Source organism: Chryseobacterium sp. SIMBA_029, assembly GCF_046535275.1.
GTDB lineage: Bacteria > Bacteroidota > Bacteroidia > Flavobacteriales > Weeksellaceae > Chryseobacterium.
Map to the genome: position 1 here is coordinate 115,344 of NZ_JAWRXA010000007.1, position 212,960 is coordinate 328,303.

General features: G+C 35.2%; 177 protein-coding genes and 3 tRNA genes (1 of these 180 only partly in view). 85 read left to right on the forward strand and 95 right to left on the reverse strand.

The features are described from left to right. From groL to SB679_RS14260, 3 genes are all read right to left on the reverse strand, one after another. Nucleotides 1-1,306: the 5' portion of a chaperonin GroEL gene (gene groL, locus SB679_RS14250; protein WP_410702959.1), read on the reverse strand. Its footprint begins 320 nt before the window's first position; only the first 1,306 of its 1,626 coding nucleotides appear in the window; its start codon is at nt 1,304-1,306; the stop codon falls past the left edge of the window. Between the two features lie 90 nt (nt 1,307-1,396). After that, on the reverse strand, nt 1,397-1,675 hold the full coding sequence (gene groES / locus SB679_RS14255) for a co-chaperone GroES (protein WP_034715203.1): 279 nt from the start codon (nt 1,673-1,675) through the stop codon (nt 1,397-1,399). Nucleotides 1,676-1,868: 193 nt separating this feature from the next. Next, on the reverse strand, nt 1,869-2,024 hold the full coding sequence (locus tag SB679_RS14260; protein ID WP_410702960.1) for a hypothetical protein: 156 nt from the start codon (nt 2,022-2,024) through the stop codon (nt 1,869-1,871). 202 nt (nt 2,025-2,226) lie between these two features. On the opposite strand from SB679_RS14260, the gene SB679_RS14265 reads away from it, so the two are divergent. Together SB679_RS14265 and SB679_RS14270 are read left to right on the forward strand one after the other, a co-directional pair. Then, nucleotides 2,227-3,411 (forward strand): trypsin-like serine peptidase, encoded by a 1,185-nt coding sequence (locus tag SB679_RS14265; RefSeq protein WP_410702961.1) that lies wholly within the window; start codon nt 2,227-2,229, stop codon nt 3,409-3,411. A 100-nt stretch (nt 3,412-3,511) separates the two neighbouring features. Next, nucleotides 3,512-4,147: a hypothetical protein gene (locus SB679_RS14270; protein WP_410702962.1), complete on the forward strand. Its 636-nt coding sequence runs from the start codon at nt 3,512-3,514 to the stop codon at nt 4,145-4,147. A 20-nt stretch (nt 4,148-4,167) separates the two neighbouring features. Here SB679_RS14270 and SB679_RS14275 read toward each other — a convergent pair whose 3' ends face one another. The 3 genes from SB679_RS14275 to SB679_RS14285 all read right to left on the reverse strand — a co-directional run bounded on the left by SB679_RS14275 (nt 4,168) and on the right by SB679_RS14285 (nt 7,473). After that, on the reverse strand, nt 4,168-5,376 hold the full coding sequence (locus SB679_RS14275; RefSeq protein WP_410702963.1) for a cation:dicarboxylate symporter family transporter: 1,209 nt from the start codon (nt 5,374-5,376) through the stop codon (nt 4,168-4,170). Nucleotides 5,377-5,472: 96 nt separating this feature from the next. After that, nucleotides 5,473-6,759: a CitMHS family transporter gene (locus SB679_RS14280; RefSeq protein WP_410702964.1), complete on the reverse strand. Its 1,287-nt coding sequence runs from the start codon at nt 6,757-6,759 to the stop codon at nt 5,473-5,475. Nucleotides 6,760-6,780: 21 nt separating this feature from the next. Further along, on the reverse strand, nt 6,781-7,473 hold the full coding sequence (locus SB679_RS14285; protein ID WP_410702965.1) for a DUF2490 domain-containing protein: 693 nt from the start codon (nt 7,471-7,473) through the stop codon (nt 6,781-6,783). A gap of 228 nt (nt 7,474-7,701) precedes the next feature. Between SB679_RS14285 and SB679_RS14290 the strand changes: the two genes are divergently transcribed. Both SB679_RS14290 and SB679_RS14295 read left to right on the forward strand, forming a co-directional pair. Continuing rightward, complete coding sequence (locus tag SB679_RS14290; RefSeq protein ID WP_410702966.1) at nt 7,702-8,730, forward strand: sensor histidine kinase; 1,029 nt, start codon at nt 7,702-7,704, stop codon at nt 8,728-8,730. Next, nucleotides 8,730-9,428, forward strand: a complete 699-nt coding sequence (locus tag SB679_RS14295; protein WP_410702967.1) for a LytR/AlgR family response regulator transcription factor — start codon at nt 8,730-8,732, stop codon at nt 9,426-9,428. Before SB679_RS14290 ends, SB679_RS14295 begins: the two co-directional genes overlap by 1 nt. A 92-nt stretch (nt 9,429-9,520) precedes the next feature. Here the strand turns inward: SB679_RS14295 and SB679_RS14300 are convergent, their stop codons facing one another. Continuing rightward, complete coding sequence (locus tag SB679_RS14300; protein ID WP_410702968.1) at nt 9,521-11,902, reverse strand: M1 family metallopeptidase; 2,382 nt, start codon at nt 11,900-11,902, stop codon at nt 9,521-9,523. A gap of 67 nt (nt 11,903-11,969) precedes the next feature. Next, complete coding sequence (locus SB679_RS14305) at nt 11,970-12,548, reverse strand: HupE/UreJ family protein (protein ID WP_410703121.1); 579 nt, start codon at nt 12,546-12,548, stop codon at nt 11,970-11,972. 70 nt (nt 12,549-12,618) lie between these two features. Here SB679_RS14305 and SB679_RS14310 point away from each other — a divergent pair, with 70 nt between their 5' ends. Beyond that, nucleotides 12,619-13,119, forward strand: a complete 501-nt coding sequence (locus tag SB679_RS14310; protein ID WP_410702969.1) for a DUF6702 family protein — start codon at nt 12,619-12,621, stop codon at nt 13,117-13,119. Between the two features lie 14 nt (nt 13,120-13,133). Here the strand turns inward: SB679_RS14310 and SB679_RS14315 are convergent, their stop codons facing one another. The 3 genes from SB679_RS14315 to radA all read right to left on the reverse strand — a co-directional run bounded on the left by SB679_RS14315 (nt 13,134) and on the right by radA (nt 16,893). Next, nucleotides 13,134-13,727 carry an ACP phosphodiesterase gene (locus SB679_RS14315; RefSeq protein ID WP_410702970.1) on the reverse strand — a complete coding sequence of 198 codons (594 nt, stop codon included), beginning with the start codon at nt 13,725-13,727 and terminating at the stop codon, nt 13,134-13,136. Nucleotides 13,728-13,811: 84 nt separating this feature from the next. Beyond that, nucleotides 13,812-15,353: a zinc-dependent metalloprotease gene (locus tag SB679_RS14320; protein ID WP_410702971.1), complete on the reverse strand. Its 1,542-nt coding sequence runs from the start codon at nt 15,351-15,353 to the stop codon at nt 13,812-13,814. Nucleotides 15,354-15,543: 190 nt separating this feature from the next. Then, nucleotides 15,544-16,893, reverse strand: coding sequence for a DNA repair protein RadA (gene radA / locus SB679_RS14325; protein WP_410702972.1), 1,350 nt, complete (start codon nt 16,891-16,893; stop codon nt 15,544-15,546). A 60-nt stretch (nt 16,894-16,953) separates the two neighbouring features. On the opposite strand from radA, the gene SB679_RS14330 reads away from it, so the two are divergent. Both SB679_RS14330 and SB679_RS14335 read left to right on the forward strand, forming a co-directional pair. Then, the gene (locus tag SB679_RS14330; protein ID WP_410702973.1) at nt 16,954-17,364 is read left to right on the forward strand and encodes a hypothetical protein; all 411 of its coding nucleotides are present in this window, start codon (nt 16,954-16,956) and stop codon (nt 17,362-17,364) included. Between the two features lie 72 nt (nt 17,365-17,436). Beyond that, complete coding sequence (locus SB679_RS14335; protein ID WP_410702974.1) at nt 17,437-18,006, forward strand: YceI family protein; 570 nt, start codon at nt 17,437-17,439, stop codon at nt 18,004-18,006. Nucleotides 18,007-18,090: 84 nt separating this feature from the next. On the opposite strand, the gene SB679_RS14340 is transcribed toward SB679_RS14335, so the two are convergent. The 6 genes from SB679_RS14340 to SB679_RS14365 all read right to left on the reverse strand — a co-directional run bounded on the left by SB679_RS14340 (nt 18,091) and on the right by SB679_RS14365 (nt 24,437). Continuing rightward, nucleotides 18,091-19,785, reverse strand: coding sequence for a bifunctional alpha/beta hydrolase/class I SAM-dependent methyltransferase (locus SB679_RS14340; protein ID WP_410702975.1), 1,695 nt, complete (start codon nt 19,783-19,785; stop codon nt 18,091-18,093). Then, entirely contained in the window at nt 19,766-21,163 is a 1,398-nt protein-coding gene (locus SB679_RS14345) for a phosphatase PAP2 family protein (protein WP_410702976.1), read from the reverse strand. Before SB679_RS14345 ends, SB679_RS14340 begins: the two co-directional genes overlap by 20 nt. Continuing rightward, entirely contained in the window at nt 21,076-21,831 is a 756-nt protein-coding gene (locus SB679_RS14350) for an SDR family NAD(P)-dependent oxidoreductase (protein ID WP_410702977.1), read from the reverse strand. Before SB679_RS14350 ends, SB679_RS14345 begins: the two co-directional genes overlap by 88 nt. Nucleotides 21,832-21,906: 75 nt before the next feature. Next, nucleotides 21,907-22,965 (reverse strand): patatin-like phospholipase family protein, encoded by a 1,059-nt coding sequence (locus SB679_RS14355; RefSeq protein ID WP_410702978.1) that lies wholly within the window; start codon nt 22,963-22,965, stop codon nt 21,907-21,909. Nucleotides 22,966-23,029: 64 nt separating this feature from the next. Next, on the reverse strand, nt 23,030-23,845 hold the full coding sequence (locus SB679_RS14360) for a phosphatidate cytidylyltransferase (protein ID WP_410702979.1): 816 nt from the start codon (nt 23,843-23,845) through the stop codon (nt 23,030-23,032). Next, complete coding sequence (locus tag SB679_RS14365) at nt 23,835-24,437, reverse strand: CDP-alcohol phosphatidyltransferase family protein (RefSeq protein ID WP_410702980.1); 603 nt, start codon at nt 24,435-24,437, stop codon at nt 23,835-23,837. Before SB679_RS14365 ends, SB679_RS14360 begins: the two co-directional genes overlap by 11 nt. Nucleotides 24,438-24,612: 175 nt before the next feature. Here SB679_RS14365 and SB679_RS14370 point away from each other — a divergent pair, with 175 nt between their 5' ends. Together SB679_RS14370 and yidC are read left to right on the forward strand one after the other, a co-directional pair. Continuing rightward, nucleotides 24,613-26,220 carry a CTP synthase gene (locus SB679_RS14370; protein WP_410702981.1) on the forward strand — a complete coding sequence of 536 codons (1,608 nt, stop codon included), beginning with the start codon at nt 24,613-24,615 and terminating at the stop codon, nt 26,218-26,220. 200 nt (nt 26,221-26,420) lie between these two features. Continuing rightward, nucleotides 26,421-28,220 carry a membrane protein insertase YidC gene (yidC, locus tag SB679_RS14375; protein WP_410702982.1) on the forward strand — a complete coding sequence of 600 codons (1,800 nt, stop codon included), beginning with the start codon at nt 26,421-26,423 and terminating at the stop codon, nt 28,218-28,220. A 75-nt stretch (nt 28,221-28,295) separates the two neighbouring features. Here the strand turns inward: yidC and SB679_RS14380 are convergent, their stop codons facing one another. After that, nucleotides 28,296-28,880, reverse strand: coding sequence for a ribonuclease HII (locus SB679_RS14380; RefSeq protein ID WP_410702983.1), 585 nt, complete (start codon nt 28,878-28,880; stop codon nt 28,296-28,298). 520 nt (nt 28,881-29,400) lie between these two features. Here SB679_RS14380 and SB679_RS14385 point away from each other — a divergent pair. The 3 genes from SB679_RS14385 to SB679_RS14395 are packed head-to-tail and all read left to right on the forward strand — an operon-like array spanning nt 29,401 to nt 34,325. Then, nucleotides 29,401-32,361, forward strand: a complete 2,961-nt coding sequence (locus SB679_RS14385) for a SusC/RagA family TonB-linked outer membrane protein (protein ID WP_410702984.1) — start codon at nt 29,401-29,403, stop codon at nt 32,359-32,361. A gap of 4 nt (nt 32,362-32,365) precedes the next feature. Then, entirely contained in the window at nt 32,366-33,826 is a 1,461-nt protein-coding gene (locus SB679_RS14390) for a SusD/RagB family nutrient-binding outer membrane lipoprotein (RefSeq protein WP_410702985.1), read from the forward strand. Between the two features lie 52 nt (nt 33,827-33,878). Continuing rightward, nucleotides 33,879-34,325, forward strand: coding sequence for a lipocalin family protein (locus tag SB679_RS14395; protein ID WP_410702986.1), 447 nt, complete (start codon nt 33,879-33,881; stop codon nt 34,323-34,325). 193 nt (nt 34,326-34,518) lie between these two features. Here SB679_RS14395 and SB679_RS14400 read toward each other — a convergent pair whose 3' ends face one another. After that, nucleotides 34,519-34,674 (reverse strand): bacteriocin-like protein, encoded by a 156-nt coding sequence (locus tag SB679_RS14400; protein ID WP_410702987.1) that lies wholly within the window; start codon nt 34,672-34,674, stop codon nt 34,519-34,521. 238 nt (nt 34,675-34,912) lie between these two features. On the opposite strand from SB679_RS14400, the gene argS reads away from it, so the two are divergent. Then, on the forward strand, nt 34,913-36,673 hold the full coding sequence (gene argS / locus SB679_RS14405; RefSeq protein ID WP_410702988.1) for an arginine--tRNA ligase: 1,761 nt from the start codon (nt 34,913-34,915) through the stop codon (nt 36,671-36,673). A 462-nt stretch (nt 36,674-37,135) separates the two neighbouring features. Here the strand turns inward: argS and SB679_RS14410 are convergent, their stop codons facing one another. From SB679_RS14410 to ccoN, 5 genes are all read right to left on the reverse strand, one after another. Next, complete coding sequence (locus SB679_RS14410; RefSeq protein ID WP_410702989.1) at nt 37,136-38,065, reverse strand: YihY/virulence factor BrkB family protein; 930 nt, start codon at nt 38,063-38,065, stop codon at nt 37,136-37,138. Between the two features lies 1 nt (nt 38,066). Beyond that, entirely contained in the window at nt 38,067-40,394 is a 2,328-nt protein-coding gene (locus SB679_RS14415) for a BamA/TamA family outer membrane protein (protein ID WP_410702990.1), read from the reverse strand. Then, entirely contained in the window at nt 40,394-45,424 is a 5,031-nt protein-coding gene (locus SB679_RS14420; protein ID WP_410702991.1) for a translocation/assembly module TamB domain-containing protein, read from the reverse strand. Before SB679_RS14420 ends, SB679_RS14415 begins: the two co-directional genes overlap by 1 nt. 292 nt (nt 45,425-45,716) lie before the next feature. Continuing rightward, nucleotides 45,717-46,604: a c-type cytochrome gene (locus tag SB679_RS14425; RefSeq protein ID WP_410702992.1), complete on the reverse strand. Its 888-nt coding sequence runs from the start codon at nt 46,602-46,604 to the stop codon at nt 45,717-45,719. Nucleotides 46,605-46,622: 18 nt separating this feature from the next. Continuing rightward, nucleotides 46,623-48,902 carry a cytochrome-c oxidase, cbb3-type subunit I gene (ccoN, locus tag SB679_RS14430; RefSeq protein WP_410703122.1) on the reverse strand — a complete coding sequence of 760 codons (2,280 nt, stop codon included), beginning with the start codon at nt 48,900-48,902 and terminating at the stop codon, nt 46,623-46,625. 196 nt (nt 48,903-49,098) lie between these two features. On the opposite strand from ccoN, the gene SB679_RS14435 reads away from it, so the two are divergent. The 3 genes from SB679_RS14435 (at nt 49,099) to SB679_RS14445 (ending at nt 51,997) form a co-directional block, all read left to right on the forward strand. Next, on the forward strand, nt 49,099-49,392 hold the full coding sequence (locus SB679_RS14435; RefSeq protein WP_410702993.1) for a helix-turn-helix domain-containing protein: 294 nt from the start codon (nt 49,099-49,101) through the stop codon (nt 49,390-49,392). Nucleotides 49,393-49,684: 292 nt separating this feature from the next. Further along, entirely contained in the window at nt 49,685-50,323 is a 639-nt protein-coding gene (locus SB679_RS14440; protein ID WP_034715134.1) for an HdeD family acid-resistance protein, read from the forward strand. Between the two features lie 249 nt (nt 50,324-50,572). After that, nucleotides 50,573-51,997, forward strand: a complete 1,425-nt coding sequence (locus tag SB679_RS14445; RefSeq protein WP_410702994.1) for an amino acid permease — start codon at nt 50,573-50,575, stop codon at nt 51,995-51,997. Nucleotides 51,998-52,146: 149 nt separating this feature from the next. Here the strand turns inward: SB679_RS14445 and SB679_RS14450 are convergent, their stop codons facing one another. The 3 genes from SB679_RS14450 to SB679_RS14460 form a co-directional block, all read right to left on the reverse strand. Continuing rightward, the gene (locus SB679_RS14450; protein WP_410703123.1) at nt 52,147-52,560 is read right to left on the reverse strand and encodes an NmrA family NAD(P)-binding protein; all 414 of its coding nucleotides are present in this window, start codon (nt 52,558-52,560) and stop codon (nt 52,147-52,149) included. Nucleotides 52,561-52,583: 23 nt separating this feature from the next. Further along, complete coding sequence (locus SB679_RS14455; RefSeq protein ID WP_410703124.1) at nt 52,584-52,781, reverse strand: NmrA family NAD(P)-binding protein; 198 nt, start codon at nt 52,779-52,781, stop codon at nt 52,584-52,586. A 168-nt stretch (nt 52,782-52,949) separates the two neighbouring features. Further along, nucleotides 52,950-53,579 (reverse strand): hypothetical protein, encoded by a 630-nt coding sequence (locus SB679_RS14460; RefSeq protein WP_410702995.1) that lies wholly within the window; start codon nt 53,577-53,579, stop codon nt 52,950-52,952. Between the two features lie 607 nt (nt 53,580-54,186). Between SB679_RS14460 and SB679_RS14465 the strand changes: the two genes are divergently transcribed. The 16 genes from SB679_RS14465 to SB679_RS14540 all read left to right on the forward strand — a co-directional run bounded on the left by SB679_RS14465 (nt 54,187) and on the right by SB679_RS14540 (nt 76,488). After that, a complete protein-coding gene (locus tag SB679_RS14465; RefSeq protein WP_410702996.1) occupies nt 54,187-55,662 on the forward strand; it encodes a phage integrase SAM-like domain-containing protein in 1,476 nt (491 codons plus the stop codon). Nucleotides 55,663-55,675: 13 nt separating this feature from the next. Continuing rightward, nucleotides 55,676-56,674, forward strand: coding sequence for a hypothetical protein (locus tag SB679_RS14470; RefSeq protein WP_410702997.1), 999 nt, complete (start codon nt 55,676-55,678; stop codon nt 56,672-56,674). Nucleotides 56,675-56,766: 92 nt separating this feature from the next. Beyond that, entirely contained in the window at nt 56,767-57,060 is a 294-nt protein-coding gene (locus tag SB679_RS14475; RefSeq protein ID WP_410702998.1) for a helix-turn-helix domain-containing protein, read from the forward strand. A gap of 24 nt (nt 57,061-57,084) precedes the next feature. Beyond that, complete coding sequence (locus SB679_RS14480; RefSeq protein ID WP_410702999.1) at nt 57,085-57,540, forward strand: hypothetical protein; 456 nt, start codon at nt 57,085-57,087, stop codon at nt 57,538-57,540. 261 nt (nt 57,541-57,801) lie between these two features. Then, on the forward strand, nt 57,802-59,100 hold the full coding sequence (locus tag SB679_RS14485) for a BT4734/BF3469 family protein (RefSeq protein WP_410703000.1): 1,299 nt from the start codon (nt 57,802-57,804) through the stop codon (nt 59,098-59,100). A 114-nt stretch (nt 59,101-59,214) separates the two neighbouring features. Beyond that, nucleotides 59,215-59,985 carry a hypothetical protein gene (locus SB679_RS14490; RefSeq protein ID WP_410703001.1) on the forward strand — a complete coding sequence of 257 codons (771 nt, stop codon included), beginning with the start codon at nt 59,215-59,217 and terminating at the stop codon, nt 59,983-59,985. Beyond that, a complete protein-coding gene (locus tag SB679_RS14495; RefSeq protein WP_410703002.1) occupies nt 59,960-63,013 on the forward strand; it encodes a restriction endonuclease subunit S in 3,054 nt (1,017 codons plus the stop codon). Before SB679_RS14490 ends, SB679_RS14495 begins: the two co-directional genes overlap by 26 nt. A 293-nt stretch (nt 63,014-63,306) precedes the next feature. Next, nucleotides 63,307-63,729 carry a hypothetical protein gene (locus SB679_RS14500; protein WP_410703003.1) on the forward strand — a complete coding sequence of 141 codons (423 nt, stop codon included), beginning with the start codon at nt 63,307-63,309 and terminating at the stop codon, nt 63,727-63,729. Between the two features lie 12 nt (nt 63,730-63,741). Continuing rightward, the gene (locus SB679_RS14505; RefSeq protein WP_410703004.1) at nt 63,742-64,071 is read left to right on the forward strand and encodes a hypothetical protein; all 330 of its coding nucleotides are present in this window, start codon (nt 63,742-63,744) and stop codon (nt 64,069-64,071) included. A gap of 162 nt (nt 64,072-64,233) precedes the next feature. Further along, nucleotides 64,234-64,533, forward strand: coding sequence for a hypothetical protein (locus tag SB679_RS14510; protein ID WP_410703005.1), 300 nt, complete (start codon nt 64,234-64,236; stop codon nt 64,531-64,533). Nucleotides 64,534-64,750: 217 nt separating this feature from the next. Then, on the forward strand, nt 64,751-66,292 hold the full coding sequence (locus SB679_RS14515; RefSeq protein WP_410703006.1) for a T9SS type A sorting domain-containing protein: 1,542 nt from the start codon (nt 64,751-64,753) through the stop codon (nt 66,290-66,292). After that, a complete protein-coding gene (locus SB679_RS14520) occupies nt 66,289-70,416 on the forward strand; it encodes a DUF5977 domain-containing protein (protein WP_410703007.1) in 4,128 nt (1,375 codons plus the stop codon). The genes SB679_RS14515 and SB679_RS14520 overlap by 4 nt, the downstream gene beginning before the upstream one ends. Nucleotides 70,417-70,422: 6 nt before the next feature. Continuing rightward, entirely contained in the window at nt 70,423-73,995 is a 3,573-nt protein-coding gene (locus SB679_RS14525) for a DUF6443 domain-containing protein (protein ID WP_410703008.1), read from the forward strand. A 31-nt stretch (nt 73,996-74,026) separates the two neighbouring features. Continuing rightward, entirely contained in the window at nt 74,027-74,692 is a 666-nt protein-coding gene (locus tag SB679_RS14530; protein ID WP_410703009.1) for a hypothetical protein, read from the forward strand. A 189-nt stretch (nt 74,693-74,881) separates the two neighbouring features. Continuing rightward, complete coding sequence (locus tag SB679_RS14535) at nt 74,882-75,838, forward strand: RHS repeat-associated core domain-containing protein (protein ID WP_410703125.1); 957 nt, start codon at nt 74,882-74,884, stop codon at nt 75,836-75,838. After that, complete coding sequence (locus SB679_RS14540; protein ID WP_410703010.1) at nt 75,832-76,488, forward strand: hypothetical protein; 657 nt, start codon at nt 75,832-75,834, stop codon at nt 76,486-76,488. Before SB679_RS14535 ends, SB679_RS14540 begins: the two co-directional genes overlap by 7 nt. A 928-nt stretch (nt 76,489-77,416) precedes the next feature. Here SB679_RS14540 and SB679_RS14545 read toward each other — a convergent pair. Next, nucleotides 77,417-79,069, reverse strand: coding sequence for an NUMOD4 domain-containing protein (locus SB679_RS14545; RefSeq protein ID WP_410703011.1), 1,653 nt, complete (start codon nt 79,067-79,069; stop codon nt 77,417-77,419). 972 nt (nt 79,070-80,041) lie between these two features. On the opposite strand from SB679_RS14545, the gene SB679_RS14550 reads away from it, so the two are divergent. Then, nucleotides 80,042-80,572 (forward strand): antirestriction protein ArdA, encoded by a 531-nt coding sequence (locus SB679_RS14550; RefSeq protein WP_410703012.1) that lies wholly within the window; start codon nt 80,042-80,044, stop codon nt 80,570-80,572. A gap of 127 nt (nt 80,573-80,699) precedes the next feature. Here SB679_RS14550 and SB679_RS14555 read toward each other — a convergent pair. Further along, a tRNA-Gln gene (locus SB679_RS14555) sits at nt 80,700-80,770 on the reverse strand. A 772-nt stretch (nt 80,771-81,542) separates the two neighbouring features. Here SB679_RS14555 and SB679_RS14560 point away from each other — a divergent pair. The 8 genes from SB679_RS14560 to SB679_RS14595 all read left to right on the forward strand — a co-directional run bounded on the left by SB679_RS14560 (nt 81,543) and on the right by SB679_RS14595 (nt 93,998). Further along, nucleotides 81,543-82,997 carry a tyrosine-type recombinase/integrase gene (locus SB679_RS14560; RefSeq protein ID WP_410703013.1) on the forward strand — a complete coding sequence of 485 codons (1,455 nt, stop codon included), beginning with the start codon at nt 81,543-81,545 and terminating at the stop codon, nt 82,995-82,997. Nucleotides 82,998-83,752: 755 nt separating this feature from the next. Further along, a complete protein-coding gene (locus tag SB679_RS14565; RefSeq protein WP_410703014.1) occupies nt 83,753-83,962 on the forward strand; it encodes a hypothetical protein in 210 nt (69 codons plus the stop codon). A gap of 5 nt (nt 83,963-83,967) precedes the next feature. Then, nucleotides 83,968-84,426 (forward strand): hypothetical protein, encoded by a 459-nt coding sequence (locus SB679_RS14570; RefSeq protein WP_410703015.1) that lies wholly within the window; start codon nt 83,968-83,970, stop codon nt 84,424-84,426. Between the two features lie 21 nt (nt 84,427-84,447). Continuing rightward, nucleotides 84,448-84,795: a hypothetical protein gene (locus SB679_RS14575; RefSeq protein ID WP_410703016.1), complete on the forward strand. Its 348-nt coding sequence runs from the start codon at nt 84,448-84,450 to the stop codon at nt 84,793-84,795. A 407-nt stretch (nt 84,796-85,202) separates the two neighbouring features. Next, nucleotides 85,203-86,738, forward strand: a complete 1,536-nt coding sequence (locus SB679_RS14580) for a T9SS type A sorting domain-containing protein (RefSeq protein WP_410703017.1) — start codon at nt 85,203-85,205, stop codon at nt 86,736-86,738. A 2-nt stretch (nt 86,739-86,740) separates the two neighbouring features. After that, nucleotides 86,741-89,938, forward strand: a complete 3,198-nt coding sequence (locus tag SB679_RS14585) for a hypothetical protein (RefSeq protein WP_410703018.1) — start codon at nt 86,741-86,743, stop codon at nt 89,936-89,938. Nucleotides 89,939-89,944: 6 nt separating this feature from the next. Continuing rightward, complete coding sequence (locus SB679_RS14590; protein ID WP_410703019.1) at nt 89,945-93,649, forward strand: DUF6443 domain-containing protein; 3,705 nt, start codon at nt 89,945-89,947, stop codon at nt 93,647-93,649. Nucleotide 93,650: 1 nt separating this feature from the next. Next, complete coding sequence (locus SB679_RS14595; protein ID WP_410703020.1) at nt 93,651-93,998, forward strand: hypothetical protein; 348 nt, start codon at nt 93,651-93,653, stop codon at nt 93,996-93,998. Between the two features lie 34 nt (nt 93,999-94,032). Here the strand turns inward: SB679_RS14595 and SB679_RS14600 are convergent, their stop codons facing one another. The 7 genes from SB679_RS14600 to SB679_RS14630 all read right to left on the reverse strand — a co-directional run bounded on the left by SB679_RS14600 (nt 94,033) and on the right by SB679_RS14630 (nt 98,156). After that, nucleotides 94,033-94,437 (reverse strand): hypothetical protein, encoded by a 405-nt coding sequence (locus tag SB679_RS14600; RefSeq protein ID WP_410703021.1) that lies wholly within the window; start codon nt 94,435-94,437, stop codon nt 94,033-94,035. Between the two features lie 449 nt (nt 94,438-94,886). Further along, nucleotides 94,887-95,273: a hypothetical protein gene (locus SB679_RS14605; protein ID WP_410703022.1), complete on the reverse strand. Its 387-nt coding sequence runs from the start codon at nt 95,271-95,273 to the stop codon at nt 94,887-94,889. After that, complete coding sequence (locus SB679_RS14610) at nt 95,233-96,075, reverse strand: hypothetical protein (RefSeq protein WP_410703023.1); 843 nt, start codon at nt 96,073-96,075, stop codon at nt 95,233-95,235. The genes SB679_RS14605 and SB679_RS14610 overlap by 41 nt, the downstream gene beginning before the upstream one ends. A 4-nt stretch (nt 96,076-96,079) precedes the next feature. Next, nucleotides 96,080-96,472: a hypothetical protein gene (locus SB679_RS14615; RefSeq protein WP_410703024.1), complete on the reverse strand. Its 393-nt coding sequence runs from the start codon at nt 96,470-96,472 to the stop codon at nt 96,080-96,082. An 87-nt stretch (nt 96,473-96,559) separates the two neighbouring features. Next, a complete protein-coding gene (locus SB679_RS14620) occupies nt 96,560-96,877 on the reverse strand; it encodes a helix-turn-helix domain-containing protein (protein ID WP_410703025.1) in 318 nt (105 codons plus the stop codon). Between the two features lie 193 nt (nt 96,878-97,070). Further along, entirely contained in the window at nt 97,071-97,337 is a 267-nt protein-coding gene (locus tag SB679_RS14625) for a helix-turn-helix transcriptional regulator (RefSeq protein ID WP_410703026.1), read from the reverse strand. Between the two features lie 748 nt (nt 97,338-98,085). Continuing rightward, nucleotides 98,086-98,156: transfer RNA gene (locus SB679_RS14630), tRNA-Gln, on the reverse strand. Nucleotides 98,157-98,255: 99 nt separating this feature from the next. On the opposite strand from SB679_RS14630, the gene SB679_RS14635 reads away from it, so the two are divergent. The 5 genes from SB679_RS14635 (at nt 98,256) to SB679_RS14655 (ending at nt 102,220) form a co-directional block, all read left to right on the forward strand. Next, complete coding sequence (locus tag SB679_RS14635; protein ID WP_410703027.1) at nt 98,256-99,290, forward strand: AMP-binding protein; 1,035 nt, start codon at nt 98,256-98,258, stop codon at nt 99,288-99,290. 25 nt (nt 99,291-99,315) lie between these two features. Continuing rightward, nucleotides 99,316-99,708 carry an alternative ribosome rescue aminoacyl-tRNA hydrolase ArfB gene (gene arfB, locus SB679_RS14640; RefSeq protein ID WP_410703028.1) on the forward strand — a complete coding sequence of 131 codons (393 nt, stop codon included), beginning with the start codon at nt 99,316-99,318 and terminating at the stop codon, nt 99,706-99,708. Nucleotides 99,709-100,043: 335 nt separating this feature from the next. Next, complete coding sequence (locus SB679_RS14645) at nt 100,044-100,424, forward strand: GreA/GreB family elongation factor (protein ID WP_410703029.1); 381 nt, start codon at nt 100,044-100,046, stop codon at nt 100,422-100,424. A gap of 150 nt (nt 100,425-100,574) precedes the next feature. Further along, nucleotides 100,575-101,219 (forward strand): hypothetical protein, encoded by a 645-nt coding sequence (locus SB679_RS14650; protein ID WP_410703030.1) that lies wholly within the window; start codon nt 100,575-100,577, stop codon nt 101,217-101,219. Nucleotides 101,220-101,245: 26 nt separating this feature from the next. Next, the gene (locus SB679_RS14655; protein ID WP_034715114.1) at nt 101,246-102,220 is read left to right on the forward strand and encodes a deoxyhypusine synthase family protein; all 975 of its coding nucleotides are present in this window, start codon (nt 101,246-101,248) and stop codon (nt 102,218-102,220) included. A 285-nt stretch (nt 102,221-102,505) separates the two neighbouring features. Here the strand turns inward: SB679_RS14655 and SB679_RS14660 are convergent, their stop codons facing one another. Next, complete coding sequence (locus SB679_RS14660; RefSeq protein ID WP_410703031.1) at nt 102,506-102,652, reverse strand: hypothetical protein; 147 nt, start codon at nt 102,650-102,652, stop codon at nt 102,506-102,508. Between the two features lie 88 nt (nt 102,653-102,740). Between SB679_RS14660 and SB679_RS14665 the strand changes: the two genes are divergently transcribed. Then, nucleotides 102,741-103,037 (forward strand): MGMT family protein, encoded by a 297-nt coding sequence (locus SB679_RS14665; protein ID WP_410703032.1) that lies wholly within the window; start codon nt 102,741-102,743, stop codon nt 103,035-103,037. Nucleotides 103,038-103,315: 278 nt separating this feature from the next. Here the strand turns inward: SB679_RS14665 and SB679_RS14670 are convergent, their stop codons facing one another. The 9 genes from SB679_RS14670 to SB679_RS14710 form a co-directional block, all read right to left on the reverse strand. Next, nucleotides 103,316-103,696, reverse strand: coding sequence for a helix-turn-helix transcriptional regulator (locus SB679_RS14670; protein ID WP_410703033.1), 381 nt, complete (start codon nt 103,694-103,696; stop codon nt 103,316-103,318). Nucleotides 103,697-104,003: 307 nt separating this feature from the next. After that, entirely contained in the window at nt 104,004-104,789 is a 786-nt protein-coding gene (locus SB679_RS14675; protein WP_410703034.1) for a hypothetical protein, read from the reverse strand. A gap of 10 nt (nt 104,790-104,799) precedes the next feature. Further along, entirely contained in the window at nt 104,800-105,162 is a 363-nt protein-coding gene (locus SB679_RS14680; RefSeq protein WP_410703035.1) for a hypothetical protein, read from the reverse strand. Between the two features lie 2 nt (nt 105,163-105,164). Further along, a complete protein-coding gene (locus SB679_RS14685) occupies nt 105,165-105,716 on the reverse strand; it encodes a LemA family protein (protein ID WP_410703036.1) in 552 nt (183 codons plus the stop codon). A 15-nt stretch (nt 105,717-105,731) separates the two neighbouring features. Next, nucleotides 105,732-106,817 carry a hypothetical protein gene (locus SB679_RS14690; RefSeq protein WP_410703037.1) on the reverse strand — a complete coding sequence of 362 codons (1,086 nt, stop codon included), beginning with the start codon at nt 106,815-106,817 and terminating at the stop codon, nt 105,732-105,734. 88 nt (nt 106,818-106,905) lie between these two features. Further along, complete coding sequence (gene htpG, locus SB679_RS14695) at nt 106,906-108,801, reverse strand: molecular chaperone HtpG (RefSeq protein WP_410703038.1); 1,896 nt, start codon at nt 108,799-108,801, stop codon at nt 106,906-106,908. 346 nt (nt 108,802-109,147) lie between these two features. Beyond that, entirely contained in the window at nt 109,148-110,155 is a 1,008-nt protein-coding gene (gene recA / locus SB679_RS14700) for a recombinase RecA (protein ID WP_034715093.1), read from the reverse strand. Between the two features lie 204 nt (nt 110,156-110,359). Beyond that, nucleotides 110,360-111,556, reverse strand: coding sequence for an oxygenase MpaB family protein (locus SB679_RS14705; RefSeq protein ID WP_410703039.1), 1,197 nt, complete (start codon nt 111,554-111,556; stop codon nt 110,360-110,362). Between the two features lie 84 nt (nt 111,557-111,640). Next, nucleotides 111,641-112,417: a LuxR C-terminal-related transcriptional regulator gene (locus SB679_RS14710; protein ID WP_410703040.1), complete on the reverse strand. Its 777-nt coding sequence runs from the start codon at nt 112,415-112,417 to the stop codon at nt 111,641-111,643. Between the two features lie 417 nt (nt 112,418-112,834). Between SB679_RS14710 and SB679_RS14715 the strand changes: the two genes are divergently transcribed. Then, complete coding sequence (locus SB679_RS14715; RefSeq protein WP_410703041.1) at nt 112,835-113,725, forward strand: hypothetical protein; 891 nt, start codon at nt 112,835-112,837, stop codon at nt 113,723-113,725. 112 nt (nt 113,726-113,837) lie between these two features. Here SB679_RS14715 and gap read toward each other — a convergent pair whose 3' ends face one another. From gap to SB679_RS14735, 4 genes are all read right to left on the reverse strand, one after another. Further along, nucleotides 113,838-114,842: a type I glyceraldehyde-3-phosphate dehydrogenase gene (gene gap / locus SB679_RS14720; protein WP_410703042.1), complete on the reverse strand. Its 1,005-nt coding sequence runs from the start codon at nt 114,840-114,842 to the stop codon at nt 113,838-113,840. A gap of 26 nt (nt 114,843-114,868) precedes the next feature. Continuing rightward, nucleotides 114,869-115,855: a 6-phosphofructokinase gene (pfkA, locus tag SB679_RS14725; protein WP_072410692.1), complete on the reverse strand. Its 987-nt coding sequence runs from the start codon at nt 115,853-115,855 to the stop codon at nt 114,869-114,871. Nucleotides 115,856-115,938: 83 nt separating this feature from the next. Further along, on the reverse strand, nt 115,939-116,811 hold the full coding sequence (locus SB679_RS14730) for a DUF4846 domain-containing protein (RefSeq protein ID WP_410703043.1): 873 nt from the start codon (nt 116,809-116,811) through the stop codon (nt 115,939-115,941). Between the two features lie 128 nt (nt 116,812-116,939). Continuing rightward, complete coding sequence (locus SB679_RS14735) at nt 116,940-117,281, reverse strand: winged helix-turn-helix transcriptional regulator (protein WP_410703044.1); 342 nt, start codon at nt 117,279-117,281, stop codon at nt 116,940-116,942. 110 nt (nt 117,282-117,391) lie between these two features. Here SB679_RS14735 and SB679_RS14740 point away from each other — a divergent pair, with 110 nt between their 5' ends. Next, nucleotides 117,392-118,192, forward strand: a complete 801-nt coding sequence (locus SB679_RS14740) for a DNA alkylation repair protein (RefSeq protein WP_410703045.1) — start codon at nt 117,392-117,394, stop codon at nt 118,190-118,192. A 114-nt stretch (nt 118,193-118,306) separates the two neighbouring features. Here SB679_RS14740 and SB679_RS14745 read toward each other — a convergent pair whose 3' ends face one another. Next, nucleotides 118,307-119,065 (reverse strand): TIGR03915 family putative DNA repair protein, encoded by a 759-nt coding sequence (locus tag SB679_RS14745; RefSeq protein ID WP_410703046.1) that lies wholly within the window; start codon nt 119,063-119,065, stop codon nt 118,307-118,309. Nucleotides 119,066-119,241: 176 nt separating this feature from the next. Next, a complete protein-coding gene (locus SB679_RS14750) occupies nt 119,242-120,501 on the reverse strand; it encodes a putative DNA modification/repair radical SAM protein (RefSeq protein WP_410703047.1) in 1,260 nt (419 codons plus the stop codon). 144 nt (nt 120,502-120,645) lie between these two features. Here SB679_RS14750 and SB679_RS14755 point away from each other — a divergent pair, with 144 nt between their 5' ends. The 7 genes from SB679_RS14755 to SB679_RS14785 all read left to right on the forward strand — a co-directional run bounded on the left by SB679_RS14755 (nt 120,646) and on the right by SB679_RS14785 (nt 128,744). Beyond that, nucleotides 120,646-121,974, forward strand: coding sequence for a hydroxymethylglutaryl-CoA reductase, degradative (locus SB679_RS14755; RefSeq protein ID WP_410703048.1), 1,329 nt, complete (start codon nt 120,646-120,648; stop codon nt 121,972-121,974). A 193-nt stretch (nt 121,975-122,167) separates the two neighbouring features. Continuing rightward, nucleotides 122,168-122,554, forward strand: coding sequence for a DUF423 domain-containing protein (locus SB679_RS14760; protein WP_410703049.1), 387 nt, complete (start codon nt 122,168-122,170; stop codon nt 122,552-122,554). A gap of 31 nt (nt 122,555-122,585) precedes the next feature. Continuing rightward, nucleotides 122,586-123,272 carry a hypothetical protein gene (locus SB679_RS14765; RefSeq protein WP_410703050.1) on the forward strand — a complete coding sequence of 229 codons (687 nt, stop codon included), beginning with the start codon at nt 122,586-122,588 and terminating at the stop codon, nt 123,270-123,272. 97 nt (nt 123,273-123,369) lie between these two features. Then, nucleotides 123,370-124,647, forward strand: coding sequence for a chloride channel protein (locus SB679_RS14770; RefSeq protein WP_410703051.1), 1,278 nt, complete (start codon nt 123,370-123,372; stop codon nt 124,645-124,647). Nucleotides 124,648-124,778: 131 nt separating this feature from the next. Beyond that, the gene (gene sucC / locus SB679_RS14775) at nt 124,779-125,969 is read left to right on the forward strand and encodes an ADP-forming succinate--CoA ligase subunit beta (protein ID WP_410703052.1); all 1,191 of its coding nucleotides are present in this window, start codon (nt 124,779-124,781) and stop codon (nt 125,967-125,969) included. 282 nt (nt 125,970-126,251) lie between these two features. Then, nucleotides 126,252-126,533 (forward strand): hypothetical protein, encoded by a 282-nt coding sequence (locus tag SB679_RS14780; protein WP_410703053.1) that lies wholly within the window; start codon nt 126,252-126,254, stop codon nt 126,531-126,533. Nucleotides 126,534-126,551: 18 nt separating this feature from the next. Beyond that, the gene (locus tag SB679_RS14785) at nt 126,552-128,744 is read left to right on the forward strand and encodes a reprolysin-like metallopeptidase (protein ID WP_410703054.1); all 2,193 of its coding nucleotides are present in this window, start codon (nt 126,552-126,554) and stop codon (nt 128,742-128,744) included. Between the two features lie 75 nt (nt 128,745-128,819). Here the strand turns inward: SB679_RS14785 and SB679_RS14790 are convergent, their stop codons facing one another. Further along, nucleotides 128,820-129,698, reverse strand: a complete 879-nt coding sequence (locus SB679_RS14790; RefSeq protein ID WP_410703055.1) for a mechanosensitive ion channel family protein — start codon at nt 129,696-129,698, stop codon at nt 128,820-128,822. A 237-nt stretch (nt 129,699-129,935) separates the two neighbouring features. On the opposite strand from SB679_RS14790, the gene SB679_RS14795 reads away from it, so the two are divergent. Then, nucleotides 129,936-130,571 carry a peroxiredoxin gene (locus SB679_RS14795; protein WP_410703056.1) on the forward strand — a complete coding sequence of 212 codons (636 nt, stop codon included), beginning with the start codon at nt 129,936-129,938 and terminating at the stop codon, nt 130,569-130,571. Between the two features lie 111 nt (nt 130,572-130,682). Here SB679_RS14795 and SB679_RS14800 read toward each other — a convergent pair whose 3' ends face one another. The 3 genes from SB679_RS14800 to SB679_RS14810 all read right to left on the reverse strand — a co-directional run bounded on the left by SB679_RS14800 (nt 130,683) and on the right by SB679_RS14810 (nt 134,239). Continuing rightward, entirely contained in the window at nt 130,683-131,273 is a 591-nt protein-coding gene (locus SB679_RS14800) for a hypothetical protein (RefSeq protein ID WP_410703057.1), read from the reverse strand. Nucleotides 131,274-131,434: 161 nt separating this feature from the next. Beyond that, nucleotides 131,435-131,950, reverse strand: coding sequence for a hypothetical protein (locus SB679_RS14805; RefSeq protein ID WP_410703058.1), 516 nt, complete (start codon nt 131,948-131,950; stop codon nt 131,435-131,437). Nucleotides 131,951-132,040: 90 nt separating this feature from the next. Beyond that, nucleotides 132,041-134,239: a TonB-dependent siderophore receptor gene (locus SB679_RS14810; protein ID WP_410703059.1), complete on the reverse strand. Its 2,199-nt coding sequence runs from the start codon at nt 134,237-134,239 to the stop codon at nt 132,041-132,043. A gap of 191 nt (nt 134,240-134,430) precedes the next feature. On the opposite strand from SB679_RS14810, the gene SB679_RS14815 reads away from it, so the two are divergent. Further along, complete coding sequence (locus SB679_RS14815) at nt 134,431-135,489, forward strand: Gfo/Idh/MocA family oxidoreductase (protein WP_410703060.1); 1,059 nt, start codon at nt 134,431-134,433, stop codon at nt 135,487-135,489. 66 nt (nt 135,490-135,555) lie between these two features. On the opposite strand, the gene SB679_RS14820 is transcribed toward SB679_RS14815, so the two are convergent. Continuing rightward, a complete protein-coding gene (locus SB679_RS14820) occupies nt 135,556-137,448 on the reverse strand; it encodes an ABC-F family ATP-binding cassette domain-containing protein (protein ID WP_410703061.1) in 1,893 nt (630 codons plus the stop codon). Between the two features lie 274 nt (nt 137,449-137,722). Between SB679_RS14820 and SB679_RS14825 the strand changes: the two genes are divergently transcribed. The 3 genes from SB679_RS14825 (at nt 137,723) to SB679_RS14835 (ending at nt 141,190) form a co-directional block, all read left to right on the forward strand. Then, nucleotides 137,723-138,241, forward strand: a complete 519-nt coding sequence (locus tag SB679_RS14825; RefSeq protein WP_410703062.1) for a DUF1761 domain-containing protein — start codon at nt 137,723-137,725, stop codon at nt 138,239-138,241. 126 nt (nt 138,242-138,367) lie between these two features. Beyond that, nucleotides 138,368-139,417, forward strand: coding sequence for an 8-amino-7-oxononanoate synthase (locus tag SB679_RS14830; RefSeq protein WP_410703063.1), 1,050 nt, complete (start codon nt 138,368-138,370; stop codon nt 139,415-139,417). Between the two features lie 126 nt (nt 139,418-139,543). Beyond that, complete coding sequence (locus SB679_RS14835; protein WP_410703064.1) at nt 139,544-141,190, forward strand: alpha/beta fold hydrolase; 1,647 nt, start codon at nt 139,544-139,546, stop codon at nt 141,188-141,190. 48 nt (nt 141,191-141,238) lie between these two features. Here the strand turns inward: SB679_RS14835 and SB679_RS14840 are convergent, their stop codons facing one another. Then, the gene (locus SB679_RS14840) at nt 141,239-142,102 is read right to left on the reverse strand and encodes a glycoside hydrolase family 25 protein (protein ID WP_410703065.1); all 864 of its coding nucleotides are present in this window, start codon (nt 142,100-142,102) and stop codon (nt 141,239-141,241) included. A 65-nt stretch (nt 142,103-142,167) separates the two neighbouring features. Between SB679_RS14840 and SB679_RS14845 the strand changes: the two genes are divergently transcribed. From SB679_RS14845 to deoC, 5 genes are all read left to right on the forward strand, one after another. Next, nucleotides 142,168-143,430: an NAD(P)/FAD-dependent oxidoreductase gene (locus SB679_RS14845; RefSeq protein WP_410703066.1), complete on the forward strand. Its 1,263-nt coding sequence runs from the start codon at nt 142,168-142,170 to the stop codon at nt 143,428-143,430. Next, nucleotides 143,427-144,098 (forward strand): tRNA (guanosine(37)-N1)-methyltransferase TrmD, encoded by a 672-nt coding sequence (gene trmD, locus SB679_RS14850; protein WP_410703067.1) that lies wholly within the window; start codon nt 143,427-143,429, stop codon nt 144,096-144,098. Before SB679_RS14845 ends, trmD begins: the two co-directional genes overlap by 4 nt. A gap of 377 nt (nt 144,099-144,475) precedes the next feature. Then, nucleotides 144,476-145,411: an endonuclease gene (locus tag SB679_RS14855; protein ID WP_410703068.1), complete on the forward strand. Its 936-nt coding sequence runs from the start codon at nt 144,476-144,478 to the stop codon at nt 145,409-145,411. A 19-nt stretch (nt 145,412-145,430) separates the two neighbouring features. Then, entirely contained in the window at nt 145,431-145,901 is a 471-nt protein-coding gene (locus tag SB679_RS14860) for an Lrp/AsnC ligand binding domain-containing protein (protein WP_034715028.1), read from the forward strand. 4 nt (nt 145,902-145,905) lie between these two features. Next, on the forward strand, nt 145,906-146,646 hold the full coding sequence (gene deoC, locus SB679_RS14865; RefSeq protein ID WP_410703069.1) for a deoxyribose-phosphate aldolase: 741 nt from the start codon (nt 145,906-145,908) through the stop codon (nt 146,644-146,646). Between the two features lie 53 nt (nt 146,647-146,699). On the opposite strand, the gene dusB is transcribed toward deoC, so the two are convergent. Further along, a complete protein-coding gene (gene dusB / locus SB679_RS14870; protein ID WP_317741059.1) occupies nt 146,700-147,695 on the reverse strand; it encodes a tRNA dihydrouridine synthase DusB in 996 nt (331 codons plus the stop codon). Between the two features lie 99 nt (nt 147,696-147,794). Beyond that, nucleotides 147,795-150,989: a hypothetical protein gene (locus SB679_RS14875; RefSeq protein WP_410703070.1), complete on the reverse strand. Its 3,195-nt coding sequence runs from the start codon at nt 150,987-150,989 to the stop codon at nt 147,795-147,797. 187 nt (nt 150,990-151,176) lie between these two features. Here SB679_RS14875 and SB679_RS14880 point away from each other — a divergent pair, with 187 nt between their 5' ends. From SB679_RS14880 to SB679_RS14890, 3 genes are all read left to right on the forward strand, one after another. Then, nucleotides 151,177-152,118 (forward strand): T9SS type A sorting domain-containing protein, encoded by a 942-nt coding sequence (locus tag SB679_RS14880; RefSeq protein ID WP_410703071.1) that lies wholly within the window; start codon nt 151,177-151,179, stop codon nt 152,116-152,118. An 89-nt stretch (nt 152,119-152,207) separates the two neighbouring features. Continuing rightward, complete coding sequence (locus SB679_RS14885) at nt 152,208-153,155, forward strand: T9SS type A sorting domain-containing protein (RefSeq protein WP_410703072.1); 948 nt, start codon at nt 152,208-152,210, stop codon at nt 153,153-153,155. Between the two features lie 220 nt (nt 153,156-153,375). Then, entirely contained in the window at nt 153,376-154,233 is an 858-nt protein-coding gene (locus SB679_RS14890; RefSeq protein WP_410703073.1) for a nuclease, read from the forward strand. 53 nt (nt 154,234-154,286) lie between these two features. Here SB679_RS14890 and SB679_RS14895 read toward each other — a convergent pair whose 3' ends face one another. From SB679_RS14895 to SB679_RS14930, 8 genes are all read right to left on the reverse strand, one after another. Continuing rightward, nucleotides 154,287-157,109, reverse strand: coding sequence for an aminopeptidase (locus tag SB679_RS14895; RefSeq protein ID WP_410703074.1), 2,823 nt, complete (start codon nt 157,107-157,109; stop codon nt 154,287-154,289). Nucleotides 157,110-157,182: 73 nt separating this feature from the next. Continuing rightward, nucleotides 157,183-158,541, reverse strand: a complete 1,359-nt coding sequence (gene pyrF, locus SB679_RS14900; protein WP_410703075.1) for an orotidine-5'-phosphate decarboxylase — start codon at nt 158,539-158,541, stop codon at nt 157,183-157,185. A 124-nt stretch (nt 158,542-158,665) separates the two neighbouring features. Further along, nucleotides 158,666-159,010: a YkvA family protein gene (locus SB679_RS14905; protein ID WP_410703076.1), complete on the reverse strand. Its 345-nt coding sequence runs from the start codon at nt 159,008-159,010 to the stop codon at nt 158,666-158,668. 82 nt (nt 159,011-159,092) lie between these two features. Then, nucleotides 159,093-159,632 (reverse strand): TlpA family protein disulfide reductase, encoded by a 540-nt coding sequence (locus SB679_RS14910; protein ID WP_410703077.1) that lies wholly within the window; start codon nt 159,630-159,632, stop codon nt 159,093-159,095. 45 nt (nt 159,633-159,677) lie between these two features. Then, nucleotides 159,678-160,241, reverse strand: a complete 564-nt coding sequence (locus SB679_RS14915; RefSeq protein WP_410703078.1) for a thioredoxin family protein — start codon at nt 160,239-160,241, stop codon at nt 159,678-159,680. A 13-nt stretch (nt 160,242-160,254) separates the two neighbouring features. Beyond that, entirely contained in the window at nt 160,255-161,325 is a 1,071-nt protein-coding gene (gene aroC / locus SB679_RS14920; protein WP_410703079.1) for a chorismate synthase, read from the reverse strand. A gap of 53 nt (nt 161,326-161,378) precedes the next feature. Then, nucleotides 161,379-163,010: an LIC_10190 family membrane protein gene (locus tag SB679_RS14925; protein ID WP_410703080.1), complete on the reverse strand. Its 1,632-nt coding sequence runs from the start codon at nt 163,008-163,010 to the stop codon at nt 161,379-161,381. Nucleotides 163,011-163,063: 53 nt separating this feature from the next. Beyond that, nucleotides 163,064-163,618: a YMGG-like glycine zipper-containing protein gene (locus tag SB679_RS14930; RefSeq protein ID WP_410703081.1), complete on the reverse strand. Its 555-nt coding sequence runs from the start codon at nt 163,616-163,618 to the stop codon at nt 163,064-163,066. Between the two features lie 274 nt (nt 163,619-163,892). Between SB679_RS14930 and SB679_RS14935 the strand changes: the two genes are divergently transcribed. Beyond that, nucleotides 163,893-164,342: a hypothetical protein gene (locus tag SB679_RS14935; RefSeq protein WP_410703082.1), complete on the forward strand. Its 450-nt coding sequence runs from the start codon at nt 163,893-163,895 to the stop codon at nt 164,340-164,342. 459 nt (nt 164,343-164,801) lie between these two features. On the opposite strand, the gene SB679_RS14940 is transcribed toward SB679_RS14935, so the two are convergent. From SB679_RS14940 to thrA, 8 genes are all read right to left on the reverse strand, one after another. Beyond that, entirely contained in the window at nt 164,802-165,632 is an 831-nt protein-coding gene (locus SB679_RS14940) for a glycosyltransferase family 2 protein (protein ID WP_410703083.1), read from the reverse strand. 2,154 nt (nt 165,633-167,786) lie between these two features. Beyond that, nucleotides 167,787-167,857: transfer RNA gene (locus SB679_RS14945), tRNA-Cys, on the reverse strand. Between the two features lie 50 nt (nt 167,858-167,907). Then, nucleotides 167,908-168,417: an RDD family protein gene (locus SB679_RS14950; protein WP_410703084.1), complete on the reverse strand. Its 510-nt coding sequence runs from the start codon at nt 168,415-168,417 to the stop codon at nt 167,908-167,910. Nucleotides 168,418-168,442: 25 nt separating this feature from the next. Next, the gene (locus tag SB679_RS14955; RefSeq protein WP_410703085.1) at nt 168,443-169,807 is read right to left on the reverse strand and encodes a DUF4403 family protein; all 1,365 of its coding nucleotides are present in this window, start codon (nt 169,805-169,807) and stop codon (nt 168,443-168,445) included. Between the two features lie 32 nt (nt 169,808-169,839). Beyond that, entirely contained in the window at nt 169,840-170,208 is a 369-nt protein-coding gene (gene folB, locus SB679_RS14960) for a dihydroneopterin aldolase (RefSeq protein ID WP_410703086.1), read from the reverse strand. Nucleotides 170,209-170,212: 4 nt separating this feature from the next. Then, the gene (thrC, locus tag SB679_RS14965) at nt 170,213-171,517 is read right to left on the reverse strand and encodes a threonine synthase (protein WP_410703087.1); all 1,305 of its coding nucleotides are present in this window, start codon (nt 171,515-171,517) and stop codon (nt 170,213-170,215) included. A gap of 10 nt (nt 171,518-171,527) precedes the next feature. After that, a complete protein-coding gene (locus SB679_RS14970; RefSeq protein ID WP_410703088.1) occupies nt 171,528-172,475 on the reverse strand; it encodes a homoserine kinase in 948 nt (315 codons plus the stop codon). A gap of 213 nt (nt 172,476-172,688) precedes the next feature. Further along, the gene (gene thrA / locus SB679_RS14975; protein WP_410703089.1) at nt 172,689-175,139 is read right to left on the reverse strand and encodes a bifunctional aspartate kinase/homoserine dehydrogenase I; all 2,451 of its coding nucleotides are present in this window, start codon (nt 175,137-175,139) and stop codon (nt 172,689-172,691) included. A gap of 528 nt (nt 175,140-175,667) precedes the next feature. On the opposite strand from thrA, the gene SB679_RS14980 reads away from it, so the two are divergent. The 3 genes from SB679_RS14980 to SB679_RS14990 all read left to right on the forward strand — a co-directional run bounded on the left by SB679_RS14980 (nt 175,668) and on the right by SB679_RS14990 (nt 176,712). Beyond that, entirely contained in the window at nt 175,668-175,838 is a 171-nt protein-coding gene (locus tag SB679_RS14980; protein ID WP_410703090.1) for a bacteriocin-like protein, read from the forward strand. A 181-nt stretch (nt 175,839-176,019) separates the two neighbouring features. Next, nucleotides 176,020-176,205 carry a bacteriocin-like protein gene (locus tag SB679_RS14985; protein WP_131368605.1) on the forward strand — a complete coding sequence of 62 codons (186 nt, stop codon included), beginning with the start codon at nt 176,020-176,022 and terminating at the stop codon, nt 176,203-176,205. A gap of 297 nt (nt 176,206-176,502) precedes the next feature. Next, nucleotides 176,503-176,712: a hypothetical protein gene (locus SB679_RS14990; RefSeq protein ID WP_410703091.1), complete on the forward strand. Its 210-nt coding sequence runs from the start codon at nt 176,503-176,505 to the stop codon at nt 176,710-176,712. Between the two features lie 38 nt (nt 176,713-176,750). Here SB679_RS14990 and nadA read toward each other — a convergent pair whose 3' ends face one another. From nadA to SB679_RS15005, 3 genes are all read right to left on the reverse strand, one after another. Further along, entirely contained in the window at nt 176,751-177,770 is a 1,020-nt protein-coding gene (nadA, locus tag SB679_RS14995) for a quinolinate synthase NadA (protein WP_410703092.1), read from the reverse strand. Between the two features lie 50 nt (nt 177,771-177,820). Further along, nucleotides 177,821-178,387, reverse strand: a complete 567-nt coding sequence (gene gmk / locus SB679_RS15000; RefSeq protein ID WP_410703093.1) for a guanylate kinase — start codon at nt 178,385-178,387, stop codon at nt 177,821-177,823. A gap of 70 nt (nt 178,388-178,457) precedes the next feature. After that, the gene (locus SB679_RS15005) at nt 178,458-179,315 is read right to left on the reverse strand and encodes a YicC family protein (protein ID WP_034714984.1); all 858 of its coding nucleotides are present in this window, start codon (nt 179,313-179,315) and stop codon (nt 178,458-178,460) included. A 132-nt stretch (nt 179,316-179,447) separates the two neighbouring features. Here SB679_RS15005 and miaA point away from each other — a divergent pair, with 132 nt between their 5' ends. Then, nucleotides 179,448-180,362, forward strand: coding sequence for a tRNA (adenosine(37)-N6)-dimethylallyltransferase MiaA (gene miaA / locus SB679_RS15010; protein WP_410703094.1), 915 nt, complete (start codon nt 179,448-179,450; stop codon nt 180,360-180,362). A 456-nt stretch (nt 180,363-180,818) separates the two neighbouring features. On the opposite strand, the gene SB679_RS15015 is transcribed toward miaA, so the two are convergent. The 4 genes from SB679_RS15015 to SB679_RS15030 all read right to left on the reverse strand — a co-directional run bounded on the left by SB679_RS15015 (nt 180,819) and on the right by SB679_RS15030 (nt 187,796). Then, on the reverse strand, nt 180,819-182,231 hold the full coding sequence (locus tag SB679_RS15015) for an efflux transporter outer membrane subunit (RefSeq protein WP_410703095.1): 1,413 nt from the start codon (nt 182,229-182,231) through the stop codon (nt 180,819-180,821). A 221-nt stretch (nt 182,232-182,452) separates the two neighbouring features. Next, nucleotides 182,453-185,635 carry an efflux RND transporter permease subunit gene (locus tag SB679_RS15020; RefSeq protein WP_410703096.1) on the reverse strand — a complete coding sequence of 1,061 codons (3,183 nt, stop codon included), beginning with the start codon at nt 185,633-185,635 and terminating at the stop codon, nt 182,453-182,455. A 42-nt stretch (nt 185,636-185,677) separates the two neighbouring features. Next, nucleotides 185,678-186,838: an efflux RND transporter periplasmic adaptor subunit gene (locus SB679_RS15025; protein WP_410703097.1), complete on the reverse strand. Its 1,161-nt coding sequence runs from the start codon at nt 186,836-186,838 to the stop codon at nt 185,678-185,680. 361 nt (nt 186,839-187,199) lie between these two features. Continuing rightward, complete coding sequence (locus tag SB679_RS15030; protein ID WP_034714976.1) at nt 187,200-187,796, reverse strand: TetR/AcrR family transcriptional regulator; 597 nt, start codon at nt 187,794-187,796, stop codon at nt 187,200-187,202. Between the two features lie 153 nt (nt 187,797-187,949). Between SB679_RS15030 and SB679_RS15035 the strand changes: the two genes are divergently transcribed. Continuing rightward, entirely contained in the window at nt 187,950-188,507 is a 558-nt protein-coding gene (locus SB679_RS15035) for a thioredoxin family protein (protein ID WP_410703126.1), read from the forward strand. Nucleotides 188,508-188,604: 97 nt separating this feature from the next. Here the strand turns inward: SB679_RS15035 and SB679_RS15040 are convergent, their stop codons facing one another. Both SB679_RS15040 and SB679_RS15045 read right to left on the reverse strand, forming a co-directional pair. Beyond that, a complete protein-coding gene (locus SB679_RS15040) occupies nt 188,605-189,456 on the reverse strand; it encodes a hypothetical protein (protein ID WP_410703098.1) in 852 nt (283 codons plus the stop codon). Between the two features lie 397 nt (nt 189,457-189,853). Continuing rightward, nucleotides 189,854-190,717 carry an AraC family transcriptional regulator gene (locus SB679_RS15045; RefSeq protein WP_410703099.1) on the reverse strand — a complete coding sequence of 288 codons (864 nt, stop codon included), beginning with the start codon at nt 190,715-190,717 and terminating at the stop codon, nt 189,854-189,856. Nucleotides 190,718-190,840: 123 nt separating this feature from the next. On the opposite strand from SB679_RS15045, the gene SB679_RS15050 reads away from it, so the two are divergent. From SB679_RS15050 to SB679_RS15060, 3 genes are read left to right on the forward strand one after another with little or no spacing between them, the layout of a single operon-like run. After that, nucleotides 190,841-192,070 carry an MFS transporter gene (locus SB679_RS15050; protein ID WP_410703100.1) on the forward strand — a complete coding sequence of 410 codons (1,230 nt, stop codon included), beginning with the start codon at nt 190,841-190,843 and terminating at the stop codon, nt 192,068-192,070. 2 nt (nt 192,071-192,072) lie between these two features. Beyond that, nucleotides 192,073-193,554 carry a trehalase family glycosidase gene (locus SB679_RS15055; protein ID WP_410703101.1) on the forward strand — a complete coding sequence of 494 codons (1,482 nt, stop codon included), beginning with the start codon at nt 192,073-192,075 and terminating at the stop codon, nt 193,552-193,554. A 23-nt stretch (nt 193,555-193,577) separates the two neighbouring features. Further along, entirely contained in the window at nt 193,578-196,019 is a 2,442-nt protein-coding gene (locus SB679_RS15060; protein ID WP_410703102.1) for a TonB-dependent receptor, read from the forward strand. Between the two features lie 76 nt (nt 196,020-196,095). Here SB679_RS15060 and SB679_RS15065 read toward each other — a convergent pair whose 3' ends face one another. Next, nucleotides 196,096-196,731: an MBL fold metallo-hydrolase gene (locus tag SB679_RS15065; protein WP_410703103.1), complete on the reverse strand. Its 636-nt coding sequence runs from the start codon at nt 196,729-196,731 to the stop codon at nt 196,096-196,098. A 71-nt stretch (nt 196,732-196,802) separates the two neighbouring features. On the opposite strand from SB679_RS15065, the gene SB679_RS15070 reads away from it, so the two are divergent. Beyond that, nucleotides 196,803-198,017: a DUF5103 domain-containing protein gene (locus SB679_RS15070; protein ID WP_410703104.1), complete on the forward strand. Its 1,215-nt coding sequence runs from the start codon at nt 196,803-196,805 to the stop codon at nt 198,015-198,017. Between the two features lie 235 nt (nt 198,018-198,252). Continuing rightward, nucleotides 198,253-200,208, forward strand: coding sequence for a M4 family metallopeptidase (locus SB679_RS15075; RefSeq protein WP_410703105.1), 1,956 nt, complete (start codon nt 198,253-198,255; stop codon nt 200,206-200,208). 110 nt (nt 200,209-200,318) lie between these two features. Here SB679_RS15075 and SB679_RS15080 read toward each other — a convergent pair whose 3' ends face one another. From SB679_RS15080 to SB679_RS15100, 5 genes are all read right to left on the reverse strand, one after another. Beyond that, entirely contained in the window at nt 200,319-200,582 is a 264-nt protein-coding gene (locus SB679_RS15080; RefSeq protein ID WP_410703106.1) for a hypothetical protein, read from the reverse strand. Then, nucleotides 200,582-200,812: a hypothetical protein gene (locus SB679_RS15085; RefSeq protein ID WP_410703107.1), complete on the reverse strand. Its 231-nt coding sequence runs from the start codon at nt 200,810-200,812 to the stop codon at nt 200,582-200,584. Before SB679_RS15085 ends, SB679_RS15080 begins: the two co-directional genes overlap by 1 nt. A gap of 213 nt (nt 200,813-201,025) precedes the next feature. Beyond that, nucleotides 201,026-202,054 (reverse strand): ferrochelatase, encoded by a 1,029-nt coding sequence (hemH, locus tag SB679_RS15090; protein ID WP_410703108.1) that lies wholly within the window; start codon nt 202,052-202,054, stop codon nt 201,026-201,028. A gap of 16 nt (nt 202,055-202,070) precedes the next feature. Then, nucleotides 202,071-202,598 carry an NADPH-dependent FMN reductase gene (locus SB679_RS15095; protein ID WP_410703109.1) on the reverse strand — a complete coding sequence of 176 codons (528 nt, stop codon included), beginning with the start codon at nt 202,596-202,598 and terminating at the stop codon, nt 202,071-202,073. Between the two features lie 10 nt (nt 202,599-202,608). After that, nucleotides 202,609-203,487: a NifU family protein gene (locus SB679_RS15100; RefSeq protein WP_410703110.1), complete on the reverse strand. Its 879-nt coding sequence runs from the start codon at nt 203,485-203,487 to the stop codon at nt 202,609-202,611. Nucleotides 203,488-203,825: 338 nt separating this feature from the next. Here SB679_RS15100 and SB679_RS15105 point away from each other — a divergent pair, with 338 nt between their 5' ends. Continuing rightward, complete coding sequence (locus SB679_RS15105) at nt 203,826-204,461, forward strand: hypothetical protein (RefSeq protein WP_410703111.1); 636 nt, start codon at nt 203,826-203,828, stop codon at nt 204,459-204,461. A 180-nt stretch (nt 204,462-204,641) separates the two neighbouring features. Beyond that, nucleotides 204,642-205,157: a gamma carbonic anhydrase family protein gene (locus tag SB679_RS15110; protein ID WP_410703112.1), complete on the forward strand. Its 516-nt coding sequence runs from the start codon at nt 204,642-204,644 to the stop codon at nt 205,155-205,157. A gap of 107 nt (nt 205,158-205,264) precedes the next feature. On the opposite strand, the gene SB679_RS15115 is transcribed toward SB679_RS15110, so the two are convergent. Beyond that, on the reverse strand, nt 205,265-205,717 hold the full coding sequence (locus tag SB679_RS15115) for a hypothetical protein (RefSeq protein WP_410703113.1): 453 nt from the start codon (nt 205,715-205,717) through the stop codon (nt 205,265-205,267). An 84-nt stretch (nt 205,718-205,801) separates the two neighbouring features. On the opposite strand from SB679_RS15115, the gene SB679_RS15120 reads away from it, so the two are divergent. Continuing rightward, nucleotides 205,802-207,949: a helix-turn-helix domain-containing protein gene (locus tag SB679_RS15120; protein WP_410703114.1), complete on the forward strand. Its 2,148-nt coding sequence runs from the start codon at nt 205,802-205,804 to the stop codon at nt 207,947-207,949. Nucleotides 207,950-208,030: 81 nt separating this feature from the next. On the opposite strand, the gene SB679_RS15125 is transcribed toward SB679_RS15120, so the two are convergent. Beyond that, nucleotides 208,031-208,480, reverse strand: a complete 450-nt coding sequence (locus SB679_RS15125) for a mannose-1-phosphate guanylyltransferase (protein ID WP_410703115.1) — start codon at nt 208,478-208,480, stop codon at nt 208,031-208,033. Between the two features lie 21 nt (nt 208,481-208,501). Further along, the gene (locus SB679_RS15130; RefSeq protein WP_410703116.1) at nt 208,502-209,284 is read right to left on the reverse strand and encodes a DUF2971 domain-containing protein; all 783 of its coding nucleotides are present in this window, start codon (nt 209,282-209,284) and stop codon (nt 208,502-208,504) included. Nucleotides 209,285-209,483: 199 nt separating this feature from the next. On the opposite strand from SB679_RS15130, the gene SB679_RS15135 reads away from it, so the two are divergent. Together SB679_RS15135 and ribB are read left to right on the forward strand one after the other, a co-directional pair. Further along, complete coding sequence (locus tag SB679_RS15135; RefSeq protein WP_410703117.1) at nt 209,484-210,488, forward strand: LLM class flavin-dependent oxidoreductase; 1,005 nt, start codon at nt 209,484-209,486, stop codon at nt 210,486-210,488. Nucleotides 210,489-210,556: 68 nt separating this feature from the next. Next, entirely contained in the window at nt 210,557-211,678 is a 1,122-nt protein-coding gene (gene ribB / locus SB679_RS15140) for a 3,4-dihydroxy-2-butanone-4-phosphate synthase (protein ID WP_410703118.1), read from the forward strand. A 121-nt stretch (nt 211,679-211,799) separates the two neighbouring features. Here ribB and fmt read toward each other — a convergent pair whose 3' ends face one another. Further along, nucleotides 211,800-212,747, reverse strand: a complete 948-nt coding sequence (fmt, locus tag SB679_RS15145; protein WP_410703119.1) for a methionyl-tRNA formyltransferase — start codon at nt 212,745-212,747, stop codon at nt 211,800-211,802. Nucleotides 212,748-212,960 lie beyond the last annotated feature (213 nt).

Here is a 212,960-nt window from a genome sequence, read left to right on the forward strand (position 1 = left end):
CGTCAGCATTAATACCTTGAAGATTTTCTAAAGCAGAGATCGCTCTTACAAAAGCAACACCACCACCTGCAACGATACCTTCTTCAACAGCTGCTCTCGTAGCGTTCAACGCATCATCTACTCTGTCTTTTTTCTCTTTCATTTCAACTTCAGAAGCTGCACCTACGTATAATACTGCAACACCACCAGCTAATTTAGCTAATCTCTCCTGTAATTTTTCTCTGTCATAATCAGAAGTAGTAGTTTCCATTTGAGCTTTGATCTGGCTTACTCTGCCTTTGATCTTGCTTTCGTCACCACCACCGTTTACAACCGTAGTATTATCTTTATCAATAGATACTTTCTCAGCAGTTCCCAACATATCTAATGATACGTTTTCCATGGTGAAACCTTGCTCTTCAGAAATAACCTGTCCACCTGTTAAGATAGCGATATCTTCCAACATAGCTTTTCTTCTGTCTCCAAATCCTGGAGCTTTAACCGCAGCAATTTTAAGAGAACCTCTTAACTTGTTTACTACTAAAGTTGCTAAAGCTTCACCTTCAACTTCTTCAGAAATAATTAATAAAGATTTTCCGCTTTGTGCGATTGGTTCAAGAACTGGAAGTAATTCTTTCATGGAAGAGATTTTTTTCTCTACTAAAAGAATGTATGGGTTTTCAAGTTCAACTAACATTTTTTCAGGGTTAGTCACGAAATAAGGTGACTGGTATCCTCTGTCAAACTGCATACCTTCTACAACATCTACTGTTGTATCGATACCTTTAGCTTCTTCTACAGTGATAACACCTTCTTTACCAACTTTTCCGAAAGCTTCAGCGATCAAAGATCCGATAGTTTCGTCATTGTTAGCAGAAACAGAAGCTACTTGCTTCACCATTTCTGTAGAATCTCCAACTTGCTTAGACTGCTCTTTAAGATTAGCAACCACAGCAGTTACTGCTTTGTCGATTCCTCTTTTTAAATCCATTGGGTTTGCACCGGCAGCTACATTCTTAAGACCTTCTCTTACGATAGCCTGTGCTAAAACAGTAGCGGTAGTAGTACCGTCTCCTGCGATATCATTAGTTTTGGAAGCAACTTCTTTTACCATCTGCGCTCCCATATTTTCTACTCTGTCTTCAAGTTCGATTTCTTTTGCTACAGAAACACCGTCCTTAGTTACGTGAGGTGCACCGAAAGATTTCTCAATCACTACATTTCTACCTTTTGGTCCTAACGTTACTTTTACTGCATTAGCCAATGCATCAACCCCTCTTTTTAAAGCGTCTCTAGATTCAATATCGAATTTTATTTCTTTTGCCATAATTTTTTGTATTAATGTACTTTGTACAATGTATTAATGAAGTTATATTCATGAAGTCATTTTACATGAATACATTTTACTTTTTACAGATTAACCAATAATTCCTAATAAATCAGCTTCTTTTACAATTAAGTAATCTTTCCCTTCCAATTTCAATTCAGAACCTGAATATTTTCCATAAAGAACTTTGTCACCTGCTTTAACAGTGGTAGGCTCGTCTTTCTTACCAGGACCTACTGCTACTACAGTACCTTCTTGTGGTTTTTCTTTTGCGGTGTCCGGAATAATAATACCTGAAGCTGTTTTAGTTTCTGCCGCGATAGGCTCGATCAAAACTCTGTCTGCTAGTGGTTTAAAGTTTACTGACATAATATATCTGTTTTTTTAATTATTTCTGGATTATAATTCTCTAAATGTATGCCAAATGAAGTGGAGGGTGCATTGTGGAACATTAGGGTTGAAAATGGCAGAGTTTTATTTTAGGATGTGAAATTTTGGCAGAAAAATAAAAAAGTAAAGCCGGAAACTTCCGGCTTCATTTTATAAGTAATGGTTGATTATATTAAGGACAGTTTTGTCCCGGTCCGATCCATAAGACACATTTTCCTTGATCGTTGTATTCGCAGCAAATAATTCTGCTGCCTGCGCCTCCATTGATGGATCTTTGCGCTTCTCTGCCTAATGATCTGGCATTTTTAAGTAAGATGCTTTTTTTCATCAATACTCTTTTTTGGTGTTATTAAACATAAAAAAAATTATCTTTTGTTCAGTTTGTTTTTTAATGTAGTTTATTGATAATGTGGATTGTACTGATGTTTTTTTGTAGGGATTACCCTGTGTAAGTGTAGGGATAGTACTAGAGGATATGCAATGATATTAATCCAACTTTGTTAGACCAAAATATCATTAAAATTAACAAAATGGAAAAATTAAAAAAAATCTTTCAAGGCGTTCCAGCCGATTCTCCGATTCCTAAAGAATTGTTACTGGAACAAGAAAACCCACTTCCAACTAAAGAATTGGATAGGGCGCTTTTTATTACAGATGCTGCCAGAAGTTTCAGATTTACGGACAAGGTAAAAGATCCGGTTAAACGTTCTGCATCAAAACTGGATAAGGAATTGAACCAATTGGATTCTATTTCACCTTTTGATTGGGGAATTCCTGGTAAGACTGAAGAGGTAATCTCTGCTGAGAAGCTCAAAACCAGAATTAAAGTGGAGAAAATAAAAGTAACAGAGGCAGAAGCTTTTGTTCCGGAAACGCATATCCTCGGATTACACCCTAAAGTAGTTTTTGCAGATACAAAATCGGCTAAAAGGAATCGTTTAAACAGATTGGTGACGAAAAGTGCCAATCATACAACGATCTTTGGGAACGATAACAGAGTGAATATCTACCCCAATACCTATCCGGAATCATGTATCTGCAGGGTAGAGGTTTATACTAAATTAACCGCTTCTTCATCATGGTCTTATCAAGGGAGAGGAACAGGTTTTATGGTGGGTAGAAAAATTTTGATGACTTCAGGACATATGAGACCTCAAAAGCCCTATGCACAATGGATGATAAAAGTAATACCTGCGTATTATGACGGAAGATCAATCTATGGAGATTCCTTTTACACGTATGGAGAAAGCTATATTGCTTATCAGAGTGATGTGGGAAATGATATGATGGTCGTAAAATTGTATGATGCGATAGGCGATACAACAGGTTATTTTGGGGCGAAGAGCTATAACAGTTCCTGGGAAGATATGAATGTATGGACCATGACAGGATATCCGTATGATAAAGGTGAAAACAGACCTACGTATCAAAGTAATATAAGTGTTGTAGATGATGATGATGGCGATGATGTAAAATTACCGGATGGCAGAACAGTAGATAGCACTCAGATAGAAAGTTATGCGGATGAAGCAAGCGGGGCATCAGGTTCGCCATTATACAGCTGGTTTTCCAATGGGCAGATGTATGCCATAGGAGTTCACCACGGAAATGAAACAGACTGGGAACTTTTCGGGTCCAATCTTCATTCTGTAGCTTCGGGTGGAGATATGTTGCCGGCTCTTGTTATCTGGGCAAGAAATAACTGGGGGAATTAATCAATACCAGTCGTGAAATACAATACATATATGATGGAAAAAACGCTTTACTTTTTGTAAGGCGTTTTTTTGTACTTTTCTGTTGAAAAATTATTTTTAAATGAATGAAAAAAAGAATAAGATTTTAAGAGCAGCCAGCCTAAGAAAATATCTGTATGGATTTCTTCTTTTTAGTCTGATTGTTGCAATTTTTATGATGGCTTTCAAAAATGAAATAATAAATCTGCAAAACCTTAATAAAAGCAGTCCAACAGGAATTGTTTTGCTTATTCTGTTTCTTTTGATTGTATTTTTCTTTTGGCGTATGATCCAAAAAAGGTACAACAGAATAAAGGTGGTTATTGAAAGATTACCCGAAAAAGATTGGTGTAAAATAGAAACTCAAAATAAGACTTTTACCTTTTTTAATACCAATCAAATCTTACCTATGTTTATCATCACTCAAAATGATTTGATTATTACCCGTTCTCAAAATTTAGAAACGATTCCTTTCGGGCAAATGAAGGTGATAGGCATATTTGAAGACACCTATAAAAATGGAATTTTCCGACACTTAATTTATATCAAAACAGCATATGAAAACTACAAGTTTGGTGCTATTTCCGAAAGCGAAAAAATTAAAGATTTAGAACGTAAAGCATCAGAAACAAAACCAGAAATACCTGTAAAGAAATATGACGATGTTTGGGACTATTTTATGATTGCTAAAAAGAAATGGAATTCTCAGGAATATTGATCATTATTGAATTTTGTTTCTTAATTTTTTTCTAACGGTTGATTGATTTTTGAAATCACAGCACCAGAAACCGCAATGCCAATGAAATTAGTAACAGATCTGGCTTCATTCATAAAGCGGTCTATGCTGTACAGCAGCGCGATATCTGTCAATGGAATTTTCCCAAATCTGTTTAACGTGAAAATCAGCGCCAGAAATCCTGAACCAGGAACACCGGAAGCTGTTTTTGATGTAATGGAAATGATGATGAAAAGCCAGATGTAATCATTAACACTTAAAGAAATACTATAGAACTGGATTAAAAAGCAGCAGGCAACAGAAAGATAAATGCAGGCACCGGCCAGGTTGAAATTGTATCCTAACGGAATAATAAATCCCAGGATTTTCCGGTTATATCCCTCAGATTCCATTTTTTCAAAAATCATAGGAAATGCCGTTTTAGAAGAGGAGGTTGTAATAACCATAATGATTTCTTCTTTGATATTAAGAAGGAATTTCAAGAGGTTAAACTTAAATAGATAAGAAACAAACCCCAGCACTCCAAAAATAAAAACGATATCAGCGAGATATACGGTAGCAACCACTTTGCTTAACGGTAGAAGAGTATTGATCCCGTATATGGAAATTCCATATGCGATGTTACAGAAAATAATCAATGGAAGGATAATGTATACATATTTAATGATGGTATAAAAAGCACTGAGGGCATAATCCAAGATCCTCAGGAAATTCTCTCTTTTTTTAGAAAGGTTCATGGAAACTCCAATAATAATAGAGAGGATAAGAAAAATGCCGTGCCTGTTGAGATATAAAACCGAGAAGATCGAACTGTCATCGATCTCGAAATTTTTGGGAAGTGTGGTATTGAGTTTTGTAATATCAATTCCTGTATTGGCTCCGGGCTGTATTGCGAAACCGAAAACAAATCCCAATGCAATCCCAACAGAGCTGATGATCAGAAAATAAAGAACAGTCTGCCAAACAACCCTGCTGGCATTTTTTATATCAGATAAATGACAGATCCCATACGTAATAGCCATAAAAATGACGGGCAAAATAAGCATTTCCAATACCCTGAAAAAATATTGGCTCACCACTCCCAGTTTAATGCTGAGTTCAGGAGCATATTGTCCTGTAAGCACTCCACCGATAATGGCTACAAATACGTATAAAGTAAGATTCTTTAAGTATTGGCTGGTGAATGTTTTTCTGGTTTGGAAAAGGCTCATTGGAAAACTTTTTTTCTCTGCACAAAAAGATAGTTATATTCTGGTTGATATGGTCATTAAGACCTCCGAAATATAATCATTATAAACGAATTCAAATTATATGATTCCAAGGAGAAGAGCTCCCAAAAGCATCACAATAGAAGAACCGATAGCCCATTTTAGAGTATATTTTAAGTGGTCTGAAAACTCTACTCCTGCCAGTGATACCAATAAATAAGTAGAAGGAACCAGCGGACTCAGAAGATGGGATGCCTGCCCAACAAGACTGGCCCTTCCCAAAACATCCGGGGGAATACCCAGCTGTTGTCCGGTAGCTGCAATAATAGGCAATATTCCAAAATAATAAGCATCATTGGTGAGGAAGAAGGTAAGGGGAACACTGAATACAGCAGTAATGATATTTAAAGAGCCACCCCAGCTTTTAGGGACGATATCGATCATGCTGTTTCCCATGGCCTGCATAATGCCGGACCCATTTAAGATTCCCGTAAAAATTCCGGCCCCGAAAATCATTCCTGCTACCGATAGTGCATTACCAGCATGTTTGGACATGATTTTTTGCTGGTCTTTCAGTTTTGGATAATTAATGACAGAAGCGATGCAGAAAGCAATCATAAAAGCAATACCCAGTGGGACAAGATCAAGGATCATTACAGTTAAAAGAATAAGGGTAAGACCCAGATTGATCCAGATCAGTTTCGGACGCAGGAGCTTTGGATCCGCTTCACCGGCAATATCATTGGTACTGTAATGGGTATATTTCCCGTGTTTTGCAATGCGTTTTTTTTCTTTTATCCCTAAAATATAAGCAACAAAAACTACCCAGGCGATTCCTAAAACCATAATCGGAATCATCGGAACGAAAATTTCTGTATGCCCCAGTTTGAGAGAACTCATCACTCTTGCGGTAGGTCCGCCCCAGGGAAGAATGTTCATGATACCGCCGGCAAGCATGATGATACAGGTAAGGACTAATGGATTTAACCCCTGTCTTTTGTAAAGAGGAAGCATGGCTGCCACTACAATGATATAAGTAGAAGAGCCGTCACCATCCAAAGATACCAATGTCGTAAGAATCGCTGTTCCGATAGTTGTTTTAACAGGATTATCTCCAACCGCTTTTAAAATGGTATTGACTAAAGGTTCAAATAAGCCTGTGTCGATCATTAAACTGAAATAGAGGATGGCAAAAATCAGCATCACACCAGTGAGGGCTATTTCTTTGACTCCGTTTTTCATCATATCTCCGAGTTCTGGACCAAAACCTGCAATCAGAGCAATAACTACGGGCACAATAACCAAGGCGGTAAGCGGGGTCATTTTTTTGTTCATAATGAGAACCATAAAAATGATAATCATTAGAAATCCTAGGAATGTAAGCATAGGGAATGTATTTTTAGGTATCTATTTTTTTTCTTTTTTACGCCAGTCGAAGTTATTTCTGTATCCGATATAACCGTAATTACTGGTAGATCCGGTTTCGAGCTGATTGATAAATGCGACTTCTATCGCAGAATTTTTTCCGGTTTTTATGCCTATTCCTGCGGTTAAACGGTTGCTGTCGAACGGTTCATCTTTTACCACATTCATCCTGATTTCATTTTTCAGTATTCCGTACAGTTTTTCTTTTTCTCCGGCTTTGTTGAATGGGATTCTCAAGGATATAAGATAACGGAGCCTCACGATGAAATCATTCGGGTTACTGATGAAGCGCTCTTCCACACGGAAACGGTGAGAAATGGACGTTCTTCCAATATTGCCTCCCAAACTGACCTGCTGGAAAGGCCTTTTTTCATACCTCTCTTTTTTGGTGTTATCGGATTTGTAGGAGTCCAGTACAAGAAACATAAATCCTGCTGCAGGTTTTACGTCATTCGCAACTTCATAATCTACATAAGCAGAGACTAAGAAAAGTCTGGTATCATACGCCAGGTCAAAAGACCGGTATTGTGAAAGTGCAGTTAATGTGCTTTTATCTGTCAGTTTAGCAGACAACAGGTATTGAAACCACATATTGTATTTGTCCCGGCTTTGAGCATTGGCCAGTGTACTGAAACCTGCGAGTAAAATGACAATTAGTTTTAATTTAATTTTCATGTAATATTTGATTAACATCCGATTTCTCAAATATATCCAGAAGAGTAAATCGTTAATTAATTTTTCAATCAATGACAGTTTTTATCAGTAAACTGCAGGATGGGCAGAAAAAGATGTTATATTTGGAAAAATGAAAATCTTACTTTTTAGATGTTCTTACTTGTAAATATTGTACTTATACTGTTGGTTTTTAGGATTTTATTTAATGGTAAGATTCTAAAGAAACTCATGAAATATCATTGGGGGTTTTTGTTGAGGTTTCAGCATGTTTTCTTCTTTTTAGGGTTCATTACCATAACTTTTTTCACCGAAAATTACTTTCTTGATGTCCCCGAACTGATTTGGAGTGTATTATCTGTAATTATTTTCAATATTGGAATTTATTATTTAGTGTATTATTATCTTGTTCCCCAGTTTTATTTATCGAATAAGTACCCGGAATTTATCTTGTATGCCTTAATATGTTTTTTGGTATCCAGTCTTTTCAGAATTTTGCTTGAACCTGCCGTTTTTAAAATGAATTTCAATGAAACCCTTTCCAATACCAAGTTTTTATATAATGTCTATACGGCGCAGGGAATTGTTATTCTTACCGCTTCATTCCTGGGAATTACAAAAGATAAATTCCTTATAGAACAGGATTTTAAAGATTTGGGCGAAGAAAAAGATCAGCTGCACCTTGATCTGCTGAAATCTAAACTGAATCCCCATTTCCTGCTGAATACCCTTAATAACATTTATGCAAAAAGTTTTCAACCTTCAGAAAATACTTCAGAATCCATATTACAGCTCAGTAAATTGCTTCAATATGTTATTTATGATACCAATAGGGAGAGCATAAGCATTGCTCAGGAGTTTTCTTCAATCAGGGCGCTTATAGGATTATACCAGTTGAAATTTAATAATCTGCTGGATATTACTTTTGATGTTCAGGATGAAGAAGCTCTGGAACTGATAGAGATCCCGCCTTCTATTTTTCTGACCTTGTTTGAAAATGCCTTAAAACATTCTGCGATAGGAATAGAAACTGAAAGCTTTATAAAAGTAAACTATACCATACAAAATAATGAGTTTCTTTTTGAGATTGTCAATTCGGTTGCGAAAAAGAAAACTCTTGTGAATGATGTTAATAATCATGGATTGGGAAATGAAGCGGTAATAAGTATCTTAGAAAAATACTATGCAGGAATATATACTTTTGTTTCCGGTGCAGCAGCAAATAACAATTATCAGACGATGTTAAAAATTAAATTATAATGGCTAATCTGACCATAGTAGGGGTAGACGATGAATATCCTGCCTTACAGCTTATCAGGCAATACTGCGATCAAATTGAAGATATCAGTCTGCTGAATACGTTTCAGAATCCGGAAGAAGCGCTGGAATATCTTAAAGAAACTAGGGTAGATCTTGTTATCCTGGATATCAATATGCCTTACATGAGTGGCATTGAGCTTTTGCAGCAGCTGCCCTACAAACCGCTCTGTATATTTCTTACCCTGGAAACACAATATGCCGTAAAAGCTTTTGAGCTGGATGTGGTACACTACCTCGTAAAACCGGTAGATTTCGAAACCTTTAGAAAAGCGGTGAATAAGGCAAAAGATTTTTTGCAGTTTAAAAATTCTTCCGAGAATAAAAAGCAGGAAGATTTTATCATGTTCAAGTCTAACTATATCATGAATAAAGTTTTTCTGGAAGATATCCGGTGGATTCAGGGTTTTGGAGAATATATCATCCTGGTTACGCCACTAAAGAAATATATGATTCTCGAACGGATGTCGAATTTTGAAGAAAAATTTCAAGACCTTGGATTTATCAGGATTCACAAATCTTATATTGTACTGTCTTCTCATATCAGTTCTTATGATGCTGCGAATGTATATCTTAAAGACGGTGAGAAGCTTCCGCTTGGCAGAACCTATAAAAGCTTTTTAAAAAATTATATGCAGTAAATTACCAAAAAAAACTGCCTGATAAGCAGTTTTTAGTTAGTGGATTTATAAGTTGTGCAAATTTTGAATAAAAATTCACTTTTAATTTTTGATTATTTTCCTCCTGCAGCCTGCATTGGATTCACTCTTCCATTGGAGGCTCCACGAGTGGTTCCAGCTCCCTGTTTTTGTTTGAACAGTTGGAATTTTGAAATTTGGGCATTGCTGCCGTCAAAGCTCCAGAAGTTATTGGAAGTATCGATATCCGCTGTTTCTCTCATCGGATCCAGTTGGATCGATTTCAACTTTTTATCAAAATAATAAGTCTTTGATACTTGCTGTTCATTCAATCTCCAGATTTGTGCAGATGATTTGTCATATAATTTTGAACCGTCTTCAAAAGTAAATTCAAGAATAATAGGCATTACCAAGCCTCCTTTATTCGTGAAGTCAATTTGATAAGCCGTTATATTTTTAAACTTTTCTTTTTCCTTATTGTCCAGGGCAGAATTTCCTTCTGCTTTGAAAGTATATTGTTTGCTGGCGTCCACTTTTTCCTGACCTCTGTCGTAGCGGTAATAGAAATCCTGGGCTTCTTTATCCTTATCTACATAGAAAGAAATGTTTTTATCTTCTCTGTTTTTAATTTTTGAAATGTCTTCAAAGCTATTCTGTAAAGGCTTTTCAACGGTATACTGCAATTCTTTGGTTTCTTTTGGAGGCAGGTCCATATCAGGAGTGGCAACAGTTACCTTATCGATCGCAATGTCTACAGGATCTGTTCCGTAGAACCATCCTCGCCAGAACCAGTCCAGATCTTCGCCGCTGGCATCTTCCATTGTTCTGAAGAAATCTGCCGGCTCAGGGTGCTTAAATGCCCATCTTTTGGCGTAAGTTTTAAAAGCTTTGTCAAACAATTCTCTTCCCATGATGGTTTCCCGAAGGATATTCAGGCCCGTTGCCGGTTTAGAATACGCATTCGGTCCGAACTGTACAATATTTTCAGAATTGCTCATGATCGGTTCCAGCTGATTCTTGGGAAGTTTCATGTAATCAACAATCGTCCATGCCGGACCTCTTTTTGAAGGGAATTTATTATCCCATTTTTCTTCGGTAAGATATTCTGTGAAGGTATTTAAGCCTTCATCCATCCAGGTCCACTGTCTTTCGTCAGAATTGATGATCATCGGGAAGAAGTTGTGTCCAACCTCGTGAATCACCACTCCAATCATTCCGTTTTTGGTTCCTTCAGAATAGGTCCCATCTTTTTCCGTTCTTCCGAAGTTGAAACAGATCATTGGGTATTCCATTCCGTTGGCCGCTTCTACAGATTGTGCAACAGGGTAGGGATAAGGAATGGTAAATTCTGAATAGGTTTTAATAGTGTGGGCAACAGCTTTTGTAGAGAATTTTCTATACAAACCATAGGCTTCCTTAGGATAGAAGCTCATCGCCATTACTTTATTATTATTTTCAGGGATCACAACACGCATGCCGTCCCAAACGAATTTTCTTGAAGCTGTCCAGGCAAAATCCCTTACGTCATGAGCTTCAAATATCCACGTTTTTCTTTGTTTTGAATGATTTTTTTCCGCCTTTTTAGCCTCATCAAACGTAACGATTTCGACAGGCTCACTCGCAGTTTCAGCCTTTCTGTATCTTGCCAGCTGATCAGATGTTAAGACCTGATCGTAATTGCGGCATTCTCCGGTTCCCCCTACAATGTGATCAGCAGGAACGTTCATTGAAACTTTAAAATTTCCAAAAACCAAAGCAAATTCACCTCGTCCCGTAAACTGGTGATTCTGCCAGCCATGGAAATCACTGTAAACACACATTCTTGGGTACCATTGTGTGATGGTATACAAATCGTTTCCGTCTTCAGCAAAATTTTCATAACCGCCTCGGCCGCCCATCTTTATACGGTTAGGGATATTGTAGTTCCAGTCTATAGTAAGAACTATTTTTTCGCCTTTTTTCAATGCTTTTGGCAGATCAATACGCATCATGGTCTTGTTTACCGTGTAGGATAAAGGAGCGCCTGATGCATCCGTTACTTTTTCAAGTGTAACGCCGTAGCCATTATCTTTTACCGGAAGATCAGTTGTTTTCAGCTGCTGGTCACTGGTTGATGAAGGAAGGGTAGAAGAAGAGGCGTAATCTGCCTTTTTAACCGTAGACTGCTCGTTTTCATCAAGCTGAAGCCAAAGATAATCCAGGTCATCAGGAGAATTATTATAATAGGTAATTGTTTCGGAGCCCTTTAAGTTTCTTTTATCCTCATCCAGATAAGCTTTGATATCATAATCTGCTTTATTCTGCCAGTATCCGTTCCCTGGGGATCCGGATGCCGTTCGGTAGATATTGGGAGTTGGAAGTATCGTTCCCAGCTGTTCAAATTTATTTCCGTGATTGCTTCCCGGATTGTTTTGAATATTCTGAGCGGTAATGCCAATAGTAGTGAATACAGAAAGCAGTGTTACTTTTAGTTTCATGACGGAAATAATTTAAGAATCATCAAATATAATAATAAGTAGATGAAAAATTAAAAATATTTCAGTCTTAAAAAGGAATTCTTTCTAACGCCATTTTTAAAGATAAAGCAAATGCTGCCGATGAAACAAACAGGATCCAGTCTTTTTTATTCACTTTAAATACGTTGAGTAAAATGAACAGCAGAAGTAAAATAGCCATTACAATAACAATCTGTCCAAGTTCCAGCCCAATATTGAAACCAAGCAGCGGAAAGAAAATACTCTGGCTTTTTGCGATCATCACCCTTGCCGTATTCGCGAAACCCATACCATGAATGAGCCCGAAGATCAAGGCCAGATAATAATTCGCCCGCATCAGGGTTTGCTTATGGTTTTTCATCAAGATATTATCCAGAGAAGTCAAAACGATGGTTAATGGAATTAGAAATTCAACCCAGTTGGAAGGAACTCTGAAAATATTAAGCGTGCTTAAAGCCAATGTAACCGAGTGTCCAATAGTAAATGCCGTCACCAGAATCAGGATTTTTTTCCAATCACTGTAAGAATATACGGCAATAAGTGCTAAAATAAATAATTGATGGTCCAGTGCATCCAGAGAGATGATATGTTCCCAGCCCAGGTGTAAATAAAATATAAAATCCTGCATCATAGCGTAAAAATATAATGCGTACGAAAATAATGATTAATTTCGGAACAAATTTTAAATGTCAGGGTTTATGAAGAATTTGTGGCTGTTTCTTATTCCGATTGTGTTTTTATTGTCTTTCAGCAAAGCGAAGCATCCTTATCATGTGGGATCTGTGGAAATTAATTATAATGCGAAATCAAAGACTTTTGAAGTAACTGGGCGTTTTTTTCTTGATGATCTGGAAAATGCTCTCAGCAAAAAATATGGAAAACCTTTTCATTTTAATGATCCGGCCTATAAAGTTAGGCTTAATGAAGCTTTAAAGGACTATTGTGCCGTCTATTTCAAATTGAAATCTAATAATCAGTTTCTGAAAGTAGACTATGTCGGATATCAGGAAGACAGCGAATCTGTTGAGGTGTTTTTAGAATCCGAACAGGCAGATTCTCCTAAAAAAGTTGAAACAGCAGTCAGTTTCCTGTATAATCTTTTTGATGATCAGATGAATATTGTTCACGTCATTGTCAATAATGTCCGGAAAAGCGAGAAACTGACCTATCCCAACCGCTATCTGTTCCGGGAATTTTAGTGATTTATATACAATTAATTTTCCAGTTCCAAAAGAGCATTGATACCTTGCGCATGAACGAGTAAATCAGGGAAAAACGCATCATAACATTGTTGTAGAATTTCTTTATTCTGAAGGAATAATTCAAAAACAGGCAGATCTTTATCCAGATATTTAGCTTTGTGAAGAACATTCTGAATGCTGAATTTAATGCCCTGGTTTTCATGGTAATTGTAGAGCCAGTCGTCTTTTTCCATTTTGGCAAGCATCATTTTAAAATTTTCAGGCAACCATTGTTGGTGTTGATTAAGAACTCTATATACTTTTAAAGAATGCGCTTTCCACTCCGGTAATGAATTTAGACTAAGATCATTAGCCAGAAAATAATCCATTGAAACATCGACAAAGGCTCCGGCGTAAAGCCTGACAAGCGGACTAAAAACTTTTTTAGCTTCGTGAATGGCTTCATGCGAATCCGTAAACGTATCAATAGCCCGGTGCATCGTAATTCCATCCTGGATTTCTTTCGGAAAAGAGAATCGGTCTTTATTCCGGATAAAATCTTCCAGAAACTGCCCGACGATCTGACCGTCAGTGAATGAAAGAAAAGAGTGAGCCAGATAATTCATACTACAATATAGGGCATAAATTTAAAATCCCCCGAATAAAATTAAAATATTCGGAGGACATAAAATCAGAATTTGTTGAGAAACTTATTGTACGATAAACTTCTTGCTTCCTGTCATGGTGTTTTTTTCATCATAGATGCTGATGAAATATTCTTCCGAAGGCCAGTTTTTTAGATCAATACTTCTTTCAGAGGTAGTTGTCATTTGTTGACCCATTACATTGAAGACTTTAAAAGTATATTTTCCGCTGTCTTTTACTGAAATGTTAATCACCTCTTTTGCAGGGTTCGGATACAAGGTAAATTCCTTGTTCTGAAGATGGTTTTCCGTTGTTTTCAAAACATCTGCTGAAGACATAAACTGAGAAACGGCACAGGCAAATCGTGAAAATGCAAAAGCTTCGTTCGCTGGATTGGTATTTCCGATCGCGATTCCGGTAGGCTCTGAATTGTAATTAACACCAGGGTTTGCCCATCGGTTGATTCTCGTACAGTTGAAACCGGTAGCAGCGCATTCATCATTGTAGGCCATTATGGTTCTCCACCGCTGTGAAGAAACGCTTGATGTTCCCAAAGTAATTGCTGTTCTGTTGGTATATCCGTGATGATGGTTGCATGGTGTGGTGCTGGTATCCACATACCAGTCATGTCTCAGTCCCATATTGTGTCCCATTTCATGCGCTAAAGAATAATTAGAAACGGCACAGTTATAAAGGGAAACTGAAAATCCTGCGGTCCCTGTATAATTGGTAGGATTGGTGTTGACGTATCCCAAGCCACAGGTATTCGTTGGGGTAGAAGTGATCAGTGAACAGATATCTGCTGCATACGTTGCTCTCAGCGTATGGATGTTGTCCATATAAGAATCATTATTGGTTCTGAATCTTGTAAGATCAGTACTGATGTTTCCGGATTCTGTATAAGCAATCTCGCCTGAATAGACCAGGTTGATCGTTACATTGGATACTCCTGAATTGGTGAGGGCCGTATTAAAATTGGTTACCGCAGTGGCTATAAAAGCATTACTTTGCGGTACCCCTCCCCAGGCTGTTTTTGCTCCTGTGGTAAATACTACCATGACATCAATTGTAGTTGCCGCACAAACCGGTGTAGTGTCCAGACATACATTGGAATTTGCTTTAGCAAGGGTTTCGGCAGGAATGTCTAGAATGTAGTCATCTTTGGAATCCTGGCTGATAAGTTTTGAATTGCTAACTGAAGATAAGGCGAAAATATCAGCGGAAGTCTGGTGAAACATTACTTTTTCTCCGGATCCTGAAGAATACATTCCGGCTACGGTATTGTCATATTTTGAAAGGACCAGTTCAGCTTTCGGATCATTATCGATACGATAAACATATGATTCACTTTTGTTGCTGTAAGGATAAGCCTGGTCGAACCTTGCCGTAATTTCCCTTCCATCGGGAAGGGGTATTTGAAGATCAGATTTCAGGTCGAAAGAAGCCTGCCTGTAATATTGGGTGTTAAGATAACCGGAGGCTAGATCTTTGGTGATTTTTTGTGTTGAACTGAGATTATTTTCCTTAACAGGATTCTGGAAAATAGGTTTCTGTGCAATAAAAAGAGCTGCACAAAAAAGCGTAAGGGCAGTAAATTTAGTTTTCATGAGTGTTGGTTTTATGGATTATTATATACAAATATATATAATATTTCAAATATAAGTGATAAATTTTCAATGCAATAAATAGGGATAAATTATTCAATTATAAATAATAAGTATGCTGCATAGAGATAAAAAAAGCAGAAGAACAATGAGGGACTTCTGCTTTTTTTTAAGTTATATGTTTTATTTTTTATTAAAAAAGTCTTTCGTGAAAATCTTCAATTTTGCTCACTTCCTCAATCTTAATTCCGAATTTTTTCTTGGGAAGTTTATTTAAATTAGAGATAAATATTTTCTCATATCCTAATTTTTCGGCTTCGGTAATTCTCTGTTCTGCCTGGGCAATCGGGCGGATCTCGCCGCTTAAACCAATCTCACCGGCAAAACAAAAGTGTTCGGAAATCGCAATATCTTCATTAGAAGAGAGGATAGAAGCAACTACGGCAAGATCCAAAGCCGGATCATCCGTTTTGATTCCTCCTGTTATGTTCAGGAAAACATCTTTTGATCCCAACTGAAAACCGGAGCGCTTTTCCAGAACTGCCAGCAGCATGTTCAGCCTTTTGGCATCAAAGCCTGTACAGCTTCTTTGCGGCGTTCCATAGACGGCAGTACTTACCAATGCCTGTATTTCCAAAAGCATCGGGCGGTTTCCCTCTAAAGTTACTGCTACGGAATTTCCTGACAGTTCTTCAAATTTCTTTGTAATTAGGATTTCAGAAGGATTTTTAATTTCCTTTAAGCCCTGAGAAACCATTTCGTAAATTCCAATTTCAGCAGTGGAACCGAAACGGTTTTTATTTGCTCTTAATAATCTGAAGAGATGGTTTCTGTCACCATCAAAGTTCAGAACAACATCTACCATGTGCTCCAGCACTTTTGGGCCGGCAATCTGTCCGTCTTTGGTGATATGACCTACCAGGAAAACAGGAACATTATTTTCTTTGGCGTATTTAATGATTTCATTGGAACATTCCCGGATTTGAGAAACCGTTCCCGGAGAACTTTCAATAAGTTGGGATTGTAGCGTTTGAATGGAATCAATAATAACAAAATCAGGCTCTAGTTTTTTGGCTTCATGAAGAATCTTTTCCAATGATGTTTCCGTATACAGAAAACAGTTGGGATTTTGGACATCCGTTAATCTGTCGGCCCTCATTTTAATCTGAGAAGCACTTTCTTCCCCCGAAACATAAAAAATTTTCTTCTTCATTTTCAGGGCAAGCTGCAGCAGTAATGTCGATTTTCCAATCCCGGGTTCACCGCCGATCAAAGTAACGGAACCTAAGACTATTCCGCCTCCCAGTACACGGTTAAGCTCTTCTGAAGGAGTTTTTATACGGGGCTCTTCAACGGTTTCTACCTCGATGATATTAATGACATGTTGCTTGGTCTTCGAAAAAGGTGGAGTTTTACTTGATGTTTTTTCAACAACTTCCTCTACCAAAGTATTCCATTCTCCACAGTTTTTGCATTGTCCCATCCATTGAGAATATTGGGTTCCGCAATTTTGACAGAAATATGCTGTTTTTAATTTTGCCATACCGCGAAGTTCAAAAATTTTTTTGAATTTTTCTTTCGAAATTTTATTTAATTTTCAGAGATGAAAAATATACTCCTGAAAACAATCCTTGTATTTGTGGTGATGACGATTTTCAATACAGGTTTTGTTGATGAAACTGTGAAATTTTTAAAGCTTCCCGGTGGAGATTTCGGAATGCTGTCTCTTTCCATCCTCATAGGATGTGGAATCGTTTCTGTAGTGGGATTGGTAACCGTATTTATTTTTAAACAGCAGTATCATTCCCTATGGAAAATTGCTCTTTTATTTGAGGTTCTTTATCTCCTCATGCTTATATTATCTGGAACTAATCCTTTTACTTACTTTTTAGTGCCCACTAACCCTAAGTTACTTAGTGTTTTATTGTATGCCAATTCCATAGGTGTCTTCCTGATTATGGTGCTTTTTGATCTGATTTATTCAAAAGTAATAGGATCTAAAAGTAAAAACTAACATAGATCAATGTCAGGCTGCATTTCAAGGTCTACCTTTACCTAATTAATAATTAATACAATATATAGTATAATGAAAAAGGTATTTTTAACTTTCGTTTTTGCTTTATTAAGCGTTGCGGGCTTTGCCCAGACTGTATGGAATGTAGATCCGATGCACTCATCTGTTAACTTTAACATCAAGCACATGGGCATCAGCTTTGTGCAGGGAAGGTTTGATAAATTTACGGGAACGGTAAACACTAAAGGTGATAACCTGGATAATGCCGCTTTCGATTTTGCGGTAGACATTAATTCTGTGAATACCGGGGTTGAAATGAGAGACAAGCATTTAAAAAGTGATGATTTCTTCTCAGCGGAAAAATTTCCGGAAATGAAGTTTAAAAGTACTTCTATCACAAAAGATAAAAACAATAATTATATCCTGAAAGGAAGCCTTACGATTAAAGATGTTACTAAAGAGATCAGTGTTCCGGTAACTTTCGGAGGAGTAACGAAAAATCAACAGGGAAAAACTGTTCTTGGGTTCCAGACCAAATTTAAGGTCAACCGTTTAGATTACAATATTAAATATGATCCAACCGGAGCTGGGGTAGCAAAGGATGTAGATGTTAACTTATACTTTGAATTGGTAAAACAATAATTCTTAAAGATCATTTGATTTTAAGTAAAAAGGCTTCTCATTGAGAAGCCTTTTTTATGGAATTATGGTACAAAGACAAAAGATTTAAACATTAATCTTTCCTGAAGACACGGTGAAAATTCCAAAGTCATCAATCAACATATTTTCTTTTTGAATGCCGTTAAAAAGCATTACCCTGTCAAGTTCTTTTTGTGAACGTCTTCTCATGATCCAGTCTTCATTTTTATGATTATTCAGGACATAAGCAATCATTTTCAGTTGGGGATGCCATGGCTGTCCCGTGTAAACTACATAGGAATTCTTTTCAGAAACAGAAGCAACGCCCTGAATTGCTTTTCCTGCCATTTCATTATCTCCGAAAAGCTCCAGAATACCGGAAATAATCGTAATATTCGGTTCGAAGTTTAATTTTTTATAAGTTTCAGGATCAAAGCAGTCGAAATTTGTGAAGCGGATATGTTCATATTGCTTTTCCTGAATGACTTTTTCACCGATTTCAATATTAGCTTTTACAAACTCATTGATAACGATTTCTGTCTGGGGATATTTTTCTTTAATATCAAATAAATAATTTCCCGTTCCGCCGGCAATATCCAGAATTTTTACTTTCCGGCCTTCCTTTAAAAGTGCCTGGATATTACGCTCTAAAAGCTGTATCAAATGTTGTTTCCGGATTCGGATTCCTTTCCACCCGATGGCTTCCAGATAATTTTTATCCATCATTTTTCCGAAACCTAATTTTCCCTGTGGCTGATTATGGTATACGTAATCTAAAGAAATCCCGGAATCAAAACCATGTTTCAGACCGATGGCCATTCCGGTGCTGATCTTTCCGATTTTTGATAAGGACCATTTCTGGAATTTAAAATTTAAATTATTGCCAAGTTTATTCTGAAGGTTCTGGTATTCTTTTACAGAAAAACGGTCAGGAGTAAGAGACGGCTCTTCGGGAATATGTGCAAAACATTTTTCAGCAAAAGCTTTGATCCGGTCGTACACCATTTCCTTTCCGGTTTCAAATAGAATTCCATGGAAGAAATTAGGAAGAACGGCATATTCTTTCAGATCAGTATCTATTTTATAATGGAAATTTTTCTGTTCTTTATTGAAAACTACCTGATCTTTTTCCGCAGATAAAATAAGTGTAGGAATACCAATCGCCTCGGCATCTTCTACCAGACGCTTTCCTGCTTTTGCAAGGTCAATTAATAATTCTGCATCGATGGATCTGGTGATCAGCGGATCGGTATCATAGGCTTTCTGCTGCTCAGGATCATGCGTAAGCATCGTGGATTTTACGTAGCTTTTAATAATCAGTCCTTTTTTCAGTTTGGTTCCTAAAGTGATCATTTCATTGGCTAAAGGAACGATGAGGTTGATCTTAAAAGCGGGTGCAAGAAGCGCCATTCCTGCAATTCTTGGTGCAAAATCATGAGCCCATGCCGAAGCGATAACTCCTCCGATACTGTTGGCTACCACGAAAATATCAGAAATTTTTACCTCATATTTTGACTGTAAAAAGTGGGCAAATGAATCCATATCACGAACGTAATCCATAAAAACAGAAGACGTTTCTGTTTTCGTATGTCCATGTCCGCGCAGATCGAATGCGAAAATATTGTAGTTGGAAAATTGTGGCGACTGGGCTATATCGTTAAGCCTTTCAGAATGCTCATGTCCACGGTGGATCATAATGATGCTTTTTTGCTGAGGCTGGTAATTCCATTCTCTGTAAAAGATCTCGCTTTCATCAAAACTTTTAAAAATTCCGCTGTTCATAATAAGTAAAATATTTCAAAAAATCCTCTGCATAAGAATGGATAATCGCATTCTTATTGACAGATTTCATGTGGGTTATTGTTTGGTCTAAGGGTAAAGATAGAATATTTTTAATTACCAGCGTACCCATGCTGCTGCTTCTGGTAAAGCCCATTGTACAATGGATGAGTATTTTCCCATTGCCAGGAAGCTGTTGGTAATTTTCCGTAATTTGATGAACTAATTTTTTCGTTTCCTCTACATCAAATGTCCCGATATCTAAAAACGGTACAGAATAGTATTTTGATCTCTCTTTTATTAAGGAAGTCTCTTCCAGTTCGGCAGATAAATCATACACAAAAGTATTTTCATTAATCTCTATCTGTTGTACATCTGCAGTAGACAGTCTTGAGGAAATATAAATTTTTTGCATGATTTCTATCGGTGCTTTATTTTTCCTCAACCATTTCCAACATATGTAATAGATTAACTGGTAAGGAGCATAGAAAATCTTTTTCCATACAGGAATATTTCCATTTTTATCTTTTAAAAAATGAACGGCGTTTTTCTGATAATGATATCCTGTCAAAAGCATGACCAAAGCCGGCCACAACAGAAGTAGCCATACTCTTCCGAAGAATTGATTAAGGAATAATGAAATTGAAAAAATAATCCACCCGGATAAAAAATAGAAATTAGCTACCTGAAAATTTCGGTATCTGAAGTTGTTTTTCTGATCAGGAAACACAATAAAACTGATGTGGGCAAGAATGATTCCTGTGATGATATCAATGAAATGATGTTGGTAAGTCGTTAAGGTAGAAATGCCCAATGCAATGAGCCAGATCATTGAAAATAGTCTCAATTTTTGATTGAAATTCCTGAAAATAGTCCAGAAAATAAAAGCATAAGCAATATGTAAAGACGGGGATTGATTAAAAGGAGAATCAAGAGTTTTCAGGACCTGAAAAGAATATCCGAAAATTGCATTTCCTATATCAGGCTTCTGCAGAGAAAATCTCAAAGGGAATAAGACAAAACATATTCCAGCAATGACGGTAACAAAAAGCATTCTTTGGGTTAACAGCTTAAGTTGTTTTTTGTCATAACACAATAAAAATACCAGACAGAAAAGGGTTCCGCTGCTCAGGTAAGGGATGATGGTCCAGGGAACAAAAGGAATGTATTTTTCAAAACTAAAGACAAATGAAGATATATTTTCCAATGTGGAAATATACCATGCCGCAGTATTATAGATGATGGTAAATGCCACTGCGCAAATCAGCAGCGCATACAATTTATCTTTACTTTTTATTCGTTTTTCATCCATTTCGCTTTCCTGAACATGATTAGGTTTAATAAGGAGGAGGGAAGTACAGCCAAAGATTTCATCATCCATTTCATTTTTGAAGGAAAAATGATAAGTTTTTTTTGTTTTTCAATGGCATCAGCAATAAGATTAGTTGCTGTTTTAACATCAATGAGAAACGGCTTTTTACTGAGATCATTATTGTTGAGGTCTCTGAGCTTTGCCGTATCTACATATCCCGGTGCAATGGTAGTTACGGAGATCCCAAAAGGTTTCAGTCCCCGGTGATACGCGTCTGCCATTTGGATGACCGAACGTTTTGTTTTGGTATACAGGCTCGAGTTTTCATAATCCAAAATCCCGGAAACAGAAGCAATAACGGCAATCCTGCCTGTACGCTGTCCTTTCATTACCCTTCTTGCTACTTCAAAACAATGAACAGTACCGAGAATATTGGTGCTCAACATTTCCTCTGCTTCCTCATAAGAGATTTGTCCGGCCACATCTTCTGCATAACTTCCTGTGCAGTTGATGAAAATATCTAAATCCTCATTCTCCGGGAGAAAAGACTGTACAGCATATAATAGATCATCTATCTGACAGACATCTGCCTTAAATGCTTTTAAATCCGCGAAATTATTGCCAGATATTTTATTCAGGTCTCTTCCGCAAATACCTACACGATATCCTTTTGAAAGATAATGTTCAGCAAGAGAGTAGCCGATTCCCGAAGTTCCGCCTGCGATAAAAACATTCATGAGAAGGTTGTGTTTTTCAAATTAAGGTAAAAATAAATTTTATTAGTGAAAATAAGGATAATTGCTGACATGTTTTTAACGGGAGAAAATAGGATTACTTCCGTTAATTCCTTTCATCGTCTGATCAAAACCATACTGCCATTGTTTTTCCTGATCTTCCACAAATTGTTTGTAGCTTTTAGGAAAAGAAAGTGCGATCTCAAATTTTTTCCAGTCAATACTTTTTTTAATATAATGTCCTTTCAATACTTGTTTGATATTCATCGTGTCAATCTGTAAGTCCGGAGCCTGTTGTTCAATTTCTTCCAGTCTTTTATTACCGCTATATCCTAAAACAGCTTGTACGAAAGCTTCTTCAACAGGACTATAGGATTGTTTTTTTTCAATGATAACCTGATCTGCAAGATGCCTTGCCAGTTCCACAGGAATCAGATCAACAGCACCGCCGGCAAAATAAGTTCCGTGAAGTAGGGCAGGAGCTACATAAAACATATCGGAAATAGAGATTCTTGTGGCCTCCAGCATAGAAACATCTGTTTTGAGTTTTGGGATAATTTCTATGGCGCTTTTTTGTAAATTTTCAGAATGGATCATCACCTTTTCCGGACGTATTCTCTTAGCGGTTTGAGGATCGGTGAAAATTATTTTTTGATATAATTTTTTATCATTTCGTTTCTGATAGGTTTCTGCAGGACTAAAAAGAAGCTCTGAACCTATAATAACAGTAGGGATTTCCTGAGAAAGCTGAGTATGTTGCAAAGAAGGGAAGTCTTCAGCCAAGTTCTGATTCATTTCAACCAGATACCGCGTGAAAACATCTTCGATGTAAGGCGCATTTTTGTTGTTTATTAATTTTTTTAATGAAAAAAGTCCTATTTCATATAATTTCCGATGTTTTGTCAGTGTGGTTTGGGAAACAAACCGATAATATTCTTCTGATGTTAAATAATCTTTTCTTGAAAGGGTATCGGGAAAAGCATTGATCACTGTGGCCGCAAATGCACCGCCGCAGGAAGCAATCAGGACTTCAGGTTTCATTCCGGATTCTTCCAGGGCTGCGAATATTCCGAGATAGATCATAAGCCGGGTTCCGCCGCCTGAAAAAATAAGTGCTCTGTTCAATTTTTCATTCATTATATACATGCTGGAAATTATATTTCGGATCGTAATCTAGCATTAAATACTATTCATTACTTTTTTATCTCTTTAAAAGGAAGGTGAGAATCCAGAAAAATAAGGGAGCATTAAAAATTAAACTGTCCATTCTGTCTAACAAACCACCATGTCCCGGAAGAAGATCGCCGGTATCTTTGACTGTTGCTTTTCTTTTTAAATACGACATAAATACATCGCCGAAAAATCCGGAAACACCTAACAACAATCCAATAAGGGTATTGATAAGGATATTGAAAGGTAATAAAAAGTAACCTAAAATATTACTTAAGATTATGGTAAGAAATACACCGCCGAGAAATCCCTCTAATGTTTTATTGGGACTTATTCTAGGAACAATTTTATGTTTTCCGAAAAATTTACCCATCAGATATTGAAAAACATCATTTAATTCAGTGACCACCACTACAAAAATGATGGAGTATATTCCTGAATCATGATCTCTGATGAAAGCTAAATGCGGAAAAGAAAATAAACAGACCATCAAGGCAATACCTATCCCCGAAAGTTGTTGAAAGGATGCTTTTAGAATGAGAAAATACAATAAAAAGATAGCCGCCAGGACAGCACTGTAAATAAAATAATCTTCGTCTTTCATGAAATACAGCAGAAAAAATTGTGAAACTCCAACCACAAGGGAAAGGAAAACCAGGTTTGTTTTAACCTTAAACAATCTTAGAAACTCAAAAAAACATTGAAAACTAATCCATGACACAAAGACTTTCATGGCCAAAGGATGAGAAATAGCCAGAGAAAAAGCAATAATGATATATCCCCAGGTTTTTACCCTCAGCGGAACATCTGCAAATTTATTTTCAGGGGTTGGACTTTCAGGCTTCATTCAGAGATTTCTTAAGTCGTACGTAGGTACTGATGAAAAGAAGGAGAATGATCAGCCCGAAAATATATTGGGAATAATCAGCAATATTTGCTCCGAAAAATAGGGCTAGTCCATACATTCCAAGGATCAGAGCGCGGTCGCTTTTTCCCATCGGTCCTTCATACCGGCGTTCTTTTCCAATCACTTTTCCCATAAGTCCGGCAAATTCGTTGATGATGCTCATTATAATGAATACAACAATTACATATAAATTCTCTGGCTGAAATTTAATAAGCGGAAAAAATATAATCACATCAGAAACGATATCTCCGATTTCATTCAACACTTCACCCAGTTTGCTGGTTTGGTTAAATTTTCTTGCCATCATTCCGTCCAGGGCGTTCAGTGCCATCCTGATGAGAAGTCCTATCGGCAGGCTCAGAAAAAACCATTTTGAAATATCGGCGTTCCAGAATAAAATCCCAATAAGCACAGAAAGCAGAATAGAACTTACGGTAATCTGATTAGCGGTAATCCCATGTTTGTGTAAAAATAACAAAACAGGAGTCAGCAGCTGCTGGAATTTTGGTTTTAATTGATATACCGAAATCATTGTGTTTATTGGATTTTTGAGTTTTTGGTGAAATCAAATGTAGATAAAAATTTTCATCAAATCTAAAGTTCTTTTTTAATTACCCAATCACGAATCAAAGTTAAATTAAGATTTAAAAGTGCTACAAAATTGCTTTGTATTTCTTTTTCCCATAACTTTGCACAAACCTAATCTAATGAGTAAAAAGAATACAAAGTACATCTTTGTGACAGGAGGTGTAACTTCATCTTTGGGAAAGGGAATCGTTTCTGCTTCTCTGGGACTTCTACTAAAATCACGCGGCTTTAATGTAACGATCCAAAAATTAGATCCTTACATCAATATCGACCCAGGAACATTAAACCCTTATGAGCACGGAGAGTGCTATGTAACCGAAGATGGTGCAGAGACGGATCTGGATTTAGGACACTACGAGCGTTATTTGGACGCCCCAACTTCTCAAAACAATAACGTTACCACAGGAAAAATCTACCAAACTGTCATTGAAAAAGAAAGAAAAGGAGATTTCTTAGGAAAAACAGTTCAGGTAATTCCTCATATCACCAACGAAATTAAGCGCAGAATTAAAATGCTTTCCAAGCAGAACTACGATATCATTATTACTGAGATCGGAGGAACGGTAGGAGACATTGAATCTTTGCCTTACATTGAAACGGTTCGCCAGTTGAAATGGGAACTGGGTGAGAAAAATACAATGGTTATTCACCTTACTTTATTGCCTTATCTGGCATCAAGTGGAGAATTGAAAACAAAACCATCACAGCATTCCGTTCGTCAATTGATGGAAAGCGGGATTATGGCAGATGTGTTAGTATGCAGAACAGAACATACCATTCCAAAAGATCAGAGAGCAAAATTGGCTCAATTCTGTAACGTACCTTTAGATAATGTTATTGAGTGTAAAGATTTGGAAACGATCTATGAAGTTCCTATTTACCTTCAAAAACAAAACTTTGATGATGTAGTTCTGAAAGAATTAGATCTTAAAAGTGATAAAGAAGCAGATCTTAAAGACTGGAAAGTTTTCCTTAAGAAATTCAAAAATCCAAAGAGAACCGTAGAAATTGCATTAGTAGGAAAATATATTTCCCTGCAGGATTCTTATATTTCTATTGCTGAAGCCTTCAAACATGCAGGAGCAAGCCAGGAAACTGAAGTGAAAGTAAGATGGGTATACAGTGGAGATATTACCGCTGAGAATATCAATGAAACCTTGAATGGTGTTGACGGAATTCTTGTGGCTCCAGGTTTTGGAGACCGAGGAATTGAAGGAAAAGTACTTACAGCTCAATACGCAAGAGAAAATAAAGTTCCGATGTTGGGGATTTGTTTAGGAATGCAGATCATGACTGTTGAATTTGCAAGAAATGTTCTGGGACATAACAAAGCAAACTCAATGGAATTTGATACCTCTACACCGGATCCTGTAATTTCCATCATGGAAGAGCAGAAGAATATTGTAGATAAAGGAGGTACAATGCGTTTGGGAGCATGGAAATGTGCGTTGAAAAACGGTTCTAAACTATCTGAAATCTACGGAACTAAAAATATTTCCGAAAGACACCGTCACCGTTATGAATTCAACAGTGAGTATCTTCAGGAATTTGAGAAAAACGGTTTCCTGGCTACAGGTACCAATCCTGAAACAGGATTGGTTGAAGCACTTGAAATGCCGGATCATCCGTTCTATGTTGGGGTTCAGTATCACCCGGAATACAAGAGTACGGTAGCAACACCGCATCCATTATTCAAAGCTTTTATTAAGGCTTGTGAGAAGAAATAAGGTAATTCTTTAATTACAAACGTCATATAGTAAACTCAAGTTGATTATTATCAGCTTGAGTTTATTATATAGTAATATATTATAGGATAGAGTTTTGATAAAAAAACAGTATTTTTGTCGACTCGAATTATGAACAATGTTCTATATAGTACAGAACATTGCTCTACAGATAAATAGGTAAAAAATTTAATTACAATAAAATGCAACAGAACAACGGACTCGATAAAAGTCAAATGATTAGTTTTGCGGTTTTATGTTTGGTACTCTTCGGTTTTATGTTTTATTTCCAAAACAAACAATCGAAAGAGGAAGAGGTAAAAGCTCAGCAACAAAAGACTGAACAAGTTAAAAATGCTGTAAAACAAACTCAGGCAAGCAATATCAATCCAAATGTAACTCCTAATGAAATTCAGACGGCTGCTTTAGCAAACAATGAATTGAAGTTGGAATTTTCCAGCTTGGGAGGGCAGGTTTCTAAAGTAGAGCTGTCTAAATACAAAGCATACGATCATACATCGGATAGAGCAGATCTTCCGCTTTATCTTATTAATAAAAAGAACTCAAATTACGGGTTCCAGTTTAAAGATAAAACAGGGAAAGTAATTAATACCAAAGACCTTGTTTTCTCTCCGCTTGTTAAAGGAAATGTAGTAACGCTTACGGCTAACTATAACGGAGCGGTTATTCAGTTCATCTATACATTACTTCCTAAATATACCCTGGATTTTAAAGTAAGAACGCAAGGTCTTGCAGCTGTAACTTCTGATACCAAAGCAGATTTTATCTGGGATTATAATGTAAGAAATCTTGAAAAAGGACGTGCTCAGGAGCAGTCGCATTCAGAATTCTCTTATGCGTTCAATAATTATAAATCATATGATTATGATGGAAGAACGACGATGGAGGAAGAAAAAGAAACCCTTAACTGGATCGGTGTAAAACAACAGTTCTTCACTTCAGTAATTGAAGCTAAGAGCGGATTTACACACAGTAAAGGAAATCAGGAGTCTATTGAAGAAGGAGAATATTTGAAGAAATTCAACTATGAAGGATTTGTTCAGATGACAGGTAGCGAGCTTAATCAGGACTTTACCTGGTATTTTATGCCGCTTGATTTACCTCTGTTGAAATCTTATGATAAAAACTTTGATGAGATCTTACCATTAGGTTGGTCACTGATTGGTTGGATGAACCGTGGGTTCTTCATGCCAATGTATAACTTTATTGCTTCTTGGGGACTTACAGCAGGTTGGGTAATTTTCTTACTGACCATTATTGTAAAGTTGATTCTATCACCAATTATGTATAAGCAGCATAAATTGAGTGCCATGATGAAAGTAATCCGTCCGGAGATTGATGAAGCAAATGCTAAATTTAAGGATGCAGATCCAATGAAAAAGCAACAAGCGACGATGGAAATCTATCGAAAGGCAGGAGTGAATCAGATGGCGGGATGTCTGCCGGCGCTGGTACAGATTCCTATTTTCTATGCGTTATTCCGATTCTTCCCGAACTTTATTGATCTGAGAGGAAAAGGATTCTGGTTTGCAAAAGATCTTACCGCTTATGATGACTTGATAAAACTTCCATTTAAAGTTCCATTCTTAGGAGATCACTTAAGTGTATTTGCATTAGCATGTACTGTAGTAATCTTGATTTATACGATCATGACTTCAGGAAATATTCAGCAGCCTCAGCAAGAGGGTATGCCTAACATGAAAGTGTTGATGTATATCTTCCCGGTTACATTCCTGTTCTTCCTGAATACTTCAGCATCGGGTCTTTCTTGGTATTACTTTATATCCAATGCCATTAACATCTTAATTATCCTTGTAATCAAATACTGGATTTTAGATGAAAAGAAAATTCATGCACAGATTCAGGCGAATAAAGAAAAGCCTAAAACAGAAGGCAAGTTCCAGAAGAAAATGAGAGAAATGATGGAGAAAGCTCAGGACCAGCAAAAAACTGTTGAGCAGCAAAAAGGTAAAAAGAAATAACTTACTTATAATAAAAAAAAGAGAAGCATTAATTAGTGCTTCTCTTTTTTTTATGCGTATACCTGTAATGAGTTATTAATCATACTTTAATCTGAAAGACTGTCGGTGGTGAATGGTTGGACCATTCTTTATAAGAGCTTCCTGATGTTTCTTTGTTGCATAACCGAAGTTGGTATTCCACCCATATTCCGGATGCTCCTCATGAAGCTCGATCATAAGTCGGTCTCTGTAATTTTTTGCCAGAATAGAAGCCGCAGCAATAGACAGTACTTTTGAATCGCCCTTAATGATGCATTGATGAGGAATGAAATTATAAGGATGAAATTTATTTCCGTCTACAAGAATAAGTTCCGGTCGTATGGTTAATTGATCCAATGCACGGTGCATGGCATGAATGCTCGCATTCAGTATATTATGCTCATCAATGAATGAAGGGGGAAGTTCTGCGATGGCATAATTCTTAACATTATCTTTGATGTAGCTGTCAAGTTCCATTCTTGTTTTGAATGTCAGCTTTTTGGAATCATCCACCAAGTTTTGTTTAAAACTATCATCTAAAATAACTGCAGCAGCAACTACAGGGCCACTCAGACATCCTCTTCCCACTTCATCACATCCTGCTTCGATATAAGCATTTGACCAGTTTTTTATCAAATCCATTCCAATTTTTTCTCTCTAAAATATTAAGGGATAAAATTAAAAAAAATAAAATGTATTGGAGGATGCATTATCATAAACTTTAGTGAAATCATATCAATTCCCAATTAAAATGAAAGGTAAAATTCCAAAGTTTTCTAATGTTTGTCGCTTTTTTCTGTTTGATAGAGCCTTTGAGTGTTTTTTGTTGATAAAAAAATATATGCATTGCATTGTTCTTTTGTGTGGTATGTTTTTGCTTCTTTGCTTTTTATAAATGCACTGTATTGAAAATCAGTCATTAGTGAGTTATTTTTCATCATAATTTATAGATACTATCAATAATAATTATCGTTATTATATTTCAAACAAAAGTGATATTTAAATATATTATATTTGTTAAAAAACTATTTTTTAACTTAATTTAATAATTTTATTTTTGTTTATATTGCATTTTATTGAATAATTCATATTTTTTTTGCATTTTGTTTTGTGTTGTTAATAAAGTTTTACAAATTTGTATCACTACAAAATTAAATTTGATATGAAGAAACTAACAGCAGGTGTTCTGGTTTTAGTATTGTCTTCGTCTGTCGCTATTGCTCAAGCTCAACAGAAGAAAAATGATACTATAGACACTAAAGAAATTGAGGGGGTAGTCGTTACCGCCCTCGGGATCAAGAGAGAGAAAAAATCTCTTGGATATGCTTCTGAAGAGGTAAAAGCAGAGGCATTAGTAGGGGGAACGACAAATACAGGAAATGTGGCTTCACTTCTTTCTGGTAAAGTAGCAGGTTTACAGGTTAATACAAACAACAACTTTGGAGGATCTGCCAATCTTTTGATAAGAGGGTATAAGTCTCTATCCGGAGGATCTCCTCTTATTGTAATAGATGGATCTCCTGTTAATAATAATAGCGTTACAGGATCAATTTTTGATTATGGAAACTTTCTTTCTGATATCAACCAGGAAGACATTGAGTCTGTTAACGTATTAAAAGGTGCAGCAGCTTCTGCACTATATGGAGAAAGAGGTAGCGATGGAGTTATTTTGATCGTTACCAAAAGTGGCCGTGGAAAAGATGATGGCAGCTGGGGAGTAACTCTAAGCTCCGGGATCACAGCCGGGTTTATAGATAAATCAACTTTCCCTAAATATCAGACAAAATACGGTGCAGGATATGGTGGCGAGTCCTGGAATGAAGATCCAGGCCCTGGAGGATACAATTATGCCAATTTTGCGGACGATGCATCTTATGGACCTGCATTTAATCCTAATCAATTAGTATACCAATGGGATTCTTATGATCCTTCTTCTCCTAACTATGGAAAAGCAACACCTTGGGTAGCAGCTAAAAATGGTCCTATCAAGTTTTTTGAGACGCCTATTACTTATGTGAATACCATTACTATTGAAAAAGGAAATAAAACTTCAAACCTTTCCTTATCGTATTCCAATATGCTTTCCAATGGTCTGATGCCTAATTCGGAATTAAGAAAAAATACAATATCAGCCAAGTTTAACCACGACTTTACAGATAAACTGCATGCTTCAGTTTTCACGACTTTAACATTACAGGATACTAAAGGGCGAAATGAAACAGGGTATTCTGATAACATTATTTCTGGGTTCAGACAGTGGTGGCAGACCAATGTAGATGTTGCATCATTGAGAAATGCCTATGTTAACAATGGATTTGGTAACTTTTCATGGAACAGATCTTCATCTGAAGATGGAACACCTCAATACTGGAATAATCCTTATTTCCAAAGATATCAGAACTATCAGACTGATAACAGAACCAGAGTGTTCAGTTATGCTCAGTTAAAGTATGATGTTTCTAAGAATTTTGGACTTACCGGTAAACTATCCTATGACGATCTTCAAATGGTGGTAGAAGAAAGATTAATGAACGGTTCGATTCCTCAGTTATTTGGAGCTTCTCAGTTGAATACAAGTTCCGGATATGCCAGAACGAATGTGAAAAATACCGAGATCAACTTCGATTTATTTGCGAATTATAAATTTGATGTTACTCCGGATTTTAATATCAGTGGTATTGTTGGGGGTAACGTGAGAAGAAATTTAGTTGATAATTTATATGCAAGTACAGAAGGAGGACTTTCCAAGCCAGGTTTATTTGCTATTTCTAACTCAGTAAGAAGTATCCTTCCTCCTGATGAGACTTATCAGAAGTTTCTGACATCAAGTGCTTATGCAACGGCATCTTTTGCCTATAAAAATTTCTTATTTGTAGATGGAACCTTCCGTATGGATCAGTCTTCTAATTTACCTAAAGATAATAACAGCTATTCTTACCCATCTATTACGGGAGCGGTTATTTTATCAGAATTCGTAAAGCAGGACTGGCTAAGCTTCTGGAAAATAAGAGGAAACTATGCTGAAGTAGGTTCTTCTACCTCAAACTACAGACTACAAAATACATTCAAAGCAAGAGGAGAAGGATTGTTTGATCAACCTTATTTCCTTGCTAACCCGGATTTAAAACCTCAAAGATCTAAGGAAGTAGAATTCGGTATGGAAGCTCAGTTCTTCAAAAACAGACTAGGATTTGATGTTGCCATCTATAAAACAAGAACCTTAAACCAAATTATTAATTTACCGGTATCTTCTGCTACAGGATATAGAACATTTTTAGTGAATGCAGGGCAGATTAATAATAAAGGGATAGAAGTACAATTAAATGGTACTCCATTAAAAACAAATGATTTTAGATGGGATATCAATGTAAACTGGTCTAAGAATGAGAATGAAGTAATTAAATTAAATGGAAATTCTCAAAATTACCTAATGGCAACCTATCAGAATGGAGTATCTCTTAACGCACGTGTAGGAGAATCTTTTGGGGCTTTAGTAGGATCAGATTATCAGTATGATGCCAACGGACAGAAAATAGTTGATCCGGTTTCAGGAAATTATCTGAGAAATAACAATCAAGTGATAGGAAATATCACTCCTGACTGGGTAGGAGGGGTAAGAAATACTTTCCGTTATAAAGAATTCTCGGTAAGTTTCCTTATTGATGTGAAGAAAGGAGGAGATGTGTATTCTCCCGATATGGCATATGGAACAGCAACGGGACTATATGCAGAAACTGCAGATTATAGAGAAAGCGGCATAGTAAATCCGGGAGTAAATCCTAACGGAAATGTAAATACTACTGTTGCGGGTGATCCAACATCTGCCGGTAGTGTGGATGGATACGGAGTTATGCCGAACAAAAGATTCGTTTATGATGCTTCATATGTGAAATTAAGAGAAGCAAGTATCGGATACAGTCTGCCAAAATCAGTGTTAGCTAATACTTCTATTCAGGATGCTAAAATTTCAATTGTGGGAAGAAACTTATGGATCATCCACAAAAACTTACCTTATGCAGATCCGGAAGCCGGAACTGGTAATGGATTAGCTGCTAAAGGTCAGTCAATTGGGGTTTTACCTACCACTCGTGACATAGGGATCGATATAACTTTAAAATTCTAAAAAAATGAAAAAAATATTTTTAATTATAGGTTTTGCATCATTAACACTAGCTTTAAACTCGTGTGAGAGAGACAGTACTTCTCTTAATGAAGATCCAAAACACCCAACAGAAGTTCCTTCCGGTGTACTTTTCGCCAGTGCTGAACAGGTTTTGCTTGATCAGGTATTGAATGTAAATGTTAACCGTAATATCACCAGATTTTTCACTCAACAATGGTCGGAAACAACCTATATCGATGAATCAAGATATGATATGGTGTCAAGACCTATTCCAAGAAACCACTACAACCGTATGATGGCATCTTCTTCTGCAACCATTAACTCTCCTGGAGTTTTGTCAGCATTAAGAGATGCAAGAAAGTTTCTTGATTCAGAAGGGGTAAGTGCTACTCAAAAAAATAATAATATAGCCATGATCGAATTGGTCAATGCATATGCATGGGCTAATCTTGTGGATACTTATGGAGATATTCCTTATTTCGGGGCATTGAAGGCAACGGCTGAAAATCCTGGAAATTCAGAAATCCCTTATGACGATGCTAAAACGATCTATTTAGACCTTATCAACAGAATTAATACTGCGCTTGCAATGATTAATACTTCTGAAACAGGATATTCTAATGACATGATCTATAAAGGAGACATGAATAAGTGGAAAAAAATGGGTAACTCTTTGAAGTTTAGATTAGCCGTTACATTGGCTGATGTAGAACCTGCTCTTGCTAAAACACATGCAGAAGCAGCATTCGCAGCTGGATTATTTACTGAAAAGGCAGATAATTTCGGACTACAAACGTTTCCTTCAGGATTATTATCCAACCCGGTTTACCAGGATGTGATCCAATCCGGTAGAAATGACTTTTTACCTTCTGATGTTTTAGTTAACTTTATGAATGGTAAAAGTGATCCAAGAAGAGCAGTTTGGTTTACTACTGTTGGGGGAGCTTATATTGGAGGTAAATATGCAAAACAAAATGTATTTGGCCAGTATTCTCACTTTACCAATGCTATTTCGGGAGAAAATGCACAAGGCTTTTTATTGGATTACTCAGAAATTATGTTTTTGAGAACGGAGGCTGCTGCAAGAGGATTTAGTGTAGGAGGTACTGCCGCTACTTTATATCCATTAGCAATTAAAGCTTCTATGACTGAGTATGGAGTAGCTGATGCTGATGCTACTGCATTTATTACAGCTAACCCTTATGATGCTGTGAACTGGAAAAAATCAATTGGAGAGCAGGCTTGGATTGCCATGTTCAATAAAGGATTCCAGGCATGGAATTTTGCCAGAAGATTAGACTTCCCGGTATTTGTAAATCCATCAAATTCAAGAGTAGAAGCTGTTCCTATCAGAATGCGTTACTCTGATCAGGAATACCTTTTGAATGCAGCTAATGTAAATGCAGCAGCTGCAAAAATTGGAGGTGATAAAGTATCAACAAAATTATTTTGGGATAAATTTTAAACTAAATAATAACCTCAACAAAATTTTTTGTTGAGGTTTAAAACTTTTTTATATGAGATTTTTTATAGGAATTCTTCTATTGGCGGGTATTGTTTCTTGTTCCAGTAATGATGATAACAATGTGGTTGAAGAGAACATAAGCATGGACGGAAGCTGGAAGCCGTATAAGTATGAATTCAGAGGAAAAACTATAATGGTTGGGGATTGTCAGCAACAAGGACTGATACAGATTAATCCTGATTTATCCGGAGTATACGAAAGGTATGATGTATCTACTTCAGGAGGCTGCAATAAATTCGATTCTTTTGTAGGTAAATGGACCTATGATAAATTATACAACACTCTTACTATTACGTATACAGAATCAGACACTCAGAAAACCATGATAAAAAATGTAGAATCCTATTCCGCTACTGAACTCAGAATTCATGATAATTCTCAGAATTTGGATAATGTGCCGGGAAATGATGAAGCAATCTTAGTTTTTAGAAAAGGATAATTCTAAAAAAATAATCATTATGATAAAAAAGAGACTGTATAAAATATACAGTCTCTTTTTTTAATGTTTGTCTTAAATGAATAATGATTTTTCTAAAGGCGAATCCACTATTGAAATCATTTTTAAACTTTAGGATGAGTACAATATAAAAGAGGCCGCTTTCACGAGTTGTGAGGCGGCCTCTTTATGATTTTTAGGGATTACATACTGTTTCTTCCCGAAGGCATGCACCCCATGCTCTACATTGTTTGTAACCGGCAGGACAGGTTCCCCATGGTTCACAACAAGGAGCATTACCGCCGTTAATTTCTTTAAGTTCTGCTTTAGAAATTTTCTTTAAATTTTTCATAGTAAGTTATGTTTGGTTTAATAAATATACATAAAAATATAAAGCCTTTTTACTTTTCAAAAAAACTAATATTAGTAAATATTTGAAAGTCCATTATCTCGTTGTATAGGGTTGTCTTTTTTATTTCACTAAATTTGTATTTTAAAAAAGGGAAATGAAATAGTTTGGGAAGATTTCATTCTCAAAACGATGATCATTTAGGCTGTTTTACATGGCCATGAAAAAATAAATAGTAGACATGAATATTAAAGATATAATAGAAGAAAAACTTTCGGAAGTTATTTTAAATGTATATCAGTTAAAAGATATTAAACTGGAAATTCAGGAAAATAAAACTGAATATGAGGGCGATTTTACCATCGTAACCTTTCCATTGGTAAAACAGCTGAAGAAAAACCCTGAAAGTATCGGTGTTGAGCTGGGAGAAGCTTTAACAGAGCAGACCGATGTATTGGAAAGTTTTAATGTTGTAAAAGGTTTCCTTAACGTAAAAGTTAAAAATCAGTTTTTTATAGATAATTTCAGATCGGTGAGCGAAAACTTTTCAACCATAGAAAAGAAAAACGCGACGGTAATGGTAGAATATTCTTCTCCAAATACTAATAAGCCGCTGCACTTAGGACATGTAAGAAACAATTTATTAGGATTTTCTGTAGCTCAGATCTTAAAAGAAGCAGGATATAATGTCATTAAAACTCAGATCATCAACGATAGAGGTATTCATATCTGCAAGTCGATGCTGGCTTGGGAAAAGTTCGGACATGGAGAAACTCCTGAGACAACAGGTGAGAAAGGAGATAAATTTGTAGGGAATTATTATGTGAAATTTGACCAGGAATATAAAAAAGAAATTGCTGAACTTGTTGCACAGGGAATGACTGAAGATCAGGCTAAAAAAGAAGCTCCATCGATGAAGGAAGCTCAAAAAATGTTGTTGGACTGGGAAAATGGAGATGAAAAAGTAAGAGCACTTTGGAATGAAATGAATTCATGGGTGTACAAAGGTTTTAATGAAACCTATACAAGATTGGGAGTTGATTTTGACAAAATTCAGCATGAAAGCAGTACCTATATTTTAGGAAAAGATCTTATTCAGACAGGCCTTGATAAAGGAGTTTTATACCAGAAAGAAGACGGTTCCGTATGGTGTGATCTTACCGACGAAGGATTAGATCAAAAACTATTGTTGCGTTCAGACGGAACCTCTGTATATATGACGCAGGATCTTGGAACTGCGGTGGAAAGATTCAAAGATAATGATATTCAGAAGCTGATCTATACCGTAGGAAACGAGCAGGATTACCATTTTCAGGTATTGTTTAAGATATTGAAAAAATTAGGATATGCATGGGCAGATCAGTTGTTCCACCTTTCTTATGGAATGGTAGAACTTCCGAACGGTAAAATGAAATCCCGTGAAGGAACCGTAGTAGACGCAGATGAACTGATGCAGGAAATGCACGACACCGCTGCACAAAAAGCAATAGAAAACGGAAAACTGGAAAACCTTAGCGAGGAAGATAAAAAAGCGTCTTACGAAACCATTGGAATGGGAGCGTTGAAGTATTTTATGCTTAAAGTAGATCCTAAGAAAAAGATGTTGTTCAATCCTTCAGAAAGTATTGAATTTAATGGAAATACAGGCCCGTTCATTCAGTATACTTATGCGCGTATCCAATCTTTAAAGACAAAAGCAAACTATGTATATAAAGATATTTCTGAAGTAGCTGTGAATCAATCAGAAAAAGAACTGATCATGCAGTTGGCAAATTATAAAGCAATTGTAGAAAAGGCAGCAGAATCATTAAGTCCGGCTTTAGTGGCGAATTATGTGTATGATGTAGTGAAATCTTATAACTCATTCTACCAAAGCAATCCAATCCTGATCCAGGAAGATGAAAATAAAAAACAGTTCCTTTTAAATCTTTCAGATGTGACAGGGAAAGTAATCCAAAAATCCTTATCTCTTCTGGGAATAGAAACGGTCAACAGAATGTAATAGAAAGACATTTAAACTTAGAGATGTCAAACTTTATCATTATAACGTTAAGATAGAAAACAATCGGTAACACCGAAAAAAGCCTCCTGAATTTCAGGAGGCTTTTTGTATCAAACTTGTTTGAACTTTTTATTTTAACCACGAAAGCCATTTTTTTTGAGCAACTAAGCTTATTTAAGTTAGAAGTACATAATTATCTGTGTAAATCTGAGAAATCTGTGGTCAAAGAAAAAAATCAAATATTTTTATTTATCATACAAAAACAATCTGCTCAATCCACATAATCTGTGCGAATTTAAATGTAACATAATTTAATAATTATCTGTGTAAATCTGTGGCCAAAGAAAATAAATCCCAAAAATCTCCTTAAGTAAGTTAACTTTAATTTGTAGAATCATATTCCCCTCTTTTGGAGGGGTGTCAAATCCAAGATTTGACGGGGTGGTTTAAAAACAAATTAAGTTAAACCTGCGGATTTTCATCCTTATGGCTATCCGCATATAATTTGGCAGCACTCCATTTTGCATGTTTGGAAGGAGTAATTTTATACCCTTTCTTGTAGGAATATACTTTGGTAAATTCGGCTCCGAAGAATACCAGCATACACGAATAATTAATCCACATCATAATTAAAATCACCGTACCGGCCGTTCCAAATGCTGAAGTAGGTTTAAAATTACTGAAATAAAGACTCAGTAAAAACTTACCTAAAGTAAATAAAATAGTCGTTAATAAAGCTCCTTTCCAGACAGGTTTCCAGTTGATCTGTACATCCGGAAGCACTTTAAACATCAATGCGAATAAAAGCATGACCAGTACAAAGCCTATCCCGAAATTCACTAATTCTACAAGCATATAGGTTTCGAGGCCAAAATAATTGGTAATCCAGTTGTTAAAAAGACTGATCATCGAAGATAAGATCATGGTGATCATTAATAAAAATCCGAGGATAAGAATCATTCCTAGTGAATTGGCTCTGTCGAGAATAAACTTAACCAACGCTTTTTTAGGAGCAGCTTCCACATCCCAAAGGGTATTCAACGAATGCTGCAGTTGAAAAAATAGAGTAGTGGAACCAAAAACTAAAGAACCGATTCCCACTATTTTCATAAAAATATTCTGTTTGTCGATCAGCGCACCTGCAATCATGCTTTGAATGCTTTGGGCAACATCAGTTCCCATCAATCCACTGATTTGATTGCTTATTTCTCCACGGATTGCCTCTTCACCGAAGAAATTTCCGGCAATCCAGATGATGATAATCAATAACCCCGGAATGGAAAAAATGGCATAATATGCAAGACTTGCCGAATCCCTGGATGCGGAAGAATCATTCCATTCTGTAAAGGCTTCTTTTAAAACGTCCCAGAAAAATTTTATATTTTTTATCATATTAAAATGGATATCCGATGGCTATATTTAAAACAAGATTATCTTTTCTCCAGCTGCGGTCTCCAAAATTAATTCGGTCAAAAGTCCATCGGTCGCCTTTTTCATAATAAGGAACCCGCACTGGCATGGCTAAGTCCAGCCTTAACACTAAGATTGAGAAATCAAGTCTTAGGCCAACTCCGGCTCCCACTGCGACTTCACTTAAAAAATCTTTGGAAAAAGTTCCTCCTGTTCTGCCTTCAACATCATTGATTAACCATACATTTCCTGCATCGACAAAAGCAGCGACATTTAAAAATTTGTACAAATTAGCCCGGTATTCGGCATTCATTTCCAGTTTAATATCTCCGGCCTGATCAAAACCAAAACCTTGCGGCAATGTTCTTGGATCAAAACTTCCCGGTCCTAAAGTTCTCGCACGGAATGCCCTGATACTGTTACTTCCACCCACAAAAAACTGTCGGGAAAAAGGAATCTGATCTGAGTTTCCATAAGGATAGGCAACTCCAGCGATCAGCCTTGATGCGAAATTGGTTTTTTCAGAGAATTTATGGTAAAATCTGACATCATTTTCAATTTTGGCGTACTGGCTGAACGGAACTCCGAATATATTTTTCTGTTTATCCTTTTTTACATTGGCTCCGGTAGCTAAACCGGTAATGTTTCCTGCCAGATCAACGGTACCTTTATAATAAAAAGTATTCGTCCTTGGCTGCATGGTATTGGTGTAGGTATAGCTATAGGTAGGCCCGAAAATCAGCTGCTTGTCTACTATTCTTTGTTGAGCCGGATTGCCTAACGTTTCCTGTCTGAATAGATCAGTAACATTGGCAGGGGAGACCAGCGTAATATCAATAACTTTCAGATCATGTTCTTTTCTTACATTCTCTTTCCATACATACCCAAACGAAGCTGTAAAATTATTAAGCGTATAATACTGGGTACGGTTCTGGAATTCATAACCTAACGTGATATTCGTTCTGGGAACGAAAGCACTGGAAGAATGGAACCGGAACGGAGCTACAATTCTTGGAATGGAAAGCTGCACATTAGCTCCCGCACGGTACATATTTTTAGCATCAGACTGTCCGCCCATCTGTACATCGAAAGCACCAAAGACAGCTGCTTTAAACTGCTCAGCACCGCGGAAGAAATTCCGGTGGGTCCAGTTTAAATTAAGCTCACTTCCCGCATAGCTGGCAGAATTGGTTCTTCCCAATGCTTCCAGACGCAGAGACTGTACCTGTCTTGGAGTCAGTAAATAATAAGAATCGAATTTGTGCTGCAAAGAATCAGAAACAATGAATTCATTTTTTACAAATTTGAAAACCCCTAAACTGATTAACCGGTTCAAAGAAAGATTATGATCCGTGCGGTTATAAAGATCTCCCTTTTTAAAATATAAGGCTCTGTCAAAAATCTTTGGTTTGAATTTATGTTCCGGATCGATCACATAAATATCATCATAAGCGTATTGAGCGAGAGAATCCGTATCCATCGGAATTTTGTATTTTCCGTTTTTTACATCCTGAATATTATAATTAGGGAAAACAATCACTTTATCAATAGAAAACTGTTCCGTTGCCAAAGCTGGGGTATTATCCTTAAGCTTTACATTCAGTTCTACTTTATGGTTTTTACTTACGGTACTGTCTGCCTGCACAATGATATTGTCAGAATGGAAGTAATAAAACCCTTTTTCTTTCAATCCATTGTCAATGCGCTCTCTTTCTGCCTTAATAACATCCAGGTCAAACGGTTTTCCGCTTTTAAGCAGTGTTTTATTCTTTAAATTTTGAATTTCCTGATTCACCAATGAAGAATCCTGTTGAAATTTCACATTACTGATCAGATATTGAGCACCGGGTCTTACCGTATAAATTACTTTCGCTTTTTTATTCTTAGAAATCGTATCATAAGTGGCCTGGGCATTAAAATACCCTCTGTTCTCAGAATAATTCTGAATGATATCCTTATTAAATTCACGGTCTACATCACCTAACAGTACAGGTTTCTCGCCCAGTTTATATTTCAGCCAGTATTTAAAACCTTTATCTTTTTTAGGTTCAGAAGTGATATTGTAAAAATATAATTTGGGACGAAGACCTAATATCGTTGCATTAGGTTTAGGCGTTAAGTTTTCCTCCAATGCTGCCTGAAGCTCTTTCTTTTCTTTTTTGGAAATGGTGTCGTTTTCAATCTTGACCTCAGCTCCCGTGTACAGCATCTGACCTTCTTTCAAAAATCTTGTGTTGCTGCACGAAATGACAGTCGATGCCAGCGCGGAAGCAAACATATATTTACAATAGATATGGAATTTGCTTTTCATTATTTAAATTCTACCACTTGGTTATTCTTATTTTCTTTTTTGGATCTGTCTTTTTTTGATTTTTGGAAAATTTCACGGAATTTATCATAATCCAGTGTAATGATAAAACCAACTCCCGTTTCCACAATCTGACCTTGCAGCGCTACCTGATATTCATCCTTCCGGTACGCTCTCAGCATATATCTTCCATCCTTGGAAAGACTGTAATCTACGGTTACATTTCCTGCAATATTGGTCGTGTTTTCATTTTGGCGGGCATCACCTTCCAATCCGAAATTACTTCCTACCGTCACTTTCAGACGGTCATTAAGAAGTTTTTTGCTGATGTCTACATTCAGGTCAGTTCTTGTATTTTTTTCTCCACTTGAATAATCTTCCGAAGAATCCAGCCCAAAGTTTAAATCTACCCCTTTAATAAGTCCTGACGCCAGATTATTAAGCTGCTGGGAAAGAAGTTTACTCACACTCTGTCTGGCCATCGCTTCAGCAGAAAGTCCGGCTCCACTTTGGAAAGGATTTTCTCCAACAAATCGACCTAACAGAAGGATGGCAAAAACCTGTTTATTCATTTCAGCTTCCTCAGTCCTCATTTGTGCCAGTTTAGCGTCTACCGTTTCTACCACTGAAGAAGCAACAGCATTATTTTTATCATCAGTAGTAATATCAAACGTAATAATCGGTTTTAAAAGTTCACCTTTCATTTTCAACAGAGTATTAAATGGAATTCTCTGTTTGTACATATTCATATCAGAAGCCGACATACCACTGATCTGCTGTTCCACCAAATCAATCGGAGCAACATCAGTTTTATAAACCGCCGTAATATCCATTATGGCAGTCGTAGGTTCACCCGTCCAGGTAATGGTACTTCCTTTTTGAATATCGAATTTTCTTTTTAAAAGACTTACAGAAAGTTCATAAGAACCCTTTTCTACTTCATACACTCCAACCAGAGTGATTTTCCCGGATGGATCTACACCTCCCGTAAGTTCAGCATCACCTTGAAGTTTTACAAAATCTCCGTTGGCTTTATCAATGACGATCGACATTTTAGCTTCTTTGCTTACTTCGATATTCACACTTACATCCATTCCTTTGATGCGGCTTTCGGCTTTCAGAGAATCGGTTTTAATTGTTTTATTTAACACTACCTGATCCTGGTCGATAAATTCTACAATCCCATCTCTTTCCTGCATCGATGGTGTAGATTGTGGAAGCACAAAAGTGAAATCCGTATCGTCTGAAACAGCCAGTCTTCCATCTACTTTAGGAAGATCTAAATTACCACGAATGTGAAGTCCGGCATCAATAGCGAGGATTCCATACATCATGGCATCATTGGATTTTTCTGAGTTGACCACGCGGAAGTCTTTGGCATTCACATCCAGGTTGAAGGCGAAATCTCTATACGTCTGCGTCAGAACCTGTCCGTTTACAACCAGAGAGTTTCCGTCTTTATCATTCACTTTGAATTTGTCAAACTCAATTCCGCGGTTGGTAAAATCTATTTCATCGTTAAGTTTTCTGAAGTCGCTTCCTGTTTTGGCTATTTCCAGTCCTACATCATTGAATTTTACTTTTCCTAAAATATTCGGTTTATCCGTAGTTCCAGTGATCTTCAGATTTCCTGACAGATACCCTTCCGTATTGGTTAGGGCATTCATCGAGAATCCCTGAACGCTCTTCATCTGAAGCTTGTTGATTGCCATATTCAGGTCAAATGTGCTTGAGGCTGTATTGTAATCCCCTAAAATTTTCACATCATTATCATTTCCTGAAAGTGCAATATCAGCATTTAAAAGTTTCGTTGAAGTGCTGTTTACTTTCACCGCAAGATTTCCTACAGGATTTCCATAGACAATAAGATCAGAAACATTTAAATCTGAGGTGAAGGTCATATTTTTGGTAAAATCCCGAAGCTGAGCTGTTCCATTGATCGTTCCTCTTGCCAGGATCGTATCTTTTTTAATAATCTCCGTAATCGTTTCTATTTTGAAATCTTTCAGCGAGATATTAAGAGGGCTGTTGGGTGTATTACTTTCCGACTGCAGGGAAATTTCACTTCCCGAATTGGATAGTCTGAAATTATCTGCTAAAATTCCTTTACTGCTGATCTGGATTTTATTATTTTCTGCAACCGTCCAGTCGCTGTAATTTAATTTTAAACCATTGGGATTTAACGAAACTTCCGTTATATCATTCATCGATTTCGCATTTCCTGCAATCAGGAACTGGGTGGCATCCTTAGCATCCTTTGTCGTGATGTTATAATTAATCGTATTGTTGGCAACATCCCCGTTTACATTTACTTTATTAAGTGCAAAACTGGAACTCTTTAAAGCAGCTACATCAAGACTGTATTGTAAAGCCTGATTTTCATTGGTTACTTTTAAAGAACCTTTTTCAATCGAGTTTTCACCGTAAAGAAGCTGTGGAATTTGTCCGTCGATTTCAATTTTTTGAGAATCTGCATCATAATTTCCAGCCAGATTGATAGTTTCAAAGCTTTTCAGGTCCGGTACAAATTTTCTGATAAGATCATCATTTTTGATTTTTGCATTAAATGTAAAATGCTGGCCCGGATCAATTTTTTCTGCTTTACCAGGCTTTTGGAACTGGTAATATTGATTGATCGTCTGTGTTAAGGATCCAAAAATCTGGGTAAGTTTATATTTTCCAGCTAATTCTACATCAGCAATCTGCGAGTTGAAAACAATTTTAGTAGAGTCATTTGTTGATGTAGCTTTTAAATTCACTTCCTGAATAGGATAGACTTCTTTCGTGTCAGAAAATGCAAAATTCTGAAGATTCAGATATCCGTTCAGGTTATCAGGATCAAGGCTGGTGAAATCACCATCTATTTTTCCGGCAATGATCATCTGCTTTTCGTAGAACCCAAGCTTGTTGAGGTCTAACTTAATGATCTCTCCGTTTACTTTTACCGTAGGATTTTTTTCGTTGTAAACCCCGGAAGCCGTTAACTGTAAATTGGCATTCGGATCTTTTGAGTTTAAAACGATGTTGTACACACCGTGGTTAATTTTTCCGGTAAGATTCATATCACGGTAGCGGTACCCTTTATACACGGCGGAACTTACATACCCTTTGAGATCTGCATTGGCATTTTTGAAATCAAAGCTTTCTCCTTTTGCCGATATCTGTGCCGTAACCGCTCCGATATCTTTATTCTGAATGATTTTCCCCACCTGGATATTCTGCAGATTGGCCTTAACATCATACAGTTCATGATTTTTCCGGCGCATGTCGACATTAGCGATTACTGCGGCATTTCCTAAAGTGGAATACAGGTTAAGATTGGCATTCACCACCTTTGTTGTTCCTTTCGCAATCCCCTTAATACTGAAGTGGGACGGAAGAGAAATATTAGAAGGAATGGTATTTTTGGGTGCTAAATTAAAAATTGTTTTTGCAGATGAAGAAGCCTCACTTATGTTGAGATCATAATACAGATTATCAGGATTCATTGCATTTTTAATTCTTCCTGAAGCTGCCACTCTTAAATCATCCAACCCTGAAACTTTAAGATTTTTGATTAAAAGGTCATTAACAATTCCCTGTACATTGGCATTTACACTCAATACTGCATTGGGATATTTGTTGAAAGGAACAGTATTCCTCAAAGTAGGCACCAGGTTTAAGATATCTGAAAAGCCGACTTTAGAATCCTTAATGTTCGCCGATATTTTTACTGCCCCAGGATTGGAACTCAATTGCTCAATTGAATTATAGTTTACAATAACCTCATCTCTCAACAGCGTTTTAGGAGTTTGAAGATAAAGGTCTTTCAAATAAGCCTGCTTTTCTCCATATACAAAATCAGTGTTGAATTTTTGAATATCCAGTCCGCGTGATTCCTGAATTTCAGCAGAATTTACTGTTCCGGCGAACGTGTTGTTTTCCATCTTGAAACTGCGGACTTCCACATTCATTTTGGAAAAATTCAGGTGGTTGAAATCCATTCCCTTTTTGGTTGGTGCTATTGCCGTATTGTTGTAGGCTACTTTTACATCGTTCAGGACGAGTTTTCCCAGCAGCAGTTTCATGGCTTTTTCCTGATCGGAACTTTTTGAGGGTTCCGGTTCTTTCGTATTTTTTGGATTGGCATTTTGTGCCGGAAGATAAAGATTGGCATTAATATCAGCCCCGGAAAGAAAAACAGTTCCTACGTTGTAGGCGTTGTTTTCCAAGTCAAGTTTGTTAACTTTCGTACTGAGTTCTTTAAATATAACTTTTGCAAAAGTTTTGGTATTGTTATCGCCGTAATCAATATTGAAATTAGTCAGTTTAATACCTCTTAATCCAATATTCATCGTTTTTTTATCGTTAAGGGAATCTACTTTTTTCTCTACCTTTTTCGCAACTTCTTCTACCAGATCCTGTTTAAGCTGTAATTGTAACCCATCAAGATTGATGTCATTCACCGCGTAGGTGTTTTGATTTAAATCAAAAGTTTTAACCCTTGTATCAAATGATTTAAAGTACAATTTAATATCATTTTTCGACTGCTGATCGTTGAAGGTAACCCCGATATCTTTTAATTTAATTTTATCAAGGGAAATAATGAATGGCTTAGACGGACTTTCTTCTTTATCACTCGTTGCAAAAGCATTCATGATATAATCAAAATTGAATTTTCCGTCCGGCTTTCTTACTACGTTAGCACGCGCGCCATCAAGATCCACTGAAGTAATATCGGCAGTAGAATTAATTAGCTTCAGCATATTCAAGCCTACATCCAGTTTTTTTACAGCCAGAAGGGTGTCGACATCCTGTCCTTTTAAATAAAGATTTTCCATAACAAGACTGTTTGGAAATCCTATATAAACCCTTTCCAGGCTTACTTTTGTTTTGATTTTTTTCTCCAGATAGACAACCAGTTTATCTTTAATGAAGTTTTGAACGGCTGGAAGTCGTAAGCTCAATATAAGCAACGTAAGAAGCACCAGTATAGATATAATGGTAATTGCAACACGCTTAAAGAGTTTTCTTTTGTTGATTTTCAGTTTCAAGTGGAAATGGGTTTAAAACAAAGATAATGATAGTATTTTATAAATTCTTTGTTGTGGTACCCTACTTCGAATACAAAAACCCTGCCTTCGCTGACTCATGATGGAATTTAGTCTAGTTGTCGTGAAGTGAATTAGTTGATAGAGAACAACGAAGGCGTGGATTTTTTTTCTTTAAAATACCCCCTTTTTATCATTTTTTTAATGTTGAAAAGGTTGTAAAAAATGAAATTCAAATGTTAGTGTAATTTCAAAGGGGGTATAACATGATTTATATATATGATGATGATAAATTTTATTGGTTGCCATTTTCCCATTTTACGTCTTCACCCTGTGGAGCAGCACCTCCTTGTGCCGGAGTAATAGGGGCCGTTTCCTGATTGATATGATATACATACGCTGCAATTTTTTCAGCATCTCTTCCGGAAATCGTTCCTTCTTTAATAAAAGGCCTCATTGTAGGATTATTGGGTGAACCGTTTTCAAGCATCCAGAAGACATTTTTGAAAAGGCTTTTTTCTTTAATATTAATCCAGTGGGTATCCGTAAGATTGGGTCCGATACCTCCCTTTCCTGCGTCTGCATGACAAGTAACACAATTGGTCTTAAAAAGCTGTTCTCCTTCTGCAATATTATCAGCACTGTACTTTGCCGTTTCCAGATTGATTTGTGGTGCATTTTTCTCAAAATCTTTGATAGAAGCCAGCATCGTTTTGGTCTCATGATCATATTCTACATCCGGATGGGCATAATCGGTGAAAATAAATGCGAGCATATAGACAACGCAGAAAATACATCCGAACCAGAAAAGACCTATCCACCATTTTGGGAGCGAATTATCCAGTTCTGTGATCCCATCAAAACCATGATCAATAAGAATATCTTTTTCTTCCGTAGCAGACTGTTTTTTAAAAGCGGAGTTCCAAAGCTTCTGATAATACGGCGTACTTTTCTCTGCCAGATAGTTTTTTTTCTCCTCCTCGGATAATCTCCTGAAGTTTTCATTTTCAAGAATATCTCCGATAGAATTCATGATCAGAAGCAAAATCGTTGCAATCAGCAGCAGTGCCCAGAAAAAAGGAGAGGAGAAGTAACCTGAATCCTTGGCGAACATTTCGAATGCCATAATCGTTAAACCAATGGTTACCGCGATATATACTGAAATGGGGGTTCTCGTTTTCATTACCTTCAATTTTTGGGGTTACTTGATGCTTGCTGTTTTAATATCAGTCGTTTTAATATCCGTTCCTAATCTTTGCAGATAGGCGATCATCGCTATGATTTCTCTTTGTTCAAGAGGGATAAAGCCTGGACCTTTTGCAATTTTGTCCTTCTCCATCTGGTCTTTTACATCCATAGCTTCAGAGTAAATTCTTTTCACAATTGCTTTAGATTGATTGTCCGCCCATTGATTGGCAGAATCTATCTCAGCTTTGGTGTATGGAATATCAAAAGTGTTTTTCATTAAAGACATTTTATCTACCATTTGAGAGCGATCCAGCTTATTGGCAATCAGCCATGGAAAACGCGGCATAATGGAACCGGCAGAAGTGATTCTTGGGTTATACATATGTTTCAAGTGCCATGAATCTGGGTTTCTGCCTCCTTCTCTGTGAAGATCTGGTCCCGTTCTTTTTGACCCCCACAAGAAAGGCCTGTCGTAGATGAATTCTCCGGCTTTAGAATATTGCCCGTTCTTACCGTCGAATCTCATCACCTCATCACGGAAAGGTCTTATCATTTGTGAGTGGCAGGAGTTACAGCCTTCACGGATGTAGAGATCGCGGCCTTCCAGTTCCAGTGGGGAGTAAGGTTTTACTGCTGTAATTTGGGGAAGATTGCTTTTTATCGTTAAAGTAGGGACAATTTCTACCAGTCCACCAATTGAAATAACCACGAATGCTAGTATAGAAAGCAGTTTTGGAGTTCTTTCCAGCCAAAGGTGTGCACCTTCGCCTTCTTTTCTTCCCGTTCCTATGACAGCTAATGCAGGTGCTTCTGCCGGAACTTCTTTTTGGAATGAACCTGCTCTCACCGTTTTTATTACATTCACAACCATTAAGACTGCTCCTGAAAGATAGAGTAGGCCTCCTAGAAATCTCATCTTGAAGTAAGGAAGAATCGCCGTTACGGTATCCAGCCAGTTTTTCCATAATAAAGTACCGTCCGGATTAAACTGTTTCCACATTAATCCCTGAGTAAATCCTGAAATATACATTGGAACTGCATAGAAGATAATTCCTAATGTTCCCAGCCAGAAATGCCAGTTGGCTAATTTTTTAGACCAAAGCTCTGTTCTCCACAGTACGGGAATCAGATAATAGATGATTCCGAAGGCCATAAAACCATTCCAGCCTAAAGCTCCGATATGAACGTGTCCGATTACCCAGTCGGTATAATGTCCTATTTTGTTTAAAGATTTTGTGGCTAATAAAGGTCCTTCGAAGGTTGCCATTCCGTAACAGGTAATAGCAACGACAAAGAATTTAAGGATAGGATTCTCCCGTACTTTGTCCCAGGCTCCTCTTAAGGTCAAAAGGCCGTTAAGCATTCCGCCCCATGAAGGTGCGATCAGCATGATTGAAAAACCAGTTCCTACTGCCTGAGCCCATGCTGGTAGAGCGGTATACTGAAGGTGGTGGGGACCTGCCCAAAGATATACGAAGATCAGTGACCAGAAGTGGATGATAGATAGTTTATAAGAGAATACAGGACGTTGTGCGGCTTTCGGCATAAAATAATACATCAGTCCTAAAACCGGTGTGGTCAATACAAACGCTACTGCATTATGTCCGTACCACCACTGAACAAGGGCATCTTTTACTCCTGCATAGGCAGAATATGATTTCCAGCCTGTAAAGGATAGAGGGACTTCCAGGTTATTAAAAATATGAAGCATAGCTACCGCGATCCATGTGGCAATATAGAACCAGATGGCAACATACAGGTGTCTTACTCTTCTTTTGGCAATGGTCCCGAACATATTGATTCCGAAAATAATCCATGAGAATGCAATCAGAATATCAATTGGCCATTCATGTTCTGCATACTCTTTAGAAGTATTGATTCCCATCAGAAATGTAATTACTACGGCTACGATCATAATCTGCCATGACCAGAAATGCAGCCATGAAAGGGTGTCGCTGTACATTCTTGTTTTTAAAAGACGCTGCATGCTGTAATAGGCACCGCAAAAGAATGAATTACAGACAAATGCAAAAATAACGGCACTGGTATGAAGCATTCTGATCCTTCCGAAGCCCATCGCACCTTGTGTATTGATTAATCCCTGGATATTTCCGCTTTTTAAACTATGGATGGTCGTATCATCCGTACCGAATAAAAACTCGGGTAATTCAGGATAAAAAAGCATGAGTGCGGCACTAAGGCCCAGTAAAAAACCAACGAGCCCGAATACGATAGTGGCATACAAGAATGCCCTGACAATAGAATTGTCATAATTAAATTTCTGCGTCTCCATAATTCCTAGTGTATTGTACTGAATTGATATTTTTCCGACAAAAAGGGTAGATTTCAATATATTTTTACCCCATATTTTATTTTGAAATAAATATCATGTAACGTGTGTAATGTTTTGCCAAAGGTATTTATTAACTTTGTGAGAGACTATTAGATATCCTTCTAAACTATACCAAAACCTACTAAAAACAAAAGCGATGAAAATATGTGGACAAAACATCAGGAAAATTCGTAGAAGCAAAGATTTTACCCAGGAATATATGGCTTTTGAAATGGGGATTTCCCAGAAAGCATATTCTGATATTGAAAATGCCAAAGTAAAGATCAATATTGATATTCTTAATAAAATCTCTTCTATTTTAGATATAAAACCTTCCGATATCTGCAGCATCTCGCACAAATGCGGGACGAATGATTATGAAGATAAATATCATGATTTGCTGGAGTATATGAAGAAAAATAATATTTCGATTCCGGAAGAGTACCAATAGGTCAATGGGAGTGTAGGTTTTGCGGGAGCAATTTAAATTTTTTTATTTGGATAGTGAGCGTCGATATTGAGTTTTTGAAAAAAAATGGGCCGTTTTCTGGATGTTCAGGACTGAACTTTATATGTTGATACAACGATTATACTGTATTGTAAGCATTTTTTCTAGATTTTTTACGTAAATTAGTAACGAGATGTATTTCAAATTACCGTGACAATTTATGTCTGACAGGCTGAAAACTCCAATAATTCGGCTGTCCACCAATGTACCATAAACACCACCAAATTATTATATTATGATAAATTTATTTCAATCTTTTACAAACTCTATTAAGAATTGGTATATCCCACTGATCTTTGGAATTATTTTTCTTGTTTGTGGCATTTATGTCTTTACAGTACCTCTTGCTACCTATGTAACGCTGTCAGTTATTTTCAGTATCTCATTTTTAGTTTCGGGAATTACTGAAATTTTCTTTTCTCTGCGAAACAGTAAGTTTCTGCAGGGTTGGGGCTGGTTTCTGGTAAGCGGACTGCTGACGGCGGCAATCGGGATCTATTTGATTGCCAATCCTACAATTTCAATGGCTGTTCTGCCATTCGTTATAGGGTTTACATTACTTTTCCGGTCATTTCAATTGCTAGGTTTTGCTTTTGATTTAAAAAGTCATAAAGTATTAAGCTGGGGAAATATTGCACTGACCAGCGCAGGAGGAATTATATTTTCTTTATTGCTTTTATTCAACCCTATATTTACAGGAATATCTTTGGTTACTCTAACGGGAATATCTTTTATTTTCATCGGTATTGCCTCTATATTCCTGGCATTGGATCTAAGGAAGATTAAAAATTTTCCAGCCAAGGTTAGTGATGAGTTACGAAATAAGATAAAATTGCTGCAGGATGAAATCGATGACCTGAGAAATCAGAAATAAAAACAGATCAAATACATCTGATTATAAAAGAAGCTTTTTTAACGAAAAGCTTCTTTGTTTTTAGATAGAAACAGAGCAGACTAAAGTGTATATCACAGCTATACTGATCATTATAAAAAAAGGATTTGAAGTGAGTATTTACAGTGATTCACTTGAGTTGTTAACCACCAATCTCCTTATTCTTTAACTTTATTCACTACTGCTGAATTCTTCTGAAGTTTTTATATATTTAGGGGAATAAATCATTCTATGAGCGACGAAAAAAAACCGGAAGAAAATAAATCTTTAGTCAGAGGATTAACCAACCGACATATTCAATTAATTGCCCTTGGTGGTGCTATTGGTACCGGCCTGTTTCTCGGAATTGGTCCGGCAGCTGTTTTAGCGGGCCCTTCTGTTATTCTTGGGTATGCGTTAGCTGGGATTATTGCCTTTTTTATTATGCGTCAGCTTGGTGAAATGGTGGTTCAGGAACCGGTTTCGGGAAGTTTTAGTCATTTCGCCTATAAATATTGGGGAAAGTTCCCTGGATTTGCTTCCGGATGGAATTACTGGATTCTCTACATCTTGGTAAGTATGGCTGAACTCACGGCTATTGGCCATTATATTCATTTTTGGTGGCCGGAAATTCCCCTCTGGGTTTCCAGTTTATTCTTTTTTGTACTCATCACAGCCCTTAATCTTGCTTCTGTAAAGGTATATGGAGAAACCGAATTCTGGTTTTCGATTATAAAAGTAGCAGCTATTATTGCGATGATTGTTTTCGGCGTTTATCTGTTGGTAAGCGGCACCGGAGGTGATAAAGCCAGTATTCAGAATTTATGGAACGACGGCGGGTTTTTCCCGAAAGGATTATTTAATAAAAATGAAAATGGATATTCCGGGCTCTTTGCTGCCATGGCAATGATTATGTTTTCCTTTGGTGGTTTGGAATTGATTGGAATTACCGCTGCAGAAGCTAAAAATCCTGAGAAAACAATTCCTCAGGCTACCAATCAGGTGATCTACAGAATTTTGATTTTCTATGTAGGTGCTTTAGTTATTTTATTTGCTCTCAGCCCCTGGAGACAAATTACAGAGGGATCGAGCCCGTTTGTAATGGTTTTTCAAAATTTAAATGGACTTGAATTTACCATTTTTGGAAAAGTAATACAGTTCAATTCATTGATTGCAAATGTTCTTAATCTGATTGTGTTAACGGCGGCTTTATCCGTTTATAACAGCAGTGTATACAGCAACAGCCGTATGCTTTTCGGGTTGGCTCAGCAGGGGAATGCTCCTAAAAAACTCATGAAATTGAATAAAAATCACGTTCCGATTAATGCGATCATTGTTTCTTCTTGTTTCGCAGGAATTTGTATTATCATTAATAAAGTGATGCCCGAAAAAGCCTTTGAATACTTAATGGCTCTGGTAGTTTCTACCTTAATTATCAATTGGCTGATGATCTGTTATACCCATTTGAAATTCAGTAAAAGCAATCGCAATGCAGGAATCAAAACAAAATTCCCATCGCTGCTGTATCCTGTCTCCAATTATATCTGTATTATATTCTTGCTGATTATTTTAGTATTAATGTGCTTTACAGGCATGGAAATTCAGGTGATTTTAATTCCGGTATGGCTGGCATTTTTGTTTGTGATGTACACATTGTATAAACCCAAAAATCAATAATTACGGTATAAAAATTAAGACGAATTGTATCAGAATAACGATACCATTATGATCAATAAAAAGAGCCATGCATGTAAATGCATGGCTCTTTTAAATTATAGGACAGAAATCTTAGATGTTCTTAAATCCTATTAGAGTTTTTAAATCATTTAGTAAGTAAGTTTTTCACCCTTCCATCCGCTGGACAGAAGAAATTGCTCCCAGGTAAGGTTGTCCGGGTTTATGCGGCGGCTCCATGACAGATCGCGATCTTTATCATAGTAGCCATATTCAACTGCATATTCTGCCATCCCTACAATCTCATCCGTCAAAAGTTCGTTTGATTTAAACTCCGGAAAATGATCCAGGAATTCCTCCTTGGTAAATGCGGAACTATATACTGCTTTTTTACCTGTAATTCTAATGAAGGCATCAACCATCTCCTGAGGTGAAATTATATCAACAATTATGGGCAGAGACTTACCGGAATATTCATCGGGATTAGAGAAAATCTCTAACACAGCAGGCCCTGTAGCAGTAAGTGGATCAACAAAAGGTGCACGAAATTCTTTTGGCAGATATATAGGAAATACAAGAGTGTCACCTTTTACTTAAATGAGCTTTTGACCGGAAGCGTCCGGATGTATTCTTCTACCTTTGCTTTGTCTGTAAAATGAGGTGCAAATTTCTTTCCTCTGGTAATTTTATCTACATTTTCCAGACTGCTGAACACAATTTGCTGTATTCCCGCTTCTACTGCCGCATCTGCTAATTCTTTACCCAGCTCCATCTCATGGGCTTGTATAACAAAAAATAAGTATTCCTAAAAGATATATTACATTAGATTTAGTGTTTAATACTCAAGAGAAAGTTTTTCATCATAAAATTATCTGTTTTTTCTTCTCTCGAAATTTTACAAAATTTATTCTCTTTATATGAGAATAAATAAACTATTAATCTTACATCTTATACTTTAAATACCTCCCAATATCTCAAAAAAATAACTAAAAATCTCACCATTTGTAGTATTTGAAATAGTCATCTCTCCAGTTGTTTGATTTAATGTAACTGTAGTATTTCCATGATTAACATTACTCATATTAGTCCAAGATAAAGCTGTGTTAGTACTAGTTGTTGGTGTTTTTGCTGCTCCGTCATATCCTTTTAATTGTACATCAACAATTCGTATAGGATTGCTCGAACCAGTTCCTACGACAGTAAAATCACCATATGTATAAGAACCTACATTTGAGTTGTTTGATTCATTACTTGAGTCTACGTGACAAATAAAGCGTATCCGTGCAATAGTATTAGTGATTGGTAATGTAGTAATAACTGACGTTGCTCCAGGGCGAAATCCTCCAACCACTTTCGTATAACCAGTCGGCGAGTATTGTACTGAACCATCCATTTTATTTCCATAAAGAGGTACTTGGCTTCCTCCTATTAAAACATCTGGAATATTAGTCGTAGGATTTTGGCTTAATCTTAGTGAACCCTCTATATCCAAGGTTTTTTGTGGATTAATTGTATTTATACCTACTTGAGCGTATGTAAAAATTGAAAATGTGACCGCTAATAACGTGATAGAACCCTTGCTCATAAGTGAATTTGTTTTTTTGAGTTAATTGTGTCTTAGAATCTATCTTATACCTGCAAATATGTTGCCTTTTATCTAGAATAAAATATTATCATTCAAATACAACAATATGATTACTAGTATATTAGATGCTAGATTTAAGTAATGAAAAAATAGAGTTATTTCTTCAGCTAAAATAGGCGAACAAATATCATACCAGTTGCTATAGTCCCAAATCTTTTTAGTCAAATTCAGAACATAATCAATTTCACGGATAAAAATATCACGCATCAAATAATAAACTTGTTCCAAATCAGATTCTAAAAATTTGGATTTATTAATGAAATAGATATGTCCAAAAATATATATATGGAATAGCTGTTGGAAGCAAAAAAAGCAACTTGCTGTAAATTAGCTAGTTGCCTTTATTTTTTTGTAGACCCACAGGTTATATCACCTATGAATTTTAATTAATAATGAATGATTTTTATTAATTATAAGTAATTGATATTCATTATAATATTGTTGATTGAGATTAATTGAAATTAACCAAAATTCAACATTTTCCTTGACCTGTACCTTGACCTTTGGTTTGGTTTTTGCTTATTTATGACGGACAATTACATTCAAAATGAAAGAAGAATTTAACAGTGAATTAGGTACAGTGCGATATTTTTTAAAAGATAGAAACTCCCTTGAAGCTACTTTGTTAAAAGGTAGTTATTTGTTTAAAAATTATAATATCGGTTTTAGTACAGGAATTAAAGTAATTCCCGTTAAAGAATGGAATAAAGATCAAAACACTGTAATTGCAGGGAAGAATAGAAGAGATTACAACGATAAATTAAATAAGTTTAAATTATCTGTAATCCAGTCTCACAAAAATTTTAATGAAACATATAATAGAATCCCCACCAAAGAGGAATTAAGAGGTATTGTTAATTCAGCAATCGAGGGAAGTGGCACAAAATCTATTAGAAAACAAAAGAAAAATTTTGAAGAAATTTATCAGGAGGTTTTAGAAATTATTGAAACCAGACAAAACAATGCTTTAGAAGCCATCAACAGGGGAGAATCTGTTAAAACCTTGCATAAAAGTTATGCTTCCTCTTATAAAGTTGCATACAGGGAATTAAGGGAATTTGCAAAGGAAAAAGGATTGATTTTAGACATTGATACATTTGATGAACAAATTTGTTTAAATTTTCAAAACTGGCTGATAAAAGTTAAAAAACTGAAACAGACTACTATTAAGACCAGAATTAAAAGAATCAGTTTAATTTTGAAAAGAGCCTTTGAAAAAGGATATACAGACAAACGAGCTTATTTATTAGATGAATTTAAAATAAAAGTTCCCCCTACTGTTTCCACAAGTTTAACAGAAAAAGAAATTACTTTATTATATGAGTTTGATTTTACCGAAAATAAAAGATTGGAAAGGGTAAGGGATTTATTTGTTTTAGCCTGTCATACTTCATTACGATTTAGTGATATTACAAGATTGCAAACAGATCATATCAGTATTGATGAAGAAAGAATCAATATGGTTTCTCAAAAAACAAGTACAAGCACCCACTACAAAAATTTGAGCTTTTCATTTCATGGCTATACCAAAGAAATTTTAGAAAAATACAGCTATGATATTCGACAGTTGGCAATATCCAATCAAAAAACCAATGAATATTTAAAAGAACTGTTAAAAGAAATTCCTTATTTTCAGGAAAAAGTTTTAAGAATTGAAATCTTATCTGGAAAAGGGATAAAATTTACTGATATTGATTTTATCAAAACAATAGACTTTCATACAAGCCGTAGAAGTTTCTGTACCAATCGTTATTGTGAGGGATGGGAATTATTAGAAATATGGGATTATACAGGACATTCCAACGAATCAACGTTTAAAACCTATTTCAGACCAACCGCAGAACATGAAAAGGTAAGACGTGATAATATCAAGAAAAGAAATGAAAAAATAAAAAATATTGATTTTAAAGAAAAAGAATTGGAGCAATTAAAAAATCAGATGCAGGAACTTTTAAAATATCATAAAAAGGGAGATTTGGTAGAAATGGGTAAAATAATTGAACTGAATCACAAAATTTCATAGTATTTTTGAGATTATGATACCTCCAGTTTTAAAAAATATCACTCACATTGATTTTATTGTTACCGATATTTTCCAATTAGATAAAATAATACAGGATTACGGAAAGATTATATATTATACTCCAGAAGTTGTATTTGGTATTCCAAATATTGATAAGGACTCATATTTGATAACGGATTTAGAAATGACAACAGAAAAAGGAGAAAATCTGTATATTATTCAAAGAGATCCAAACAGTATAGGAAAGTTGAAAAATCCTAAAACGGATTACGACTATAAAATAGCTGTTACAGACTATAATTTGTTTTCTGAAAAATTTGATTTAGAATCTTTACTATCATTTATAGACGAAATGAATGAGGAATACCATCCTGAATTTATTGAATCTTTAAAATTGGAGCTAGTTAATACAAAAACTGAAACTGCTTGTAAAATCATATATCAGGATTTGCTTTTACATATAGAAGAATCTAACAGTTTTTTGAAAAGCCATATATATTTTGGCAATGTCTTATCTCAGGAAGTTCAAAAAGCTGTTTGTTACTGGCTTTTAAAGTATAATGAATATCTATTATCTGATGTTCAGCTATATTTTAAAACCATTTTTCCCAATGATATTAAACCAATTGAGGAAAATGTAAGCAAAATCGTTACCAATAAAGCAGATAAACAAAAAGAAAAGCTACGAAACAGTAATGTGTATAGAATTACACTTCTTTTTGCAGACGGAACTATATCATTTGAGAAAATGACAGCTATGTACGGCAATAAACAATATGATACTATAAATGAATTAGCGGAAATTATTTCTCAGGATCATAATATTTCTACAACTTCTCTACAACCCTACCTCAATCAGACGATAAAAGAGGGGAATTCTGATAAAAATCTGTTTGACATTTCAAAATTAAAATATCTGCAACTCATTGCAGAAGATTTCCACTCACAGCAAAAACAATTATCACCTTTTTTCTCTGGCAAAATTGAAAAATTAACCTCAATTAATGAGTAAAATCAAATTATACTGATGTTATACCGTATAAGGTTTAGTATAGTATAGGGACATTATAATTTAGCACCATAATAAATAAACAAAGAAATATTATGGCAACTAAAGAACACTCAATTTTAATTCAGGCAAGCCCTGAATATTTATCCGAACTAATTGTTTCAGGAATCAGAGAAGAATTAAAAAGAATCCAGCTTCATTTTTCTGAAAAATCGCAAAATGACGAGCTTATGACTAAAAAACAGGTTTGCAATTTTCTGAATTGTTCCTCTGTAAGTCTGTGGAATTGGGAAAATAGAGGAATGCTTAACCCTGTAAGGCTTGGTAGAAGTATCAGGTACAAAAAAAGTGATGTTGAACAGTTTATCAATAGAAAAACTAACAAATAGATTCTAAAATTAAATATTCAGATCATGAAAAAATTCTTTCATTATACTACTGAGCTAAAATTACAAGAAATTATAGATAGTGGTGTTATCAAATTGGCAACAAAAAGTACATTTCACAAAAAAGAAAAACCTGTTGCTTGGGTTTCAATAAATCCTATTTGGGAAAATACTGCAACCAAAATGATTGTTAAGGATGGTGTAATTCAAAATATGACTTTTCAAGAGCAATTAGAACAACTTGGTTGTGCAAGGATTCAAGTTGAAGATGTGGGCTTCGAAGGATGGAGAAAATTGAAACATACGGCTAAAATGAATATGGATATTGCTTCTCGTATGGAGTTAGTTGGTGCTAAATGTGGAGCAAGCTCAGGAGAGTCGTTTGGTTCATTGTTTCCAATAAAGAAACAATATTGGATCAAAGCTGAAGTATTTCGAAATGGTGAATGGGTGCTTTATGAAAATTTTGAAAAGATGAATTAATTTCTAAGTTTTCATCATTCATCTAAATGTTAGATATATTTTTGACAGTTGTTGTTATCAGCGGGGCATAATTCTAAAAACTGTTCTCTTATCAATAATCTGTCAATTTAAAACAGATATCTAATTACAATTGGGCTCGGATCTTAAATAATGGCCCAAAAATCAACTGAAATTTTAAAGTAATAAAAATCCTCAAAAAGTATAGCAAACAAGCTGTATGAACTATCGCTACGCCCTTATTTTGAATGGTAATAAATAATTATGGAATATCAATATTTTAACAATACGCCCAGTACAATTATCAATCTTTGTAAAGCCATAATATGCAGGAATATTATTTACTCTGTAAAAGATTTAAAAGAATTTATAGACTTAGTAAAATCAGATAGTAAACCTGAGAATATAGCTATTAACAAACTTAGAACATTTAAGAGGGAAAGTCCTGAGTTTAAAAAAATAAAATTAAATCAAATCTCCTGTGCAATACTTCATTTTAATTATGCTAACAATAAAATGATAAGTGAAAACACTAAAAATCCCACAGGTTATTTATTTTTTGATATTGATAATAATACTTCAGAAATATTAAAACAGCAATTAGATAATAATCAATATGTAGCAGCCTATTGGAAAAGTGTCTCTAATACTGGATTTGGGTTAGTAGTTAGAGTTTCTGGAATTACTCCTTCTAATTATCTTGATGCTTGTAAGTATATTCGAAGAATATTAAAACTCCCAATAGATAAAAAAGCGCATTCAATAGATAGGTTGACAGTTCTTTCTTATGATCCAGATGCGGTATATAAACCTACATCTACTATAATTGACATTGATTCTCTAAATCTTGAAAATGCAATTTCCAATGAAAGTTCTAAAAATAAGGAAAAATCTAAACAGTCACTTTTCCGTAACACTATCAATAAAGATAAATCTTTATTAGGTATACACTGTGACGGAAAAATAACAATAAGATATGATAATCTTGACGAAGTGACTGAAAATATGGAGTTTCATTATAATAATGATGGCATTCATGATTGCGGAAAAAATAAAGTTGAGTACACAAATACCTATATGCCTAAAAATGTGAAAACAGGTAATCGGGAAAGAACATTAGGACTGTATGCTAAGAATTTATTATTTCTGAATCCTGATTTGACAAAAGAATTGTTATACAAAATAATATCAAATGCTAATATGAGAAATCTTTTAAATCCGTTAGACTATAAAGAAGTCCAAAGTATAGTAGCTAAAGCTTATGATAATCAGAGTGGGTTTAGGTCATATTCTAATAAAGATAAAAGATTTTTTTTTAAGGATATCACTCTTACTCCTGTTGAAAAAAGTATAAAATGCTTGGAAGTCTTAAATGAAGAAAAAAGACAAAAAACCCAGGAAAAGAAAAATATGATTTCAAAAATATTCTGCAATTGGAACTCTCATAAAGATGGCAAAATCACTCCTAAAAAAGTAATAGAGCTTGGAAATGGAATATTAAAAAAGACATTAGTATACAATTACTTTAAAAGCAATCCTAATGAAATTCCTGATTGTGATTGAATACTTTAACGTAAGCTAAATATTTTTTATTACAAAGTATGTGATAATATTATAACAGTTTTTCCTTTAATAAAAGGGAAAAAATGTAAATTGCAATGGTTTAAGATATTTTTAATGTTAGATAAAAGTAATTTCAAGAAGGTTTTAAGAGAACTGGGGTACAAGGAAGATGGTCTGCTTTTTCATAAGGACTTTCAAGAGATAGATGTATGTTTAAAAGTTGACTTTAAAAACGAAAAGTTTATATATCCTCTTGAAAAAGGATTTACAATTAGTGGTGCATTTACATCAACTTTTAATCAAAAGGAAAACTTTGTAGTATTTGAATGTGTTAACAGGCTTTTTGAAAAGGGATACAAGCCAGAACATATAGAGCTTGAGCCTAAGTGGATAGTAGGGCATGGAGCAAGTGGTGGGCGAGCTGATATTATGGTTAAAGATAATTCTGGAAAATCACAGCTAATAATTGAATGTAAGACTGCTGGGAGAGAATTTGATGATGAATGGAAAAAAACTTTAATCAATGGAGGACAATTATTTTCTTATGCCAAACAAGCAGGAAGCACTCAATTTATATCTCTTTATACTTCTGATTTCGTTGATGAAAGCCTGATCCATAATTATTATTTAATAACTTTAAAAGATAATCAGAAACTTCTATTAGAGCTACAGGATAAAGAAATACCACCTCTTACATACGAAAGTGCTAAATTATTAGATAAGGAAGATATTTATTTAGCGTGGAAAGATACTTATGCACAAGATTATTCAACAAAAGGTTTGTTTGAGACTGAGATAAGTGCATATAAAATAGGAAAACAAAAATATTCACTGAGTGACCTTGAAAAAATCAGTAGTAATGATATACAAGGAAAGTATCAATAATGTTTCTGGAAGAGAAAATGCATTTGATAAATTAGTTAATTTATTCCTTTGTAAAATCGTTGATGAGACAAATAATCCTAAAGAACTAAAGTTCTATTGGAAAGGAATCGCATATGATACACCTTTTGAATTAGTTGATAGATTACAAAAACTATATCAAGAAGGAATGCAAAAGTTTTTGGGAGAAGATGTTGTATACGTTAGTAATAATCAAATTGAAGATGCTTTTAGATTTTTCAAGAAAGACCCTGACGCCACTCATGAAACAATAAAGAAATTTTTTAAAGAATTAAAATTTTATAATAACAATGACTTTGGGTTTATAGATGTTCATAATGAGAAGTTATTTCATCAAAATACTAAAATTCTTATTTCCATAATTAAAATGCTTCAAGATATTAAGCTTAAAACAGAAGATGATGAACATCAATTTTTAGGTGATATGTTTGAAGGGTTTTTGGATCAAGGTATAAAGCAATCTGAAGGACAATTTTTCACTCCAATGCCTATCGTTAAGTTCATATTGAAGTCATTACCCATAAAACAAATTTTAGCTGAAAAAGATAATATTCCTAAAGTAATTGATTATGCTTGTGGGGCGGGGCATTTTTTAAATGAATATGCACAAGAAATAAAACCTATTGTTAAAGATATTAAAGATGCTAATATTACAAATTATTACAATTGTGTTACTGGTATTGAAAAAGAATATAGGCTTTCAAAAGTTGCAAAAGTTTCTGCATTTATGTATGGACAAGATGATATTAATATAATTTATTCGGATGCTTTAGCAACAATACCTATAATTAAAGATCAAGATTTTTCAATTTTAGTTGCAAATCCTCCATATAGTGTAAAGGGTTTTTTAGAAACTTTACCAGAATTAGATAGGAAAAGATATCAACTTATTGAAACGGTTGGAGATAAAAGTTACTCTAATAACAATAGTATTGAAGCTTTTTTTATTGAAAGAAGTAAACAATTACTAAAACCAGACGGTGTAGCGGGTATTATTGTACCTTCATCAATATTGACAAAAGGAAAAGCAAAAAGCACTTCAAAATCAACAAATGTATATGTTGCAACACGAGAAATCTTATTGAAGTATTTTGATATTATTGCTATTGCTGAATTCGGAGCAGGAACTTTTGGAAAGACTGGAACAAGTACGGTAACATTGTTTATAAGACGAAAAAAAGAAAACCCTGCACCAGCCGACCATTATAGAAACCGAGTTGAAAGTTGGTTTAAAGGTGATAAAACTAAAGATGGTCTTTTCGAAGACGAAGGTTTTATAAAAAAATATTGTAACCATTTAGAATATAATTTTGAAGATTATGAAAATCTTTTGGATGGTATTCTTAGTGAAGGTCTTTTAAATACGGATACTTTTAAACAATATGTCAAAGAGTTTGAGAAATGGTCTGAGATAAAAAATAGAAGACAACAAAAAACTTTTAAAGCCCTTTCAAAAGAAGAACAGAAAGATGAATTAGAAAAAAGATTCTTAATTTATGTACAAAATGTTGAAAAAGAGAAAATTTATTATTTCGTTTTGTCTAGTTTGAACCCTCAAAAAGTTTTAATCATAAAAAGCCCAAGTAAAAATACAGAAATTAAATCTTTTTTAGGATATGAATGGAGTAGTGCAAAAGGTAATGAGGGCATAAAATACTTAGGTAATGATATTATACAAATGGAGGATGAGGAAGATGGAAATATAGATTTGGAAGAAGACGATAAAAGAGTTCTGAATAATATCTTTAACTTAAATAATATTAATACTCCACTTTATGATCCAAAAAATAATTCCAATCCTAACAAAATTAATTATTTAATTGAGCAAAATTTCTTGGGAGAAATGGTTCATATTCCAGAGGGGTTGCAAAGTTTTATTTCTCAGTCAGATTTAGTAAACCTGATAGATTTTTCAAGGGCAGATTTTAATAAAGCTATCGGAACTACTCCAAGAAAAACAATCACAATTGAAACAAAATGGGAAACTAAGAAGATTGGAGACATAGAATCACTTACTGTTAAAAAAGGAACCTCAATTACACAAAATGATGTTACTGATGGTAATATTCCAGTTGTAGCTGGAGGATTAACTTTGGCGTATTTTCATAATAAATTTAATAGAGAAAAAAACACTATTACAATTAGTGCGTCGGGAGCTAATTCTGGATATGTGAATTATTGGAAAGAACCAATTTTTGCATCTGATTGTACAACAATTAATTCTGAAAACGATAATTTTATTTTTTATGTCTATAATTTATTGAAATGTATTCAGAATGAAATTTTTTCTCTTTCTCGTGGTGCTGCGCAACCTCATGTTTACCCTGATGATATCAAAGAAATAAAAATTCCCTTACCTCCAGAAAATATACAACTGCAAATAATAGAAGCATGTAAAGCAATTGATAAAGATTTAGAAAGATCTTTAGGAGTTATTGAGACAGAAAGGTTAAAAATTGAACAAGTATTTGTTGATGCTTCCTCAACAGCTGTTAAGAGTTATAAACTTGATGATAGTGATGTATTTGACATGATTATTGGAAAAAGAGTTTTAAAAAATGAAATTAATCATGAGAATAATGGAATTCCAGTTTACAGTGCTAATGTCTTCGAACCATTTGGGTATATAAATAAGGAATTATTAACTAATTTTAATTCTCAGTCTGTCCTTTGGGGTATTGATGGAGATTGGATGGTTCGGTGTATTGATGCCGAAATACCTTTTTATCCAACAGATCATTGCGGGGTTTTACGCTTAAAAACAGCTGAAATAACAGCTAAATATCTTGCGTGGGTGCTTGAAAAAGAGGGGGATAGAGTGAGGTTTTCAAGAGCTAATCGTGCTTCGTTGGATTCAATTAAAGGCTTATCAATTAAAGTTCCATCAATAGAGATTCAAAAGCAAGCAATTAAAAAGATTGAGAAAAGTGAAAAAAAAATTATAGAAGCTGAAGGTATAATTAATAAAATATCTAAACTTAAAGAAAATGCAATAAAGCAATTATTATAAAATAATTTAAGGAACAATTTTTGCTTTTTAAGCATAGATTACAAAAATTTATATCTTTGTAATTCAAATTTTATCGAAAAAAAGAAGCATAGCTTTTATTTTGTTAACAGGAATCTGGTAAATTTCAATAACACTACAAAATAAACAGTTTACGCTCATGCCATAGGCATGGGCTACTCTCGTTTATAGTGTTGGGCTTACCAGAGCCTCTGTTAATAGATGTAGAAGTAGTTCCATGCTTTCTGCATTTATAAACCTTTCACTTTTGGAACTGAGTGAGTAAATATTCACTTATGAAAAAACTATTATTCACAGTTTTTACAGCATTATCATTCATTAATTGTTCAAATAACGATGATGATAGCACACAAACAACAAACAATCAAGTAGCAACACAGTATTTTCACCCTCCAACATGGATTCAGGGAAAATGGCAAAAAGACGGAACAGCATTGTATAAATTTACTAATGATGATTTTTATACTATTGCAGGAAGTGTAGAAACAAGCTACAAATCCATTTTCGAACAGGGGGCAAGTTTAGGAGCTACTTCCAGTGTTCCAGAAAACATTTCTGAAACAGTCTATGAGTTTACAATAAAGTCAGGCTCTACGAATGCAGAATACAAATTTAAAAAGATCAGTTCTACAAAGATTGAGTGGGTAAATTATCCTTATGCTTCAACTGTCGGTGCATTTTATTTAACTAAACAATAAAACATTACAGTTATGGCAGTTCATCAAGTCAAACAATACAGGTATTATTTTATCAAACCTTATAAACCTGTTTCTGAAAGTGAATATCTCCAATTAAAAAGATCATTACCTCCACTTCTTGAAAATCCATCTACTGCAATTTTGAAGAAGTATTGGTGGTGTATATTGCTTATTCCTGTTTTTCCAATATTATTTATATTGGCTCTTACAGGTTTAGTAGATGAAATCATTAGCTATAGTGATTATATAAAGGATAAGAACAGATTTATACAAAGATATTTCCATTTAATTCATACTTCAAATAATTATGTTGATTTTGTTAGTGGATATAAAAAGTTATAATTATGAAAAGTATATTTTCAACTTTTTTTAATTCATTGGTCAACCCCCATTGAAGAAACTGTCCAGACAGTTGTAGGGATGTATAGGAAGACGGGATACGGAAATAAACGAGACAAACACCGCCCAACCTATTAATAATAAATTCAAAATATATCACATAATATGAAAAATCACAAAATCCATTTAAAGCAAAACGATAACCAGTTTCCAACTGACAAAGAAATCAGAATGTCACTCCAAAAGTTAGGGTTAAAAGATGTTGTTTTCTCAATATTAAAAACTGTTGAATTTGCTGAATTGTCTGAAAAAAATTTAAAAACAGTCATTACAAGCAAACCTCAAAATCCTTTAGAAGAATTATTAAAAAAAGAGTTATTAAATCTTCCTCTATCAAAACTGAATATTGACAGTTTGTTTGACACAAACCCCTTTAAACAAGATAACTGTCACTCTTTTAAATAAGGTTTTCCAACTTTTTATAAAATAATTGCATCTATAGATTTGTTGCGTCATGTTCTGTCGCATTGCTAAGATATATTTGCAATATGTAAAAATCAAAGTTTATGAAAAACACTAGCATGTGATAAAGTTCATGTTAAATCTCATTAATGGGATCTTAAAAACTATTAATAAATGTTAAATTTGTAAAAATTATTAATAATAAATTATAAACACAAGTATGAAAAAACTCTACATGAGTGCATTTACTATGTGCACAATTTTGGGCTTTGCTCAGGAATTGGTTTGGCAAAAGGACATTAAATCCAGTACTCAGGATTTTCTAAGCCAGGTAACCACCACTATTGACGGACAATACCTGATTACAGGAAGCTCGATTCAAAGCAGTAAGCTTCAGGCTGGAAATAATAAGCAGAATAATGGTTATGACTTTCATTTGGTTAAACTGAACCAGCAGGGCGACCAGGTTTGGGAAAAATACTTCGCTGGAAATAACCACGATTTTCTTTCAGCTACAATTGCTACACAAGATGGTGGATTTGCTCTGGCAGGAACCTCATATTCAGATAAAAGTCTGGATAAAAAAGACAATTCTAAGGGTGGAAGTGACATCTGGTTGATTCGTATCAATGAATTTGGAGATGAGCTTTGGCAAAAAACTATTGGATCAAGTTCCGATGAAGAAGCAAGATCAGTGATCCAAACTACCGATTTAGGATTCTTTGTTGCAGGAAATGTACAGAACTCAGAAAAAGGATATGGATCTAAAGATGTTCTGATTATCAAACTCGACAAAAACGGAAAAGAACTCTCCCAATTAATTTTAGGCTCTAAAGCGCTTGATGAGATTGAAAAAATAATTCCAACCCGAGATGGAGGGGCATTGCTTGGTATATACTCACGAGGGGCTATTGGAGGTTCAAAAAAGACAGAAAACTTTGGAGAAGGAGACTACTGGATTATCAAACTTTCGAAGGACGGCAAAGTTGAATGGGAGAAAAACTTTGGAGGGAAAGGGGATGATCACTTGAGAACACTAGCTTTAACTTCATCAGGCTACTTAATCGGTGGAGAATCCAGATCCGAAAGATCAGGCAATAAAACCGTAGGTATTGAAGAAGGAACTGATTTGTGGCTGATCTCACTCAATGAAAAAGGAGAAGAGATCTGGCAGAAATCTTACAACTTCAAAAACAGAGATGTTTTGATGGGAATGAGCGTTGTGCACTCAGCAGATGATAAAACATCTAAAGGGTTCCTTTTAGGAGGATACACACAAGCCGAGGGAAGAGTTGAAGCAGATGATGAGAAGTTTTGGATGCTTTATCTCGATCAAAATGGAACTGAACAATGGAGAAAGCACGTCAAAGGTGAGTCTTCTAAAAAAGAAGAAAGATTGTCTGATCTCAAACTCAACAGAGACGGCTCCATTGTACTGGCAGGAACGAGCGCAGAAGAACTTGGAAAAGAAAACTGGAAGATTGTAAAGCTTGGAGACAGCCAGATTGACAAGCTTATTGAAAAACAAGAGATCAAAATCTACCCGAATCCGGTAACCGATTATGCCTATGTAGAAACCGGCTTTGAATTTAAAAATGCTGAGATCACTTTATACGATATGGGTGGAAGACAGCTCCAAACACTACACACCAAAAACAAAATTACCAAAATCAATACCCAGAATTTGATTCAGGGAGCTTATCTGGTGGTGGTGAAAACGGATACGAATAAAACAGCAAATGCTAAAATAATTAAGAAATGAGAAAAAAAATAATATTATTATTCAGTTTAATTACACTGTCAATTTATAGTCAAACACCCTCTAATAGCTTAATCCAAAATTCCGTAAATAGTACTGCCCCGAAATCTCCAGATGCAGCAGCTTTATTCAGATATAACGAAACACCCGTTTCCTTATATACAGGAGTGCCAAATATTGAGATTCCAATTTATACGATTAAGGAAGGAGATATAGAAGTTCCTATATCTATTTCGTATCATGCTGGAGGAATTAAAGTGACAGATGAAGCCTCTTCAGTAGGACTAGGATGGTCACTAAATGCTGGAGGGAGAGTCTCCCATATGATGGCAGGAGTTAATGATTTTAGTTTATATGGATATTATAATATTTATCCAAAAACTGTATATCCACAATATGGTGGTATATCAGGATGTCCACAACTTCCATGGAATACAGCTACATACAATGGAGCTTTTTATACTGATTGGTTTATGAAAATAGACAATTCTTCACAATCACCATCAACAATATATGAGGGGTATGATTTTCAGCCGGATCTTTTTTTAATAAATCTCCCTCATAAAAATTATAAGGCCTACTTAGATATGGCTAAAACAACAAAACCAAATGGAGCCATTAAATTTTTGATTTCAGGACAAGAAAACATCAATTTCAAATTGATTGGAACTCCGGGGCCTGGAGGAAATTATAATTTTCAAGTCACTGATGACAATGGTATAAATTATTATTTTGACCAGGGAGAGATAACAACTCGTGAAACGGGTTGGAATACAATATCTGGGCTTTCAAGAATACTTTCTAAAATTGAGGATGTTAAAGGAAATAAAGTCACTTTTTACAACTCAAATAGCATACGAAATGCAAGGCTAGCAGGTTGTAAAAACACAAGGACTGATTTCTTATACCTCCCAGGGAATGATAATAACTTGGCATATGAGAAACAGAACGGAGTAACAGATTGCAGTAAACAACTAACAGACGAAAGTTATTTGGAGAAAATAGAATTTACCAATGGAAAAGTAGAGTTTAATTGGACAGAAAGAGAAGACATTTATAATTCTAAGAAATTGTCTTCTATTAAAATTTATAACAATTACAAACTTCTTAAACAATATGATTTTAATTACGGATATTTTGTTGCGACTGATAATTTAGATACAAGTCAATTAGCCACGTGGCTAGGTGCTCCCAACAATAATATATTTACTCATCGATTAAAACTAGTTAGTGTCATAGAATCCGTAACCAATGAAAACTACTCTTTTGAATATAATACTGCATATAATTTACCTAACAAATTAAGTTATTCATCTGATTTTTGGGGTTATTACAATGGACAGAATAATAGTGATACATTTATCCCCAATCCTGAAAAATATATAAAAGGAGAAACCGTCTATAATGTTACATCTTTTAAAAAGGATGATACAAATTACTGGTATGAAGAATCTTTTGCATCACCAACATTTGATCCAATTAATGGAGGAAGTCAAATTTATAAAAACTTCTCTCCTGATGGTAAACATTATCTTTCGGACAGAAGAACTTCTCTATATTCTTTGGCTGGAATGTTAACAGCTATTAACTATCCTACAGGTGGTAAAACACAATTTGAATATGAGCCAAATACATTTTCTAATTTTCCTATGCAGTCATTGATTAATGACAATACAAACAAAGAAGCAGGAGCAAGTCATACCATTAACAATATCAACGGTAATATTTTACATACAGATAATCCAACGGAATTTAGTGTTGTAGGTAGTAATATTAGGATAAATATTTTTTCCCATTTTAGTTTTAATTATTTACCTTCTGTAGGAAATGATGTAAAGAATTCTTTTTGGACCTATATAAAAAACAAATCAACAGGAGAAATTGTAAAAAAAGTATACAATCCTAATGTTGGATCTTATCAAACATCCCTTGTTGTTGATAGCGTTATTTTACAGACAGGCACTTATGAAATAGGAATGTCATATAATAATGATTTTACCATTGCAAATATACAAATTTTAGGAAGTAGCAATGCTATTGATAATACTTGTAAAGTAAAGTATGTTAATGAAAAAAGCATTATCAATGGAATTGAATATAATTACAGCTCTGGTGCAGGTGTCAGAATTAAAAATATAAAGACAACTGAGAGAACAGGATCAATCCCAATTACAAAGAACTACATCTATGAGGAGGTTTCAGATAGTGGTACAAAAATTACTTCTAACGGAAATTTAGCTGAATTCCCCAAATTTTTTGAAATTGAAAATAGATGTTTCGATCTGGATCGAACGTCCAATTATACATCTGTTTATTCAAATCCAGGATGTTTTATGGATCTTGGTCCTTATAAAACTCCGTTCAAAATGTCTATTTATGAAGGTGTTCCAAACAAAGGGTCTTCGACTCTTCCACAGGGCAATAATATAGGTTATTCAAAAGTCACAGAACAAATTACAGGTAAAGGAAAAACAGAAAATTACTTTAAAAGTGACTATAATCAATCATGTTTATTGATGGGTGCAAAGGGAGAATCTTTACTTATAGGTGATGGTGATATGATAAAACAGAGCAGTTATAATAAGGATGATATATTAATTAAGGAAGTTTTATATAATTATAAACAAAATTATCAAGATGGTTTGAATACTTATTCATTATCTGGAACAATTTTAGAACCTGTAAGTAATTTTGACAAAGGAATCGGAAAAAGAATTAGTTATCCTGATAATGGTATTGTGTATAACTCATATGCAGGACTTTTATTTAATTATTCAATTAATTTGTGGAAATCTTTATTAGAATCAACAACAACAAAGGAATATTTTCAGACAGGATCTGGCAATTTTGTAGAAACAAAATCCTTCACAACCTATAATAATAAATATCAGCCTAGTATACAAAAAACAACGTACCCAGACACATCAATAAGTGAAACGACTTATAATTATGCTCAGGAAAAAGGGAATCAACTATTGCTCAGTAAAAATATGGTTGGTATTCCGTTGGAAACTATTGTAACACAAACCAATAATGGAGTTACTAAAACATTGTCGAAAACGGAAACGGTTTATCCAACTTCATTGCCAGATGCACAAATAGGTAATTTTATACTGCCAAAATCTATAAAAACGTATGACCTTTCAAACAGCTCTTCTGCTTTCACAGAAGTAACATTGGATAAATATGATGTAAAAGGAAATCTTATTCAATATACAGCAAAAGACGGAACACCTATGTCTATTATTTGGGGATATAATTCCAGATTACCTATAGCAAAAATTGAAGGTGCACTGTATGATAATATTGCTATGTATGTCAATGATATTATGGCTGCTTCTAATACTGATGCTCTAAATCCTACTAATGAGCAAGCTTTATTAAATGCCGAAGATAATCTGAGAAAAAATACTAATTTGGCAAATTATCAGATTACCACTTATACACATGACCCATTAATTGGTGTAACAAGTGTAACACCCCCTTCAGGTATGAAAGAATATTATAAATATGATACAACCAATAGATTAGAGAAAATTGTAGATATTAATAATAAGATAATTAAAGAATTTAAATATAGATATGCCACTAGCTCTTCAGTAGCTTTTTCTAATGAGGAAAAAAGTGGAATTTTTACAAGAAATAATTGTACCGGAAATGCTGTAGGAGGGACTTACAATTACATTGTACCTGCAGGAACATACTTTTCTGATGTGAGCAAATTAGCAGCAGATCAAAAAGCTTTAGATGATATTAATAGTAATGGTCAAAATATAGCTAATCAAAATGGATCTTGTGCATCAGTTGTTTCTTGTAGTTTTACATTCTCTTCTATAAATCCTCAGTATAGTTATAATTCAACAACTACAGTAAATAACAATGTCAGTTTTTATGTTTCATTTTCTCCTTATGGAATCTGGCAAAGTTGGACAAATGGTATAACCATTGGAAAAGTGGGTGCAAGTTGTACACCATCTGTTAATCGGGAGATAACATATAATGAAGGGGGCCGTCAGTGGAAAGTTTTTATAGATACATCTGGAAATTGTACTCTCACACTTCTTTCAGGAACTGTAGATGGATCATCTTCCAGCCCATTAAATTTTATGTTCCAATATCAAAAATAACACACTATGAAAAAGATAATACTCCCAATTAGTGCTTTACTTGTCACGAGTTTAGCCCAAGCCCAATTAACCCCTACAGAAAATTACATCTATACAAAGACTTATCTATCCGATCCGACACTTCCCACACCCAAAACCTCCGAAACTGTCCAGTATGTTGACGGATTGGGAAGGCCCAAGCAGGTGGTCAATATCAAAGCTTCCCCATTAGGAAGGGATGTTGTATCTCACATTGAATATGACCAGTTTGGAAGGCAGATCAAAGATTATCTTCCCGTTCCTCAAGGCGGGACCATGAACGGTGCTATTGTTCCCACACCATTGGCCAATGCCACCCAACCCGATTTGTACGGATCAGAAAAGATCTATGCCGAAAAGACCCTTGAAAACTCTCCATTGGACAGAATCCTGGAGCAGAGACAGGTAGGTAATGCCTGGAGTGATAAACCCGTGAAATTTAATTATGATGCCAATGTTTCAGGAGAAGTGATCAAATATACGGCTCCTACCGCCTGGGAGAATGGTGCCACAAAATCCGGAATCAGCTATAACGGTACCTATGGAACAGGACAATTATATAAAAATTCGGTGAAAGATGAAGATGGCAATGAAACCATAGAATTCAAAAACGGAAAAGGACAGACTTTGCTGGTAAGAAAAGTCTTAAATGTCACTGAAAATGCCGATACCTATTATGTCTATAATGAATATGACCAACTGGCATGGGTTGTTCCGCCGCTTCTTGCCAAGATGCAGACCTGGGGACTGGCAGAACAGAATGCCTTGGCCTATGAATACCGTTACGATGGAAGAGGAAGACTGGTAGAAAAGAAGCTTCCCGGCAAAGGCTGGGAATATATGGTGTATGACAAAGCAGACAGATTGATTATGTCACAGGATGCGAATCTTGGGGCAACAAGTAAATGGATTATCAACAAATATGATAAATTTGGAAGACTAATCTATACAGGAATTATTGCCGGAGGTGACAGAGCAAGCATGCAGTCTCAGGCAGGAAATCTGGTCATCACAGAAGAAAGAAGCAGCACAGGATTTACAAGAAATGGAATGCAAATTTATTACAATAATGGATATTTTATAGACATAGAAACTGTTTTAAGTGTCAATTATTATGACACCTATCCTTCCTACAGTTTTAATCCTCCATTTCCTGCAGACATTCAGGGAGCAGCTCTGCTCACAGAGGTTCCTTCCAATGATGGCAGAAGCACCAAAGGGCTTCCGGTGATGAGTTTGGTGAAAAACATTGAAGACGATAATTGGACCAAAAGCTACACCTATTACGATACCAAAGGAAGAGTGGTAGGAGGACATTCCATCAATCATTTGGGAGGTTATACCAAAACAGAATCTCAACTGGATTTTGCAGGTGTTCCATTGAAATCCGTTACCAAGCACAAAAGACTTGATACTGATACAGAAAAGGTCATTACAGAAAATTTTGAATATGATCCGCAGAACAGACTGCTTGTCCATAAACATCAGGTAGATAATAATCCCGAAGAAATTCTGGCCCAGAATACCTACAATGAATTGTCTCAGCTCAAGATTAAAAAGGTGGGCGGGACAGTGCCTACTTCAGCCCTCCAAACCATAGATTACGAATACAACATTCGAGGCTGGATGACGCAGATTAACAATCCTGAAGATTTAGGAACTGATCTGTTCGGTTATAAGATCAATTACAATCAGGTAGAAGGTCTTGAAACACCCAATTCAGATTTCCTTGATTTAAAAGTAAAACCAAGATATAACGGTAATATTGCGGAAGTATCCTGGAAAACCTTAACTCAGGAAAATGAACCTTTAAAAAGATATGGATATTCATATGATAGTTTAAATAGGCTTTCCGCTGGCTTTTATCAAAAAACTGGAAATGAAACAGCAAAAGAATATTTTGAAAAACTTGATTATGATCTCAACGGTAATATTAAAAGATTACAACGATCAGAAGGATTGCTATCTGGCAGTACAACTGCAATAGCTATTGATAACCTTAGATATGATTATACTGGAAATAAGCTGACCAAAATTACAGATGAACAGCAGAATCCATCCGGTTATCCTTATTTGGTAACCCCTAATGCCATCGGATATGATAATGACAATGGTGAAGGAAATGGTAATATGATCAGTAATTTAGACAAAGGAATTTCATCTATTCAATATAATTATTTAAATTTACCCAAGCAGGTTATCCAGAACTCTACAGTGACAAATATCACTTACAGGGCAGATGGAGTAAAAGTAAAAAAGCTCTTTGGAGATTTGGAAACCGATTACCTGGATGGCTTTCAATATAAATCTACAAAACCGTCAGAATCAGGTACTGGTGGAGGCTGGGTAATTGATGATCCAAATGAAGTTGCTGTAATGAAATTAAAAATTATTCCAACAGCAGAAGGGTATTATGATAGCTCTAATAATCAATATGTTTACAATTTTACCGATCACTTGGGAAATATAAGACTAAGTTATACAGATACCAATAAGGACGGAATAATACAACCCAGGCAGTACCATGTTCAGCAATGTGAAGGTACCTGGAATCCTCCATTTGAAGTCCCGATGTGTATCGATTACTGGAAACCTGGTGAAATTGTAGAAGTCAATAATTATTATCCTTTTGGATTACTGCATAATTATACAATGACAACACAGAATGCTTATCAGTACAAGTACAATGGAAAAGAATTACAGGAGACGGGGATGTATGATTATGGAGCGAGGTTTTATATGCCGGATATTGGAAGATGGGGTGTGATAGATCCACTAGCGGAGAAAATGACGAGACACAGTCCGTATAATTATGCGTTCAATAACCCGGTTAGATTTATTGATCCGGATGGAAGAGAAGGGACGGGGTGGATACATCAAGTTATAGGTGATCAACATAATTTAATATATGATGCTAATATTAATACAACACAAGAAGCCATGGATGCAAATTATGCAAACGTATATGGTGTAGCTGAAACAGGTCAAATTACCGACGAAACGAATGGCAAAGTAACATATAATTTAAATGCAGACGGAACTTATACAGATGCAAATGGTAATACCTCATATGGAGCTACAACAACAGCAGGAGGAATGTATGTAAAAGGACAAGGTGCCTTTGATCTTACTAGATATCTATCCCATTTAGGAAATGAGGGTGGTGATTTTTATTCTAATCTTGGTGGTGCCGCTCCTATTGAAGCTTATAGCAATCCGTTCTTTAGAGGAGATATAGATAAAATTGTTAGTGTTGATGGGTATTTTGGAGGCATTAATAATGGTTTGAGTAGAGGAGATAAAGGACCTCCATCTTTATTCAATTTCATGGTGGATACAGTGTCATTGCTTGATTTAGCTGTTTCTAAATTATCTGGAAATAATAATCAAGATACATTATTTATGAAAGCGACATTTGTTGGTAATGGAAAAGATTTTTTGAGAGATACTATGTTTGCTGAACCTTGGAGAAAAAACGAAACTTATGAACAAGCCTATAATAGGCAGGTTAAAAAATATGATTCTGTTAAAACTAACTCTAAGACATTTATAAGTCGCTAAAACAGTTTAAATTATAAAAAAAATAACTTTTATGAAAAAGAGATATATTTGTACTGTTTTATTTTTTACATTATTTTTTTGTTGTAAAAAGCAATCGGAAGAAAAATCAATAATAAATTATCAAGATTTTTTTTCGAGAATTACAGACATTAGTAAGCTCAAGAAAGCTGAAAGAATTATGTTAAATGATTCAACTTACAGAATTAAAGGAAATATAGACTCCTATCAAGTGACTGGATATTTAACTGAAAACAATGAAAAGATAGATTGGTGGAAAATAACTGAATCAAACAGTAATAAAGAATCAGTGATAATTGAGTATAGATTAGTTGATAACAAAGAATTTGCAAATCAATATAAGATTTTTAATAATTCAAAATTGGATATTTATAAAAGCAAATATTATACTTTAACCTCCAAAAACAGTAATATTTTCTATTCTTTTTATGTGCCAAAAAATGTGGATGTTATTAGAACAGAAGGTACGTTTTTATACTCTGTTTACGATATTAAAAAAAATAAAGAAATGATTAATAGCAAATGCGAATGTATAAATTCTGACAATCAATTTCGATGTACATTTTCAATTCCTAATAAAAATAATATTGTAATCTCTGGAGTTTTTTGGGAATTATCTCAAATTAAAGATGGGAAAATGGGAGGAAGCGAAATATATGTGAGGGACACATTAAAATAGTTACCCTCGCTCCCACGATTGTATCGTGTGGTGAAGTAATAATGACAAACCACTGCTCAATAGCAGTGGTTTTGTATATGAAGAACTATTATTTATTTTGAAAACAATAAGTATATTTACCAGTATCAAGATCATTTAGGAAATGTAAGGATAAGTTTCGCAAGAGATACTGGTACAGGAGGTATTGAAATAACAGATGCTAATGATTACTATCCATTTGGAATGAGCCATTTAAAGACAGGAAATGCGTATTTTAGTGCTGGTAAATACCAGAATTATAAATACAACGGTAAGGAACTTCAGGAAACAGGATTTTATGATTATGGAGCGAGGATGTATATGAGTGATGTTATCATCTGGGGAGCTCATGATCCATTGGCGGAAAAATCAAGAAGATTTTCACCTTATGCGTATGCATTCAATAATCCTATTAATTTTATTGATCCTGATGGAAGGGAAGGAACGGATTGGATCAGAAAAGATGGAAAGTGGCAATATGACGCTAATGTCACAACAGTAGAACAAGCACAAAAAATGTCAAATATAGACGGCTTTGCTAAGAATGGAACAGTTCTTTCGGATGCAAAAATTGGATCTAATGGAGAATCTGGTTATGTAAGGTTAAGTGAAGGAGGAAAAGCGAGCTATGAACCTACGTACGGAGCAACAAATGCCCTTGAAAGTGCTATGCCTATGTCGTTAGGAGGAACTTGGACAACTTGGACTCATGAGACATTCCCAATTCTTATAGGAGGGGTAAATGAAACAGACCCTGAAACTATGAAAAAAACTTTGCATGGAGATAAGCTCGAAAGTAACGATATGCTTCAAACTATATTTATGTTTTATGGTAGAAATACAAAGCTTAACGGTGGTACTACGGGGTTTCAAGAAGCTCTTATCCAGTTTGGTCTTGATGTGGAAGGTATTGGAAATCCTTTTAATTTCAAGAGTAATGATAGTACTGCTTTAGTGGAGCAAATCTCAGATTCTCCATTTTTTTACTCAAGAGATACAATAAAAAAAGTTCCTACTCAAACGAAAACCAATGATAGTATTATGTTTAATAATGCTGTTAAAAATGTTAATGATCAAAAGTTAAAAAACTATTATAATAGAATAAATTTTCTCGGCAAAAAATGGTAGTAAAAAATAATAAAAGAACAGCGAAAAATTTTTTTTTGCTTTTAATTATCTTTTTATTTTTTTCATGTAAAAAAAATGATAAAAATTTTAGTAAACAAGTCAATATTCAGGATATTACTAATGAAGATAATTATGCAATTAGTAGTAAAAAAGAAAATGATTCAATAATTCTAATTAGTGGTGAGAGTAATCAATATACTTTGCAAGGCTATAAGAATGTTAAAAATAATGAAAAAATAGGATGGTGGAAAGTTAAGGATAAAACTAACGATTTTTTGTATGAGATTGAGTTTTTGTCAGTAAATATGGAAAAAGAAAATCAGATTAAATTTTATGAAGAAGGTAAATTGATAAATCGATTTAGTCAATATTATGATGTTATTTATAAGAATAATGGATATGAATTTAAATTTTATTTTCCAAAGTATAAAGATGAAAAAACCAGAGTGGAATTTAATTATATGACAAAAAATAATAATACTATTGAAGATAAAAGGATTGATTGTAAAACCGAAAATGGTTATTACATATGTTTTATTCCTGGGGAAAAAAAAGAAAAATCAATTGCAGGGGTTGCAACATTTTTTTCCGAAAGTGAAAATAAAAAAGAAACAACTTTTTCATCTGTAAGTATGTTTGTTAATAATTAAAGTTCCCCCGCTCTGCGAAGTTTGTAACTTCGTAGCAGATAATAAAAAACCACCGCTTCGCAAAGTCTGTGACTTTGAGCTGATAAAAATAAACCACTGCAATTGCGGTGGTTTTATTGTCTCCCAATACTTGAAAATAAATCAATAAAAACACAATAATTGATAAATCTGTAACATAAAGGTATATACTACATATGAATTTACATACTACTAAATAGCTATCTGATTGATTACTAAAATGCTGTTTTTACTTTTTTCAATAAAAATTGCAGTCATTTTTAATAGAAACGTTTTTCTATTTTTTTCTTTCGCTGTAGATTAGACTGATAAATTTTTGTATTATTAATAATGCGCCATCAAATAAACTTTTTTTAATACCCCAAAAACAACTTTAAATAGCACTTCAATGGATTGATTGAATCATTTTTGAAATTTTCCACACTCAATTTTAAAGTTATTCTAAATATTAATATCTCTTAAATCTTTATATTTCTATTGCAAATTATTTATAATAATATTTCAATGATTTTTTTGACAGTTTTCTTTTATTGCTGTGGGTGGGGGATTTTTTTTACCCTTTGTTATACTCAAACAAACTGTCAGATGTTTTAGATTCTCAATTATTTATACAGATATTATAATTGAGGTTAGGTCCCAATCTATCTTTCCATTTGGACTCGTTTTCATCGGTTAGATTAAGATTCGTCAAACGTGAGATGTGATTATTCCATGCAGTATCATCTTCGTTTTGTAGGAATTTTTCTAAAACTATTTATATATGTTGTGGTTGTTTGAAAAATATGTTTAAAATGCGTTTCAGAAATTCAGTTTTTCAGATCACCTACTAATATACTATTAAGGATACAGAAAAAGTGATTGTCCTTCATCATCGATTTGTATACTCACTACCAGGAAAATTCCATATAGCTTATTTTATTCCTTTTAACACGGAATAGCTGGATTTTAGTGAAAACTTTGAAAGTTCCATATTCCATAAAGGGGTATTTTCATTGACTATCACAATATTCATGTCATTCAAATCAAATTCATTTACAAAACAATAATAAAGAAACCGAGGCAAGGCCATTAAGCTTGTACGTACCTGTTCATGTAATCGAAAAACAAGATAACATGAATCCTTTACCTTTGTTAAGTTAGTTATCACAATTTGTTCTTCTTCAAAAAAAATAATTCCTATTCTCCAGCCACTAAGTCTCTTTATCCTACCCTTATTAGAAATAACATATTTGTCTTCATAACCTGGCAATGGCTTCCATTGCTCATCTGGAAGGTCTTTCAGAGAGAGGTTCAAAATCGCTGGTGGATTCTTCTTATCAATTTTAGGCTTAGCTAGCTTCTCCCAAAGAAAACTGTTAAATAAATTTCCTGAATTAGCAATTATACGAATTGATTTTAATTTTTTGTCTTTAGGCGGATCTTTAGCCTTTTGTAATATAAGCTTTGACGCATCAGCTTTCCATTGTGGTTTATTTTTATTGATGATGATGTTTGTTTTACTGTTTAAATCAAATTCTTTTATAAAACAATAATACAGGAATCGAATAATCTCAATTGAAATTTTCTTTTTTTTATCAGCTAAATTATCTAATATGACATGCATTGAATACACTGTATCATCTTTAAATTCTACATGTTGAGGGAGGATACAATCTTTTTTAAATATCCTTCTTCCTGTAACATTCCAAGCTTCCCATCTCTTCACTCTTCCCTTATTGGAGATTGAATATTGCTTTTCAAAGTCTGGTAATGGCTTCCACTGCTCACCTGGAATATCTTCTATGGATAGATTCATACAAGCAGGCGGATTACTTTTATTGATCTTCGGTCTGCCTAATCTCTGCCATAATTCTTCATTGAATATACGTTTTGAAGTATCTGTTGAGATAAAATCCTCTTTCTTAGGGGGCTTACTTTGCAGAAACCAACGATATCCTCCCGTAATTAATACTTCATTGGTAATAGCTGAATAAATTGCAGTTACACTGATGCCAAAAGCTTTTTCAGCAGCATAAAAACTATCAAAATGAGCAACAAGTTTGCCTTCAGTAGTGTATTGGCTAACAGGTTGTAGATAGAGTACATGTCGATTTTTAATTCTATTTTTTTGAAATACTTTCAAACTTTTTTCGCTAGCTGAAATCTTATTTAAATTACTGCTATGCAAATGAAGCCTATTGCCATCTATAGTCTCAATGTAGATGCGCTGGTCATTTATATCAAATTTTTCAACAAAATGATAGTATACCAAACGAGATATAGGTTTTTCAGTTTTTTTTCCATCAACTGATAACCTTCCATTGACATTATAGAAATAACGATTAAGGTATTTATTAAAATGTTTAATAAAAACTAGCTTCAAAATCATTTCTGGATGATATCTTTCTTTACCAAATAATGAAGGAGCATCACGTTCAAGACTCTTTATTCTTCCATAATTAGAAATTGCATAATTCTCAAAACCTTCGATAAGCTCCCACTTTTCGTCAGGTAAATTTTCCAAAGATCTATTATAAATAACTTCTTTTACATATTGGTCTTCAAATTCAGGAGGAAGTTTCATTGATCGGAATATCGTTTGTGTTTAATTGTACTTAGAGGAATTCGAATTTAAAACGAAATTTTATTATATCAAAGTTATTCAATTCAAATAAGTATATCCAACATTATCTTTCCATTTTGCTCTTGACAAGCAATGCACTCTATTGCAAATTCTTTAAAATAATATTTCAATGATTTTTTTGACAGTTTTCTTTTATTGATGTGGGTGAGGGATTTTTTACCCATTGTGATACTTAAACAAACTGTCAGATTTTTTTTTAAATTCTAGAATTATTATAATTGAGGGTAGGTAGGTAAATTTCATAAACTATTAGAAATTTATAATAAATAATATTATAAAAACTTTCATTTTATACATTTTACTCCACCCACCCCACCCAAACCCTCGACTAAAACAACTGTCAAGAATCTATATTGTATTATAATTAGGGTGAAAAAAGACAATGGTTAATCCCCACTCACAAAAGTACCCCCACTCAATCTCTCTCAAAAACTCAGACAGTCTTTATAGTAGAATTTGTAACATTTTAACACCAAATAAAATATTTTGAGTGTATGGACATAACGCACTATCTCTAGTCAGCATCCCTCCAAAGTTCTTTTTTTGGTAGCCCCCTACTAACTGTCAGATCTTTTCTCAAAACTAATTTTTATTTTATTTGTTTTTTGTGGATCTGCTTTATTTTCCACTTACATTTTCTACTGCTATACTCTTCAAACTATATGTTTTATTGATGTTTTTTTGACAGTTTTTGTTTGTTGCGGTTTATGTTTAAAAATATTTTAAAAACTTTAATTTTAAAGTTGAAATCTCTGTCAATTGGCATGAATATTGACTTTGTTAATATGTCAAAGAACTATTTCAAGTTCTTTTTTCTACATAGATTCTCACAATAATATATAAAAAATGCCTAAAGTGATACGAACACGATAGGCAAGTCAATAAATTTTAACACATCTAAAACTTATCAACATGACAAATTTACAAAATTGTCTTGATTCTTGCAGTATCTATGTAGGAACGTATGCAAAGTACAACAATGGAAGCCTTTACGGAAAATGGTTTAATTTAGCTGAATATTCAGATTATGACGAACTATTAGAAGCAATGAAAGAGCTTCACCAAGACGAACATGATCCTGAATTCATGATGCAAGATTATGAAAACTGTTCTTTCTTTGAAAAATTAGGATTAATTCGAGAAAGTTATATCTCTAAAGATATATACGAAATAGCTGAGCAAATAAATGATTCTAGCTATGATGTTGAAGTTTTTGATGCTTATGTTGATTGTGTTGGAAAGATGGATTTTTCAAGTGTTTATGACAGTGTAATAAACTATTATATAGGTGAGTATTCAGACGATGAAACATTTGCACAATATATGCTAGAAGAAAATATTCCAGATAGTTTACCCAACTATATTTATATTGATTGGGAAGCTACAGCAAGAAATCTAATGTATGATTATTTTGAAAGTGGAGGATATTATTTTAGAGCTTAGGTTTCATAAAATGTAATAAATAAGGTTTTCTACATTGACCTTGACCTTAACCTTGACCAATCGAATAAAAATAAGTAAAATAAAAAAGCAACTTGCTGTAAATTAGCTAGTTGCTTTTATTTTGTTGTAGACCCACAGGGATTCGAACCCCAACTGACGGTACCAAAAACCGGAGTGCTACCGTTACACTATGGGTCTGTATATTTTGGTGGTGCAAATCTACAATTTTTTTCTTTATATCCAAAAATCTTCATCAAAAATTTTAATATTTTAAGTTGGAAATACAGTAGTTGTCTGTCTTTTTATAAGTTACGTGTTAGAAAAAAAACTAAAATTTAAACTGTAAATAGAGGAGAAGCTAGCAATCATATAATTTAAATAGATGAAGCAATGAAAGGGTTAAATGTAGGACTTGAAAAACAATTTTAATTTAATCCGTAATCTGTATAGGAAACTCACCTGGTAATCACGAAGGGAATAGATTTCATCAGAAGTATGATATACATCTGGAACATTCTTTTCGTGTATATTTTTAATATTCTTCTTTTCATGGTATCATGTATGACAAAAGCAAATGAATCCTTTGCAATTTGTTTTTTACTTTGCTGTAAAATTCCACCGGAATGTAGTCTGTACTTATACAAAACTTCATTGATGAAAAATATTTATCTGTTTTGTGGAGTTATTTTGACAGTATGTCACTTGGGATCATTCATATTAGAAATATAACGCTGGGTTTGAACATAAAAAAACCATTCTTAAAAAAGAATGGTTTGTAGACCCACAGGATATAACATCTTGCATTTGTTTATATCTTGTTGAATAAATTTTATAGCTTGTATTGTTGATTAATAGGTAATTAAATTTTATTGGATGTAAATAAATTTAATTACATTCAAAATTTACAGTGACCAAAATAGTGACCAAAACTGAAATATTCGTATATTTGTTATGCAGATATTTTTATTTTATGGCACAGTATAACAACGAAACAGGAAGCGTAAATTTCAGGCTGAAAGAACCAAAATCAGAAATCTCCCGAATAATGGGAAGATATTCGTTTAAGGGCTTACAGGCAGATTTTTCAACGGGTTTAAAAGTTGCTCCGAGCAGTTGGGACAGTGAGACTAAAACAGTTACTTCGGGAACGGATAAAAGAGAAATCAACCAAAAGCTAGGTAAATTCAAAACTTCAATTGTAGATGCTCACAAAAATTTCAATGAACATTACAACCGTCTGCCAACAAAAGAAGAGCTAAAGACAATTGTAGATAATGCAGTCGAAGGGAAGGAACACAACACTGTACAGAAAAATAAAAAATCTTTTGATGATGTATTTCAGGAGTTTACGAAATTGATTGAATTAAAAAATACCCGTGCCATTGCATCTGGACAAAAACCTATGCACAAAACCTATACATCGTCTTTTAATGTGATGTACAAAGATTTAAAAGATTTTGCAACTGATAACAGTATTTTTTTGGATATTGATAAATTTGACGAAACGCAGTGTTTGGAGTTTCAAAATTGGCTTATTGCTACGGAGAGAGTAAAAGAGCTAAGTACATTGAGAACACGGATCAAAAGACTGTCACAGGTACTAAAACGTGCATTTGAAAAAGCTTACACGCAAAACAGAAGTTATTTGCAAGACGAATTTAGTGTAAAAGTTCCGCCAAGTTTCCACACGGTTCTGACTGAACCCGAAATTAAAATATTGTATGAGCATGATTTTTCTAATTCTCCGAGATTGGAGAGAGTTCGAGATTTGTTTGTTCTCGGCTGTCATTGCTCACTCAGGTTTGGAGATATAACCAGAATTGAAAACGGACATATTGACGTAGGTGCAGGAACTCTGAGCATACTATTAAATAAAGGTTCTCGTATTGATAAATACAAAACTGTCAACTTTCCAATATTTGGATATGCAGGAGAGATTTTGAGCAAATATGACAACAATATTAAAAGCATTGCTATATCTAATCAAAACACTAATGAGTACCTGAAAGAATTGTTTAGAGAGATTCCATATTTCAATGAAAAGGTAATCACCCGTGAACGTCCAACCAATGAGGGAGTTGTATTTGAAACAATCAATTTTGCAGATAAGGTAGCGTTCCACGATTCTAGGAGAAGTTTCTGTACCAACCGATATATTGAGGGATGGGACTTATTGGAGATATGGCAGTACACAGGTCACACAGACGAATCCGTTTTCAAAACCTATTTCAAACCGACCTTTGAACATGAGCAGGTGAGACAGGAGAGTATCAAGACGAGAAATGAAAAATTACAAAAGGTTGATTTACAGGCAAAACAGATTGAGGATCTTAAAACCCAAATGGAAAAAATGAAAGAACTTATTGAAAGTGGAAACATAGAGCAGTTAGCCGAAATCATTAATATTAATAAAAATGCTTCTTAGATACTCCCAAGAAATTCATCATTGTAAAAGTACCATATTGCGTATATAGAATATATAAGGAGCTATGATTTTTAATAATGAATTTTAGCTCTTTTTTTGTGCTTTTATTTATTGTGAAAATAAACAATTTCTTTTTCAGGAGTGCGTGACACCTTTGTTTTGACACATCTAATCTAAACCCTTTGATTCCTTTTTCAATATATACATCATTGCATAATCAATCATCTATACAATAACATCTACATGGTTTATGAAGTTGTAAATCATCCCTGAAAAAACATCTAAAAAAAATGTTGAGGTTACCACATAGCTAGTAAAAAATAATCTTGAAGTTTAAAAGGCAGGGGGTATAGACAAAAACGCCTTTTCAGGGTATCCCTTAGACTGATATGGGTACTCTATCGAGACATATTTAATAAAAATTGGAAAAGAGCATTTATATTTTGAATAATTTTCTCAAATTTGCAATAATCAACAATTTAAAACGGTTTAATTATTGATATAGAAAAATTTATCTAAAAAGCTATCGAGCTATTTTAGAAGACATCAACGAAAATAAGTGTAAGACTTGTGTGCTTTGTAAATAAAATTTGGCGATTTTAAACAACAATCATTGGCAGATAAAGTCAGAACACCCACGTTACGGCGTGGGCGATTCTGCTTTTGATTGTAGGCGACGCCAAATGCCTTTTTACAAAGTGTGAATTTGCTCACGCTTTTTTTGTTGCCCAAAATCAAACAAAATTTATAAAAATATGAGCAACACAAATGAGGGCGGATGCTTACCTGTATTTGCATTTATTCTTTATGCAGTCGTAATTATTGGTTCAGGGATTCTCTCTTGGAACTGGGTTGAACCGAAATCTTTTGTCGGAGCAATCGGCTTTATAATCGTTTGGGGAATCCTTTCCTACATCGGACATTTTATCTTACTCGGAATTATCGCATTATTATCTGAAAAATAGTCATTATGAAAAATATTTACTTATTAATGGCTTTTTGTGCAGCATTTAGCTGTAAAAAACAAGATTCTTTCGATGATGCTTATATGAACTCTGATTCCATTAGTACAGACACCACTTATCAGGCTTCTACAACTGTTTTTAACGATTCTACAAGCATTATTCAAGACACATTATCAACCGCTTCAATAAAGCCTAAATACGCCATTATATGGGCTATAATCGCACCCAATAGTGATTCTGTGCTTACTAAAGAGAATATGTCTCGCTATCAGAGTATCGGAAGTGATGTTATTGAAATGACAGACGTAAGCGAAGATGCCAAATACAAAAAAATGGACGAGTTCGAGAAAACATTATACAAGGATGGAGCTGTTCCCGCAGGTATGAATATCAGGAAAAGAAAAATTCTTGTATTTGACAGCTATGCAGAAGCTTCAAAACAGAGAGAAGAATTTATAAAATAATAACAATCAAAATAATTTACAATGAAAAAATTAATTTTTACTTTAATGTTCGTATTACCAACGTTTTATTTCGCACAGGAAATACAGAAAGATAAGAAATGTGATCTGCCTGCAAACTATCAAGAACCTGCACCGGATAAGAAAACCCAATCTTTTTTGAAAAAAGTAGATGCAACTATTTCTGACCTTAGAAAACACGTTGCGATAGATAATGACTGCAACGAAAGCGATGTTGTTTTTTTGCGCATTTCAGAACAGAAAGGAAACGGACTGTATGATTTGTGCGTAAAAGGTAAAAATCTCAAATATAAACGTATGGGTTCAGTATTCATGAAAAATAACGAAAACCCTTTTGATGTAGCAAAATGATACTGCAATTACAAACGCAAACAACTTGTTTTCCAGCAATCAAATTTAAACCATACAGCATTTGGGATGATAGTTTATTTTTCTTGATGATGTTAACGCTACTTATTTTGTATGTCGGTTGCTCATATTATCTCATGCATATTTTGAAACTTCTTACGGACAGGTTGAAAAAACGCTTTAATAACGAAAAAAATTAGATGGATCAAAACTTATTTATAACACGACATGATCTGTCGCTTTGCTGAAATACCTTTGTATTATAACAATTTAACAAGCAAATAAAAACACCATGATGTGATAAAATTCATATTAAATCTCATTAATGAGAACTTAATAACTGTTAAAAAATATTAAATTTGCAAAATTATAATAACAAAAACTATTATTAACTTTTAAACACAAAATAGATGAGAAAACTCTACATAAGTGCATTTACTATGTGCACAATCTTGGGCTACGCTCAGGAAGCAGTGTGGCAAAAGGACATTAAATCCAGTACTCAGGATTTTTTAAGCCAAGTCACGACAACCATTGACGGACAATATTTGATTACAGGAAGCTCGATTCAGAGCAGTAAACTACAAGACAATAAACAAAACAACGGCTACGATTTTCATTTAGTGAAGCTCAACCAACAAGGAGAAGAAGTTTGGGAAAAGTTCTTTGTGGGAAATAATCACGATTTTCTTTCATCTACTGTGGCAACCCAAGAGGGTGGATTTTTACTCTCAGGCACCACTTATTCTAGCAAAAATTTGGATAAGAGAGAAGATTCCAAAGGCGGATCTGACATCTGGCTGATTCGCATCAATGAATTCGGAGATGAACTTTGGCAGAAAACATTGGGAAGTTCTTCTGATGAAGAAGCAAGATCCGTGATTCAAACCACCGATTTAGGATTCTTTGTTGCTGGAAATATTCAGAACTCAGAAAAAGGATACGGATCTAAAGATGTTCTGATTATTAAACTCGACAAAAACGGAAAAGAACTCTCCCAATTAATTTTTGGAGGAAAAGGATTGGATGAAGTAGAAAAGATGATTCCTACTAAAGATGGAGGTGCATTGTTAGGGATCTATTCCAGAAGCGGTGTCGGAGGTTCAAAGAAGACCGAAAACTTTGGTGAAGGTGATTATTATATTATCAAACTCAATAAGGATGGCAAAGTTGAATGGGAAAAAAATTACGGTGGAAAAGCAGATGATCATTTGAGAACGTTAGCCCTGACCTCAAATGGATACATTATCGGCGGTGAATCAAGATCCGAAAGATCAGGAAACAAATCTGTGGGAATTGAAGAAGGAACCGACTTGTGGTTAATCTCACTTAACGAAAGAGGTGAAGAAATTTGGCAGAAATCCTATAATTTCAAAAACAGGGATGTTTTGATGGGAATGAGCGTTATGCACTCAGCAGATGATAAAACATCTAAAGGTTTCCTTTTAGGAGGATACACGCAAGCCGAAGGAAGAGTTGAAGCAGATGATGAGAAGTTTTGGATGCTTTATCTCGATCAAAATGGCAATGAGCAATGGCGCAAGCACGTCAAAGGAGAATCTTCTAAAAAAGAAGAAAGATTATCTGATATAAAACTGAACCGTGATGGTTCGATAATACTTGCAGGAACCAGTGCAGAGGAACTTGGCAAAGAAAACTGGAAGATTGTAAAGCTTGGAGACAGCCAGATTGACAAGCTTATTGAAAAGCAGGAAATCAAAATCTATCCGAATCCCGTAACGGATTATGCTTATGTAGAAACTGGCTTTGAATTTAAAGAAGCGGATATTACCCTTTATGATATGGGTGGCAGACAACTTCAGAATATTAAAACAAAGAATAAAGTGACGAAGATCAATACCCAGAATTTGATTCAGGGTGCTTATCTGGTAACAATAAAAACTGATACGAATAAAACAGTTTCTTCTAAAATTATAAAAAAATAAACATGAGAAAAAAAATAACCATACTATTCAGTATACATATATCCTTACTTTTTCTGGCACAAAGCAAACCACCCGAGAGTTATTCATTAATAAGAGGAGTTAACGAAAATATTAATTTGAATTCAGGTAGTTTAGATTTAAATATTCCATTAATTGATTTGACATTGGGGCAATTAAAATTCAATAATTCTTTAAATTATGAATCTAGGGGGTTTGTACCTCATATACCTCCAAGCTATGTTGGCTTAAATTGGAATATGCTTCAGTTTGGAAAAATTACTAGAGAAGGACATAGAATTGATTTAACAGGAGCCAGTACTTATTTAGCAAACTCTATTAGTAATACTGGAGAGGATCATTCTGCTCCATATAATTACTATAGAAATGATTGTATAAAAACCATGTTTCCTCCTATTGGAAATGAGAGCTCTTTAAAAAAAAGCATTTACGAAAATCCATATGGCAAAGATTATTATGCTAGTTATTATCAACCAAATTTATCAGGAGGCTCCTCTCTAGGAGGATATACAGGGAAGTCTCATACATTTGAGCCGGATAAATTTTATTTTGATTTTATGGGATACAAGGGCTACTTCATTGTAGATAACGAGGGTAATCCTGTTGTTTATTGTGAAAATGCCTCGCTAAAAATAGATATAAATGATTATGGATGCCATGACCTTTTTGGGAATATAACATTTTCACAATTGAAAATAATTGATGATAAAGGGAACCAATTTATTTTTGGGGGGAATATAGATGCGCTAGATATCAATTATAATCAGGCCAGAGTATTTTATGAAGACTATGCACTGCAATTAGGCACTCCTACTTATCATCCTAGTTGGCAGACAAAAACTAATTACATTGATGCTTGGCTCCTAAAAAAAATCATTTTAAATAATGGCGATACAGTTGAAGGTTATTATCAAAATTCAAATTTAGATCCATTAAATAATTTTAGAGGCAGTTACAATGTACAATATGATGCTAATACTTCAGTTGCCAATGATATACCTTACGAAAATATAGGTTTTCCTAATAAACAAACATTAATTAATAATAACTTAAGTATAGATCATATAAGAACATTTAATGAAACCAAGGTTTATGGGTACTGTGTACCGTCATGTAACCTAGATACTTATACACAAATTGATACTTATACAAAAAAAGCAGTACTCGATAGTATAAAAATCAATGATATTAATATTTCATATAAATATAATTTATCCCAAAATTCGTTAGAACAGACTAATAAGTATTTAAATGAAATAAGTATACAGCATAATAATAAGACAATTAAAAAAATTAATCTTTTTTATGAAAATTTAGGGACTACTAATAAAAGAACTTTTTTGAAAAGTGTAATTAGTTCTAATAGTGAAAATGTATACTTTGATTACTATAATACAGATGATTTTCCTCCATTAAAAAATAGTGACTATGCTACAAATAAATTAGGGTTTTGGACAGGACAAATGTCACCTGATACATACAACCAAGGAGAGGCTGATCAACAAGGAGTATCTATTCAGGATTTTAGTGCTTTTGATACAGGATTGTTAAAAACAGTAACTTATCCAACGAAGGGAAATACAACATATTTTTATGAATTAGGAGATTATTCAGCAATATACAAATATGGAAAATACTTTACAGACCCCCCAAAGTTATACAGTGAAAATAAAACAGTAAATGCTCCTCGCATTTACAAAAAAATAGAATCTGGTTCAAATAATAATGAAGAAACTTTGTATAAGTACAAAAATGACACAGGAGGAAGTACTGGAATAATTGATGATGCAGTATTAGATATTACGGGATTTCATAGTAATAAAAATTTAAATGCTAATCTAAATAGTTGGAACTCTCTCCATTATAGTACCGTAAATGTAATAAAACAAGGAAAAGGTTTTATAAAATATCAATTTTCAGACAGAATTACAAATCCAGACATGTCTACTAGTAAAATCTTTCATACTCCTAATACAAATACATGTACAGCAGGTGAAGTCCACTGGGGAGAAGACAAAAGAATTTTTTTGTCCAAGCAATATGAAAGAGGAAAAATTCTAAAAGAAGAGATTTATGATAACAGTAATTTAAAATTAAAAGAGACTACATATGATTATAATAATTTTCTTAGTAAGTTTCCAAATTTAAATTTAGGTGCAGTTTGTTCAGATTGTAAGATTTCCGATTTAAATTATTATGTAAGAACAATAGCATATTATGCAAATTCTGCCCCCCGACCTTGTGATATACAAACATTATATGTTCCAGTAATTCCCTACCTGCAAACATCCCAAATGACCAAAGAATATTTTGGAAGTAAAGTAACTGAAGCTACAAAAAAAACAGCATATACGGATAACTCTAAAAACTGGCACCCACATCCTATCGAAGAATCTGTTACCACTTATGCTGGAATGTATGTTAAAAAATATTTGTATGCACCTGATTTAATTAAAAAAGATTGTCGAGGATTTAGAGGCTGTTCAAACGAAAATTCTGCAGTTGGTTCACAATGGGATATTTATGAAGGGATGATTGCTTCCAATTTTTTGGTTCCTTTGCTAGAAATAACTAAAAATACAGATAGCAAATTTTCATTGAAAGAAAATCTATTTACAACAAGCCCTACTTTTTTGTATGCTCCTAAAAAAGTAAGACATTCATTGGCAAATGCCGTATTGGACTTTGATAATTATAATATTCCTGTAACAAATAATATAGTAAACGATATAGATTTTAATACATATGATAATAATGCAAACAATCTTCAAATGATTATAAAAGATGGCATTCCTGTTACTACAATTTATGGATATAACCAAACTTTACCTATTGCTACTATTAGTGGAATATCATATGAGCAGTTAATGCAAGTGTTTGGTTTACCTACAACTTCTACAGGATATTTAAGTTTAGATATTGTTTCAAAATCAAACTCGGATAAGGATGAAGCAAGTGAACAGTTATTATTTAATTCATTAGAAACATTTCGTAACAATCCTGCTTTAACAAATTACCCAATTACTACCTACACTTATGATCCCTTAATTGGTATTAAAAGCATCACTCCACCGTCAGGAATCAGAGAGTTCTACAAATACGATGCATCTAACAGGCTTGAAAAAGTAGTAGATGCCAACGGAAAAGTACTGAAAGAATACCAATATCATTATAAAAACTAACACACGATGAAAAAACTTATAATTCCTGTCAGTGCGTTGTTAATGGCCGGGACAGCCCATGCCCAGTTAACCCCTACAGAAAATTACATCTATACAAAGACTTATTTATCAGATCCCACGCTTCCAGCTCCCAAAACCACCGAAACCGTTCAGTATGTTGATGGGTTGGGAAGGCCTAAGCAGGTGGTGAATATCAAAGCTTCCCCATTAGGAAGAGATGTTGTATCTCATATCGAATATGACCAGTTCGGACGACAGACTAAAGACTACCTTCCCGTTCCTCAAGGCGGAACGCTGAACGGGGCTATTGTTCCCACACCTTTGGCCAATGCTACCCAAACCGATCTGTACGGGTCAGAAAAGATCTATGCCGAAAAGACCCTTGAAAACTCTCCGCTGGACAGAATCCTGGAGCAGAGACAAGTGGGCAATGCCTGGAGTGATAAACCCGTGAAATTTAATTACGATGCCAATGTTTCAGGAGAAGTGATCAAATATACGGCTCCTACCGCCTGGGAGAATGGTGCCACAAAATCCGGGATCAGCTACAATGGAACCTATGGAACAGGCCAATTGTACAAAAACTCGGTAAAAGATGAAGACGGCAATGAAACCATAGAATTTAAAAACGGAAAGGGGCAGACTCTGCTGGTAAGAAAAGTATTAAATGCCACCGAAAATGCTGATACCTATTATGTCTATAATGACTACGACCAGCTGGCATGGGTGGTTCCGCCACTTCTTGCCAAAATGCAGACCTGGGGACTGGCCGAACAGAATGCCCTGGCCTATGAATACCGTTACGATGGCAGAGGAAGATTGGTAGAAAAGAAGCTTCCCGGCAAAGGCTGGGAATATATGGTGTATGACAAAGCAGACAGACTGATTATGTCACAGGATGCGAATCTTGGGGTAACAAGTAAATGGATTATCAACAAATATGATAAATTTGGAAGACTAATCTATACAGGAATTATTGCCGGAGGTGACAGAGCAAGCATGCAGTCTCAGGCAGGAAATCTGGTCATCACAGAAGAAAGAAGCAGCACAGGATTTACAAGAAATGGAATGCAAATTTATTATAATAATGGATATTTTATAGACATAGAAACTATTTTAAGTGTCAATTATTATGACACCTATCCTTCCTATAGTTTCAATCCTGCATTTCCTGCAGACATTCAGGGAGTGGCTCTGCTTACGGATACTCCGTCCTCTGATGGAAGAAGCACCAAAGGACTTCCCGTGATGAGTTTGGTGAAAAATATTGAAGACGATAACTGGACTAAAAACTACAGCTACTACGACACCAAAGGAAGAGCGGTAGGAGGATATTCCATCAATCATTTGGGTGGCTATACCAGAACCGAATCTAAACTGGATTTTGCAGGAATTGTTCAAAATACACTCACCCAACACGTAAGGAAAGTGGGAGAACCAGAAGTAATGGTAAAAGAACGCTTTGAATATGATTCTCAAAATAGGCTTTTAAAACATTATCACCAGGTGGATAACTGGACTGAACAGCTATTGGCAGAGAACAGCTATAATGAACTGTCCCAATTATCCAATAAAAAAGTAGGTTCAGGAAGTGGATTTATACCATTACAAAGTATAGATTATGCTTACAATATCAGGGGCTGGATGACTGATATTAATAAAGATCAGATGGGAGTACCTGATTTGGGAGGGAAATTATTTGCCTATAAAATAAAATACAATCAGAAACAGGGAATTGATAATCCAGACCCCATAAAGTTCTCAGGTAAAAATGTAACGCCTAAATATAATGGTAACATTGCTGAAGTTGATTGGAGATCGGTTACCACCTTAGGAGATAACCCTTCACTAGAGCCTAAAAGATATGGCTATGCTTATGACAAATTAAACCGATTGAGCGCAGGATATTATCAAAGTCCAAGTAATCCGTACAGTAAAGAAAATATAGAATCTCTAACCTATGATTTAAACGGAAATATCACTAATCTGTATAGAACATCTACGCTACAGGGAACCATAGCAACAGAGATTGATGATCTTGAATATTTCCATTCAGGAAATCAGGCGACCAGCATTAAAGATCATAGCGGTAACTCAACAGGCTATGAAGGAGTTGCTGGAAATCTTATTGATTATGATGCTAATGGGAACATGAAAAGCATGATAGATAAGCAAATAAATGGAATAGGTTATAATCATTTAAATCTGGCAAATGCTGTTACAATAGGTGCAGGGCAAGTAACCACTGATATTGCTACAAAATACAGAGCAGATGGAGTAAAGGTGAGAAAAGAAAACACCAATACTTCCGTAGGATTTAGCAGTACTACATGGAAAAAAGAAGTAACGGATTATATTGATGGCTTCCAATACCTCAATGTGACAAGTTCAGGAAATGATACTGGCGGAAGCAGTGAATCATTTTTGGCATCATCAATGGAAACCAGGCATGCATTTGAGAGGGAAGCTTTCAGTAAGATTGGACCTCCTATTGTAATTGATCCGGGGCCTATTGATCCAATTATTAAGAACCCTCACAACCCGGAATTGCAGTTTTTCCCAACATCGGAAGGATATTATGATTATCAGAAAAAGCAGTATATTTACCAGTATCAAGATCATTTAGGGAATGTAAGGATAAGTTTTGCAAGAAATACTGGTACGGGAGGTATTGAAATAACAGATGCTAATGATTACTACCCATTTGGAATGAGCCATTTAAAAACAGGAAATGCTTATTTTGGTGCTGGTAAATACCAGAACTATAAGTATAACGGTAAGGAGCTTCAGGAGACGGGATTTTATGATTATGGAGCGAGGATGTATATGAGTGATGTTATCATCTGGGGTACTCATGATCCGCTGGCGGAAAAATCAAGAAGATTTTCACCTTATACTTATGCATTCAATAATCCGATTAGGTTTATTGATCCTGATGGAAGAGAAGGAGAAGACTGGTTTAAGAATTCAATGGGGCAAATGGAATTTAGAGATGATGTAAAGAGCCAACAGGATTTAACAGATAAAGGAATAAATGGGACTTATGTCGGCGAAACATCCCAGCAGGGAAGCTTAAATTATGCATCAGACGGATATGTTTATGATGATTCTACAGCTGGTGGAGGAAAAGCTATTGCTGATGGAAGAATTCATGATGTAGGAGAAGTTACGATTACAAAAACTAGTTCATGGAATAGTCCTTTAGCAAGATTTTTAGTTCCTGACAGAATGGGGATTACCCAAGGCGGTTCAGTTGGAGGAGGAGCAGAAATAGGAACAAATATGGGACTTGAAGTTATCACAAGAGGAAAAGATGCAGGAATTTACTTTGATCCAGGAAATAATTTGAGTCTTGGTGTTCTTTTTGGGATAGGAGGAGAAGGAGATCTTTCTTTCTTCAGCAGCACTTTTACAGGTAAAGTTTCTGATTTGAGTTTAAATTCTGTTGTAGGAACAGAAGGATATGTAAGTGGATCTGTTGTTCCTTTGGTGGGGGTTGTTGGTAAAGTCGCTGTTTCTTTTGATCCCAACCCTAATAATGGTCCAGTATCTGGAAGATGGATTACACGTTCTATTGGTATTGCTGCTGGAGCTAAAGGCTCCTTTGGAGCAGGTGTAACAATCTCTAATACCAGAGTTGGTGTTGGTTTTGATGGAAAAGTAAGAGTAGCCGATTATACAGGTGCAGTAACAGGAAAAGGATCATATTAATATGGAACTAAATAAAAGAAATATAATTTTTGTCATTATAATTATTTTTGCAGGTATACTATTTGTCTGTTTTTGGAATTTATATAAATACAATAAATTTTATAGCTCAGAAGTTGATGGTATAATTGAAGAGATAAAATCAAATAGAAAATTTGAAAACTCTAAGGTTGTTAAATTTGTTGGAGAAAATGACTTTAATTACACCTTTTGGATTTATGCATCTGATAAGAACGATATAAAAATAGGCGACTCTATTTATAAGGCGAAAAACTCTGAAGATTATCAGATTTATCGACAAGACAGTTCAGGAAATTATATTTTTTTTAAAACATTAAAAAATAAGCCATAATAAAAACCGCCACTCGAGGGAGTGGCGGTTTTTATTAATTAGGACTTATATAATATCCCACTATTTTAATAGAATCATCTTCTTTATGCAGAGTAAATTTTTCTTGGGTATTTTTTAAATCTCGTTTTACATTATAAATTAATATATATTCATTTCTAGAATGAGTTCCTTTTATAATATTAGTCTGCTCAAATATTAAAGAATCATTTTTAACATTACCAAATTGTGAAAAAGAAGCATCAAACATTTGATTTACTTGTTCTTTTGAAGCCATTTTAAAAAGTTCATCACCACATAATTTAAAAATTTCTTCTCTATTATTTTCTTTTAAAAAAGTGTAAAATTTTTGTGTTATTTTTTCAGCCTCTTTTCTATCGTGTTCCTTAGGACTGCAATTTATAAGAAATAGAGAAAGAAATATTAGGATATATTTTTTCATTTTTATGTAAGCATTGTCTTGATTAAGCAAATGTAGCTATTTTAGCTTTTAATTTAATAAGGTATTAAAATCCTTTAATAAAAAAGTCTCAAAATAATATAAAATTCAAATATAATATATTTCTTCAGTTAGAAAGGATTTACTTCTAAAATTGTTTTGGCTGTTTTCCGTAAAGATGCCTTTTATTGACTTCGTAATGACTTAAAAAAAAATCAATAAAAAACACTATGGACATAGGGTTTATTAACAAATCTGCAACATAAAGGTATATACTCTATTATTCTATAATTACTACATATGAATTTACATACTAATAATGGGTATTAGATTATATCTGATTGTTTACTGAAATATGTTTTTTGTGTTTTTTCAAATAAAATGCTCCCTTTTTCTCAATTGTAACTTGAAAATAGAGAAGTAGAAAACAGGCTCAAAACAAGCCTGTCTTTTTACTTATTTTCAAATCTATTGCGAACCTCTCGATAATGATTCTCAATAGTTTTTTTATTTCTACCAGATACTTTTTGTAGATTTACTTGGGTAATTTTTGGGTATTTCTCATAATCCCAATTTTCAAGATACTCTAAAAGCTCTTGGCGCGTGTTTTCAACTCTATCATTCGCTAAGACTTGGTTAACTAACTTTTTCTTTTCTGGTGTTGGCATTTTCGGATCTTCAAAATAAAATCTTCTCGTTCTGTTTTCCAACGGTTCAAGCATCCCTCTTAGTTTATAACTTTTCATAGCTATTTCTTCCACCGCCCCATCACCTAACGGAGTGACAAAATATTGCGTACTATAGCTTTGTAAATAATGATGTAATAATTCGAAAGCCATATGTGGATTGAGCGAAATGAGACACTTCGCAAAACCACTTAAAAAACCTATACCTATTCTTTGCTCCCACCGCTTCAAACGGCACAAAGCATTGGCAGTATTTTATTTTCTCTTTTCCAAAATCAAACAATCCGTTTTCATCGAAGTACATCTGATAGTTTTCAGCAACTTCTTCTAGGTTATTGAGCCTTATTTTTCCCCCAGTTCGGTAGTATATATTACTATGTTCATCTAACTGGGGGAAAAAATCGGGTTGCAAGTCCAAATTAGCTTCGTGTTCTTTTGTTTCAAAAGATAATGCTGTCGCATCATCATTGTAATGCGCCTGCATATCGTAACTCACAAGCCCTGCTTCCATCAAAATGGTGTCCAAATAGTCTTTTTCGGCAACTCCTATCTTACTCGCAACCCATTTATATGCATTTTCCATCTCATCTTCGGGTACGTTTTCTACTTCCACCAAGATACAGAGTCCTTTGCCATTTATTGTACTCCAAAATGCTTTGATGTGGCTAACATCATAGTCAAAATCACCGCTATCTTTTATTTCATAATAAAAATACCCACTTAATAATGTTCCACCATCACTTTCATTTGAAACTGGACTCAAGTAATTGAAATTACATATTTCCAATTTGTCATGAATTCTATGCAAAAAAGCATCTGAATCACCTTCTCTCAATTCTTCAATGAGTTTTGCATCTCTTCTTTCGGAATCCTGAATAAAATCTAGCAATTCCATAACGTTAGAAAACTCTGCTACCACCTTTTTATCTACTGTATTATTAAGTATTTTAAACATACAGCTAACTTTTAAGTAATATAGGGATGTCAGAACACTCCTGAAACAGATTATACATGGTTTCTAAGTCACAAGTCATGTTATTCCAGTATTTTAAATCACCATTATGATAACATTTAATAAATTCCACTCTATTGAACCTATCTTTATCCCAGTTCTTTGATAACATTTTTGATAACTCACTATTAACCTCTTGAAAATCCGTAGCGAAAAACGGATTTATATCAATTTCAACTAATAGTATAACCCCATCCGTATCTTTTGGGTAAATCAGTACATCAGATACAAAATTCCCATTCTTGAAAATAAAAATTTGCCATTGCGAATTAAAAAAGATCCATACATCTTTATTAACAGAAACTTCAGTAATATTTAAATTATTTTTTAAACTATTCATATTATTATATTTAATTGGTTTTAAGATATGTCCACATACGTTAAGTTAGGGGGAGGAATACCCCCCTAACATCTTACTTAGCGCTTATTAGTTTACAGGAATTAGCGATTTTAAAATCTCAGATCTCTTGAAATAAACTTGTGATCCAAGCATATATGTTTTTATATTTCCCGACTTTCTCATTCTCCAAAGTGTAGTATTACTCACCCCTAAGAAATCAACTGTATCTTTGATTGATAAAAGATCTTCAGATTTTCTTTCTTCAATAGCATTTATTTTAGTTGCTAAATGAGATATTCTCCCTGCTAAAGCTTCTTTCATTTCATGAAGTTGCTCTTTTAATTCTTGTAAAACTGCGAGTAATAGCATTTCAATGTGACTGTTTTTATTTTTATTAAAATTCATAATTAATTGATTTAAAATTGTTTATATTTTTTTTCTTAAAATTTAGACACGACAATTCCTCCCGTAATAGTTATTACGGATATGTTTGTACGCTGAATTTTGTTATTTTTAAATTATACTAAGCTAAAATTTTATTAATCTTTTGATATTTTATTTATAAATTTCCGCTTGATTGATATTTCTTGTTTCTTAATTATTTTTTGCACGTTAAAACTTCTTTTCTATCATAATACACTCTATGCCCGATTTTTCTTTGTACTAAAATCTTTTTATTATTCCAGTTAAAAAGCGTTGAATAAGTGACACCCAATAATTCCATTACTTCTTTTCTTGTAAGAAGTTCTTTTTCTGTTTCAGATTGTTGTCCAAATTTAAGGGCTTCCAATACTTTTATAATTACTTTTTCAATTTCGGTAATTAATTCTTCTTTTGGTACGTTTACAAGTTGTACAGTGTTCATTTTGTATGATTTTATTTGTTAATATTATTTTATGCATAATAAATTTTTGGATATAAAAAAAAGACCCCTTTCTTTAAAAGGTCTTTCAATCTATTTTAAATTTATTATATGTTTCTATTCTTTATTTACTATTTTCTTTATTCATTTTTTAATTAAAGGACATAACTCTCCGTTAGACAATAAAAATTCAATTACTGCCTTTAAAGCAAAAAACCTATGAATGCTAATATAACATTTATAGGTTTTCTACATTATTTTGACTTTTCCTTTATCAAAATAATTACTGAAAGCTTTTTTATATAATAATTTAATAAAATACTTCTAAGCTCTCTAATTAATCTAATTAACAAAAATCGTGCCAAATATTTTATTTTTGAAAAAAATCATTAACTATTTGAATTACTGGTGTTTAGTGGTGTGTTTTTGCTTTTTCAACATTTGTTTTATTAATGTACGCCAGTTTTAATTACCTGTTATTATGCGTAAAAGTTTACATGTAAAAGAAATATTGACTTACTAACTAGGTGACACAATAGATAGCTAAGCTAATAAATAATATGGATGATTATTAAAGTGAAACGGTCATTATTTCCGTTGCTGAAATGCAATCAGATTCAAATAAGTTAAATGAGGTGTAAGCAGGTGCTTTTTTACAAAAAGAGTGACCAAAATCGTGACCAAGTGACCAAAAGTGACCAAAATAAAAAAGCAACCTGCTGTAAATTAGCTAGTTGCTTTTATTTGGTTGTAGACCCACAGGGATTCGAACCCCAACTGACGGTACCAAAAACCGGAGTGCTACCGTTACACTATGGGTCTGTGTTATTTTGGTGATGCAAATTTATAGCTTTTTTCTTTAGATACAAGAACTTTTTAAAGTTTTTTTTAAATTTACTTCGCCATTTAGAGAAGATAAACATGCTGATAAACTTTAAGAATCTCAATATTAATAAATTATCCTTCAAAACAGAATTTGAAAAAAAAATCATATTTTTTTTAGAAGAATGGTTTTCAAAACAAGAAACGGTCAACGTACAGACTTCAGGGTCTACCGGGACTCCTAAAATTTTTGCCATTCAAAAAAAGAACATGATCAATTCTGCAGAGATGACCTGCAATTTTTTAGGATTAAAAGAAGGAGATACCGCATTGATCTGTCTTCCCATCGAATATATTTCGGGGAAAATGATGGTGGTAAGGTCTTTTGTAAGGAAATTAAAACTTACCGTTGCTGATCCTTCCGTAAAACCCATTGCCGATTTAGACACTCAAATAGACTTTTGTGCGATGACTCCTCTGCAGGTGGAGAATTCACTAGACAAAATTCATTTAATTAAAAATCTGATTATTGGTGGGGCCGGAGTATCAGAAAGCCTAAAAGCTAAACTTTTAAAAAATAAAGAACAAACAACGGCTGTTAACTTTATTTTTGAAACGTACGGAATGTCTGAAACGCTTTCCCATATTGCTTTAAAACAATTGATGCCTAAGGCAGAAGACTATTTCACTATTTTTGAAAATGTTGAAATTTCCAATGATGAAAGAGGCTGCTTAAGGATTTTTGCTCCCAATGTAAATGCTGAAGTATTGCAGACTAATGATTTAGTTGAAATTAAAGACGGAAATCAGTTCAGGTTTTTGGGGCGTTTGGATAATGTCATCAATTCGGGTGGAGCAAAAATTTTTCCGGAAGAACTTGAAGCGCTAATAAAAAAAGAAATTTCCAATGAAGCGGTGTTCGTAGGAGTACAGGATGAACTTCTGGGCCAGAAATTAGTATTGGTGATCGAAGGGAAAGAGTCTGAAGAGATCACGAAAAAAATAATGGAAATTCCTTTTGAAAAAAGTTTTCACAAGCCAAAAGAAATTATCTTTATCGAAAGAATACCGAGAACACCAAATGGTAAAATTAATAGAATCGAACTGCGTACAGCCACTGAACAGCATATGTAGCTTTCTTTACTCTCAACTATAAAAAATGAAAGACTTTTCAAAAGAACTCAATTTCAAAACTTCCCGAAGCAGCGGAGCGGGAGGACAGAATGTGAATAAAGTGGAAACTTCCGTAACTGTACTTTGGAAAGTCGCAGGATCAGAATTTTTCAATGACAGGCAAAAAGGATTAATTCAAACCAAATTAAAAAACAGAATCAACGCTGAAGGTTTTCTTTTTTTGACGGTTTCTGAAAGCAGAACCCAGTTAATGAATAAAAATAAAGCCATTGAAAAGATTCTTGAAATAGTCGCCAAATCCCTGATCATTCCCAAAACAAGAATTGCTACCAAACCATCCAGAGCTAAAAAAGAAAAAAGATTGGATACCAAAAAGAAACTCTCCGAGAAAAAGGAAAACAGAAAGTTTAAGATGTAATGAAGCCCTAAACATTTGCTTTCTAACCGCTTATTTGCTATCTTGCTTCAAAATTAAAGTAACAATCTTATGACAATATTTATCTCTTTATCTGCAGAAAGCCGTTTCTCAGGTTTTTTGTTGTCGTTGCTTTATTTACATACCGATTCTTTTCTGAAAAGTTCCAAGGACTTCATTAATTAAGCCCTGTCAGGATCCAAGACAGGGAGTATTCCAAATTAAACATTTTTACTTATTGTTTTGCAGTTTTCCATAGCGGAAATGCTGGCGTATGCCTGTATCGCTACATTGGATCATAGGAATGGCTGCAGCTTATTCATCTTAAAATTTAAAAAATGACCAGTAATATTATTGTAACCACCGGAATATACGACGCGATAAAAGATACCCTTAGACGAAAAAAAGTCAGCATTGGGGAAGAAAAGAGGCTTGCAGAAGAATTGAGGAAGGCAAAACAGGTGCGGAGAAGAGATCTTCCTGCTGATGTAGTAACCGTGGATAGGAAAGTAACGCTCAAAGACCATACGCAGAACCTCGAAAACGAATACATTTTTGTGTCATCAGTGCAGGCAAAACCAAAGAAAAATAAACATTCTATATTTTCTGAAATGGCCCTTGCCGTGGTAGGCTATAAAGTCGGTGATATTATCGATTGGCCTTTTAAAGACGGAGAACGGAAAATTGAAATTCTAAAAGTAGAACCCTGGAAAGGATAAACTTTAATATTTGAATGAATCATAAAAGTACAGTTTAGAAATAAGCTGTACTTTTTATTTCAAGGAAAAAATGCTTGATAGAGGAGAAAACAAACACTTCAAGCTTTGAAATATCATTGAAAATATTATTTTTGCCGAAATTCTTAAACCATGATCAAAAAACTAATAGCCATAAGTGCTTTTTCGGTTTCCTGTATATTTTCAGCCCAGAAAATTTCAATAATGCCCTCTGTAGGATACGCCTGGAGAACGGCTAAAATGCCTTCCGGACTGAATTATCAGGAAAAACAATATCTGAAAGGCTTGAAAAAAGGAGTCAATTTTGATATTTCGGCTTATTATAACCTCAATACCCAGCTTGGATTAGGGGTGAAATATTCTAATTACAGTGCATCCAGCGATGGAAGATTATCGGTGTCGGATAACAGCGGACAGGTCTTTACCGCAACTGTAAGTACCCAGGATAAAATTACTTTTTTCGGTCCGGCTCTTATGTTTTCTAATTTTAATGAACCTACAAGGCATAAACTTTTTTATGATATAGGGCTTGGAGTGATGACGTACAAGACCACAACAGGAAATATAGAAGGAAAGGGCTCTACTCTGGGTCTGGAAGCTAATTTCGGATACCAATATCAGGTTGCCAAACAGTTTTTCATAGGTCCGAAGTTGGGTTTTACCGCAGGAACACTGTCTAAAATGACGTATAATGGAATGACTTATGATTTTCCTGACGATGAAAAAGAGGGCTTAACCAGAGTTTCTTTGAGTGCGGTTGCTACATTCCGTTTTTAAGTTTTATCTTTGCAAAAATCAAAATAATGAGCAAACCGATTACTGAATTTATAGAAAAATATTATCTGCACTTCAATGCAGCGGCTTTGGTGGATGCATCTAAAGGATATGTTGCCCATCTTAAAGACGGAGGGAAAATGATGATCACGCTGGCAGGAGCGATGTCTACTGCTGAATTAGGGAAGATCCTTGCTGAAATGATCCGTCAGGGTAAAGTAGATTTTATCTCTTGTACAGGAGCCAACCTTGAAGAAGATTTAATGAACCTTGTGGCACATTCTCACTACGAGAGAGTTCCTGATTACAGAGATCTTACGCCTCAGCAGGAGTGGGATTTGTTGGAAAGAGGATTAAACAGAGTAACGGATACCTGTATTCCTGAAGAGGAAGCTTTCAGAAGACTTCAGAAACATATCGTGGAAATCTGGAAAGATGCAGAAGCGAAGGGAGAAAGATATTTCCCGCATGAATATATGTACAAAATGATCCTTTCAGGAGTTCTTGAGCAGTACTATGAAATTCCTAGAGAAAACTCTTGGATGATTGCTGCAGCAGAGAAAAACCTTCCAATTGTAGTTCCGGGATGGGAAGATTCTACGATGGGTAATATCTTTTCTTCATACTGTATCAAAGGAGAGCTTCAGGCTTCTACGATGAAATCAGGGATTGAATATATGATGTATCTGGCTGACTGGTATACAAAAAATTCAGGAGGTAAAGGAGTTGGGTTCTTTCAGATCGGTGGAGGTATTGCAGGAGATTTCCCAATCTGTGTAGTGCCGATGTTGTATCAGGATATGGAAATGCATGACATTCCTTTCTGGTCTTACTTCTGTCAGATCTCAGATTCTACAACATCTTACGGTTCTTATTCAGGAGCAGTTCCAAACGAAAAAATTACATGGGGTAAACTGGATATCACTACACCGAAATTCATCGTTGAAAGTGATGCTACCATCTGTGCGCCATTAATGTTCTCTTACATTTTAGAGAATTCTTAATTGATACAACTTGGTAAGCCTCAATATATTGATGTTTACCGCTTGAAATAAAAAAACGCTTCAACCTGTTGGAGCGTTTTTTTATTCGCATTGATTGCAGAATCTGCTTTATCAGCTCAATCTGCGAGAGAAAACAGATCATTGGGGCGTGCCCCTTTCCATAGCATATCCTTCGCCAGGGTCGGGCTGCTCCGGGCTCCACTTCGTTTCGGTATCCTGCCAATACTCAGTCCGTCACAGGATACTGCTCGCTTCGTTCGCACCCTCCATATCCCTCACGCAATATTAGTCGAGAGATTGTACCAGAACGAAATACCGGTAGGCAAGAATTCCCTTTTGAATCTTGGTAAGTGTATTCGGATCTTTATTGCTTAATTTAGGAAGCAGCATTTTATTAACGCTGTTCAACATCCTGAAAAATGATTTTTTCATAACTTTATAGGATAATGTGTAACATCATTGAAATAATTATACTCCAAAAATGATGCAAAATCATTATAAATGTAAAATATAAACTTATATGAACGAAATATTCAAACAACAGGTATATGAAATTACAAAGCTGATCCCGAAAGGCCGGGTCTCAAGCTATGGAGCTATAGCAAAAGCGGTAGGTTATCCCAACCATTCACGTCACGTAGGAAAAGCAATGGGAGGCTGTCCTGAAGATGTTCCTGCCCATCGGGTGATATCAGCTTCAGGAGTATTATCCGTTCCTGAATTTCAGCCAAGACTGGAAGCGGAGGGAATTACAGTAGAAAATTTGAGAATAAAAGACTTTAAAAAATTATTTTGGAACCCGTTGGAAGAAATTTAATCCGGATGATATCTTTACAATAAGATAAAACTCTAAGATTTCATAAGTTAATTTGAGATGGTAAAAAGTGTTACATTGCTTTTGTGGTTTAAATTTCTGCAACCACAAATATCGCAGATCATACACATTAAGCAGATTTTGTCTGCATAGTAGAAAAAGTTAAATAAAAAGGATTCCAGCGGCGAAGCCGCTGGAATCTTTTTTATATATTAAACTTCATAGGTTTGAAGTTTGCTAAACTTATAAAGTTTTTAAATCCGATGTTAACCATCAAAAATTTATTTTTTTCTGATCGGACTTTTCAATTCCTCTTTCAATCTCTCATTTTCTTCTTTCAATAAAGCAATATATCCTTGAAGATTTTCAATAATAGAACCTGGAATGCTATTGAATTGATGATTAATATTTCCTCCAGAAGCATTATCATTATACACTGGATGGTCATTGTTAACGATCACCTTAGCTTCTTCATCTTCATAAATTTCTTCCATCGAAACATCTAAAAAACGTGCGATTTTTTCCCATTCGTCATGGATAATCCTTACATCTCCGCTTTCTTTTCTGCTGTAATTGGATACGTCAGTCGCGATAATATCAGCGATCTGCTGCTGTGTATATCCCTTTCTCTTTCTTAATAAACGTAATTTTTCTTTTTGCATATCCGTATTTTATACAAAAATGGAAAAAAACTGCAATGTGTACAACACTTGTACAATAAAAATTCAAAAAATATACACCAGGACCTTTACATTAAATAGCCTGAGTTCAAATACGATGTAATAAAAGTAAAGAAGCGTGAAGAAGGAAGTTAATGATACACTCAGGTACTACTAGAGAACTATTGTATTATTTTTTAGTAATGGTTTGATATGGGATGTTAGAAATTAGCGATTCTGTAATAGCTTCCAGTCTCTCTCTCTTCCAACTTCGTACTCTTAATTCCTTTTACAAACTCACGTTAAATAATTACCTGAAATCTGTTTTTTTGAATTTCGAAATTTTTTTAGAGGATTTGATGATCCGTTTTTCTTTAGAAAAAAGCATTTTCATATATCCTAAGAAAGCCGGAATAAGGAGCGTTACAAAAAGACTGCAGATTCGCAATGCCCAGATTGGCATGTCATTTCTTTTTCCTTGAAAATATTCCCAGATCACCCAGGACATCACTCCGATGAAAAACAGCATTGCGGCCGGAAAGACCAGATAGACGACGAAACCCATACCTATCCGAAACACAATAGAATAATCCTTTCCTAAAGAATATAATAAGATCCATGCCATGGCAAGGCCCAATACAAAAAGAAAAAGAGTAACTGCAAAAATAATCAGTTTTTGGGTTTCGAAACTTAAATTAGTCACCGTTTCATCTCCGTCTTTGTAGCCGATTTTTATAATTTCTCCAACTTCAACAGGTTCACTGCTACTGTAATTCAGGTTTTTTTTAATCTGCTGATTTTTATCGTTTTTAAATTCAACGACTGCGGTATATGTACTTTCACCGTCACTTGCAGGCATCATCTTATGTTCTGTGACCCGCGCTTGATATTTTGTATCAAATAAAAAGGAAATCACAGGGGAAGATATCATAGCCACCAATCCGAAAAATAAACTCGAAACCGCATAGACTACAATTCCCGGAAAAATAAAAGAAGCGAGTGAAACCGTCTCATCATGCTGGGATTTCCTCCTGTAATTCATAAAGAGGATAAACAAGGTAAAAACGAGAGGTGTTAATAAAATAAATTTTCCCATGTTTCTGTTTTTAACGTTTTTGTTTGTCTTTTAATTTCGGAAGATCTTTTATGAAATTTATGGATTCTTCTGTATTGAATAAGGTAAAACCCGTTACACAAACCAAAATGGAGAAATAAATCAATGCCAGTTTTAGCTTTTCAAAATCTATAAATGCCGAGAAGAAAACAAAAGGAATGAATACAATCACGGACAAACCAAAGGTGAGAATAATAAACTGAAGTATTTTTTTGATAAAAAATACTTTCCTGAAAACACTGTAGAACGCAAGCAGTCCGATAGTAAGAACAGGGAAACCAATGGCCAGGCTTCCGAAAAACTTCTCAGAATTAGAATTAATGAAACTGCCTAAAATACCTAAGTCTATTTCCATAATTATAAGGTGGTGGTGTTATATTGTTTTTCAGCATCAGAAAATTGCAGCATTTCCATTTTTCGGTAATTCATCATTTTAGCAAAGATAAAATCCGGAAAAACTTCAATTCCTGTGTTGTATAGATTGATAGAATCGTTGAAATATTCCCGTCGGTCTGCAATAATATCCTCCAGTTCACTCAGTTTTTTCTGAAGTTCGAGAAATGACTGGCTGGCTTTTATTTCAGGATAACTTTCTGCGGTGATCATAAAAGATTTTAACCTGCCGTCAATGCTATCAGCAATCTTTATTTTTTCGTTGTTTTCTTTGGTGCTGAGATATTGAGACCGGAGCGATACGAGCTCTTTTAAAATTGTATTCTCATTCAGTGCGGTTGCCTTTACTGTCCTTACCAAATTGGGAACCTCGTCGGCTCGCTGTTTCAAAACCACATCGATATTGGCAAAAGCTTTTTGAGAATTATTTTTCAGCATCACCAGACGGTTGTAGGTATTGATTAAAAATGTTATCAGGCCGACAGCAACGATAATGATAAGTAAAAGGGGAATCATATATTCAGAAGTATATTAACGGTTAAAAATGCCTTCAAAAGGATTGGATTTCAGAATTTCTTTCCAGTTGCGCTGCTCAATCACCATTGTATTTCCATGTATGGTAATCGGGGTAAAAAGAATTATAGCGGACAATACTGCGATACAGGCTAATGTTGTTAACGCTCTCAATTTTAAAGGCCTCCATTTATTCGCAAAATTTACCATATCTAAAGGAGCAATGCCAAATACTTTTTTCCCTTCATCAAAGCGAAAAATAGACGTAGAGCCTTCGTAAAAAGCCTGTCCAATTAAAAGGAAATCTGTTTTTTCATCAAGGATAAATTCCTGATACCGTCTCGAGCCGTCTTCCCTTGAGTGGGTAGGTGAAAAGCTAATCCATTGCAGCTTGTCGGGAACGATTTCTATTTTTCCGGTTTCATCTTCAATATAAAAATGGTTAAGATTTGTTTTTCTTGAGATCTCATGATAAGAAGTGGACGTTCTTCCATCGTCATCGGTGGAAGTACTGATTTCATCAACCGTATAAATATATCCTACACATACGGTATCAGTGTCGGGAGAAGTTACCGGCTGAATGGCTTTTGCTTTCCCTGAAATTTCAGCAAGACCCATAGCCACACTTTGGATCGTGGAAGTGGGAAGGACTCTTTGATAAAAATAAAAACGATTGGTAGTATTGGGAAGAATAGCGCTTAAAATAATCACGGAAAAGATAAGAAAGAAGGAATAGATTCCCAAATAGAAAAAAGCAAGGTAAGCGAAAAGGGCTAACAATGCGCCCCCAACAATTTTCCAGACAGGGGTTTTCTTTTTTCGCTGATCCCTGAATGATTCAATGGTAGATTGAATTCCCTGTTTTATAATTCCTATAATGCCCATCACAAAAACAGAGAGAAATAATCCAATGAAAATAAATCCTGATTCTTTTTGGAAAAACAGAAATGCAATCCCTAAAATAGCGGGATCTACAAGAAACATAATCCAGATGGGCTTTAACCGTACATTAAAAATTCCCGATAAAATGAATGTATGGAACAAAGCAATCCCCAAGCTGAACAAGAGTAGAATGGGAAGCATTCCAAGAGATATTTCGAACATGGATTACGTTTTTCACAAATGTAATCATATTCAGGATAATAGATCATAAAAACGGCATAGATGATACACTATGCCGTTTTTGATAATTTTATTTTTCGAGTTGCTTATAGCTTCTCTGGATAAAGTCAGTAAGATCTTTCCCTTTCAATAAGTTTTGGGAAAGTTTCGCCAGATCTAAGGCGTGCTGTATTAAACTTACCTTTTCCTCCGTATTTTCGGTCTTTAAGATCTGATTGGCAAATTCGCTGTTGGAGTTGATGATCAGATTGTACATCTCAGGGAATCCTCCCATTCCGAACATTCCTCCGCCACCACCTGTAGCCTGCATGTCTTTCATTCTTCTCATAAATTCCGGCTGTGTAATCGTGAACGGTGCATCATTGCTGTCCAGATCTTCAAGCTGTACGGTGAATTTAGCATCGCTTACTGCCTCTTCAACATTCTTTTTTAATGATTCCTTGTCGGCCTCATTTAATTTGGAAATAACCGGCTCATCTTTCTTGATCAGATTGTTGATGTGGTCAGCATCCACTCTTGCAAATGAAACTTTTTCTTTAGACGTTTCAAGTTTTTGGATGATATGCGAAGCGATAGGAGAGTCTAATAAAATAACTTCATACCCTTTATCTTTCGCAGATTGGATATAGCTGTGCTGTTCGTCAGCATTAGTAGCATAAAGAATCACTAAATTACCGTCTTTATCCGTTTGTGAAGGTTTGATCTTCTCAGTCAGTTCATTCCATAAGAAATACTTTCCGTCAACGGTAGGGTACAAGGTGAATTTATCAGCTTTTTCGTAGAATTTTTCTTCAGAAACAATTCCATATTCGATAACGATTTTGATATCGTTCCATTTTTTCTCGTAATCTTCACGGTTTTCATTGATCAATGAAGACATTTTATCAGCTACTTTCTTCGTGATATAAGAAGAAATCTTCTTCACTGCACCGTCAGCCTGAAGATAAGAACGGGAAACATTTAAAGGAATATCCGGAGAATCAATAACTCCTCTCAGAAGCATTAGGAAATCCGGTACGATACCTTTCACCTCATCCGTTACATACACCTGATTCTGGTATAACTGGATTTTATCTTTATCAATATTTAAATTATTGCTCAACTTCGGAAAAAATAAAATCCCGGTCAGGTTGAACGGATAGTCAACATTCAGGTGAATGTGGAATAAAGGCTCTTCAAACTGCATCGGATACAGCTCATGGTAGAACTTCAGATAATCCTGGTCAGTAAGATCACTCGGTGCCGTTGTCCATGCCGGAGTTGGATTATTGATAATGTTGTCTACTTCTTCAGTTTCTGCAACCGTACCTTCAGGAGCGTCTTCCGGTACAGGAAGCGTTTGGGTTTTAGTTCCGAATTTAATGGGAACAGGCATGAATTTATTATATTTTAATAATAATTCGCGGATTTTAGACTCCTCAAGGAATTCTGTGGAATCTTCAGCAATATGAAGAATGATTTCAGTTCCACGATCTGTCTTATCAGTTGTTTCTTCAAGCGTAAACTCAGGACTTCCGTCGCAGATCCAGCGTACTGCCGGCTCGTCTTTATAAGATTTTGTAAGGATTTCCACTTTTTCTGCCACCATAAATGCAGAATAGAATCCAAGACCGAAATGGCCGATAATTCCTGAATCTTTTGCTGTGTCTTTATACTTTTCAAGAAATTCTTCAGCTCCGGAAAAAGCAACCTGGTTGATGTATTTTTCTACCTCTTCAGCGGTCATCCCAATTCCCTGGTCAATGATGCGGAGCGTTTTCTGCTCTTTATCAACTTTAACCTCAAGCTGTGGGTTTCCGTACTCTACTTTAACCTCACCGATACTCGTTAGGTGTTTTAACTTAAGAGTAGCATCCGTTGCATTGGAAATAAGCTCTCTTAAGAATATTTCGTGATCACTGTAAAGAAATTTTTTAATAAGTGGGAAAATGTTTTCCACTGATACGTTAATATTTCCTTTAGTCATAATATGTTGATTTTTGATTTTAGTTCTTTCTCATCTTGCACAAAAAAAATACCACGTCCAGGAAAGTGACAGATTGACAGAATTAGATTAAAAGATAAAAGATATTTTAGATATTCATCAATAGGAGCGGGTTTCAATCCACTTAAAAAAAAATCCACTGACTTTAGCCAAAATCACAATAGTATTAAATAAAGATCCCATAAATCATATCTTCAAAATAAACATAATCATCTGTGAAAGTCCGTGCAATCTGTCGTAAAAAAGAAGCATTAAACAAAAACGCTACCTGTTTACAACAAAAAAAGACAGCCCGAAAGCTGCCTTTACATTATTACTAATTGAAAAATTATTTCACTTTATTTTTCAATTCTTCTTTGATTTTGTTTTCCAATTCCTCAGAAAGTTCAGGATTGTCTTTCAGAACATCTTTTACCGCATCACGGCCTTGTCCTAATTTAGTTTCCTCATAGCTGAACCAAGAACCGCTTTTCTTTACAATTCCTAAGTCTACCGCCTGATCAAGGATTTCACCTGTTTTAGAAACACCTTCACCGTACATAATGTCGAATTCAGCTTGTTTGAAAGGTGGAGCTACTTTGTTTTTCACAATTTTCACTTTCACACGGCTTCCTACTGCTTCATCACCATTTTTAATCGGTGCACTGGCCTTTCTGATATCAATTCTTACAGAAGCATAGAATTTCAATGCATTACCACCGGTAGTTGTTTCAGGGTTTCCGAACATTACTCCGATTTTTTCTCTTAACTGGTTGATGAAAATTACAGTACATTTCGTTCTTGAAATAGTAGCTGTTAGTTTTCTCAATGCCTGAGACATCAATCTTGCATGAAGACCCATTTTTGAATCTCCCATTTCACCTTCAATCTCGGCTTTTGGAGTAAGAGCAGCAACAGAGTCAATAACGACAATGTCAATCGCTCCTGAACGGATCAGATTATCCGCAATTTCTAAAGCCTGTTCACCGTTGTCCGGCTGAGATATAATTAAGTTTTCCAGATCAATTCCTAGTTTTGCAGCATAGGTTCTGTCGAAAGCATGCTCCGCATCAATGAACGCTGCAATACCGCCAGCTTTTTGTGCTTCAGCAATTGCATGAAGCGTTAATGTTGTTTTACCTGAAGATTCAGGGCCGTAGATCTCAATGATTCTTCCTCTTGGGTATCCTCCAACTCCTAATGCAATGTCTATGCCCAGAGAACCGGAAGGAATCACCTCTATTGTATTGTCGACAGTATTGTCGCCCAATGTCATTACAGTCCCTTTTCCGTACGTTTTATCTAACTTGTCAAGCACCAATGCAAGTGCTTTTTTCTTATCATCAATATTGCTCATCTCGATTAAAATAATTTCTCAAAAATACATAATTTAAACATCAAAAACTAATATTATTTCTTTCGAAAAGGTGTTTTAAGCGTTAAAAAATAATAAAATTGAAGATGCTGATCAGGTTCAGAACGAAGCTGATGGCATCGGTAAATAATCTGAAAATATAAAAAGAAATCTCCTGGCAGAATACCAGAAGATCAATTGCTATAGTTAATGAAAGTTCGAGTTTTTTGTGACTCTTAAATAGTCTTCCAATACTTTTAACTGGTCTTTGTTTCCCTTTTTTATCCTGGCTTCACGGCTTACAGTATTGTCATATATTTTGTTGATCACTTTTTTTGTTACCGGAAATAAATTCTTGTTAGGAACATCCGGAATCTGGAGCCTTTTGCACACTTCATCGTCCAGCAAAAACCAGGTACAGCAGATATGCAGATAGCGAAGGTTTTTTCTTTGAAACTGAAATTTCAAGATAGGATTTTCCAACGATTCATTCAACAAAGAATGAGCCAGTAAAACTGAATCTTTATCGGAAGATGGCTGTACCGAGGTCCACAAATAAAAATATTCAGTAGCCTGTTTTTTATTGTCAGGCATAAGGTTTTCAGGAATTCCCAGCAGATATCCGACATATTTCCAAAGGTGGAAAAGTCCTTTTTCTTCATCTTCAGAAAAAGTATTGCCTAATTTTTTGAGACTGTGGAGAAAAACCAGGCTGAAGCCGATGTAAGTCGCCATCATATCCCATGAATTAATAGGTTCACCCCAGTTTTCAGTATCCCAATCTTTATAATGCTTTTTAATAGACAATCTCGCATAAGAATGAATAAGACGTGTTTTAATAGCAAATTCATATCCCTTTGCATGAATTTCCAGCGCATTATACCTTGTGGCATTCACCCAAAAATCAAGTGTTTCGGAAAGACGTTTTACCGCTCCTTTTTTTAAGGCTTCTGTTACAATTAAAGGTTTGTTGAGGTAGGCATAATCATAACCGCCCATCAGGCAGTAATCCCGTAAGGAGATCAGAGAATCGATATTGCCTCTCATGCAGAGTTCTGCGCCGCTTTTTAATAGATTGTGATCCAGCCATTCAGGAATGTGCTGGGTCTGGGCAAAAAGCTTTTTTACACTTTCAGGAATAGGATCATTTTCAGAAATACCATTTTGAATATACTGTTCAATCTCTTTAGAAGCTTCCTGGAATTTTTTAGTGAAGTACACCTCTTTTACAACCTCATCACCTACTTCATCGACATAGTAAAAATATGGGGAGAATTTTTCAAATTCCTTAAAACTGATCTCAGCTCCGGAGAATTCAATAAGCTGTTTTCCGTTGCCGCTTTCCCAAAAATCTTTGAAATGAGGTGAATCCTTAAAACGTGGTGGTACAATACATCTTTCCATGATGTATAAAAATACGCGTTTTATATCAGAATTTCATGGTGAGATTTGTCAGGCACTGAGAATATTTCAATAATTAGGATAAAATTACAGCAAACCCCATTCAAAAGCTTTTTTTAAAAGTTCTTTACTGTTTTTAGAGCTGGTTTTTCTTAGAATATTTTTTCGGTGGCTTCGGACTGTATGCTCAGATAAGATGAGTGCTTTGGCTATTTCCGATGCCGAAAACCCTTTTAGAATAAAAGACAGCACTTCCGTTTCTCTTTTCGTTAAGTTTTCAAAAAAATTATTTGACTGAGAAAATTCGCATAATTTTATTTGGTGGAAATCATTTCGCGGACTTATTCCTGTAACCAAAACCGTATAAGGATTTTCTTTTGTAATATGGTTGATATTCGTGTGGATGTTAATAGCCTGAATAGGTTGGCCTGATTCATCTTCCATCGTAAGAATGGCCTGATGATGGAACATTTCATAGTTGCCGCTTGCTGTTTTCATTCGGAAACAATAGCTTAATTTTAAATACAGTTGATGTTCAAAACCGATTTCTGCCATTTTTTCAATAACTGTCTGTTCAGCCTTTATGACAAAAGGCATATCGTCAGGATGGGTAAGATCAAGAACTTCCTTTAGATTTTTCGGATATTCTTTGAGTCCATGGAGTTTCAAAATATTTTCATGGTGATGGGAAAGGGTACTATTGGTAAGATTTAAAAGGTAGTAGTAAAACTCACCCACGGCAAACATTTCACCAATGATGCGCTCAATAGATGGGGTATTCAGAATTTCTCTGCTCGTATTCCTCACACCCGGATAGGTATCCCAGACTTCAATGAGAGAGTGCTTTTTTTCTGAATTTTCCATGAATAATTAGTTTAAAGGCTAAAATAATTAAAATCTTAGAAAATACCACTAAAGTGGGATTTTTTTATGTTGATAAAATTCCAACATTTGTACAAACTAATAACCAGGAAAACCCAATTGTGATAAGCTGTATGAATGTTACGGTTTATGTTTTTCTGTGATTCGTTTCTTTAGTAGGAAAAATTTCGGAATGAAATACGAAATCTTGCTATGACTCAAACAGATAGATCAAATCTATGAATGAATGTTATAAATAAAGTTTACCTTTTTCTTGTTAGTTGTTTGAAAATGATAAACGAACGGCCTCTCAATGTGTTGAGAGGCTTTTTTATGCTTATTATTTAAAACTGAAAACTACACAAACGGGTACTTTCCCTGCATGTATTAAATTCCAACATTTGTTTAAAATTAATAGCCATGAAAACAAATGTATTAGTACTATTTCTGCTGGGATGGGCGGGAATGGTTTTTGGACAGGAAGAATTTAAAAAACATTACATCATTCCCAGTTATCCTATTTATGATTATACATTAAAAAAGGAGGTGGTTATGAAGTATGATCAATTGAGTGAAAATGAAAAAAAGGAACTCATTAAAGACTATGTGGTAGGTACTAAAATAAAGTTGATACAGAAAGAAAATGTTTCGGGTAAAGAAATAGAGGTAGTGAAAGAATTGGATGTCAATGATGATTTTTTTAAAACCTTAACCAAGCCAAAAACTGTTGATGCAAAGTTAGGAGGTGTTACAAATGCAATGGTTGCTGCTTCAAAAGATAGATTGATTGTGAATCCATTTTTGTCAAACTGTAATAAAGATACGGTCTACTTTTATCAATTGAGAAACCGGGAAACGATCAGGCTAAAAACAAGAAGCTGGACCGTAAATGGGATCACGGTTCCATTCAAATACCGTTTCAAAGGGAAAAATGGACTGAAAGAAGATTTTTCTACGGGAATTAATGGAAATCTTTTTGTAGGATATTCAATAGGTAAGACTGCTTATTTATATCAGAAAGAGGTAGGAATAAGAGAGAATACATGGAAAGTGACTGGCGGAATTTTATTGGGCGCGTCTTCAGTGAAATTAAATAAAACCAATACAGATTTATCAGATTCTCCTATTCTTGATGATTCAGAATTTACAAAAGGATTAGGATCAATAGCGATAGGATTTACTTACTCCTATAATAGTATCAATTTAGGGGCTTTTTTTGGTTTCGACTATGCTATTGGACAAGATGCCGAAATCTGGAATCATAACAAAAAACCTTGGCTGGGAGTAGGATTTGGATATAAGATATTTTAATTATTATATAGTTAAACCCAAAAATCGAGATAACTCCCAATTACTGTTTGTAAGTAAAAACAAAAAACCTTCCCATGAGGAAGGTTTTTTATAGTATGTTTCTTATAACGTATTATAAAGAAGCAGAATGTACAAGCATATCTACTAACTTGTTTGAATAACCCATTTCGTTGTCATACCAAGAAACAAGCTTTACAAAGTTAGGAGAAAGCATGATACCAGCGTCTTTGTCGAAGATAGAAGTTCTTTTATCTCCTACGAAATCCTGAGATACTACTGCATCTTCAGTGTATCCTAAGATTCCTTTTAATTCTCCTTCAGAAGCCGCTTTGATTGTAGCACAGATCTCCTCGTAAGAAGCCGCTTTTTCCAATCTTACGGTAAGGTCAACTACAGAAACGTCTACCGTTGGAACTCTGAAAGACATACCTGTTAATTTTCCGTTTAGAGAAGGAATTACTTTTCCTACCGCTTTAGCAGCACCTGTAGAAGAAGGGATAATATTGTTTAATGCTGCTCTACCACCTCTCCAGTCTTTCATTGAAGGACCGTCAACTGTTTTTTGAGTTGCCGTTGTAGCATGTACTGTGGTCATTAGACCTTCTACGATTCCGAAGTTATCGTGGATTACTTTAGCTAAAGGAGCTAAACAGTTAGTTGTACAAGAAGCGTTTGATAAGATTTTGATATCGTCAGTAAGTTCTTTGTGGTTTACACCCATTACGAACATTGGAGTATCATCTTTAGATGGAGCAGAAAGGATTACTTTTTTTGCACCTGCATTGATGTGAGCCTGAGCAGAATCTTTTGATAAGAAAAGACCTGTAGATTCTACGATATAGTCAGCTCCGATCTCGTTCCATTTCAGGTTGTTCGGATCTCTCTCAGCAGTTACTCTGATTCTTTTACCGTTTACCACAAGATCATTACCTTCTACAGATACTTCTCCCGGGAAAATTCCGTGTACAGAATCATATTTTAACATGTAAGCCATGTATGTAGCATCGATAAGGTCATTGATTCCTACAACTTCGATGTTGCTTCTTTCAGTCATTGCTCTGAAAACAAGACGTCCAATTCTACCAAACCCGTTGATACCTACTTTAATTGTTGACATAATAGTTTGTTTTAAATTATAAAATATTAGATTGCTAAAATTTCTGAAATCAATAAAAGATCTTTGTTGATTTCGTTATGTTTTTTAATGGCCTCTTCAATAGCTGTATACACCATATCGTTGGAACGCATTCCTACCATTACATTTGTTTGTCCTTCCATTAATCCTGTCACCGCACCATAGCCCAGCCTGCTTGCCAATACTCGGTCTGCACAGCTAGGTGATCCACCTCTCTGAATGTGTCCTAAAATAGCAACACGAATGTCATAATCAGGGAATTCCAGTTTTGTTTTTTCTGCTAATTCGTAAATGTTGGCTAATTTTTCACCTTCAGCTACTACAACAATACTTGATGCTTTTCCTGTTTTTTCCCCTTTTCTGAAATTAGCGAAAAGATCAGATATACTGTCTTTTTTCTCAGGAATTAAAATATCTAAAGCACCCGTTGCCAATCCGCTGTTTAAAGCAATAAAACCTGCATCACGACCCATCACTTCAACAAAGAAAACTCTGTTGTGAGAAGTTGCCGTATCACGGATCTTATCGATGGCTTCCATTGCGGTATTCAAAGCAGTGTCGTAACCAATAGTGTTATCAGTTCCAAAAATATCATTGTCGATAGTTCCCGGCACGCCAATTACTCTGATCCCGAATTCTTCATTAAAGATCTTAGCTCCGGTAAACGTTCCGTCCCCACCAATACAAACCAATGCATCAACACCGTATTTCACACAGTTGTCGTAGGCTTTCTGACGGCCTTCTTTGGTTCTAAATTCCTTGGATCTGGCAGATTTAAGAATGGTTCCGCCCTGGTTGATTATATTTTTCACGGAACGAGGTCCCATTTTTAGGAATTCGTCATGGATAAGGCCGTTGTAGCCTTCTCTTACTCCGTAGCATTCGATATTATAGTAATTGGCGGTTCTTACCACCGCTCTTAATGCAGCATTCATACCCGGAGAATCGCCTCCTGAAGTAAGAACTGCAATTTTTTTTACAGCACTCTCTTTCATCTAGTAAAAAATTTCGAACACAAATCTACAAAAACAAGTTCAGATAATGGTAGTAACTTCATAAGACTTTTGAATATAAATGATTAAAAATGTCTAAAATTTGAGGGTTTAAAAATATATCTCGCAGTTTTGGTTTCTGAAGAATTTACATCAAGATCGTACCAGGGCGAAATGTTTTTGTTGAAAGGATTGGAAAGCAGGTGAATCGATTGAGCAGGAGTGAAGCCTTCGGTTAATAAAAATAACTTTTTACCTTCTTTATTTTTGCAGACTCCAGCAATCAATACTACATGCCCCGGGCTTCCCGCTGTGATTAAAATATCACCCGTTTTAAGATCAGCATTTCGGGATATCGGTTTTGTTTCTTTATTGAGCGAAATCGTTCCGGCATAGGTAAAGACCAGATCCAGATAATTTCTGAAATTTTGATAAGAATCGTCAAAGGCGGCAGTTTTTCTGAAGCTAACGGAATTACCATTGACAAATGCTCTTACTCCGTTTTTATAATCATTCCATGTGGCAAGATCTCCGCTGGTGAAATGAAACCGTATATCATCGAACTTTTTAGCTCTAAATAAATACTCTGCCCTCAAACGAATAACTGCATCAGCACACTGTTGCAGATCTTTATTTCCTGTATCGATATCAAAAATGGCTTCATGAAGATGTTGAGTTGAAATCGGAGTTCCGTCATATTTTAAAATCTCGCTTCCGTAGGGTTTCAGCTTAAAATTTTCAATAAAATATCCAAAAGAATCAGGTTGCTCTTCAACCCAAGTAAAGTTTTTAGGAGCAGAAAACCGTTCTTTAACCGTATTTTTATCTTTGTGGATCTGAACGGAGCTTTCCTGAACAGAAGATCCGGTAATTTCAATCTTCCTGCCCGATAAATTTTTGTCATTCTTGCAACTTGAAATGACCATTACAAGAATCAGGAAGAAAATATTTTTTTTCATGTGTTTTTATTTAATCAAAATATTAAGATTTTTAAGCAGGAATTACAATAATAAATCTGCATTATCTGTTCAATCTGCGAGAGTATAAAAGATCAGTTTTATCCAAATATAGGAATGAAAAATATACTTTAAGCTTTTGCATTTTCAGGAATCAAAAGTTTCCCCCAATCATTCAGCTGCCAAAAGATCAAAACCAGTTTTTTACCCAATTCGGTAAGTTGATATTCGACCCTTGGAGGTAATTCATTAAAAGATTGTTTGGTTAAAATACCACTGTCGACCATTTCGCTAAGCTGCTGATTCAAAACTCTGCGGTCCACTTTAGCAATTCCCCGTAAAAATTCGCTTGGACGTTTTTTACCTTCATGAATCTGCCATACAATAGGAATCTTCCATTTTCCACTGATAGAATTAACAGCAACTTCTAACGGACAAATTTTATTTTCTTCAGCTCTTTCCTTTGTTTTCATATCATTGACTTTTTTATTCCTATGGGAGAAAATTATGCGGTATTGCCTATTCTCATTCACTTGCGGATCTTTGTAAAAGTAATAAATTTATTAAAGAGCCTGTTTACATAATGAAAGAAAGAAAAGGAGCGCGCTCCATAAAAGATATTCCCATAGATATTTTAAACAGTCTAAACCGTGGGGAGCTTGAAACAGTAAACCTTACGGAATGGCTGGCGGTAGATCAGAAAATTTTACTGGAACATTTACTTACGGAAAATAACCGCAAAGAATATTATAGTTTTCTTGTTGAAAAGATCAATAGCTTAAAAAAGCAAACCGTGAATACGGTTAATGAAGCAATAGGAACAGGAATTTTAGAATTGTCTGCAAAACACAATGATCAGGAAATTATATCAGTTATTTTGCAGCATCCTGCCGATCTTGTCCGTTGCTGGTCGGCTTATACCATTGGACGGAATGATCAGGTAACGCTTGAAGAAATGCTGGAACAGATTAGGGAATTGGCTGCAGACAAACATTTCGGAGTCCGGGAGATCAGCTGGATGGCAGTAAGGCCGGCAATAGCAAAAAATCTTTCGGAAAGCTTGTCGATACTTACCGACTGGACGAAAGCCGAAGATGATCATATCAGACGTTTCGCCAGTGAATCAACACGTCCTCGCGGTGTCTGGTGTTCCCATATTGAAGAACTTAAGCAAAATCCTGAATTGGGGTTCGCAATTTTAGAACCGCTGAGGTCTGATTCTTCAAAATATGTTCAGGATAGTATAGGAAACTGGCTGAATGATGCCAGCAAATCCCAACCGTTGCTGGTGAAAAATATTTGTGAACGATGGTTGTCGGAATGTCCGGTCAAAGAAACAAAGTATATTGTCAAAAGAGCTTTAAGAACGATTGAGAAGAAATAGTTTTTTTAGAATAAAGAATAAAGAAATAATAAGGAGAATGAAAAAATGATCCTAATTATTTTCAGCAAAAAATCTGTGTTATCTGCATAATCTGCGAGAGAAAAATGGCAGAAATCACCATTTCTCCGTCAGATACTTCCAATACCGTCTCGGAACATGCTGGATGTGAAGCTTCAGGTTTTTTCTTTCCACAATATTCGTCTTCGTAAAATACCGCTGCCAAAGTTTTTGATACTGGTTTTCCTGTTCATGGAATTGTTGCTGATATTGATTAAGATCTAATTTTTCTTCCGGATAAAAGAAATCACAGGTTTCTAGATCGTACAAAATTCCATAATTTCTTTTGAGATCATAAATCATCCACTTTTGGTCCTGATAACGGTCTTTAAAGTGTTTCCGTATAAGGGGAAGAACGTTGAAATCGGGATCTATTTTAGCGAAAAAAACATCATCCTGCATTTTTTCAAACCGAACGAAAGCAGTCATTCGGTGTCTTTCCCGATCGACAGATTTACAGATTTTTGAAATCGCCAATATATCATCATCTGCATAATTTTGAAGAATATTTACCGTCGGATGCTGAATGGACTGCTTTATAGCTGATAATATCAGCTGTTCCAATGATGGATCTTCGGACAGAAAAACTTTCAGCAGCTGATGAATTCCCGATCTGCCGATATTCTGTTCTAATTTATTGAAAACACGCTCCGCCTTATCGCTCTGCGTAATGACGTCATGAATCTCAGCAAAGATATTTTCCTGATAAAACTTTTCCTTACTGAATATCTCCACGTCTTTATACCGGTATTCGAAAACTTCAAATACTGCTGTTAAGAGTCCGTCGAAACTTCCGTCATAGAGTAGGGTAATCATTGATTTAGCGGAATAATTTAACAGTTTTTTTGTCATTCTGACGAAGGAAGAATCTCTACGAATTAATGTAATTTAGATCCTTCACTCCACTTCGTTCCGTTCTGAATGACAACTCATTGTTTTATTTTAAAAATAGATCCGTGTTTATTGATAATGTGTGCAATTTGTGTTTGAATTTAAAATAAAGTCAGCTGCTGTGAAAACTGATTATGAAACTTGGATGAACTTCCTCCAATCAGTAATTTCCTTAAATTCTGATCTGTGAGATATTTCAGATACAAATTTCCGGCATTAAAATCTATAAAATATTTCGCACGGTTTACGGCAGCGCCAAGTTTTTTAAGATGATCCATATGTAAAACCTGGAAACGTCTGGCACTTACAATTTTTTTAGCCGTTTTCACTCCAATCCCGGGGATTCTTAAAATCATCTGGTAATCGGCGGTTTGCAGGTTTACCGGGAATTGATCCAGATGCCTCAAAGCCCAGCTTAATTTGGGATCTACCTCAAGATCAAGAAACGGCATATTCGGATCCAGGATCTCTTCCGCTTTGAAGCCGTAAAACCTCATCAGCCAGTCAGATTGATACAATCTGTTCTCTCTCAGCATCGGAACTTCTGTCGTTAATGAAGGAAGCCTTTTATCTTCCAAAACCGGAACATAGCCAGAATAGTAGACTCTTTTCAGATTAAAATTTTTATAAAAATGGTCCGCGACTTTAATAATCTGCAGATCATTTTCATTGGTGGCTCCAACGATCATCTGGGTCGATTGTCCCGCAGGAGCAAATTTCGGAACTTTCCTGAAAATTTTCTTTTCGTCATTATATTGGGTAATCCCTTTTTGAATGTACCGCATTGGATTGATCATGTCCTGCCGGTTTTTTTCAGGAGCCAGCAGCTTCAAACCGCTTTCTGTAGGGATTTCAAGGTTGATGGATAACCTGTCGGCATACAGTGCTGCTTCCTGCATCAGCTCATCGCTTGCTCCCGGAATAGATTTTAAATGAATATATCCGTTAAAATTTTCTTCCAGGCGAAGTTTTTTGGCTACCCTTACCAGGCGTTCCATCGTAGTATCTGCATTTTTGAAGATTCCGGAACTTAAAAACAGACCTTCAATATAATTTCTTCTATAAAAATTAATGGTTAAATCCACGGCCTCCTCAACTGTAAAAGCAGCTCTTTTAATATCATTTGAACTTCTCGAAACGCAGTAAGCACAATCGTAAATACAGTGATTGGTCAATAGAATTTTCAGAAGAGACACACATCGTCCGTCTTCCGTATACGTATGACAAATCCCGCTTATGGAGCTGTCTCCTAAAGCACCTTTGGTGTTTTTCCGGGTACCTCCGCTGGAAGAGCAGGAAACATCATATTTCGCAGCATCAGCAAGGATTTCAAGCTTTTCTTTTAGACGGTCAAAATTCATTTTTGATTAAAAATATCAACTTGTATATCTTATTTATGTTCAAAATTAGGTCCAAAATTGAGAAAAATCACACTTTTTTAAAGAAAGTTATCAACAATAGAAAGCTGCAAAATCATTATATTTACGGTTCACTAAAGTTATACTATGAATCATCAACCAATCGAAGGTTTTTCCAAGCTTACGAAACAGGGGAAAATCGACTGGCTCGTTAACGAATATCTTGAAGGAAACCAGGAATATCAACATATATTAAAACAGTACTGGAACGAAAATGCTGATCTTCAGAAACTTCATGAAGAGTTTTCTGAAAATACCATTTCCAATTTCTATATGCCCTATGGGATCGCACCGAATTTCTTAATTGATAATAAACTGGTGGCACTTCCTATGGCCGTTGAAGAGAGTTCGGTAGTTGCAGCAGCTTCTAAAGCGGCAAAATTCTGGATTGATAAAGGAGGTTTTAAAACAACCATCATCAATACCGAAAAACTGGGTCACACCCATTTTATACTCCATGTAGAGCCGCATAAGCTATTGCATTTCTTTAATTTCAATTTAAAGAAAAAATTAATGGCATCTACGGAAAGTATTACGTCCAATATGAGAAAACGTGGCGGCGGGATTTTAAATATTCAGCTGATTGATAAGACTTCAGAAATGCCTGATTATTATCAGCTGAAAGCAAGTTTTGATACCGTAGATTCCATGGGAGCTAATTTTATCAATTCATGCCTGGAGCAGTTCGGTAAAACGCTGAAAACAGAAATCGCAGACAGCACAGATTTTACACCGGAAGAAAAAGATTCTTTACAAATTGTGATGAATATCCTCTCTAATTTTACACCGGACTGTATCGTAAGAGCTGAGGTTTCCTGTAAAATACAGGATTTAAAAGACGACAGCGGAATTTCTAACGAAGAATTTGCGAGAAAATTTAAACAAGCTGTTACCATTGCAGAAATAGAGCCTTTCCGTGCAACGACTCATAATAAAGGAGTAATGAATGGGGTGGATGCAGTCGTGATTGCCACAGGAAATGATTTCAGAGCTACGGAAGCCTGTGCACATGCGTACGCTGCGAGGGACGGACAATATAGGTCATTGACCCACTGTACGATCGATAACGGGGTTTTCAGATTCTGGATTGATCTTCCGATTTCTGTGGGAGTTGTGGGAGGTTTAACGAATCTTCATCCTTTGGTAAAATTCTCTTTAGCTTTACTTGGAAAACCCTCTGCTCAGGAATTAATGAGTATTCTGGCCGTTTCCGGGTTGGCTCAAAATTTTGGAGCATTACGTTCTTTGGTGACAACAGGGATTCAAAAAGGTCATATGAAAATGCATTTGTTCAATATTTTGAATCAAATGGGAGCTACGGAAGAAGAGAAACAGCATTTTGTGACGTATTTTAAAGATAAAACAGTTACCCACCACGAAGTCATCAATGAGTTTAACCGATTGAGAGCTTTATAATATGATAGGTATTGGTTTAGCTGTATTTATGCTGGTTTTCGGAATTTTTTTGAAAGTGACAAAAAATCCGGGATTTGCCCCTAATAAAAGATTTGCATGGGTTTTTATCATCATTGGAACTCTGTCACTCATTGTTAAGATCTTAAATTATAAATAAAAATGGATGGGAATATCCATTTCATACCTTAATAAAATGAAAACAATTACGTTGGTTTTTGGTGCTGCTTACGGCATGCTGTCAGTAATTTTAGGTGCATTCGGCGCGCACGCTTTAAAGAAAATATTATCCGTTGAAAGGCTGGAAAGCTTCGAAACCGGAGTACGTTATCAAATGTATGCCGCATTCTTTCTGCTGATTGCAGGCTATATTTTAAAATTTGAAACTTCATCGGAAAAATGGATTTCTATATTAATGATTGCAGGAACCATGCTGTTTTCATTCAGTATCTATTTCTTAAGTATGCAGGATTATCTGGGAGCGAATTTGAAGTTTTTGGGACCAATTACACCTCTTGGAGGATTGTTGATGATCTTGAGCTGGGGAATGCTGATCCTTTATTTTGCTAAGAATAGAATTTAATAATCAGGATTTGAACTATAAAAAGTATACCATGAACAATCGTTCTTTATTATTTTTTCTTACCCTTATTTTTTCTTTTCTAAATGTTCAAAATATTGATGCCCAAGAGAAGAATAAATTACTCGATAGAAATATTTTAACGGAAGTAAAAACTATACAAAAACGTTTTTCTGATAGTCTTAATCGTTATGACTACAAAAAAGATTCTGCTGTATATCTTGGGAAATATAGAATTTTTTATGGTGAAAAAATAAAAAATCTAAAAAATCTTTATCAAAAAATTTATGATAAAGAGGTGATGATTGGAAAGGTAGATCCAAATATTTCATTCAAGATAACGAATGGATTACAGATAGAGAACCATGCACCTAAAGCATTAGCTATATCTCAGGAAGATGCAAAGGATAAATCTATCGATATTGCCGAGGTTGAAAATTATCAGCAACTTGAAGAGCTGAGAAAACAGCTTACAAAAAATTTTCCTGTGTATTTACTAGAAGAGTATGAGGGCGGAGTATATCGGTGTATGCTAAATTTTACTATTGATGTGGATGGAAAATTCAAAAATGTAAAATACAGTGGATCGCCCAATACGGAATTCAGTATTATTAGTGCGTTGTTTCTGTATGCAATTGGAACACTGGAAAAACCTTTGTTTTATAACAAAATTCCTATTGCTCAAAATTTTTCGCAACCGATTGTGCTAAGGTTTGAATAAATAAGAAGATATATTTAGAACAAGCGTAATCAATCCTGGTTTGTGATCATACAATAAAAACAAACGATGAGATTCCTTATTTTTAAAATCAATTGAAATGAAAATTAATAGAAGACGAAGGATCATCAAAACATTCGATCTTTTAGATCAGCCGATAAAGTTCAATCCTTTTGTATTCAGCCGTACTTTTTTCATGTGGGCGCTTACAGGTTTGGTAGGTGGTGTGATTGCCGGAGTATATTGGATCGTACTTGAGCATTTTACAGAATTATTAGCACATTTTCATGGCTGGATGGTTATTCCTACGATGGCAGTCTGCGGGCTTCTTGCCGGGCTTGTGATTCATTGGATTGGTGATCCGGGAGAAATTCATTTGATTGTCAATAATATAAGATTTAATAAAGGAAAATTAGATCCTAAGAATAACCCATCAATGATTTTATCATCGCTTTTTTGCGTTGCATCAGGCGGAAGTCTGGGACCTGAGGCTCCTTTGGTCCAGGTAACGGGCTCTACAGGAAGTTGGTTGGGAAAAGTTTTCAGATTGAAGGGAGAAGAATTACGTTCTTTAAGCATTGCCGGAATGGCGTCCGGGTTTACCGCCTTATTTGGAGCACCGCTTGGAGGAAGTCTTTTCTCGCTGGAAATATTACATCACAAGCATGCCGTAGAATATTATAAAGCAATTATTCCTGCTTTGGTTGCCAGCTGTTTCAGCTATGTAGTTTTTGCATTGATCATTCATCTTGGAATAGGAGCAACATGGGATCTGAAGGCCTATCATTATACCGGAGTTTATGATTTTGCCTATGCAGTAGCCTTTGGCGCTGTAGGAACCCTTTTTGGGTGGATTTTTATTTTTGTTGTAAAATTTTTCAAGAAAATTTTTGAATACAGAAAATTTCCCATCTATATTAAAACATTAACCGGTGGAATTATCCTTGGAATTATCGCATTTTATTTTCCACTGACCAGATATTTCGGGCATAATGAGATTAATCAGCTCATCAATGGGAATTTTGCACTTAATTTTCTGATCAGCATTCTTATTTTTAAAATACTGGCGATTGCCATTACCGTAACATCCGGCTGGAGAGGAGGATTTATTATCCCTCTATTTTTTGTGGGAACAACCCTTGGACTTATTATCCATCAGCTTTTTCCGTCAGTAGATACCACGCTGGCGATTGTAAGCTGTATGGCAGCGATTAATGCGTGTGTGACAAGAACTCCGATGAGTACAACAATTATTTTAGGAACGTTAACTGGTTTTACTTATTTTGTTCCTATTCTTTTTGCAAGTTTAACCGGTTATTTTCTCGCTCCAAAAATTCCGTTTATCGGTTCACAGTCTGAGAAATTAGCCGAAGAATAAGGCAGATTTGAGAGATATGTTAAAAATCAAGTTCGCAACGCTTTAATTTTTAAGCCAAGAATCTTGAACTTCCGTGTCTTTTTAGTAAATTTGTCAACCTTTAAAATTTAAAATAAAATAATAAAAATAATATGAATCTTCACGAGTATCAATCAAAAGAGATTTTATCAAAGTACGGAGTAGCAATACAACGTGGTTTCATTGCTAATAATGTAGACGAAGCTGTAGCAGCTGCTGAAAAACTTACGGCTGAAACCGGAGCGAAGGCTTGGGTAGTAAAAGCACAAATTCACGCAGGTGGACGTGGTAAAGGTGGTGGTGTTAAGTTTTCTCCAAATATGGATAAACTTAAAGAAAATGCACAAAACATCATCGGAATGCAGTTGGTAACGCCACAAACTTCTGCTGAAGGTAAAAAAGTACACTCTGTTTTGGTTGCAGAAGATGTTTATTATCCTGGAGAAACTGAAACTAAAGAATTTTATGTTTCTATTCTTTTAGATAGAGCTGAAGGTAAAAATACAATCGTATATTCTACTGAAGGGGGAATGGATATTGAGCAAGTTGCAGAAGTAACTCCTCATTTAATTCACAAAGAAATTATTGATCCTGCTTTAGGATTACAAGGTTTCCAGGCTAGAAAAATTGCTTTCAACCTAGGTCTTGAAGGAAATGCATTCAAAGAATTCACAAAATTCATTGCATCTCTTTACAATGCTTATACAGGAATTGATGCTTCTCTTTTCGAAATCAACCCTGTATTAAAAACTTCTGATAACAAAATTATCGCTGTAGATGCTAAAGTAACGTTGGATGACAACTCATTGTTCCGTCACAAAGACTTAGCTGAATTAAGAGATACAAGAGAAGAAGATCCAATGGATGTTGAGGCTGGTGAAGCTGGTCTTAACTTCGTGAAATTAGACGGTAACGTTGCTTGTATGGTAAACGGTGCTGGTCTTGCTATGGCAACTATGGATATCATCAAATTATCTGGTGGTAACCCAGCTAACTTCCTTGACGTAGGTGGAACTGCTGATGCTCAGAGAGTACAAACTGCTTTCGGAATTATCTTAAGAGATCCAAATGTAAAAGCTATCTTAATCAACATCTTCGGTGGTATCGTAAGATGTGACAGAGTAGCTCAGGGTGTAGTAGATGCCTACAAAGCAATGGGAAGCCTTCCGGTACCATTGATCGTAAGATTACAAGGAACTAACGCTGTAGAAGCTAAAAAACTAATTGACGAGTCAGGTCTTCCTGTACATTCTGCAATTACTTTGGAAGAAGCTGCAAACAAAGTAAAAGAAGTTTTAGCATAAGACTCCATTTATAAAATAATGAAACCCGCTTTTGTATAAAAAGCGGGTTTTTTATGTTGAAAAAGTATTAAATAAACATAAAAAATTGCTAGATTTACAATACACACCTCTGAAATGAAATTTATTCTTTGTTTTTTGTTGATTTCCTTTGCGAATTGTCAGTCATTAACTGTCAAGAAAATTGATAAATCTGGCACTGTCAATATTCCCTTTGAAGATCAATTCCATTATCCTTTTCCGCTAATTAAAAACAATTTTCTGGTCATTGATACACAGGAAAAAATGGATCAGATCTTTGCTGTTATCCATCAGAAAATCGGTGGTGGGAGAATGGCTCCGATTCCTACCGTTACTCCGTATGAAACCTACATCATTATAAAGTCTGTTCTTAAAGGTAGCAACGACATCATGATACAAAATGTGTCTCTGAATAATAAAGTATTGACGGTCACGATAAAGGAATTTGATAACCCGGACTTCAAAAAAGAGAGTCGAACTTCACCGGATGTACTTTTCAAACTGATGAAAAAGGTTTCCGTTAAAAAAATAACCACTCAATATTAATATATAAAATTACACCTCATGACAAAAAGAATTTTTACTGTTCTTTGCCTTTTAGTTGCTGCGATGGGCTTCAGCCAGCAGAATTACTGGGCAAAAATTACCCGGACGGCCAATAAGGATCTCAGGCCAAGGATGACAACTCCTACCGTTTTTTCTTTGTATTCATTAGATTTAGAAAAAATTAAAAAGGATCTAGCGAAAGCACCCCAACGATTTTCAAAGGATGAAAGTTTAATCATTAAATTTCCTGATGCAGAAGGAAATTATAAAGATTATATTGTACAGGAAGCCTCGGTAATGGAACCTGAATTACAGGCGAAGTTTCCGGATATCCGTTCTTATACAGGATGGCAGAAAAATAATCCGCTGCATACCATTCGTTTTAGTCTTACCCCATCAACAGGGATGAACATCATGTATTTTGATGGTTCTGAAATCAGTTACCTGGATGGTTATGCTAAAGATAATTCATCTTTTATTCTGTATAAAAGAAAAGACCTGCCTAAAAATGACAGAATATTCGAATGCCATGTTGAAAATGAACTGGATAATGCGGTAGAAAACAATACGGTGATGAAGGCTCCTTTAGTTTCTGATGGTCAGTTCAGAACGTATCGACTTGCGGTAGCCGCGACAGGGGAATATACTACTTTTCAAGGAGGAACAGTTGCTTTGGCAATGGCTGCAATGGCGACTACCATGACAAGAGTAAACGGAATTTATGAAAAAACAATTTCAGTGACGATGGTTATGGTGGCTAACAATAATCTTATTGTCTATACCAATGCCACTACAGATCCGTATACCAATGGAACACCAGGAACGATGATCACACAGAACCAGACTAACATTAATAGTATTATCGGCGCAGCCAATTATGATATCGGACATGTTTTTGGGACCAACAGTGGAGGTCTTGCCGGGCTTGGGGTAGTGTGTACGACTTCTAAGGCAAGAGGAGTTACCGGTTCAGGAGCACCAGTAGGAGATCCTTTTGATATCGATTATGTAGCTCACGAAATGGGCCATCAGTTTGGGGCGAACCATACTTTCAGAGCGAGTTCAGGTTCTTGTAGCGGAAATGCTAACAATGCCACAGCATATGAACCAGGAAGCGGCACAACAGTAATGGCATACGCCGGAATTTGCGGTGCAGCCAATAATGTTCAATCAAACAGTGATGCATATTTTCATGCTGCAAGTGTGGTTGAAATGTATGCTGTTTTACAGCGCTCAACAGACTGTGCTGTAAAAGTATCCAACAATAATGGAGTACCTACAGCCGATGCAGGAGCAGATTATATTATCCCTAAAGGAACTGCATTTGTGCTGACAGGGCAGGGTACAGATCCTGATAACGATCCTATAAACTATCTATGGGAGCAATATGACAATCAAAACAATACACAACCACCCGTTGCTACGGCTACGGTAGGTCCTGTGTATCGTTCATTAACTCCGGTAGCAGCTCCCACAAGGTATTTTCCGAATATGACTTCTGTTTTGGCTAATAATTTAGTGCCGAAATGGGAAGTGACACCTGGTGTAGCAAGAACTTTAAATTTTTCACTTCTTGTGAATGATAACAAACCAACGGGAAATCAAACTGCACGCGATGCGATGGTTGTCACTGTAACGAATGACGGACCTTTTACAGTAACTTCACATGCTGCTAATGCACAATATTCAGGGGCTGCTCCTACAACGGTAGCATGGGATGTCGCCGGAACTAATACAGGTACTATCAATACTCAGAATGTCACTATTTTATTATCGAAAGATGGCGGAGCTAATTTTAATACTGTGCTGGCTGCAAGTGTTCCCAATAATGGTTCTGCGGTAGTCAACTTACCAAATGAAGATGTAGCTTCTGCAAGGATTATGGTAAAAGCGGTTAATAATATTTATTTTGCTGTAAATGCTTCCAATTTCTCAATTGGGAAATCGTTGGCAACGAGAGAGACTGCTGATGTGAAAAGTTTTGCCATATATCCTAATCCTTCCCGTGATGAGGTTAACATTCTTCTTAAAAATTCATCCCAAAAAGCGGAATATACCTTGCTGGATGCTTCAGGAAGATTAGTTAAGAGCGGAAGTTTTAAAGGGGAAACAAAAGTCACAGTGAATAATGTATCGACAGGGAATTATCTGATCAGTATCACCTTAGAAAACGGAGAAAAACATTCCGAAAAATTAATAATTAAAAAATAAATAAACATATTTATATCTAACTTACAACAAGAAAAGGAGCCGCAAGGCTCCTTTTTTTATTCTTTATTTCGTTTTCTAAGCTTCTTTCTCTCCATCACCAACTGGCTGGCTGATGCTAATGCTGGTCGGGGTAACAAGCAGAATACTGTCTGCATCCAGACGTTGCTTGATCTTTAGGAAAGCTTCATCTTTTACATGGACGATATTAGATCCTACTTTAATCCAGAATTTTGCCTGAAGGTTGAAAACGCCCTGCTTTAAGTCTGTAAATATAACTTCGGCTGTGTCAAGCCTGTCTACGTCTTCAAGATTTTTAACAACGGCTAAAATTCCTTTTTGGGCTTTGCTGATATCTTCATCTGCAGGAATTTCAAAATTTAAAATGATTTTTCTTTGAGGAGAAGCTGTAATATTTGAAAAAGGAGAATTGAAAATAACCTGATTCGGGATGTATACTTTTTTACCGTCATCACTAATTATTTTTGTGGTAAGAAATCCTATTTCCTGTACTGTACCTGAATTCGCACCAATACTTACATAATCTCCCACTTTAAAAGCTTTATCAATTCCAATCAGCATTCCTGAAAAAATACTTGAAACCAAATCTTTCAGAGCGACCCCGGCAATCACCCCGGCAACTCCCAAACTTCCGATAAATTTCCAGAGAAATCCGCTGAAACCCATGATTTCTAACGCGATAAAACTTCCCATGATCATGATCAGAAACCTGAAAACTCCTATTAAGGTAACCAGAGAGCTTTCCTTTTTGCTTTTAGGAAAAAATTTATGGAATAATTTTACGGCGATCTGGCTTAAATATTTACTTGTAAAAAGGAAAAAAGAAAAAACTAAAATTCCAACCACCAGTTTCGGGGTAAGCTCGGCAAATTTCATATACCAGTTCTCCAAAACTCTATACACAACTTCGATGTAGCTTAAACTATTTTTCTCCATGAATGATTTTTTAATTAAATATATACATTTTCAACAAAAATTTTGCCAGTTTCAATAGATGGGTTAATAAAAGTAAGTATGGATTAATGGAAGAAATCATATGGGCTGTTGTTACGATTTGAGGTTCAGTCTTTGCTTGCCATATATTTTAATAATAAAAAGTGTAAATTTTTCACAAAATAATTTGCCAGTTCGAAAAAGTCTACTAAATTTGTAGACTAATAAGAGCGCAATATTATGTCAATTAAACTAGGAGATACAGCACCCAATTTTCAGGCAGAATCAACTTTAGGTGATATTAATTTTCATCAGTATCTGGGAGATTCCTGGGGTATTTTATTTTCTCATCCTGCAGATTATACGCCAGTATGCACTACAGAATTGGGATATACTTCAAAACTAAAGCCGGAATTTGACAAAAGAGGAACAAAGGTTATTGCTTTAAGTGTAGATGGAGTAGAGGATCATCAAAACTGGATTAAAGATATCAATGAAACCCAGCAGACAGAAGTATCATTTCCTATTATTGCAGATAAAGACAGAAAGGTTTCTGAATTATATGATTTTATTCATCCTAATGCTTCAGCAACAGCCACGGTGCGTTCTTTATTGATTATAGACCCGGAGAAAAAAGTAAGATTGATTATTACCTATCCTGCTTCAACCGGAAGAAATTTTGATGAAATATTACGAGTGCTTGATTCTCTGCAATTGGTAGACTCACACAAAATTGCAACACCGGTAAACTGGAGAGACGGAGATGATGTTATCATACCGCCAGCCATTTCTACGGAAGATGCAAGAAAAATATTTCCTAAAGGAGTTACAGAAATAAAACCTTATCTGAGATATACTCCACAACCTAATACATGATTTATTTGATTTTTTATAGTTTAGTTTTAATTTGTACGAAAAGCGCCTCGAAATATATTTTCGAGGCGCTTTCATTTAAACTATATGTGTAAATGTGATTCGTAATGGTGATTACTTTACGTCGTTGATAACCTGCTTACCTTTAGAAGTTGGTAAATAGATACTAAATCCTACGTTAAATGTAAGGGAAGAAGTCAAACCTTCGCTTCCGAAACCTGCAACACCATTGTATTTTACAAGACCTTCAACACCGATGTTTGGAGTGATGAAATAAGAGTATCCAGGACCTGCACCGAAGTCTAAACCTGTGGTAGAGTTTCCTCCTTCAGTAGAAGTTCCTCCAACACCAACATTACCTTCGAAGAACCAACGTCCGTGGTTTAATAAATTATCCACACCTTTCTCTCCCGGTGATACATAATAACGTCCTAAAGCACCTACTTTGTAAACAAAGTTTGTAGGAGATCCTTTTGCAACCTTATTAAATCCTAAATCAACATATCCACCAACAGCTACATTATCTTCAATAAAGTAAGCTGCTTTTGGCTGTAATGAAATATTATATCCACCACCTGTATTTAATCCAAAATTACTTGCAACAATGCTGCTACCTACCATCCAGTTACCTTTTTGAATTTGAGCGTTTGCAGTTGTAGTTAAACCAGCTACTGCTATTATTCCTGCTAGAATTAGTTTTTTCATAATTTATAATTTTAATAATTAATGCTTATTATTCTATAACTGGTGAAAATCAATAAATGTGCCAGAATACTTATTTTTACTTAATTTTTCTAAATTAATGTTAAATTGGGACGAATGAAGAATAGTGAAAATATCGGCTTTTAATTATCTATTCTATAAAATTAAATAAGCAAAAGAATGATGGAAACCACCAGCCCGGCAATCGTAAATACCATCCCGCGCTTAAATGCTTTGGTTTTAGGATTAAACATCCAGAAGCTTGAAATCACAAAGAAAAACAGCGCAAAACCAAAGAAAGCGTTAAGAGGAGATAAGGTATCTTTTGACTGTGCTTTGTGAAGTTTAGTCATTTTGTCCAGTAAAAAAGGCAATTCTTTTTTAGCATAATCGGCTTTTCCGGTAGTCAGATTATATGTGCCCTGTTTGAAATGTACAATGTCACCTTCAGTTTTTTCTATTTCAAGGTTTTTAATCTTTAATTCTTTCCCTAATTCTTTTTCTGAAAGGTTCTTCTCAATTGTTTTTTCGTACTTTTTTTCGTTTTTTAAGAAGTCAGTGTCCCGGTAAATCAGTAAAACTCCGCTTAAGGCATATACTGCCATAATCCCCGCCAGGAAATATCCCAGATAACGGTGTGTAATTCTCATGAAAGTTCTCGTGTCTTTAATCTTATCCATATCTTATTGTTTTATCTTAATTGTAAAAAGTGGAAACTGCAAAAATGCAACTTCCACTTTTAATTGAAAAATTATTAATCGTATTTAATGCTACAATTTATAAGTAAGCGTAAAATAATAGTTTCTAGGCGTAATAGGGTTTACAGAATAGTTTTCGTGAACGTTGTAACTAAGAACGTCAAATAAGTTACCCACTTTTCCTTGAATTGAGAATCTGCTCCAGCCATATCCTACACTGATATCTACTGTCGTAAAGCCTTTTACATCAATCATTCTGGTCACTTGTTTCTGACCTTTCACATCATTCCATCCCGCTTTTCTATCACCGGTATAAAATGCGGTAGCTCCCAATTTAAGTCCTTTTGCAAAAGTTGTAAAGGTATAGAATGCGGACGCATTTGCTGTGAATGCAGGAGTTCTTACCAGTCTTTGGTCTTCAACAAAACCATTATCAGGCGTTTTGGTATAGACCGCATTATTATAAGATGCACCTCCTATTAAAGATAGATTCTTCATTGGATTACCGGTAATATCCAGTTCAACTCCTCTGCTTCTAATATTTCCGGCATATACTCTGTATAATGCGAGCGCTCCGCTTGGAAGGTAAGGAGCTGTGTAGGCATTGGTATTATTGATTTGGTAAGCTGTTAAGTTTACGGCAATTGCATTATTCCATAGATTTTTTTTAATCCCTACTTCATATTGATCTACAGTAGATGCTTTCAGAGAATGATCAAATTCGTCAAACCCTGCATTAGGTGTAAATGAGTTGGTGTACGTTGCAAAAACAGACAAGTTGTCATTAGGATTGTAAATTAATCCTATTTTTGGTGAAAATGCATGATCCTGTGCACCACTCTTAGCTGTTTCAGTGTCAAGGTTAGTGATAAAATCTCTAACTTTTGTATCGTCATTTTTAATATAAGACCATCTGACACCGGCTAATACTTTAAATTCCTTTGTAATATTGATAAGGTCCTGCACATATAAACCGAATCTTTTTGTTGCAATTCTGTTTCTTGATGATCTGTAGGTATCCGGCATAGCCCCATCATTGGTCCATGTAGAAGATGGTTTATCCAGATAGATAGATCCGAAACTGCTAGCCGCAGGATTTGTAAATTTATAAGCATACGTATCTGCCAGTCCATAGTCACCGTCTGTACCAATTAATACTTTATGGTTGATGGTCCCGGTTTTAAATTCTCCATTTAAATTAATCTGTAATGAAGTATAGTTTTGTTCTGTGTAGCTTCTTCCCAATGGCCTCGTCCATACTGGGCTGAAATTGTTTTTTGCTGAATTATAAGTCCAGGTCGTTCTTTCCGTAGAAAAATAATCTTTCGTATAATTTTGATAAGAAGCAACAGCATTTAAGCTCCATTTGCTGCTGAATTTATGATTTAAAACAACATCTGTTGTTGCCTGCTGATTCGTTTGATACTGCCAGCTAGCTCCTAAAAATTGTTTTCTGTCTATTTCTGTAGCTAATCTTGAAATTCCGGTAGCTTCATCTACCACACTTCCTACTCCAAAATCAGGAGTGAAATGCTGGTACATATAATCACCTTCTACAATAAGCTGTGTATTTTCGCTAAGGTTAAAAAGGAATGAAGGATTGAAATAATTTTTTTGAGACTTTACTAAATCTCTGAAACTCTCTGCGTATTCATAGGTCCCGTTCATTCTGAAAGCAATGTTCTTGCTTAAAGGGCCATAAATATCAATCATTGGTTTATAAGAATTCCAGCTTCCTGCGTTGAACCCAACAGAACCTCCAAAATCGAATCTCGGTTTTTTGGTAATAAGATTTATAATTCCTCCGGGACCAACGTTACCATATAACATTGCATTTGCACCTTTCAGAACTTCCACTCGTTCAAGACTGCTTACTTCAGGGAAAACACCGCTGTTTACTCTTGCTCCGTTTTTAAAAGTATTGTCATTACCGAAAGTAAATCCTCTTCCTCCAAAACTATCCTGTGAGCCTCCTCTTGCAGAAGTTATGTAAATACCATTTACATTCCTTATCACATCACTCAATTGTTTTGCCTGTTGCTGCTCAATAACTTCATGGGTTACAATAGCAATAGGCTGAGGATTTTCCATTACCGTTAAGCTGGATTTTGTAGATAATGGAGTTGCTTTATTAGGATTTCCGGTTTTATGAAGATTCACATCCTCAATGGTCTGAATTCTGATCGTATCATTATCAGACTTATGACCCATTTGTGCACTAAAAGACACAGAAATCATTAATAAACCTAAAGCAGTAATTTTTCTTTTCATCTTATTCTTATTTAGAGCAGTTTTAAATAAGGTGCAAAAGTAGGAATTAAGGTTTGTTTTATTTAGAATTATTAAGAATAATTCTCTGATTTTTATCATATTTTAAGAGATGGCAGAATAACGACGTAAAAAAGCCATTTACAGCCCTTTAAAAAACTTTTTTATAAATATATTTGTTAAAAAATAGAGATATGCAATTGGTAAAAGTTGGGCTTTGTGCTTTTGGGATGAGTGGGAAAATATTTCATGCCCCTTTTCTGAAGGAGCATCCCGGATTTTTTATTTCTGCCATAGTGGAGAGAAGTAAAGAAGATTCTAAAGAAAAATATCCGGAAGCTGTGATTTACCACTCGGTAGAAGAAATGCTTCAAAATGCAGATATAGAAGTTGTTGTCATCAATACACCTGTTCAGACTCATTTTGAATATGCAAAAAGAGCGCTGGAAGCCGGGAAAAATATAATTGTTGAAAAACCTTTTACCGTTAATGTTGAAGAAGCTGAAGAATTGGTGAAACTGGCAGAACAAAAAGGACTTTTCTTAAGTGTCTATCAAAATAGGAGATTTGATCGTGATTTTCTGCAGGTACAAAAAATATTGAATGATAAAAAACTAGGGGAGATCAAAGAAGCGGAGATCCGTTTTGACAGGTTTCGTACTGAACCCAGTGGAAAGCAGCATAAAGAGAATCCTGAGCAGACAGGTTCCGGTTCTCTTCATGATTTAGGCTCTCATCTGGTAGATCAGGCCGTGCAGTATTTCGGGTATCCGGAAAAGCTTTTTGCTGATGTATTTTCCATGAAAGGAGCAGATTTTGCAAACGATTATTTTGAAATTCTTTTGTTTTATAAAAATAATATAAGAGTGAGGCTGAAGTCTTCTGTTTTCAGCAAGGAAGCCCATTATGCTTATGTAATTCATGGAAGCAAAGGAACTTTTCTGCAGGAAAGAACGGATAACCAGGAAGCAGAATTAGTTTCCGGTTCTATCCCGGTTTATGGAAAAGACTGGACAAAACCAATGACGGAGTCTGATGGGATTTTAAATTTCCTGAATGAAAATAATGATACAGAAAGAATAGTAACATCCAGTGAGCCCGGAAATTATATGAATTATTACCAGCAGATTTACGAACATATTGTTTTCGGATATCCATTGCCTTCACCGGGAAAAGAAGTTATTCAGAACATGAAAATTATTGACGCAGCTATTGAAAGCAGTCAGCAAGGTAAGATTGTGAATTTAGTATAACATATAAGTATAAAAAAGCTTCAATTTCATTTAATAGAATTGAAGCTTTTTGTATGTATTATAGAATTATTCCTCGCCTAAAACTTCCTGTAGTTCAAGCCATCTCATTTCGTGAACTTCTAATTTTCCCGAAATACTCTCTAATTCAGCCGAAAGTTTAGCTACTTTCTCATACTCAGTTTCATTATTCAGCTGGTCAAGGATAACAGCACGTTTTTTCTCTAGCTCAGGGATTTCCTTATCAATAGTTTCCAGTTCTCGCTGTTCTTTAAAAGAAAGTTTTCTTTTGGGAGCCTGCGGTGTTGAAACGGGAGCAGGAGCAGGTGCTTCCACTTTTTTCTCCACGACAGCTTTCGGATTTTTTTCCTCTAATTTTAAATTTTCTCTATATTCTGAGAAATTCCCAATAAAGTCTTTTATTTTTCCATCCCCTTCAAAAGCCAAAATATGATCTACAATACGGTCCATAAAATACCTGTCGTGAGAAACAATAATCAAACTTCCCTGAAAGTTCAGCAGGAAATTTTCCAAAACTGTTAAAGTCGGAAGATCAAGGTCATTGGTAGGTTCATCAAATATCAAAAAGTTTGGATTTTGATACAGAATATACATCAAATGCAATCTTCTTTTTTCACCTCCCGACAATTTGGAAATCGGCGAATATTGGGTTTGATCATCAAATAAAAACAATCTTAAGAACTGTGATGCAGAGATCGTTCTTCCGTTTGCTAAAGGAAAGTTTTCAGAAATTTCTTTAATGAAATCAATTACCCTTTCGTCTTCTTTATATTTAAGTCCCTTTTGTGAAAAGTAACCAAATTTGATGGTTTCTCCAGTTTCAATTTCTCCGGAATCTTTTGGTTCAAGTCCTTGGATAATATTTAATAAAGTAGATTTTCCAGCGCCATTTTTTCCTACAATTCCTACTTTCTCACCTCTCTGAAACTGATAACTGAAGTCTTTTAATAATAATTTATCACCATAACTTTTAGAAATATCTCTAAGTTCCAGGATTTTATTTCCAAGCCTTTTCATTTCGAAATCAAGCTCCAGAGATTCTTTTCTCGTATCGGTTTTGGCTATTTTTTCAGTTTCGTAAAAGTCATCTTGTCTGGATTTCGATTTTGTAGTTCTCGCTTTAGGCTGTCTTCGCATCCACTCCAGTTCTTTCCTGTAAAGATTATTGGCCTTGTCGATGGTAGAATTCATATTATCCTCACGAATCATTTTGTTTTCAAGATAAGTCGCATAAGAACCATTGTGGAAATACAGATTTTTATCTTCCATTTCCCAGATAATTCCACAAACTGCATCTAAGAAATACCTGTCGTGGGTTACCAGTATTAATGTGATTTTAGCCTTACTTAAATAACTTTCCAGCCATTCTACCATTTCCACATCAAGGTGGTTGGTAGGTTCATCCATGATCAGAAGGGTATGTCTGTGTTCTGCTCTGGTTTCTGTCAATAATTTTGCCAGTGCAACACGTTTGATCTGTCCTCCGGAAAGCGTTCCCATTTTAGCATCAAGATCTGTGATTTTCAACTGAGACAGAATTTGTTTCATGTCATTTTCCAGATCCCAGGCCTTATGAATTTCCATTTCAGCCAAAGCTTTTTCAATGAAATCATAATCTGTAGAAAGAAGAGATTTATGATAATTTTTCAGTGCCTGAATAGGTGCAGAATCAAGAGTCATCATAAATTCATCGATGGTCAGGTCAGAATCAAAATCAATTTCCTGATCAAACAAAACAACCTGAATATCTTTGTTGATGTTTACAGTCCCGCTGTCAGCAATTTCTTTGCCCATCAATATTTTAAGAAGAGTAGATTTTCCGCTTCCGTTTTTGGCAACAATAGCTATTTTGTCTCCTTCATTTACATGGAAAGAGATATTTTCGAACAAAACTTTGATGCCATAAGATTTGGTAAGGTTTTCGACAGAAACGTAATTCATTGGAATTTAATGGTTTGATTTAAGAATTCAATTGAGCGGCAAAAATACGAAAATGTAAACACTTAAAACTTATTAATACTATTATATAAAGATCTTTTAAAGCATAACCCATTTTTCATAATTAACATTAAAATGCAAGTTGGTATTGGGGTTTTAATGAATTTTATTCCATTTTGTTTTTAATTTTTAGTTAAAACGGATTGTAATTTATGTAAAGCTTATTTTATATTGTTTTTTAGTGTAAATTTGACATATACATTAAAAATACAAAACTATGATGCAAATTAACTTTTTGGCTATTGCGGTGGCCGCATTAGTTCCGCTTATTATGGGATTTATCTGGTATCATCCGAAACTTTTCGGAACTGTCTGGATGCAGGAAGTAGGATTAACAGAAGAAAAGATGAAAGGATCAAACATGGGATTTGTCTTTGTTTTCGCATTTATTCTCTCGTTCCTGATTGCTTTTTTTCTGCAAATGATCACAATACATCAGCTTGGAGCCCTAGGAATGGTTGGTGGAGATGAAGCGAATGCAAAACCTTCATTTTTTGCCTTCATGAAAGATTATGGAACAGCCTATCGTTCTTTTGGTCATGGTGCTTTGCATTGTTTTATGGCCGGGGTTTTCTTTGTATTTCCACTGACGGCAATTAATGCAATGTTTGAAAGGAAATCATGGAAATATACCTTTATTAATACGGCATACTGGACGATAACGATTACCATTATGGGTGGCATTGTCTGTGGCTGGTATGCTCCGGATGGTTTTAATTGGGTTACACAAAAATAAAATTCTAACAATCTAAATGATAAGGCTGCAGTTGTGGCCTTTTTTATGTCATATACTTTAAAAATATACAGTAGTGTTTCGGATTTACCCTTACAGTGGCATGCCGTAATCGGAAACAAGAATATTATGCTCTCTCCAGAATATTTTCATGTCCTGGAATCTTCCAGACCTGATAATATGGAATGTTATTATGTTGGTTTTTTTAATGATAATGATTTGATTGGTGGAGCTTTATTTCAATATTTAAATTTTCAGAACCATGCGAGTTTTCAGAAAAATGAAATTTGGTGTAGTATCAGAAATTTTTTTGCCCGAAAATTCAGCAAAGATGTAATGATCCTTGGGAATAATATGCTGACGGGGCAAAATGGATTTTATTTTGATGCTTCTAAAATTATGCTGGAGGATACTATTTCTCTTTTAGATAGGGCAGTTAGGAAGATGCAGACAGAGATCAGAAAAACCTCTTTGATTATTTATAAAGATTATCAGACCAATTTTATCAATTATTTTCAGGGTAAAGATCATCAGTCGTATTTCAGGTTTTCAGTTCAGCCCAATATGATGTTGAAATTAAAAGACAGCTGGAATGTTTTTGAAGATTATGTAAATGATTTCTCTAAAAAATACAGAACCAGAGCCCGCTCTGCCCGAAAGAAATTTGAAGGTATAGAAAGGTATGAAATGAATTTTGATGATATAAAAAAATATCAGCATGAAATGAATATTCTCTATCAGAATGTGGCCGAGAATGCTCCCTTTAATACTTTTTTCCTTGCAGAAAATCATTTTCAAAGCATGAAAGAAAATATAGATCAACATTTTAAAATCTTTGGATATTTTTCAGATGAGAAGCTGATAGGATTTTATACTTTAATCCTCAATAATGAAGATATTGACACCTATTTCTTAGGGTATGATAAGGAGATTCAAAAAGAAAAACAGTTGTATCTCAATATGCTTTTAGACATGGTAGAATTTGCAGTTAATAACAAATTTAAAAGAATCATTTTTGGAAGAACGGCTTTGGAAATAAAATCGACCATCGGTGCAGAACCTGTTGAAATTTTCGGATTGATACAACATAATAATATGCTCTTGAATCCATTCATGGGGAAAATATTTTCATCACTTAATCCAAAAGTGGAATGGATTCAGAGGAAGCCTTTTAAGTAATTTTCACAATTTTCATCCAGGTTTAGTATTGTCTTAATTAAATTTTAACTAAAACAGAATTAAATTTAATACGCTATTATGAGTATTTGATACGGGAAATAGAGATTTTTGCTTCAAATTTCTACCATGAAAAAACTCAACACTTTATTTCTGCTTTTCTCTGCAGTCTGCTTCAATGCTCAGGTCATTTCGGGAACTGTCGTTTCCAAGGCTGAAAACCAACCGGTTCCTTATGTAAGAATTGGGATTGAAAAAGAGAATACAGGAACGGTTTCCGATGAGAAAGGAAATTTCTCTATTGATCTTTCCGGAATGGATGCTTCCCGAAAACTCAGAATAGAAGTTCCTGGCTATGAACTCTATACTGAAACCGTTCAGAATTTCAGAAAACAGGATCAGCAACGAATACTTTTAAAAGAAAAGGTTAAAAATATAAAGGAGGTCAATATTAAAGTTAAAAAGCTGGTTGATAAAAACTGGGGTGTTAATACCAGAACGAAAAGTGTTCTGTATTCCGTTAATCCTAAATTCAAAAAAGAAGATTTTTTAGGTGAAACTGCATTGGAATTTAATGCCAGCAAAAGATCAAAGATTAAAAATATCAACCTGAATATTGCTAGCTATACTTCTGATAAGCCGGTTTTGATGCGATATAGTATTTATAGTGAGAAAAACGGATTTCCTGATAAAAATATTCTGGATGAAGAAATCACAGTGGAGCTTACAGAAGATATGATCAAAGACGGAACTTATACGCTTGATGTCAATGACCGTAATATCTGGATTCAGGGTAAATTCTTTATCGGAATTCAGTTTTTGAAAGAGTTTGAGGGGAAGGTCAATATAAGTGCAGCTCTTTTCAGAACAGGATTTCTTAGAAAATTTTATGGAGACTGGGAAAAAATGACACTGGCGGCACCCGCTATTAATATAGATGTGAAAGTGGATAAAAGTGCTAAAAATACTAAAGATGAAACCGCAGCCTTTGGAGATGATCTTGAGGAAATGGTTTCTGATATTTCCCACTATCAAGTAGAATCAAAAAATTCTATATATGGGAAAAATGAGTCTTCAGGGGCATATCTTCAATTGAAAGATACCCAACTTTATTATGAAGTCTACGGTGAAGGAGTACCGCTTTTTCTTCTTCATGGCAACTCAGGAAGTATACAGGATTTTTACCAGCAGATCCCGGTTCTTGCCAAACATTTCAAAGTGATTGCTGTGGATACCAGAGGGCAGGGTAAAAGTGCTGATACTTCTGAAAAAGATTTTACCTATAAACAATTTGCTGAAGATGTAAAAGCGCTGGCCGACAAGCTGAACCTTCATAAAATTAATATTGTCGGATGGAGTGATGGGGGTATCACAGGACTTGAGTTTGCTTTAAAATATCCTGAAAATCTTAATAAATTAATTACTGTAGGAGCTAATGCTTTTCCTGAAGGTGTTGACGAAAGATTGATTTCCCGCATGAAAAATCAGCTTCTGGTATTGAACATAGAAAATAAGTCAGGGACATTCAACGAACGCAGGCTGGTAGAGATTATGCTGAATGAGCCACATATTAGTAAAAAAGATCTTTCAAAAATACAAAGTCCGGTCTTGGTTATTGCAGGGGATAAAGATGTAATAAAGCAGGATCATACTGAAATGATAGCAAAATCGATACCTCATGCTGAACTTAAGATCTATAAAAATGCTACCCACATGATTTCTTTTGAACATGCCGATGAGCTGAATGAAGATGTTCTGAAGTTCCTGGAGAAGTGATTGGGATGAAAGAAGGAGGCAGGAAGATATCAGATTGATTTCTTCTGACTAATCCAATGTCAGTCTTTTCAAAGACCACGCACTCCCATTGTAGATATCCAGATCTACTTTGGTGTTGATGCCGTGAACAATTCCATTTTCAGTAAACTGCCAGAAATCCCAGTTGCTGTCCGGTGATGGAGTAGGAACATCATTATAATTAGCCAGCCACAAAGGATAATCATCAAATTCTCCTTTTAAGAAATCTTTATAATAATGGTAGTAGGTATAAATAATTGGTTTTTCACCATAAGCCTCCTCTATAATCTTGCACCAGACCTTTAAATCCTCGATCAGTTTTTTATTGGTTTTACGTTTCGGGATCTTTTCAATATCTAAAATAGGGGGAAGATCTCCACTTTCCAATTTTACATTTTCCAGAAAATTATTGGCCTGAATCACGGGATCTTCATCAGCTCTGTAGAAATGATAAGCTCCGCGGATCAGGTCATGTTTTTTGGCCAGTCCCCAGAATTCTCCAAAATGTTTATCAGCGTTTCGGTTTCCCATGGTGGCACGCATCACCACAAATTCCAATGGAATGGTTTTATTTCCGATACTCAGGCTGTCCCAATTGATATCTTCCTTATTTTGATAATGTGAAATATCAAACCCATAAGTTTTATCAAGATTATGGGAAAGTATTTTTTGAATTCTCAGTGTTTCAACTTCATTATTGTGAAGTTTTTTATGCGAGAATTTATTGAAATATAATGCATAATAGTAGCTTACAGACTGCTTTAAATAGAATCCAGTCCCAATTAATGCCAAAATTAAAATTGCCAATACCACTTTTCGCCGGAAAAAATAATTTTTTCGCCGGGTACCATGAACCTTTTTGGCAGTTTTTTTGGTGTACTTTTTCGGTGTCATAAAGTTTTGCAAAACTAACTTTTTTCACTACTAAATGCTAAATAAAATCAGTAAATTTGTCTATTATGGAAACACGCGAAAAAATCATCATTATAGGAGGAGGATTTGCGGGGCTGCAGCTTGCAAAAACATTGAATAACAAGAACAAAAAGGTAATTGTCCTCGATAGGGTCAATCATCATATGTTTCAGCCTCTTTTCTATCAGGTGGCGTGTGGAAGGATAGAACCATCTAATATTTCCTTTCCCTTCAGGAAGATTTTTCAACAGTCCAGAAATACACAGTTTCGTTTGACAGAGGTTAAAGAAATTGATCCTGCCAACAATAAAGTGATTACTGATGAAGCGGAATTTACCTATGATAAATTAATTATTGCAACAGGCTGCAAAACTAATTTCTTCGGTAATAAAGATCTGGAAGGCAAGGCGTTTGGGATGAAAAATACCCAGGAAGCTATAAGTATCCGAAATCATGTGTTGATGACTTTCGAAAAGCTTATTATAGAAAAAAGCAGAAGTGACAGCGGAAATTGGAATATTGTTATCGTAGGAAGCGGACCAACAGGAGTAGAACTCGCAGGAGCGTTTGCAGAAATGAAGAAAGAAATACTGCCGAGAGATTATCCTTATATGAATTTTGACCAGCTCAAAATCATCTTGGTGAGTTCCACCGAAAAACCGCTTGCCGTAATGAGTCCCGAAGCTCAGCAAAAATCTGAACAGTATCTTAAAGATTTGGGAGTAACTTTCCTAAGTGGAGAAGTGGTTACGGAATATGACGGAGATAAGGTATTCATGAAGAGCGGTAAAGAGATTCCTTCCAATAATGTAATTTGGGCTGCTGGAGTTACAGGGAATGTCGTAGATGGATTTTCTCCGGAAAAATTAAATAGAAACAGATATATCGTAGATCGATACAATACAATAAAAGGCTACAATAATATTTATGCAATCGGAGATATTGCCTATATGGAGACTCCTAAATATCCACAAGGTCATCCGCAGGTTGCAAACGTAGCGATTAATCAGGCGAAAAATTTAGGAAAGAATCTTTTAAAGAAGAGCGGAGAAAACTGGCAGGAATATGAATATGATGACAAAGGCTCTTTGGCTACTATCGGTAAGCATAGGGCAGTGGTAGATTTACCATTTGTAAAGTTCCAGGGATTCTTTGCCTGGTACTTCTGGATGTTTCTACATTTAATGCTTATTTTAAGTGTAAGAAATAAACTTGCGGTCTTTTTCAACTGGATGTGGAGCTATTTCAACAAAGACTCTTCTCTGAGACTAATCATTTTGCCAAACAAAAAAAACGGAACATTACAATGAGAATTGATATTATAAGCGTACTTCCAGAATTAATGGAAAGTCCGTTCAAAACTTCTATTTTGAAGAGAGCAGTGGATAAAGGAGTAGTAGAAGTTCATTTCCATCAGCTGAGAGACTGGGCTATTAATAAGCACAGACAGATAGATGATGAACCTTATGGAGGCGGAGCCGGAATGGTGATGATGGTTGAACCCTTGGATAAATGTATTTCGGAACTTAAATCTCAGCGGGATTATGATGAAGTAATTTATCTTACTCCGGATGGTATTACTTTAAACCAAAAAATAGCCAATACGCTTTCTATTAAAAATAATCTGATCTTTTTGTGCGGTCACTATAAAGGGATTGACCAAAGGGTGAGAGACCTTCATATTACCAAAGAAATATCAATCGGAGATTATGTGCTTACCGGAGGTGAATTGGCTGCCTGCGTTCTGGCAGATTCCGTAATACGCTTGATTCCGGGTGTTTTAAATGATGAACAAAGTGCATTGACAGACAGTTTTCAAGATGATCTTTTGTCGCCTCCCATTTATACAAGACCTGAAAATTATAAAGGATTAGGAATTCCTAAAGTTTTACTAAGTGGTAATTTTGCTCTCATTGAAGAATGGAGACATGATGAAGCGATGAGAATTACTAAAGAAAAACGCCCCGACTTACTCTAAAAATACTTTTTCAAGTTAAAAAAATCGATTATTTTTTTATCGATTGAATACTTTTTTTTAAAAATGGAATAATAATTGCTTTAAATAAATATTAGAGTAATTTATTTGTGTCAATACTTCTCGCAAAGTAATTTTATACAGAATATTTAAAAAATTCTATATTATTTTAATTTTGTATTGTAGTATGGTATTTTTAATATGATTAATAATTTCATTATCATAATTCATAATATATAATAATTTTAATGGAATATTTCACGTTTTGAGTATGAAATTAATTTAAATATATTGTAAAATAATTAATGAAATTTCAAAAAAAATAATAAATTTACACTCTGAAATTGAAGTATAAAAATTTAAGAATGAAATGTGTGTAGATGGAGCTGTTCTCTTTTTATAATGTTGAAAATTTATTTCTCCCTGATCCGAAACCGGTTCATCCATTGGATCCAACGAGGTCAGGCCTGAGAAATTGGGATGAGAAAAGATACAGGAATAAGCTTTACAAAATATCACATGTTTTTCAATTGATGAAGGAGGAAAACGGAGTGTTACCGTTTATGATAGGATTATCCGAAGTTTCCGGAAGGAAAGTACTGGAAGATCTTGTGGAAATGGAACCTTTTAATTCAGAATATGGAATTATTCATTATAATTCTATGGATGAAAGAAAGGTAGACGTGGCCATGTTATATGATAAGAGTAAAGTAGAAGTAATAGATTCAGAAACCATTACCTTCTTCTTTGAAATTACAAATAAAAACACAAAATATTACGACACAACTAGGGACGTACTTTATTCAAAAGTTAAATATAAAGGAGAAATTATTAATGTCTTTATCGCCCATCTTCCCTCCAAGCGAGAAAAAGATGTTAATAAGCCTAAAAGAACCTTTATACTTAATGAAATCCAGCAACGGATTATGAATATTGTACATGCAGATAAAGAACATGTAGTTTTGTGTGGTGATTTTAACGAGAACCCAGATGATGAAAATTTAGTGAAAATTCTCTATGACAACAATCAGGAGAAGGTGTTAATAAACCCTTTTCAAGAGTTGTTCCTTACCAGAAATTATTCTACTTTTCATTATAAATCAGGGCTACTGTATGATCAGATCATCTTATCAAAATCTCTTTTTGATAATAACGTTTTGAATTTTCAAAGCGCACAGGTGTTCAACGTTGAGAATATTAGCAGCCGAACCAGGAATTTTGAAGGCCGACCCTTCCGAACTTATGCCGGTACACGGTATTTAGGCGGGTATAGCGATCATTTTCCGGTTTTTGTAAAATTTAAAGAAAAAACATAAATAATAAAAAAAGTAGAGAATGAAAAATTCAAGCAATGCTAGCTACCATTTAGATTCAATTGACAAAGAAATCATTTACATGTTGATGGATAATGCTAAAACTTCCTTAGCCCATATTTCAAAAAATGTGGGGATTTCCACAACAGCAGTACATCAAAGGATTAAAAAACTGGAACATGCCGGAGTGATCGAAAATTCGATTTCCTTCCTGAATCCAAAAAAAATCGGGTATAAAGTAATTTCTTATATCGGTGTATTTCTGGATCAGCCAAGCCATTATCCTGAAGTTGTAAAATCTTTGCATGATGTTAATGAAGTAGTGGAAGCTCACTATACAACCGGAAATTATACAATTTTCTTAAAAGTCCTTTGTAAAGATAATGACCATTTAATGCAGATTCTTAACAAACTTCAGAAGTTAAAAGGGGTGACGAGAACAGAAACTTTCATATCTTTGGAACAAGGTATTTATAGACAACTGAAAGTATAACGATATGAACATTGCCCAATATTTGGATTCAACCTATTTGAAGACTCCTGCACAATCAGGATTGTCAAATGAAGAAACATTACAGATAAATAAAGATCTTGCTCAAGTAGCAATTGATAGCAATATTTTTGCTGTGATGATACGCCCGGATTACGTATCTGATATTAAGAAGTATATTCAGGAAAGAAATTCAAATGTTGTGGTGGGAACTGTAATAGGTTTTCATGAAGGTACAAATTCTATTGACGAGAAGCTTACAGAAGCCTTAAAAGCTATTGAAGACGGAGCTGATGAATTAGATTTTGTTATTAATTATCAAGCTTATTTAAAAGGTGATCTGGAATTGGTAAAGAAAGAATTCGTTACCTGTACCGAACTATGCCTGAAGCACCACAAAATAGTAAAATGGATTATTGAAATTGCGGCTTTAATAGATCCGGAAATTGCTGATCTTACTAAAAACATTTCCAATTGGGCAGAAGAAAATTTTAGCGATAAAGTCGCTAATATATTTGTAAAATCATCAACCGGTTTCTATGAAACTGCTGATGGAAAACCAAATGGAGCTACATTCGAAGGGATAAAGATTATGCTTGATCATGCAGGAAGACTTCCTGTAAAAGCGGCAGGCGGTGTGAGAACTCCGGAAGATGCTGAAAAAATGATCAACCTGGGGGTAAAGAGAATCGGAACTTCCTCTGCATTAGCATTAATTAAAAATCAATCCACTTCAGAAGGATACTAAAGAAACTATACACACATACAATAAAACCATCAGAATCCTGATGGTTTTATTATTTATAACTGTGCTTGATATTCTTCGTAGAACCTTTGGGTTTCTTTAATCAATACATCCATTTCTTCCAAAGTAAAGACTTCAAGGAATTTCTTTCTAAAATCTTTGAAATGTGGAACTCCACGGAAATAGTTACTGTAGTGCTGTCTCATTTCAATAAGACCTAATTTTTCACCCTTCCATTCTGCGCTCCATTCGGCATGTTGGCGTACAGCCAGCAAGCGGTCTGAAATGGTAGGTGCAGCAAGGCGTTCACCCGTTGCAAAGAAATGTTTGATTTCATTGAAAATCCATGGATAACCAATAGCAGCGCGGCCTATCATAATACCGTCACATGCATATTTCTGTTTGTATTCCAATGCTTTTTCAGGCGAGTCAATATCCCCATTTCCAAAAATTGGAATTTCAATATTAGGATTTTGTTTGATTCTTGAAATATGCTCCCAATCTGCTTCCCCTTTGTACATTTGTCCGCGGGTTCTGGCATGAATGGTCAATGCTTTAATTCCTGTTTCCTGAAGACGTTCTGCTACTTCATCAATATTGATAGAGTTACTGTCCCAGCCTAAACGGGTTTTAACAGTAACCGGTAGATGGGTAGAGCTTACAACAGCCTTTGTAAGGCGCACCATAAGATCAATATCTTTCAAAACTCCTGCTCCTGCTCCTTTACATACTACTTTTTTTACCGGACATCCAAAGTTAATGTCAACCAAATCTGGATTTACCGTCTCTACAATTCTTGCAGACATGGCCATCGCTTCCTCATCTCCACCAAAAATCTGAATCCCTACAGGTCTTTCGTAATCAAAAATATCGAGCTTTTTACGGCTTTTCATCGCATCACGAATTAAGCCTTCAGAAGAAATAAATTCTGAATACATCAAATCTGCACCATGCATTTTGCATAAGCGTCTGAACGGCGGATCGCTAACGTCTTCCATCGGAGCTAACAAAAGCGGAAATTCCGGCAGTTGTATGTTGCCTATTTTTACCATGGTGCAAATTTACGAAATTCTGAAATGACTAGTGCAAACTCTTTTCAGGAATAATTTTTATGTCTAGTTGGAATAATTAATTCTTTGATTATCGGTAGTTTAGAAACTGGCTTTCACCTGCATACTTCCAATGTGGATGGTTCTGTCACCGGAATTTCTGCCTTCATAATTTAAATTCAATTGAAGGAAAGAGTTAATGGCCTGTTGAATGAATACACTCCAAACCTGGTTTTTCCCTGGTTTTAATCCGTCTAGCATTTGGTTTCCTACAATACTGAAGTTATTTCCATTGAAATTGTTATTGATGAAAGAAAAGTTCCCTCTGATAGACGTTTTTCTACGTTCCCACTGGATGGTTCCCGTAATATCAAATGCTTTCAGAAGCTCTTCACCGTCGACTCTTTGTTTTTGTCTGAAAGCAGAGGAAAGCTCTGCCTGAATTGCATCTGTGAATTTATAAGTGGCCTTAGGTTTCGTTTCAAAATTATTCAAACGATAATCTCTTGTGGCAAAAAGCTGTGAAGAATTTTTGAGATCATGCACTGAATTCTCCCAGTCAACCCTGAATTCCTTATTAAACCAATACCCGATATTCAGGAAATGAGAAGTCTGTTCGCGTTCTTCATTGCTGAAATTGGCATTGATAAGATTATCATTGGAAATAAAACGATAATTTCCGTTCCAGCCAGATTTTTCTGTCGGATTAAACTGGATGGAAGCTAAGATATTTTGGTTTTTAAGGATCTGGTCTGCATTTTTTTCAAATGGATTCAGGACCAATACTTTGTCTTTTTTATAAAATGAATTTTGGGAATTCAATGAAATATTAAAGTTCCAGCGCTTTAAAAATGAATTTTCTGAGTTGAGGACAATTGCTGGATTCACAAATAGAGCCAGCTGTATTTTGTTTTTATTGGATGGAATGTACCGCACAGAATTGGTGTACACCCTGATATATTGTGCTAGATCAGAATACTCCGCAATCTCGAATTCATCGAGCTGCTGGATGCCGTCTCCGTTATAATCAGTCCATTTATAAATCCCCTGTCCATCCGTTACTTTGAGATATTGGAATTCCCGTTGTGCTTCCTGTCCGTTTCCAAGTTCATAAAAAGCCTGCAGGCGCATTCCGTTTCTAAAAAGCTGCTGATTATAGAGGATATTTCCGACTACGAAATCATTATTTCTGGTTACATCGGTGGCATTGTCAGCCTGATAAAAGAATTTTCTATAATGAACTAAAACGTTTAGGGTTGTTTTTTCAGTTTTGATCAATTGACTTTCGGCCATAATCCCCAGAATATTATTCATATTTTGGAGCTTATTGTCACGTACAGAGTCGTTATCTCTCATATAGACTTTAGCCAATAATTTCGTTCTTGTACTGTCTCCGATTTTCTTTTGCACAAAAAGTTCTTTCCAGCTGAAGCTGCTCACATCCATCAACTGGGTATCATTGTACTTTTTCTCATTATGCTCCATGCTTCCACCGAGTGCCCAACTTCCTTTTTTGCCGGTATACTCTGTAGAAACTCCACCACGGATAAATTTAGTGTCTTGAAGGGTCGCATTAGTATTAAGATAAGACAGATTTCCTTTTGTCAGAAATTTATTTTTTATCCAGCTGAAATCAAGATCATTTTTAAGTCCCTTGTACGAATCCTGTTCATCCAAATAATTGACACGGTAATTTAAGGTAGAGGTATTATTCCATTTATTAAGGAAGCTGAACGTAAACCTGTTTTGGGTTCTTTGACTGAATTCCTGAGCTAAGTTAAAATCCCTGGAGAATTCTACGTCATTAATTCGGTCTAAAATATGAAACTGCTTGTCTATATATTGATATTCAAAGCTTGGAGTACCTTTCCATTTGTTTTTGGTAAGCGTTTTATTCCCGAAAATACGAAATGCATATCCCATATTTTGATCGGAATCTTTTGATGAAAATAAATTAAGATCATAATTACTCAGAGAGAAATCAGCGCCTATTTTTCCATCTTTTAACAGGTATTCAGAATTAACGGAATATACCTGAGATTTTTGAGGGGAAGGAAGCTTCCGTACCGCTCTATAGTCTCCCATATTAGGGCCTACGTATTCAAAAACACGTCCGTTATTAGTGGTTTGTGTAATTTTGTAGTCTCCGAGGTTAACGCCAAAATAAGTAAAAGAAACCTGGTACAGGGTTTGTGCTGCATCAGTTGAAAATTCGTAAAAATTTCCATTAGGATTCAGACGGTATAAGATTTTATTTACATCATACTCTGTAACCACACCAGAGGGCGCATACATTAAGTTGGGATCGTTGCCCGCATTGGCCAATATCTGTTCGTCTTCTTTTGATAAATTCAGTGAGAGCGGTGCATTTTTATTGTCATTTTCCATGAACCAGCTTAATCCGACTTTTAATTTTTCTCTTTGATGTTCAAGCTTTCCCGTGAATAAATATCTTGAATAATTTCTATTGGCGTAATTATAAGAAATAGTGATAAAATTCTGCTGGAAAATGGGACGGAAACTGGTGAAAGTTACTTCACCCGTGTTGTAATTAATGACGTAATCCTGATTTTCCCCACGTTTCATTAAAATACCATCAATGAAAACCTGTTCAGATCCGGAGATTAGGGTAATGAATTGTTCCCCGTTTTTTCCCGTTAAACGATAAGGTCCCTGGTTACCCTCAACCCCCTGAAAACGGACTCTGTGGAATTCACTTCGGGCAACTCCCATAGAGACATCCACAAAGGTTTTATTTTCTTTTCCAAATTCTGTCTGAAACTCAAGTCCCATACTTCGCCTTTGGTATTTGGCAAAATAGTTTTTAGATTCTACCAGATCAAGATGTCCTGCTCTAAGGATAGATTTATCCTTAATATTAAGCTGCATATAGATCTTATCAAACTCTTCCAGGGTCTGTGTATATCCATCAGCCTGAATAGGAAGGTTATGGTCTGAAATACTTGCTAAAATGGTAACATCTTTGGAAAGCCTCCCGGAGATCTGAAGATCCATTGAACTTTGTACAGACTGTCCCTGATTGTTACCAAATGTGATCCCACGGATAATGGAACCTTTGGAATTAAGCTCTCCCAGAAATCTTTTTTTATCGTTTTTGGCGAGTACAGCTTCATCGATGATTATTTTATTATTGGTTCTGACAAAGTCTAAAGTATCTTTTGCGAAAATGTCCTGTTCAAGCCTAGCAGCAAGAATACTGTCTTTCTTTATAGTGTCCTTGGGAAGGTTGGGATTTTTCCATGAGAATATCTGTGCGCTACCCGAAAATATGCCCATGAAAAAGAAAATAAGAAGAAGAATAGAATTCCGCAAGTTTTTTTAAAATAATTCGTAAAAATAGCTAAAAAATGTTAACGGGAAGGGTTTTAGCATTATTAACAGAAAATTAATCTAATTATTGTATGATAGGAAAAAATACTGCTATTTTTGCCGTAGAAATTATTAATTATTTAAATTTTGAATTATGAGAAAATTTTATTCTTTAGCTTTAGTTGGTTTAGCAAGCTTGGCTTTTGCACAAATTAGTTTACCTGCACTTAATACAGCATATACTCAAAACTTTGATGGACTGGCAAGTACAGGTTCTACCGCTTCTACCACGTTAACAGGTAGTCTTGCAGGTTGGAGTATTTCAGAGACAGGAAGTAATGCGAATACGACATATACTGTAAGTACGGGTTCTATAAATTCTGGAGATACCTATAGCTTTGGTGCTACCAGCAGTACTGATAGAGCATTGGGATCGATTGCAAGTGGTACTTTACTTTCCAGATGGGGAGCTCAGTTTAAAAATGATACAGGAAGTACCATTACTCAATTGTTGATATCATATACAGGTGAACAGTGGAGGATGGGAGATGTAACGAGAGGTATCAACGATCAGATTACTTTTGAAATCAGTACCAACGCGACTTCTTTAACTACAGGAACATGGACACCTGTTACTGCTTTAACATATAACAGTAATGAAATTACAGGAACTGCAGGTCTTAGAGATGGAAATGCTGCGGCTTACAGAACAACATTGACTTCCACTGTTACAGCATTAAGTATTGCGGCAGGACAGAATTTCTGGATTAGATTTGTAGATGTAAATGTTGCTGGAACAGATGATGGTTTAGCAATTGATGATTTTTCTTTAACGCCTCAACCGTCTACTTCATTAGCAACAACTGAAAATGCTGCTTCTAAAAAAGTTTTTGTTAAAACTACTTCAGTGGATAGTGAAATTCATTTCGGAGTAAAATCAGAGGTGAAAATTTATTCTGTTGCTGGACAGTTATTAAAAACAGCTTCAGTTTCTGAAAACGGAGTATTAAATATCGCTGATCTCCAGAAGGGGATTTATATTGTCACTGGAAATGTAGCTGGAAAAGCGGTTTCAGAGAAAATTATAAAAAAATAAACTTTAACAATTTGTTAATTCTACACCGTCATTTTAATAAAGTGACGGTTTTTTCGTAATTTTATATCATAAATTTAAAACTTTACTTTATGAAAAAGATTTTTACTGTTTTGGGGATAGCATCTGCTATTAGTTTTATAAATGCACAAACGACGGTACTAACTGATAACTTTAGTTATACTGGAGCTCTTACAGCCAATGGATGGACTTCACATAGTGGAACAGCAGGACAATTAACTTCAAATGGAACATCTGTTAATTTAGTAGCTGGTAATTCAGAAGATGCTAATAAAGCATTTACAGCACCATTTACGCTTTCTCCTGGTGTTATTAGTAAAGCTGATTATTCTGCTACAATAAATATTGCCAGTGCTACAGGTTTAACGACTGCAGGTGAATATTTTTTAATGTTTACTGTTACATCCGGGACTTCTCCTGGAAATTTTAATGCTAGACTATATGCGAAAGGTTCTACTACAGGCTATACTTTAGGAGTCTTGAATAATGGTGCAGGCTCTCCGGCGCCAGCTCCTACGTATGGTACTGAGATTCCGTATGGTACACCTGCAAATATTACAGTAACCTATATTGTTGATAATTCAGTGACTCCTGCAACTAATACGGCAACATTACAAATCAATTCTCAACCTCTTCTTACTAATGCTTTAGGAACAGGAACTGCTTCAACTACGATTGGTGGAGTTGCAATCAGACAAGCCGGAAATGCTACGTCTGGAACGGGAAATATTTCTATAAGTAACTTAGTAGCAAGAGTTTTTAATTCTACACTAGCTGTTTCTGATGTAAAAAATGTAAAAGGAAGTTTCGTTAAAAATACTTTTGTAAAAAACAGCGAAATCACTTTTGGAGCCAATGCTAAAGATGTAAAAGTTTACAATATGTTTGGACAGATTGTAAAAACAGCTTCTGTAAAAGAAAATGGAACATTAAATGTTTCTGAACTGGCAAAAGGAAACTATATCGTAACAGGTATCGTAAACAACGAGCCGGTTTCTCAGAAGATTTTAAAAGACTAATCTATAAATTCTTTTTTAGATATCATCCAGCCATTTCATTGAAATGGCTGGATTTTTTTGTGATAAGCGAATTATAGTTTGTCTTTATTACATATAATATCTAAAAATATTTATTTTTTTTGATGTATTAATAGAAATTGCTATTATTTTTTATATTGTTTTTAATGTTGTGGTATTGTTTTTGATGTTTTTTATTAAATAACGCAAAGATTATATAGATATGAAGAAAATATTTACTATTATTGGATTAATATTAATCAGTTCATCTGTTAATGCACAAATTGTCATTAGTGAACTATATAGAGGAAGTGGAAATTCAGAATCAATAGTAAAGAATAATTACATACTATTAAAAAATATAGGGGCGTTTTCAGCTTCATTGTCGGGAGCAACATTACAATATGCACCGGAAGGAGGTAATTTTACTCAATATCATACTTTGCCAACCCTTACTTTAGGTCCGGGACAATCCTACCTAATTAAGGAAGCAGTAAGTAATGAGGATGATGTTGATTTTCCTGCTGCCGATTTTGCACCAACCGATGTGATTAATTTTAATGGTACACTTAATCCTTCTAAAGGAATAGTACTAGCCGCTTCAGGGAAAATTGCTTTGGTTGGTAATACAATAATGGTTACAGGACCAACAGGAGATCATATTCTGGATTTTGTAGGATATGGACCAATAGCCAACCAATTTGAAGGGAGCGGTCCGGCACCATCGCTGAATGGTACTGTAGCGATAAAAAGAATAGCTGAGGATAACAATGATAATAAGACTGATTTTGTAGTATCAACAGTACAACCGGTTAATTCTTTAGGGAATACGCAAGCTGTAGTAGATAATCAAAATATGGAATCTGCTTTTGTAGAGAATGCTTTTATTAAAAATAATGTAATTAATTTCGTGACAGAAGTTAAAGACGTGAAAGTGTTTGATAAATACGGACAGGTGGTAAAAAAATCTACTAAAAATGCAGTTTCTACTCTAGATGTTACGGGAGTACGGAAAGGAGATTATATTGTTACCGGAACCATTAATAATGAGCCGGTTTCTCAAAGAATTGTAAAAGATTAGTTTTCAAAATAATTTTGCTAAGGGAACAATTGTATTTACAATTGTTCCCTTTTTTAATACCATCCGCGTCTGGCAGCATTAATAACGGCACCCAGATTAATGACAAGCGTATATCTGATTCTTCTGGCATAATCTTTAAATGAAGGCTCAAAGCCTAATGACGACTGCACTGGAAAATAAATTTCAAGGAAATCAGGAATTAATTTTACTTTGATCCCACTATCCCATATAAATTCGGTAGGGCGGTTTTTATTTTTATAAATTCCGGCATCTGCATACACATGGAATATCTTCCAGACACTTGAATCTACATTAAAAGAGGTAATCCACTGATTAACACTTCCGGGAATGAATGATTTAAAACCACCATCTGCCAGAATAAACTGTTGCGAAAGAATACCACTGTTGGCACTTTCACCTAGAAGATTATAAGAAAAAGAATAGTTTGAAACTCTGGAAATTCCATAATTAAACATGCTATTCCGGGTCTCGTTTCTTGCAAAATATCCTGCAAATACACGCAGGCTGAGCTTTTGCTTAGGTGCAAATTCCCATCTGTAAAAACCTTCAGCGGTTATTTTATTAAAGTCTTCCATGCCCTGGGTACTTATGCTTAAGCTTTTTTCATGGATCATCTGGCTGTCGCTATATCCATATCCGACACTCCAAAGGTTATATTTTCCATAATCTTTGTTGGCAACCATAAGAGGACTCAGGTCTCTTTCAAAATAATTATAGGATAGCCCAATCCCTCTGCTTACTGTACTTCTAGGGTTTTTTCTGAAATTGATATTGGAAAATAAAGATCCCTTTCGATAAGCAAGCCCATAATCATAATGGAAATAAGAACCTGAAATACCAAAAGTCAGACTTCGGATAACACTTTCAGCCGGTAAAAAAGAGTAGGATACCGAACCCGAACCGGTTAGTTTTCCTGTCCCTGAGCTGTAGGTCGGGGTAATAGAGTAGAGGAACTTCTGATCAAATAAAGACTGGTTTTTAAAATTCACTCCAAAAAGAAACTTATCATACGTATTGTTAAAACGTACTCTGGGGTTTATGTAAATTTCATTGTATTCAGGGTTCGGAATATCTTTTATAAATTTAAATTTGATTTTTTTTGCATGTGAAAATAAGCCTTTTGCATACAGAAAATTGTCACGATAATTCGCTTCAGGAAATATATAATCGTTATTTAATGTAATTTTATAAACGTCTTCAGAGGCAGGAAGAGATACATTTTTGATCTTTTCATTCTCTTCCGTTTCTATCCAGAAGGTCTTTCTTTCTCCTTCCCGTGTTTGGGTTTCCAGCTTTACAGGAATAGCAGTATCCGTATTTCTTGCGATGTTGATGTGAAGTGAATCGCCATCTTTTTTGTAATTTTTCAGACTAAAGTTAACCCTGTTTTTCTGTTCCAGGAAATGTGTTAAATAAGTCGTTGCCTTGTCCTTCTCTGCAATTTTTTTTAGAAAATCTCTTGGATTAACCTGTTTGTCTGTGTTTTGGGCAATGTAATCTTTTACTATCGCATTGAAATTTTCATACCCCATTTTTTCCGCTGAATAATTGAACAGACTTCCTGTTTCAAAACTGCTGATCGCCATATCATTGAAATTACTCAATGCTGTAAAGTCTTCATCAATTTTCTGATCCAGATTCTGGGACATGATGTATTGATATGCCAAACCATATCGGTCAAGCAGCTTAACTTTTGAAGCATGGAATAATTTTAAAGGCTTAATCCCAAAAATACTGTTTTCAGGCAGACTTCCCAGAAGTTTGGTGTCTGCGTAAAATTTTTGCAGATACTGAATCTCAAGATAAGATTTTAGTCCATTTTTAAACCAATGATCGTTTTGTTTATCAGCGATAATGCTTTCATCCAGGATTTTTTTAGCAATAATCCCAAAATAATCCATATCGGTTTTTTCCGCATCATTAAATAATTGAAACCTGAATTTCCAGAAGCTGATGTCATTATTTCCAAAAAAATCCTCTTTCGCCCTGAACTTATCAGAAATAAAAATCCTATCCGGAACAAAACCTATTTTTTCTTTAATAAACTGAAGGTGTAAAGGAAGATAAAATTCCAGATTCTCCTTTTCTTCAGGTTTTAAATTATATCCGAATTTAATTTCGGTATGGATGCCTCCCGTATTGATTTTGATAGAAGGAAATTCGTTTTGAGTGATTAAAAATTCAGGATCAGAATCCAGATATCCTTTGAAGGCATTCATTTGAATCTGAGGCAGGTTGCTGTCAATAAAATGATTAACCGGCAGATCAAAATTAACTGTCCAATAGGTATTGAAGTTGACGGATTCCTCGATATCGTTATAGCTTCTTTTGGAAATATTGTCCGGATCAAAATGATCCGGAACAATAAAGAAGTATTTTAAGGCAACGTTTCTATCGGATGTTCCATAACCGGTAAATTTCTGGTCAGGAAGCTGCATCCTGTAATGCAATTGCAGTTTGATGCTTTCGCCTGGTTGTAAAGCTTTAGACAAAGGAAGAAAAAGATTCTGGTCCGTAATATTTTCCACCACAACGGGCTGGCTTTCGGAATTCTTAATATCCAATTCCAAAAGTTTGCCGAGCTGTTCCTGTTTTGCAAAATGCAGGTCGCTGCTGCGGTCTTCCAGTTTCCGGTAGACCAATGATGTTCCTCTCTTGTTATAAGCTGAAACCCAGTTTAAAAGTTTTATGTTGTTTACCTCTTTGTCAGAGTGGTTGTAATATATAAGCTCCTGATTAATTTCCAGTATTTTTTTGTCTGAAGATAATTTAGCTTCAATATATATACTGTCTTTTTGTGCAGAAACCTGTACAACTCCCCAAAACAAAATAAGGCAAATGCTGATCTTTTTCAATATTCCTGATAAAGCCCAAATATAACTTATTTTGAATATATTTCTTAAGATTTTAGTTCGGAATTCCTTTTTTTTATAAAGAATTCATATAGGCGTTCCAACCTTCGTTTTTATAGGCTACAGCGGCAGCTTCCGGATTCTCAGATTTATAAATTCCTCTTCCTACAATGATGAAATCCGTATGAAGGGTTTTGAAAACATGCTCTGGAGTATTGTACTGTTGTCCCTTTCCATCTCCTGAATCTGCCAAGTTGACTCCCGGAGTGAATAATAAGATATCATCCGGAATTGGATTCTGGGAAACCCCGCCAATAACATTAGGATGTGATAAAGCCACTTTAAGTGCTTCTTCACGGTAATTGTTGGTCGTTAAAGTTCCTTTGGAAGACATTCCGATAATGGCTACAACACCTACATTCTTGAAACAGTCTAAAGATTCAAAACCTCCGATAACCTGTGAGGTTACAAAATCTGCCCAGTCTGTAATTTTAAAAACTCCGCTTGTAAACTGAAGTTCCTGAGTATTTCCGATATCTGCAAATTTTCGGTCTTCCATTAGTAAGAACTGGTGTTTTGCCGCCAATTCTTTCAATGGAGTGATTGTTTTTTCGTATTCGAAATCGGAGATAATATCGATGTGCGTTTTTAATGCAATAATATGAGGGCCTACTTTATCAGCAAGATCCAATAATTCCTGCGTAGTGGTAACATCTGCAGAAGCAATCAGATTTGATTTTTTTGCCAACGCTGTTTCTAACAATTTTTTTGAAACCGAATGTTGAGCCTGTGTTAATTTCTGTTCATAAGAACATCTTGTTTTTTCTTCAAACTGGATATGGTTTCCCAAAAGGAAATCCTGAATTCTTTTTACTTCTTCTTCAGAAAGATCTCCGGTTTCCTGAAGGATGGTGCAGACTTCTGAAATATTGAAAAGCGTATGAACTCTGTAGCCCTTACTTTCCAGCAATTGTTTTCCACCCTGCTCTCTGTCTAGTACCACAACGATATCAGAAACATTAAGGTCTTCCTGTTCGATCTCCGGAATGGTTTCTAACAGAGATTTTCCGGAAGTGATCACATCCTCTACCAACAGACAGTTTTGTCCCTTCTGGTAAATTCCTTCAATCATTTTTTTGGTACCGTAGTCTTTCGCTTCTTTTCTTTTAATAATTAATGGAATGTAGCTTTCCAGCGACATGGCTGTAGCCATTGGAAGTGCGGCATAAGGAACCCCACAGATTAAATCAAAATTATCTAAAGGAAGCATTTCCAATAAATAATTAGCGAGATTTTTTAAGATCTTAGGATCTGAAGCCAGCGGTCTTAAATCTACATAAAACGGACTTTCAATACCGCTTTTTAAGGTAAACCTTCCGAATTTAATGATGCCCAGCTTGTAGCACTCTAAAAAGAACTCTTTTTTACTTTCCATTATTTTTTATTAGATATTGCAAATTTAACGATTTGAAATAAGGCTTAAAAATTTATCATCATTTTCTCACAAAAAAGCCATTTCAGTATACACTGGAATGGCTTGAAATAGTAGGGATATACTATTATTTTATAATTTCGGCATCTATTACTTTAGTGATGCCGCTGTATTTTTGTTCAGCTTCCCAAAGGAGAAATTTGTCAACCTCTTTGACCAACTTAGGAATTGTTAAAGATAGAACTGCTAAGTCATCTAAAACTCCTAATACCGGTACTGCGACTTCCGGAAGAAGATCTATGGGAGAAATCACATACAGAATTCCTAAAAGTGGAAGAATAATGTCAATGGATTTTATAGGATAGATTCCTTTTTTCCACATTCTTACCATTCTGAAAATGTCTGGGATCTTTTTTACGAAGCCCTTATGGCTGATTGCTTCTTTTGCTAAATTTAATTTTGAATATTTCATTTTGTGTTTGGTTTTAAAATAAAGTTCCAATGCTGTAAATTTCGCAAATTTTATACCAATTCATGATAAAATTTAGTTAAACTTATTTAACAATGTTATCGATAAACTGATGTACAGATTCTGTATTCCAGTCTCTATAGGCATCTTCCTTGATTAAAATTCTACCTGTTTTGTCTAATAAAAACGTAGTAGGAAAAGCTTTTGGTAACAGGTTTTCAGAAATTGGGCTTTGTGCGATATATACAGGAACGGTATAATTATTATCTTTTAAAAATTTTCTTACGGCTTCTTCCTGATCATTCATCGCAATCAGTACAAAATCTACATTTCCTTTGCGGGTATCATACAGCTTCTGGATGGTAGGCCATTCTTTTCTGCATGGCGGGCACCAGGTTCCCCAGAAATTTAAAAAGACAGGTTTATTTTTAAAGTTTTTAAGATTGGTACTGGGCGCATTAATTCCCTTTAATTCGATATCATAATCTTCTTCACTTATATGCACAGCTTTTTCAATAGCTGCCACTGGGAAAAACTGATCTCTTAAGAAATCTTTTACACCCGGAACAAAAGCAATAACACCAATAATGATGATCAATACAAAGTAGATGATATTTTTTTTCATGATTTATTCTTTAGTGTTGTTGTATGCTGCATCAAATTTATCATATTATAACAATTCTAAAATTTCCTGAACGGCATCCTTACCTCTGTTTTTAGCATAATACAATTGCAGGTCGTTGTAGAAATTATCTTTTGGATATCCTTCAGGATCGGCTTTATGCTTCATGAGTAATTCATGTCCCTGTTTTGGACGGGGTCCCCAGGAATTCTTTATATTAAAATCTTGATCTAAAATAATTACTTTCGGGATTGATTCCGTCCCGTTTGTTAAAAACTGGTTGATTAAGCTTTTATCACTGTCTCTCAGGAAAATTCTGACTTCGTTATGGTTTTTAAAAAAAGTGAATAGTGCAGGTACTGTTGCGCTTGCATCTCCACACCATGCTTCAGAAATGATTAAAATTTTACCGTCAAAATTTTTTGATGCCAGTTCTTTCAACTGTTCTTCATCCGGAACATACTTTTTCAGTGTTCTGTCCATTCTCTGAAGTCCCAATTCATAGTATTGCTTATACTCTGCTTCTTGCTGATTAGATGGATTTTCTAATCTTTCTTTTGCGATATCTATATATTTTTCAAAAGAAATTCCCTGGTCCCAGTAATTTTTCATACTAAATATTAGGTTAAAAATTATTTATATTTCTTGTTTTGTTGATCAGAAACAGATCAGCCAGTACGAATGCAGCTAAGCTTTCTACCACAGGAACAGCTCTCGGAACTACACATGGGTCATGACGGCCTTTTCCTTCTACAATAACAGGGTTTCCATATTTATCTACACTTTCCTGGGGTCTTAAAATCGTAGCTACAGGTTTGAAAGCGGTACGGAAATAAATATCCATTCCATTGGAAATACCTCCCTGGATTCCCCCCGAAAGGTTAGATTGTGTCGTAAAATCTGTATTAAAGGCATCGTTATGCTCTTTTCCCGTCATTTTTGCTCCACAAAAACCGCTGCCGTATTCGAAGCCTTTACATGCGTTGATGTTCAGCATTGCTTTTGCCAGTTCAGCCTGTAGTTTGGAGAAAATTGGTTCGCCAATACCTACAGGAACATTTTTAATGACACAGGTAATGGTTCCTCCAATTGTGTTCCCTTCTTTTTTGATTTCCTTAATTTTAGAAATCATTTTTTCAGCAGTTTCAGTATCCGGGCAACGAACTTCATTACTTTCAGTTTTCGAAAAATCTAAAGCCTGATATGGTTTTTCACAAAAGATTTCACCCACAGAAGATACATAGGCATTGATTTCAATGTCTGATAACAATTGTTTTGCAAGTGCACCTGCTACGACCCAGTTGATGGTTTCTCTGGCCGAAGATTTTCCGCCTCCGCGATAGTCTCTTACTCCAAATTTTTGATCATATGTAAAGTCTGCATGACTCGGGCGATAAGAATCGGCGATATGATCATAGTCTTTTGATTTCTGATTTTCGTTTTCGATGATAAAACCAATGGGAGTACCGGTAGTTTTTCCTTCAAAGATTCCCGAAAGAAATTTTACTGTATCACTTTCTTTTCTTTGTGTGACAATAGCTGACTGTCCGGGTTTTCTGCGATTCAATTCATATTGAATTTTATCGAAATCAACCGTTAAACCTGCCGGGAAATTATTAATGATTCCACCATAAGCCACACCGTGACTTTCTCCAAATGTTGTAAGACTGAGAAGATTACCTAAAGTATTGAACATAGTACAAAATTACTTTTTTTTCTTCAGATAAGAAAGTTTCGGAATTTGTTCTATTAATGAGTGTTTTTGATACTATAAATAATGTTTTGGGCATCTTTTATCTGTTTGGAAGTCAGCTTTTTCCAGATAAATCCTTTTTTGACATTTTTTTCATCTATATATTGAGGAAAAATGCCTGCGTGAATATCATCTATAATATAGCTTCGGGAAATTGCAGGGACAGGAGTATCAAAATTATATGGATAATTTTTTGAAACATTGAATTTTAAGTTGCCTGTCTTAAACGAATCAAAACTGTTATAATGATAGACTGAAGGGCTGTACAATTGTTTTTTTTCAAACGGACCCATAAAGCTTCCCAATCTGAAACTTGGAAGATACTGCTGAAGAAGGCTGGGAAAGGTTAGAAACATGATAAGAACAATACTTAATCCTGAAAAAGCAGCGATTGAAGTTGTTTTATTAAGCTGTTTAAAAAACAGGACAAAAAAGATCACAAAAAATACATCGATAAAGAACCTGTATTGCGCGGAGAATAAAAGGACAAGGATACTTTTAATAAGAATAGATATCAGAATAAGGGTAACCATCTTGTTTTTTTTGAGGAAAGCAAAAATGGTGAATACTAATAAACTGAGGATAAAGAGAATATTGATCTTCGATTTTATTCCATGTAAAAGCAGCCAGTTTTTAGCATATTCCCACCAGGAAAAATTTTGAATTTCCTGATAACTGTACTGCATATCGTACGTTTTTAAGATCGCGTATTGAGACGACTTTTGTAAAATTTCGGGATTAGGTTTCCAGCTTATTCCCAGATCGATTACTGAAACCGGAAAAATAGGATACCCGAATGTCCAGATATTTTTTACAAAGAATAAAAGCAGGACTGCCCCTCCAAAAAATAAACTTTTGACATTTGATTTTACGATCAGAATAGAGTAGAGGAAGCTTAGTATCGGGAGCCATATCATCGTAGGTTTGATGGCAAATACAAAAATTGAAAATCCAAATAACAGACTTGTTTTTCTGTTTCCGGATACTATTTCATTTAATAAGATAAGTGAAAAGACGATCACGGGAAGGTCCGGGCTTGGTGATTGGGAAAATAAGAGGAGTACAGGAAGAAAACACAGCTGGATCCAGCTTTTCTTTTCTATGATATATATGGTGTAAATGATCAATATAACAGCATTTATTCTCAAAAAGGGATCTGAGAAATTCGAAAATCCTGCCTGGAAAATATGCCATATCGACATCTGTCCCAATGTAAGATCCAGGTTGGAGATTCCTTTTACCAGGCCATATTCCGTCAGCCATTGAATGGTGGGGACATAATATCCAAAATGGTCTAATATATAAGGATAATAAGAACTGCAAAATGCAATGATAAGAATGATGCTTAGGGCTAGAAGACGCTCTTTTTTTGAAAAATGATAGAGGTTTAGGAATAATTTTTCTTTAAAAAAATATAAAAATCCTATCAGGACGGTTGGAATTTCGATGTAGATATTCAGCGGAAAAAAAAATGCAAGTATAGACCAGATCAAACTGATTCCTACTATTCCGGATATTATATTCCCTGAAATCCCGGGATATAAAGAGCCTAGAAAATGTTCCACAAGTTTCCCTATGCCCATTAAGGCCGGGATGATAAAAATGGAAGAAAGGAGTAATAAGATCATAAAAAAAGATTGCCTAAAAATAAGCAATCTTTTATTCTTTCTGAAAATATTAATTATTTGGGTTGTACTCTTCCGTCTTTTCTGTCACCTGCTCTACCGATTGTATATCCGGTAGCACCACCTACAACACCGCCTATTACGGCACCAAGGCCTCTGTTATTTTTACTGATAATGGCTCCTGCTGCGGCTCCACCTACCGTTCCTATGATAGTTCCTTTTGCAGCTTTACTCATTCCTTTTTTCTTGGTAGTACCCTGGGAAGCGGTACTGCTGCTACTGCCATTATTGGCGTAAGTTCCATTACTGGAATTTGAACTGGATTCCCTATCTCTGTAAACGGTTTTGGTTTCTCTTATTACCTGTGGTCTTGAATTATTTTCTGCAACAGATTTTGTTTTTTTATCTGCTACTATACTGTCTGCTTTTTTTTGTGCTTCATACACAATTCTTTCTTTTTCAATAGCCAGCTTTTGTTTTTCTATGTCAAGCTGTCTGGCCTGAAATTCAATTTTCTGCTGTTCCAGAGACTTTTCTGCCGTCTGGTTATCCTTTTTGCAGGCTGTCATTACCATGACGGATATAAAACCTGCTAATACTACCTTTTTCATAATTCAAATTTTAATACGTAAGATTCAGTTAAGCAACTAAATCTTTACTATTATTTTCAATTATGAAGCCAAGTTTTAGTTAAAGAATGTTAAAGTTTAATTAAAATGTCATTGACCTCTCATTTAAAATGATAAAATATTCTGGATGGAATTTTGTCTGAAGCCAGGAATGGACGGTATTGACTAAAGGTACAGAATGTAATTGTATATTAATTAATAGTTTTCATTTGATTCATATGAATTGGGTATTTTTGAACTACCAAATTATAATAATATGAAAAATGTAACATTGAAGGCAATAGCCTTCACAGTATTGTCAGCTCTGGCCATGTCGTGCTCTTCTGATGATGAATTGCTTGTAGAATCTCAGCCTGCAGCCCAGTCAGCCGTATCAAAAGAGGCTTTAAAAGTGAAAACATATAAGATCCGTTATGGACTTCTTTCCAAAAGCGGTACAAAGATTCTTTCAGGGAACTATGATGTAGGAAGTTTTATCGCTACAGATACCGCTACCGGTGTTGCCTATGACACCTATTATAGCGGAGGTTTTCAGTCTCTTCCACAATATTATGAAGGTATTCCGGCGGGAACTTATGTTTTTTCTGCTATGCAGGGGCAAGGAGGCTGGGTAGGTTACGGATCTGTATCGGCAGTAGTATCGGATACGCAGGTGGATGCGGACGGGTATGTCACGGTATATATTCCGATAAGTTGGGAGGAATAACTTTGTGGAAATAAAATATTTACCTAAATTTACGCTTCTTCAATAGAGGATTTTTTTGATGAGTTTGGTATTGTAGGTAGTTTTTTATTCACATTGTTTGGATATTTACAGTAATCATTTATTTTTAAATTAATTATTTGTTTCATCAACGCTTGTTATTTTAGGTTATAACTTAATTTCCAGGAAAATAAATTATACATCCAATTTTTTGTTTTACAGTTATGATTTTCCATATTAGGGAAAATGTAATAAAATATTAAATAGCAGCTTTTTACAATATTCTGTTCGGATTTTCTGAATAGATTTTTTTCATCATTTGTGTTTTTAGGCCTCCTGAAAAGGGGGCCGTTTTTATGTGGAAATATTAAGAGATTTTCTTATTATAATCAATAAGACTTTTGGATATGGATTCAGCTAATAGAGTATAAAAAACTCCTCACAATGGAGGAGTCTAGCAGATTATAGATTTAATGTAAGTTTTAACTTATTAATGAGGCGGTGTACTTTGTTGGTCTGATAATTCAGCAACTGATAAATTTCCTGTGCGTTGGTATAATCATCAGGAACTATTCTGTTATTTATTTTTCTTATTCCTCTTCTTTTCATGGTTTCATGAATAACTTTGGCGAAAGATTCTTTTGCAGTCTGTTTGGAACTGTGTTGCGAAATTCCATTAGAATGCAATCTATACAGATAGAGTGGCTCTTTAACAAACGTTACATCTCCATGTTCGAGAATTTTCAAATAGAGATCCTGATCTACTGCACTTTTTAGGTTTGCATTAATGCCGGATGTTTTGAAATAGGTTTCTTTTTTAAACACAAAGAAATGAGCAAACTGAGTTGGACAGTTGAAAAAGTATCGGCTGTTATAAATCTGTTTTGTATTGGCGAAAACCTTATCTGGAGTAAGATTTTCATCACATAGCATCATTTGAGAGTACAAGGCTACAATATCTGTATTCTTTGCAAACTCAAATGCACAAGTCTCCAGAGCTGTACTGTAGATGGCATCATCAGGATCAAGATAGGCACATATGTCACCCTCTGCATATTTCATGCATTCTCTTTTTGTGAAGCCACAGCCATTATTTTTCTGATTATGATATAACTTGAAACGATCATCATTTTTTATGATATTTTTAATGACTTCAACAGAATCATCGGTAGAAGCATCATCAACAATGATTACTTCCCAGTTTGTATACGTCTGGCTGAGAAGTGAGTTATAACAATCAGTAAAATATTTTCCATTATTATAGTTGGCTATAAGTACAGAAATTTTTATCACAATTTTATGAATTAATATTATTTCATAAAAGTAGGAATTAAAATAATTAAAAAACATGCCTTTAATCATGCTGTATTTTGTATTTTTTTCTTATTTTTTACGTATTATTGATGTGAATTGATTGTTAATAATTATTTATTAATATTAATACCTTAATTTGTAGATAATCTGTTGCTTTGTGATTCTGTCTGTTTTTCGGGCTGCTTTTTTCTAAAGTAGAAGTTGAGTTTATGATATGTTTTCTGTTATGTCTGTGAAATATTTAAATTTTATCATATTTCACAAATATTTAATATGGTAGGTTGATGATATAATTAAATGTGAATTTTTTTTAATTTACCAGCATCCTTTTTTTTATTAATATGCAGGATTGTAAAATAGATTGTATGTGTGGAGTTGCCGATTACTGCGTATTGATATAATAAATTATATTTTATGAGTACAGTCATAAAATATAAAAAAAATACATTGTAGTTTTGAATAGAATTTAATGATAGATAATTATATTTCTAATATAAATAAAAATTTTTTTTTCATCATTTGTGTTTTTGAGGCCTCCATTTATTGGGGGTCTTTTTTTGTATATAATATATCTAATCTATATGGTTAAATGGTAATAGATGAAATAATATAAATAGTTGTTTGATTGTTAGTTTATTATATTTTCTTTATTAAGAATCGAAGTTAATTTTATATATAAGGTAAGAATTATTGAAAAAAAAATATTGTTAAAAAGTAATCTTTGGCACGATATTTCAATGTAAGAATCCAACTCATGTTTAATTTGAGTTTTCATGGTTATTAGTTTTTATCCTCGGAGAAGTCCGGGGATTTTTTTTTACTCTTTTTTCATCTAGATTCTGACTGTTTCTTATGTCTATATTTTTCATACGAATTAAATTTTCACGTTACCTATCTTTTTTGTAAGAATTTTTGTTTAGAAGATTAGTGTTTGTTAAAATGTGGATAACTTTATTATATATCTTATTTATAGTTATTTGTGATGTTTATAACTTGCATTTTCATAGTGGATAACTTTCTTTATTGAGGAAATGTTCGTTGAGGTGAGGGTAGTTTCTTTTATTGAAATGGATTGTATTAAAAAAAACTTAAAATATAATTTGTTGGAAATATTGGCATGTTTTTTCAATGTAGTATAGTGACTCATGTTTAGTTTGAGTTTTCATGGTTATTAGTTTTATCCCCGGACTTCTCCGGGGATTTTTTATTTACTCTTGTTGGTGATTCTTATCTCCTGTTGTTTCTCCTTGTTGTAAATATTGGATATCTCGTATGACTGATTTCTTATCTTTTTTAAAGTAATTTTTGTGCATTTCTCAAATTCTATGCGGGTTTGTATTTACGTGCTTGTAGTCTTGTCGTATGGGAACTGTTCCGTTTGATTGTTTTCTAATTCTTTTTTGGTACTAGGTCTTTTTGTTATATGGGTTGAGTGTGGGTGTAATGTGTTTGTTAAAATGTGGATAACTTTATTATTGTTCTTATTTTCAGTATTTTATAATGTTAATAATTTGAATTATTATGGTTGATAACTTTCATGTTGATGAATAAATACAATCTGGATTGAGTGTTTTTGGGGATAAATATAGAGGAATTATTGTTTTTAAACTCAATGTGGATAATTGCTGTTTGTTAAAATGTGGATAACTTTAGTATTGTTCTTGTTTACAGTTTTTTACAATATTAATAAGTTATAAAATTAAGGTTGATAACTTTATTTTTTAGAAAAAGGTGATTGTTTTATGGTGGTAGTATTCAATTTAGCAGTTTGAAGATTATTTTCGGATTCTGAATTTTAAACCGATAATCAGAGAAGTATTAAAAAAATCATAAAATATAATTTAGTAATACTATTGGCACGTTTTTTCAATGTAAGATAGCAACTCATGTTTAATTTGAGTTTTCATGGTTATTAGTTTTTATCCTCGGAGAAGTCCGGGGATTTTTTATTTCTATCAATAAGAAGTTGGATTGCTGAGGTATTAAGCTGACTATTGTGCGGTCTACAGGTTCTCGGTATAGTTTTGCGTCTGTTAATAGTTCTAGCTGTATCAATCAAAACGCAGTCAAGTATTATAATATTGTAAATTATAGGAATAAAAAAACCTCTAATCACACGATTAGAGGTTTAAGAGGTACCTAGCGGATTCGAACCGCTGTAGATGGTGTTGCAGACCACTGCCTAGCCGCTCGGCCAAAGTACCATTTTTGAAGTGTGCAAATATAACAAAAATATTGATTCAACAAAAGTTTTTTATGCAATTTCTTTTGTGCCGATGGCGTTTATATCGCTTTTTGCCTGTCTATCAGACTCATATTTTTTGATGCTGATTACTCTTGTATTGCTCCAGCTGTCGTGCCATCCATTGTATCCAAAAAAAGAAAACGGATCAAAAGGGACAAATCTGGAGATTGTTCTGATGAAATAATCCTTCAATGTAGGCTGGGTGCCATCAGTACTCAGTACTTTAGTTCCGGTAATATACTTTCCGATCGTTCTTCCTTTTGTAAAATATTCCATTAAAAAGAGATACAGAAAATAGATAAATGAAGTTAAGACAATATCCTGCGTCCTGTTCATTGCACTAAGTTTATCTGTTATATTGACAAAGAATTCAATATTAAGCAGTTCATAAATCAATACAGAGAATACTCCATATAGAAAAAACAGTAAATAGATCATAACCCTATCTATCAGCAGATTTGCAAATCTAATACCTAATGAAGCCTTATTATCTTCAACGATTTTTAAAATTTTTTTCATGGTTGTGTTTTTTAGTTTTGGAAGTTTAAAATCCGTTAACGATAAGCCTTAATGTAGCATTGGTGTCAATCACAGCTGTAATTCCTGAGGGATTCAGAAGAATGCTGCTAGGCTTTACATTGAAAACTCTTCCGGTCATCTTTAAGCCTTTGTAATATTCTTTATTGAATGATTCTTCAATACTTTTTTTAGATGTCTGCTCCAGTTCCAGCGTAGGAATTCCGTATTCATCTTCAATCATTTTCACAATTTTTCCTTTAAAGAGCAGGGTAGCGGTCTTCTGTAAGATATTTGCCGTCCTAAGATTAAATTTGGTATTAGACAATACAATTTTCTTTTTTACTTCATCATACACAGGTATTCCTGAGATAAATGCTTTTCCATTAACATAGCCTTCCGTTTCAGCCTCGATCATTACCCGGTTTTCTACGCCATATACTTTAATATCTTTGATTTTAATTTTGGAACCTCTTACATCATATTCTTTATTTAAAAACATATTTCTTGCAATGTTCGTTGCTTCTGAAAAAGGAACATTGGCTGTCGTCTGCAATATAAAATGATCTGCAAGAACAGGGGTCGCAATAAAGCTGGGTGCTGTTTTCACCGGTTGGGAAGCATCAGGTTTACTTCCTGTAAATGTTTCTGAATAAATATCAATTCCAATATTAGCATCGATTTGGTTGGCATAAAATGTAAGTGGTGTGATATTTACTCCTACAGGACTTACTTTCAGCCAGGTGTTGTATTCTTCAGAAATATTGAAGGGTTGCGAAAAAACATTCCAGGCCATTACTGCATACTGCTGGAAGTTCAGCTGGGTTGCCATTTGCTGGTCAATTGTTTTAGCAAATTTTTCCTGCTGCTCCTTAAGATTTTTTTCTACTACAGAGGTAATGGGAATTTTAATCTTTCCATAGTCCAGGACGGGTTTTGTAACCCATTTAAAACCGTTGGGTTGGGTATTGGTAGCGATCGTCCAGTTGTTTCTTAAGCTTAAAGAAGTATTAAAAGACATTACGGTTTCAAAAGTTGTATTCTGATACGTATATACTCCCAATGTCCCGATGCCTTTTTCTGCCCATATTTTTAATGGAACTTCAATCAGGAGATTCTGATTGGTGCCGCCTACCAAACGGATAGGCCTTGTTTTCCATACTTTAACCTTAAACTGGTCGTTGTTGTTGTCTGTATAAGAATCATCCTGGTAGATCAGTTCTTTTACAGAGGCATTAATCATATTACTGATTTCCGAAAGCGGAATGGTAACAGGCATTGTAATGCTTGACTTGATTTTTGGAAAATTGTAAGCTGCCAGCTGGTTGTCGATATTGGTCTGCCCGAAAATACTGACAAAACTTAATAAGAATACTATTGTAATGGCTCTCAATTCTTTATGTTTTTATATAAAAATAATACTATTTAGTGATTGGACGTAAAGCTTCGCTCCAGTTCAATACTTGCTCCTTTCATTTCTCCCTGCATCGGCGGGGATGTTTTGGTGATTTTTAGTTTGATATAACTAACCTGGGGAAAGCTGATATGAATCTTTGAAATCATTCTGCCGGCTACATGTTCCAGTAATTTTGATTTAATATTCATCTCATGATGGATAATCTCATTGATATCTGCATAGCTTATGGTATCATGCAGATCATCTGTTTCAGCAGCTTTCCATAGATCGGTGTGCAGTTCCGCATTAATAATATAATAGGTACCAATGATGTTCTCTTCCGGAAGAACACCGTGGTAGCCATATATTTTTACATCTTCAAGATATATTTTACTCATTGCCTTAATTTTTGTCAAGCAAAAATCGTTTTAATTCTTTAAAATCTGAATTAATTTCCACAGTTTTTTTCTCTCTGCTCATTAAATCTCCCAGAGAATCGGGAATCTTAATTTCGACCTGTGTTGCTTTTTCCACGGCATCGGGGAATTTCACCGGATGGGCAGTACCTAAAATAAACCCTTTTTTATCAGGATGTTGGATAAGATATTCTTCCAGAGCAGCATAGGCAACAGCAGCATGCGGGTCAAGCATATATCCATATTCCGTATACACTTTTGCAATGGTTTCCAGGGTTGTTTTATCATTAACGGAATAACCGGACACTGTTTTTTTAAGGGTGTTGAACTCATGATCAAAAAGTTCTAAGATTCTTACAAAATTACTTGGATTGCCTACATCCATGGCATTGGAAAGCGTTGCAACAGTAGGCTTGATCTCAAGATTTTTTGTTTTCAGATATTGAGGAATTACGTCATTTTGATTACAGGCTGCAATAAAATGATCGGCAGGCAGCCCCCGGAAATGAGCCAGCAGCCCGGCACAGATATTTCCAAAGTTTCCGCTTGGAACGCAGATTACGGGAACTTCTTTTTCAGATTGCTGCCACTGTTTTAAAGCAAGCAGATAATAAATTTGTTGCGGAAGCCATCTTGCCGCATTAATAGAATTGGCGGATGTTAACAGGATATGATTGTTAATTTCCTGATCTGCAAATGCCTGTTTTACCAAATTTTGACAGTCGTCAAAACTTCCGTTTACTTCCAGTGCGGTGATATTTTCACCGAGAGCGGTAAGTTGTTTTTCCTGAACTTTACTAACCCTGTTTTTGGGATACAGAATCACAACATCGATTCCCGGAGCTTTATAAAATCCATGGGCAACAGCACCACCAGTATCTCCTGAAGTAGCAGCTAATACGGTAACTTTTTTGTGTTCATCTTGTAAGAAATAGGACAGACACCGACTCATAAAACCTGCACCCACATCTTTGAAGGCGAGGGTAGGACCATGAAAAAGCTCAAGAACGGAAATTCTGTCGTTGATTTTTTTTAATGGAATATCAAACTGAATGGTTTCAGCAGTGATTTTTTTTAAAACTTCAACAGGAATCTCGTTGCCAACAAAATCTGCCATACATCGGAAGGCAATTTCTTCATCTGAAAACTGAGACAGGTTATTGATAAATTCTTTTTCAAACTGAGGTATCACTTCAGGGAAAAATAATCCCTTTTCTTTGCCCTGCCCTTTAATAGTGGCTGTTTTAAAATCAACCTGTTCGTGCCGGTCTTTTAAATTATAGTAGTTCATTAGAATGCTTTTAGTTAAGGGGGTTACTGTCTTTGGATTCATTAATGATTTCGATTCCTGTCGGATTGATTTTGGAAATGTATACAAAGCTGTCAATTTCAATTTCATCGTAAACAGCTTTCATCATTTTTGCTATATGTTGGGCAGTTTCTTCTTTTTCGGCAAGCATAAAAATCGAAGGTCCCGAACCTGATATGCCGCCTCCTAAAGCACCAAGCTGAAGGCTTTTTGTTTTGATTTCATCAAATTTTGGGATGAGAATACTTCGAACCGGTTCTATGATCACATCATTCAGGCTTCTTCCGATCAGGGCATGATCATTTTTTTCTATTCCTGCTACCAAACCGGCAATGTTCCCCCATTGTTTAACGGCATCTTTGAGTAAAATACTTTTTTTCAATATTTGTCTGGCGTCAGAAGTTTTCACCTCAACCTGAGGGTGAACGGCTGCCACAAATAAATCCGGAGACTGTAACGGGATAATATCTATGGGATCTGAAGATTTTACCAGCGCAATACCTCCATAAATACACGGTGCAATATTGTCTGCATGCCGGACTCCGGATGCGAGCTCTTCCCCAAACATGGCAAAATGTACAATTTCTTCCTTAGACAACCTGTTTCCTAACAATATATTGGCTCCAAAGGCGGCTCCGGCGGCACTTGCCGCACTGGAGCCGAGCCCGCTTCCGGGCTTAATGTTTTTATGGATAATGACCTCAAAACCATGCTTGAGATCAAACTCTTCCTGAATTTTTAATAAGACAACTCCGGCAACATTTTTTGAAGCTTCTTCGGGAAGTCCATAATGATCCGTATGTTTGATGATGATCTCCGAACTTTCTGATATGCGGATTTCCATTTCATCATAAGGTTCATGAACGGCCATTCCTAAAATGTCAAAACCACATACAAGATTGGCAACCGTAGCAGGAACTTTTATTTTTATTTTTTTCATATTTTTTAGGTATAATGATTATTTTTCATCATCAATTTGTTTACATTTTTTATTTTAGGATTCATCTGTGTAAATCTGAGAAATCTGTGGTTGTAAAATGTTAAACCACTTTAGTATTTTAATTTTCAACAGGTTTCCATCTTATTTTTAATAGTAATGTGATGATTATAAATAAGATGTCTAAAATCTAATTATGTAACATCTGCTATTTCCTTAAACCGCACGCACAATATCTGCAAAGACCCCACTTGCGGTAACGTCAGCTCCGGCTCCGGCTCCTTTCACAACCAGTGGCTGTTCCGAATATCGTAAAGTTTTAAAAATAACAATATTATCTTTTCCGTAAAGGTGGTAAAGATCGTCTTCAGGTGCAATGTGCTGTAAGCCGACCTGTGCTTTGCCCTGGCTGAAGGTGGCCACATATTTCAGTATTTTATTCCCTTTTTTCGCTTCTGCTACCAGGTTTTTAAAATGATCTTCATATTTCAGCAACATTTGGTAAAAGTTATCTACATCTCCCTGCATACACTCTTCCGGAAGAAAACCAATATTTTCAATTTGGTCAAATTCCAACGGATATCCGGCTTCACGGGCAAGTATCAAAATTTTTCGGGCAACATCTGTACCTGCGAGGTCCAGCCTTGGGTCAGGTTCTGTATATCCTTCTTTCTGTGCCTGGGCTACCACTTCCGAAAATGGAATGCTTCCATCATAATTATTGAAAACAAAATTCAACGTGCCGCTTAAAACAGCTTGTATCGATGTAATTTTATCCCCGCTTCTGATCAGATCATTAATGGTTCCTATAATGGGAAGACCGGCTCCTACATTTGTTTCGAAGAAAAATTTACAGCTATGATTCTTAGCCGTATTTTTAAGACTTTGGTATTTTTCAAAATCTGATGACGCGGCAATTTTATTACAGGCCACGATGTTGACACTTTTTTTCAGAAGACTGTCATAGATTTTCGGAATTTCTGCACTGGCAGTTACATCTACAAAAACAGAGTTTCGAAGATTGCGGGAAATAATTTCTTCAGCAAATTTTCCTATAGACGCTTTTTCACCATTTTTGAGATGCCTCAGACATTCATCTTTAGAAATTCCTGGTTCCGGAAAGCACATATTCCTACTGTTGGAAAGTCCTGCAATGCGGAGGTTAATCAACATATGTTCTTTAAGATATTCATTCTGTTCATAGATCTGCTGAATAAGTTTATGACCTACATTTCCAATTCCGCAGAGGTAGAGATGGACCTGTTTTATTTCAGATTCAAAAAATTCTTCATGAAGAACGTTGACCGCTTTTTTGATATCTTTTTCTGAAATAACAATGCTGATATTTTTTTCTGATGAACCCTGGGCAATTGCTCTTATGTTGATACCGTTATTTCCAAGACAGCCGAACATTTTTGCACTCACACCGCTTCTGTTTTTCATATTTTCCCCTACAAGCGCTACGATTGAAAGACCGGTTTCTATTTTTACAGGAGCGATTCTCTTCAGTTTCACATCGTCCGCAAAAGAAGAATTCACTGCTGTTTCTGCGTGCACAACATCATTTTCATGGATGGCAAGGGTAATGGAATGTTCCGAAGAGCTTTGTGTAATGAGCACTACATTAATTTTTTCCAAACTCAGGCATTGAAATAATCGTGCTGAAATACCGGGAATTCCTACCATTCCACTGCCTTCAAGAGTTAACAGGGCAATATGGCTCATGTTGGAAATTCCTACCGCAACCGGACTGTTTTCTGAATCTGAAGCATTGATATTGTGAGTAATCAATGTTCCTGCAGCTTTAGGATCAAAGGTGTTTTTTATCCTAAGGTCTATGTTTTTTATCATAACCGGCTGGATGGTTGGTGGATAGAGAACTTTAGCTCCAAAATGAGATAGTTCCATGGCTTCATGATACGAAATTTCGGGGATAGGCTTTGCATTAGATACCAATCTTGGATCTGCTGTCATCATACCGCTTACATCTGTCCATATTTGAAGTTCGTCAGCATCTAAAGCCGCTGCCATAATAGAAGATGTGTAATCTGATCCCCCTCTCCCAAGCGTAGTTATATTTCCTTTTCCATCTTTCGCAATGAAACCGGGAACGATTATAATACGGTTCTGATGTTCTTTACAATAGTTTTCTATATTTTTTTCTGTTATTTCAAGATCTACTTTGGCGTTAGTAAAAGTGCTGTCTGTAAGAATATGATCCATTGCATTCATCCAAATGACATCCAGCCCTTCATACTGCAATCTGGCAGCAATTATATTGGAAGAAAGAAATTCGCCGTAAGAAGTGATCTTATCTTTAATTCTGTTTGTGAATTCTCCTAAGACAAAAATGCTGTTGCAGAGGTCTTCGATGTCATTGAAATGTTTTTTAACAAAACTCAGCCATGCGCTTTGATCTAATACCGGGATCAATTCTTTTACGAGATTAAGATGCTTCTCTTCAAGTTCTTTGATAAGCTGGATATAGCGTTCATCTTGATGAGAAGCGTAGTTTGCGGCTTTGATTAACGAATCTGTTGTGCCCTGTAGTGCAGAAACGACGACGATGATTTTGTTTTGTAAAGATTCTTTTTTTATAATGTTTTCTGCCTGCAGGATGTTGTGTGCATGGGCAACGGAAGAGCCTCCGAATTTTAGGATTTTCATCACTTATTTTTTTAGGTTATGATCAATTGAAATAATTACTCTTTAAAAAAAGAGCAGGAGTACCTGAAATAATATGTGAAAATATACCCCTTATGGGGTAGTGGTTGTAGTCGTAATGGAAACAGAAGATACTCCGGAAGCAGAAAGCTTCGGTGCAGAAATATCAGATATGTTTCTTAAATAATTCATTATTATGGAACAAATGTAGAGATTATTTTGGATAACAGGTCTTTTTTTTAGACTTTAACATTTCTTTTTCAACTGAGAAAAGAAAATATAACCTCAATTTATCCTACCAGCCGAGGTTGTGTTATGTAGTATAAACCAATGAAAATGTTGTTAATCAATATTTCGTATTGTTAAAAATTACAGAAATACAGAGAATATTCGCACTTACTCAATAATCATCTACACTTGCTAAATTTAGCTTTGTTTTATGATTTCCTAATTCCATTTTTGAATTTCATATTCTATCATGAGCGGTATCCGAAAAGCTTAAGAGTAGGAATCATTAAACCCAATACATCTATGAAAAATTTAAAAAAACTTTCAAGAGAGGAACAAAAAAGTATAAGCGGTGGATTTACTCCATTCCAGATTGAAACTTGTGGCGGTTCAGCTTATGTCTGTTTTCAAAAGAATGGGGCATGGGGATGCTGGCTTCATCCGGGAGGTATATGTTATCCTCCGATGTTATAATTGAAGCAAACAAATATCCGTTTAGCAGATTCAGATTATGATGAGTATTTCACTTTTATAATCTTTGTGAAAAGACCACTATTTTAAGGTGGTTTTTTACATTATTTCTTTTTATGGTGATTAATTTAAGTTTCAAATAGAATATTTGTTATATTTATAAACTAAACTATATCAAATTATTATGAAAAATCTAAAAAAATTAAACAGAGACAATTTGAAATCAGTAAATGGTGGGGGAACTTGTAATTATGTATGTCCTCCGGGACCTTACGGGCCGGGCTTTCCGAAATCATGTGCAGATTATGATGCGCTGCCAACATGTTGCAAGTCTAAGGTTTTATTGAGCTACGAATGTTCTCTTGACTAAAATATAAAACACTGTTTTTACAGTGTTTTTGTTTTATTAATTCTTCTAATGATACTTTTACCTCTACTAAACTAAATTACCATGAAAAATTTAAAAAAATTGAACAGAGAAGACCTGCGATTACTTAACGGTTGTTTATTGGTTGATTGCCAGAGAGATCTTGATTGTGGGCCTACGGGCTGTGCATGGTGTACAGATCTCAGAGGACGCAGGGTTTGTCTATACTTGTATGATCCGCTAGCGTGTCCGATTCTTACTCAATAATCAACTCAAATAGTAAAATACAATAAAACAGCCATGAAAAACATAAAAAAATTAAACAGAAGAGACTTAGAACAGCTTAATGGAGCAGGAGCTTCCAGTTGTAACGGTTGTCCTACCCATCTGATTTTCGGACCCGGATCACCTAATGATCCATCGTGCGAAGCCTATTGGAATCTGCCGCAGACTTGCAGAATGTGCGTTGTAGTAAGTATGGATTGTTTTGTCCCGATTACAGCAATCTGAGAATAAAAAAGCACTGTCTCAGACAGTGCTTTTTTTATTTATTTTATACTCTTCGAAAGATCGAGCATTGCCTCAATCGGCTTTAATGCTTTCAGACGAAGTTCTTCTTCGATAATAATTTCAGGAAGTTCGTATTTCATACACAAATACAATTTTTCCATGGTATTACGTTTCATGTAGAAACATTCTGAACAGTTACAGCTTTCGTCAAAAACTAAAGCCGGAATCAACTGCTTATGCGGTGCACGTTTTCTCATTTCGTGAAGAATTCCTTCTTCGGTAGCAATGATAAATGTCTGGCAGTCGTCTTTTTCTACATAATCCAGAAGGGCAGAAGTAGAGCCTATAAAATGAGCCAGCTTTAAAACGGCTTCCTCACTTTCAGGGTGAGCAATCATTTTTGCATTAGGATTGTCAGCTAATTGCTGGGCAATTCTCTCCATAGAAAAAGCTTCGTGAACGATGCAGCTTCCATCCCAGAGAATCATGTCACGGCCTGTTTTTTTAGACAGATATCTTCCTAAGTTTTTATCCGGGGCGAAAATAATCGGTCGGTCTTTAGGAAGAGCTTCAATAACTGTTTCTGCATTGGAGCTTGTTACGATAATATCACTTTCTGCTTTCGTTTCTGCATTGCAGTTGATGTACGTAGCAATTAAAGCATTGGGATGCTGCTCACGCATTTTTCTCAATCCTTCTCCTGAACATCCGTCAGCTAAAGAGCATCCAGCCATCGTATCAGGCAGTACTACTTTTTTTGTTGGGTTAAGGATTTTTGCAGCTTCAGCCATGAAGTGTACCCCGCAGAATACAATCATATCGGCGTTGGTATCTTTTGCCTGTCTGGCTAACTGTAGGGAATCTCCAAGGAAATCAGCAATATCCTGAATTTCTCCAGGCTGGTAGTAATGCGCTAAAATAACGGCGTTTTTTTCTTCTTTAAGCTTAAGAATAGCCTTCACAAGCTCTTCTCCTTGAGGAATCGCGATATCTTTTATATCTAAAAATCCTCTTACAGGAATCGCAGATTTTGCTTTTTCTAATGTTTCGGTACTCATATCAACCTCAATGTTTTGTTTCTTTAAAAGTAGAAATTTTCTAAGCGTTTTTAATGACTACTGATAAAATTTTTTATTAAACTTTCTATTTCTTTTTTGGCGTCGTCCAAATCGTTATTGATGACGATCTTGTCAAATTCTCCAGCATATGAAATTTCTTCTTCTGCTTTTTCTACACGGGTTTTGATGGTTTCTGCATCATCTGTATTACGTGAAATCAATCTTCGTTCCAGTTCCTCGATAGAAGGGGGTTCAATGAAAATAGAAAGTGCTTTTTCTCCAAAGTATTTTTTTAGAGAAATACCACCTTTCACATCCACATCGAAAATGACTACTTTCCCCAGATTCCAGATTTTTTCAACCTCAGATTTTAACGTACCGTAATATTTATCAGTGTATACTTCTTCAAATTCCACAAATGCATCTTCTGCAATTTTTTGTCTGAATTCATCAGGACTTAAAAAATGATAATCTACTGAATGAATTTCGCTTCCTCTAGGTTGTCTTGTCGTACATGAAATTGAGAATTTCAGTTCTGAAAATTGTTCTAAAGAATGTTTTACCAGAGTAGTTTTTCCACTTCCCGACGGCGCCGAAAATATAATAACTTTTTCCATATAGCTGCTGGCTGACAGTTGATAGTTGCCGGTTTTTATCTATCAACAGACAACTATTAACCATCAACTTTTATAATACGTTTAGCGTTTGTTCTTTAATTTTTTCAAGATCATCTTTCATCATCACGACTAATTTCTGAATCTCGGCATGATTGGCTTTTGAACCTAATGTATTGATCTCTCTTCCGATTTCCTGAGAAATAAAACCTAATTTCTTTCCGTTGAAATCTTCATTATCCATTACTTCCTTGTAGTATTTCAAATGCTGTGTCAGTCTTACTTTTTCCTCAGAAATATCCAGTTTTTCCGTAAAATAAGCCATTTCCTGATAGAAACGGGTTTCGTCTACGTTTTCGAATTCTTTCAGAGACTTCTGGTAACGTTCTTTCACGCTGTTGATTCTCACTTCTTCAAAAGGAATGACTTCAGATAAATATCTGTCGATATTCTGAATATTCTTTTCCAGTTCTTCATGTAAGATTTTTCCTTCCGTTTTTCTGAAGTTTTCAAATTTGTCTACAGCATTGCTCACGATCTTTGCCAGCGATTCCCATTCTCCTTCTGTAAGCTCATCAGGTCTTGATGTGATGGCGTCAGGAAGACGTACTGCCATTTTAAGATACTCAAATTCAGGAGCATCGGAAGCAATGTTGCGGAGTTCGTTCATATAAGAATCAATAAGATTTTTATTGATTTTTACATCATTGGATTCTTCAAGATTCTCGATATTGATATAGCAATCTACTTTTCCACGGATAATTCTGTCGTTAAGAATTTTCCTGATTTCAAATTCCTTCTCTTTATATCGCAACGGTATCTTGATGTTTAAATCAAAGCTTTTGCTGTTCAGTGACTTAACATCTACGGTTATTTTTTTTCCTTCAAAAACATCTTCGGCTCTACCAAAGCCGGTCATTGATAAAATCATAGTTTTTTATTGTCGTACAAAGATAAACATTTAAATTAGCACTGTGAAATCGTTGTGATTTGGAAAAGACAAACAATAATGGAGATTTACGATTCCATATGACCCTTACAAAACAAATAAAATAGCCTACCTATGAAAAATTTGATTTCTGTAGTAGGACCCACCGGAATTGGAAAAACAAGACTGGCTATTGATCTTGCCAATTATTTCAAGACTGAAATTATTTCTTGTGACTCGCGTCAGTTTTTTCAGGAAATGAAAATAGGTACTGCTTCACCATCAGAAGAGGAACTTGCCGAGGCACCTCATCATTTTATTGGAAACCTTTCGGTACAGGATTATTATTCTATCGGGCAGTATGAAGAGGATGCCTTGAAAAAACTTAACGAACTTTTTGAACATCATGAAACCGTCATTCTTGTCGGTGGAAGTATGATGTATGAAAAAGCGGTGATTGAAGGATTGAATGATCTTCCCGAAGCAAATACTGAAAATCAGGAAAAATTACAGCAGATCATGGATACTGAAGGAATTGAAAAACTTCAGGAAGTATTGAAAGAACTGGACCCTGATTATTACGACGTTGTAGATTTTCACAACCATAGAAGACTTTTAAGAGCGATTGATGTCATCTGGCAGACGAATAAAAAGTATTCTGAACTGATTGCTGTTTCCCAGGATTCCAGAGATTTTAAGGTTATAAGAATTGGGATTGAAGCTTCCCGCGAAGAACTGTATGACAGAATCAACCGAAGAGTGGAGATCATGATGGAAAAAGGCCTGCTGGAGGAAGCCAAAGGTCTTGAAAAATACAAAGGGCTGACGGCTCTAAATACGGTAGGCTACGCTGAATTATTTAAGTATTTCGACGGAGAGTGGGACTTAGACTTTGCTGTTTCTGAAATTAAGAAAAACAGCCGGAGGTATGCAAAACGCCAATTGACCTGGTACCGGAAAGCGGATGATATTCATTATTTGCAATTGGGATATTCGCAACAGGATTTTGAGGATTTGATTGAATATATTCATGAGCAAACTTCACAATAATTGAAATTTTTTTAACGCAAAGATTTATTTTAATTCTGAATATCTAAAGGAGCAAAGAACTGAATCAATGAAATTGATTCTTAATAAGCCTCCTTCATAAGCGACTCTGTCACCGTACTTTGCCTCTTATAATTATTACTTTCTTATTAAAACTTTGCGTTTAAAAGATGTGAAGTTAACGATTAAGAACTTATTAAGTGGTTAAGATATTAAGTTTGGCTGCGCTTTAAGTCTTAAAAATCTATTTTATTTTTCTTACTTGAGCTTAGATTCTTAATTGTCCTTAGTGGTAGAATTGTCATTCTGACAAGGAAAAATCTTTGCACATTAAAAATAGATTCTTCACTTCACTTCGTTTCGTTCTGAATGATAAGTGGAAATAAACCTTTCTTTCAATTAAAACAAAAAAATGCGATCCCGAAAGACCGCATTCCATTAACAATATAATATAATTTACTACTTCCAGCCGCCGCCTAACGCCCGGTATAAATCTACAATGCTGCTTAATCTCTGTCTTTTTACGGATGCAAGATTAAGTTCTGCCTGTAAAGAATTTCCCTGAGCGGTAATCACTTCTAAATAATTTGCCATGCCGCCTTTATAAAGCATTTGAGCACTTTTTATACCGTCTTTCAACGTTTGAACCTGCTCTGTAGCTTTCTGTTCCTGAACTTTTAAACTTTCATTAGAAACCAAAGCATCAGAAACTTCTCCCACAGCATTTAAAACAGACTGACGGAATGCCAGTACATTTTTCTCTCTCTGAAGTTTAGCTACTGCCAAATCAGTTTTCAGCTGTCTCTTCTGAAATATTGGCTGGGTAAGTCCTCCCAATACCGATCCGAATAAAGATGCCGGAATCTGAAACCAGTTGTCTATTTTGAAAGAATTTACTCCTCCGGTAGCAGTAATTTTCAAAGCAGGATACATATTAGCCTGGGCAATCCCTACCATCGAGTTAGATTCTAACAATACCAATTCCTGCTGACGAACATCCGGACGACGGCTTACCATCGCTGCAGGAAGTCCTGTAGAAATACTTTGTGGCAAAGAGGTATCAGACATTTCGATCGTTCTGTTGATGGTATTTGGATTCTCACCGACAAGGATGCTCAACGCATTTTCCTGAATGGCGATATTCTGTTCCAGCTGAGTGATCAGCAGTTCTGTAGACTGCTTCTGTGCTGTTGCCTGCTGTACTCCCAGAGAAGTGGTATCTCCGCTATCCCACATTTTCTGCGTAATAGATAAGGTGTTGCTGCTTAATTCCAAATTGGATTTTGCAATATCCATTTGTTTGTCAAGCATCAGTAGGTTATAATATCCCTGGGCAATTGCTGCAACCACTTGTGTCTGGATTGCTTTAGTAGCTTCATACGTCTGCAGGTACTGCATTCTTGAAACCTCTTGTTGGTTTTTTATTTTACCCCAGATATCCGCTTCCCAAGATAAATTAAATGCTGCATTATAATCTTCAACATAGTCTTTTCCTAAAAATAAATTAAGACTCTGTCCGTTCATGCTGTTTTTGGAAGGCTTAGAAATTTGCGCTGAAACTCCGAAACCAACATCGGGATATTGAAGATATTTCGCTTGTTTCAGTTTTTCCTGTGAAGAAGCCACTTGCTTTAATGCGATCTGTAAATCATAATTATGAGTAATTCCCTTTTCTATCAGGTTTTGAAGAATAGGATCACTGAAAAACTGTTTCCATTCCAGGTTGGCAATACTTGCCGTATCAGCAGTGGCTGTAAACCGGAATTCCTCAGGAAGCTGTAAGTCCGGTTCCTTGTATGCAACTTTTGTTACACAAGAAACCGCAATGACAGCTAATATAGTGGTTAGAAAAATATTCTTAATTCTTTTCATAGTTTTATATAAACTTTTAATTGAATACAAAACTTTGAGAGATCTTTTATACAAAGTAGTCTTTAGTAGGAGATATGCTTTGCTTTTATGATCGCAGTTTGAATAGTTGCTGCTTTATTTTTTATTGACCACTGATTTCACAGATTTTCACAGATGACTGTAGCTATTTATGAAAGGTTTGTGGTTTAAAAATATTCTCAAAGTTTTGTAAATCATTTTTATTAATGAGCAGATGCTAAAAGTTCTTCCTGTTGTTTTTGTTTTAGCAATCTTTTATTTTTTCTGCTTGGCATTTTTTCGTGCAGGTACTGGAAGATCACATACATCACCGGAATGATGAAAACTCCGAACACCACTCCTGTAAGCATTCCTCCTACGGTACTGTACCCAATGGAATGATTACCTTGTGCAGAAGCTCCCTGAGTCCATATCAGCGGAAGCATCCCTACAATAAATGCGAAAGAGGTCATTAAGATAGGTCTTAGACGCAGTCTTGAAGCCTGAAGTGCTGATTCGATCAGTGTTTTTCCTGCTTTTCTTCTCTGAACAGCAAATTCTACAATCAGAATCGCATTTTTCGCCAAGAGTCCTACAAGCATGATCAATCCTACCTGAACGTAAATGTTATTATCGATTCCGGCTAAGCCTGTGAAAGCAAATACCCCGAAAATCCCTGTAGGAATGGTAAGGATAATCGCAAACGGAAGGATGTAACTCTCGTATTGTGCTGCTAACAGGAAGTAAACAAACAAAATACTTAACATAAAGACGAAGATAGTCTGTCCACCTGTTTTGATCTCTTCACGGGTAATCCCTGTCCATTCATAACCATAGCCTCTTGGAAGTGATTGTTTGGCTACTTCTTCTACCGCTTTAATGGCATCTCCAGTACTGTAACCCGGTTTAGGAGTTCCATTGATGGTTACTGCATTGAAGAGGTTGTTTCTTGTTACCGTTTCAGGTCCGAAACTTCTCTTTAAGGTTACCAGTGTTTTAGCAGGAACCATTTCCCCGGATTTATTTTTCACATAAATTCCTTCCAGAGAATTAATATCCGTACGGTAGGCAACGTCTGCCTGTGCCATTACTCTGTAATATTTACCAAACCTGTTGAAATCCGATACGAAACTACTTCCGTAATAAATCTGCATCGTTTGCATCAGTTCGGTTACAGAAACACCCAGCTGATTCGCTTTATCTGTATCTACATCAATAGTATATTGTGGGTTTCCGGCTGCATAGGTCGTAAATGCAAACGCAATTTCCGGACGTTTCATCAATTCTCCGATGAATGCCTGCGTGGTGGTTCCTAACTGTTCAAAAGAACCGTTAGTTTTATCCTGAAGCATAAATTCAAAACCGGAAACGTTACCAAATCCCTGAATAGTAGGGAAGTTGAAGAAGAATGCATTGGCATCTTTTACCTGGCTTACTTTACCTGTTAACGTTGCTGCAATTTCGTTGGGATCTTTCATGTCGCCACGTTTATCATAATCTTTAAGTTTGATAAAACCTGCAGAATAAGGAGAAGCGTTGGCGTTACTGATAAAGTTCATTCCATCTGCTACCCAAAGGTGATTGGTTGCCTTTTCTCCATTGATGATTTTATCAATCTGTGCAGTAGCTCTGTGGGTTCTTTCCAGTGAACTTCCCGGAGGAGTATTCACCGCATATAATACAAATCCCTGATCTTCCGTAGGAATAAATCCTGAAGGAGCTTTTTTAATTAAGAAAATACTTGCTGCGGTAATAAGGACTAAACCTCCTACAGCAACCCATTTATTTTTAATTAAAAATTTAAGACTGTAAATATATTTTTTAGTCATATTGTTGAAGCTCACATTGAAGGCATTGAAGAATCTTGCTCCAAAACCTTTTTTATGACCGTGTTCACCGTGCTCTCCCTGAGGATCATTTAAGAACATCGCACATAAAGCCGGGCTCAATGTTAACGCATTGACTGCAGAGATCAGAATCGCAATTACTAAAGTGAAGGCAAACTGTCTGTAGAAAACTCCTGCAGGTCCCTGCATGAATCCTACCGGGATAAATACCGCACACATTACCAGGGTAATGGAAATAATCGCCCCGGAAATTTCACTCATGGAATTCTGTGTTGCCTGCTCCACTGGCATTCCGGTTTGTTCCATCTTCGAATGGACAGCTTCTACCACTACAATAGCATCATCCACTACAATACCAATGGCGAGTACCAATGCAAACAAGGTTAACATATTGATACTAAATCCAAACAACTGGAGAAAGAAGAAGGTACCAATAATCGCAACAGGTACAGCAATAGCCGGAATTAAAGTAGATCTGAAATCCTGAAGGAAAATAAATACAACAATAAATACAAGAACGAATGCGATGACAAGTGTTTCCACTACCTGATGAATAGAAGCATCCAAAAAGTCTTTGGAATTGTACATGATGATCGGTTCCACTCCTTTTGGAAGAGTTGTCTTAAGCTGATCAACCTGTTTCTCAATTTCAGTTAAGATTTCGTTTGCGTTCGAACCTGCAGTTTGAAGGATGGCAAATCCGGCCACCGGTTTTCCGTCTACTCTGTTCGTTGCGGTATAGGTATAAGAACCAAATTCAACTCTTGCTACATCTTTTAATCTCAGAAATGAACCGTCACTGTTGGCTTTAATCGCGATACTTTCGTAATCTTCGCCTTTATTCAGCTTTCCTTTGTATTTAAGAATGTATTCATACGTTTCTTTACTTCCCTGTCCAAGACGTCCTGGAGCAGCTTCAAGGTTATGATCCTTAATTGCTGCAAGCACTTCCTGTGGAGAAAGGTTGTTGGCGGCTAATCTATCCGGTTTCAGCCAGATTCTCATAGAATAATCTCTTGTCCCGAATACCTGAGCCTGAGCGACTCCCGGAATACGCTGAATCTGAGGAATCACATTGATTTTAAGGTAATTCTGAAGGAACAGCTCATCATATTGTTTTGGATCATCACTCGATAATCCCATGAACATAATCATACTGTTTTGTACCTTCTGAGTGGATATTCCGGCCTGAACCACCTCCTGAGGAAGCTGGCTCATTGCCTTTGATACTCTGTTTTGTACGTTGACCGCAGCATTATCGGGATCAGATCCCTGCTTGAAAAACACACTCAGTGTCATGGTTCCGTCATTACTGGAGTTGGAAGTCATGTACGTCATGTTTTCCACTCCATTCACGGCTTCCTCAATCGGAGTTGCCACAGAACGGGCCACTACCTCAGCATTTGCTCCCGGATAAAAGGCGGTTACCTGAACACTCGGTGGAGCGATATCCGGAAAGAGGGCAATGGGTAAATTAAAGAGAGACAGTGCTCCCAATAATAAGAGTATTATGGAGATGACCGTAGAGAGTACCGGTCTTTCTATAAATTGTTTTAACATAAGAAGTTTATTTATTTAAGTCTTCTGTATTAGTAAAAATGTTTACAAGGGTCTTGCTTTCAGCAGGCTGTCAGAAGAGATCGGTTTCGGCTGTATTGAAGCACCGTCTTTTAAGCTGCCAAGCCCTGTGTACACAATCTTATCACCTGCAGAAAGTCCTTCAGAGATGAAGTAATAACTGTCTGTTTTTCCAGAGATGGTTATAGGTTTGCTGGTTACTTTATTGTCTTTGCCAAGGATATATACATAGGTCTTATCCTGAATCTCAAAAGTAGATTCCTGCGGAATAACCACTACGTTGGTCAGGAGCTGAGGTAAACGCACGCGTCCTGTATTTCCTGTTCTTAATGTACCATGTGCATTAGGGAATACAGCACGTACACTGATGGCTCCCGTAGTTTTATCGAACTGGCCATCAACAATGCTCATTCTTCCTTTTTCAGAATACGTACTGTTGTCAGCAATTACCAAATCTACCATGGGCATATTTTTCAGCTTTTCTTCTACGGAAGCTCCGGGATATTTATTTTGAAAAGCAATAAAATCCAGTTCGCTTAAAGAGAAGTACGCATAAATCTCGCTGATATCAGACAATAACGTCAAAGGATTAGGATCTGTTCTTGAGATTAAACTCCCTTTTTTGTAAGGTATTCTTCCGATATAACCACTTACAGGTGCTGTGATTGTCGTGAATCCTACATTAATTTTAGCACCTCCTACCGATGCTCTGGCTTGAGCTGCTGAGGCAACAGCTGCTGCATAATTAGCTTTTGCAGTTTTCATCTGTACTTCAGAAACTACTTTTGCGGCTACCAATGGCTGTAGTCGATCTACTTCCACTTTAGCTTTCTGAATGTTGGCATCAGCAACCTGTAAATTAGCCTGTGCCATATTCATTTGTTCTCCGTAAGCTCTTGAATCTATTTTGAATAACGGCTGTCCCGCTCTTACAAAAGATCCTTCTTCTACATATATTCTGTCCAGGTAACCATCTACCTGTGATCTTATTTCTACATTGTTTTTTCCTTCCAATGCTGTCGGGAATTCCTGATATGTTGTAGCTGGAGAAGTAATTACCGTATAAACCGGCAATGCTGGTGCAGAAGGAGCCTGGTTTGAGTTTTCAGCGGCTTTACTGCAGTTCTGTAAAAGGATGATACTTGATATAAGTACAATAATCCCCGTTTTTCCAGGTATTTTCATTTTTAAGTTTAAATTTTTAATGAAGAGTTTGAAATTAAAGTATTGTAATGTTGTTTTTAATAAATCCCGTTAATTTTGCTAACAGTGTTAATAATTAGTTCAAAAAAAATTACAGAATTCTTAATAGAGTGCTAAATTGTCGTTTCCATAATTGCAGTTTATTTGTTTAATGTTGATTGTATCTTAACGATTGGTGATGTTATTTTTCCTAACAGTGTTAATGATAAGGGAAAAAAATGGCATATAATAGTGATATGAAATTAGTTTTCATTTTAAAGTTTATTTTAATTTATAATTGAATAATGTTAAATTATTCCATGTTATTTTTCCTAACAGCGTTAATTTTTGGTTCAAAAAAAATTTACAAAGACTTAACAAAAGCTGCTACTGTTTCATCAAGAGTCGTTTTGTTCATCGTTGCCGGAATATCTGTATTACGCATCATCATAATTGAAATAAGTCCGTGTACCGCAGAAAACAAGGCGTGAGACATATGGCACGCATTATCCGGATTGGATCCGTTTTTCTTAATAATTTCATGTGTACAGTCATAAATCATATCCTGGAACGAAGAAAATTCTTCTTTCATCATTCCTTTACCGCTGCACTGCATTCCAAGACCAAACATCAGCTGATAATATTCTTTATTTTTAAAAGCGAAGTTCCAGTAAGTATCTACAATTGCGATTAATTGATCTTCAGGATTATCATGTTTTTTCTGAGCTTTTAGCAGCTCTATATGCAGACAGTGGAAACCGTTTAATGAAATTTCATATAAAATGGCCTCTTTATTTTCAAAATAATCATAAACAACCGGTGCGCTATACTCAATAGCATCCGCTATTTTACGAATAGAAAGTGATGCCCAGCCCTCTGTTTTAGCCAATGTAAAGGCAGCCTGCAAAATATTTGCACGGATGGATTCCTTTTCTCTTTGGCGACGTTCATGTAGGCCCATTGATTATTTTTTACTAACAGTGTTAGCAAAACTACAAACATTTACCCATACCAACCAAATAATATTTGGATTTTAACATTTAACGCAAGTTTATAAAACACGAATTGTCAGTTCATAAAAGAAATTTTATCTTTGCCGTAAAGAAAAATAAGGATTATGAATACCCCTTCAAATATGTTAGCATTAGGAACAAAGGCACCTTTCTTTGAACTTCCGAATCCATCAAAAACTAATGAAGTTCAGTCATTAGATGATTTGAAAGGAGAAAAAGGAACTTTGGTCATTTTTATGTGTAACCATTGTCCGTTTGTTCTTCATGTAATTGATAAATTGAATGAATTATACGAAGATTACAACGAAAAAGGAATAGAATTTATCGCCATCAATGCCAACAACGTTGAAAAATATCCGGCAGATTCTCCGGAAAAAATGATTGAATTCCAGATTGAAAGAAATTTCGACTTTCCTTATTTATATGATGAAAGCCAGGCCATCGCAAAAGCATATGAAGCTGCATGTACCCCTGATTTTTATTTCTTCGATGAAAAATTAGATCTTGTTTACAGAGGGCAGATGGATGATTCAAGACCTGGAAATAATAAAGATGTTACCGGTGAAGATCTTATTATCGCTTTCGAAAATCTTCTGTTGGGTGAACCCCAGGAAGAGATCCAGAGACCAAGCATGGGATGCAATATTAAGTGGAAATAGTTGATGGTTAAGAGTTATCGGTTGATAGCTTTTACCTGCAAAATAGATAAAGCTGTTCTCTCAGAGAACAGCTTTTTAATGTTATGATGTAACCTTATTATTGAATAGGAACTGCATAAAAATATCTTTCCCAGTTACCCACACCAAAAAGGTTTATCCAATATCCAGCAGTTCCGCTTGCGTTTACATTAATGAAGGTAGGACCGCTCGGATATGCCTCAAGCTCCTGATTAGCCCATAAATAATAGGTTTTATTGGCTCCGCTAGTATTATTTATAGCAATGGAACCCGCTACCATGGTTCTGTTCATTCCCCTTCCGATCGAACCTCCGGAACCTCTTTGTCCGGTATATGCCGTAATATAATCTGCTGTTGTCGTACTGTTGGTGGAAGAATCTGTTAAATATCCGGTACACCACAATTGGGCATCACTGGTATTGATTCGATCGTTTTGTCCTAACGAAGCTACCGATCCAAAAGATACCAGCCATTTTCCTTGAGGTAATGTAATGGTACCACCCGAATATAAAGAAGTATTAGGGGGATTACCAGGACCATAGGTGGTAAAACTTACCGTTGTAGTCGGCAAATTTCCTGATACTGCGCTTAGAGCAGGATTTACCCAGGATGTATTACCTGTTCCATCAGAAGTGAGTACTTTTCCGGCTCCTTGTGTTCCGTCTACAATTCTTAAAGCTGTACTTGTGGTATTGGTGACCTGAAGCGTAGCTGTGGGAGCTGTTTCTCCGATTCCTACATTTCCATTGTTTAATACGGTCATCATTTCTTTAGCACTTGAGTTATTGATCTCCAACGCTTTGGTAGCATTTGTATTTCCTTTGCTTACGATATCTAAAGCTGCAGAGGGAGTGCTTGTGTTGATTCCGGTTTGTCCTAGTACAATAACATTCGACAATAAAATCATTGACAAAATAATAGTTTTTTTCATTGTGATAATTTTTTAGATAATTAAAATAGAAATCCTGCATTCAAGTATCATGGATACTGATTGTTCAAAAAAGAGTTTGCTAAACTGATTCTGTGAAGAATTAATTCCTATACCTACTTGTGCTAGATACTTGCGGAATGTGGATTAATATAATTTTCTATCATGTTTTTCTGCTACAAATATAAGTAAAAAAATAATAAAATTAAAATTTTAACATGCTGATATGTAAGTCATTACGTGGTGAAAAAAGCGATACAAAAAAGGGATTAATAGCAGTGTAGATAAGGGAAAATAATGTGCCTGTAATCCGGATACACACTTATAGGCTTAATTTTTTTGATAAGCGCTGCAAAATGCGGGTTAAAAATAAGAAGAAGCAGGATGCTTTCGATTGATTTTATACACCAATCTTATTATGGGAATGGTTTTTTATAAATTCAGAGGGTGTTTTCTCGGTGTATTTCTTGAACATTCTGTTAAAGTAAGTCACATTATTAAATCCGCAGCTGTAGCTGCATTCTGAAATACTTTTATCCTGTACCATTAATAGACAGGCTTTATTGATCCGGTAACGGTTTACAAATTCTGTAAAGGTGATCTGGGTTGCTTTTTTGAAAAAATTACAAAAGGCGGGTAAAGTCAGATTAGCAAGCCTTGCTACATCATCAATATTAATTTCTTTTTCATAATTGTGTTCTACATACGTGAAGATATTTTCCAGGCGGGTTTTATTCTTTGAGATAATCGTGTAGGGCATGATTTCTTTATTCAATAGATCATACTCGTTGCATTGCGAAAGCTCAAAAAGGATCTCCAGCAAGAGTAAATATCTTTTATACCCTTCAGATTCCAGCATCAGCCTCAGTTTGGGAAGAATGGCTTTTTTGATCTTATGATGAAAATGAATCCCGTATTTTGAAAGCTCCAGTAAATTTTGAATGGATCGGGCTTCCACTTCCTGCTGTGGAAATTGCAGGATCTCTTCCCGGAATTGCAGAACAATTTCCTCATGGGGATCAATAGAATTCAATCCAAAACCGGAATGCGGAATATTCGTTCCTATCAGGACGAGATCACCATTCGAATAATTACTTTTATGATAACCTACATGGCGGGTTCCGCTGCCTGAAACCACACATACCAGCTCAATTTCCGGGTGATAATGATACTCCCATTTGAACTCTGAAATGGGGGAGTTGTTGTGAAGGGTACGGAAAGAGCTTTTTTGATTGGGAATGATCCTTTCGAAACTAACTTTCATTCAATTAATGTTATTTATTCAGTAAAAATAATAATTATATTAATATAGTTCAAATATATGTTTACTATGTTAAATTAACGTTAACACAAATGCTTCTATCTTAGCCGACAAGAAATTATTTTAATGAAAAATTTCAATATTAAGGCGGTTTTATTTTTGAACTATTTCGTATTTGCGATTTTGTTGAATTCTGTAGGAACGGTAATCCTTCAGGTGCAGCAGAATTTTGGAATATCGAAATCTTCAGCAAGTGTTTTGGAAGGTTTTAAAGATCTTCCCATTGCCATCTGTTCATTTATTTTAGCCTCATTTTTACCCAAAATAGGAATCAAGAATTCGATGCTGATCGCTTTATTTTTGGTAAGCTGTATGTGCTTTGTGATGCCTTTTTCAAATGATTTCTGGTTTTTCAAATTACTTTTTGCCATTGTGGGAATTTCTTTTGCCCTGATAAAGATTTCAGTTTTCACCTCTATAGGTCTTGTTACAGATACCGATAAAGAACATTCCAGCTTTATGGGATTTTTAGAAGGGTTTTTCATGATCGGAGTATTGGTGGGAAATGTTATTTTCAGTCTGTTTATTGATGATCATAATCCAAAATCTACCCATTGGCTCAATGTATACTGGGTGTTGGGAATCCTGTCCACGTTGTCATTTTTGTTTTTGTTCTTTTCCAAACTGAATGAGAAAGAAGCAAAAAGTGAAAAAACAGATCTGTTGGGCGATATTAAAAACAGTATTAGTTTATTCAGTTATAGAAAAGTCTTGTTCTTTTTATTATGTGCTTTCCTTTTTGTGTTGGTAGAACAAAGTTTTCAGACCTGGACTCCTACTTTTTATAAAGAAATTTTAAAAGTTCCAACTTCAATGAGTATACAGGCGGGAGCTGTTTTGGCGGGAGCTTTTGCGCTGGGAAGATTTTTATCGGGATTCTTCTCGAAAAAATTCAGCTGGATCTACGTAGTATCGTTCTGTGTAATTGGTTTTGCGGTCAGCCTTATTCTGGTATTGCCTTTAACCCATAGCGTTCATATTGATGCCACAACCAATTGGTTTAACGCACCTCTGGTAGTATATCTGTTTCCATTAATGGGCGGATTGCTGGCACCAATTTATCCAAGTATTAATTCTGTAATTCTTGCTTCGATTCCAAAATATCTACACAGTTCAATGTCCGGGCTTATTGTTGTTTTTTCTGCCATTGGCGGAACGGTAGGCTCCATCATTACTGGTTTTGTATTTCAGGAATTCAGTGGACAGCGGGCATTTTATCTCTCCCTGATCCCGTTGACCTTATTGATCATTTCTGCAATTTTCATGAATAAATTAAAAATAAATCCTAAAAAATAAGCATGAGTAAGCAACTATACATAAACGAAATTCAAAGTCTTTTTGATAATGTTCAACGGTCGAAAATCTTTGAAGACCAGAAGATGATGACAGATGCCGTTCCTTTATTTCCTATTGCTGAAATTAATGCGAAATATGAAAAGGAAAAAGAGGTTGATGGTTTTAATCTGAAAGATTTTGTACTGAAGAATTTTGATTTTTTAGGAGCAAAAATTTCCATTCAAAGAGAAAAACAATTACCGATTGACCAGCATATAGAAAAGCTTTGGGATGAATTGACCCGCACGGCATATGAAGAGAAAGGCACATTGCTGAAGCTTCCTAAGCCATACATTGTTCCAGGGGGTCGTTTTAATGAATTTTTCTATTGGGACAGTTATTTTATCATGCTTGGACTCCAGGTTTCCGGAAGAGTGGAAATGATGGAAAATATCATTGAAAACTGTTCTTACCTGATTCAGCATGTAGGATTTGTACCTAATGCAAGCCGTACTCATTTCTTAAGCCGTTCCCAACCGCCTTATTTTTCGCTGATGCTTGATCTGCTTTTTGAAACGACAAAAGATGAAACCATTTACACGAAATACCATTCTACTTTAGAAAAAGAATATGCATTCTGGATGGACGGAGAAGATGGGCTTGAAAAGGATTCAAGTATAAAAAGGGTAGTGAAAACAAATTCTGGCGATGTTTTAAACCGTTATTATGATGCTGAAAATACTCCAAGACCAGAAAGTTATGTCATAGATATTGAAGATGCAGAAAATGCTCCCGGTGAGCAGTTTTACAGAAATATAAGAAGCGCCTGTGAATCCGGCTGGGATTTTTCCAGCAGATGGTTTGAAGATGGCGAAACGATACAAACGATAGAAACACTGAATATTGCTGAGGTAGATGTTAACTGCCTGCTATGGCATTTGGAAAAGACATTGGCAAAGTCCTCAGCTCTTCAGAATTTCACAGAAAAACAAAATTATTTTACCCAAAGAGCAGCTGACAGAAAACGGATGATCGATTATTATTTCTGGGATGAAAATGCCGGGACCTATAAAGATTATCACACAAAAAAACACAAAAAAACATATTCTGAACATATTGCTGCTCTTTACCCTTTATTTCTGGGATTGGCCAATGAGGAGCAGGCAAAAGCTGTTTCTGAAACCATCGCTGAAAAATTTCTGTACAAGGGCGGTCTTGTGACGACTACAAAAAAAAGCGGACAGCAGTGGGATCTTCCCAATGGATGGGCTCCCTACCAATGGCTGGGTTATAAAGGAATGATGAATTACGGCTTTACAGCAGTAGCGGAAGAAATAAAAAATAATTGGTGCTCCAATGTGGAAAGGGTGTATAACAACACCGGGAAACTGATGGAAAAATATAATGCATTAGACACGGAAACGATTGCGGGAGGTGGAGAATATCCTAATCAAGATGGATTTGGCTGGACAAACGGAGTCTATTTAAAGTTGAAACAAAACTAAATAAATATCAAAAAGTCATGACTATGAAAAAAAAATCGATTTTTTTACTCGCAGCCACTGCCACACTGTATTTTAATAATGTGTATGCGCAGGAAACTCCACAAGATTCGATAAAAACATCTTCTATTGATCAGATTGTTATCACCGGGAACTCGGGACCGAAAAAGAAAATTGAATCGAGCACGGCGATTTCTACTTTCACTGCAAAAGAGATTCAGAAGCAGAATCCTATCAGTGCTGCCGCTTTGTTACAGCGTGTACCGGGATTTGCCGTAGAAACTTCAGGAGGTGAGGTTGGAAATAACCTTTTCGCAAGAGGGATTCCTTCTGCGGGAGCCTATGAATTTGTACAGGTACAGGAGGATGGCCTTCCTGTTTTTGAAGACGGTGCATTGCAATTTGCCAATGCAGATAACTTTTTCCGTGTCGACAACAGTGTGAGCAAACTGGAAGCTTTAAGAGGAGGTTCAGGTTCTATTTATGCCAATAACTCTCCAGGAGGATTGATCAACTTTATTACTAAAGAGGGAACGAATGATTTTAAAGGAACTGCTAAACTAGAAACCAGTACGTACGGATTGATGCGTACCGATCTGAATGTAGGAGGTGCTTTGGTGAAAGATAAATTGTTCTTTAATGTAGGAGGTTTTTACAGAACCGATAGCGGAATCAGAAAAACAGGTTTTAAAGCCAATAATGGAGGCCAGATCAGAATGAATTTAAAATATGTATTTGATAAAGGCTATGCTAAAATCTATTACAAAAAGCTGGACGACAGGAATACATTCTACCTTCCGATCCCTTTGACCAATGACTTAAAAGAATTTCCAGGTTTCGATGCTAATTATGGAACATACAGTTACAGAACAATCAGTCAGCTTAACATTCCGCAGGCAGGCGGTGGCTTCTTCAAAAGAAATTTAGAAGACGGAATCCATCCGAAAGTAGACGCGATCGGTGCTGAATTTAAATATGATCTGGGAAATAATTTCAGTGTTTTAAACAAAATGAGATATACGGATATCAATATGGCATACACGGGAATATTCCCGGCAGGAGCTCCTAAAACAGCCGTTGCATTTGCCAACAGCAACGGAATCACTGGAAATAATTTCCAATATTCTCTGGTATCCAATGGTGCCGCTATTAATCCTCAGTATGTTCAGGAACTAGGGTATTGGGCTATTGATAAGAAAATGAACAATTTCGTCAATGACCTTCAGTTCAGCTACAAATTTGACAAAGGAAATGTTACGGCAGGTTTTTATAAATCCAACTGGAAATCCAATCAATACTGGAACTGGAGTAATATTTTGACCACTGTATCAGATAAACCACAGCTTCTGAACTTAGTAGATACTTCTTTGACTCCCAATTCTACAGGATATTCCAAAACGTATAATGGAGTTACCGATATGTCTTTTCTCCTTAGAGATTCACAAACGCAGGGAAGCTTAAATGATCTTTATTTAAACCTGGATTATAAAATTACGGACGACCTGAGCTTCAATGGGGGAATCCGTTACAGCCGTGATTTTTATAAAGGATATTCTGTCAATACCACGACAGCCAATTTAAATAATTCAGGATTAACGACGGACGGGACGCACAGCTTCTTAACGACTACAGCAGACGATAATATGTCTGTGCTGGGAAATAAATACAACTATTGGAGCTATAACGTAGATAAAGTATCCTATACACTGGCGTCGAATTATAAAATCAATAATGAAAATGCTGTCTACGCCCGTTTTTCTCACGGTTTCAGATCTCCAAACGAAGAAGCATATTACAATTATTTCACATCAACTCAGGATGGACCTTTGAAAACGGTGACTACCAACCAGCTGGAAGTTGGATATAAATATTATTCGCGTACTTTCGATATCGGGGTGATTCCTTTTTATTCTACGCTTAAAAATCTTTCCTTTACCGATGTGTTCTCTGATGGTACTTCAGAAAATAAATTTGCCAATACCAGTAACCTTGGGGTAGAAGTAGAAGGATATGCCAGATTATTTAACAATCTCTTGGAAGTAGGATTTAACGGAACGTTCCAGAATCCGAAATATAAAAACTTTACAGGGAAAAATGCTGACGGAACGGTATTCGATTATGATGGAAATACTGTAAGAAGAATTCCTAAATTTTATTTCAATATTGCGCCTTCAGTAAATATTACAAAACAATGGCGAGCGTATGTAAGCTATAATTATTACGGAAAGCGTTTCCAGAACGAAGCGAATACGGATGACTACGTATTGCCGGCATTCAGTGAATTCGGAGCAGGAACTTCCTATCAGTTGGGCAAAATACGTTTTGCGATCGACGGAACCAATATTTTCAATACGATCGGAATCACAGAAGGAGATCCAAGATCTCAGGATGCTTCTGTATCCAATATCAGAATGGCAAGACCTATTATGGGAGCTGCTGTAAGAGGTTCTATTACTTTAGATTTCTAAAAATCGATTTCAATATTACAACAAAACCGCCGGATTTTTCTGGCGGTTTTGTTGTATATTTTAAATCAAGCAATCTTTAGAAAAAAGGATTGTGTTGTTTTTCAAATCCAATTGTTGTAGGATTTCCGTGGCCGGAGAATACCTGGGTATCATTTTCCAAAATGAAAAGCTTAGTTTTAATTCCTTCAATTAACTGCTCATGATTTCCTTTATACAAATCAGTTCTTCCGATGCTTCCTTCAAAAAGAACATCGCCTGAAATCATGAATTTCTGGTTCTCATTATGATATACTACACTTCCTGGAGAATGTCCGGGAACATGATAAATTTTAAATTTTTCACCGTCCAGATCAAGCTCATCCCCTTCATTGATGTAGTGGATATCCACTTTTACAGGATTGATGTTCATTCCAAATCTCATTCCGCTGGCCTGAAGCATATCCAAAACATCCTGATCCTCCTCATGCATATACACAGGAACTTTAAACTTGTCAAAAGCCCACTGCAATCCCAAAACATGATCGATATGAGCGTGTGTTAAAAGAATTTTCTGGATTTTCAACCCGTTTTCGGTAATAAAGTTGTCAATCGCCTGCGTTTCCTGTTCATTTGTATTACCCGGATCAATTAACCAGGCATTTTTATTTTCATTATAAAGTACGTATGTATTTTCGCTCGCAAAATTGAATACGAATCCTTGTATCTGAAGCATAGGTTGAATATTTTTTTATCAAAAATACGATATTATTAAGAAAATGGCGATTTTTTGGTATCTTCGTCATAATGAAAACTTTGCGAATACTTTTACTTTCTTTGAGCGGATTGGCTTTTGGACAGAACATCCAAAGCATCCAGTTATTCAATCCCCAAACCAACGACGAAACTCCGGTGATCAGATTTAATGAAAAATTGGTCTTAAGCTTTGACGACCTTACCAATTCAAGTCAGATTTACAGATATACATTGAAACATTACGATAGAAACTGGAATGACGATAATCTTTTCTTTACAGAATTTGCCAATGGAAGTTTAAATGATTTGTTAGATCAGTTTCAGTATTCATTCAATACCCTGCAGGCTTATACCCATTATAAGCTTACTTTTCCGAACGAAAAAATACAGCCAAAAATTTCAGGAAATTATGAGCTGATCGTTTATAAAGATTCCGCGGATAAACCTTTATTTAAGAGGAGATTTTATATCGTGGAAGACATGGCAACTTTAGGGTTAAAAGTTTCAAGAATTGCGGATGCAAAAAATCCGAATGTTAATCAGAGAGTAGAAGTGCAGGCAGTTTCCAAAGGTGGAGACCTTTCGTCCAATGTGAATTCTATGAGCCTCAAGGTGATGCAGAATAACAATCCCAATATCACAGTAAGTAATCTTAAACCGAGTGCTACACTGGGAACTCAGCTGCTTTTTCAGCAGATGAGCCTGACGTTTCCGGGAAATAATGAATTTTATTATTTCGATAATAAAAATATGAATGTCGCAGCAGATATGGTTCAGGCTACCGAATTAAAAGATGGTGTCAATCAGACTTATTTGCATCCTGTCTGGGCGTTTCCTTTAAATTATCAATATCAGCCGGACGTAAACGGAGCGTGGTATTACAGAAGGAATGACATTGGCCGGGAAAGAGATGCGGAAAGAGAAGCTGATTATTCTTGGGTATATTTTTCACTAGAATCTGATCCTGCGGATAAAGATATTTATGTATTGGGTGGTTTTAACAATTTTACTCCGAGTAAAGAAAATCAGATGCAGTATGATGCGGCCAACAAAAGATATGTAGCTAAAATATTTCTGAAACAAGGTTTCTATAACTACCTTCTGGCAACAAAAGCAGCTGATGGATCTTTGAATTTCGGTGAAATCAATGGGAATTTCTGGCAAACGGAAAACCTTTATCAGGGATTTCTATACTATGCTCCTTTCGGAAGAAGTTATGATGGACTTATGGGCTATGGAGAGTTCAGAACTCCAATTGGCAAATAAAATATTATGCAATGCATGTTGAAAAAAATATTTCATAAAAAGGAGAATTATGTAAAAATTATTAGTCTATAATTCTTGTAGGAATAAAAATATTTTATCTAAGTCATAATGCTTTGAAAAATATATTGAATTATAAATAATGATTATGTTTATAATTTGTGTTTTATTTAATTTTAGTATTGTTTTATTGTGAAAAAGGCATAAATTAGTTTTTCACAATTAACAATATATTTTTATGAAAACGAAATTTATCTTTGCAGTAAGTATTGCTGCTTCTGCCTTTTTATTTGGGCAAGACACCACACCATCAAAAATTATCTCCGGTAAAAACGGACTTCACGCGGAATTGATCAGATTCGATAAAAGCGGTCCTGACTTTCAGGGAAGCCCGGTATTATTTGATGAAAAATCGAATAGGATTTCTCAGGGGCAAGGGGTAAAGGTGGGCCTTGAAAAAGATGAACTGGGATTTGAAACTCACAGATTTCAACAGACGATCAATAATATTCCTGTAGAATATGGAATGATGGCTGTACAGACAAAAGGAGGCAAAATTGTAGGAGAAACCGGTAAATGGATTCTGAAAATACCCACTTTAGAAAAGAAGCCTGGAATATCTGAAAGCATTGCGCTGCAAAGTGCCTTATCTTTTGTAAAAGCTGATTCCTATAAATGGCAGAATAAAGACGAAGAAGATTTTATTAAAAAAGATTCTAAGAATCCTAATGCTACTTTTGCTCCTAAAGGAGAATTGGTGTATTATTCAGATCCTTCTGAAGAAAAATTAGGAGAATTAAAGCTGGCGTATAAGTTTGATATCTATGCTGAAAAGCCATTAAGCAGACAATATGTATTTGTAGATGCTAAAAATGGTGAAGTTTTGGGAACAGATGCTTTGATTCATGATACCAATGCCCCGGGAACTGCAACTACGGTTTATAGTGGAAGCCAGGCAATCGTCGCTGATTCTTATAACGGAAGCTATAGATTAAGAGAAACAGGACGTAACGGCGGGACGTCTGTGGAAACATATAATCTGAAAAAAGGCACTAATTATGCATCTGCTGTAGATTTTACAGATACGGATAATGCATGGAATAATGTAAATACAGCTTTAGACCAATATGCGACTGACGCCCATTGGGGAGCAGAAAAAACCGTAGATTATCTTAAAACAAAATTCAATAGAAATAGTATCGATAATAATCATTTTGCCATTAAATCTTATGTGCATTACTCTACCAATTATTTCAATGCGTTCTGGGATGGAACGAGAATGACTTATGGAGATGGAAGCGCTGCTACAAACGGTGGAAAGCCATTAACGGCTCTTGATGTTTGCGGCCACGAAATTACTCATGGTATGACTTCTAAAACAGCAAATCTTGCCTATCAACGAGAGTCTGGAGCATTGAATGAAGGTTTTTCTGATGTTTTTGGAAACAGTATAGAATTTTGGGCAAGACCGGCTAAAGCGAGCTGGAAATTAGGTGAAGATTTCAATTATGTTATCCGTGATATGTCTAACCCTAATGCGTATAGCCAACCGGATACCTACATGGGAACCTATTGGAAGACTGTAACGACATCAGGGTGTGCTTCACCAAGCCAGAGCAATGATTATTGTGGTGTTCATACCAATTCAGGAGTGCTGAATTTCTGGTATTATTTATTGGTAACCGGCGGAACCGGAACTAATGATAAGGGCTTCGCTTATAATGTTTCAGGGATTGGATTAGATAAGGCTGGGGCAATTGCTTACAGAACATTAACGACATACCTTACTTCTTCTTCTACCTATGCTAATGCCAGAACATATTCCCTTCAGGCTGCAGCCGATTTATACGGTGCAGGCAGTAATGAAGTAACGCAGACTACCAATGCCTGGAATGCAGTTGGAGTTGGTGGAGGTACTTCGGCAGCGGGTAAATCTGCAGCGGTAGCTAATGTATCACTTTATACAATCAGTCCAAATCCGGCAACCGATAAATTTACGGTAGGTTTTGAGGGAAAAGAAGGGAATGGACTTGTTGAATTGATTAGTTTAACGGGAAAAAGAGAGGTTTCAGAAAAATTTAAAATGACTGACGGGGTAAATAAATTAGATGTAAATCTTCCATCCAATATGCTTCCAGGAGTGTACATAGTAATGGTAAATGGACAGAATGCTGGAAACTTACTTAAGAAATAAGAAATAAATTTTAATATTGACTCATCTTAAATAGGTGTAGTATTAATCCGGGAAATTAAATCTCCCGGATTTTTTTTATACATTACTGATATCAATAATTTCTTGAAATTTTAATCTTCTTTAAAAATTGCGGTCACCAGTAAATTGTCTTCATTTTCAAAAATGTAATGAATACGAACTGGGAAGTTCTGCATCTTGTCAACGGTGATCTGTTTTTCTCTTATTAGGTGGGTTTGGGAGTGCTCCTGGATTTTAGTGATGGATTCCTTCAGGTCATCAAGGAATTCAATCCCTTTATTTTCCCTTTCCGCATTGAATACCCTCATCAATAGTTTGATGTCGTTTTTGGCGATAGAAGAGAGGAGTATTTTCATTAGGCAATGCTCTTTTTCAGCTCAGAAATATTTTCGTAAAAATCAAGTTTCGTTTTGGGGTAGTCATCATGAAACTGAATCCGGTACAAAACTTCATCCATTTGAAACTGTGGAATGGATGGGTTGTACTTGGTTTCGAGACTTTCTACCATTTTTGCAACGGTTTCCAGTAATTCCGGGGTGAGATTTTCAATCTTACGCTTTAATATATCGGCTGTGGTATACATCATTATTATTTTTTTAAAGTTAATAATGTTTTTTGACGGGGTAAATGTATGAAAAAATATATAATTTAATATTTTAATATATAAATTGCAGGGGTGTATTTCAATTTATTTAAAAATAAATTGAAATTTGGTCTTTTTTAAGGGGGTGTTGTGTTTTTTAATAAAAAAGCACTTAGTTAAAAACCAAGTGCTTTATATGTATAGTGTGAATGTCTATCAAACCAGATAAAACTCATTAAGCTTTTCTTCGCATAATGTTTTTACCACTTCAATCCATCGGTCTTCATCATTCAGGCAGGGGATATAATGGAAATTTTCTCCACCCGCATGCTGAAACTGCTCTTTACCTTCCACGGAAATCTCTTCCAGGGTTTCCAGACAGTCTGAAACAAAAGCAGGGCAGACAATCGCTAAGTTCTTGATGCCTTTTTTAGGAATCGTTTCTAGCGTCTCATCTGTGTAGGGTTCCATCCACTTATCTTTACCCAATCTTGACTGAAAGGATACAATTACTTTTTCCTTCGGCAGACCCAATTTAGAAATCACAGTCTCGGTGGTTTTAAAACATTGATGCCTGTAGCAGAACTGGTGGCTCGGATTTTCGTCTCTTGAACAGCAGTCGTTTAAGTTACAGGTTTTTGTAGGATCCGTTTTATAGATGTGTCTTTCCGGAACACCATGATAAGAGAATTGTAGTGCGTCAAAGTTTTCAGGAAGTTTTTCCCTGATGCTCTCTGCCAAACAGTCGGTGTAGATCTTTCTGTTATAAAAAGGCTGTATATAATTGATCTTTATCGTCGGGAATTTTTTCTTTCTTACCTCTTCTGCCTTGTCAATCACTGTTTCCGTAGTACTCATAGCATATTGCGGATACAATGGGAAAAGCACAATTTCAGTAACTCCTTTATCAACAAGTTTTTGAATTCCGGCTTCAATACTTGGCTGCGCGTATCTCATTCCTATTTCTACAGGAACGTCAACAATTTTTTGAAGTTTTTTCTGAATTTTTTCTGTAATGACGATCAGGGGAGAACCTTCATCCGTCCATACTGTTCTGTAAGCAGCCGCGGATTTTGGAGGTCTTGTATTTAAAATAATTCCCTGTACTAATAATGCACGAAAAATCCATCGGTAATCAATTACCTTTTCGTCCATCAAAAATTCATCAAGATATTCCTTTACATCCTTTACTTCTGTAGATCTTGGCGAACCGAGATTTACCAGTAAAATTCCTTTTTTAGCCAATATTTTTAATTTTTAATTATGAAATAGAGTTCTCGAAATCAACTATAAATTTTGACACTCTTGCTAAAGTCTGATCTTCAATAATGCCATTATCATTGAATTTTCCATTTATGCCTTGTATGATTAGCTGATTGTTATCTTCTATTGCTGCACCCAGAGTTTTCAGAATCAATACTAATTCTTCATGTCCCTTTTCCCCATTTGCTGACGCCGTAATGACAGCTGTCGGCTTTTCAGAAAAAATAGTGGTAGAAACACACCACTCCAATAGGTTTTTCAACCTACTGGGAATACTGAAAATGTATTCCGGAGTAGAAAATATAACGCCTGCCGAATGATTAATATCGTTTCTGATTTTAAGTATTTCCGCAGGTGTATTAGAATCCGTTAATGCAGTATCAAAATGGGGTAGCATAGAAAGATCATCATAGATTTGGAAATCAGCGCCATTATCTGATGCAATAGCTTGTTCAATTAACTTCATATTGCTGGAGTTTTTTGAAGCACTGCCTATAATGACTACAATTTTTTTTCTACTACCCATTCAATCGTGATTATCCGTTGACAGCTTCTACTCTCTCTACCAAGTCAGGAACGAATTGTTTTAAAATACTTTCGATTCCGTTTTTCAGGGTAGCCGTAGAACTTGGACAACCTGAACATGCACCTTGTAAAAGCATTTTTGCTGTTTTGCTGGCTTCGTCATATTCCATTAAAGAAATTTTTCCACCATCATTTTCTACAGCAGGCGCCACGTATTCATTCAGGATATCAGAAATCTTTTGTTCGTCGTTGGTATATTCTCTGTTGATGATTTTTTCAACAGGATTTTCATGTCTCTGAGCTTCAACATTGGAAATTTCGCCTCCATTTTGTAAATATTCAGCGATCAGCCCACGTACAGCCATCATTACCTGGTGCCATTCCACAGAATGATCTCTGGTTACCGCTACAAAATTGTCAGAGATGAAAACTTCTTTCGTGAAGTCAAACTCTTTAAAAATAGCCTGAGCCAAAGGGACTCCTTCTGCTTCGTCTCTTGATTTTACTTCAACAAACCCATCGATCAGCAATTGGCTGGAAACAAACTTCATCACATTAGGATTAGGAGTCATTTCAGCATAAATCTGATACATTTCTTTCTTCTTTTGAAGATAGATTCTCGGATTGGCAAGTAATTCATCTTCAATAACATTTTTAAGGCTTTCTGCCACATGTTCCCATTCAATAGTATCTTGCTTTGCAATTGCTACAAAATTGGCTGTGATGAAAACTCTTTCTACAAAAGGATAATTGAAAAGCTCCTGTGCAAGAGGAATTTCTGAAATATCTGAACTTCTGTCCAATTCTAAAGACCCGGGAATCAAGTTGTAATCAGCAACAAATTTCATCACTTTTGGGTTTTCAGTTGGTTCTATAAGTATCGTACGCATTTTTTCGTTAAATTTGAGATACAAAAATACGCAATTAGAAGTTAGAAGTTAGCGATTAGAAGTTAGATTTTTGCTATCACTGTAATTTACAATTTGCTGGATCAAATAGTCTAAAGTTGGAATTAAAAATGATTTAACATATTTTTAATTTCATTATATGATAATCATAAGAATAAACTAAGAAATTTTTACTTTTTTAAATGAAATCCAAATATAATCAACTAAATAATTCTATAATCACAAGTTGTTTAGTGGGGTGATATTCATTTTGTTATGAATAAATATTATATTATTGCATTTTGAAAATCACGAAATAAAAAATATAAAATAACAAATGAATGAAAAATGTAATTACACTTCTACTAACCTGTCTTTCAATAATTGGATTTGGACAGAAATATCAAAAAGCATTATTAATACTTAAGGATGGTGAACAAAAGCAAGGTCTTATACAAGTAAATGTAAAATCATTATTTCAACCTAAAAAATTTATCTTTAAAGTTTCTGAGTCTTCCGAACCTCAAAAAATTGATATTTCAATGGTTAAGGCAGTGACTATTTTTGGAAAAAATAATCAAGTATATGAATCTGAAAACATTGATTACGCATTTAATCCAAAGAAAAATAAAACAAAGAATGGATGGGCGCTAAAAGTAGTTTCGGGCTATTATAACTTATATACCTTCGGAAGTTATTCTTTTGATAAGGAAGATAATTTGACAATAACAAATTCTTCAAATTCTCTCCCTGAGCAATTTTATTTTATCAGGAAAAATTCCGAAACGAGAGCTCTACTCTTTGGGATCTATAGTCCATCTCCAACCTATTTAGGATTACATAAGGTACTATTGGACCGTGTTAAAAATTTTATGTCAGACAATCCAGAACTTGTAGCTAAGGTTGAGAATAAGGAGTTATCTATTAGTGATATCGAACGTATAGTTAGGGATTATAACCTTAGTAAATCCCAATAATACAGATTCGGGTCTGTAACTTAAAGAGAAAGATAAAAGCTTTTCCTATTAAAGAATTTTATTGTTTTTAATGTCATGAAATTAATTTATTGAATATCTTTGTTAAGGTTTGCTTTTAGAAAATTAGCCTAACCTAAGTTAAATTAATTTATCAATTAACTCATTTTCAAATTTAGAAGTATGGCGCTTGTAAAAGAACTTTTAGGAAAAACACCACAGATTGGTGAGGATACATTTTTAGCAGAAACAGCAATTATCATTGGTGATGTTACGATGGGAAAAAATTGCAGCGTTTGGTATAATGCAGTGATAAGAGGAGATGTAAACTATATCACCATGGGCGATAAGGTGAATGTTCAGGATAATGTGATGCTGCACTGTACCTATGAGAAATTTCCTTTGAAAATCGGAAATAATGTTTCTATTGGTCATAATGCCATTGTTCATGGATGTACCATTCATGATAATGTATTGATCGGAATGGGCTCTATTGTTATGGATGACTGTCTGGTAGAGGAAAATTCTATCGTAGGAGCGGGTTCCGTAGTAACGCAGGGAACTCACATTAAATCCGGAGAAGTTTGGGGTGGTGTTCCTGCCAGAAAAATTAAAGACATTTCTGCCCAGTTATTGGAAGGAGAAGTGAATAGGATAGCAGATAATTATGTGAAGTATTCTTCTTGGTATAAAGAATAACATAATTTAAAACATTATAAAAATAAAAGCTTCATCTTTTGGATGAAGCTTTTTCAATTAAATCCTTACTAATCAATTCCAATTGGTTTGAATAGATATATTGTATGTTATTGTACAGGGTAAGTTACTTCTGCTTTTCCGTTGACGCATCGTATTCCTGCGGGTTCTCCAATCAATAAACAGTCTGAAGTGATTCCAAATTTGGTATTGAAATCTTTTTCTTTGTTATTGTAATCTTCAATTTTAGGCAAGATGGAAGCTTCTAATTTTTTAGGATAGGCAATATAAGACTTAGGCCCGCCGCATGCTTTTGATCCCATAGGTGCAGATGCCCATTCGTCGGTATTGCCTGTACATTTTTCCTTGGAAATTTCACTGTTTATCGTTGCCTTTAATTTATCCAGCTGCGCCTGATCATATTTCTGGCTGCTTTCATCAGCAGGTCTTTCAGAAATATCTTTGGGTAAATTTTCTGTATCAGGTATTTTGGTTTTACATGAAATAACGGTTAAGCTAGTACATAATACTAATAGAGGTATTTTTATGAACAGGTTTTTCACAATAAATCTTTTTTTCTGGTCAATAATTTTTCAAAACGTATGCCAAGATAGAAAAATCAAATTCATTTACGTAATTTTGCAGCGATGAACAATCATTTTTTTGACTTAATAGAACATACCAACCGAAGTGTTTTTCTTACAGGAAAAGCGGGGACAGGTAAAACAACCTTCCTTAACGATTTTGTAAAAAAGACAAGGAAAAAACATATCGTGGTAGCACCTACGGGAATTGCTGCCATCAATGCAGGCGGCGTTACCATTCATTCCATGTTTGGTTTACCTTTGCGAACTTTTTTACCAACTACAGAACGGATCGATGAGAGCCTCGGGAATAATATTGCCGATCTTATGCCTCATTTCAAATACCGGAAAGATAAGCTTAAGTTACTGCGGGAGGTAGAAGTTCTTATTATTGATGAGGTTTCCATGCTGCGAGCGGATGTTTTGGATATGATGGATTTCTCCCTGAGATTTATTAGACGGAATACCCAGCGTTTTGGCGGGGTTCAGATGTTGTTCATCGGGGATCTCTATCAGCTGCCGCCGGTGGTAAGGGATGAGCATATTTTAAAAATGTATTATCAATCGCCGTTCTTCTTCGACAGTCTTGCGATCAAAGATATTCCTTTGCTGACGATTGAGCTGACCAAAGTCTACAGACAGTCTGATGAAGGCTTTTTAGCTATTCTGAATGCCATTCGTGACGGAGATGTTGGCAGTATTGATTTTGAACACCTTAATGAAAGATATGATCCCGGTTTTAATGCGGGTGAAGATTCATATGTTTATCTGTGTTCACATAATAAAATGGCTGATGAGATCAATCAGGAAAAGCTGAAGGAGATCAAAGTGGATGGTTCTACCTATGAAGCGAAACTGTTTGGGGAGTTTAAAGAAAACCAGTTTCCCAATGAACAGTTTTTAGAATTGAAAGTAGGAGCCCAAATTATGTTTATCAGAAATGATATTTCTCCCGAAAAAAGATACTTCAACGGGAAATTGGGTGAAATTGTCGGCCTGGATGAAAGCGAGATCAGAGTCGTTCTGGACGGAAGCGAAAAAGAGATTACCGTAAAAAGAGAAGTTTGGGAACAGAAAAAATATTTTCTTGACACCGATAAAAATATTAAAGAAGAAGTACTGGGAAGCTTTGAACAGTTTCCGATCAAATTGGCCTGGGCCGTGACGATCCATAAAAGTCAGGGACTTACTTTTGATAAAGTGATTATTGATGCCGGAAAAAGTTTTACGGCAGGTCAGGTGTATGTTGCTTTATCGAGATGCCGTACCCTGGAGGGAATTGTTTTAAAATCTAAAATCACTCCTGAAGTTATTTTTAAAGACAACAGGATTCTGCAGTTTCAGGGATCTACTTTTGCCAATGATAATGTGGAGGCGATCCTCAACCAGGAAAAATATGATTACAGCATCAAAAAAGTATTGCGTACGCTGGATTCAAGATGGTTCTTACATGAAGTGGAAAAATGGAATAAACTTTCTATGGCCACAAAAAGTATTGACAATACAAAAAGCAATCAACTCTATCTTCAGTTAAAACATGAAACGACCCAGCTTGGGAAGATTTTTGAAAAACTGGAGAAAATTCTGTTTCAGAAAGTCAATAATTTTATCATTGAAAAAGAAGAATGGACAGAAATTGAAACGAAATCAAAAGGAGCTGTTAATTTCTTTTTTACGACCGTTAAGGATAAAATTTTTAATCCTTTAAAAGAATTCTATGCTGAAATTAAAGGCGCAAAAGGGCTAAAACAGTATAATGACGAATTAAGAGACTGGCTGGAAGATATTGAAGAATATTTAAATAGTTTAAAAGATATCTACCTGCTGGAAACCAGATTGCTGGACGAGAAGAATGATAAGGAAGTCAGCATGGTTATTGCAAAAGTGCCTTCTCAGGTGCTTACTTTCCAACTGTTTGAACAGGGAAAAACAATTGCTGAAGTTGCTTTTGAAAGAGGCTTGGTAAAAGAAACGGTCATTGGGCATTTGGCGAAATTTGCCGAACAAGGATTATTGGATATTTCAAGAGTAATTACCACAGATAAAATCAAGGCTTTTGAAAACGAATTCTATAAAAACCCCCACGAAACCTTATCAGAATGGAAAGCTGCATTACCGAATGAATTTGAATTTAATGAAATCAGGATTCTGATTAATCATTATAATTTTAAGAAGCAAAGAGGGAATGATCTTCAGGCTGAGGCTAATTAATTATTTCATGGGATAAGGGATAGGATAGTAGTATTTCATTATAAATTTCTATCTTTTTCAAAAATGAAATGTTATTTTCATTTAATAACTATTTATTAATTTTCTTCGATTATTATCATAGAAGGTTGCTTGCCTACTTTCGTCTCTAAGTTCAATTTCAGTATTTTCCTTAGTATTAAAACGTGTTTTATCAGTTTGGATGAATTCGGTTATTGTATATTTTTGTTCACTAATCGTTTTAAAATCTACCAATTTTAAATATTCTTCGATTGAATTTTTGTCGGGCATTATTTTTCCGCTGCCTAAAGGGTGGCGGTCCTGCCCATTTTTTTTAACACCGGAAACCCAATATTCTTCTCCTGTTTCTATATTAAAATAATTCCCGCTGATTCCTGATATTTTAAGTTTTTTCAAAGCTTTATTATCAAAATAAACTGTTTGGCCTGATTTTGAAAACTCAACAAAACCAATCCAAGCCAATCCATTGTGGCCATTTGATTTATTTTCGAGATACATTATTTTAGATTTCATAGATTTTGAAATTAGTTATTACTATTTTAAATCAGAATATTTAATTTTTTTTTCTATTTTGTATGTTTGAAGTAAATTTGAAATTACGTCAAAAAACCATTGCGGAGCTTTAGGGCTTACTATAATCTCTTCAATTAAAATATCTATATCTATATTAATGTATTTTCCATACTGATTTTCTTCTTTTGACCAATCATAATTTAAACCTGATTCAAAAGGTACTTTATATATCAATCTTACTTCTTTTTCATAATCATAATGCAAATTTTTATGTATTATCGGATAATTCATATTACCCATTTTCATTTTATCTTTTTTATAATCAAGATATTTCACTTCACTTACTTGAATTTGTTCTTCTGTATTTACAAAAGCAGTTTTGATTTTTTCAATATTAGTGGTTATCATAACGCCTTTAGATAAATCCGAGTAAATTTTCCATAGTGCATAAGATTCTGAATCATATTTATTCCAACAAGAAATGCATACTAATTTTTTATATTTTTCTTCAGCATTTTTTTGATCGGCTAATGCTTGTTCTACATGTTCTTCAACACTGGTTTTAATAATATCTAATAATTTATTTTTAGTAAAATGTGTATACCATTCTTTGAAGTCCTGGACACTTAATTCAGGAACCGTACCTTCATAACGATCTTCAAATTTGTCTAATCGTGAAAAATATAACTTTTTAGTCTGAATTAGTGAGATGAATTTTACTAAATCAAGATATCTTACTATTTTGTAATTCTCGTTTGGAAAATATACAGGAGCTGTACTTTGTGTTGGAATTTCAATAGGCATTATAGTTTTTTTTAAATTATAAATAAATCCAAATATACAAAATATACAAATTTTCTTGTAAGTAAAAGATTGTCATAAAAATTCAATTTCTAATAGTTTTTCTCTCACTACACCCATTAAACATATCAATTACAAAAAGTAACTAATGCAGTTTATATGTTTTAAATTTGTTTGGTTTTAAACCAACAATGTAAAGATTATGAAAAATTTTGAAATCTCCGTGCTAGATCTTGCTCCCGTAAAGCAGGGAAAAAGCATTCATGATACATTTCAGGACAGTTTGTCTTTAGCAAACCATACTGAAAATCTTAACTATAAAAGATTCTGGCTTGCCGAACACCACAATATGGAAAGTATTGCCAGCTCTGCCACGTCTGTGTTAATCGGTTTTATAGCCAATGGAACAAAAAAAATTAAAGTGGGATCAGGTGGTATTATGCTGCCCAATCACAGTTCGCTGATCATTGCCGAACAGTTTGGAACACTGGAGTCTCTTTTCCCCGGAAGAATTGATCTGGGAGTAGGAAGAGCGCCGGGAACGGATGGATTAACTGCGCAGGCATTAGGCCGAAATCCCGCCATTATTAATGAGCAGTTTCCAAGACAGATCCTGGAACTGCAAAAATATTTTTCCAAAGAAAATTCTAATTCATTGGTTCGTGCTATTCCTGGCGAAGGATTGGACATTCCAATTTATATTTTAGGATCCAGTACTGACAGTGCGTGGCTGGCTGCAGAACTCGGACTTCCGTATGCATTTGCTGGACATTTTGCCCCTGAACAGATGGAAATGGCTTTCAATATCTACCGGGAACATTTTGAACCTTCAAAACAATTAGATAAACCTTATATTTTAGCCTGTATCAACGGAGTAGCCGCCGAAACGTCCGAAGAAGCTCATAAGCTTTCAACAACATTATTTCAGGCGTTTATCAATATTGTAAGAAACGACAGAAAACCTTTTGCACCACCAGTGGATGATATGGACGATATCTGGTCGCCCATGGAAAAATCTATGGTACTGCAAAAGCTGAGATACAGTTTTATAGGAGATCAATCAGAAATAGAAGAAAAGCTGAAAAATTTTCAGGAAAAATTCAATGTTGATGAATTAATGATCAACTCGCATATTTACGACCATCAGAAAAGACTCGAGTCTTACGATATATTCAGAAAGGCAGCAGACTCCTTATTCAAAGCGTAATAAACCGTTTATATTAATTGGCAGATGCTTATTATTATGAGTATCTTTGCAAAAATCAAAAAGTAAAAATGTCTGATATTAAATTAAATACTATTCCAGAGGCTATTGAAGACCTTAAAAATGGTAAAATAATCATAGTAGTAGATGATGAGAACAGAGAAAACGAAGGTGATTTTCTTTGTGCTGCGGAACTTACAACTCCTGAGCTTATAAATTTTATGGCCGTTCATGGAAGAGGCTTAATCTGTATGCCGCTTCCGGAAAAAAGATGCGACGAACTAGGTTTAGAGATCATGGTTAGCAGAAGCAGCGATCCTAAAGAAACCGCATTTACCGTATCCGTTGACCTTCTTGGAAACGGAACTTCTACAGGTATTTCTGCAGGTGACAGAGCAAAAACGATTTTGGCATTGATGGACGAGCGTTCAAAACCTACTGATTTCATGAGACCGGGGCACATTTTCCCGCTTCGTGCAAAAAAAGGAGGTGTTTTGAAAAGAGCCGGCCATACTGAAGCTGCAATTGATCTTACGAATTTAGCAGGATTGAAAGAAGGGGGTGTGATTTGTGAAATCATGAATGAAGACGGTACCATGTCCCGTTTGCCTGATCTTTATGCATTTGCTCAAAAACATGATATGAAGATCGTTTCTATTGAAGATTTGATCCATTATCAGCTTAAAAAAGGAAATCTTATCGACAGATTAGAAGAAAGAAAAGTGAAAACCCATTACGGAGAATTTGATTTCTATGCTTTCAGAGAAACTTCTAACGAGCAGATTCACTTTGCATTGGCGAAAGGATCATGGACAGTGGATGAACCTGTTTTAGTAAGAGTTCAGTCTTCAGATTCTTATTTTGACGTATTGACAAGACTTAACAATGGTGAAAAACCATTATTGGAGAAAGTGACCAATATGATTAATGAAGAAGGAAAAGGAGTCGTTATTTTCATTAATAATGTTTCCAATTCTGAAAATACATTAAAAAAATTACAGCAGTTCCTGGATTATCAGGACGGTCAGGAAAAGCGTCCAACATTAGCATACAATTACAGAGATTACGGTATCGGAACACAAATACTGAAAAACCTGGGGATTAATAAATTCAAAGTAATCACTCAGAATCCTGATGTTAAACCTCAGGTAGGAGGATATGATGTTGAGGTGACTGAACTGGTTCAACTATAAAATATACATGTTTGTTATGTGAATAGTTAATTGTGAATAGTCAATTTTACGGAATTATTTACAGTGTTGCTAACTTATTATCGAACATGGATTTCGACGAAATAAAAATGGCTTGATAAAATCAAGCCATTTTTATTTCGTCGAAATTTCTGAATCCATTCAGAAAATCTTTAATATTCATTCTTTTCTTTCCTTCCAGCTGTAATTCCAAAGGCTCATAAAATCCATCCTGAGTATAGATCTTAAAGCTGTTTTTGGAAATTTCCAAGGTACCTGCAGGCTTTCCGTGGTTTGTAATTTCAAATTTTCCGGCATATATTTTCAATCCTTTTTCCTCATCCCCAATTTTTAATGTGGTAAATGCTGCAGGATAAGGCGACATGCCTAAGATAAACTGATGAACCGTTTTTGAAGAAGCATCCCAATTTATTTTGGTATCTTCTTTAAATATTTTATAGGCGTTTTTCGGTTGTTCAACGTGAGGCTGAGGTCTTTCTTCAATAGCATTTTCTGCTAATCCGTCCAACGTTTTTACCACTAGCTTAGAACCCATTTCCATAAGTCGGTCATGGAGACTTCCTGCATTTTCATCAGGCAGAATATTGATCTCTTCCTGAAGAAGGATATTCCCTTCATCTATTTTTTCATTAATGAAAAATGTAGTGGCTCCCGTTTTTTCTTCCCCGTTGATCACTGCATAATTAATAGGGGCAGCACCTCTGTAATCAGGCAGGAGAGAAGCATGAAGGTTGAAAGTACCCATTCCAGGCATTTCAAAAAGAACCTTAGGCATCATTCTGAAAGCAACGACTACAAAAACATCAGCATCTAATGCTCGGAGTGATTCTAAAAATTCAGAATTTCTTAATTTTTCAGGCTGAAACACCGGAATATTATGTTCTGCCGCATATACTTTTACCGGAGATTGATTGATCTTTTGTCCGCGTCCGCTGGCTTTATCAGCAACGGTTACTACGCCTACAACTTCATGATTTGATTGATGGATGGCTTCCAGTGAAGTCTTTGCAAACTCTGGAGTTCCTAGGAAAACTACTTTCAATGATTTCATACTACAAAGATAGGAGTCTTTTGATTATTGAAAAATAAAAATTGAAGATATTGAAGGTGGTTGACAGTTGATAGTTGACGGTTGTTGGTTAACAGTTGATGTTTTTTGGAATTTGGTTTTACTATTTTTACACTAAACACTAAACACTAAACACTAAACACTAAACACTAAACACTAAACACTAAACACTAAACACTAAACACTAAACACTAA

What these genes read in the sequence shown, in the direction of transcription:
- SB679_RS14730 (WP_410703043.1), bottom strand. Translation starts at nt 116,811, where the DNA reads ATGAAAAAAAATATTTTCTTCCTGATTCTTGTAATGGTCATTTCAAGT.
- SB679_RS14705 (WP_410703039.1), bottom strand. Translation starts at nt 111,556, where the DNA reads ATGGAAAGATGTATTGTACCACCACGTTTTAAGGATTCACCTCATTTC.
- sucC (WP_410703052.1), top strand. Translation starts at nt 124,779, where the DNA reads ATGAATCTTCACGAGTATCAATCAAAAGAGATTTTATCAAAGTACGGA.
- SB679_RS14680 (WP_410703035.1), bottom strand. Translation starts at nt 105,162, where the DNA reads ATGGAAATAGACTTAGGTATTTTAGGCAGTTTCATTAATTCTAATTCT.
- SB679_RS14610 (WP_410703023.1), bottom strand. Translation starts at nt 96,075, where the DNA reads ATGTTTAAAATACTTAATAATACAGTAGATAAAAAGGTGGTAGCAGAG.
- ccoN (WP_410703122.1), bottom strand. Translation starts at nt 48,902, where the DNA reads ATGGAGACGCAGAAATTTAATTATGACAATTCTATTGTCAGGGCATTC.
- thrA (WP_410703089.1), bottom strand. Translation starts at nt 175,139, where the DNA reads ATGAAAATCCTAAAATTCGGAGGCTCTTCCGTTGCCCATGCACACAAC.
- SB679_RS14310 (WP_410702969.1), top strand. Translation starts at nt 12,619, where the DNA reads ATGAAGAATTTGTGGCTGTTTCTTATTCCGATTGTGTTTTTATTGTCT.
- SB679_RS14290 (WP_410702966.1), top strand. Translation starts at nt 7,702, where the DNA reads ATGAAATATCATTGGGGGTTTTTGTTGAGGTTTCAGCATGTTTTCTTC.
- folB (WP_410703086.1), bottom strand. Translation starts at nt 170,208, where the DNA reads ATGAGTAAAATATATCTTGAAGATGTAAAAATATATGGCTACCACGGT.
- SB679_RS14585 (WP_410703018.1), top strand. Translation starts at nt 86,741, where the DNA reads ATGAGAAAAAAAATAACCATACTATTCAGTATACATATATCCTTACTT.
- SB679_RS14355 (WP_410702978.1), bottom strand. Translation starts at nt 22,965, where the DNA reads ATGAATGAAAAATTGAACAGAGCACTTATTTTTTCAGGCGGCGGAACC.
- SB679_RS14615 (WP_410703024.1), bottom strand. Translation starts at nt 96,472, where the DNA reads ATGAATAGTTTAAAAAATAATTTAAATATTACTGAAGTTTCTGTTAAT.
- SB679_RS14490 (WP_410703001.1), top strand. Translation starts at nt 59,215, where the DNA reads ATGTTAGATAAAAGTAATTTCAAGAAGGTTTTAAGAGAACTGGGGTAC.
- SB679_RS14605 (WP_410703022.1), bottom strand. Translation starts at nt 95,273, where the DNA reads ATGGCTTTCGAATTATTACATCATTATTTACAAAGCTATAGTACGCAA.
- SB679_RS14475 (WP_410702998.1), top strand. Translation starts at nt 56,767, where the DNA reads ATGGCAACTAAAGAACACTCAATTTTAATTCAGGCAAGCCCTGAATAT.
- SB679_RS14925 (WP_410703080.1), bottom strand. Translation starts at nt 163,010, where the DNA reads ATGATCTTATTACTCCTTTCTTCCATTTTTATCATCCCGGCCTTAATG.
- SB679_RS14980 (WP_410703090.1), top strand. Translation starts at nt 175,668, where the DNA reads ATGAAAAATTTAAAAAAACTTTCAAGAGAGGAACAAAAAAGTATAAGC.
- SB679_RS14830 (WP_410703063.1), top strand. Translation starts at nt 138,368, where the DNA reads ATGCTCTCTCCAGAATATTTTCATGTCCTGGAATCTTCCAGACCTGAT.
- SB679_RS14765 (WP_410703050.1), top strand. Translation starts at nt 122,586, where the DNA reads ATGAACAATCGTTCTTTATTATTTTTTCTTACCCTTATTTTTTCTTTT.
- SB679_RS14910 (WP_410703077.1), bottom strand. Translation starts at nt 159,632, where the DNA reads ATGAAAAAAAATATCATCTACTTTGTATTGATCATCATTATTGGTGTT.
- SB679_RS14915 (WP_410703078.1), bottom strand. Translation starts at nt 160,241, where the DNA reads ATGAAAAATTACTGGGACCAGGGAATTTCTTTTGAAAAATATATAGAT.
- arfB (WP_410703028.1), top strand. Translation starts at nt 99,316, where the DNA reads ATGAAAGACTTTTCAAAAGAACTCAATTTCAAAACTTCCCGAAGCAGC.
- ribB (WP_410703118.1), top strand. Translation starts at nt 210,557, where the DNA reads ATGTCTGATATTAAATTAAATACTATTCCAGAGGCTATTGAAGACCTT.
- SB679_RS14735 (WP_410703044.1), bottom strand. Translation starts at nt 117,281, where the DNA reads ATGAAAACAAAGGAAAGAGCTGAAGAAAATAAAATTTGTCCGTTAGAA.
- SB679_RS14540 (WP_410703010.1), top strand. Translation starts at nt 75,832, where the DNA reads ATGGTAGTAAAAAATAATAAAAGAACAGCGAAAAATTTTTTTTTGCTT.
- SB679_RS14835 (WP_410703064.1), top strand. Translation starts at nt 139,544, where the DNA reads ATGAAAAAACTCAACACTTTATTTCTGCTTTTCTCTGCAGTCTGCTTC.
- SB679_RS14635 (WP_410703027.1), top strand. Translation starts at nt 98,256, where the DNA reads ATGCTGATAAACTTTAAGAATCTCAATATTAATAAATTATCCTTCAAA.
- SB679_RS14660 (WP_410703031.1), bottom strand. Translation starts at nt 102,652, where the DNA reads ATGAAAAAATCATTTTTCAGGATGTTGAACAGCGTTAATAAAATGCTG.
- SB679_RS15050 (WP_410703100.1), top strand. Translation starts at nt 190,841, where the DNA reads ATGAAAAATTTCAATATTAAGGCGGTTTTATTTTTGAACTATTTCGTA.
- SB679_RS14755 (WP_410703048.1), top strand. Translation starts at nt 120,646, where the DNA reads ATGAATCATCAACCAATCGAAGGTTTTTCCAAGCTTACGAAACAGGGG.
- SB679_RS14950 (WP_410703084.1), bottom strand. Translation starts at nt 168,417, where the DNA reads ATGAAAAAAATTTTAAAAATCGTTGAAGATAATAAGGCTTCATTAGGT.
- SB679_RS14840 (WP_410703065.1), bottom strand. Translation starts at nt 142,102, where the DNA reads ATGACACCGAAAAAGTACACCAAAAAAACTGCCAAAAAGGTTCATGGT.
- SB679_RS14485 (WP_410703000.1), top strand. Translation starts at nt 57,802, where the DNA reads ATGGAATATCAATATTTTAACAATACGCCCAGTACAATTATCAATCTT.
- SB679_RS14675 (WP_410703034.1), bottom strand. Translation starts at nt 104,789, where the DNA reads ATGGGAAAATTTATTTTATTAACACCTCTCGTTTTTACCTTGTTTATC.
- SB679_RS15060 (WP_410703102.1), top strand. Translation starts at nt 193,578, where the DNA reads ATGAAAAAAAAATCGATTTTTTTACTCGCAGCCACTGCCACACTGTAT.
- SB679_RS14645 (WP_410703029.1), top strand. Translation starts at nt 100,044, where the DNA reads ATGACCAGTAATATTATTGTAACCACCGGAATATACGACGCGATAAAA.
- SB679_RS14665 (WP_410703032.1), top strand. Translation starts at nt 102,741, where the DNA reads ATGAACGAAATATTCAAACAACAGGTATATGAAATTACAAAGCTGATC.
- SB679_RS14345 (WP_410702976.1), bottom strand. Translation starts at nt 21,163, where the DNA reads ATGGATGATGAAATCTTTGGCTGTACTTCCCTCCTCCTTATTAAACCT.
- SB679_RS15080 (WP_410703106.1), bottom strand. Translation starts at nt 200,582, where the DNA reads ATGAAAATACTCCTCTCTTCTATCGCCAAAAACGACATCAAACTATTG.
- recA (WP_034715093.1), bottom strand. Translation starts at nt 110,155, where the DNA reads ATGAGCAATATTGATGATAAGAAAAAAGCACTTGCATTGGTGCTTGAC.
- SB679_RS14595 (WP_410703020.1), top strand. Translation starts at nt 93,651, where the DNA reads ATGGAACTAAATAAAAGAAATATAATTTTTGTCATTATAATTATTTTT.
- SB679_RS14985 (WP_131368605.1), top strand. Translation starts at nt 176,020, where the DNA reads ATGAAAAATCTAAAAAAATTAAACAGAGACAATTTGAAATCAGTAAAT.
- SB679_RS14815 (WP_410703060.1), top strand. Translation starts at nt 134,431, where the DNA reads ATGCAATTGGTAAAAGTTGGGCTTTGTGCTTTTGGGATGAGTGGGAAA.
- SB679_RS14790 (WP_410703055.1), bottom strand. Translation starts at nt 129,698, where the DNA reads ATGGAGAAAAATAGTTTAAGCTACATCGAAGTTGTGTATAGAGTTTTG.
- SB679_RS14810 (WP_410703059.1), bottom strand. Translation starts at nt 134,239, where the DNA reads ATGAAAAGAAAAATTACTGCTTTAGGTTTATTAATGATTTCTGTGTCT.
- SB679_RS14560 (WP_410703013.1), top strand. Translation starts at nt 81,543, where the DNA reads ATGGCACAGTATAACAACGAAACAGGAAGCGTAAATTTCAGGCTGAAA.
- SB679_RS14885 (WP_410703072.1), top strand. Translation starts at nt 152,208, where the DNA reads ATGAAAAAGATTTTTACTGTTTTGGGGATAGCATCTGCTATTAGTTTT.
- SB679_RS14350 (WP_410702977.1), bottom strand. Translation starts at nt 21,831, where the DNA reads ATGAATGTTTTTATCGCAGGCGGAACTTCGGGAATCGGCTACTCTCTT.
- htpG (WP_410703038.1), bottom strand. Translation starts at nt 108,801, where the DNA reads ATGACTAAAGGAAATATTAACGTATCAGTGGAAAACATTTTCCCACTT.
- SB679_RS14265 (WP_410702961.1), top strand. Translation starts at nt 2,227, where the DNA reads ATGGAAAAATTAAAAAAAATCTTTCAAGGCGTTCCAGCCGATTCTCCG.
- pyrF (WP_410703075.1), bottom strand. Translation starts at nt 158,541, where the DNA reads ATGGAAAGTAAAAAAGAGTTCTTTTTAGAGTGCTACAAGCTGGGCATC.
- groES (WP_034715203.1), bottom strand. Translation starts at nt 1,675, where the DNA reads ATGTCAGTAAACTTTAAACCACTAGCAGACAGAGTTTTGATCGAGCCT.
- dusB (WP_317741059.1), bottom strand. Translation starts at nt 147,695, where the DNA reads ATGGTAAAAATAGGCAACATACAACTGCCGGAATTTCCGCTTTTGTTA.
- deoC (WP_410703069.1), top strand. Translation starts at nt 145,906, where the DNA reads ATGAACATTGCCCAATATTTGGATTCAACCTATTTGAAGACTCCTGCA.
- nadA (WP_410703092.1), bottom strand. Translation starts at nt 177,770, where the DNA reads ATGAGTACCGAAACATTAGAAAAAGCAAAATCTGCGATTCCTGTAAGA.
- SB679_RS14575 (WP_410703016.1), top strand. Translation starts at nt 84,448, where the DNA reads ATGAAAAAATTAATTTTTACTTTAATGTTCGTATTACCAACGTTTTAT.
- SB679_RS14745 (WP_410703046.1), bottom strand. Translation starts at nt 119,065, where the DNA reads ATGATTACCCTACTCTATGACGGAAGTTTCGACGGACTCTTAACAGCA.
- SB679_RS14305 (WP_410703121.1), bottom strand. Translation starts at nt 12,548, where the DNA reads ATGCAGGATTTTATATTTTATTTACACCTGGGCTGGGAACATATCATC.
- SB679_RS14285 (WP_410702965.1), bottom strand. Translation starts at nt 7,473, where the DNA reads ATGAAAATTAAATTAAAACTAATTGTCATTTTACTCGCAGGTTTCAGT.
- SB679_RS14715 (WP_410703041.1), top strand. Translation starts at nt 112,835, where the DNA reads ATGAAAACAAATGTATTAGTACTATTTCTGCTGGGATGGGCGGGAATG.
- SB679_RS15085 (WP_410703107.1), bottom strand. Translation starts at nt 200,812, where the DNA reads ATGATGTATACCACAGCCGATATATTAAAGCGTAAGATTGAAAATCTC.
- SB679_RS14400 (WP_410702987.1), bottom strand. Translation starts at nt 34,674, where the DNA reads ATGAAAAATTTAAAGAAAATTTCTAAAGCAGAACTTAAAGAAATTAAC.
- SB679_RS14740 (WP_410703045.1), top strand. Translation starts at nt 117,392, where the DNA reads ATGAAAGAAAGAAAAGGAGCGCGCTCCATAAAAGATATTCCCATAGAT.
- SB679_RS14770 (WP_410703051.1), top strand. Translation starts at nt 123,370, where the DNA reads ATGAAAATTAATAGAAGACGAAGGATCATCAAAACATTCGATCTTTTA.
- gmk (WP_410703093.1), bottom strand. Translation starts at nt 178,387, where the DNA reads ATGGAAAAAGTTATTATATTTTCGGCGCCGTCGGGAAGTGGAAAAACT.
- SB679_RS15055 (WP_410703101.1), top strand. Translation starts at nt 192,073, where the DNA reads ATGAGTAAGCAACTATACATAAACGAAATTCAAAGTCTTTTTGATAAT.
- SB679_RS15105 (WP_410703111.1), top strand. Translation starts at nt 203,826, where the DNA reads ATGAAAAATGTAATTACACTTCTACTAACCTGTCTTTCAATAATTGGA.
- SB679_RS14580 (WP_410703017.1), top strand. Translation starts at nt 85,203, where the DNA reads ATGAGAAAACTCTACATAAGTGCATTTACTATGTGCACAATCTTGGGC.
- SB679_RS15095 (WP_410703109.1), bottom strand. Translation starts at nt 202,598, where the DNA reads ATGGGTAGTAGAAAAAAAATTGTAGTCATTATAGGCAGTGCTTCAAAA.
- SB679_RS14625 (WP_410703026.1), bottom strand. Translation starts at nt 97,337, where the DNA reads ATGAACACTGTACAACTTGTAAACGTACCAAAAGAAGAATTAATTACC.
- SB679_RS14780 (WP_410703053.1), top strand. Translation starts at nt 126,252, where the DNA reads ATGGATCAGATCTTTGCTGTTATCCATCAGAAAATCGGTGGTGGGAGA.
- SB679_RS14990 (WP_410703091.1), top strand. Translation starts at nt 176,503, where the DNA reads ATGAAAAACATAAAAAAATTAAACAGAAGAGACTTAGAACAGCTTAAT.
- SB679_RS15040 (WP_410703098.1), bottom strand. Translation starts at nt 189,456, where the DNA reads ATGAAAAAAACTATTATTTTGTCAATGATTTTATTGTCGAATGTTATT.
- aroC (WP_410703079.1), bottom strand. Translation starts at nt 161,325, where the DNA reads ATGTTCAATACTTTAGGTAATCTTCTCAGTCTTACAACATTTGGAGAA.
- SB679_RS14335 (WP_410702974.1), top strand. Translation starts at nt 17,437, where the DNA reads ATGAAAAAGGTATTTTTAACTTTCGTTTTTGCTTTATTAAGCGTTGCG.
- SB679_RS14875 (WP_410703070.1), bottom strand. Translation starts at nt 150,989, where the DNA reads ATGGGCATATTTTCGGGTAGCGCACAGATATTCTCATGGAAAAATCCC.
- SB679_RS14440 (WP_034715134.1), top strand. Translation starts at nt 49,685, where the DNA reads ATGATAAATTTATTTCAATCTTTTACAAACTCTATTAAGAATTGGTAT.
- SB679_RS14315 (WP_410702970.1), bottom strand. Translation starts at nt 13,727, where the DNA reads ATGAATTATCTGGCTCACTCTTTTCTTTCATTCACTGACGGTCAGATC.
- SB679_RS14435 (WP_410702993.1), top strand. Translation starts at nt 49,099, where the DNA reads ATGAAAATATGTGGACAAAACATCAGGAAAATTCGTAGAAGCAAAGAT.
- SB679_RS14655 (WP_034715114.1), top strand. Translation starts at nt 101,246, where the DNA reads ATGAGCAAACCGATTACTGAATTTATAGAAAAATATTATCTGCACTTC.
- SB679_RS14795 (WP_410703056.1), top strand. Translation starts at nt 129,936, where the DNA reads ATGTCAATTAAACTAGGAGATACAGCACCCAATTTTCAGGCAGAATCA.
- SB679_RS14270 (WP_410702962.1), top strand. Translation starts at nt 3,512, where the DNA reads ATGAATGAAAAAAAGAATAAGATTTTAAGAGCAGCCAGCCTAAGAAAA.
- SB679_RS14415 (WP_410702990.1), bottom strand. Translation starts at nt 40,394, where the DNA reads ATGAAAAGCAAATTCCATATCTATTGTAAATATATGTTTGCTTCCGCG.
- SB679_RS14465 (WP_410702996.1), top strand. Translation starts at nt 54,187, where the DNA reads ATGAAAGAAGAATTTAACAGTGAATTAGGTACAGTGCGATATTTTTTA.
- SB679_RS14890 (WP_410703073.1), top strand. Translation starts at nt 153,376, where the DNA reads ATGAAGAAAATATTTACTATTATTGGATTAATATTAATCAGTTCATCT.
- SB679_RS15075 (WP_410703105.1), top strand. Translation starts at nt 198,253, where the DNA reads ATGAAAACGAAATTTATCTTTGCAGTAAGTATTGCTGCTTCTGCCTTT.
- fmt (WP_410703119.1), bottom strand. Translation starts at nt 212,747, where the DNA reads ATGAAATCATTGAAAGTAGTTTTCCTAGGAACTCCAGAGTTTGCAAAG.
- SB679_RS14820 (WP_410703061.1), bottom strand. Translation starts at nt 137,448, where the DNA reads ATGAATTACGTTTCTGTCGAAAACCTTACCAAATCTTATGGCATCAAA.
- SB679_RS15135 (WP_410703117.1), top strand. Translation starts at nt 209,484, where the DNA reads ATGAAAAATTTTGAAATCTCCGTGCTAGATCTTGCTCCCGTAAAGCAG.
- SB679_RS15125 (WP_410703115.1), bottom strand. Translation starts at nt 208,480, where the DNA reads ATGAAATCTAAAATAATGTATCTCGAAAATAAATCAAATGGCCACAAT.
- SB679_RS14380 (WP_410702983.1), bottom strand. Translation starts at nt 28,880, where the DNA reads ATGGATTTGATAAAAAACTGGTCAAATGCTTATATCGAAGCAGGATGT.
- miaA (WP_410703094.1), top strand. Translation starts at nt 179,448, where the DNA reads ATGAAAAATTTGATTTCTGTAGTAGGACCCACCGGAATTGGAAAAACA.
- SB679_RS14525 (WP_410703008.1), top strand. Translation starts at nt 70,423, where the DNA reads ATGAAAAAGATAATACTCCCAATTAGTGCTTTACTTGTCACGAGTTTA.
- SB679_RS14670 (WP_410703033.1), bottom strand. Translation starts at nt 103,696, where the DNA reads ATGCAAAAAGAAAAATTACGTTTATTAAGAAAGAGAAAGGGATATACA.
- SB679_RS14800 (WP_410703057.1), bottom strand. Translation starts at nt 131,273, where the DNA reads ATGAAAAAACTAATTCTAGCAGGAATAATAGCAGTAGCTGGTTTAACT.
- SB679_RS14410 (WP_410702989.1), bottom strand. Translation starts at nt 38,065, where the DNA reads ATGATAAAAAATATAAAATTTTTCTGGGACGTTTTAAAAGAAGCCTTT.
- SB679_RS14340 (WP_410702975.1), bottom strand. Translation starts at nt 19,785, where the DNA reads ATGAACAGCGGAATTTTTAAAAGTTTTGATGAAAGCGAGATCTTTTAC.
- SB679_RS14505 (WP_410703004.1), top strand. Translation starts at nt 63,742, where the DNA reads ATGGCAGTTCATCAAGTCAAACAATACAGGTATTATTTTATCAAACCT.
- SB679_RS14600 (WP_410703021.1), bottom strand. Translation starts at nt 94,437, where the DNA reads ATGAAAAAATATATCCTAATATTTCTTTCTCTATTTCTTATAAATTGC.
- SB679_RS14905 (WP_410703076.1), bottom strand. Translation starts at nt 159,010, where the DNA reads ATGAAATATTCAAAATTAAATTTAGCAAAAGAAGCAATCAGCCATAAG.
- SB679_RS14510 (WP_410703005.1), top strand. Translation starts at nt 64,234, where the DNA reads ATGAAAAATCACAAAATCCATTTAAAGCAAAACGATAACCAGTTTCCA.
- SB679_RS14760 (WP_410703049.1), top strand. Translation starts at nt 122,168, where the DNA reads ATGAAAACAATTACGTTGGTTTTTGGTGCTGCTTACGGCATGCTGTCA.
- SB679_RS14565 (WP_410703014.1), top strand. Translation starts at nt 83,753, where the DNA reads ATGAGCAACACAAATGAGGGCGGATGCTTACCTGTATTTGCATTTATT.
- SB679_RS14590 (WP_410703019.1), top strand. Translation starts at nt 89,945, where the DNA reads ATGAAAAAACTTATAATTCCTGTCAGTGCGTTGTTAATGGCCGGGACA.
- SB679_RS15110 (WP_410703112.1), top strand. Translation starts at nt 204,642, where the DNA reads ATGGCGCTTGTAAAAGAACTTTTAGGAAAAACACCACAGATTGGTGAG.
- SB679_RS14935 (WP_410703082.1), top strand. Translation starts at nt 163,893, where the DNA reads ATGAAAAATGTAACATTGAAGGCAATAGCCTTCACAGTATTGTCAGCT.
- SB679_RS15015 (WP_410703095.1), bottom strand. Translation starts at nt 182,231, where the DNA reads ATGAAAAGAATTAAGAATATTTTTCTAACCACTATATTAGCTGTCATT.
- gap (WP_410703042.1), bottom strand. Translation starts at nt 114,842, where the DNA reads ATGTCAACAATTAAAGTAGGTATCAACGGGTTTGGTAGAATTGGACGT.
- SB679_RS14515 (WP_410703006.1), top strand. Translation starts at nt 64,751, where the DNA reads ATGAAAAAACTCTACATGAGTGCATTTACTATGTGCACAATTTTGGGC.
- SB679_RS14460 (WP_410702995.1), bottom strand. Translation starts at nt 53,579, where the DNA reads ATGAGCAAGGGTTCTATCACGTTATTAGCGGTCACATTTTCAATTTTT.
- SB679_RS15020 (WP_410703096.1), bottom strand. Translation starts at nt 185,635, where the DNA reads ATGTTAAAACAATTTATAGAAAGACCGGTACTCTCTACGGTCATCTCC.
- SB679_RS14480 (WP_410702999.1), top strand. Translation starts at nt 57,085, where the DNA reads ATGAAAAAATTCTTTCATTATACTACTGAGCTAAAATTACAAGAAATT.
- SB679_RS14295 (WP_410702967.1), top strand. Translation starts at nt 8,730, where the DNA reads ATGGCTAATCTGACCATAGTAGGGGTAGACGATGAATATCCTGCCTTA.
- SB679_RS15120 (WP_410703114.1), top strand. Translation starts at nt 205,802, where the DNA reads ATGAACAATCATTTTTTTGACTTAATAGAACATACCAACCGAAGTGTT.
- SB679_RS14620 (WP_410703025.1), bottom strand. Translation starts at nt 96,877, where the DNA reads ATGAATTTTAATAAAAATAAAAACAGTCACATTGAAATGCTATTACTC.
- SB679_RS14930 (WP_410703081.1), bottom strand. Translation starts at nt 163,618, where the DNA reads ATGAAAAAGGTAGTATTAGCAGGTTTTATATCCGTCATGGTAATGACA.
- SB679_RS14275 (WP_410702963.1), bottom strand. Translation starts at nt 5,376, where the DNA reads ATGAGCCTTTTCCAAACCAGAAAAACATTCACCAGCCAATACTTAAAG.
- SB679_RS14690 (WP_410703037.1), bottom strand. Translation starts at nt 106,817, where the DNA reads ATGTTCGAAATATCTCTTGGAATGCTTCCCATTCTACTCTTGTTCAGC.
- trmD (WP_410703067.1), top strand. Translation starts at nt 143,427, where the DNA reads ATGAGAATTGATATTATAAGCGTACTTCCAGAATTAATGGAAAGTCCG.
- SB679_RS14395 (WP_410702986.1), top strand. Translation starts at nt 33,879, where the DNA reads ATGAGATTTTTTATAGGAATTCTTCTATTGGCGGGTATTGTTTCTTGT.
- SB679_RS14385 (WP_410702984.1), top strand. Translation starts at nt 29,401, where the DNA reads ATGAAGAAACTAACAGCAGGTGTTCTGGTTTTAGTATTGTCTTCGTCT.
- SB679_RS14390 (WP_410702985.1), top strand. Translation starts at nt 32,366, where the DNA reads ATGAAAAAAATATTTTTAATTATAGGTTTTGCATCATTAACACTAGCT.
- SB679_RS14530 (WP_410703009.1), top strand. Translation starts at nt 74,027, where the DNA reads ATGAAAAAGAGATATATTTGTACTGTTTTATTTTTTACATTATTTTTT.
- SB679_RS14855 (WP_410703068.1), top strand. Translation starts at nt 144,476, where the DNA reads ATGGAGCTGTTCTCTTTTTATAATGTTGAAAATTTATTTCTCCCTGAT.
- SB679_RS15130 (WP_410703116.1), bottom strand. Translation starts at nt 209,284, where the DNA reads ATGCCTATTGAAATTCCAACACAAAGTACAGCTCCTGTATATTTTCCA.
- SB679_RS14365 (WP_410702980.1), bottom strand. Translation starts at nt 24,437, where the DNA reads ATGATTTCGGTATATCAATTAAAACCAAAATTCCAGCAGCTGCTGACT.
- SB679_RS14785 (WP_410703054.1), top strand. Translation starts at nt 126,552, where the DNA reads ATGACAAAAAGAATTTTTACTGTTCTTTGCCTTTTAGTTGCTGCGATG.
- SB679_RS14425 (WP_410702992.1), bottom strand. Translation starts at nt 46,604, where the DNA reads ATGAAAACGAGAACCCCCATTTCAGTATATATCGCGGTAACCATTGGT.
- radA (WP_410702972.1), bottom strand. Translation starts at nt 16,893, where the DNA reads ATGGCAAAATTAAAAACAGCATATTTCTGTCAAAATTGCGGAACCCAA.
- SB679_RS14360 (WP_410702979.1), bottom strand. Translation starts at nt 23,845, where the DNA reads ATGAAGCCTGAAAGTCCAACCCCTGAAAATAAATTTGCAGATGTTCCG.
- SB679_RS15065 (WP_410703103.1), bottom strand. Translation starts at nt 196,731, where the DNA reads ATGCTTCAGATACAAGGATTCGTATTCAATTTTGCGAGCGAAAATACA.
- SB679_RS14650 (WP_410703030.1), top strand. Translation starts at nt 100,575, where the DNA reads ATGATCAAAAAACTAATAGCCATAAGTGCTTTTTCGGTTTCCTGTATA.
- SB679_RS14570 (WP_410703015.1), top strand. Translation starts at nt 83,968, where the DNA reads ATGAAAAATATTTACTTATTAATGGCTTTTTGTGCAGCATTTAGCTGT.
- SB679_RS14710 (WP_410703040.1), bottom strand. Translation starts at nt 112,417, where the DNA reads ATGGAAAATTCAGAAAAAAAGCACTCTCTCATTGAAGTCTGGGATACC.
- SB679_RS14805 (WP_410703058.1), bottom strand. Translation starts at nt 131,950, where the DNA reads ATGGATAAGATTAAAGACACGAGAACTTTCATGAGAATTACACACCGT.
- SB679_RS15070 (WP_410703104.1), top strand. Translation starts at nt 196,803, where the DNA reads ATGAAAACTTTGCGAATACTTTTACTTTCTTTGAGCGGATTGGCTTTT.
- SB679_RS14280 (WP_410702964.1), bottom strand. Translation starts at nt 6,759, where the DNA reads ATGCTTACATTCCTAGGATTTCTAATGATTATCATTTTTATGGTTCTC.
- SB679_RS14320 (WP_410702971.1), bottom strand. Translation starts at nt 15,353, where the DNA reads ATGAAAACTAAATTTACTGCCCTTACGCTTTTTTGTGCAGCTCTTTTT.
- SB679_RS14330 (WP_410702973.1), top strand. Translation starts at nt 16,954, where the DNA reads ATGAAAAATATACTCCTGAAAACAATCCTTGTATTTGTGGTGATGACG.
- SB679_RS14545 (WP_410703011.1), bottom strand. Translation starts at nt 79,069, where the DNA reads ATGAAACTTCCTCCTGAATTTGAAGACCAATATGTAAAAGAAGTTATT.
- argS (WP_410702988.1), top strand. Translation starts at nt 34,913, where the DNA reads ATGAATATTAAAGATATAATAGAAGAAAAACTTTCGGAAGTTATTTTA.
- SB679_RS15005 (WP_034714984.1), bottom strand. Translation starts at nt 179,315, where the DNA reads ATGATTTTATCAATGACCGGCTTTGGTAGAGCCGAAGATGTTTTTGAA.
- SB679_RS14860 (WP_034715028.1), top strand. Translation starts at nt 145,431, where the DNA reads ATGAAAAATTCAAGCAATGCTAGCTACCATTTAGATTCAATTGACAAA.
- SB679_RS14300 (WP_410702968.1), bottom strand. Translation starts at nt 11,902, where the DNA reads ATGAAACTAAAAGTAACACTGCTTTCTGTATTCACTACTATTGGCATT.
- SB679_RS15025 (WP_410703097.1), bottom strand. Translation starts at nt 186,838, where the DNA reads ATGAAAATACCTGGAAAAACGGGGATTATTGTACTTATATCAAGTATC.
- SB679_RS14495 (WP_410703002.1), top strand. Translation starts at nt 59,960, where the DNA reads ATGATATACAAGGAAAGTATCAATAATGTTTCTGGAAGAGAAAATGCA.
- SB679_RS14520 (WP_410703007.1), top strand. Translation starts at nt 66,289, where the DNA reads ATGAGAAAAAAAATAATATTATTATTCAGTTTAATTACACTGTCAATT.
- SB679_RS14550 (WP_410703012.1), top strand. Translation starts at nt 80,042, where the DNA reads ATGACAAATTTACAAAATTGTCTTGATTCTTGCAGTATCTATGTAGGA.
- SB679_RS14260 (WP_410702960.1), bottom strand. Translation starts at nt 2,024, where the DNA reads ATGAAAAAAAGCATCTTACTTAAAAATGCCAGATCATTAGGCAGAGAA.
- pfkA (WP_072410692.1), bottom strand. Translation starts at nt 115,855, where the DNA reads ATGAAAGAGAGTGCTGTAAAAAAAATTGCAGTTCTTACTTCAGGAGGC.
- SB679_RS15030 (WP_034714976.1), bottom strand. Translation starts at nt 187,796, where the DNA reads ATGGGCCTACATGAACGTCGCCAAAGAGAAAAGGAATCCATCCGTGCA.
- thrC (WP_410703087.1), bottom strand. Translation starts at nt 171,517, where the DNA reads ATGAACTACTATAATTTAAAAGACCGGCACGAACAGGTTGATTTTAAA.
- yidC (WP_410702982.1), top strand. Translation starts at nt 26,421, where the DNA reads ATGCAACAGAACAACGGACTCGATAAAAGTCAAATGATTAGTTTTGCG.
- SB679_RS14970 (WP_410703088.1), bottom strand. Translation starts at nt 172,475, where the DNA reads ATGAAAAAAATAAAAATAAAAGTTCCTGCTACGGTTGCCAATCTTGTA.
- SB679_RS14370 (WP_410702981.1), top strand. Translation starts at nt 24,613, where the DNA reads ATGAGTAAAAAGAATACAAAGTACATCTTTGTGACAGGAGGTGTAACT.
- SB679_RS14825 (WP_410703062.1), top strand. Translation starts at nt 137,723, where the DNA reads ATGATGCAAATTAACTTTTTGGCTATTGCGGTGGCCGCATTAGTTCCG.
- SB679_RS14750 (WP_410703047.1), bottom strand. Translation starts at nt 120,501, where the DNA reads ATGAATTTTGACCGTCTAAAAGAAAAGCTTGAAATCCTTGCTGATGCT.
- SB679_RS15100 (WP_410703110.1), bottom strand. Translation starts at nt 203,487, where the DNA reads ATGCGTACGATACTTATAGAACCAACTGAAAACCCAAAAGTGATGAAA.
- SB679_RS14470 (WP_410702997.1), top strand. Translation starts at nt 55,676, where the DNA reads ATGATACCTCCAGTTTTAAAAAATATCACTCACATTGATTTTATTGTT.
- SB679_RS14880 (WP_410703071.1), top strand. Translation starts at nt 151,177, where the DNA reads ATGAGAAAATTTTATTCTTTAGCTTTAGTTGGTTTAGCAAGCTTGGCT.
- SB679_RS14500 (WP_410703003.1), top strand. Translation starts at nt 63,307, where the DNA reads ATGAAAAAACTATTATTCACAGTTTTTACAGCATTATCATTCATTAAT.
- SB679_RS14445 (WP_410702994.1), top strand. Translation starts at nt 50,573, where the DNA reads ATGAGCGACGAAAAAAAACCGGAAGAAAATAAATCTTTAGTCAGAGGA.
- SB679_RS14685 (WP_410703036.1), bottom strand. Translation starts at nt 105,716, where the DNA reads ATGATTCCCCTTTTACTTATCATTATCGTTGCTGTCGGCCTGATAACA.
- SB679_RS14845 (WP_410703066.1), top strand. Translation starts at nt 142,168, where the DNA reads ATGGAAACACGCGAAAAAATCATCATTATAGGAGGAGGATTTGCGGGG.
- SB679_RS15045 (WP_410703099.1), bottom strand. Translation starts at nt 190,717, where the DNA reads ATGAAAGTTAGTTTCGAAAGGATCATTCCCAATCAAAAAAGCTCTTTC.